The 230686-nt window shown below is 60.9% G+C and carries 226 protein-coding genes, 9 tRNA genes, 3 rRNA genes, 1 other RNA gene, 2 pseudogenes and 1 riboswitch (2 of these 242 running past the window's edge); of the genes and pseudogenes, 141 read left to right on the top strand and 100 right to left on the bottom strand.

Features of this window, described 5'->3' with window-relative positions:
* Positions 1 to 604 carry the end of a hypothetical protein gene (locus tag VFO29_06160; GenBank protein ID HET9393081.1) on the top strand. The gene continues 1721 nt to the left of window position 1, outside the view, so 604 of the gene's 2325 nt are visible here — the last part of the coding sequence; the start codon falls outside the window, past its left edge; it ends in the stop codon at positions 602 to 604.
* Positions 605 to 931: 327 nt separating this feature from the next.
* On the opposite strand, the gene VFO29_06155 is transcribed toward VFO29_06160, so the two are convergent.
* The 3 genes from VFO29_06155 to VFO29_06145 all read right to left on the bottom strand — a co-directional run bounded on the left by VFO29_06155 (position 932) and on the right by VFO29_06145 (position 3494).
* Positions 932 to 1534 carry a GNAT family protein gene (locus tag VFO29_06155; GenBank protein HET9393080.1) on the bottom strand — a complete coding sequence of 201 codons (603 nt, stop codon included), beginning with the start codon at positions 1532 to 1534 and terminating at the stop codon, positions 932 to 934.
* Position 1535: 1 nt separating this feature from the next.
* Positions 1536 to 2180 carry a hypothetical protein gene (locus tag VFO29_06150; GenBank protein HET9393079.1) on the bottom strand — a complete coding sequence of 215 codons (645 nt, stop codon included), beginning with the start codon at positions 2178 to 2180 and terminating at the stop codon, positions 1536 to 1538.
* 342 nt (positions 2181 to 2522) lie between these two features.
* A complete protein-coding gene (locus VFO29_06145) occupies positions 2523 to 3494 on the bottom strand; it encodes a HEAT repeat domain-containing protein (GenBank protein HET9393078.1) in 972 nt (323 codons plus the stop codon).
* Between the two features lie 75 nt (positions 3495 to 3569).
* Between VFO29_06145 and VFO29_06140 the strand changes: the two genes are divergently transcribed.
* On the top strand, positions 3570 to 3770 hold the full coding sequence (locus tag VFO29_06140; GenBank protein HET9393077.1) for a hypothetical protein: 201 nt from the start codon (positions 3570 to 3572) through the stop codon (positions 3768 to 3770).
* Here the strand turns inward: VFO29_06140 and VFO29_06135 are convergent.
* Together VFO29_06135 and VFO29_06130 are read right to left on the bottom strand one after the other, a co-directional pair.
* Positions 3767 to 4624 (bottom strand): fatty acid desaturase, encoded by an 858-nt coding sequence (locus tag VFO29_06135; GenBank protein ID HET9393076.1) that lies wholly within the window; start codon positions 4622 to 4624, stop codon positions 3767 to 3769. The two genes, VFO29_06140 and VFO29_06135, sit on opposite strands and share 4 nt — an antisense overlap.
* A 45-nt stretch (positions 4625 to 4669) precedes the next feature.
* Positions 4670 to 5071, bottom strand: coding sequence for a response regulator transcription factor (locus VFO29_06130; GenBank protein HET9393075.1), 402 nt, complete (start codon positions 5069 to 5071; stop codon positions 4670 to 4672).
* A gap of 161 nt (positions 5072 to 5232) precedes the next feature.
* Between VFO29_06130 and VFO29_06125 the strand changes: the two genes are divergently transcribed.
* Genes VFO29_06125 through VFO29_06110 form a run of 4 tightly spaced genes read left to right on the top strand, consistent with a single transcriptional unit; the run spans position 5233 to position 12277 of the window.
* Positions 5233 to 8022, top strand: a complete 2790-nt coding sequence (locus VFO29_06125) for a BTAD domain-containing putative transcriptional regulator (GenBank protein ID HET9393074.1) — start codon at positions 5233 to 5235, stop codon at positions 8020 to 8022.
* 16 nt (positions 8023 to 8038) lie between these two features.
* Complete coding sequence (locus tag VFO29_06120; protein ID HET9393073.1) at positions 8039 to 8743, top strand: hypothetical protein; 705 nt, start codon at positions 8039 to 8041, stop codon at positions 8741 to 8743.
* 5 nt (positions 8744 to 8748) lie between these two features.
* Positions 8749 to 9084, top strand: coding sequence for a hypothetical protein (locus tag VFO29_06115; protein HET9393072.1), 336 nt, complete (start codon positions 8749 to 8751; stop codon positions 9082 to 9084).
* Positions 9085 to 9100: 16 nt separating this feature from the next.
* On the top strand, positions 9101 to 12277 hold the full coding sequence (locus VFO29_06110; protein HET9393071.1) for a hypothetical protein: 3177 nt from the start codon (positions 9101 to 9103) through the stop codon (positions 12275 to 12277).
* Here VFO29_06110 and VFO29_06105 read toward each other — a convergent pair.
* Positions 12274 to 12639 (bottom strand): hypothetical protein, encoded by a 366-nt coding sequence (locus VFO29_06105; protein ID HET9393070.1) that lies wholly within the window; start codon positions 12637 to 12639, stop codon positions 12274 to 12276. The two genes, VFO29_06110 and VFO29_06105, sit on opposite strands and share 4 nt — an antisense overlap.
* Before the next feature lie 381 nt (positions 12640 to 13020).
* Here VFO29_06105 and VFO29_06100 point away from each other — a divergent pair, with 381 nt between their 5' ends.
* The 6 genes from VFO29_06100 to VFO29_06075 all read left to right on the top strand — a co-directional run bounded on the left by VFO29_06100 (position 13021) and on the right by VFO29_06075 (position 22571).
* Positions 13021 to 15480 carry a LuxR C-terminal-related transcriptional regulator gene (locus tag VFO29_06100; GenBank protein ID HET9393069.1) on the top strand — a complete coding sequence of 820 codons (2460 nt, stop codon included), beginning with the start codon at positions 13021 to 13023 and terminating at the stop codon, positions 15478 to 15480.
* Between the two features lie 59 nt (positions 15481 to 15539).
* On the top strand, positions 15540 to 15989 hold the full coding sequence (locus tag VFO29_06095) for a hypothetical protein (protein ID HET9393068.1): 450 nt from the start codon (positions 15540 to 15542) through the stop codon (positions 15987 to 15989).
* 42 nt (positions 15990 to 16031) lie between these two features.
* On the top strand, positions 16032 to 16715 hold the full coding sequence (locus VFO29_06090; protein ID HET9393067.1) for a response regulator transcription factor: 684 nt from the start codon (positions 16032 to 16034) through the stop codon (positions 16713 to 16715).
* A 4-nt stretch (positions 16716 to 16719) separates the two neighbouring features.
* A complete protein-coding gene (locus VFO29_06085) occupies positions 16720 to 18240 on the top strand; it encodes a HAMP domain-containing sensor histidine kinase (GenBank protein HET9393066.1) in 1521 nt (506 codons plus the stop codon).
* Positions 18240 to 21749 (top strand): TonB-dependent receptor, encoded by a 3510-nt coding sequence (locus VFO29_06080; GenBank protein HET9393065.1) that lies wholly within the window; start codon positions 18240 to 18242, stop codon positions 21747 to 21749. Before VFO29_06085 ends, VFO29_06080 begins: the two co-directional genes overlap by 1 nt.
* A 651-nt stretch (positions 21750 to 22400) precedes the next feature.
* Complete coding sequence (locus VFO29_06075) at positions 22401 to 22571, top strand: hypothetical protein (protein ID HET9393064.1); 171 nt, start codon at positions 22401 to 22403, stop codon at positions 22569 to 22571.
* 4 nt (positions 22572 to 22575) lie between these two features.
* Here the strand turns inward: VFO29_06075 and VFO29_06070 are convergent, their stop codons facing one another.
* The 5 genes from VFO29_06070 to VFO29_06050 form a co-directional block, all read right to left on the bottom strand.
* Positions 22576 to 23094 carry a DNA-3-methyladenine glycosylase I gene (locus VFO29_06070; GenBank protein HET9393063.1) on the bottom strand — a complete coding sequence of 173 codons (519 nt, stop codon included), beginning with the start codon at positions 23092 to 23094 and terminating at the stop codon, positions 22576 to 22578.
* Positions 23094 to 24272, bottom strand: coding sequence for an amidohydrolase (locus VFO29_06065; GenBank protein HET9393062.1), 1179 nt, complete (start codon positions 24270 to 24272; stop codon positions 23094 to 23096). The genes VFO29_06070 and VFO29_06065 overlap by 1 nt, the downstream gene beginning before the upstream one ends.
* Positions 24273 to 24769: 497 nt before the next feature.
* A complete protein-coding gene (locus VFO29_06060; GenBank protein HET9393061.1) occupies positions 24770 to 25339 on the bottom strand; it encodes a hypothetical protein in 570 nt (189 codons plus the stop codon).
* Entirely contained in the window at positions 25320 to 26774 is a 1455-nt protein-coding gene (locus VFO29_06055) for a sodium:solute symporter family protein (protein HET9393060.1), read from the bottom strand. Before VFO29_06055 ends, VFO29_06060 begins: the two co-directional genes overlap by 20 nt.
* A complete protein-coding gene (locus VFO29_06050; protein HET9393059.1) occupies positions 26771 to 26968 on the bottom strand; it encodes a DUF3311 domain-containing protein in 198 nt (65 codons plus the stop codon). Before VFO29_06050 ends, VFO29_06055 begins: the two co-directional genes overlap by 4 nt.
* Positions 26969 to 26997: 29 nt before the next feature.
* Between VFO29_06050 and VFO29_06045 the strand changes: the two genes are divergently transcribed.
* The 3 genes from VFO29_06045 to VFO29_06035 are packed head-to-tail and all read left to right on the top strand — an operon-like array spanning position 26998 to position 29898.
* Complete coding sequence (locus VFO29_06045; GenBank protein HET9393058.1) at positions 26998 to 28581, top strand: NAD(P)/FAD-dependent oxidoreductase; 1584 nt, start codon at positions 26998 to 27000, stop codon at positions 28579 to 28581.
* Complete coding sequence (locus tag VFO29_06040; protein ID HET9393057.1) at positions 28578 to 29237, top strand: class I SAM-dependent methyltransferase; 660 nt, start codon at positions 28578 to 28580, stop codon at positions 29235 to 29237. The genes VFO29_06045 and VFO29_06040 overlap by 4 nt, the downstream gene beginning before the upstream one ends.
* Positions 29238 to 29247: 10 nt before the next feature.
* Positions 29248 to 29898: a TMEM175 family protein gene (locus tag VFO29_06035; protein ID HET9393056.1), complete on the top strand. Its 651-nt coding sequence runs from the start codon at positions 29248 to 29250 to the stop codon at positions 29896 to 29898.
* On the opposite strand, the gene VFO29_06030 is transcribed toward VFO29_06035, so the two are convergent.
* Both VFO29_06030 and VFO29_06025 read right to left on the bottom strand, forming a co-directional pair.
* Complete coding sequence (locus VFO29_06030; protein ID HET9393055.1) at positions 29879 to 31363, bottom strand: glycosyltransferase family 39 protein; 1485 nt, start codon at positions 31361 to 31363, stop codon at positions 29879 to 29881. The two genes, VFO29_06035 and VFO29_06030, sit on opposite strands and share 20 nt — an antisense overlap.
* Positions 31356 to 32378, bottom strand: coding sequence for a hypothetical protein (locus tag VFO29_06025; GenBank protein ID HET9393054.1), 1023 nt, complete (start codon positions 32376 to 32378; stop codon positions 31356 to 31358). Before VFO29_06025 ends, VFO29_06030 begins: the two co-directional genes overlap by 8 nt.
* A gap of 44 nt (positions 32379 to 32422) precedes the next feature.
* Here VFO29_06025 and VFO29_06020 point away from each other — a divergent pair, with 44 nt between their 5' ends.
* Positions 32423 to 32845, top strand: coding sequence for a hypothetical protein (locus tag VFO29_06020; GenBank protein HET9393053.1), 423 nt, complete (start codon positions 32423 to 32425; stop codon positions 32843 to 32845).
* Here VFO29_06020 and VFO29_06015 read toward each other — a convergent pair.
* The 5 genes from VFO29_06015 to VFO29_05995 are packed head-to-tail and all read right to left on the bottom strand — an operon-like array spanning position 32842 to position 36646.
* Positions 32842 to 34350 carry a sodium:solute symporter family protein gene (locus tag VFO29_06015; GenBank protein ID HET9393052.1) on the bottom strand — a complete coding sequence of 503 codons (1509 nt, stop codon included), beginning with the start codon at positions 34348 to 34350 and terminating at the stop codon, positions 32842 to 32844. The genes VFO29_06020 and VFO29_06015 overlap by 4 nt on opposite strands.
* Positions 34343 to 34537, bottom strand: coding sequence for a DUF3311 domain-containing protein (locus VFO29_06010; GenBank protein HET9393051.1), 195 nt, complete (start codon positions 34535 to 34537; stop codon positions 34343 to 34345). The genes VFO29_06015 and VFO29_06010 overlap by 8 nt, the downstream gene beginning before the upstream one ends.
* A 33-nt stretch (positions 34538 to 34570) precedes the next feature.
* The gene (locus VFO29_06005) at positions 34571 to 35488 is read right to left on the bottom strand and encodes a DMT family transporter (GenBank protein HET9393050.1); all 918 of its coding nucleotides are present in this window, start codon (positions 35486 to 35488) and stop codon (positions 34571 to 34573) included.
* A gap of 33 nt (positions 35489 to 35521) precedes the next feature.
* On the bottom strand, positions 35522 to 36166 hold the full coding sequence (locus VFO29_06000) for a hypothetical protein (GenBank protein ID HET9393049.1): 645 nt from the start codon (positions 36164 to 36166) through the stop codon (positions 35522 to 35524).
* The gene (locus VFO29_05995; protein ID HET9393048.1) at positions 36167 to 36646 is read right to left on the bottom strand and encodes a type II secretion system protein; all 480 of its coding nucleotides are present in this window, start codon (positions 36644 to 36646) and stop codon (positions 36167 to 36169) included.
* Positions 36647 to 36853: 207 nt separating this feature from the next.
* Here VFO29_05995 and VFO29_05990 point away from each other — a divergent pair, with 207 nt between their 5' ends.
* Together VFO29_05990 and VFO29_05985 are read left to right on the top strand one after the other, a co-directional pair.
* On the top strand, positions 36854 to 37087 hold the full coding sequence (locus VFO29_05990; protein HET9393047.1) for a hypothetical protein: 234 nt from the start codon (positions 36854 to 36856) through the stop codon (positions 37085 to 37087).
* A 119-nt stretch (positions 37088 to 37206) separates the two neighbouring features.
* Positions 37207 to 37482: a hypothetical protein gene (locus tag VFO29_05985; GenBank protein HET9393046.1), complete on the top strand. Its 276-nt coding sequence runs from the start codon at positions 37207 to 37209 to the stop codon at positions 37480 to 37482.
* A 441-nt stretch (positions 37483 to 37923) separates the two neighbouring features.
* Here the strand turns inward: VFO29_05985 and VFO29_05980 are convergent, their stop codons facing one another.
* A complete protein-coding gene (locus VFO29_05980; GenBank protein HET9393045.1) occupies positions 37924 to 39768 on the bottom strand; it encodes a hypothetical protein in 1845 nt (614 codons plus the stop codon).
* Between the two features lie 79 nt (positions 39769 to 39847).
* Between VFO29_05980 and VFO29_05975 the strand changes: the two genes are divergently transcribed.
* From VFO29_05975 to trpA, 48 genes and pseudogenes are all read left to right on the top strand, one after another.
* A complete protein-coding gene (locus tag VFO29_05975; GenBank protein ID HET9393044.1) occupies positions 39848 to 40519 on the top strand; it encodes a hypothetical protein in 672 nt (223 codons plus the stop codon).
* A gap of 96 nt (positions 40520 to 40615) precedes the next feature.
* Positions 40616 to 41056 carry a 30S ribosomal protein S12 gene (rpsL, locus tag VFO29_05970; GenBank protein HET9393043.1) on the top strand — a complete coding sequence of 147 codons (441 nt, stop codon included), beginning with the start codon at positions 40616 to 40618 and terminating at the stop codon, positions 41054 to 41056.
* A 6-nt stretch (positions 41057 to 41062) separates the two neighbouring features.
* Complete coding sequence (gene rpsG, locus VFO29_05965) at positions 41063 to 41533, top strand: 30S ribosomal protein S7 (GenBank protein HET9393042.1); 471 nt, start codon at positions 41063 to 41065, stop codon at positions 41531 to 41533.
* A 5-nt stretch (positions 41534 to 41538) separates the two neighbouring features.
* Positions 41539 to 43638, top strand: coding sequence for an elongation factor G (gene fusA, locus VFO29_05960; protein ID HET9393041.1), 2100 nt, complete (start codon positions 41539 to 41541; stop codon positions 43636 to 43638).
* 32 nt (positions 43639 to 43670) lie between these two features.
* A complete protein-coding gene (gene tuf, locus VFO29_05955; GenBank protein ID HET9393040.1) occupies positions 43671 to 44873 on the top strand; it encodes an elongation factor Tu in 1203 nt (400 codons plus the stop codon).
* 60 nt (positions 44874 to 44933) lie between these two features.
* Complete coding sequence (rpsJ, locus tag VFO29_05950) at positions 44934 to 45242, top strand: 30S ribosomal protein S10 (protein ID HET9393039.1); 309 nt, start codon at positions 44934 to 44936, stop codon at positions 45240 to 45242.
* A gap of 562 nt (positions 45243 to 45804) precedes the next feature.
* Positions 45805 to 46026 (top strand): DUF5654 family protein, encoded by a 222-nt coding sequence (locus VFO29_05945; protein HET9393038.1) that lies wholly within the window; start codon positions 45805 to 45807, stop codon positions 46024 to 46026.
* Positions 46027 to 46064: 38 nt separating this feature from the next.
* Positions 46065 to 46490, top strand: a complete 426-nt coding sequence (locus VFO29_05940; GenBank protein ID HET9393037.1) for a hypothetical protein — start codon at positions 46065 to 46067, stop codon at positions 46488 to 46490.
* Position 46491: 1 nt separating this feature from the next.
* A complete protein-coding gene (locus tag VFO29_05935; protein HET9393036.1) occupies positions 46492 to 47661 on the top strand; it encodes an acyl-CoA dehydrogenase family protein in 1170 nt (389 codons plus the stop codon).
* 51 nt (positions 47662 to 47712) lie between these two features.
* A complete protein-coding gene (locus VFO29_05930) occupies positions 47713 to 48990 on the top strand; it encodes a hypothetical protein (GenBank protein HET9393035.1) in 1278 nt (425 codons plus the stop codon).
* A 168-nt stretch (positions 48991 to 49158) separates the two neighbouring features.
* Positions 49159 to 49791, top strand: a complete 633-nt coding sequence (gene rplC / locus VFO29_05925; GenBank protein ID HET9393034.1) for a 50S ribosomal protein L3 — start codon at positions 49159 to 49161, stop codon at positions 49789 to 49791.
* Positions 49791 to 50438 carry a 50S ribosomal protein L4 gene (gene rplD, locus VFO29_05920; GenBank protein HET9393033.1) on the top strand — a complete coding sequence of 216 codons (648 nt, stop codon included), beginning with the start codon at positions 49791 to 49793 and terminating at the stop codon, positions 50436 to 50438. The genes rplC and rplD overlap by 1 nt, the downstream gene beginning before the upstream one ends.
* A gap of 2 nt (positions 50439 to 50440) precedes the next feature.
* On the top strand, positions 50441 to 50749 hold the full coding sequence (gene rplW, locus VFO29_05915; protein ID HET9393032.1) for a 50S ribosomal protein L23: 309 nt from the start codon (positions 50441 to 50443) through the stop codon (positions 50747 to 50749).
* Between the two features lie 7 nt (positions 50750 to 50756).
* Positions 50757 to 51584 carry a 50S ribosomal protein L2 gene (gene rplB, locus VFO29_05910; protein ID HET9393031.1) on the top strand — a complete coding sequence of 276 codons (828 nt, stop codon included), beginning with the start codon at positions 50757 to 50759 and terminating at the stop codon, positions 51582 to 51584.
* Positions 51584 to 51841: pseudogene (rpsS, locus tag VFO29_05905) on the top strand (30S ribosomal protein S19). Before rplB ends, rpsS begins: the two are co-directional and overlap by 1 nt.
* Positions 51842 to 51939: 98 nt before the next feature.
* A complete protein-coding gene (gene rplV, locus VFO29_05900; GenBank protein HET9393030.1) occupies positions 51940 to 52431 on the top strand; it encodes a 50S ribosomal protein L22 in 492 nt (163 codons plus the stop codon).
* A gap of 1 nt (position 52432) precedes the next feature.
* Positions 52433 to 53077: pseudogene (gene rpsC / locus VFO29_05895) on the top strand (30S ribosomal protein S3).
* A 329-nt stretch (positions 53078 to 53406) separates the two neighbouring features.
* Positions 53407 to 53826 carry a 50S ribosomal protein L16 gene (gene rplP / locus VFO29_05890; GenBank protein ID HET9393029.1) on the top strand — a complete coding sequence of 140 codons (420 nt, stop codon included), beginning with the start codon at positions 53407 to 53409 and terminating at the stop codon, positions 53824 to 53826.
* Positions 53823 to 54041, top strand: a complete 219-nt coding sequence (gene rpmC, locus VFO29_05885; GenBank protein ID HET9393028.1) for a 50S ribosomal protein L29 — start codon at positions 53823 to 53825, stop codon at positions 54039 to 54041. The genes rplP and rpmC overlap by 4 nt, the downstream gene beginning before the upstream one ends.
* On the top strand, positions 54031 to 54294 hold the full coding sequence (gene rpsQ, locus VFO29_05880; protein HET9393027.1) for a 30S ribosomal protein S17: 264 nt from the start codon (positions 54031 to 54033) through the stop codon (positions 54292 to 54294). Before rpmC ends, rpsQ begins: the two co-directional genes overlap by 11 nt.
* Positions 54291 to 54665 (top strand): 50S ribosomal protein L14, encoded by a 375-nt coding sequence (gene rplN / locus VFO29_05875; protein ID HET9393026.1) that lies wholly within the window; start codon positions 54291 to 54293, stop codon positions 54663 to 54665. The genes rpsQ and rplN overlap by 4 nt, the downstream gene beginning before the upstream one ends.
* Positions 54665 to 55018 carry a 50S ribosomal protein L24 gene (gene rplX / locus VFO29_05870; protein HET9393025.1) on the top strand — a complete coding sequence of 118 codons (354 nt, stop codon included), beginning with the start codon at positions 54665 to 54667 and terminating at the stop codon, positions 55016 to 55018. Before rplN ends, rplX begins: the two co-directional genes overlap by 1 nt.
* Before the next feature lies 1 nt (position 55019).
* Positions 55020 to 55592 (top strand): 50S ribosomal protein L5, encoded by a 573-nt coding sequence (gene rplE / locus VFO29_05865; GenBank protein ID HET9393024.1) that lies wholly within the window; start codon positions 55020 to 55022, stop codon positions 55590 to 55592.
* Complete coding sequence (locus VFO29_05860; protein HET9393023.1) at positions 55585 to 55770, top strand: type Z 30S ribosomal protein S14; 186 nt, start codon at positions 55585 to 55587, stop codon at positions 55768 to 55770. The genes rplE and VFO29_05860 overlap by 8 nt, the downstream gene beginning before the upstream one ends.
* Positions 55771 to 55774: 4 nt before the next feature.
* Entirely contained in the window at positions 55775 to 56176 is a 402-nt protein-coding gene (gene rpsH / locus VFO29_05855; protein ID HET9393022.1) for a 30S ribosomal protein S8, read from the top strand.
* 6 nt (positions 56177 to 56182) lie between these two features.
* Positions 56183 to 56731 carry a 50S ribosomal protein L6 gene (gene rplF, locus VFO29_05850; GenBank protein HET9393021.1) on the top strand — a complete coding sequence of 183 codons (549 nt, stop codon included), beginning with the start codon at positions 56183 to 56185 and terminating at the stop codon, positions 56729 to 56731.
* Positions 56731 to 57096: a 50S ribosomal protein L18 gene (rplR, locus tag VFO29_05845; GenBank protein HET9393020.1), complete on the top strand. Its 366-nt coding sequence runs from the start codon at positions 56731 to 56733 to the stop codon at positions 57094 to 57096. The genes rplF and rplR overlap by 1 nt, the downstream gene beginning before the upstream one ends.
* Positions 57096 to 57611, top strand: a complete 516-nt coding sequence (gene rpsE / locus VFO29_05840) for a 30S ribosomal protein S5 (GenBank protein ID HET9393019.1) — start codon at positions 57096 to 57098, stop codon at positions 57609 to 57611. The genes rplR and rpsE overlap by 1 nt, the downstream gene beginning before the upstream one ends.
* A gap of 6 nt (positions 57612 to 57617) precedes the next feature.
* Complete coding sequence (gene rplO / locus VFO29_05835; GenBank protein ID HET9393018.1) at positions 57618 to 58268, top strand: 50S ribosomal protein L15; 651 nt, start codon at positions 57618 to 57620, stop codon at positions 58266 to 58268.
* Positions 58258 to 59562, top strand: coding sequence for a preprotein translocase subunit SecY (secY, locus tag VFO29_05830; protein HET9393017.1), 1305 nt, complete (start codon positions 58258 to 58260; stop codon positions 59560 to 59562). The genes rplO and secY overlap by 11 nt, the downstream gene beginning before the upstream one ends.
* A complete protein-coding gene (locus tag VFO29_05825; protein ID HET9393016.1) occupies positions 59563 to 60216 on the top strand; it encodes an adenylate kinase in 654 nt (217 codons plus the stop codon).
* Positions 60213 to 61016 (top strand): type I methionyl aminopeptidase, encoded by an 804-nt coding sequence (map, locus tag VFO29_05820; protein HET9393015.1) that lies wholly within the window; start codon positions 60213 to 60215, stop codon positions 61014 to 61016. The genes VFO29_05825 and map overlap by 4 nt, the downstream gene beginning before the upstream one ends.
* A 91-nt stretch (positions 61017 to 61107) precedes the next feature.
* A complete protein-coding gene (gene infA / locus VFO29_05815) occupies positions 61108 to 61308 on the top strand; it encodes a translation initiation factor IF-1 (GenBank protein ID HET9393014.1) in 201 nt (66 codons plus the stop codon).
* A gap of 1 nt (position 61309) precedes the next feature.
* A complete protein-coding gene (gene rpmJ, locus VFO29_05810) occupies positions 61310 to 61426 on the top strand; it encodes a 50S ribosomal protein L36 (GenBank protein ID HET9393013.1) in 117 nt (38 codons plus the stop codon).
* Positions 61426 to 61833 (top strand): 30S ribosomal protein S13, encoded by a 408-nt coding sequence (gene rpsM / locus VFO29_05805; protein HET9393012.1) that lies wholly within the window; start codon positions 61426 to 61428, stop codon positions 61831 to 61833. The genes rpmJ and rpsM overlap by 1 nt, the downstream gene beginning before the upstream one ends.
* Positions 61834 to 61860: 27 nt before the next feature.
* Positions 61861 to 62706 (top strand): DUF72 domain-containing protein, encoded by an 846-nt coding sequence (locus VFO29_05800; protein HET9393011.1) that lies wholly within the window; start codon positions 61861 to 61863, stop codon positions 62704 to 62706.
* Positions 62703 to 63431, top strand: a complete 729-nt coding sequence (locus VFO29_05795) for a nucleotidyltransferase family protein (GenBank protein HET9393010.1) — start codon at positions 62703 to 62705, stop codon at positions 63429 to 63431. The genes VFO29_05800 and VFO29_05795 overlap by 4 nt, the downstream gene beginning before the upstream one ends.
* Positions 63412 to 64596: an MFS transporter gene (locus tag VFO29_05790; protein ID HET9393009.1), complete on the top strand. Its 1185-nt coding sequence runs from the start codon at positions 63412 to 63414 to the stop codon at positions 64594 to 64596. Before VFO29_05795 ends, VFO29_05790 begins: the two co-directional genes overlap by 20 nt.
* Positions 64597 to 64768: 172 nt before the next feature.
* Positions 64769 to 66112, top strand: coding sequence for a copper amine oxidase N-terminal domain-containing protein (locus tag VFO29_05785; protein ID HET9393008.1), 1344 nt, complete (start codon positions 64769 to 64771; stop codon positions 66110 to 66112).
* Positions 66113 to 66328: 216 nt separating this feature from the next.
* The gene (rpsK, locus tag VFO29_05780; GenBank protein ID HET9393007.1) at positions 66329 to 66724 is read left to right on the top strand and encodes a 30S ribosomal protein S11; all 396 of its coding nucleotides are present in this window, start codon (positions 66329 to 66331) and stop codon (positions 66722 to 66724) included.
* A 1-nt stretch (position 66725) separates the two neighbouring features.
* Positions 66726 to 67385, top strand: a complete 660-nt coding sequence (gene rpsD, locus VFO29_05775; GenBank protein HET9393006.1) for a 30S ribosomal protein S4 — start codon at positions 66726 to 66728, stop codon at positions 67383 to 67385.
* 104 nt (positions 67386 to 67489) lie between these two features.
* Positions 67490 to 68416 carry a DNA-directed RNA polymerase subunit alpha gene (locus VFO29_05770; protein ID HET9393005.1) on the top strand — a complete coding sequence of 309 codons (927 nt, stop codon included), beginning with the start codon at positions 67490 to 67492 and terminating at the stop codon, positions 68414 to 68416.
* Positions 68417 to 68425: 9 nt separating this feature from the next.
* Positions 68426 to 68779, top strand: coding sequence for a 50S ribosomal protein L17 (gene rplQ / locus VFO29_05765; GenBank protein ID HET9393004.1), 354 nt, complete (start codon positions 68426 to 68428; stop codon positions 68777 to 68779).
* A complete protein-coding gene (gene trpD / locus VFO29_05760; GenBank protein HET9393003.1) occupies positions 68769 to 69785 on the top strand; it encodes an anthranilate phosphoribosyltransferase in 1017 nt (338 codons plus the stop codon). Before rplQ ends, trpD begins: the two co-directional genes overlap by 11 nt.
* On the top strand, positions 69778 to 70587 hold the full coding sequence (gene trpC, locus VFO29_05755; GenBank protein ID HET9393002.1) for an indole-3-glycerol phosphate synthase TrpC: 810 nt from the start codon (positions 69778 to 69780) through the stop codon (positions 70585 to 70587). Before trpD ends, trpC begins: the two co-directional genes overlap by 8 nt.
* On the top strand, positions 70584 to 71216 hold the full coding sequence (locus VFO29_05750; protein ID HET9393001.1) for a phosphoribosylanthranilate isomerase: 633 nt from the start codon (positions 70584 to 70586) through the stop codon (positions 71214 to 71216). The genes trpC and VFO29_05750 overlap by 4 nt, the downstream gene beginning before the upstream one ends.
* Entirely contained in the window at positions 71200 to 72378 is a 1179-nt protein-coding gene (trpB, locus tag VFO29_05745) for a tryptophan synthase subunit beta (protein ID HET9393000.1), read from the top strand. The genes VFO29_05750 and trpB overlap by 17 nt, the downstream gene beginning before the upstream one ends.
* Entirely contained in the window at positions 72368 to 73135 is a 768-nt protein-coding gene (gene trpA / locus VFO29_05740; protein HET9392999.1) for a tryptophan synthase subunit alpha, read from the top strand. The genes trpB and trpA overlap by 11 nt, the downstream gene beginning before the upstream one ends.
* Position 73136: 1 nt before the next feature.
* Here trpA and VFO29_05735 read toward each other — a convergent pair whose 3' ends face one another.
* Together VFO29_05735 and lhgO are read right to left on the bottom strand one after the other, a co-directional pair.
* A complete protein-coding gene (locus VFO29_05735) occupies positions 73137 to 73799 on the bottom strand; it encodes a hypothetical protein (GenBank protein HET9392998.1) in 663 nt (220 codons plus the stop codon).
* Between the two features lie 53 nt (positions 73800 to 73852).
* Positions 73853 to 75052: an L-2-hydroxyglutarate oxidase gene (gene lhgO, locus VFO29_05730; GenBank protein ID HET9392997.1), complete on the bottom strand. Its 1200-nt coding sequence runs from the start codon at positions 75050 to 75052 to the stop codon at positions 73853 to 73855.
* An 81-nt stretch (positions 75053 to 75133) separates the two neighbouring features.
* On the opposite strand from lhgO, the gene pruA reads away from it, so the two are divergent.
* Positions 75134 to 76699, top strand: coding sequence for an L-glutamate gamma-semialdehyde dehydrogenase (pruA, locus tag VFO29_05725; GenBank protein HET9392996.1), 1566 nt, complete (start codon positions 75134 to 75136; stop codon positions 76697 to 76699).
* Here pruA and VFO29_05720 read toward each other — a convergent pair.
* Together VFO29_05720 and VFO29_05715 are read right to left on the bottom strand one after the other, a co-directional pair.
* Entirely contained in the window at positions 76696 to 76824 is a 129-nt protein-coding gene (locus tag VFO29_05720) for a hypothetical protein (GenBank protein HET9392995.1), read from the bottom strand. The two genes, pruA and VFO29_05720, sit on opposite strands and share 4 nt — an antisense overlap.
* A 108-nt stretch (positions 76825 to 76932) precedes the next feature.
* The gene (locus VFO29_05715; GenBank protein ID HET9392994.1) at positions 76933 to 77349 is read right to left on the bottom strand and encodes a TonB family protein; all 417 of its coding nucleotides are present in this window, start codon (positions 77347 to 77349) and stop codon (positions 76933 to 76935) included.
* 105 nt (positions 77350 to 77454) lie between these two features.
* Between VFO29_05715 and VFO29_05710 the strand changes: the two genes are divergently transcribed.
* The 5 genes from VFO29_05710 to VFO29_05690 all read left to right on the top strand — a co-directional run bounded on the left by VFO29_05710 (position 77455) and on the right by VFO29_05690 (position 84785).
* Positions 77455 to 78006, top strand: coding sequence for a CGNR zinc finger domain-containing protein (locus tag VFO29_05710; protein HET9392993.1), 552 nt, complete (start codon positions 77455 to 77457; stop codon positions 78004 to 78006).
* 349 nt (positions 78007 to 78355) lie between these two features.
* Positions 78356 to 79856, top strand: a 16S ribosomal RNA gene (locus VFO29_05705).
* 441 nt (positions 79857 to 80297) lie between these two features.
* Positions 80298 to 83888 (top strand): 23S ribosomal RNA (locus VFO29_05700).
* A 101-nt stretch (positions 83889 to 83989) separates the two neighbouring features.
* A 5S ribosomal RNA gene (rrf, locus tag VFO29_05695) occupies positions 83990 to 84106 on the top strand.
* The 16S, 23S and 5S rRNA genes sit together here, the layout of an rRNA operon.
* Before the next feature lie 82 nt (positions 84107 to 84188).
* Positions 84189 to 84785 (top strand): hypothetical protein, encoded by a 597-nt coding sequence (locus VFO29_05690; protein HET9392992.1) that lies wholly within the window; start codon positions 84189 to 84191, stop codon positions 84783 to 84785.
* Here the strand turns inward: VFO29_05690 and VFO29_05685 are convergent.
* Positions 84782 to 85462: an HAD family acid phosphatase gene (locus tag VFO29_05685; protein HET9392991.1), complete on the bottom strand. Its 681-nt coding sequence runs from the start codon at positions 85460 to 85462 to the stop codon at positions 84782 to 84784. The genes VFO29_05690 and VFO29_05685 overlap by 4 nt on opposite strands.
* A complete protein-coding gene (locus tag VFO29_05680) occupies positions 85449 to 85808 on the bottom strand; it encodes a hypothetical protein (protein HET9392990.1) in 360 nt (119 codons plus the stop codon). The genes VFO29_05685 and VFO29_05680 overlap by 14 nt, the downstream gene beginning before the upstream one ends.
* Positions 85809 to 85943: 135 nt before the next feature.
* Here VFO29_05680 and VFO29_05675 point away from each other — a divergent pair, with 135 nt between their 5' ends.
* The 3 genes from VFO29_05675 (at position 85944) to VFO29_05665 (ending at position 90336) form a co-directional block, all read left to right on the top strand.
* Positions 85944 to 86930, top strand: coding sequence for a hypothetical protein (locus tag VFO29_05675; protein HET9392989.1), 987 nt, complete (start codon positions 85944 to 85946; stop codon positions 86928 to 86930).
* Between the two features lie 80 nt (positions 86931 to 87010).
* On the top strand, positions 87011 to 88597 hold the full coding sequence (locus VFO29_05670; protein ID HET9392988.1) for a hypothetical protein: 1587 nt from the start codon (positions 87011 to 87013) through the stop codon (positions 88595 to 88597).
* Positions 88594 to 90336 carry a hypothetical protein gene (locus VFO29_05665; protein ID HET9392987.1) on the top strand — a complete coding sequence of 581 codons (1743 nt, stop codon included), beginning with the start codon at positions 88594 to 88596 and terminating at the stop codon, positions 90334 to 90336. Before VFO29_05670 ends, VFO29_05665 begins: the two co-directional genes overlap by 4 nt.
* Here VFO29_05665 and VFO29_05660 read toward each other — a convergent pair.
* The 4 genes from VFO29_05660 to VFO29_05645 are packed head-to-tail and all read right to left on the bottom strand — an operon-like array spanning position 90333 to position 96293.
* Positions 90333 to 90629: a hypothetical protein gene (locus tag VFO29_05660; protein ID HET9392986.1), complete on the bottom strand. Its 297-nt coding sequence runs from the start codon at positions 90627 to 90629 to the stop codon at positions 90333 to 90335. The two genes, VFO29_05665 and VFO29_05660, sit on opposite strands and share 4 nt — an antisense overlap.
* Positions 90626 to 92593 (bottom strand): S9 family peptidase, encoded by a 1968-nt coding sequence (locus VFO29_05655; GenBank protein HET9392985.1) that lies wholly within the window; start codon positions 92591 to 92593, stop codon positions 90626 to 90628. Before VFO29_05655 ends, VFO29_05660 begins: the two co-directional genes overlap by 4 nt.
* Positions 92590 to 94644 (bottom strand): S9 family peptidase, encoded by a 2055-nt coding sequence (locus VFO29_05650; protein HET9392984.1) that lies wholly within the window; start codon positions 94642 to 94644, stop codon positions 92590 to 92592. The genes VFO29_05655 and VFO29_05650 overlap by 4 nt, the downstream gene beginning before the upstream one ends.
* Positions 94644 to 96293, bottom strand: a complete 1650-nt coding sequence (locus VFO29_05645; GenBank protein ID HET9392983.1) for a lipocalin-like domain-containing protein — start codon at positions 96291 to 96293, stop codon at positions 94644 to 94646. The genes VFO29_05650 and VFO29_05645 overlap by 1 nt, the downstream gene beginning before the upstream one ends.
* A gap of 90 nt (positions 96294 to 96383) precedes the next feature.
* On the opposite strand from VFO29_05645, the gene VFO29_05640 reads away from it, so the two are divergent.
* Positions 96384 to 97340: a tetratricopeptide repeat protein gene (locus VFO29_05640; protein HET9392982.1), complete on the top strand. Its 957-nt coding sequence runs from the start codon at positions 96384 to 96386 to the stop codon at positions 97338 to 97340.
* Positions 97341 to 97343: 3 nt separating this feature from the next.
* Here the strand turns inward: VFO29_05640 and VFO29_05635 are convergent, their stop codons facing one another.
* The 4 genes from VFO29_05635 to pckA form a co-directional block, all read right to left on the bottom strand.
* Entirely contained in the window at positions 97344 to 98471 is a 1128-nt protein-coding gene (locus VFO29_05635; protein HET9392981.1) for a hypothetical protein, read from the bottom strand.
* A complete protein-coding gene (gene pfp / locus VFO29_05630; protein ID HET9392980.1) occupies positions 98471 to 99730 on the bottom strand; it encodes a diphosphate--fructose-6-phosphate 1-phosphotransferase in 1260 nt (419 codons plus the stop codon). Before pfp ends, VFO29_05635 begins: the two co-directional genes overlap by 1 nt.
* A gap of 70 nt (positions 99731 to 99800) precedes the next feature.
* Positions 99801 to 100208 carry a hypothetical protein gene (locus VFO29_05625; protein ID HET9392979.1) on the bottom strand — a complete coding sequence of 136 codons (408 nt, stop codon included), beginning with the start codon at positions 100206 to 100208 and terminating at the stop codon, positions 99801 to 99803.
* Positions 100209 to 100298: 90 nt separating this feature from the next.
* Positions 100299 to 101867, bottom strand: coding sequence for a phosphoenolpyruvate carboxykinase (ATP) (gene pckA / locus VFO29_05620; GenBank protein ID HET9392978.1), 1569 nt, complete (start codon positions 101865 to 101867; stop codon positions 100299 to 100301).
* A 53-nt stretch (positions 101868 to 101920) separates the two neighbouring features.
* Between pckA and VFO29_05615 the strand changes: the two genes are divergently transcribed.
* From VFO29_05615 to VFO29_05605, 3 genes are all read left to right on the top strand, one after another.
* Positions 101921 to 103066, top strand: a complete 1146-nt coding sequence (locus VFO29_05615) for a P1 family peptidase (protein HET9392977.1) — start codon at positions 101921 to 101923, stop codon at positions 103064 to 103066.
* A gap of 157 nt (positions 103067 to 103223) precedes the next feature.
* Entirely contained in the window at positions 103224 to 103715 is a 492-nt protein-coding gene (locus VFO29_05610) for a hypothetical protein (GenBank protein HET9392976.1), read from the top strand.
* Between the two features lie 9 nt (positions 103716 to 103724).
* Positions 103725 to 104174, top strand: coding sequence for a hypothetical protein (locus VFO29_05605; protein HET9392975.1), 450 nt, complete (start codon positions 103725 to 103727; stop codon positions 104172 to 104174).
* Here VFO29_05605 and VFO29_05600 read toward each other — a convergent pair.
* Genes VFO29_05600 through VFO29_05590 form a run of 3 tightly spaced genes read right to left on the bottom strand, consistent with a single transcriptional unit; the run spans position 104171 to position 107761 of the window.
* The gene (locus tag VFO29_05600) at positions 104171 to 105121 is read right to left on the bottom strand and encodes a CoB--CoM heterodisulfide reductase iron-sulfur subunit B family protein (protein HET9392974.1); all 951 of its coding nucleotides are present in this window, start codon (positions 105119 to 105121) and stop codon (positions 104171 to 104173) included. The two genes, VFO29_05605 and VFO29_05600, sit on opposite strands and share 4 nt — an antisense overlap.
* Complete coding sequence (sdhB, locus tag VFO29_05595) at positions 105118 to 106074, bottom strand: succinate dehydrogenase iron-sulfur subunit (GenBank protein ID HET9392973.1); 957 nt, start codon at positions 106072 to 106074, stop codon at positions 105118 to 105120. The genes VFO29_05600 and sdhB overlap by 4 nt, the downstream gene beginning before the upstream one ends.
* Before the next feature lies 1 nt (position 106075).
* On the bottom strand, positions 106076 to 107761 hold the full coding sequence (locus tag VFO29_05590; protein ID HET9392972.1) for an FAD-dependent oxidoreductase: 1686 nt from the start codon (positions 107759 to 107761) through the stop codon (positions 106076 to 106078).
* 176 nt (positions 107762 to 107937) lie between these two features.
* Here VFO29_05590 and VFO29_05585 point away from each other — a divergent pair, with 176 nt between their 5' ends.
* Genes VFO29_05585 through VFO29_05575 form a run of 3 tightly spaced genes read left to right on the top strand, consistent with a single transcriptional unit; the run spans position 107938 to position 112927 of the window.
* Positions 107938 to 111387 (top strand): DNA polymerase III subunit alpha, encoded by a 3450-nt coding sequence (locus tag VFO29_05585; GenBank protein HET9392971.1) that lies wholly within the window; start codon positions 107938 to 107940, stop codon positions 111385 to 111387.
* Positions 111384 to 112187 carry a Cof-type HAD-IIB family hydrolase gene (locus VFO29_05580; GenBank protein ID HET9392970.1) on the top strand — a complete coding sequence of 268 codons (804 nt, stop codon included), beginning with the start codon at positions 111384 to 111386 and terminating at the stop codon, positions 112185 to 112187. The genes VFO29_05585 and VFO29_05580 overlap by 4 nt, the downstream gene beginning before the upstream one ends.
* Positions 112184 to 112927, top strand: a complete 744-nt coding sequence (locus VFO29_05575) for an FtsQ-type POTRA domain-containing protein (protein HET9392969.1) — start codon at positions 112184 to 112186, stop codon at positions 112925 to 112927. Before VFO29_05580 ends, VFO29_05575 begins: the two co-directional genes overlap by 4 nt.
* A 6-nt stretch (positions 112928 to 112933) precedes the next feature.
* On the opposite strand, the gene VFO29_05570 is transcribed toward VFO29_05575, so the two are convergent.
* Positions 112934 to 113242 carry a hypothetical protein gene (locus VFO29_05570; protein HET9392968.1) on the bottom strand — a complete coding sequence of 103 codons (309 nt, stop codon included), beginning with the start codon at positions 113240 to 113242 and terminating at the stop codon, positions 112934 to 112936.
* A gap of 234 nt (positions 113243 to 113476) precedes the next feature.
* Here VFO29_05570 and ftsA point away from each other — a divergent pair, with 234 nt between their 5' ends.
* Together ftsA and ftsZ are read left to right on the top strand one after the other, a co-directional pair.
* Positions 113477 to 114691 carry a cell division protein FtsA gene (gene ftsA / locus VFO29_05565; protein HET9392967.1) on the top strand — a complete coding sequence of 405 codons (1215 nt, stop codon included), beginning with the start codon at positions 113477 to 113479 and terminating at the stop codon, positions 114689 to 114691.
* A gap of 18 nt (positions 114692 to 114709) precedes the next feature.
* Entirely contained in the window at positions 114710 to 115783 is a 1074-nt protein-coding gene (gene ftsZ, locus VFO29_05560) for a cell division protein FtsZ (protein HET9392966.1), read from the top strand.
* Positions 115784 to 116179: 396 nt separating this feature from the next.
* Here the strand turns inward: ftsZ and VFO29_05555 are convergent, their stop codons facing one another.
* A complete protein-coding gene (locus VFO29_05555) occupies positions 116180 to 116794 on the bottom strand; it encodes a phosphatase PAP2 family protein (GenBank protein ID HET9392965.1) in 615 nt (204 codons plus the stop codon).
* On the bottom strand, positions 116791 to 117648 hold the full coding sequence (locus VFO29_05550) for a diacylglycerol kinase family protein (protein ID HET9392964.1): 858 nt from the start codon (positions 117646 to 117648) through the stop codon (positions 116791 to 116793). The genes VFO29_05555 and VFO29_05550 overlap by 4 nt, the downstream gene beginning before the upstream one ends.
* A 174-nt stretch (positions 117649 to 117822) precedes the next feature.
* Here VFO29_05550 and VFO29_05545 point away from each other — a divergent pair, with 174 nt between their 5' ends.
* The 19 genes from VFO29_05545 to VFO29_05455 all read left to right on the top strand — a co-directional run bounded on the left by VFO29_05545 (position 117823) and on the right by VFO29_05455 (position 135051).
* Positions 117823 to 119265, top strand: a complete 1443-nt coding sequence (locus VFO29_05545) for a GspE/PulE family protein (protein ID HET9392963.1) — start codon at positions 117823 to 117825, stop codon at positions 119263 to 119265.
* The gene (locus VFO29_05540) at positions 119262 to 120335 is read left to right on the top strand and encodes a PilT/PilU family type 4a pilus ATPase (GenBank protein ID HET9392962.1); all 1074 of its coding nucleotides are present in this window, start codon (positions 119262 to 119264) and stop codon (positions 120333 to 120335) included. Before VFO29_05545 ends, VFO29_05540 begins: the two co-directional genes overlap by 4 nt.
* A gap of 80 nt (positions 120336 to 120415) precedes the next feature.
* On the top strand, positions 120416 to 121549 hold the full coding sequence (locus VFO29_05535; GenBank protein HET9392961.1) for a type II secretion system F family protein: 1134 nt from the start codon (positions 120416 to 120418) through the stop codon (positions 121547 to 121549).
* Positions 121546 to 122220 (top strand): sigma-70 family RNA polymerase sigma factor, encoded by a 675-nt coding sequence (locus VFO29_05530; protein HET9392960.1) that lies wholly within the window; start codon positions 121546 to 121548, stop codon positions 122218 to 122220. Before VFO29_05535 ends, VFO29_05530 begins: the two co-directional genes overlap by 4 nt.
* A 45-nt stretch (positions 122221 to 122265) precedes the next feature.
* On the top strand, positions 122266 to 122736 hold the full coding sequence (locus VFO29_05525) for a prepilin-type N-terminal cleavage/methylation domain-containing protein (protein ID HET9392959.1): 471 nt from the start codon (positions 122266 to 122268) through the stop codon (positions 122734 to 122736).
* Complete coding sequence (locus VFO29_05520) at positions 122736 to 123389, top strand: cytochrome c biogenesis protein CcdA (GenBank protein HET9392958.1); 654 nt, start codon at positions 122736 to 122738, stop codon at positions 123387 to 123389. The genes VFO29_05525 and VFO29_05520 overlap by 1 nt, the downstream gene beginning before the upstream one ends.
* Before the next feature lie 11 nt (positions 123390 to 123400).
* Entirely contained in the window at positions 123401 to 123922 is a 522-nt protein-coding gene (locus tag VFO29_05515) for a hypothetical protein (GenBank protein HET9392957.1), read from the top strand.
* Entirely contained in the window at positions 123919 to 124530 is a 612-nt protein-coding gene (locus VFO29_05510) for an A24 family peptidase (GenBank protein ID HET9392956.1), read from the top strand. Before VFO29_05515 ends, VFO29_05510 begins: the two co-directional genes overlap by 4 nt.
* The gene (pilM, locus tag VFO29_05505; GenBank protein ID HET9392955.1) at positions 124527 to 125489 is read left to right on the top strand and encodes a pilus assembly protein PilM; all 963 of its coding nucleotides are present in this window, start codon (positions 124527 to 124529) and stop codon (positions 125487 to 125489) included. The genes VFO29_05510 and pilM overlap by 4 nt, the downstream gene beginning before the upstream one ends.
* A complete protein-coding gene (locus VFO29_05500; GenBank protein ID HET9392954.1) occupies positions 125479 to 126054 on the top strand; it encodes a PilN domain-containing protein in 576 nt (191 codons plus the stop codon). Before pilM ends, VFO29_05500 begins: the two co-directional genes overlap by 11 nt.
* Complete coding sequence (locus VFO29_05495) at positions 126041 to 126598, top strand: hypothetical protein (GenBank protein ID HET9392953.1); 558 nt, start codon at positions 126041 to 126043, stop codon at positions 126596 to 126598. Before VFO29_05500 ends, VFO29_05495 begins: the two co-directional genes overlap by 14 nt.
* Positions 126595 to 127026 carry a hypothetical protein gene (locus tag VFO29_05490; protein HET9392952.1) on the top strand — a complete coding sequence of 144 codons (432 nt, stop codon included), beginning with the start codon at positions 126595 to 126597 and terminating at the stop codon, positions 127024 to 127026. Before VFO29_05495 ends, VFO29_05490 begins: the two co-directional genes overlap by 4 nt.
* Entirely contained in the window at positions 127023 to 128171 is a 1149-nt protein-coding gene (locus tag VFO29_05485; protein HET9392951.1) for a secretin N-terminal domain-containing protein, read from the top strand. Before VFO29_05490 ends, VFO29_05485 begins: the two co-directional genes overlap by 4 nt.
* 224 nt (positions 128172 to 128395) lie before the next feature.
* The gene (locus VFO29_05480) at positions 128396 to 128851 is read left to right on the top strand and encodes a hypothetical protein (GenBank protein HET9392950.1); all 456 of its coding nucleotides are present in this window, start codon (positions 128396 to 128398) and stop codon (positions 128849 to 128851) included.
* Positions 128852 to 128898: 47 nt separating this feature from the next.
* Positions 128899 to 130062 carry a chorismate synthase gene (gene aroC, locus VFO29_05475; GenBank protein HET9392949.1) on the top strand — a complete coding sequence of 388 codons (1164 nt, stop codon included), beginning with the start codon at positions 128899 to 128901 and terminating at the stop codon, positions 130060 to 130062.
* A 26-nt stretch (positions 130063 to 130088) separates the two neighbouring features.
* Positions 130089 to 130613, top strand: coding sequence for a shikimate kinase (locus tag VFO29_05470; protein ID HET9392948.1), 525 nt, complete (start codon positions 130089 to 130091; stop codon positions 130611 to 130613).
* Positions 130610 to 131689, top strand: coding sequence for a 3-dehydroquinate synthase family protein (locus VFO29_05465; GenBank protein HET9392947.1), 1080 nt, complete (start codon positions 130610 to 130612; stop codon positions 131687 to 131689). The genes VFO29_05470 and VFO29_05465 overlap by 4 nt, the downstream gene beginning before the upstream one ends.
* 47 nt (positions 131690 to 131736) lie before the next feature.
* On the top strand, positions 131737 to 134073 hold the full coding sequence (priA, locus tag VFO29_05460; GenBank protein HET9392946.1) for a primosomal protein N': 2337 nt from the start codon (positions 131737 to 131739) through the stop codon (positions 134071 to 134073).
* A 12-nt stretch (positions 134074 to 134085) separates the two neighbouring features.
* Entirely contained in the window at positions 134086 to 135051 is a 966-nt protein-coding gene (locus VFO29_05455; GenBank protein ID HET9392945.1) for a mechanosensitive ion channel family protein, read from the top strand.
* Here the strand turns inward: VFO29_05455 and rpsT are convergent.
* Together rpsT and rsgA are read right to left on the bottom strand one after the other, a co-directional pair.
* The gene (gene rpsT / locus VFO29_05450; protein HET9392944.1) at positions 135048 to 135356 is read right to left on the bottom strand and encodes a 30S ribosomal protein S20; all 309 of its coding nucleotides are present in this window, start codon (positions 135354 to 135356) and stop codon (positions 135048 to 135050) included. The two genes, VFO29_05455 and rpsT, sit on opposite strands and share 4 nt — an antisense overlap.
* On the bottom strand, positions 135349 to 136245 hold the full coding sequence (rsgA, locus tag VFO29_05445; GenBank protein HET9392943.1) for a ribosome small subunit-dependent GTPase A: 897 nt from the start codon (positions 136243 to 136245) through the stop codon (positions 135349 to 135351). The genes rpsT and rsgA overlap by 8 nt, the downstream gene beginning before the upstream one ends.
* Positions 136246 to 136266: 21 nt before the next feature.
* Here rsgA and VFO29_05440 point away from each other — a divergent pair, with 21 nt between their 5' ends.
* The 8 genes from VFO29_05440 to VFO29_05405 all read left to right on the top strand — a co-directional run bounded on the left by VFO29_05440 (position 136267) and on the right by VFO29_05405 (position 142075).
* The gene (locus VFO29_05440) at positions 136267 to 136815 is read left to right on the top strand and encodes a hypothetical protein (protein ID HET9392942.1); all 549 of its coding nucleotides are present in this window, start codon (positions 136267 to 136269) and stop codon (positions 136813 to 136815) included.
* Positions 136805 to 137647, top strand: coding sequence for a diadenylate cyclase CdaA (gene cdaA, locus VFO29_05435; protein HET9392941.1), 843 nt, complete (start codon positions 136805 to 136807; stop codon positions 137645 to 137647). The genes VFO29_05440 and cdaA overlap by 11 nt, the downstream gene beginning before the upstream one ends.
* Before the next feature lie 6 nt (positions 137648 to 137653).
* Positions 137654 to 138322, top strand: coding sequence for a hypothetical protein (locus VFO29_05430; GenBank protein ID HET9392940.1), 669 nt, complete (start codon positions 137654 to 137656; stop codon positions 138320 to 138322).
* Complete coding sequence (gene glmM, locus VFO29_05425; protein HET9392939.1) at positions 138312 to 139676, top strand: phosphoglucosamine mutase; 1365 nt, start codon at positions 138312 to 138314, stop codon at positions 139674 to 139676. Before VFO29_05430 ends, glmM begins: the two co-directional genes overlap by 11 nt.
* A 114-nt stretch (positions 139677 to 139790) precedes the next feature.
* A riboswitch (cyclic di-AMP (ydaO/yuaA leader) is annotated at positions 139791 to 139925 on the top strand.
* Between the two features lie 4 nt (positions 139926 to 139929).
* Entirely contained in the window at positions 139930 to 140502 is a 573-nt protein-coding gene (locus tag VFO29_05420) for a C40 family peptidase (protein HET9392938.1), read from the top strand.
* A gap of 110 nt (positions 140503 to 140612) precedes the next feature.
* Positions 140613 to 140684: transfer RNA gene (locus tag VFO29_05415), tRNA-Gln, on the top strand.
* On the top strand, positions 140661 to 141662 hold the full coding sequence (locus tag VFO29_05410) for a hypothetical protein (protein ID HET9392937.1): 1002 nt from the start codon (positions 140661 to 140663) through the stop codon (positions 141660 to 141662). The genes VFO29_05415 and VFO29_05410 overlap by 24 nt, the downstream gene beginning before the upstream one ends.
* A gap of 38 nt (positions 141663 to 141700) precedes the next feature.
* Positions 141701 to 142075 (top strand): STAS domain-containing protein, encoded by a 375-nt coding sequence (locus VFO29_05405; protein ID HET9392936.1) that lies wholly within the window; start codon positions 141701 to 141703, stop codon positions 142073 to 142075.
* On the opposite strand, the gene VFO29_05400 is transcribed toward VFO29_05405, so the two are convergent.
* Positions 142018 to 143331: a heterodisulfide reductase-related iron-sulfur binding cluster gene (locus VFO29_05400; GenBank protein HET9392935.1), complete on the bottom strand. Its 1314-nt coding sequence runs from the start codon at positions 143329 to 143331 to the stop codon at positions 142018 to 142020. The genes VFO29_05405 and VFO29_05400 overlap by 58 nt on opposite strands.
* A 78-nt stretch (positions 143332 to 143409) precedes the next feature.
* Here VFO29_05400 and mdh point away from each other — a divergent pair, with 78 nt between their 5' ends.
* From mdh to VFO29_05375, 5 genes are all read left to right on the top strand, one after another.
* Entirely contained in the window at positions 143410 to 144333 is a 924-nt protein-coding gene (mdh, locus tag VFO29_05395) for a malate dehydrogenase (protein ID HET9392934.1), read from the top strand.
* The gene (locus VFO29_05390; GenBank protein ID HET9392933.1) at positions 144334 to 144786 is read left to right on the top strand and encodes a hypothetical protein; all 453 of its coding nucleotides are present in this window, start codon (positions 144334 to 144336) and stop codon (positions 144784 to 144786) included.
* Positions 144787 to 144997: 211 nt separating this feature from the next.
* On the top strand, positions 144998 to 145663 hold the full coding sequence (locus VFO29_05385; GenBank protein ID HET9392932.1) for a hypothetical protein: 666 nt from the start codon (positions 144998 to 145000) through the stop codon (positions 145661 to 145663).
* Positions 145664 to 145716: 53 nt separating this feature from the next.
* A complete protein-coding gene (locus tag VFO29_05380; protein ID HET9392931.1) occupies positions 145717 to 146286 on the top strand; it encodes a choice-of-anchor C family protein in 570 nt (189 codons plus the stop codon).
* A 23-nt stretch (positions 146287 to 146309) separates the two neighbouring features.
* Complete coding sequence (locus VFO29_05375) at positions 146310 to 147173, top strand: S-layer homology domain-containing protein (protein HET9392930.1); 864 nt, start codon at positions 146310 to 146312, stop codon at positions 147171 to 147173.
* Here VFO29_05375 and VFO29_05370 read toward each other — a convergent pair.
* Positions 147154 to 147912, bottom strand: a complete 759-nt coding sequence (locus VFO29_05370) for a hypothetical protein (GenBank protein HET9392929.1) — start codon at positions 147910 to 147912, stop codon at positions 147154 to 147156. The genes VFO29_05375 and VFO29_05370 overlap by 20 nt on opposite strands.
* A gap of 103 nt (positions 147913 to 148015) precedes the next feature.
* Here VFO29_05370 and VFO29_05365 point away from each other — a divergent pair, with 103 nt between their 5' ends.
* The gene (locus VFO29_05365) at positions 148016 to 148954 is read left to right on the top strand and encodes a tyrosine-type recombinase/integrase (protein HET9392928.1); all 939 of its coding nucleotides are present in this window, start codon (positions 148016 to 148018) and stop codon (positions 148952 to 148954) included.
* 85 nt (positions 148955 to 149039) lie between these two features.
* Positions 149040 to 149381, top strand: a complete 342-nt coding sequence (locus VFO29_05360; GenBank protein HET9392927.1) for a hypothetical protein — start codon at positions 149040 to 149042, stop codon at positions 149379 to 149381.
* A 22-nt stretch (positions 149382 to 149403) separates the two neighbouring features.
* Here VFO29_05360 and VFO29_05355 read toward each other — a convergent pair whose 3' ends face one another.
* Positions 149404 to 149769 (bottom strand): hypothetical protein, encoded by a 366-nt coding sequence (locus VFO29_05355; protein HET9392926.1) that lies wholly within the window; start codon positions 149767 to 149769, stop codon positions 149404 to 149406.
* 140 nt (positions 149770 to 149909) lie between these two features.
* Between VFO29_05355 and VFO29_05350 the strand changes: the two genes are divergently transcribed.
* A complete protein-coding gene (locus VFO29_05350) occupies positions 149910 to 150494 on the top strand; it encodes a DUF4097 family beta strand repeat-containing protein (GenBank protein ID HET9392925.1) in 585 nt (194 codons plus the stop codon).
* On the opposite strand, the gene VFO29_05345 is transcribed toward VFO29_05350, so the two are convergent.
* On the bottom strand, positions 150491 to 156094 hold the full coding sequence (locus VFO29_05345; protein HET9392924.1) for an Ig-like domain-containing protein: 5604 nt from the start codon (positions 156092 to 156094) through the stop codon (positions 150491 to 150493). The two genes, VFO29_05350 and VFO29_05345, sit on opposite strands and share 4 nt — an antisense overlap.
* A 58-nt stretch (positions 156095 to 156152) precedes the next feature.
* Between VFO29_05345 and pbpC the strand changes: the two genes are divergently transcribed.
* Complete coding sequence (gene pbpC, locus VFO29_05340; GenBank protein HET9392923.1) at positions 156153 to 158351, top strand: penicillin-binding protein 1C; 2199 nt, start codon at positions 156153 to 156155, stop codon at positions 158349 to 158351.
* Here pbpC and VFO29_05335 read toward each other — a convergent pair.
* From VFO29_05335 to gmk, 10 genes are all read right to left on the bottom strand, one after another.
* Complete coding sequence (locus tag VFO29_05335; protein HET9392922.1) at positions 158329 to 159270, bottom strand: 2-dehydropantoate 2-reductase; 942 nt, start codon at positions 159268 to 159270, stop codon at positions 158329 to 158331. The genes pbpC and VFO29_05335 overlap by 23 nt on opposite strands.
* Positions 159271 to 159277: 7 nt before the next feature.
* Positions 159278 to 160882, bottom strand: coding sequence for an MlaD family protein (locus VFO29_05330; GenBank protein HET9392921.1), 1605 nt, complete (start codon positions 160880 to 160882; stop codon positions 159278 to 159280).
* Between the two features lie 137 nt (positions 160883 to 161019).
* On the bottom strand, positions 161020 to 161775 hold the full coding sequence (locus VFO29_05325) for an ABC transporter ATP-binding protein (protein ID HET9392920.1): 756 nt from the start codon (positions 161773 to 161775) through the stop codon (positions 161020 to 161022).
* Positions 161775 to 162614, bottom strand: coding sequence for an ABC transporter permease (locus VFO29_05320; protein HET9392919.1), 840 nt, complete (start codon positions 162612 to 162614; stop codon positions 161775 to 161777). The genes VFO29_05325 and VFO29_05320 overlap by 1 nt, the downstream gene beginning before the upstream one ends.
* Positions 162607 to 162984 (bottom strand): hypothetical protein, encoded by a 378-nt coding sequence (locus VFO29_05315; protein ID HET9392918.1) that lies wholly within the window; start codon positions 162982 to 162984, stop codon positions 162607 to 162609. The genes VFO29_05320 and VFO29_05315 overlap by 8 nt, the downstream gene beginning before the upstream one ends.
* On the bottom strand, positions 162923 to 163672 hold the full coding sequence (gene rph / locus VFO29_05310) for a ribonuclease PH (protein ID HET9392917.1): 750 nt from the start codon (positions 163670 to 163672) through the stop codon (positions 162923 to 162925). The genes VFO29_05315 and rph overlap by 62 nt, the downstream gene beginning before the upstream one ends.
* A complete protein-coding gene (locus VFO29_05305; GenBank protein HET9392916.1) occupies positions 163669 to 164052 on the bottom strand; it encodes a hypothetical protein in 384 nt (127 codons plus the stop codon). The genes rph and VFO29_05305 overlap by 4 nt, the downstream gene beginning before the upstream one ends.
* A gap of 22 nt (positions 164053 to 164074) precedes the next feature.
* Entirely contained in the window at positions 164075 to 165913 is a 1839-nt protein-coding gene (gene glmS, locus VFO29_05300) for a glutamine--fructose-6-phosphate transaminase (isomerizing) (GenBank protein ID HET9392915.1), read from the bottom strand.
* A gap of 108 nt (positions 165914 to 166021) precedes the next feature.
* The gene (rpoZ, locus tag VFO29_05295; GenBank protein ID HET9392914.1) at positions 166022 to 166240 is read right to left on the bottom strand and encodes a DNA-directed RNA polymerase subunit omega; all 219 of its coding nucleotides are present in this window, start codon (positions 166238 to 166240) and stop codon (positions 166022 to 166024) included.
* Positions 166240 to 166878 (bottom strand): guanylate kinase, encoded by a 639-nt coding sequence (gmk, locus tag VFO29_05290; GenBank protein ID HET9392913.1) that lies wholly within the window; start codon positions 166876 to 166878, stop codon positions 166240 to 166242. The genes rpoZ and gmk overlap by 1 nt, the downstream gene beginning before the upstream one ends.
* Positions 166879 to 166941: 63 nt before the next feature.
* Between gmk and VFO29_05285 the strand changes: the two genes are divergently transcribed.
* Positions 166942 to 168423 carry an NFACT RNA binding domain-containing protein gene (locus tag VFO29_05285; protein HET9392912.1) on the top strand — a complete coding sequence of 494 codons (1482 nt, stop codon included), beginning with the start codon at positions 166942 to 166944 and terminating at the stop codon, positions 168421 to 168423.
* Here VFO29_05285 and queA read toward each other — a convergent pair.
* From queA to VFO29_05170, 23 genes are all read right to left on the bottom strand, one after another.
* Positions 168386 to 169564 (bottom strand): tRNA preQ1(34) S-adenosylmethionine ribosyltransferase-isomerase QueA, encoded by a 1179-nt coding sequence (gene queA, locus VFO29_05280; GenBank protein ID HET9392911.1) that lies wholly within the window; start codon positions 169562 to 169564, stop codon positions 168386 to 168388. The two genes, VFO29_05285 and queA, sit on opposite strands and share 38 nt — an antisense overlap.
* Positions 169565 to 169582: 18 nt before the next feature.
* A complete protein-coding gene (locus VFO29_05275; protein HET9392910.1) occupies positions 169583 to 170581 on the bottom strand; it encodes a SpoIID/LytB domain-containing protein in 999 nt (332 codons plus the stop codon).
* Positions 170578 to 171648 carry a Holliday junction branch migration DNA helicase RuvB gene (ruvB, locus tag VFO29_05270; GenBank protein ID HET9392909.1) on the bottom strand — a complete coding sequence of 357 codons (1071 nt, stop codon included), beginning with the start codon at positions 171646 to 171648 and terminating at the stop codon, positions 170578 to 170580. Before ruvB ends, VFO29_05275 begins: the two co-directional genes overlap by 4 nt.
* A complete protein-coding gene (ruvA, locus tag VFO29_05265) occupies positions 171641 to 172261 on the bottom strand; it encodes a Holliday junction branch migration protein RuvA (GenBank protein HET9392908.1) in 621 nt (206 codons plus the stop codon). Before ruvA ends, ruvB begins: the two co-directional genes overlap by 8 nt.
* Positions 172251 to 172763: a crossover junction endodeoxyribonuclease RuvC gene (gene ruvC, locus VFO29_05260; GenBank protein HET9392907.1), complete on the bottom strand. Its 513-nt coding sequence runs from the start codon at positions 172761 to 172763 to the stop codon at positions 172251 to 172253. The genes ruvA and ruvC overlap by 11 nt, the downstream gene beginning before the upstream one ends.
* The gene (gene pknB / locus VFO29_05255) at positions 172760 to 174820 is read right to left on the bottom strand and encodes a Stk1 family PASTA domain-containing Ser/Thr kinase (protein ID HET9392906.1); all 2061 of its coding nucleotides are present in this window, start codon (positions 174818 to 174820) and stop codon (positions 172760 to 172762) included. Before pknB ends, ruvC begins: the two co-directional genes overlap by 4 nt.
* Before the next feature lie 16 nt (positions 174821 to 174836).
* Positions 174837 to 176189 carry a penicillin-binding transpeptidase domain-containing protein gene (locus tag VFO29_05250; protein HET9392905.1) on the bottom strand — a complete coding sequence of 451 codons (1353 nt, stop codon included), beginning with the start codon at positions 176187 to 176189 and terminating at the stop codon, positions 174837 to 174839.
* Positions 176190 to 176236: 47 nt separating this feature from the next.
* Entirely contained in the window at positions 176237 to 179395 is a 3159-nt protein-coding gene (gene carB / locus VFO29_05245; GenBank protein HET9392904.1) for a carbamoyl-phosphate synthase large subunit, read from the bottom strand.
* Positions 179392 to 180030, bottom strand: coding sequence for a pyridoxamine 5'-phosphate oxidase (gene pdxH / locus VFO29_05240; GenBank protein ID HET9392903.1), 639 nt, complete (start codon positions 180028 to 180030; stop codon positions 179392 to 179394). The genes carB and pdxH overlap by 4 nt, the downstream gene beginning before the upstream one ends.
* Positions 179960 to 180934, bottom strand: a complete 975-nt coding sequence (locus VFO29_05235; GenBank protein HET9392902.1) for a vWA domain-containing protein — start codon at positions 180932 to 180934, stop codon at positions 179960 to 179962. The genes pdxH and VFO29_05235 overlap by 71 nt, the downstream gene beginning before the upstream one ends.
* Complete coding sequence (locus VFO29_05230) at positions 180931 to 181641, bottom strand: DUF58 domain-containing protein (GenBank protein HET9392901.1); 711 nt, start codon at positions 181639 to 181641, stop codon at positions 180931 to 180933. Before VFO29_05230 ends, VFO29_05235 begins: the two co-directional genes overlap by 4 nt.
* The gene (locus VFO29_05225; protein HET9392900.1) at positions 181638 to 182822 is read right to left on the bottom strand and encodes an AAA family ATPase; all 1185 of its coding nucleotides are present in this window, start codon (positions 182820 to 182822) and stop codon (positions 181638 to 181640) included. The genes VFO29_05230 and VFO29_05225 overlap by 4 nt, the downstream gene beginning before the upstream one ends.
* Entirely contained in the window at positions 182773 to 183852 is a 1080-nt protein-coding gene (carA, locus tag VFO29_05220) for a glutamine-hydrolyzing carbamoyl-phosphate synthase small subunit (protein HET9392899.1), read from the bottom strand. Before carA ends, VFO29_05225 begins: the two co-directional genes overlap by 50 nt.
* Positions 183849 to 185033, bottom strand: coding sequence for a dihydroorotase (locus VFO29_05215; GenBank protein ID HET9392898.1), 1185 nt, complete (start codon positions 185031 to 185033; stop codon positions 183849 to 183851). Before VFO29_05215 ends, carA begins: the two co-directional genes overlap by 4 nt.
* A gap of 37 nt (positions 185034 to 185070) precedes the next feature.
* Positions 185071 to 185985: an aspartate carbamoyltransferase catalytic subunit gene (locus tag VFO29_05210; GenBank protein ID HET9392897.1), complete on the bottom strand. Its 915-nt coding sequence runs from the start codon at positions 185983 to 185985 to the stop codon at positions 185071 to 185073.
* Positions 185969 to 186514, bottom strand: coding sequence for a bifunctional pyr operon transcriptional regulator/uracil phosphoribosyltransferase PyrR (pyrR, locus tag VFO29_05205; protein ID HET9392896.1), 546 nt, complete (start codon positions 186512 to 186514; stop codon positions 185969 to 185971). Before pyrR ends, VFO29_05210 begins: the two co-directional genes overlap by 17 nt.
* Positions 186511 to 189159, bottom strand: a complete 2649-nt coding sequence (locus VFO29_05200) for a valine--tRNA ligase (GenBank protein HET9392895.1) — start codon at positions 189157 to 189159, stop codon at positions 186511 to 186513. Before VFO29_05200 ends, pyrR begins: the two co-directional genes overlap by 4 nt.
* A gap of 111 nt (positions 189160 to 189270) precedes the next feature.
* On the bottom strand, positions 189271 to 189564 hold the full coding sequence (locus VFO29_05195; protein HET9392894.1) for a hypothetical protein: 294 nt from the start codon (positions 189562 to 189564) through the stop codon (positions 189271 to 189273).
* Between the two features lie 15 nt (positions 189565 to 189579).
* Entirely contained in the window at positions 189580 to 190839 is a 1260-nt protein-coding gene (gene clpX / locus VFO29_05190; protein HET9392893.1) for an ATP-dependent Clp protease ATP-binding subunit ClpX, read from the bottom strand.
* A gap of 8 nt (positions 190840 to 190847) precedes the next feature.
* Complete coding sequence (locus VFO29_05185) at positions 190848 to 191456, bottom strand: ATP-dependent Clp protease proteolytic subunit (protein ID HET9392892.1); 609 nt, start codon at positions 191454 to 191456, stop codon at positions 190848 to 190850.
* Between the two features lie 17 nt (positions 191457 to 191473).
* A complete protein-coding gene (tig, locus tag VFO29_05180) occupies positions 191474 to 192781 on the bottom strand; it encodes a trigger factor (protein ID HET9392891.1) in 1308 nt (435 codons plus the stop codon).
* A gap of 8 nt (positions 192782 to 192789) precedes the next feature.
* A tRNA-Gly gene (locus VFO29_05175) sits at positions 192790 to 192861 on the bottom strand.
* Between the two features lie 129 nt (positions 192862 to 192990).
* Positions 192991 to 193072: transfer RNA gene (locus tag VFO29_05170), tRNA-Leu, on the bottom strand.
* Between the two features lie 62 nt (positions 193073 to 193134).
* Between VFO29_05170 and VFO29_05165 the strand changes: the two genes are divergently transcribed.
* Positions 193135 to 194718 (top strand): ATP-binding protein, encoded by a 1584-nt coding sequence (locus VFO29_05165; protein ID HET9392890.1) that lies wholly within the window; start codon positions 193135 to 193137, stop codon positions 194716 to 194718.
* On the opposite strand, the gene VFO29_05160 is transcribed toward VFO29_05165, so the two are convergent.
* Entirely contained in the window at positions 194715 to 196337 is a 1623-nt protein-coding gene (locus VFO29_05160; protein HET9392889.1) for an EAL domain-containing protein, read from the bottom strand. The genes VFO29_05165 and VFO29_05160 overlap by 4 nt on opposite strands.
* A gap of 13 nt (positions 196338 to 196350) precedes the next feature.
* Positions 196351 to 196881 (bottom strand): hypothetical protein, encoded by a 531-nt coding sequence (locus VFO29_05155; GenBank protein HET9392888.1) that lies wholly within the window; start codon positions 196879 to 196881, stop codon positions 196351 to 196353.
* Between the two features lie 510 nt (positions 196882 to 197391).
* On the opposite strand from VFO29_05155, the gene VFO29_05150 reads away from it, so the two are divergent.
* Entirely contained in the window at positions 197392 to 197859 is a 468-nt protein-coding gene (locus tag VFO29_05150; protein ID HET9392887.1) for a GyrI-like domain-containing protein, read from the top strand.
* Positions 197856 to 198203, top strand: coding sequence for a hypothetical protein (locus VFO29_05145; protein ID HET9392886.1), 348 nt, complete (start codon positions 197856 to 197858; stop codon positions 198201 to 198203). The genes VFO29_05150 and VFO29_05145 overlap by 4 nt, the downstream gene beginning before the upstream one ends.
* Positions 198204 to 198213: 10 nt before the next feature.
* Here the strand turns inward: VFO29_05145 and VFO29_05140 are convergent, their stop codons facing one another.
* The 6 genes from VFO29_05140 to VFO29_05115 form a co-directional block, all read right to left on the bottom strand.
* Positions 198214 to 198495 carry a hypothetical protein gene (locus tag VFO29_05140; protein HET9392885.1) on the bottom strand — a complete coding sequence of 94 codons (282 nt, stop codon included), beginning with the start codon at positions 198493 to 198495 and terminating at the stop codon, positions 198214 to 198216.
* A gap of 633 nt (positions 198496 to 199128) precedes the next feature.
* A tRNA-Lys gene (locus VFO29_05135) sits at positions 199129 to 199200 on the bottom strand.
* Positions 199201 to 199206: 6 nt separating this feature from the next.
* Positions 199207 to 199279 (bottom strand) — tRNA-Lys (locus VFO29_05130).
* 65 nt (positions 199280 to 199344) lie between these two features.
* Positions 199345 to 199421: transfer RNA gene (locus tag VFO29_05125), tRNA-His, on the bottom strand.
* A gap of 4 nt (positions 199422 to 199425) precedes the next feature.
* Positions 199426 to 199498: transfer RNA gene (locus tag VFO29_05120), tRNA-Arg, on the bottom strand.
* Positions 199499 to 199560: 62 nt separating this feature from the next.
* Positions 199561 to 199638, bottom strand: a tRNA-Pro gene (locus tag VFO29_05115).
* Positions 199639 to 199655: 17 nt separating this feature from the next.
* Between VFO29_05115 and VFO29_05110 the strand changes: the two genes are divergently transcribed.
* Positions 199656 to 199940 (top strand): hypothetical protein, encoded by a 285-nt coding sequence (locus VFO29_05110; protein HET9392884.1) that lies wholly within the window; start codon positions 199656 to 199658, stop codon positions 199938 to 199940.
* 164 nt (positions 199941 to 200104) lie between these two features.
* On the opposite strand, the gene VFO29_05105 is transcribed toward VFO29_05110, so the two are convergent.
* From VFO29_05105 to ffs, 6 genes are all read right to left on the bottom strand, one after another.
* The gene (locus tag VFO29_05105) at positions 200105 to 200965 is read right to left on the bottom strand and encodes a GNAT family N-acetyltransferase (protein ID HET9392883.1); all 861 of its coding nucleotides are present in this window, start codon (positions 200963 to 200965) and stop codon (positions 200105 to 200107) included.
* Positions 200958 to 201554: an RdgB/HAM1 family non-canonical purine NTP pyrophosphatase gene (gene rdgB, locus VFO29_05100; protein HET9392882.1), complete on the bottom strand. Its 597-nt coding sequence runs from the start codon at positions 201552 to 201554 to the stop codon at positions 200958 to 200960. The genes VFO29_05105 and rdgB overlap by 8 nt, the downstream gene beginning before the upstream one ends.
* 3 nt (positions 201555 to 201557) lie before the next feature.
* Positions 201558 to 203375, bottom strand: coding sequence for a translation elongation factor 4 (lepA, locus tag VFO29_05095; GenBank protein ID HET9392881.1), 1818 nt, complete (start codon positions 203373 to 203375; stop codon positions 201558 to 201560).
* Entirely contained in the window at positions 203372 to 203647 is a 276-nt protein-coding gene (locus VFO29_05090; GenBank protein ID HET9392880.1) for a YggT family protein, read from the bottom strand. The genes lepA and VFO29_05090 overlap by 4 nt, the downstream gene beginning before the upstream one ends.
* A 12-nt stretch (positions 203648 to 203659) precedes the next feature.
* A complete protein-coding gene (locus VFO29_05085; GenBank protein HET9392879.1) occupies positions 203660 to 204532 on the bottom strand; it encodes a M23 family metallopeptidase in 873 nt (290 codons plus the stop codon).
* A gap of 146 nt (positions 204533 to 204678) precedes the next feature.
* Positions 204679 to 204777: signal recognition particle sRNA small type (gene ffs, locus VFO29_05080), an RNA gene on the bottom strand.
* A gap of 81 nt (positions 204778 to 204858) precedes the next feature.
* On the opposite strand from ffs, the gene VFO29_05075 reads away from it, so the two are divergent.
* The 4 genes from VFO29_05075 to VFO29_05060 all read left to right on the top strand — a co-directional run bounded on the left by VFO29_05075 (position 204859) and on the right by VFO29_05060 (position 208973).
* Complete coding sequence (locus VFO29_05075; GenBank protein HET9392878.1) at positions 204859 to 206913, top strand: M3 family metallopeptidase; 2055 nt, start codon at positions 204859 to 204861, stop codon at positions 206911 to 206913.
* Entirely contained in the window at positions 206910 to 207377 is a 468-nt protein-coding gene (locus tag VFO29_05070; GenBank protein HET9392877.1) for a YbhB/YbcL family Raf kinase inhibitor-like protein, read from the top strand. Before VFO29_05075 ends, VFO29_05070 begins: the two co-directional genes overlap by 4 nt.
* A gap of 67 nt (positions 207378 to 207444) precedes the next feature.
* The gene (locus VFO29_05065) at positions 207445 to 208599 is read left to right on the top strand and encodes a homogentisate 1,2-dioxygenase (GenBank protein HET9392876.1); all 1155 of its coding nucleotides are present in this window, start codon (positions 207445 to 207447) and stop codon (positions 208597 to 208599) included.
* Entirely contained in the window at positions 208596 to 208973 is a 378-nt protein-coding gene (locus VFO29_05060; GenBank protein ID HET9392875.1) for an energy transducer TonB, read from the top strand. Before VFO29_05065 ends, VFO29_05060 begins: the two co-directional genes overlap by 4 nt.
* Here the strand turns inward: VFO29_05060 and VFO29_05055 are convergent.
* Genes VFO29_05055 through VFO29_05045 form a run of 3 tightly spaced genes read right to left on the bottom strand, consistent with a single transcriptional unit; the run spans position 208970 to position 211886 of the window.
* Positions 208970 to 209680: a hypothetical protein gene (locus tag VFO29_05055; protein ID HET9392874.1), complete on the bottom strand. Its 711-nt coding sequence runs from the start codon at positions 209678 to 209680 to the stop codon at positions 208970 to 208972. The two genes, VFO29_05060 and VFO29_05055, sit on opposite strands and share 4 nt — an antisense overlap.
* Entirely contained in the window at positions 209677 to 210939 is a 1263-nt protein-coding gene (gene fahA / locus VFO29_05050) for a fumarylacetoacetase (GenBank protein HET9392873.1), read from the bottom strand. The genes VFO29_05055 and fahA overlap by 4 nt, the downstream gene beginning before the upstream one ends.
* Positions 210940 to 210941: 2 nt before the next feature.
* A complete protein-coding gene (locus tag VFO29_05045; protein HET9392872.1) occupies positions 210942 to 211886 on the bottom strand; it encodes a hypothetical protein in 945 nt (314 codons plus the stop codon).
* Positions 211887 to 211929: 43 nt separating this feature from the next.
* On the opposite strand from VFO29_05045, the gene hppD reads away from it, so the two are divergent.
* From hppD to VFO29_05010, 7 genes are read left to right on the top strand one after another with little or no spacing between them, the layout of a single operon-like run.
* Positions 211930 to 213045, top strand: a complete 1116-nt coding sequence (hppD, locus tag VFO29_05040; protein ID HET9392871.1) for a 4-hydroxyphenylpyruvate dioxygenase — start codon at positions 211930 to 211932, stop codon at positions 213043 to 213045.
* Complete coding sequence (deoC, locus tag VFO29_05035; protein HET9392870.1) at positions 213042 to 213920, top strand: deoxyribose-phosphate aldolase; 879 nt, start codon at positions 213042 to 213044, stop codon at positions 213918 to 213920. The genes hppD and deoC overlap by 4 nt, the downstream gene beginning before the upstream one ends.
* 25 nt (positions 213921 to 213945) lie before the next feature.
* A complete protein-coding gene (locus tag VFO29_05030) occupies positions 213946 to 215382 on the top strand; it encodes an aldehyde dehydrogenase family protein (GenBank protein HET9392869.1) in 1437 nt (478 codons plus the stop codon).
* Positions 215363 to 217069, top strand: coding sequence for an EAL domain-containing protein (locus VFO29_05025; protein ID HET9392868.1), 1707 nt, complete (start codon positions 215363 to 215365; stop codon positions 217067 to 217069). The genes VFO29_05030 and VFO29_05025 overlap by 20 nt, the downstream gene beginning before the upstream one ends.
* Before the next feature lie 11 nt (positions 217070 to 217080).
* Positions 217081 to 218349, top strand: coding sequence for an SUMF1/EgtB/PvdO family nonheme iron enzyme (locus VFO29_05020; protein HET9392867.1), 1269 nt, complete (start codon positions 217081 to 217083; stop codon positions 218347 to 218349).
* Complete coding sequence (locus VFO29_05015; protein ID HET9392866.1) at positions 218346 to 219959, top strand: peptide ABC transporter substrate-binding protein; 1614 nt, start codon at positions 218346 to 218348, stop codon at positions 219957 to 219959. The genes VFO29_05020 and VFO29_05015 overlap by 4 nt, the downstream gene beginning before the upstream one ends.
* A complete protein-coding gene (locus VFO29_05010; protein HET9392865.1) occupies positions 219932 to 221395 on the top strand; it encodes an NADP-dependent isocitrate dehydrogenase in 1464 nt (487 codons plus the stop codon). Before VFO29_05015 ends, VFO29_05010 begins: the two co-directional genes overlap by 28 nt.
* Before the next feature lie 3 nt (positions 221396 to 221398).
* Here the strand turns inward: VFO29_05010 and VFO29_05005 are convergent, their stop codons facing one another.
* On the bottom strand, positions 221399 to 221851 hold the full coding sequence (locus VFO29_05005) for a hypothetical protein (GenBank protein HET9392864.1): 453 nt from the start codon (positions 221849 to 221851) through the stop codon (positions 221399 to 221401).
* A 14-nt stretch (positions 221852 to 221865) separates the two neighbouring features.
* Positions 221866 to 223479 carry an AarF/UbiB family protein gene (locus tag VFO29_05000; GenBank protein HET9392863.1) on the bottom strand — a complete coding sequence of 538 codons (1614 nt, stop codon included), beginning with the start codon at positions 223477 to 223479 and terminating at the stop codon, positions 221866 to 221868.
* Here VFO29_05000 and VFO29_04995 point away from each other — a divergent pair.
* Positions 223453 to 224388 carry a cobalamin-binding protein gene (locus tag VFO29_04995; protein HET9392862.1) on the top strand — a complete coding sequence of 312 codons (936 nt, stop codon included), beginning with the start codon at positions 223453 to 223455 and terminating at the stop codon, positions 224386 to 224388. The two genes, VFO29_05000 and VFO29_04995, sit on opposite strands and share 27 nt — an antisense overlap.
* Positions 224385 to 224870 (top strand): hypothetical protein, encoded by a 486-nt coding sequence (locus VFO29_04990; protein HET9392861.1) that lies wholly within the window; start codon positions 224385 to 224387, stop codon positions 224868 to 224870. The genes VFO29_04995 and VFO29_04990 overlap by 4 nt, the downstream gene beginning before the upstream one ends.
* Here VFO29_04990 and VFO29_04985 read toward each other — a convergent pair.
* Positions 224867 to 225421, bottom strand: a complete 555-nt coding sequence (locus VFO29_04985; protein ID HET9392860.1) for a ferritin-like domain-containing protein — start codon at positions 225419 to 225421, stop codon at positions 224867 to 224869. The two genes, VFO29_04990 and VFO29_04985, sit on opposite strands and share 4 nt — an antisense overlap.
* Before the next feature lie 64 nt (positions 225422 to 225485).
* On the opposite strand from VFO29_04985, the gene VFO29_04980 reads away from it, so the two are divergent.
* The gene (locus VFO29_04980) at positions 225486 to 226364 is read left to right on the top strand and encodes an aldehyde dehydrogenase family protein (GenBank protein ID HET9392859.1); all 879 of its coding nucleotides are present in this window, start codon (positions 225486 to 225488) and stop codon (positions 226362 to 226364) included.
* A gap of 23 nt (positions 226365 to 226387) precedes the next feature.
* A tRNA-Ser gene (locus VFO29_04975) sits at positions 226388 to 226474 on the top strand.
* A gap of 3 nt (positions 226475 to 226477) precedes the next feature.
* Here VFO29_04975 and VFO29_04970 read toward each other — a convergent pair.
* Both VFO29_04970 and VFO29_04965 read right to left on the bottom strand, forming a co-directional pair.
* Entirely contained in the window at positions 226478 to 227215 is a 738-nt protein-coding gene (locus VFO29_04970) for a hypothetical protein (GenBank protein HET9392858.1), read from the bottom strand.
* Positions 227212 to 227697: a YqeG family HAD IIIA-type phosphatase gene (locus tag VFO29_04965; GenBank protein ID HET9392857.1), complete on the bottom strand. Its 486-nt coding sequence runs from the start codon at positions 227695 to 227697 to the stop codon at positions 227212 to 227214. The genes VFO29_04970 and VFO29_04965 overlap by 4 nt, the downstream gene beginning before the upstream one ends.
* A gap of 285 nt (positions 227698 to 227982) precedes the next feature.
* On the opposite strand from VFO29_04965, the gene VFO29_04960 reads away from it, so the two are divergent.
* Positions 227983 to 230686, top strand: partial view of a vitamin B12-dependent ribonucleotide reductase gene (locus tag VFO29_04960; protein ID HET9392856.1) — the 5' portion only. The gene runs 890 nt beyond the window's last position; the window shows 2704 of its 3594 coding nt (coding positions 1–2704); it begins with the start codon at positions 227983 to 227985; its stop codon lies beyond the right edge, outside the window.

Genomic DNA, 230686 nt, shown 5'->3' with positions numbered 1-230686 from the left:
GTTGCAAACCGTTCCCACGCCGAACCCGTTGCCGACCTTACCGCCCAGCGCGGTGCTACCTTCGGCCGCAGCGCTGCCGCCGAACCTAAGTTTTGCTAGGAGTCTGCCGACGCCGCCGGCTCCGTTCCGGCCGCTCACGCGACGTATGCCCGTTGTCGTGTCGAGACTCTTTACGCCAGCGCCGCTGCTGACACCCATACCGGCGCCGATGCCGTCGGCCTTTGCGCAAGCGAACACGTTTATCTTCGGGTCGCCGCCGCCCAATAATTTCGCCGCGCCCGGGGATGCGGTTCAGATTTTTTACGTGTCGCTCTCGCCGACGGTCGTCTCGTATGGAACGCCGGTCACCCTCAACGCGATTACGACGAGTAATGTGAATAACGTGACGCTGAGCTACAATGGAGTGCAAACCTCGATCGCGCAGAGCGGTGCGGGCCAATGGGCTGCGACGTTCCCATTTACGCTGGTCGGATTGCCGGTGCCTAATGCAACCATCCAGCTGACGCTGACCGCTAGCAAGAGCGATGGGACGTCCTCAGTTATTCCTATTCCAGTGAGCGTCGTGTCGCGAACGTCAGCGGCTACGACGCAGAGGCCGAGGTGATCCTCCGAAATCAAATATCACACGGCCCACCGCCATGTGGGGCGGCTGCTGCAGATGCTATGGCGGCGACAAGAAAACTCAACAAAAGAATAATCACAGTGCCCTTGCGGCTTGTGAGTATGACGCTTTGGCGCCCGGGAAATGCTATAAGGACGGCAAGGATCACAAATGCAATAATCGCGGTGGGGAGACCAACCATGCGGAGCTCCGTGGGATAGTCAACCAAAAGAGACATTGGGTCGGGGATTCCACCGCAGGCCCTGGCAGAATATCCGAACCCCCCGCCAGCCGCTGCGCAGGCAGCTGACCCGAGAGCTAGTAAAGCAGCTATCGCGAGCTTTGGTCGCATCTTAGATTCCCCAGAAGGTCGGCCCGCACCGCCGGCCACTCCGGCGCCGTTACGCTGTAAACAACGGTATCGCGCAGCGAGCCATCCTTATGAAAGGAATGGCTGCGCAATACGCCATCGAGCTTGGCTCCGAGGCGCTCGATCGCGCGCCGGCTTTGCAGGTTTAAAGACGAGGTTCGGAATTCGACGGCGATGCATCCGAGCGTGTCGAACGCGTGCGAGAGAAGCAGAAGCTTACACTCGGTATTGAGCGCGGTGCGCTGCACGCGCTTGCGATACCACGTCGAACCGATTTCCAAGCGCCGGTTCTCGGCGTCGATATTCATGTACGTCGTCATGCCGACGGCTTCGCCCGTCGCGCGGTCGATCACCGCAAACGGCAGCATCGACCCGCTTTCGAACAGCGCTAAGCGCCGGTCGATCTCCGCCATCATCCCGGCCGGCTCGGGAACAGTCGTATAGTGGAGGTTCCAGAGCTCGCCGTCGCTGGCGGCTGCCACCAGATGGTCGTGATGCGCCCTTGATAGCAGTTCCAGTCTAACGTGCGTCCCGTCCAGCGCGACCGGCTCGATCCACGGCACCTTACGGCGTGACGAGCGGGTTCTTCTCGGCAAAGGCCCCGTTAGGATTGGGTTTGACCCACACGATCAGATCCCAAATGGACGGCATGTCAAAAACGGTGACGATCTGCGCGACGTTCTTGGCGCGACCCATTTCGACCAGTTTCGCCGCAGTCGGGTGCGCCGGCTCGCCGCCCGCCGCAACGTATTTGGGCGCCATCACCCACTTGTCATAGGTCATCGTGCCGTCCGCGTTTTTCAGCATATAGTGCACGTGGTCGTCAAATTCATAAAGGCGCCCCGGGTTCGTGCCGAAGATTGATGGGCGGACATCGCTCGTTTTTAGGACCGAAAAGTCCGCACCCAACAAGTTGCCGTTCTTGTCGTACCAGAGTTGACTGGGGTGGCGGCTATCGGGCGACACCCACTGAAGGTTGGCGTAACTGATCGCGCCGGTTTCATCGGCGTTGGTGTACCGGACATAGCCCGCCTTTTCGGCGTCCGCCGCGGTCGGAAAGCGCTGCATCAGGTCGGTTTGTATGCTTTTTACGAACGCTGTCTCAACCGGACTCAACGGCCCCTTGTAGGTGGGGCCCTGATCGGCAAGGGCGACTGCGGAAAACGCAAATAGGGCAGCGAAAAAATACAAACCGGCGCGTTTCAACACTTCAGAATCTCCTATCGTTTGCGCGAAGGCACAACATTGGGTTTCACGTTGACGAAGCATTTCCCGGGTTCGCGCACCATCGGCGTCGGCGCGATACCGCTAGAAATACTAACAAAATGCGCGGCCGGCCTTTTGTTCCCGTAGTCACACATCATAGCGAACGCGTAGCAGGCCGGCGGCTTGATTCGACATGGGAATCGGGGCGGCGGTTGCGGCGTCGCCAGCGCCCCGGTGAAAAGCAGAGCCATCACCATAAGAATGTTCCTCCGCGACTCCAAACGTTCAGGCAGAGCAGATCATGACCCTGAAAAAAGCCCGCGCCCGAGGAAGTTAATCCTTGCGTTAGTGCGGGCGGTTCCGTATCTCGTACGCCATCATCGCCTTTGCATAGGCAGCGGCTGAGGCGCGTTCTTGTGCGGTGGGCGCAGTTTTTGCCAGTCTTTGGATTGCCGGCAAAGCGTGGTAGTCGCCGAAGCGCATCAATTCCAGCATCACCCTGTCGCGAACATTTATGTCGGGATCGCTGAGCCTCGACTCAAGAAAGTCCGTTATACTCTTGTTCCACTCCATCATTGACTCGAACGCCGCGATGGCCCCCTCGCGGACCGCCGGCCGTTTGTCTGATGCCGCGTACGTGCGAAGCACCGAATTGGCTTGGAATCCGTGGAGAGCGCCGTAGGCCGAGAGCGCGCCCACGACAACATCCGAATCAATCGAACGCAGGCCCCGCGCAATGGAATCATCGTACGCCTGTGCGTCATGATTAGCAGCGATATCTGCTTTCATGGCCCAGAACATAGTTTGAAATGCCGCTCCCACAACAATCGGAGATGGATCGGTATTCGCCAGGTGCAGTAGGGCCTGCCCGACCGCGGGCGACCTTATCCCCCAAAGAGCGTTGGCCGCCCCAGCACGGATCAACGGATCCCGATCCTTGAATAGCGCGAAAAGCACTGCAATTGCCTGGTCGGCATAAGGGCTATACGTTTTTAAATTTGGCGGCTCCATGCCGACTAGGGAAATGTTGCCCAAGTAACGCGCGCAGCGAACGCGGGCTTGCGTATTGTGCCCCGATTGGACGAACTTGGTCATCGCAGCAAGCGCCGCATCACCGTTCGGTGACGATTGGCCGGACGTACCGATCGGCACCGTGACGTATAGCGCTGACGTCAAGTTTCTGCACGCGTCGATCAATTGCTGTGAGTTCGACGAATGCTGGAGAGTTGCCGCATAAGCTGAGACATCCACAGTCTTCGCGGACGCCGGAAGAGCAAGTCCGGCAAGAAGCGCCGCCGCGACCAGGGTTCGAATCATGCCGTAAGTATACAGCGAAACTGAGGCGTGTGCTCCGAGCGGGGCAGATCGTTACAATTGGAGAAGCCGCCCGGCATGCGGCGCAATAAACTACGGAGTCTTGTCGAGCTCGTCTCCAGCTGCGGCAAGAAGCGCTATCCCCACGAGCGCGCCGCCCTCGAGACAGCCGAGCATCAAATGAAACGCGCCGAAGAGAACGGCGAGTATTTGCAACTACGCGTGTACCAATGCCCGCACGGATCGTGCGGCGGCTGGCACTTAACCGAGGTGCGCTAGACGGGGTGAGGTTTACGCGGCGTAACGCGCAGACGGGCCTGTAGTGCCGCGCTCGGCACCCGAACGCGATCGGCGAGCCGCAGGAGCCACAAGAACCGAATCGTGAGCCACGTCATGTCGAATTCGTACCACGCCATTCCGTGACGCGCCGAGTACGGAAACGCGTGATGGTTGTTGTGCCAGCCCTCGCCGAACGAGAGCAGCGCGACCCACCACGAGTTGGTTGACTGGTCCGTCGTTTTATAGGTGCGATAGCCGAACATATGCGTCGCGCTGTTCACCAGCCACGTCGTATGATAGGCGAACACCAACCGTCCGAAGATGCCCCACACGACGAACGGCCAGCCACCGATGGCCAGCAGCATGCCGGCGAACGCGACTTGGATCGGAAAGTTCAGTTGATACAGCGCCCGGTAAAACTTGTCGTTCCAGAGATCCGGACAATATTTTTGAAACTCGGGAACGGTGCGCGGCACGTCCGGATTCGGCTTGAAGAGCCACTCGATGTGCGCCCAGCCGAAACCGCGTCCTGCGTCGTGCGGATCGCCTTCGTGGTCTGAATGCGCGTGATGGCGGCGATGCGTCGCGACCCACGAAATCGGATCGCCTTGCATGGCGAGCAGACCTAAAATCGCGGTGGCATATTCCACCGGTTTCTTCAGGCGGACGCTGCGATGCGTTAATGTGCGGTGATAACAGAGCGTGATGCCCCACGCTCCGGTTGCATATGCGATGCAAGCGGCGACAATTAATGCGGGCCAATTGAAGAAGAGTGGAACAAAAACAGCCAGCGCGCAGATATGAATTATTAAGAGGCCGATGCCGTTCGGCCAGTTCGGGCGCGATTCAACCATGTAGGTACGTTTCCCAATCCAGGGTCTGCTCAAGCGAGCAGGCGGCTATACTAATCCGGCGCGGATGGCGTAAACGGCTACTTGGGTGCGCGCGGTTAGGTTCATCTTCGCCAAGATGTGCGAAATATGATTCTTTACCGTTTTGTCGCTTAATTTGAGCCGCGAGGAGATCTCTTTATTCGATAGCCCTTCGGCCACCAATCGAACGACCTCTAACTCGCGCTCGGAGAGATTGGAGTGAAGATGCCCTCGGGGAGTCAACGGAACCAGGCCCTTTAACGTCTCAATGGCCTCGCCGATCGTCATCCCGCGCAAGATCGCTCCCAAGGCGGAGGCGTTGCCGAGCACTGCGATCTGCTCGTCGAGGTCAAGCAAGCGGCCCAGCGTCCGGGTGACCACGGGTTCCTTGCCGGCAAAGGCGTGCGCCGGCTCGGTGGAAATCGCCATTTTCTTAATCTAGCTCCATAGACTGTAGAAACGGTTCTAAAGAGAGTATCCCGGCCTATTGTCGTGGGACTTACGACCCATAACAACTCCATTACAAAGTGCTTACAAGATCGGGGGAAATGGCGTAGCCCCAGGCGGCGCCCGCGTCGTAAGGTAAGGCCATGGAGGCAAACGCGGCCGGATTTGAGATCCGGCGGAATTTTCTGTTGGACCGCCTGGAGCGGGTCCAGCCGAAGATCGTCGCCGTCTCGGCGCCGCCCGGCTTCGGAAAGTCCACCCTGGCGCGCCAGCTGCTCGCCTCCAAGCCGAACGCCACCGTCTGCGACCTGGCCGACGTCGCCGACGAAGCCGACCTGGGTCAGCGCCTGATCGCAGCGCTGGCCGCCGAGCCGGCTCGTCCCGCGCTTGAAGCCTGGAAAGACCCGGTCACCGATTCGATCTTCGTCTTCGAAAACGCCGACCACGTCGCGCGCAACGAGGCCGCGCTGGAATTCTTTAGCCGCGTGCTCTCGCAGCGGCCCGACCGGCGCGTGGTCGTTATCTGCTCGCGCGAGACGCTGCCGCTTCATTTAACACGCTACGCACCGCCACACGAAATTCTCACGCTGCGCGCGGACGACTTGGCCTTCGATCGCTCCGAACTGCTGTCACTCTTTGGTCCGTACGCCGACCGGCCCGGATTCCTGGCGCGCATCATGCAGATCTCGCAGGGCTGGCCGATCGCGGTTTTTCTGCTGCGCCGCTTCGCGAGCGAAGGCCGCATCGACACGCTGCTCGAGAATTTGGCCGACGTCGCCTTTAAAGAGATTCACGATTACTTAGCGGACGAAGTGCTCGCCACGCTCGACCCGAAGCTGCACGAGGCGCTGTTTGTGTGCGCGTGCATTCCGCATACGTCCATTGCGGATCTGCAAGCCGCGTTTGCAGAAGAAGGCGCCGTCCACGCGCTGGTTGAGTTCGCCAAGCAGTCACCGTTCCTCACCCATACGGGCGAAGTGTTCGTGCTGCATCCGCTGCTCGGCGCGCTGCTGGTCGAACACCGGCAGACGCAGCGCGAAGTAATTCTGGCGCGCGTCGCCGGCGCACACTCGCGCGCCAAACACTATCTGCGCGCGGCCGAGCTGCATCTGGCGCACGGCGATCAGGAGTCGGCGGCGCACGCGCTCGGACAATACGAAGTCATTCGCGACCACACGCCTTCGCCGGAATACGCCCGCGCGCTGGCGTCGCTCGATCGTGCGCTCATCGAAGAGTATCCACGCCTGTGGGGCATTACGGGCATGCTGCGCATGTTCTGTATGGACATGCAAGAGTTGCTCGAAGAATCGGAGTCGCGCTGGCTCACGCTTTCGCCAACCGTCACGCCCACCGAACGCAGCTACTTGCTGATTTTCCGCGCCGTCATGCGCGGCTACACGGGCGGAATTGAAGAAGCGATAGCGATGCTCGAAGAGTATCTGCGCGAGAATCACATCGGCGCACAGCCCAAAGACTATGTTGAAGGCTACGTCGTCTACGTTCTCGGTCTGCTTCGCGCGCGCGCCGGCAGACTGGGACAAGGCGAGCGCGACATGACGGCGGCGCTGCCGCACGTCGGCGTGACGGACATCGTCGGCTCGGGTGCCCTGCTCTCGCTCGGCGCGGACATCGCCCGGGCGCGCGGCGAGTTCGCGGTCGCGAGGCAGTTCGTGGACCGGGCGCTGGAAGGTTCGCGCCGTTCGGGGTTAATGAATTTCGTCGCGCTGGATCTTGCCGAGGCGTGTTTCGGCGCGTGGTTTGCCGGCGACGACGGCGCCTTTGTGAAGTACGGCGTCGAGCTCGACGAAATCGTGCACACGAACGCTGTGCGCGGGCTGGCGTATTTCGCCGCCGCCGCGCGCGGGCGCCACGAAGAACCCACCAACATCGACATGTTGAAGTTCATCGCCTGCGGGAGCATCATTGCAGCTGCGAATTCTAACGACGCACGAGAAACCGTACGCTACGCGCGAGCCGCGCTGGCTGCCGCGCAGAAGTTGGGCTCACCCTTCGTGGAATGTCTGTCGGCCGTCGCGGTGGCAACATACGACGAGCCGGCGTTCGAAGAAACTATCGCAATCGCCGCGCGCGCGGCGGCCCGGTGCGAATCGCCCGCCCTGCAGAGCGCGGTGCGCGCGATTGCCGAAGGGCTGGCCGATTTCGGCATGCTCGACAAATACATGGGGCGCCTGCACCGCGATCGCTTCGAGCGCGCGCTGCCGCTCGAAGTGCAGTTGACGGCGGGCGTCGTGCGCAGTGCGGGCCGCGAGGTGCCGCTCTCTGAACGCGAACTCGCGCTGCTGGTGGCGCTGTCGCTGCGGCGTGAAAACGTACCGCGCGCGCGGCTGGCCGACTTGCTGTGGCCCGAGCTGGATGAATACTCCGCGCGCAATGCGCTCAGCGTCTGTTTGCACCGGTTGCGCGCGCATCTTGGCAGCGATCGCGTGGTGCGCAGCAAAGACGGCTACGCGCTGCACGATGACGTGCGTGTGGATCTCTGGGAGATCGATCGCACGATGACCGCGCTGCGGTCGCGCACCTCGCTGGATGACGCCGAGCGCGCGCAGCTCTCGAGCGTCTACGAGAAGCTCCGCAATAAACGCCCCGAGCGGATGTTATCATGGGATTGGTTTGAAGCGACGGAACGGCACTTGCGGGGATTGCGCCTCGAGGCCGCGCACCGATTGGCCGCCGACGCGCTGAGCAACGGCAACATCCGTCGCGCCCTCGAGCTAGCTGAAGAGATGATCGGTTACGATCCGTGCGATGAAGCCGGCCGCGAACTCGCGATTAAAGCGCACCTGCGCCGCGACGATCGCGCCGCCGCAATGCGGCAGTACCGCCAGTATCGCGAAACGCTGCTGGCCGAGCTGCAGTGCGAGCCGTCCGAAGCGATTAAGCAACTCGTCGGCCTGACGCAAACCCGCGCCTGACGAATAGGGCAGCCTGATGTTGATGACGGCTGTTTTTATCCCGCTTATCGCAGCGCTCGCATCGATTACCCCGCCGGTGCAGCTTGCATCTCAGACCTCGCCCGTGCCGTCACCAATGCCCTCGATCGTAGCTGCCCCCACGCCATTCGCATCTCCAATGCATTTCGACGCCTTAGTGTCGGCCGGTCACGAAGGCCGCCCCGCCAGTTGCGCGCACTTTAAGCACAAGTGTAATCTCGGCGCCGCTGGCGAGCGGCAGTGGACGCCGGTCGTGGCGGATGAAGTCGCGCGCGACCTGCGGGCGAAAGGCTTTACCGTGGCGCGCGAGCCGGCGGATTTCGACGGCACATTCGATGTCAAAGCGGCGGTCTTCATTCACTTCGACGGCAGTGGCACACCATGTTCGACCGGCGCGTCGATCGGCTATCACGATCCCGGCTCGGTTCCCGCCGCGCGCGCGTGGCGCGCACTCTACAGCCATTACTTTCCCTATCACTTCATGACAGACAACTTCACCACAAACTTGAGCAACTATTACGGCTTCCGGCAAGTGCACGCGAGCGCGGGCGCGCTGGTGATCGAACTGGGCGAGGTGACGTGCCCGTCCGAACGCGCCTGGCTGGCGTCGCGGCTGAAGTGGGAAGGCGACCTGATCGCGCAGTTCATCGAGGACCTGATCGCCAATCCGCCAAAAGGTGCGGCAAACGACCAACGGAGGTGAGCGCTATGAAAAGAGCTGTTTTCGCGCTGGCTATTGCCGCCGCGGCCTTGTTTGCGGGGTTGCCCGCGAACGCGGAGGTTCCCCGGTTTCACTTTTCCATCAGTAATGAGTTTGGCAGCAACATCGACGTTCTGGTGACGAAAGGTCCAGTGCACTACCCATGGATGGTCCGCAAGGGCGAAACCGGAAAGCATTCGATTATAATCGCGCCCGGCGCGGCGCTACTCGAAGTCACTTGCCGTATCAAATCGAGCCGTCACCCACTCGATCTTAGATCTTGGGAGCCCAACATTTCCGTAGCTGTCGACGACAACTGCCGGCTCCAGGTCGAATATCACTGACGCCTAAAGGCACGCCATGCGCCGACTGCTGCTTTCCTTTATAGTAGGTCTTTTCGCGAGCGTTCCGGCTCTGGCCGGAGCGGCCGAACAGAAAGAAACTCCCAAACCTTCGCCCACGCCGGGCTTTTTCGACCAAATGCGTTTTCGCAGCCTCGGGCCCGCGGTCTCGGGCGGACGGCTGGGCGCGGTCGCGGGCACGGATGCGGACCCGTCGCTGTACTACGTCGGCGCGGCGGGCGGCGGCGTGTGGCGCAGCACCAACGCGGGGCAATCGTTTACGCCGGTCTTCGATTCGGAAGCGGTCAGTTCGATCGGCGCGATCGCGATCGATCCCAAGGATAAGAAAATCGTCTGGGTGGGCACGGGCGAAGGCGCGCCACGCAATGACGTCGCGCCGGGCGACGGCGTCTATCGCAGCGCCGACGGCGGCAAAACCTGGGCGCACGTGCTGACGCTCCCCGATGCGTTAATCGCGAGCATCCTGATCGATCCGCGCGATTCGAACAGCGTGCTGGTGGGTGTGCTCGGCGATCCGTTCGCCGACAACAGCGCGCGCGGAATGTATCGCACCACCGACGCCGGCAAGACCTGGCAGAAGACGCTGTATGTTGACGCGCGCACGGGCGTATCGGATCTGGCGACCGCAGCCGCTGCGCCGGGCGTGGTGTATGCCGGCATGTGGCCGTACCGCCGCACCGGCTGGAGTTCGGACAGCGGCGGCACGCAAGGCGGACTCTATAAGTCGATCGACTTCGGCACAACATGGGAGAAACTCACCGGCAATGGATTGCCGAGCGGCGCGACCGGGCGCATCGGCGTGGCGGTGGCGCCCTCGGATCCGCAACGCGTCTACGCGCTGATCGAATCGAAGTCCGGCATACTCTGGCGCAGCGACGACGGCGGCGCGACCTGGAAGCTGATGAGTTCGAACACGCTGGTGAACGAGCGGCCGTTTTATTACACGCACGTCTTTGTCGACCCGACCAATGAGGATCACCTCTGGGCGCTCTCGGTGCGCTTGACCGTGAGCACCGACGGCGGCAAGACCTGGCGCATCGGCGCGCGCGGCGTGCACGGCGACAACCACGCGATGTGGATCTCCAAGGACGCCAAGCGCATCATCGAAGGCAACGACGGCGGCCCGTCCTTTTCATTCGACAACGGCGCGACCTGGGCGATGCCGCACAATCTGTCGATCGCGCAGCTCTATCACATCGGGTTCGACCGGCAGAATCCGTACCACGTCTGCGCGCCGCTGCAGGACAACGGCGTGTGGTGCGCGCCCAACAACGGCTTGAGCGGCGGCATCAGTTCGAGCGCCTGGCAGAACATGGGCGGCGGCGACGGCACCTGGGTGGTGCCCGACCCGAAGGATCCGCGCATCGTGTGGATGACCAGCGGCGGCGGCAACTTCGCCGGCGTGCTCGATGTGATCAACACCCGCACCAACGAGGACCGCACCGTCTCGCCCTATCTGCACGACCAGAACGTGGTCGACCCGCGCAACCTGAAGTACCGCTTTAACTGGGAGACGCCGATCGCGTTCGATCCCTTCGACCCGCACGTGCTCTATGCGGGCGGCAACGTGCTCTTCGCCACGCGCGATGCGGGCGCGCACTGGCGGGTGCTCAGCGGCGACTTGACCCGCAACACCCGCTCGCACGAGACGGTGACCGGGGGCATCACGCTGGACGGCACCGGGGCGGAAACGTCGGAGACTATCCTTTATATAGAGCCTTCGCGCGTGCGCCGCGGCGAGGTGTGGATCGGCACCGACGACGGCTACGTGCAGCTGACCCGCGACGGCGGCAAGACCTGGCGCAACGTCACGCCGCCGGGCATCCGCCCCTATGGGCGCTTCGCCAGCCTCTCGGCTTCGACGCGATCCGCCGGCCTGCTGTACGCGGCCTACGATCTGCACATGATCGGCGACCGCACGCCGCACGTCTATATGACGGCCGACTACGGCGCGCACTGGCGCGACATCGCGGCCAATCTGCCGGCCGGACAAGAAGTGCGCAGCGTACGTTCCGATCCTCGCAATCCCAAGCTGATCTACGCGGGGCTCGAGAACAGCTTGTGGGCGACCTTTGACGGCGGCGCGCACTGGCGCAACACCAATTTCAATCTGCCGGCCACCTCGGTGCGCGACATTGCCGTCCAGCCCGATGCGAACGATCTGCTACTGGCCACACATGGAAGAAGCGTCTGGATTCTCGACGACCTGGCGCCGTTGCAGCAGCTCACCACCGCGCAGGCGACGCGTAGCGGTGCGTACCTGTTTGCAATCCGCCCGGCGGTGCAGTGGAACACGCATAATTATTTTGGAACGCGCAATGATGGTGCCGGGCCGCCATTTGGCGCCCTCATCACCTATTATTTGAAACGCCCGGCGGCGAATGCCCCGACCGCGGACATAATCGACGCCACAGGACACTCGGTCCGGCATTTCACTGCGAAGGAATTAACGAATCAGGCCGGCTTTAATCGCTTCACCTGGGACACGACCGAGAACGCACCGCCAACGTGGAAATTCGCGCCGACTTGGAATCAGGGAGCGGCCTTCAGTGGTGACAGCGTTGGCGTGATGCCCGGAAAGTACACGCTCGTGGTGCACGGCGACGTGACGCTACGGCAGCCGATCCTGGTGCAACAGGATCCGCGCACGCACTATACTCTCGCGCAAATGCGCGCGAACTATGTCGCCGCGCATGAGGTTTTCAGCGACTTTGGGCGAGTCAACACAGCGCTGAACACCCTGTCGACTATATTAAATGAAGCGCCGCTGCGCACGAAAGCGCTGAACGCGGCAAACAACGGGGCTTTAGCCTTGCGAGTAGCAGCGGTTGCCTCGCAGGCGAAGCTGCTCTTGCTATCGATTACGCAAAACCCCGTCAACGACCAGGACGATGACTTCCTGACCGATGTGCTGCGCGAGCGCTTGCAAACCCAAATGGGGACCTTCGGCGGGAGTTCCGGACCACCGACGGCCGTTCAACTCCAGGAAAATGCCACGCTCCATGCGTTAACCAACGATCGGCTACGCGCCGTCGCCGCATTCGAGAAGGGCGAGCTACAGCAGGTTGACGCAGCGCTGCGCGCCGCCAAAATGTCGCCACTCACGACGCTCACCCAACAGCCAAAACCTTACGATGAGGCCGTGGGTGGGCGGCGCGGCGCCAATGAAGACTAGGCGGCGACTCGGGGTTCGTCCGTGATCAGGCCGAGCCTGACGAGGCGCAGGCGTACTCCTTTCTGTGTGCGGCCGAAGAGCAGCATTATATCCTCGACGCTATTACCTGCGGCGAAAAGGCGACGCAATTCTTCATCGTCTGTCTTTTTCCACGGCCTGCCCACGTTTGGATAGGTCGCTCGAAGCGCATCGTAGGGATTTTGTCCCGGACTGAAGTTTGCGGCGGCACGCGACGCAAATTGAAGCACCTCTTCTTGTAGCTGCGACTTACTCCGTCGTTCTTCTGGAAGATTGTTCCAGATGCGACCGATCATTCGGCGTGCAAGGGCATCGATAGCTCTAAGGGTGGAATCGTTGTTCATATATATGTCCTTTCTGTGCGATGTGCGCCGAGAATACGAACCAACAGTGACAACTGTATGGCACGGTGCGGCACGTCGTACTGCAAATGCTGTATGGAGCCTTGGGGAGCGAAGGCATATCATTCTAGTAGGAGCTTCCTCTGGGTGTGGTCGTCGTCGCGGAGGGGCTCCTCGGTTTTCGTCGTAGGTCGCTGAGTGACGCGGCTAGCCGACGTTGCGCTTTCTAACGGACCGGCGTTCTTCACGCCGACTATGCGTCCGCGAGTCTTGCAGCGCATCGATGCGGCTGCGTCCCGAGCCATTACACTAATAATTGCTCCGGCTGGCTACGGAAAGTCAGTAGCACTTTCGCACTGGCTGCAGTCGCAATCGCGCGTATGTGTGCAATTCACCGTCCAGGTCGACCACTGTACCTTGCTCGGCTTCGCCCGCGGCCTTTCAGAAGCGTTTTCATCAGGGTTGCCGGAGCTCATCAGCACCGTTTCGTCAGCGCACCAGAGCAGCGCGTCTTCCCCCGAACCAGGTAAAGAAATGGCCGTGTGGATGGCCACGCACCTCAAAGGATTTAACGGCGTTATTGCGATCGATGATTTCCACCGCTGTAGCGACGACTTAGAGGTCTCTCGATTTGTTGCACACATGATTTCCCAAACCAAATCATGCGCACGATGGATAATTGCGACGCGATCGTCGCTGGATCTACCGGTGGCGACCTGGCTGGCTTACGGTGATGTTGATTCCATCGTCGATGAGTCCGATTTAGCGTTTCGCGACGACGAAGTCTGCGAACTTGCCTCACGTGCAGGTGTTTCAGAGAAACGGCTTGAGAGCATCATGCGAGCGACTGCCGGCTGGCCGGTCGCCTTGGGTTTCGCTCTACGCTCTTCGCAACTGATTCCCGATTCCGCGAGTATCGCGACTGCGACTCGAGAGATGCTGTTCCAGTATTTAGCCGAGCAAGTCTACGATGACCTGACCGTGAGCGAACGCGCCATCCTGCACCTCGCATCCTACCTTCCTGCGATCGACACGTCTGTCTTAGAAGCTGCCGGTTGTGAGAATTGTGAACCCATTCTCGAAACAGTACGAAAGCGAGCCACATTTCTGGCTCTCGAGCGTCCGGGGCTTTACTCGTTCCACGAGCTCTTTCGTGATTTTCTATGCCGGCAGCTGGAGGTTACCGATCCGCGGCGGGCGCGCGAGTTGCAACTAGAAGCCGCAAAAGCACTCGAGCGCATCGGCAACGTCGTCGCCGCGCTCCGATTATATGCGGCAGCGCATTCGGGCGAGGATGTCCTCCGTCTGTTACGCTCGCGAGGTTTCGACCTGGTTGATCACTCTCATAGCGACACTGTGGAGGCCGCTATTCGCAGGCTACCCGAAAATGTGCGGAGGTCAGATGCGACCGTTCTCGGTTTGCGGGCACAGCGCGAGGCAGATGCTGGACGCTTTGATCGAGCGCAGGTCCTTTTTGAAAAAGCAGTGCATAACGCGCCGGAACCGCTATCAGCGGCTACTTTCTCTATCCGTCTGGCGATAAGCGTATTAAACCAGGGCCGTCCCCTTGCAGAGATCCTGGAGCCGTTTATGCATACACAATGCACGTCAGTTAGGGCTGAAATACTGGGGCTTCTTTCGGCCGATTATGCCCTTCGGGGACATCCGGATGAGGCGGCGGTAGCTATCAACGAGGCCGAACTGCTGAGCCGGAATCTAGAAGACGACGCTATCACTGCAAAGATTGCTCTAAGGATCGCCGTGGCGGGGATGAACATAGGGCTTCCAATTTCACGCGTTCGCAACTCTGCGCTCACAGCAGCTGAGTTGGCAGAAAGCGCGGGATTGATTGTCGTGGCTGGACGCGCATTTGCAGTACTTGCAACAGCGTGCCTGTTCTTGGAGAACGACCTAACCGAGTACATTCACTATGGTCGAAAGGCCCTGGATTGCGCGATGCAAAGCGGAGATCGATTCAGCCTTGAGACTGCTTTGTTTATGCTGGCTTGCGCAGAAACGCAAGCTGGCGGCGAGGCAGAGTTGCGGGAGCTCATTGATAGACTTGCTGAGATCAGGCATCCTACCTCCGGCCGCGATCGAGTCCTCCATTTGCTGCGCGCAACGCTTTTCGCCTGGGGCGGCGACATGGAGAACGCCGATCGTCTAATGGATTTGTTTGGCAGCGGTGGTTACAGCTACTATGATTTCGATCAAGCGGCCGATCGAGCAGTGCACGCAATGTACAGCCTTGCGGCCGGCAGCCCCTCAAAGGCGCGGTCAATTTCGACGGAAGGAGCAAGGAGGCTGAAGGCCGTGCGACCAGCCCATGCGTATGCGAAGAGTCAGGCCGAGATTGCCGACGTGCTGTTTGCCTTAGTGCACGTCCTATCTGAGCGCAAAAGCTCCGGCCGCCGAGCCTTGACTAGGGTCTTGGCGAGACCGTGCCATATAGCGACAGGTATACTTGGAAAAACCGTCCAGTCTATTGCTCAAGTAGATGATGTCAGCGCGTGGGAACAAGTGGCCGCTCTCGGGTTAAGAGAGCTTGAAGAGCACGGCTTGAGCGGGCTGGCAAAAAGCGTTCGTTGGTGCATAAAACTGACCGCCGCTCGGATACTAGAGCGCTCCCCGGCGGGTTGCGCGCTAACGGCCTCTGAACTTGCCGTGATGCGGGCGCTTGATCTGGGGCAAAGCACAAAAGAAGTTGCCGCCGCTACGGGTCGCAGTTTCTATACCGTAAGGACTCTTGTTCAAAGAGCGACCGCGAAGCTCGGTTGCAGCGGTCGACAACAGGCTCTCGCCCTGCTTCGTCGCCGCGGCTTTTTGTCCGAATCTGACGCGTAACGCGTATTTGGGTCCATCAGTGCCACCCAGGTGGCACTCCAGCGCCGGATACTGGCGCCATGGAATACATGATTGGCGCGGGGGCCGTGCTGGAGACCGGGGAGGCCGCGAAGGTTACTCCAGCCATGCTTCACGCTCGGGTCGATTCGGCTCTGGCCAAAACGGTCGGTGCAGCGGCCATCGATTTCGAGGGCAACTCGCCAAAATCTCTGCGCCGGCTGCTAGTGCTGGTGCCGGGCTGGAATGCCGGGCGGTTTCGATCCTCGGTGACCAAGAAGCTCATCGAACGTGATACGTGCTCGCTGGGTGACGTGCTGTCGCTCGTGGCCCAGGCGGCTCAGGCGACCGAATTCCACCTGTTCGCCCACTGGCTGCCGGATGGCGCTACTTACAAGAAGCTGGCGGATCTGGGGATCGAGTTGATCGCCCATCCGCTGGAAGCGATTGAGTCGGCCGCCCTGGTCGCGGGGCAGAAGCACACCCGTTGGAAGGCGGTCCGGGCCGCCTAGTTCAGCCCCCTCTAAGGGTGAGCGCCCACGATCAGTCATATCATGCCCGATATGCAACCCTCCCGCGTGGCGGTGGTCGACGACGACCGCTTCGTCCGCGAGATGCTCGAACTCGGCCTCTCGCGCGAAGGCTTCATCGTCAAGACCGCCTCCGACGGTTCGGCGGCGCTGCAACTCGTGCGCGAATGGGATCCCGAGGCGATCGTGCTCGACGTCATGATGCCGAAGATCGATGGCCTCGCGCTCTTGCCCAAGTTGCGCGAGATCACGCAGTGCCCGATCCTGATGCTCACCGCCAAAGGCGAGACCGCTGACAAAGTGGCGAGCCTGGGCGCCGGCGCCGACGACTACTTGGTCAAGCCGTTCATCTTTGAAGAACTCATCGCGCGCTTGCAAGCCAAGTTGCGCCGGCCGCAGCTGATTGAGGAACAAGTCGTTCGCTGGCATGAGGTCGCGATCAATCCGGCCACGCGTGAAGCCTGGCGCGGACGCGAGAGCCTGGACTTAACGCAACGCGAGTTCGATCTGCTCTCCGTCTTCATGCGCGAGCCGCGCCGCGTCTTTAGCAAAGATCACTTGTTGGAACTGGTGTGGGGACACGACTTCGAAGGCGGCCCGAACATCGTCGAAACGTACATCTCGTATCTGCGCGCGAAAATCGATCGCCCCGACGACGGCTCGTTCTTCAGAACCGTCCGCGGCGTCGGCTACGGGTTGAGTCAATAGCTGCATGAACCGTTCGCTGTCGTCGCGGCTGGCCGCGCTCTACACGCTGTTGCTCGGCATCACCGTTGTGCTGGTGATTGTCGCTTCCTCAATTGCGCTGGTCTACGAGCTGAACCGCTTTAGCCGCGATATCATCATCGCCAAGCACGACGAAGCGCGCACGCTGGCCGAACAGTACAAACTGCAAGGCGTTTCGTTGGACAAAGCGGCGGCGGACATCGCGCGCGAGTTGAGCGGCATCGGTTTGCAAGTCACGGTGTTTAATACGAAGGGCAAGTATTTGGCCGGCGATAAAACGCTGCGGCCGCCGCTGCTGGCCAAGGTCGTGCAAGGCCGCATCGAGCTCATCCAGCCGCCCGGATCAACGCGCGGAAACACCATCTTCGGACCCTTTCCGCTTCCGATCCCGACCGGTAGGCATGGTCACAATCGCACTACCACCATGACCACCTTCATCGCGCGCGGTCCCGATTCGGGCGATCGCCGTTTGGGCATCTCCGAACCGCGGTTTCTTATCGGCGTGGATGGCGGCTACATCGCCTTCATGCCTTCGCCGTGGGTTATCTTTGCGAACCTGGAGCCGTACTGGCTGATCATCGTCTCGATCGGCATCGTGGCGATCCTCCTCTCGTGGTTCATCGGGCGCGTTTTTTCGCGCCAGGCGCTGGCGCCGCTCACGGAAGTTACGGGCTCGCTGCAAGCGCTGGCGGGCGGTGACTATACGCAACGCCGTTTTGCAACAGCCGGCGGCGATGAGATCGCGCAGCTCACCGAAGCCTACAACGACGCGGCCGCCAACGTCGCCTCGGCCATGGACGAACGCAAGAACACCGAAGCGCGCATGCGCCAATTCGTTGCCGACGCGGGTCACGAGCTGCGCACGCCGCTGACGGTTATCGCGGGCTACATCGACGTGCTGCGCCGCGGCGCGATCGAAGAGCCGAAGGTGGCCCGGCAAATTCTCGGCACGATGGTGCTCGAGAAGGAGCACATGCGCGGCCTAATCGACCGCCTGATGCGCCTGGCGCGCATGGACGCCGAAGCGCCCCCGCAGCCGATGCCGATTAACGTGCGCGAGTTGCTGCGCGATCAGTGCGAGGCGACGCGCCGCCTGGACGAGTCGCGCCAGATCGACTATAGCGTGGAGGGCGTGGACGAAATCTTCGCCGACCGCGCCGAGCTGGGCGAAGCGCTCTGGAACATCATCGAAAACGCGCTGAAGTATGCGCCCGACGCGCCGATCCATCTGCGCGCCGTCGGAGAAGAAGATCACGTGTTGATCACCGTACGCGACGAGGGACCGGGCATGACCGAGGGCGAGCGGCTGCACGCCTTCGAGCGGTTCTACCGCGGCGACGCGCGCGGCTCGATGCCGGGCACGGGCTTGGGGCTGGCGATTGCCAAGCGGGCCGTCGATCGCGCCGGGGGCACCATTACTATTGATAGCGCGCCCGGGCACGGCACCACGGTAACCATCCGTCTTCCTCAGGTGTTTCCCAAGCCAGGTATGGTAAAAGAATCGTGATGCGACGCATTGTGGCCTTTCTTGTATCGCTGGCGTTTGTCGCCGGCATGACCCCGGTTGCGCTGGCGCAGTCCGACACGGGCGAGATTTGGATTAACGTTCAGGACGCCAATTCGAAGGCGCCGATTATTCTGGCGCGCGTGCTGCTGGACGGGCCGGTGGTCACGAGCGAATTCACGGGCGCTGACGGCAAGGTCCACTTCATCGCCGTTCCGGACGGCATCTACCGGGCGCGCGTCTTTGCGCGCGGCTTCCAAGCAGTCACATCGGCAAATTTTGAAGTCACCAACGGCCGCTCGGTAACTGTCGCGGTGGACTTAGCACAAGCCGCGGCGCCGCTCAAGACGATCGCGTCGGTAACCTCCAAGTCCACGGCCACGATTTCTTCGACGTCGATCACCAGCAGCAGCGGACAGCGTAAACTCTCCAACGACTTGGCGGATGCGCTCGGCAAACTTTCGGGCGTGAACGTTAACACGTCCAGCAACGACAGCGACGCGACGCAGACCGTCTCGCTGGAGGGTCAAGACGCCAGCCAGACCGCGCTTTCGGTCAACGGTATTCCGCTGAACTCGCCCGGCATGGCCGGCAACGTGCGCGGCATCAACTCGGATCTTTTCACCGGCGCGAACGTGTCGTTCGGTCCGCAAGCCGGCGGTTTCGGCGGCGGCGGCGTCGGCTTCAGCACGTTGCAGCCTTCGCTCTCCTGGCAAAGCGCGTTTTCGCTTTCGGCCGGCAGCAACGGCAAGAACAACTATTCCGCCTCGGAGAGCGGTTCGCTCGGCAAACTGGGCATCGCGGTCACGCATACGTTCCGCGCGACGCCGAGCCTGCTCGACGGCATGTCGTATCTGGACGCGAGCGGCCTATTCTACAGTCACAACGGCGACCGCAACTCGATTGGCAACCTGGCGAACCTACGTTATCAACTCACCGACGCGCAGACGCTCAGCGCCCTCTGGCTGCACTCGTCCAATTTCGCCAACATGGTCTGCACGCAGTTCACGGGACCCGTGCCGTGCGGCTACGGCCCCGATAACACCAACAACACGACGTTCGACCTGTATTCGCTGACGGACGCGGCGCTGATCGGCGATACGCAAGTCTCGGCGTCATTCTTCGGCAACCGCTCGACCTCGATCAACGACCTGCTGAACCGCTTCGTGAACGGCGTTGCTTCACCGACCGGAACGACGTCCACCAACTTTTCGAACGGATTCTCGCTGAGCGCGACGCTGCCGGCCAAAGAGCGCCACACCATCTCGTTCAGCGGCAACGCGTACAGCAGCAGAAGCACCTTCACGCCGCTGGTCCCGCAGGCCGCGCAATTCATCTTTTCGGCGCCGCCCACGAGCTATTGGCAGTTTTCGATCAACGATTCGATCCGTTCGAATACGAAGCTGCGTTTCAACGATTCAATCGGCATCAGCCACTCGAGCAACGCGCCGTCCTCGCTGCTCTTGGGTCTCAGCACCACCTGGCAGCCGACGACCAGCGATACGTACGCTTTTAACTACAACATCGGCGGCCAAGGCGCGCGCTTCGGGCGGCAAGGCATCTTGACGGATCCGGCGCAGCTGCGCATCGACTGCAACGGCGCGGTCGCCTACGGCGGCGCACCCGGCGACCAGAGTTCGTCCAGCTCGTCCACATCGGCGCGCCTGAGCTACACGCACAAAATGAACGGCGGCCAAATCAGCGCGCAAGTGTACCGCCAGGTGCAAAACGGCGTGCTGTTCCCGGTCGACGTCAACGGGACCGCGCTGACGAACAGCGGAATTTTCCCGCCGAATTATTTCACGATTGCGCAAAATACGTACGTGAACTCGTGCGGCGTGCCGGTCGGCACTCCGTTCGGTCCGCAGAACACGTATTTCTCGACGCCGATCGCCGGCGTGCAGCGCGTCTACGAAGGCTTCCACCTCAACGGCTACTTCACGTTCGGAAGTCTGGTCGTGCAGCCGTTCTACGACACGCAAGTCGCGACGGCCAACAGCAACGATCCGCGCTTCACCAATCCATATGCGATCACGATCTCCGGCGCGCAACTGCCGAACGTACCGCTGCACCGGGCCGGGCTCCTGCTCGATTACAAGCCGCCGCGCTCGGTCTTTGAGTACCTGGTCAACGCGAATTACACCGGGAGCAACAACTCGCAGAACTTGCCGGCCTATACGACGGTGGACGCAGGCCTGAATTGGCTGACGTCACGCGGCGCCGTGACCTTCGCAGCGAGCAACATCTTTAACACGTACGGCGGCATCTTCGCGACGTCGCAAGGCGCCGTGCCGTACGTGACCGCCAACGGCAACATTATTCCGACGGTTGCGCGGCCCAATACGCCGCGGCAATACTCGGTCAGCTATGCCGTGCGCTTCGGACAGAACGTTCCGCAAACCACCAGTAACACGCCGAGCCTCGCCCAGCAGATCGGCGGCGAGGGAGAAGGCGGCGGAGGCGGCCTGCGGATCGTAGGCGGCAATTCGCAGCAGGCAGCGGCATTCCGCCAGATGCTGCAGTTGCCGACGAGTCCGCCGAGCAATCCGTTTGCGCTGAACACATTGGGAGCGTGCAATCCGGATTCGGCGAAAGTTATTCAGCCGGTGCTGGACGCGCTCAAAACGTACACCGCGCAAATCGAAGCGTCAAAAACGTCCGCAGGTTATCCGGTGAGCGGACCGGCAGCACCCGCACTCCCCGGTGTTACCGTGCAATATCACGGCCTGGGATCGACGTATGCGGTTACGGTTTCAACGACCAAGACGGCGCTTATGCGCCCGGTCTTCGGCTGCCTGACCTTCCATATTGCGAATCAGGAAGCTGCGCAACAACGCAATCTCTATGTCGATCCGGGCGCTGGCAGCATGTTCGCGCGGCCGACGCTGACCTTCATGCCGGCTGTCGGTCTGTACGTTTCGCCGAGACCTCCGGCGGCGGGACAGGAAACGATTCGCACGTACAAACTGCCGACGGCCGCGCCGAAGACTCCGTTCGCGTACAATCCGAAGAGCCCGACGTGCACGGCGGATCTGCGCAGCGCAGCGCAAAGCGCGCTGAGTGAATTGCAGGCGCACTTTACCAAGGGCACCGCGACGCCGGATTGGACCATCACCGCGCACACGGCCAAGAACGGCACGTGGTACTCATTGCAGCCGGAAGACTTAACGTCGGCGGCCGCGTTGGTCGGCTGCGGTCATGTAAGTTCGGGCGTACGCGACGATCTGACAAAGCTCGGCTGGGATGGCGGACCGCCGCCCTCGCTGAGCTACACGCCGGACCTCGGGTTGTACATCGTCACCGGCGGCTTCCAGTTCCGCCAAAACGGTAACGGCGGAACGCCCAACCCCAACGCCACGCGTCGTCCTGGCGGCCGCGATGGCGGCGGCGGTTTCGGCGGCGGCTTTATCTTCCAGACGTTAGACGGAGGGCGGCAAGGGCAAGCGTCCCCGAGTCCGGCACCGTCACCCGCAGCCAGCGCATCACCGGCCCCGGCGGCAACTCCGCACTAGCGTCTCGTTCCGCGGTATAATAAGCGGAGAATGACGCCGAACGCGTCGCTAATTTTAGCTGTAATTGTCGCGCTCCCAAAGCCGGTGCCACCTGATACTTCGCACCTCGCGCCTGGCTACCACGGGACTCCGCACGGCTGCATCGTCTCTGATATCCAGAGGGTACTTCCGACGCCCGTACCGCCCACGGATCCACGTATCAAGCGCGACTTTGCCGATCACCCCGACTCGTACGATCATTACGTGGCGCAGTACGCTCGGCAGCACCGGCAGTACAGTCAGGCAATAGCCGCGTACCGACGCGCGCTCGGCGAAACGAAGGAACGAACGTACGCAGCAGACGCTATCTTTAGGCTCCCACTCAGCGATGTGCTTTATCGCGCGCATCGGATCCCTGAAGCGAAATTACAATGGCGAACTATCCTCGCGCATCCCTCGTCTGGGAGCTCAGATTCGGCGACAGCAGCGGTGTTGAGGGGGCGTTTCAACGATGCATTGGTAAAATATGCGATGTCGCCACCGCCGTTTAATACAGTCACGTTTGGCGACGACGGATCCGCTTACAACCTGCAACGGGGACTCAACGAGGCCGCGAAAGGCAATATACCAGGAGCGAAAACATTTCTTGGTTACGCCCTCGAGTGCGACAGCATGTTCCAGGTCCCGCATTTAGCACTGGGCGTTATAGCGGCGATGGAACACGACTACGTCACCGCTCGACACGAATGGCTGGCAGTGCTGGAGGGCTGGGATCCATCCACGATGCCGGGCATCACGCCCGCGCAGTACGACGCGATTCAGCTCCTGCTGCGCTACGATTAACGCGTTAGCGTTCGGTTGACGTGCCCGCGGTGCGGGCGCGCTCGACCATCTCTTTCATGCGCGGATGATCGCCGGGGATCGTCGTGACCCATTTTTCGAATTTCGGCACGGGCTCGCGGACGCGAAATAAGAAGTACCAGACGTTCATTTCGCCCATGAATTTGAAGCGGCGCTTGATATCGGCGCTGAGCGCGGCGTAGCTCGGAAACGAGCGCAGGTAGGCCTCGATCGTTCCGTGCGCTTTTTCCACTTCCAGCAGCGCTTGCGCGTTGTGAATCGTGGCGCGAATCTTGCGCGCGCTATGCAGAATGCCGTCGGCGTGCAGCAGCCGATCGACGTCGCCCTCAGTATATGCGGCGACGCGATGCGCATCGAAGCCGTCAAAGGCCGCGCGAAATGCCTCCCAACGCTGCGCGATCGACGCCCAGCTCAACCCGGCTTGAAAGACCGCGCGGGTCATGACCTCGAGGTAATCGTTTAACTTCGGCGCCTCGATCTGATCGGGGATGGTCGAGTGCGGCACTATGGTGCGTTCGTGGGAGCGTCAAAGGCCAGCGCGGTCATCATCGCCACGCCCGTCGGTAATGCGGCGTCGTCGATGTCGAAGGTGCTGGAGTGGTGCGGGTTGGAGGACTGCTTTCCGCCGCTCGCTCCCAACATATAGAAGCTGGCCGGCACGCGTTGCGCAAAGAACGAAAAATCTTCGGCACCCATGAGTTTCTCTGCCACAATGACGCGCTCGTCGCCGAAGACACGCTTTGCAAGCGCCTCCGCATACTTGGTTTGATCGGGATCGTTCACGGTCACCGGATAGCGCCGCAGGTACTCGTACTCGTACGAGGCGCCGGCCGCATCGCAGCTGGCTTTGAGAATGCGCTCGATGCGCCCGGGCATGGCGTCGCGCACGTCTTCGGAAAACGCGCGCACGGTTCCGAGCATGCGCACGGTGCGCGGGATCACGTTGTGAATCGTTCCGCCGTGAATCGAGCCGATGGTAACGACCGCAGGTTCGAGCGGATCGATATTGCGGCTGACGATTTGCTGAAGTGAGGTCACGAAGCCGGCGGCGGTGAGAATCGGATCGATCGTGTCGTGCGGCGCAGCGCCATGCCCGCCGCGACCCAAGACTTCGATCTCGATCGAGTCGCTGGACGCATAAAACGGGCCGCTGCGAAAACCGAGTGTGCCGGTCGCGTGCTTCGAGCTCAGATGCAATCCGTACGCGCGCTCGATGGAAAACCGTTCGATGAGGCCTTCCTTGACCATCGCTTGGGCGCCGCCGTGACCTTCCTCGGCGGGTTGAAAGACCAAGCACACCGTGCCGGGCAGCTCGCTGCGCCCCGCGGCAATGAGCTCGGCGGCGCCGAGCAGGATGGCGACGTGGCCGTCGTGCCCGCACGCGTGCATCACGCCGTCGTTTTTCGAACGATAAGATTGTGTGTTTTCTTCCAGGATCGGCAGCGCGTCCATATCGGCGCGCAGCATGATCGTGCGGCCCGGTTTGGTGCCGCGCATGACGCCGACCACGCCCGTTCCGGCGATGCCCGTATGCACGTCGAAGCCCAGCGCGCGCAGGCGTTCGGCGACGATTCCGGCTGTGCGCTCCTCTTGAAAGCCCAGTTCGGGGTGCATATGCAGGTCGCGGCGCGTGGCCACGACCTCGGCGGCGAGCTTGGCGGGGACCTCGATGGTGGCGGTCATGGAAGACGGTTTCGCCTTCGAGGTGGCGCGGACCCCACGGCGGGGGACTTCCCTTTCTCTGGACCCCATGGTAGGATTTGCCCGGGAATTAATCCCGGTTTCGAAGTCCGCCTAGTAGGTAAGGAGTCTCGTTTAGTGTACGCCGATGAAAGTTTGAATTGTGTTGACTGTGGACGTGAATTTGCGTTTACGGCCGGTGAACAGCAGTTCTACGCCACCAAAGGTTTTCAAAATAAGCCCAACCGTTGTCCGGATTGTCGCCAAGCGCGCAAAGCCATGCGTTCGCAGAGCGGCGGCGCGGGCGGCGGTCAGCGCGTCCGTGAAATGTTCCAAGCTACGTGCAGCCAGTGCGGCGGCGTAGCCGAAGTGCCATTTCAACCGCGCGGGGACAAGCCGGTTTATTGCCGCGACTGTTTCGCAACGCGAGCCCACTAAGGCGAGCCGAAACCCGTGGGTGCTAGCCCGCTGGAATACCAGCGGGCTTTTTCTTTTCTGAGCTAAGCTTTCCAGTCTATTTGCTGAAGCACCGAACCGGTGGCGCTATCCACGATTAGGGCTTGCCCGCCGTGCTGCAAGACGGCGCGTAAGTTTCCGTCATCCACTTGATTCGCATCTTGGATGAAAAAGTGTTGGAAGCGTGGCCACGGTCCCACGCGCCACTTACAGTTGCCCTGGAGATCGTAGTAAAAGAGGTTCCTTGCGCCGATCGCATCGGTGGGGCGTAACAAGACAGCGATACCAGAAGACAACGATCTGGCAAATAATAATGGGGCGTCAAAACGAGCGTGGAATCCGGCCTTTGTTGTCAGGGTGCGATCATCTTCACTTACCAGTAGCTCGCTCCGTGTGGGCGTTATCAGTTCCCAGATAACCTGCCCCCCCTCGTATGAAAGCTTTCGGGTAAAAACTCCAGGCCAAGACACTACGTTCAGCTCGATAATGAAGCCGTCATCAAGCTGCGTGCAGGACAAAAGATGATCGCCAAAGTTGTATACAATTGGCTGCGGCCAGCGCGGTGGAAAGGGTGGAAGGGTTATCCGCCCTCCATTAACCTCGATCCGCCGCATATTTCTTTGCAGGCAACGCGATCGCGACGAGCGCGCAGACAATCGTGTTTATGACCAATGCGAAGAAGCCGGCGTTCCATCCCCACGGCACGAACGTGTGGTGCAGCGAGTAGAAGGCTAGAAACTCACCGACGAGCAGACCCGCGCCGACTGCCCAAGCATTGACTCGGCGCCAAACCAGTGCAAAGATAACGCCGGGCGCCATCTGCGTGATGCCTATATAATAGAAGAGAAGCAGATCGACGAGCGACGTCTTGTAGAAGACCCACAGTATCAACGCAAGTACGGCAATGATCAGGACCAAGACGCGCGTAGCAAACGTGCGCTCGAGATCGCCCGTGGCAATATTCAGCCAGTCGCCGAGCACGTTCTTCGAAAAGACGCTGGCCGCGCCGAGCAATAGCGTCGAAGCCGGCAACAATGCCGCAAGACAGCCGGCGCCCGCAACGAGACCGAGCAGCGGTGCCGAGTAATAATGCTGCATCACCAGCATGAACGACTGATCCGCGGCCAGTCCTTTTAGCCCGGGAGTGACCGCCAAGGCCGTAAAGCCGGCGAAGAACACGAAAAGTAGAATAAGCTGGTAGAGCGGCATGAAGATCATGTTGCGCCGCAGCGTCTGCGCACTGCGCGCCGAGTAAATCGCCGGCGCGTTGGCCGGACCCATAAAGAAGCCGATTCCTGAGAGTAAGATCGTGGTAACGAACCACGGCACGGTGTACGTCGCATTCGCGACACCCGGCGGCGGCAGCGTCATCCATCCGGGATGAGATTGCAGTACCTGCGTCATCATGGCCGCGGGCGAGCCGAAGAAGTGGATCGGAATTGCGATGCCCGCGAAGAGCACGGCGCCGAGCACCAAAGTGTCCTTGACGATGCTTGCCCAGGCCGTGCCGCGCAAACCGGCGGTGAACACAAACAGCGCCATTAAAATGAAGGCCACGCCCACCGCGATGCTCGCGTTGTATTGGCCGTAGCCTGCAATGGTCAGCAGAATCTGCAGGCCGGTGAGTTGCAGCGTCACATACGGAACGACCAGGAAAAACTGCAGAAGCGCAATGGCCACGCCGAGCGTCTTGCTTCCATATTGATCGATGAAGAAGTCCGGCATCGTGAGCAGGCGCCGTTCGGTACCGATCTTCCAAATAGCCGGCAGCAGAAAGAACCCGATGCAATACGCGACCGTACCGTAACCCAAGATGTAGAACGCGGCCGCGCCTTTGCCATACGCCCAGCCGGCGGCACCGAGGAAGGTGAAACTCGTGTAAATTTCGCCCGCGAGCAGAATCCATAACAGCAGCGCGCCGAACGAACGGCTGCCCACGATGTATTCGTGCGGATCCATTTTTAAGCGCCGCACGCTCGTCAACGCAAAAGCAATCGTGCCGACGATGATGACCGCAATAATGGAAAGTGCTATCGCTTCGGGTTTCACGGTTTGCGTCCCAGGCGATCGGCCGCGAAGAGGAAGAGCGGCGTAACAGCGACCCAGATTACCATCCACGCGAGCAAGAACGGAAAGCCGAGAAAACGCGGTTCGTCGCGATTCACGAACGGAATCGCCAGCGTCAGCATGACCGGCGGAATTGCCGCCAGTAGGACTTGGCCCCAGCGTATAGCGGGTGTCATCTTGCGCCTACTAGTAGTATAGGCGGCTCATGAAAACCTACGACGCGATCGTTATCGGCGCCGGGCATAATGGCCTAGTCACCGCGTGCTACTTGGCGGGGGCGAAGCGTAAGGTGCTGGTGCTCGAGCGCCGCTACATCGTGGGCGGCGCGTGCGTCACTGAAGAGCGCACGTTTCCCGGATTCAAAGTCTCCACGGCGGCGTACGTGAATAGCCTCTTTCGCCCGGAGATCATCCGCGATCTGCGTCTGCGCGACTACGGATTCGAACTCTTGGAACGCAACCCGGCGTCGTTCTCGCCATTCTTGGACGGCCGTTACCTTATGTTGGGCTCCGACAAGACGAGCGAACTGAACGAGATCGCAAAGTTCAGCCGCCGCGACGCCGAGCGGTATCCGCTCTACGAGAGCATGCTCGCGCGCGTTGCCGCGGTTATTGAACCGACATTGATGCAAAAGCCGCCGAATGTCGCGCGCCCGACGGTGTTCGATCTGCTGGGCATGGCGAAGCTCGGTCGCGGTATGCAGAAGCTCGGCACGGAGATGGGCGAAGCCATTGAGGTGCTGACCGGTGCGGCGCGACCGATTTTGGATCGCTGGTTTGAATCCGAAGAATTGAAGGCGACGCTGGCGACGGACGCAATCATCGGCGCGTTTGCGCCGCCGTCCATGCCGGGAACAGCATACGTTCTGTTTCATCACGTGATGGGCGAGACCAACGGCAAGCGTGGCGTGTGGGCATACGTGCGCGGCGGAATGGGCGGGCTCACGCAGGCGCTCGCAAAGGCTGCCGGCGACCTCGGCGTGGACATTCTCACGGAAGCCGAGGTTGCGAAAATCATCGTAAAGGACGGCGCGGTGAGCGGCGTCGCGCTCACGAACGGCGACGAATACAACGCGCGCGCCGTTGCCAGCAACGCCGATTGCAACGTGACCTTCAACAAATTGCTTGGCCGGAACCTCTTGCCGGAAGAGTTCGCCGCGGCCATCGATCGCATAAGTTATGACAGTGCGTCGGCGAAGATCAACGTCGCGCTCGAATCGCTGCCGAACTTCACCGCGCTGCCCGGTACGCAAGCGGGCCCGCAGCATCGCGGCACGGTGCATCTGTGCCCGGACCAGGATTTCATCGAACGTGCCTACGATGAGGCGAAGTACGGCGTGCCGTCGCGTGAGCCGGTGGTGGAGTGTACGATTCCATCGTCGGTAGACGACACCGTGGCGCCGCCCGGCAAGCACTTGATGTCGATGTTCGTGCAATACGCGCCGTACACACGTAAGGACGCTCCGTGGGACGCCAACGCAAGAAACGCCTTTGCCGACAGTTGTTTCGAAGTGGTAGAGCGTTACGCGCCCGGTTTCAAGAACAGCGTGATCGACCGGCAGGTCTTGACGCCGCCGGACTTGGAGGAGACCTTCGCATTGACCGGCGGAAACATTTTCCAAGGCGCCATGTCGTTGGATAACCTGTTCATGTTCCGGCCGGCGCCGGGATACGCGGGATACAGCATGCCGGTCAAGGGTTTGTACCTCTGCGGTTCGGCCGCGCATCCGGGCGGAGGCGTGATGGGCGCCGCCGGCCTGAACGCGGCGAAGGAGATGTTGCGATCGTGAGCACGCGCTCGTTTATGGTCCCGGAGAATGTCTATGACTACATTCTAAAGACGTCGCTGCGGGAGACGCCGATCCAGCGCGAGCTGCGCGACGTCACTTCCAAAATGGAAATGGCGCGCATGCGGACCGGAGCCGATCAACTGCAGTTCCTGCAACTGTTGGCCAAGACGATTGGCGCGCGGCGCTGCATCGAGGTGGGCGTCTTCACGGGCGCCAGTGCACTAGCCGTCGCATTGGTGCTGCCGGCCGACGGAAAAATAATCGCCTGCGACGTGAATGACGAATATACGGCAATCGGCAGATCGTTTTGGGAACGCGCGGGCGTCGCACAGAAAATCGACTTGCGCCTAGCGCCCGCGACCGAAACGCTGGATAAGCTGATTGCCGCCGGTGACGGCGAGTACGACTTCGCGTATATCGACGCCGATAAAGCGAACTACGAGGCGTATTACGAGCGCATCTTGCGACTGCTGCGAACCGGCGGCCTGATTTGCATTGATAACGTGCTGTGGGGTGGAGATGTGGCGGACCCGAAGGAGAACGATGCCGACACGGTAGCGCTGCGCAATCTCAACGCAAAGATCGGGCGCGACGAACGCGTTGACGCAAGTTTGTTGACCATCGGCGACGGGCTGACCGTCGCCCGCAAGAGATGAAGGTGACGTTATGAGTTCGAGATTCACTCGCGGCAGTCTGGATAAAGGCCGCCTCGATACGTTAATTGACGCGGTGTATGCAATTGCGTTGACGCTGCTCGTGCTGGATCTCAAAATCCCGGACACCCTGAAGACCAATGGCGATGTCGAAAAACACCTCGAACACATGATGCCCAAGATCGGCGTCTACGTGATTGCCTTCTCAACCGTGGCACTGCTCTGGGTGTGCCACCATTATTACTCGACGCTCGTCACCGGAACCGACTTTACGCACGTGATGCTCAATCTCGCGCCGCTGTTGCTGGTCTCGTTGGTGCCGTTTACGGCTTCGGCAATGGGGAACTACCCGTACTCGGCATGGGCCGTCGCGATCTTCACGCTCAACGCGGCGGTGATCTGTTTCCTCTACGTCCTCAATTGGGCGCACGTCCGGCGGAAGCTCGTGCCCGCCGACGTGGATAAGAAGCTGCTGGATACGCTGTCGCTGAACGCATGGCTCTCGCTGGTAGGGGAGTTAGTGGCAACGGCGCTCGCGTTTGTGATTCCGCTCCTGGGGATCGCGGTGGCGACGCTGCTGGTGATTGCCGGGTTTGTGGCGATTGCGCAGTTGGAGAAGCGCATTATGATTGCGGTCAGCGAGTCTAAGCCCCATACCATTTAAACCGCGGCCATAAGCGCGATAGCGGCGCGATGGGATCCGTGCAGAGGAAGATCGGCGTCGGCCCTTCGATTGCCCAGCGGTGCGGATCCTGAAACGTCGTGAGCAAGACGACGTGGCGAAAATTCGCGCGGAGGAGATCGGCTTGTGACGCGCCGATCGCCAGCATCGAACTTCCGTCGTAACCGCCCGTCCCCCACAGATAATAGCTGTTTTGCGCGCTGATCGGCTGCGGTAATCCGTATTGCGGTCCGTAAAACTCCATCGCTGCGGCGCCCGCGTACGTGTCGGAGAAAATCGCCGTGCGTTCCCGCTGAGCCGTGGGAAGCTGCAGATAAATCTCCGCGACGTGCTGGGTTAAGCCGTCCCACCCGAATTCGTCCGCGAAAAGCGGCTGGTAAGCGATTAATCCGACCGGCGGTAGGATTGGAAACGTAAAGGGCGCGAGGGCTACGCCGGATGCGACTACCAACGCAGCGGCCGCTGACCGCCACGCCGGCCGCGCGGCCCAGACGCGTTCGAGCGCGACCCATCCCGCGCAGATCAACGGCGTGTAGATTCCCGCGATGTAATAGCCCTTCGCATTGAGCAGCGCGGCGGCGATGAGCATCGCAACAAAGGCGATGCCGATTAATCGCATGCTTCGGAATTCGCGGCTGCGCAACAAGGCAATAACCCCTAAGATCCATACTGGAGCCGCGAATGGGTTGGTGAAGAGCACCTGTTCGACGAGAAACGCGCCGGCATTCACAAGCGGTGCGCGAAACTCGAACTGCAGGCCCGAGTTGAATGCATGTCGGCCTAGGACGTCGCCGCGCAAGACCTCAAGCATCGGCCATCCGTGCACGGCCTGCCACACGATGTTCGGCAGAAGAAGAACGGTGACGGCGAGCGCCGCAAACGCAAGACCGCGCGTTCGAAGAATCGCGCGCTCGGGCGTAAGCAGTAGCCCGAAGAGCAAGGCAGCCACGAGCAACAGCATCGAGTATTTCCCGTACAAACCGAACGTAACCGCCGCAGCGATCACAGTCCACCACCGCGAATCGCGCGAGCAAACGAGCCGAATTGTTCCGTAGATCGTCAGCGCCCACGTCAGCGGCTCGTAGGACGTTGTTGTCAGCGTACTGCCGAGAAATAAATAGGCGGGCGTCAGCGCGACGGTAAACCCCGAGAGCCGTTGCGCGAGGGCGCCTCCGCCAAGTTCCGCAGCAATCGCGCACGCCAGATAGACCGTGAGCCCCGCGGCGATCGCAACGGTGAGGCGAAGCGCGACCAGGTTGTAGTGTGCAGGCGCCGCCAGCCACGAGACAAACGCGGTCAGCGGCGGCATGTCAACATAGCCCCATGCCAGCCGTTTGGCTGCGGCGATAAAGTACAGTTCGTCGCGATAGTAGCCGTAGCGCCACGAAACCGCGACGTGCGCGAGCGCGGTCAGCGCGCCCAGAGTCGTTGCGAAGCGCTTATCCACTCGGCGGTGACGCCGTGGCGACAAAACTCAAGAGCACCGAAAACAGTCCGGAGTAAAAAACCGCGCCCGTCGCAAAAATCGGATCCCACCACGTGCCGCCCATAAGAACGATCGTAAAGAGCAGCGCGGCCGCCGTGTAAACGGCCGGCACCGCAAATGCGAATGCGCGAAACCGAACGCGCGATGCCGTAAGAGGCGCTCCCATCAAAAACGCATCGCCCGCCGCGCCTGCCGCGACGCTGGCAAAGAGTGCGGAGGCTGCATCAACCCACGAAAGGGAGTGCGTAATGGCGATCAATCCGTTGCCCAGCACAAAAAGCGTAGTCAGCGCGCCAGGGCGCAGCGCGAAGGTACGTACGAGATAGAACGCGGTGCCCATCATCAGTAGGCTCTGTAAGATGACGGCAATCAGCGACCCGCCTTGCTGATAGAAGTGGAGCGTCATGAGCGTGAAGGTGTTTTCGCCCAGCTCGTGCGGAACGGTGACGCCCAGCGCACGGGCCGCATCGAACCGGAAGAAAACCTGCGTTCCCCAGTGCATTAATTCGAGGACGGCGGCTGCGGAGATAATCAACGGAACCTGCGTCACCAGCGATTGGGGCCGCACCGGCCGCGCAGCCGCCGAGCGAATCGGACCGGAGATAATCAACAACACGCCCGCTCCGATGATCTGGTGCGTCGGGCTTAGCAGCGCGTTAAAGCCGGCTTCGAAGCCAAAAAACAGATGGTTGATCATGTCGGCGATACCGCCCAGCAGAAACACGATGGCACCAATCGCAGACCACGCGTACGCCGGGCCGAAGGCCGATCGAAAATCGCGGTCGCCGGCGCGACGCGCGATAAAATATTTCGTAGCCAGCAGACCAAGCAGCAGCAGCAGCCCTGAATACAGCAGCGCGTGCGCCCACGTAAAGAATGTATCGACGTCGTGGCGTATGTGCCAGCCGGCGTCGACATAAAGCCCCGCGACGCTCCAGAATCCGGCGATCGCCATCGCCCAGTCGAACCGTCTCAAGAGTCCAGGGTTCTCATCGCCGCGGTTCGAACCTGCGCAGCTCGATGCGTGCTTTTGCTTTAACTATTGTGCCGCTCTGCGCGCTCTTGGCGGCGTGCGAGCCGGCGCAGGAAAACGGCTCGTCGCAAGGCGTTGTGATTGGCGCCGTGACCCCATGGCCGCAGGCCGCAGTCGCAGCGCCGAACGATCCGCCGCGCATCCTGGCCGCGGAAATTTCTTCTGACGTTATTCATCCGGATAGCTGGTGGTCCGGCAAGGTCGCGACTACAACGAACGTCGCGGTCGTCGAGATGCGCTCGCCGTCGTTTTCGTTCATCCTGCATCGTTCGTCGTACGGTCAGTTCGCTTTTCGTACGCACGTTCTGGCCATTCCATCGATCTACCGCCGCGGTTTTGAAGCATCTATCGTCGCGCGCACCGCAAATGACAGCACCGACACTCGTACGGTGCAGCTGATCTTTCGCTAAGCGTAATCGGCCGCGGTCGTCAAATCGGCTCCGCGATCGGTCTTGAGCGCATTGAAGAGCGCGGTAAACGCGGCCGTAACTGCAAGGTTCAGCAGTAGCGCATAAAACGCGATGTATCCCGGCAGCGTGAACGTGCCGATGTGCAGCGGGAAGATTGTGGTCGCGAAGCCTGTAGCATAGGCCATCCACGCCGCCGCCGCCAGCCCGACAGCCCAGCCGACCAGCAATGCGTTCCGGTGGAACCAGCGCGTGTAGAGCGCTAGGATAACCGCGGGAAAGATCTGCACGATCCAAGCTCCGCCCAACAGTTGGAATTCGATCGCATTGAGCGGCTTGATTAACAGCGCGATCGCCAAGCCGCCGGCCAGCACGAACAGCGCAAGGATGCGTGCGATATTAGTTTCGATTGGCGGCCGCGTCTGGCGCGTTTGGAACGTCTGCAGGATGTTGCTCGCGAAAAGATTCGCGGCGCCGATCGCCATAATCGCCGCGGGCACCAGGGCACCGATGACAATCGCCGCAAAGGCGACGCCGGCGAACCAATTCGGGAAGAAGCGCGCGAACAAGTCCGGGATGGCAAAATTTGCATTGGTCAGGCGGATCTGCGCTGCCAGCGCGCAGTAGCCGAGCAGCGCAATCAGCGTAAGAAGTATGCTGTAGAGCGGCAGCAGCGCGCAGTTGCGCCGGATGACGTTTGCGCTGCGCGCGCTGAGCACGCTGGTGATTGAATGCGGATAGATGAAGAGCGCCAGCGCCGATCCTAGCGCCAGCGATGAGTACGCGAAGTACAGATTTGGCGAAAGGATCGTCGAGCCGGGTTTGGGATTGGCGGCGAGCGCGGCTTGCGCCAACGCGAAGACATGGCCCCAGCCGCCCAGGCTTCGAGGAATTACGATGATGGCGACAATGACCGTTAGATAAATCAGTGTGTCTTTGACAAAGGCGATCATCGCCGGCGCGCGCAGGCCGCTGGTAAACGTATAGGCGGCGAGCAGCACGAACGCAATGACGAGCATCAGCACGGCCGAGCCGTGGGTTGGCGCAATACCGGAACGTTCGAGAATTACTTGCACGCCGATCAGCTGCAGCGCGATGTATGGCATGGTCGCCAGCACGCCGGTTACCGCGACTGCTAGTTCCAACGGACGGCTACCGAAACGGTCGTGCACGAAGTCTGCGGTCGTAACGTAGCCGCGCCGCTTTGCGATCGTCCAAAAGCGCGCCATGATCAAAAATGCGAGCGGATAGGCAATTGTCGTGTACGGCACAGCGAAGAATGCGAGCGCGCCTGCGCCAAACGCGAGTGCCGGGACAGCGATAAACGTGTAGGCTGTATACAGATCGCCGCCGAGCAAGAACCACGACACAATCGTACCGAAGCGGCGTCCGCCCAGCGCCCACTCGTCGAGTGACGAGAGATTGGCGCGTCCCCAGCGCGCCGCCAAGAATCCCAGCACCGCGACGCCGAGCACCAGCACGACGAAGATAATGGTGCCGCTAGTCATTGCCGGGCTCTCGCGTGGCGGCGTACACGATCCAGACGATCAACGCCGAGAGCACGATCCACAGCATCTGGTACCAGTAGAAGAACGGAAAGCCGAAGAGTGCCGGGGCGGCGTGCGCGTAGAGCGGCGGCACGAGTGTGGCGACGAACGGCACCAGGAGAAGCCAATACCAGAGGCTACGCTTCACGACCGTGCACCTTCGAGAGGCATGTCCGCGGCCCTATTTCAGGGAGACGGTCCGTTCGGCCCAGATGTCCGTGATCGAAAACTTTCCGAGCAGTTGTGAGAAGGCCATGCCGCCGATGGTGATCGCGGTTCCGACAATCTGATGCACCTCGATGTGATTGCGCAGAATCGCCACGGAGAGCAATCCGGCCAGAACCGGTGCACCGAACTGAAAGAGCGACGCCCGGCCGGCTCCCAAGACAGAAATGCCCCAGCTCCAGACCGGGAACGTCAAAACGATTGGAAAGATAATGGAGTACGCGAAGACCGCATAATCGGCCGCGGGTAGTCCACGGAAATTCTGATGGAGAATATGCGGTAGGGCTCCCGGCAAAATGATGAGCGTTCCGATCGTCATCGTGATCACGACGAGCCCGAGCGGCGTGTAACGGCCCAGCAATTTCGCGCTGAGAACGTTGAAAACCGCGAAGACGAGCGACGCTCCGAACGTTAGCAGGTCGCCCAGATGAAACGTCAAGTGGCCGGCAAAGGCGCCTTCGAATACCGCTACACCGAAGAGCGCGATCGCGGCGCCCAGCCAGCGGCCGGTGTGAACGCGCTCCTGTCCGCTGAACGCCACGATGGCCAGCGTCAGGACGGGCGACAGGCTTGCAAACAGCGACGACGCGAACGCGCTCGTGTTCGCCAAGCCGAGCACCCACAGGTATTGGTAGATGCCGTAACCGCACGCGCCGCACGCGATGAGCAGCGGCAGATCTTTTAGACGAATGCGAACCGTTTGGTGCATCGCTGCCGCCAGCAAGAACGCCAGCGGCGTCATTGCCAGAAAGCGCAGGCCCGTAAACGCGAGCGGGTCCACCGTCTTTATCGCATACTTCATGAGCACGGTATTGAGCGCCCAAGAAAAAGCGACAAAAATCAGGCCCGGATAGAGCAGACGGCGGGTGGACACCGTTCGACCTCTACCGGATGCGCGTAAAAGCTCCTAGCGCCAACTGCTCCCGTCGGTGCAAGCACCGGTTTGCGCGTTCTTGTAGGCGACGCGCACGACGGTATCGTCTGAGCTTCCCGCCGCTCCCGCTGCGCACGGATTCGCCGTGGCCGGCGGCTTGCCGCCGTCATCGCCGACAAGATTGCCGAATGCGACGTCGTCGAACGTCGCGTCTCGCGCTCCGGCGATCGCGACATATGGAGGTGAGAGCATCGTGCGAAGCGTCAGATCGTTATCGCGCGTCGCTAAAAGCGTTCCATCCGGGGCTCGCACTGCCACCGAAATATGTGCGGCGAGGCGGTCTTCGGCGACGTAGGCGTTCGCTTCTTGGTTGCTTGCGGTAGCATTGCCGCGAGAGAGTGTGATCGTGGCCGTGCTCGTAAACGCGCAGGGTGGATTCGCATCGGCGCACAGCGGTGGGAGAGGCGTAAACGTAGGCAATGGGCTCGGAATCGATCCGGCTTGCGCGTAGGCCGCGATGTTTGTCTCCAAGGTGTCGACAGCGCGTTGATACCCTTGGCTTAAGTAGGTCTGCGCCAAACGATGAACGGAAACGCGCGTTGTAACCAGGCCTGCGCTGAGTATTGTGGTCGCGGCCAACGCGATGAGCGCGACGCAGACCAGCGCGTTGACCAGCATCTATGGCCCGCCTTGAGGCTGAGCTACAAACCCGGGCCGCTGGACTTGCGCGCCCGGAAGCGGTGCTTTCACATTGAGTGTTCCGTTGAGCGTAACGATTCCCGAATCGCCGGGATGCTCGGGGTCGGGTGTGTACAGGACCGTCACGGCGATCGTCGCGCCGGTCGAGCTTGCATTCGACAACGTGCTCGTAACGGTTACGGGAATTGTGGTCGGAGCCGAACTGGGAACGGCAACCGGGATGGCCACTTGCGCGCTACCGCTAGGCGCGGCTCCCGGCGTTCCATACTTCCACGCGTTCTCGGCGACGCGCAAGGTTTGTTCCGCAAACACCAGAGCTGCCGCGTGATTTCGTCCGACCGCGTGCGATCCGAACTTCGCGAAACCGGAAATCGCAAGAATTAACGTCCCGGCGCAGACCGCGAAGATGCCGATCACGGCCAAAACCTCAAGTAAGGCGAATCCCGCCTGGGATTTCATGAATGGCCAAGTGCCCATGTTGAAGGATCGCGTGCCTAGGATAGGTCCGGTCCGCCGCAACGACTAAGGGCGTCGATGATGATTAGTTCGCTTTTTCTTTTCTTGGCACTAACCCCAACCGCTACGTCGAGACCGCCGTCGAATTGCGTCGGAGCTCCATTATCGATTGGCGACCCTTTTATCCCAAGGGGCGGCAGAATCGAACGCGTGAAAGCAGTTGTTGCGGCAAAAGACGGCCCGGACACGGTTGGCTTCATCTATCGGTCAAAGACGAACAGGTTGTACGCTCAGGCGCGTTCCGGCATGCCACTTACGGATCAGCGCGCGGCCGGCGTAACCCAAGCCTTGCCGGATCACAAGACCGGCGAAAGCTACCGCTATTCGGCGGTTGTGCCTATTCGAGCCAATCCGTGGCGCGACTTACTCGTTATTGTATGTTAGTCGCAATCGCTGCACGTTTCGCCGCTGTCCTGGCGGTCGCATCATTACTAGCCGGCGTTGCCATTTGGCAACCAGCTCTGGCTAGTGCGCGGGCCATTTGCGGAGGGAGTCCCCTGGCAGTGTGGGACAATATCGGTGAAACCATCTTGCATGGGAAACGCAGCACGCGTTCCGTCGTTGCTGTCACGCAACTCCAGAAAACGGATGGAACGTCGGTCGGCTGGCTTTACCTCGACGACGGCGGATTTGCTAGCGCCATGCTCAGCCGGAGCGATGGCACGGACGTCTTCAAAGCTTTCGGCCAAAGCAAGATCGGCGGAAGATGGAACGCCGGACCATTCTTTGTCATGAAGGGCCTTCCCAGCGGCTTCAAAGTTGCTCCGTGCAGCACCTGAAAACGAGTACGATGCGCGCTGCTTTTGCAGCTGTCGCATTCATGCTGAGCGGCTGCTCGTCGGAGGCGAAGCTCAACAGAACCTACGGGTTGGTCGAGTACAGACCCCCAGTCGTGGGCGCTCAGTGTTTCGACCCGTATATGGCGCTTGGAACCTCGAACACTCCGCCGAACAGCGAGGTCGGCACGACCGTTGTTAATATCACGGCGTTCGTGACAGATGTTGCGAGACCGCAACCGGTGGCTATCGTAACAAAAACGCGGGAAGGTGCACTTTGGTTTATCACCTACGAAGGTGAAGAGTCACTTCTATCCAGCGTCGCTACGGAGGCGCCGATACAGCAGATTGATCCGCCGGGCGATCTTCACTTTCACATCATGCCGAAACAATTAACGTCGCAAGAGCTAAAAGCTCTGGTCCTCAGGCTCAAGCCGGCGGGGATTAGAAAATGGACGTGTTTCTCGCATGATCTTCCGGAGAGCGCAGGGGCGGCGCGAAGCAAAACGCGACCAGCATCCCCACGAACCCGGCGATAATCGGCGATCCGAAAATCATGTTCGGCGGCCAACCAAGGCCGCCCGGAAGCGTAAGCTTCGCGACAATCAGATAGAGTGTAAAGAGCACGGCCGGGACAGCGAATCCGAGGGCATAGAAGCCAAAGCCGCTGCGAGCGCGCTCGCCGAGAAGCTGAATTGCGACGTCCGCGAGCATGCCGGCTGCGATCGCGGCGAGGATCTCCCAAAACAGATTGCTTTGGAAGGCCATCGCAATCGCAAACAGGCCAAGCAAAAAGGTCATCGCGCCGATTGGCATGCGCCAGCGGCGAATCAATAATAGGCAAATCCCGGTGACGGCGATCGATTCGATCAGGTTCGCGTCTTCGCTGTAAGCGAATCCGATGAATGTGGTTGCGGGATCGGGGCGGCCGGTTGCGGTGAAAAGCAGACCGCTAGGCGTCCAGGAAGGCCGCGATGCGTTCAAGCCGGCGAGCTGTGAAACGTTCGTCTCGTGTCCTCGGGTATCTCGGACGAAGACCTGAGCGGCGCCCCCGGCTTGGCGCACAAACGCAAGGCGTTTAGCGTCTCGTGACCAGGCCGGCCATTGGCCGCCGCGCACGAGTATTTGAGTGACTCCGGTAACGATGTTGTCGTCGGCATTCACGAATGCGATCTGATTCTTAGGCGACCAAGCCGGCTGCGTGCCGTCGACAGTACCATCGAGCCACTTCGGCGGCCCGCCGTGCACGGGCACTATCGCCAGCTGCTGGTGCAAACCGTTTCGCGATTGATACGCGATCAGATCGCCGAGCGGAGACCACGTGGGGAACTGCATCTCTGTTACGCTGCTCAGAATAGTGTGAAGGCCTTCGCCGTCGGGCCGGATCGTTTGCAGGAGATAATTTCCGGATGTCCCGGCGGGGATCGATATGAACGCAATGCGCGCGCCGTCGGGTGACCAGGCCGGTTGCGTGTCGTGGCGTCCACTGTGCGTGATGCGCCGCGCACCCGTTCCGTCAACGTTCGCCACATAGATGTCTGAACGCGGATCGCGAGCGAGGGCAACGCGGTATGCGACATGCTTACCATCCGGCGATACGGCCGTCCCCCAAATGTCGGCGCCGGGAATGGCGAGTAGGCGCGATTCCTGCGCACCGTTGCTGCGCACCGAGTACAACGCGCCGCCGTTCTGCGCTTCATGTTGGCCGATGATGTCGGCTTCGTCCGGCGAAGCGATCGGTTGCGCGTACTGCGTGAAGAATCCAATCAGCGTTAATATGGCAAGCGCGCTAAGAATCGCCGGCCCGGTTATTCTCCAGCCGCCCTCGCTCGGGCCGTACCGTGCCGCGATCGATCGGAGCGGTCCGGCGAAGATCAGCGCTCCGCCCGTCGCCAGCCACAAGTGCGATGGACTGATCAGTGCATTGATGTCCGTTTCGACTCCGTAACGGAAGTGCCACAGAAGATCGAACGCTCCGCCCGTTGCGAACACGATGACGCCCGCGAGCGACATCCAGTATCCGAACGGAAGCGCATAACGTGCGGTGTGACCGCGCCGAAGATTGACCACGGCGACCGTTCCGAGCACGATTCCGTTCAGCGCCATTGTCGCATAAAGAATCGCGTGCCACGGTGTGAAAAAGTTCTGGTCCACCAAGCCGTGGCTGTGCGCCCATCCGTCCTGAATAACGCCGCTCATCAGGATGACTGCGAGTACGGCCATGATCCAGTCGAACGCGAGCGACGACGAAGGGTACGTCTGGGCGCGCTGCACGCGAATGGGTTGCACTATTCACGGTAGGGGCCCTGGCGGGGGCTCGCTTGCGGACCGCGGAAACGATTCCAGCGGTTCAAAAGGAGCTTATTAAATGTACAATCCCAGCGCCGAACGCTCAGCCGGCTGGTCGGGCCTTGCCTTCCTCGCGGTCACTATCCTCGGCACTATCGTCATGGCCGGGGGCGCGCAACCGCCTGCCGTCACCGCCGGCGCAAACGCTATCAACGCGTTCGTCGGGGCGCACGCGCGCGGGATTCTGGGTTGGGCTTGGCTTGGTTTCCCGGAGACTGCTTTTTTCTTGTGGTTTGCGGCCGGACTGCGCGCGAGCTTAAGGCAGGCCGCCGGCTCGCCTGACGGACTTCCCCTCTATGCAATAACGGCCGCCATTGTAGCCGCGACGATTTCGCTGATGAGCAACGCGGTCATGGCCGCGCTCGCCTTGGCGCCCGCCGGCGCGGACGACGTCGGAACGTTTTGGGCTACAGCGTGGGTGCTCATGGGACCCATCCTCTCGATGGGCACGGCGATCTTCGTCTTCGCTTGCGCGCACTCGGTGCGCCGCCATGGGTCGGCCCCGGCCTGGTTGGCTTACTACGGCTACCTGACAGCCTTGGGTTCGGCCCTCGGATCGCTCTCGCTGTTCTACACGAGCGGCTCGCTGGGGCCCAGCGGGGCGGCGACGATCGTTCTCGGCCCGGCTCTCTTTGGAATATGGATCATAATCGTCTCGATCCGGTTGATCCGCACCCCCGCGGTCGTTTGACGGCCTTACTCCGCCCTGTTATACTCCCAAAGTTCGGTCCACCGGCGGTGGGTCCGACTCTTTATCTTGCCCGTAGTTTTGAGGAAGTTGTAAGTCTTGCCGACGATTAGCCAGTTGGTCCGTAAGGGCCGTAAGAAGGCGGAGAAAAAGGTGAAAACCCCGGCGTTCCGCGTCATTCAGACAGGACCGAAACCGGGCCACCCCGATTTGCCCTTGCGCGCCTTCGAGGTGACCGGCAATCCGCAGCGTCGCGGCGTCTGCACGCAAGTCAAAACCGTCACGCCGAAGAAGCCGAATTCCGCGCTGCGCAAAGTCGCGCGCGTGCGGCTAACCAACGGCGAAGAAGTCACGGCGTACATTCCGGGCATCGGCCACAACCTGCAAGAGCACTCCGTTGTGCTCGTGCGCGGCGGCCGCGTAAAAGATCTGCCGGGCGTTCGTTATCACATCATCCGCGGGACGCTGGATACATCCGGCGCCGCGAACCGCAAGCAAGGCCGCTCGAAATACGGCGCCAAGCGCACCGCGAAGAAGTAGGTAGCCGTGCCACGTAAAGGTCCGGCGCCCAAGCGTCAGATTCTGCCCGACCCGCGCCATAATTCCAAAGTGCTCGCGCGCTTCATTAATAAGATCATGCTGCGCGGCAAAAAGTCTTTGGCCGAGCGGATCGCCTATCGCGCCCTCGACATCGTCGCCGAGAAGACCGGCCGCGATCCGATGGACATTTTCTCGGCAGCGCTCAGCAACGCGATGCCGCTGGTTGAAGTGCGTCCGCGCCGCGTGGGCGGCGCCACCTACCAGGTTCCGATGGAAGTGCGTCCGGATCGCCGTCAGGCGATGGCGATGCGCTGGCTCATCGGCTTCGCGCGCACGCGTCCCGGTCATTCCATGGAAGAGAAGCTCGCGGGCGAGTTGATGGATGCCGCCAACAATCAGGGCGCGACCATCAAGAAGCGCGAGGACACGCACAAGATGGCTGAGGCCAATAAAGCCTTCGCGCATTATCGCTGGTAATTTCCATGGCACTCAATCGTGAATATCCGCTGGAGCGGACGCGTAACATCGGCATTGCAGCCCACATCGACGCAGGCAAAACGACCTGCACCGAGCGTATTTTGTTTTACACCGGGCGTACGCACAAGATTGGTGAAGTGCACGACGGCGCCGCGACGATGGACTGGATGGTCCAAGAGCAAGAGCGCGGCATCACCATTACCTCCGCCGCGACTGCGTGCACCTGGCGCGACACGCGCATCAACATCATCGATACGCCTGGGCACGTGGACTTCACGGTTGAAGTCGAGCGTTCGCTGCGCGTTCTCGACGGCTTGGTCGCGCTGTTCGATTCGGTTGCCGCAGTGCAGCCGCAATCGGAGACGGTCTGGCGTCAAGCCAACAAGTACCGCGTTCCGCGCATCATCTTCGTCAACAAGATGGATCGCATGGGCGCCGATTTCTTCAACGCCGTTGACAAAATAAAAGAACGCCTCGGCGCCAATGCGACGCCGATTCAGATCCCGATTGGCGCGGAAGATAACTTCCAGGGCGTCGTCGATCTGTTTACGATGAAGAAGATTCTCTACACCGACGATTTGGGTTCGGTGATGGAGCAGCACGATCTCGAAGGCGACCTGAAAGAGCTGGCCATGCGCTGGCGCCAGAACCTGGTCGAGAACATCGCCAGCGAAGACGAGCATCTGCTTGAAATGTTCGTCGCGGGTGAAGAGCTTCCGATCGATCGCATGAAGACAGCGCTGCGCAAAGCGACCATCGACGGCAGCGTGCTGCCGATGCTGTGCGGCTCCGCTCTAAAGAACAAAGGCGTGCAAGCGCTGCTGGACGCCGTCGTGGATTATCTGCCCTCGCCGCTGGAAGCCAAGCCGATCGTCGGCAAGGATCCGGAGTCGGGCGAAGAGATCGTCCGCAAGGCCGACGACAGCGAACCGTTCTGCGCACTCGCGTTTAAAATTGCCACCGACCCGTACGGCAACCTGACCTACTTCCGCGTCTACAGCGGTGCGTTGAACAAAGGTTCGTACGTCTACAATCCGCGCTCAGGGCGCAAGGAGCGTATCGGCCGCATTTTGCGCATGCACGCGAACCATCGCGAGGACATCGACGCGATCGGCGCGGGCGACATCGCCGCGGCGGTCGGGCTGACCGACACGCGCACCGGCGACACGCTGTGCGACGAGAAGCATCCGATTGCGCTCGAGTCGATCGTCTTTCCGGAGCCGGTTATCTCGCAGGCCATCGAGCCCAAGACCAAGGGCGATCAGGACAAGCTCGGCACGGCGCTCACGCGCCTGGCGCAAGAAGATCCTACCTTTAAGATGCGCACGGACGAAGAGACGCAGCAAACGATCATCTCGGGCATGGGCGAACTCCACTTGGAGATCATCCTGGACCGGCTGCTGCGCGAATTCAAAGTGGACGCCAACGTCGGCAAACCGCAGGTCGCCTACAAAGAAGCGATCACGAAGACGGTTGAAAAGGAAGGCAAGTTCATCCGCCAGTCCGGCGGCAAGGGCCAATTCGGCGACATCTGGCTGCGCGTGGAACCACAGGAACCGGGCACCGGGTTTATCTTCGAGTGGAAGATCGTCGGCGGCAAGGTTCCGAAGGAGTATGCCAAGGCGGTCCAGGAAGGCATCAAAGAGGCGTCGCAGAGCGGCGTGCTCGCGGGCTATCCGGTCATGGATTTTAAGGCGGTCGCCTTTGACGGCAAGTACCACGATGTGGACTCGTCCGAGATCGCGTTCAAGATTGCCGCATCGATGGGTTTCAAGGAAGCCAACCGGGCGGCCGGACCAATTTTGCTCGAGCCGATTATGAAGGTCGAAGTGACCACGCCCAAAGATTATATGGGCGCGATCACGGGCGACCTGAATCGCCGGCGCGGCATGATTCTGCAAACGGAGGAAGCTCCGGGCGGCGCGCAGATCATTCAGGCCAACGTGCCGCTCTCCGAGATGTTCGGTTACGCAACCGACATGCGGTCGGCGACGCAAGGCCGGGCGACCTATACGATGGAGTTCTCTCACTACGAGAAAGCTCCGAAGTCCATCGAAGAAGAGATCGTGGCGAAAGCCGCGGGCAAGAAAACGTCGGCAGCATAACACTAGAGTCTATAAGGAAGCAAGCGTAAAAAATGGCGAAGGCTAAATTCGAGCGGAACAAACCGCACGTCAACATCGGAACGACGGGGCACGTCGACCACGGTAAGACCACCCTTACCGCGGCAATTATCAATTGCCTCGCCACCGAGAACGCGAACATCGCGAAGCGGACCGTCGACGACATCGACAACGCGCCCGAAGAAAAAGAGCGCGGTATTACGATTGCGATCTCGCACCAAGAGTACGAGACCAAGAAACGCCATTACGCTCACGTAGACTGTCCTGGCCACGCCGACTACATCAAGAACATGATTACCGGCGCGGCGCAGATGGACGGCGCGATTCTCGTCGTCTCGGCTAGCGACGGCCCGATGCCGCAAACGCGCGAGCACATTCTGCTGATGCGCCAAGTCGGCGTGCCGAACATCGTGGTCTTCCTCAATAAAGTGGACATGGTGGACGACGAAGAGCTCCTGGAGCTCGTCGAACTCGAGATCCGCGAACTGCTCAGCAAGTACGAGTATCCGGGCGACACGACCCCGATCATCCGCGGTTCGGCGCTCAAGGCGCTGAACTCGTCGGGTAAGCGTGGCGACGCCGATGCCGATCCGATCTTCAAACTGATGGATACGGTCGACGACTACATTCCGGATCCGGTGCGTGAAACGGACAAGCCGTTCCTGATGCCGGTCGAAGACGTCTTCACTATCACCGGCCGCGGCACGGTCGGCACGGGCCGCGTAGAGCGCGGTCAGGTGAAGGTCGGCGAGGAAGTCGAGATCGTCGGACTGCAGGAGGCGACGCGCAAGACTGTCGTGACGGGTATCGAGATGTTCCGCAAACTGCTGGACATCGGCATCGCCGGCGACAACATCGGCGTGCTGCTGCGCGGCATCGATCGCGACGACATCGAGCGCGGACAAGTGCTCGCCAAACCCGGCTCGATCAAACCGCACAAGAAGTTCAAAGCCGAAGTGTACGTCCTCTCGAAAGAAGAGGGCGGACGCCACACGCCGTTCTTCGCCAACTACCGTCCGCAGTTTTACTTCCGCACCACCGACGTGACCGGAACGATTAAACTGCCCGACGGCGTCGAGATGATCATGCCCGGCGACAACGTCGCCATGGACGTCGAACTCATCACGCCGATCGCCTGCGAGGAAGGGTTGCGCTTCGCAATCCGCGAGGGCGGCCGTACGGTGGGCGCCGGCGTCGTCACAGCGGTAAGTGAATAATAATGATTTGTCATCCTGAGGTATCGAAGGACCCCGAGGTATCGAGGGGCGAGTTGAATCGTGGCTAAGCAAAAAATTCGCATCCGCCTCAAGGCATACGATCATCGCGTGCTGGATCAGTCGGCGGAGCGGATCGTCGATACGGCCAAACGCACCGGCGCATTCGTCAGCGGTCCCGTGCCGCTGCCGACCGAGATCAACCGGTTCTGCGTTAACCGTTCGCCGCACGTCGACAAGAAGTCGCGCGAGCACTTCGAGATGCGTACGCACAAGCGGCTGATCGACATTCTGCAAGCCTCGCCCAAGACGATGGACGCGCTGATGCACCTCGACTTGCCGGCCGGCGTGGACATCGAACTCAAGGCTTAACAGCCGGCTTCGGCCCCTGACGGTAAATGAAGAAGGCGTAACAAATCGTTACGCCTTTCTTATTATTCATATGGTTCAGCAAGTCGCCATGGGGCGTAAACCATAAAATCAACCGCAATAGTGGGATGACCAGCAAAGGCCTCATGTGGAGCGGGCCCGGTTTCCGCAATCCCACACGCTATGTGACCAACATCGGGCATAAAAACCCGGTGCATTTTTGGCGGCTTTGGGAGAGAACCCACAAAGTAAAACCATCCGCTGTAGAGCATTCTTCCGTCCTTAACGTCTCCCAGAGTATAGACTTCCTCTTCTTTTCTGAAGTCGATCCCTAGGCTGTTGAGAAGCAGCAAGAAATCCGGAGGATAGATACCACTCTCCCGCACCAACCGGAAATTACGGCAGCCGGCACAGGTGCAGAGATCTGCGCCTGCGACAAGGTTCAGGTGCGCTGCGCGCGTCGCTTCGCGGTCGTATTCAAAGATAGTCCCCCCGGCAGTCATTCGCTCCACGCCGATAGTATATCAACTCACATACAGTCGGCTAACCAAGATAGGAGCACCCCATGGAAGCAAAACCGACGTACCTCGGGACTATGATCGCGCTGGGCACGGCCGCTTTCGGCCTCATTGCCGCACTCGCGTGGAACAAATTCATCACTGACCTTATCGCGATGTTCCTCAAGCCGGGCGCCGGAATCTGGGCCGAGCTGGCCTACGCGGTCATCATAACGATCGCTGCCGTCCTGGTGATCCAGTCCCTAGGCAGGCTGGCCGAGCGCAGCTAGCGCGGACAAGCAGGCGGGGCTGGCGAACCCAAGAGCCCATGCCGATTCCGCTGCACGAGGTTCGCGAACGTACGTTTTCCGGAACCCGCCGGCGGATTTTCCAGCTGTTCGTGGACATGGGCACGTCCAACGACATCATCTGGCCCTTCGCGGCGCAGCCTTTCATGCGTTCCCCGGGACCCATGGTTCCGGGCCGCACCGAGGAGTGGCATAACGGCTTCCACGCCGTCCTCGAGGAGATCGTGCCCGAGGACCGGATCGTGTGGCGCATTCAAAACGAAGGTTTTGACGGCGTGCACGGCTTCTATCTCTCCGGCGATGCGAAGAAGACGACGGTGCAGCATCGCATCGACGCGACGCTGAGCGACACCGACGGCCGGCTGGTGTGGCGCCGGCTCGAAGACCAGCAAGAGCGCTCGATCGAAGCGCTCTTCGATAAAATCGCGCGCGTCCTGAAACGATAGGTTGAAGACCAAGCCCGACCCGCTCGACTTTCTGGATATCGACGCGCTGCTCGACGACGAAGAGCGCATGATTCGCGACACCGTCCGTGCGTTCGTCCGCGACCGCGTCGCGCCAAATATTGCGCAATGGTTTGAAAACCACACGTTTCCGCGCGAACTCGCGGGCGAGCTTGGAAAACTCGGTGTCCTCGGCATGCATTTGCGCGGCTATGGTTGTCCGGGTGCGAGCGCGGTTGCCTACGGTCTGGCGTGCATGGAACTCGAAGCCGGCGATTCGGGCGTTCGGAGTTTCGCGTCGGTGCAAGGTTCGCTTGCGATGTTTGCGATCTGGCGTTGGGGCAGCGAAGAGCAGAAGAACGAGTGGCTGCCGCGCATGGCCGCCGGCGAGATCGTCGGCTGCTTCGGCCTGACCGAGCCCGATTTCGGCAGTGACCCTTCCGGGATCCGAACGAGCGCGCGACGTGACGGTGACGATTGGGTGATCGACGGAACGAAAGCCTGGATTACCAACGGCGGCATCGCGGACGTCGCGATCGTGTGGGCGCAAACGGACGAAGGGATTCGCGGCTTCATCGTGCCGGCGAATGCAAAGGGCTTCTCGACGCATCCGATCGAGCGCAAGTTATCGCTGCGAGCGTCGGTGACGTCGGAGCTGCATTTCCAGAACTGCCGCGTCCCGGCCGCCGCCGCGCTACCCGAGGTACGCGGGCTGCGCGGACCGCTGGCTTGCCTCAACGAAGCGCGGTACGGGGTTCTTTGGGGAGCGATGGGCGCGGCGCGCAACTGTTATGAAACTGCGCTCGAATATGCCAAGGCGCGCGTGCAGTTCGGGCGCGCCATCGGCGGTTTTCAGTTGACCCAAGAAAAGCTCGTCAAGATGTTGCTCGAGCTCAACAAAGGGACGTTGCTTGCACTGCACATCGGCCGCATGAAAGACAAAGGCAGCGCGCATCCGGCGCAAATCAGTTTTGGAAAACTCAATAACGTGCGGGAGGCTCTGGCGATCGCGCGCGAAGCGCGCAGCATCTTGGGCGCGAGCGGCGTGACGCTCGAATATCCGGTCATCCGGCATATGAACAATTTGGAGTCGGTGTTCACGTACGAGGGTACGAACGAAGTCCACACGCTAATTTTAGGCGAAGCAATCACGGGCTTGAACGCTTTTACGTAGCAAGCCCGTCATCGTTGAATTGCCTCCCGCATGGGAAAAAGCAAGGATACGATGACACGATTAGCGAGCGCACTCCTCACGGCGGCATTCGCAGCCGCCACGATTACACCGGTTTTGGCTAAAGATCACGGCGGTCAACGCGCGGCAGCCCCTAGCGCGGCAGCGCCTGCTAAAGCGCACGGCGACGCAGGCGGTGGGAAGCATGCCGATCACGCGGCCGCGCCGCAGCGTGTAGCTCCCGAGCACGTCGTTCCGCAGCGTGCCGCGCCGCAAGAGCGCGTGATGCCGGTGCGTGCGGAGCGCCAGCACTTTGACGTTGCTCCGGAACACGTCGTTCCACAGCGCGTAGCTCCACAAGAGCGCGTGATGCCGGTTCATATCGGGCGGCAGCATTTCGACGTCGCACCGAAGCATGTTGAGCCGCGCTTCGCGCCGCAAGAGCGCGTGATTCAAGTGCGTGGTGACCGCGATCAGTTCGGCGTGAAAGCCGACAAAATTCGCGTTGAGCGAAGCGACAACGATATTGTCGCGCCCTTTGCGCAAGTCATCAGGCCGCGCGACCGGGATGAGGATCGCCGCGTGGACGTTCTAAGCGGCAAGGTCGTGGAAGTTGATAACGATGACGTCGTGCTCGTAAATCCGCTTGGACAGACGTTCGTGGTGCGTGGATGGCACGGTCTTCACAACAAGCACTGGCGCGATCGTGTTCTGACGATGCCGGTCGTCTTTCAGAATGGCGTCTACTACGTCTATGAGCCGGCTCTCGTGCAGGTTGCTCCCGCAGCCTTCGTGAGCTATTATCCGGTCGACTACGGCTACACCCCGGCATACGGATACGGCCCGGACTATGCTGCGACTAATGCGCTGAGCAACGTGCTGTCGAGCGTGCTCGGCGGCTCGAAGAACTCGCTGACCAACTCACTGCTCGCGAATTATCTGGCGAGCACGCTCGTCCCGGCGAATGAGCCGAGCTATGTGACCCCGGTTGTGTACAGCTCCCCGCTGACGTACAGCTATCCGATGACGTGCGTCTACAACGACCCGTATGGCGGAAGCAGCTACGATCCGTCGTGCGCGCCGGTCGCAACGCAGACATACTACACCTCGCCCACCGCCTACGCGCCGGCGCAGGTGCAGGGCGTGGTGGTCGCTTCAAGCGGCTCGTCGCTCATGGTTCTGGGCGCCAACGGCCTGAAGCCAATCGTCGTGAACGACGCTCCCGCGCTCGAGAGCGGCTTCGCCCTCAACGGCCAGCCCCAGGTCGGCCGCGTGATCTCAGCCTACGGGTTCTATCAGGGCAACACGTTCATCGCGACTGCGCTTCAGTAGGCTCAAACCCGCCTAATGCAACGGCTCCGGAATGCTCCGGGGCCGTTCTCGCTTGACGGGCCTGACGGGACCTGTTACTATCCCGAGGTTGCCCAAGCCGGCGGCTCGATTTTGTGCGCCGGCGGGCCTTAAAAGCAATACGCCTGGACCCGTGGAGACTAACCGAAAATGAAGAACATCCTCGGCCGTAAGGTTGGGATGACGAGCGTGTTCACCGACGACGGCCGGTACGTTCCGGTTACGGTGATCGCTGCCGGTCCGTGCACCGTGGTAGAGCGCAGAACCACGGACACCCATGGCTATGAAGCGGTCGCGCTCGCTTTCGGCGATATTAAGAAGTCGCGCGTGAATCGCGCCATGGCCGGACATTATAAGAAGGCGGGCGCCGAACCGCGCCGCTGGACCCGCGAATTCCGCAACGACATCGACGGCGTAGAAGCCGGGCAAACGATCACCGTCGCCGAGTTCGAAGCCGGCGATCGCGTCGACGTCGTCGGCGTTTCGAAGGGCCACGGTTTCTCGGGCGGTATCAAGCGGCACAATTTTAGCGGCGGCGGCGCGAGCCACGGCTCGATGATTCACCGCCAGCCCGCATCCAACGGCGATACGAACGCCGGGCGCACCGTCAAGGGCAGCCGCCGTCCCGGGCACTACGGCGTGGATCGCACCACGCATCAGAATTTAGAGATCGTGAAGACCGACGCCGAGCGCAATTTGCTGCTGGTGCGCGGTCCCGTCCCTGGTCCGAAAAACTCGCTCGTCATCGTGCGCACGAGCACCAAGAAGAAAGCCGCCAGCTAATGCCGTCCGTGATCGATCTCAAAGGTAAGGTTGTGCGCGAGGAGCCGATTCCGGCGATTCTCGATCAAGAGTACGGCGATAAGCAGCACGCGATCTTCCGCGCCGTCTTTCGCGAGATGTCCAATCCGCGCGCCGGCACCGCCTCAACCAAGAAGCGCGACGAAGTCCGCGGCGGCGGCCGCAAACCGTGGCGCCAAAAAGGCACCGGACGCGCGCGCCAAGGTTCGATCCGTTCCCCACAATGGCGGCACGGCGGCGTGGTCTTTGGTCCGCAGCCGCGCAGCTACGTCAGCGATCTCAATAAAAAGGAACGCCGCGCTGCATTTGTGGCCGCACTGGCTGACCGCTTCCGCAACGGCGCCGTGAGCGTGCTCGAAGCGGAGAACTTCGACCTTACCAAGACGGCCGATTTCGCAACGCTGCTCTTCGGCGACGTCAAAGCCGCCAAGAAGGCCGCGAGCACCCTGGTGATTCACGGACGCGACGAGCGCTCCGGCTTCGCGATGGAGCGCGTCAGCCGGAACCTTCGCAAAGTCGGCATCACGAACACCGGCGCTCTCGATGTGAAAGACGTGCTACGCTTTAACCGCCTCGTCTTTACCGCCGAGGCATATGCCGAACTCCTGACCACGCTGGGAGCCAAGTAGCCATGGAAGCCAGAGACGTTATCATTGCGCCCCGCATCTCGGAAAAATCCATGGCGGACGCGCTCGGCCATCAGTACAGCTTTACCGTCCATCCGGACGCGACCAAGACGCAGATCCGCCACGCGATCGAAGAGATTTTCAAGGTGAACGTCGTCAAGGTGAACACCGTGAACGTCGGCGGAAAACAGCGCAGTTTCGCGCGCCGCGGCTTACGCACGAAAGGCCGCACCAAAGATTACAAAAAAGCCATCGTCACGTTGAAGGCCGGCCAGAAGATCGAACTGGGCGGCGTCAACTACTTCGAGCAATAAGGGTACGATGCCGGTAAAAAAATATAAGGCGACCAGCGCGGGCAGACGGTTCATGACCACGATGGATTTTTCCGATCTCTCGCAGGTCGATCCGGAGCGTACGCTTATCGAAGTCCGCAAGAAACATTCTGGGCGTAACTTCAACGGGCACATCACCGTCCGCCACAAGGGCGGCGGCACCCGTAAGCAATACCGCATCATTGATTTCAAGCGCACCAAGGACACGATTCCGGGCAAGGTCGCGACCATCGAGTACGATCCGAACCGCTCGGCCCGCATCGCGTTGATCAACTATCGCGACGGGGAGAAGCGGTACATTCTGGCGCCGGTCGGGCTTCGTATCGGCGACACGATCGAATCCGGGCCGAACGCGGACATCAAGACCGGCAACTGCCTGCCGCTTAAGAATATTCCGGTCGGAACGATCGTCCACAATATCGAGTTGCGGCCGGGCCAAGGCGGCAAACTCGTTCGCAGCGCCGGCGGCGCCGCGCAGTTAATGGCCAAAGAAGACGTGTACGCGCAAGTGCGCATGCCGTCGGGCGAAGTGCGACAGATCCAAGTGGTCTGCCGCGCAACGGTCGGGCAACTCGGGAATCTCGAGCACGAGAACGAGGTCGTGGGCAAAGCCGGGCGGTCGCGCCATCGCGGCAAGCGCCCGAGCGTTCGCGGCATCGCGATGAACCCGGTCGATCATCCGCACGGCGGCGGCGAAGCGCGCTCGACTTCGGGGCGGCCGCCCACCACGCCGTGGGGACAGATGACCATGGGCAAAAAGACGCGGCGCAATAAACGTACGTCTAAAATGATTGTAAGAAAGCGCGGAGCTAAATAGTGGGACGCAGTTTAAAGAAAGGTCCGTTTGTCGCGGATCACCTGATAAAGAAGATCGAAGCGATGAACGAGCGGCGCGAGAAACGCGTCGTCCGCACGTGGAGCCGCGCCTCGACGATCGTGCCCGCTATGGTGGGCCACACAGTCGGCGTGCACAACGGCAAAACGCACATCCCCGTCTTCATTACTGAAAACATGGTCGGCCACAAGCTCGGCGAGTTCGCACCGACGCGTATTTTCCGCGCGCACAGCGGCGAGAAATCACAGCTCAAGGCGGCCGCGGCAGCGGCGGCCGGACCCGGCGGCGCGCCGGGAGCTGCGGCGCCCGCAGCCGCACCTGCACCGGCGGCGACTTCATGAATTCGACCGAACGCACTCAGGCCGTCGCGCACCTCAAGTTTGCTCGCATGGGCCCGCGCAAATTGCGCCGGGTTGCCGATGCTATTCGCGGCAAGAGCGTAAAGGAAGCGTTGACGCTGCTGAAGTTCGCCGGCGTGTTTGCCGCCGAGCCGATCGAGAAGCTCGTGCGCAGCGCAGTTGCAAACGCCGAGAACAACCACGACATGAACGCCGACGAGCTGTTCATCGCCAAGATCATGGTTGACGGCGGACCGGGGGGCGGTTTCACCAAACGCCTGGATCCGCGCGCCCAAGGCCGGGCAAACTTTAAACGCAAGCGTCTGTCGCACGTGACGGTCATCGTCGCGGAGCGGCCGGGCGTAAAACACGCGACTGCGCACAAGACGGCGGAGACTTCAAAAGCGAAGAGCGCCGGGTCGCGCAAGGCTCCGGCGCGCAAAGCTCCGGCACGCAAGAAGAAGACGGCGAAAGCGGGGGCGCGAGCGTAGCATGGGACAGAAAATTCATCCCGTCGGTCTTCGCCTGGGCATTACCCGCACGTGGGACAGCCGCTGGTTCGAGAAAAAGCATTACCGCGCTTGGCTTCATGAGGACGTCAAGATCCGCAAGTATTTCGCACGTTGGACGCGTCCGGCGGCGATTAGCAAGATCGAGATCGAGCGCCGTTCGAATCAGACGCGCGTTATTGTCAACACCGCGAAGCCCGGTATCATCATCGGCAAGCGCGGCGTCGGCATCGAAGAGATCCGTAAGGGTCTCGAAACGCTGACCGGCAAGGTCGTGCAAGTCAACGTCATGGAGATCAAGCATCCCGAGTTGGATGCGCGGCTCGTCGGACAGAACATCGTCGACCAGCTGGAAAAGCGTATCGCGTTCCGCCGCGCGATGAAGCAGGCGATCATGCGCAGCATGCGTGCCGGCGCGCGCGGCATCAAGGTGCAGGTTTCGGGCCGTCTCGGCGGCGCGGAAATCGCGCGCACCGAGCGCAATCACGACGGCAAGGTGCCGCTGCATACGCTGCGCGCCGACATCGATTACGCGCACGTCGAAGCATTCACGACCTTCGGACGCATCGGCGTCAAAGTTTGGATTTACCGCGGCGAAGTGCTGCCCGAGCACGCGCGCGGTCCGGAACCGCGCGGGCAATTCCCGCAACGCCGCGAGCGTGGCGGCCGCAGCCGCCGTCCGGCGGTGACCGAATTTCCCGTCCCGGATGCTGCCGAAGCGCAGCAATTCGTTCCCGAAGAGCCGGCAATCGAGGCCGAACCGATCGCGAGTGAGGAGCCGGTTGTCGCCGCAGAACCGCAAGCCACGATCGAACCAGAAACGGCGATCGAGCCCGAGACCGCGAGCGATCCGGTAGCCGAAGCAACGGTTGAACCTCCGGTCGAGCTTCCGGCAGAAGAGCCTGTTGCTGAAGCGCCGGCGGAAGAAACCGCGCCTAAGGAAGAGGCGAGCGAATAATGCTTACACCCAAACGCGTAAAGTGGCGTAAGGTTCATCGGGGACGCATGAAAGGTCGCGCGATGCGCGGCAATTCGCTCACGTTCGGCGAGACCGGTCTGCAAGCGCTCGAGCCGTGCTGGCTGACGAATCGTCAGATCGAAGCCGCCCGTATCGCCATGACCCGTCATATCAAGCGCGGCGGCAAAGTCTGGATCAAAGTTTTCCCCGACAAATCGGTGACGAAGAAGCCGGCCGAAGTCCGCATGGGCGCCGGCAAAGGCAATCCGGAGTTCTGGGTCGCCGTCGTGCGCCCGGGCCGCGTGCTGTTCGAGCTCTCCGGCGTCGAGCCGGATGTGGCGAAACGTGCGCTCCAGTTGGCTGCTTCGAAGCTGCCGATCCGGACGAAACTGATCACCCGCGAGGAGGCGCAAGCATGAAAGGCAACGAGCTGAAAGAGCTGCGCAATCTGACCATTCCCGAGCTGCAATCCAAAGCTCGCGAAACAAAAGAAGAATTGTTCAACCTGCGCTTTGCGTTGCGTACGGGACATCTGTCGGACTTCAGCAAGGTCCGCGCGATGCGCCGCGCCTACGCGCAAATTCACACCGTCATTTCGGAGAAGCGGCTGATGGAGGTCAAGAATGCCGGATAATCAGCGGCTCAAGCGGCGTTCGAAGCAAGGCCGCGTGGTCTCCGATAAGATGGACAAGACGATCGTGGTGCTCGCGGAGACCCGCGTCGCGCATCCGGTCTATGGAAAGATCGTGCGCAAGTCGGTCAAGTTCAAGGCGCACGACGAGAAAAACGAAGCGAAGGCCGGCGATACCGTTCGCATTATGGAGTCGCGCCCGATGTCCAAAGACAAACGGTGGCGTCTGGTCGAGGTTATACAGAGAGCAAAATGATCCAACAGGAAACGCGGCTGAAAGTTGCCGACAATTCGGGAGCGCGCGAACTCCTCTGCATTCACGTGCAGGGCGGGAGCCGGCATCCCTATGCCCGAGTCGGCGACGTGATCGTGGGAACGGTCAAGAGCGCGATTCCGGGCGCAGCAGTGAAAAAGGGCCAGGTCGTGCAGGCCGTGGTCGTGCGCACCTCCGCGCCGATCCGCCGTTCGGATGGTTCGGTTGTGCGGTGCGACGACAACGCGTGCGTCGTGCTCAAAGGTGAAAAAGATCTCGACCCGCGCGGTACGCGCGTCTTCGGACCGGTCATGCGCGAATTGCGCGACCGCGGATTCTTGAAGATCGCATCGCTCGCGCCGGAGGTGCTGTAATGAGCACTATTGTGAAAGGCGACACCGTGCTGATCCGCCGCGGCAAAGAGCGCGGCAAACGCGGCGTCGTGAAGTCTGTTTTCCCGCGCCTGGGCATGGCAACGGTGGAAGGGCTGAACATCGTCAAGCGCCACACGAAGCCCGGCGCTCCGAAGCAGCAAAACATGGGCGGCTCGGCGCAGACCGGCGGCATTCTGGAAAAAGAAGCGCCGTTGCCGATGAGTGCGCTCCAGTACGTCTGCGAGAAGTGCAAGAAGCCGACGCGCTTGCGCCATCACGAGACGGCCGAAGGCACGAAGCGCGTCTGCGCCAAGTGCGGCGAGCCTGCGCGTTTGCCTGTGAAGGGAACGTAACATGGCGTCTCGCTTGAGGGAAAAATACGAAAAAGACGTCCGCGGCCAGCTGCGGGAGCGATTCGGATATAAGAATCCGCATCAGATTCCCAAACTGGACAAGGTCGTCATCAACATGAGCGTGGGCGAAGCGATCGCAAATCCGAAGGCGCTGGATGCAGCGGCTGCCGAGATGCAGGCGATCAGCGGCCAGAAGCCGGTGATTGCCAAGGCCAAAAAATCGATCGCGGCGTTCAAATTGCGCCAGGGCGTAAACATCGCTGCCAAGGTGACGCTGCGCGGCGACCGGATGTACGTCTTTTTGGACAAGCTTTTCAACGTGGTGCTCCCGCGTATCCGGGACTTCCGCGGACTGTCGCGCAAGTCGTTTGACGGGCGCGGCAACTACAACTTAGGGTTGCGCGAGCAGATCGTTTTCCCGGAGATCAATTACGACAAGGTCGACAAGATGCGCGGCATGGACATCGTGATCGTGACGACGGCGAAAAACGACGAAGAAGCGACCGAGTTTCTCAGCGCGATGGGTCTGCCGCTTCAACGAGCGGCCGGTAACAAAGGTGAATCAGTTGGCTAAAACAGCTCTAATCGAGAAGTCGAAACGCAAGCCGAAGTTCAAGGTGCGCGCGCATAACCGCTGCGAGCTCTGCGGACGCCCGCGCGGTTTTTACCGCAAGTTCGGGCTCTGCCGTATTTGCTTCCGTGAGAATGCGCATAAGGGGAACATCCCCGGCATCACCAAGGCGTCGTGGTAACGATATGGCTGTCATAACCGATCCGATCGCCGACATGCTAACGCGGATTCGCAACGCGAACACGTCCAATCACGACGTCGTGGACATCCCCGCGTCGCGGACGAAGTTTGCCGTGGCGCAGATCCTCAAAGATGAAGGCTTCATCAACGATTTCGAGCGCCTCAACGAAGGCCCGCAAGGCACGCTGCGGCTCAAACTCAAGTACGGCCCGAACAAAGAAAAAATCATCACGGGTCTGCGGCGCATTTCGCGCCCGGGTTTGCGCGTCTATACGAACAAGACCGAGATCCCGCGCGTCCTGGGCGGCCTCGGCTTGGTGATTATGTCCACCTCGCGCGGCATCATGTCCGGCCGCCGCGCCAAAAAAGAAGGCTGCGGGGGCGAAGTCCTTGCGTACGTGTGGTAAGTAGAAATGTCACGCATCGGTAAACTCGCAATTCCAGTGCCCGGCGGCGTCACCGTTGACATCGCCGATGACCTCGTGCACGTCAAAGGACCCAAAGGCGAGCTGCGGCAGCGCATCATGAGCCACGTCTCGGTGAAAATGGAAGACGGCAAAATCGTCGTCGAGCGCACGGGCGAGGAAAAGGCGCATCGCGCGGCTCACGGGCTGACGCGTACGCTCGTCAACAACATGGTCGAAGGCGTGAGCAAAGGGTTTCGCAAGAGCCTCGAGATTCAAGGCGTGGGATACCGCGCCGCCAAGTCCGGCGAGAAGCTGAACTTGACGCTCGGACTCTCGCACCCGGTCAGCTACCCTCCGCCGAAGGGCGTCACGCTTACGGTCGAGGGCACGACCAAGATTCACGTTGACGGAATCGACAAGCAGCAAGTGGGGCAGGTCGCGGCGGAGATCCGCAATCTGCGTCCGCCGGAGCCTTATAAAGGCAAAGGCATTCGCTACGAAGGCGAATATGTGCGCAAGAAACTCGGCAAGGCCGGGAAGGCGGCAAAGGCATAATGGCGCGCTCATCTCGTGAAATCGGACGCCGCGTTCGTCACGCGCGTCTGCGCCAAAAGGTTGCCGGCAGCGCCGAGCGTCCGCGTCTGCTCGTGCGCCGCACGCTGCATCACATTTACGCGACCGTCATCGACGACAGCAAGGGCCGCACGCTGGTGGCCGCTTCAACGCGCGAAAAGGATTTGGGCGGCGATCTCAAGTCGACCACAAACCTGGCCGCAGCCGAGAAGATCGGTCAAGCCATCGCGACCAAAGCGAAGCAGGCCGGAATCACGCGCGTCGTGTTCGATCGCAGCGGATTGAAATATCATGGTCGAGTCAAGGCGCTCGCGGAAGCGGCGCGCCAAGCCGGATTGGAGTTCTAATGCAGTATCGCAGCGGCGGCCGCGACCGCGACAATAGCGGTTTCGACGAAACGGTCGTGCGCATCAACCGCGTCGCCAAAGTCGTCAAAGGCGGCAAGCGCTTTAGCTTCAGCGCGCTCGTCGTCGTCGGCGACCGCAAAGGCAAGGTCGGTTTCGCGATCGGCAAGGCGGGCGAAGTTCCCGAGGCGATTCGCAAAGCGGTCGAAGCAGCCAAGAAGAATCTGATCACCGTTCCCATGGTGGAGCGGACGATTCCGCATACGGTCAACCAGCACGTCGGCGCGGCTAACGTGCTTATGAAGCCTGCCTCGCCCGGAACGGGCGTCATCGCGGGCGGTCCGATGCGCGCCGTGCTCGAGCTCGCCGGCATCCACGACATCGTTACCAAATCACTGGGCAGCAACAATCCCATCAACGTCGTCTACGCGACGATCGAGGGTTTGAGATCGCTCAAGACGTTCGACCAAGTCGCCAAACTGCGCGGCAACCGGTCTGACGACACTCCCGCGGCATAAAGCATCATGGCAGAACGCAAGAAAAAAACGCCGGCGAAAAAAGCGCCGGCCGCTAGAAAAACCTCCGGCGCAAAAAAAGCAGCTTCACCTAAAGCCGCCGCTCCTAAAGCAGCAGCGCCAAAACCGCAGCGCACTTCGCCCGGTACACCGGTCGCAGGAACGCGCGCCGGCGGATTGACGCTGGGGCAATTGCGTCCGAGCAAGGGCAGTATGCCGAAACGCACGCGCGTCGGGCGCGGCCACGGTTCGGGCATGGTGAAGACCGGCGGCGAAGGCGGCAAAGGCCAGACGGTTCGTTCGGGCGGCGGAAAAGGTCCGGCGTTCGAGGGCGGCCAGACGCCGTGGCAGCGGCGCCTGCCGCACCGGCGCGGCTATTCGCAGAAGGCGCGCGACATCGGGCACTTCCGCACGCGCTATTCGGTCGTGAACCTACACGACCTGACGGACTGGGATCCGACGGTCGAAATTTCTCCTGAAACGCTGAAGGTCGCCAAGAAGATCAAAGACATCGGCGACGGCGTGAAGATTTTGGGCGGAAGCAAACCAGGGAAGTCACTACCCGGAGGGCTGCGTTTTCGCGACGTGCTGTTCTCGAACAGCGCAAAGGAAGCGCTTGAAGCTGCCGGAGCGACGCTAGAGAAGCTCATTGCTGAATAACCTGCGCGCGGCGCTGCTGGTTCCGGATATCCGGAAGCGGCTGGCGTTCGTGTTGGGCGCATTCGCGCTCTTCGTCTTCATGATTCACGTTCAACTTCCGAACGTGAACGAAGGCGCGTGGCAACGGCTGCTGCAAGGCGGCGTATTTTACAACCTGCTCGGCTTTCTCTCGGGCGGCGCGCTCCAAAAGCTCTCGGTCATTGCGATGGGCATCACGCCCTACATCAACGCGTCGATTATCATGCAGTTGATGACTGTCGTCTTGCCGCAGCTCGAAGAGCTCGCCAAGAAAGGCGGCGATGAAGGCCGCAAAAAGATCGGCCGCTACACCCGTTGGCTGACGATCGTGCTGGCAACGCTGCAGGCGTTCTTCATGGCCAATATGATGCGGGCCAACCATGTGTTCTATGACGACAGCGTTTGGTTCCTGATCTATGCGGTCATTGCGATGGTCGCCGGCACGCTTTTCCTGATGTGGCTGGGCGAGCAGATCACGGACAAAGGCATCGGAAACGGCGTCTCGCTGATCATCTTCATCGGCATCGTCCTGCGCTATCCGCAGTACGTCGCGCAGACGTTCACGTCCACAACCAAGGGTGGCGAAAGCGTCACGAACCTTATCATCTATATCCTGATTGCGATCCTGGTGATCATTTCGATCGTCTTCCTGTACCAAGGCCAGCGCCGCATACCCGTGCAGCAAGCCCGCCGCGTCGTCGGGCGCAAGATGTTCGCGGGCCGGTCCACGTACATTCCGTTGCGCCTCAATAACGCCGGCGTCATCTCGATCATCTTCGCGATCTCGCTGCTGCTCTTGCCGCAACAGGCATTGACCTGGTTCAACCGCGGCGGAGCGGCGGCGACGGCGCACGGCCCCGTGGCCGCCGTCTCGGCGTGGCTCAACATTTACTTCAGCGTTAACTCACCGTTGTACAATCTGACCTATTTCATCCTGGTCGTCGTCTTCACGTTCTTTTACAGCGCCGTCGTGCTCAACACAAAAGACATCGCCGACAACCTGAAAAAGAGCGGCTCGTTCATTCCCGGCATCCGGCCCGGCCAGCCGACCGTGGACTACATCAACCGCATTCTGATCCGCATCACGACCGCGGCGGCAATCTATCTTGGTTTGCTCGCGGTGCTGCCGGGAATGCTGCAACGCGGACTCTCGGTGACCACGTTTTATCTCGGCTCGACCTCGCTCCTGATTGTGGTAGGCGTGGCGCTGGACACCATTACGCAGATCGAGGCGCGCCTGGCTATGCGCGACTACCGCGGGTTCATCAAACGCTAGATGCGTCTCATTTTCTTGGGCCCGCCCGGCGCGGGTAAGGGCACGCAATCGCGTCTGCTTACCAAACGCTTCGGCGCGCGGCACATCTCGACGGGCGACATCCTGCGCGAGCATCGTGTGGCGGGAACGGAGCTTGGCGGCCTCGCCGAGGGCTTCATGAGCCGCGGTGAGCTGCTTCCCGACGAACTGATTCTGAAGATGATCGAGGGCGAGATCGACCGGTCGCCGCGCGGTTTCATCATGGACGGCTTTCCGCGCACGGTCGCGCAAGCCGAAGCGTTCGATGCGCTCATGGAGCGCACGGGCGTCCATCTCGACGGAGTGGTGCTCTTCGACGTTGATCGCGACACGCTGGTAACGCGCCTGACCTCGCGCTGGACGAATCCGCTGACCGGAAGAAGCTACAACGCGATTACGAATCCGCCGCCCGGCCCCGGCATGCGCGACGAGGACGGCACCGAGCTCATTCAACGCGAGGACGACAAAGCGGAGACGGTGCGCAAACGCCTGGACGTCTATCAAGAACAGACGGAGCCGCTGGTAACGTATTATCGTAAGCGCGGGAAACTAGTGAAGGTGGATGGCCTGGCGCCGGTCGAGGACGTGACGCGCCAGATCGTTTCGGCGCTCAGCCCGGAGCTGCAAGCGTCGTGATTACGCTCCGTTCACCGCGCGAGATCGATGCGATCCGCCGCAGCGGCAAGATCACGGCCAAGGTCTTAACAGATTTGATGAGCGCGGCGAAACCCGGCATGACGACCGCCGAGGTGGACGCGCTGGCCGAACAGGGCATTCGGGATCTCGGCGGCGAGCCTACCTTTAAAGGCTATCGCGGATACCCCGCCTCGGTCTGTACGTCGGTGAATGATAGAGTCGTGCACGGTATTCCGGGCGCGGACGTGCTGCGCGAAGGCGATCTGCTTTCAATCGATCTCGGCACGACGCTCGACGGATACGTGAGCGACAGCGCCGTGACGATCGGGATCGGAACGATCTCGGCGAACGCGGAGCGGTTGCTGCGCGTGACGCAAGAGTGCTTGATGCTGGGCATCGAGCAGATGCAGGCCGGCAATCACGTCGGCGACATCGGATACGCCGTGCAGCGGCACGCCGAGTCAAACGGGTACGGCGTGGTGCGCGAGCTGGTCGGGCACGGCGTGGGCACCGAGATGCACGAGGATCCCCAAGTGCCCAATTATGGAAAGCCCGGGGGCGGCCCGAAACTGCGGCCCGGCCTGGTGCTGGCCGTGGAGCCGATGATCACCCAAGGCGGCCACGAGGTAAAAATACTCCAGGACGGCTGGACAGTCGTCACGCTGGATGGTAAACTTGCCGCGCACTTCGAGCATACGATTGCGCTCACCCAAGAGGGCCCGAAGATCTTGACGCTACGCGAAACCGGGGAACACGCGGAAGCCTCACGGTACCGGCCTCGAGAGGAAGCCGCGGCCTAACATGGCGCGGGGGCGCTACCGGAATCGACCTGAGCGCGCGAAGAACACGGCCGATAAGGCCGCGGCCAACGCGACGCCCAAGGAAGAGGCGATCGAGGTCGAGGGGACGATCGTCGAACCACTGCCGAACGCGATGTTCCGGGTGGAACTCACGAACGGCCATAGAGTGTTGGCACATGTATCGGGCAAGATCCGGATGAATTTCATCCGCATCCTCCCGGGGGATCGGGTTCTGGTGGAACTCTCTCCCTACGATCTCACACACGGCAGAATAACGTATAGGTACAAATAAAATGAAAGTCAGACCGTCCGTAAAGCGGATTTGTGAAAAATGCAAAGTCATTCGGCGCGAGGGCAAAGTCCGCGTGATCTGCACAGTGAATCCGAAGCATAAGCAGGTGCAAGGCTAATGGCACGTATAGCCGGCATCGATCTGCCGCGTGAGAAGCGCATCGAGATTGCGCTCACGTATATTTTTGGTATTGGTCCCTCGACCGCCAAGCGTCTCTTGGCGCAGGCGGGCGTCAACGCGGACACGCGAGTGAAAGACCTCAGCGAAGAAGATGAGAAAAAGCTCCGCGACGCGATCGGCACACTTGAAGTAAAAGTCGAGGGCGACCTTCGCCGCGACGTCCAAGGGCATATCAAGCGACTGCTGGATATCGGCTGTTATCGCGGCATCCGTCACCGGCGCGGACTTCCCGTTCGCGGGCAGCGCACAAAGACGAACGCGCGCACGCGTAAGGGACCGAAGAAGACTGTCGGCAACCGCAAGAAGCCGGCGCCCGCAACCGGCGGCGGCCCACCGAAGAAGTAGCATGAAGCCCGGCGAAAACCGGGCTTCATGATTTACGTCGGGACGTGCGGTTTCGCGTACAAGGATTGGATCGGGCCGTTCTATCCGGGCAAGATCCGCTCGAACGAGATGCTGCCGTACTACGCGCGATGTTTTCCGGCGGTCGAGATTGACTCTTCCTATTACGGCGTACCGCAGCCGCAAACGATTGCGCGAATGGACAAGGTCACGCCGCCCGAGTTCCGCTTTTGCTTTAAGGCGCCGGCAACGGTCACGCATCCGCCCGACGCCTCGAGCGCGCACATTCACCCCGATGCCGCGCTTTTTGTCGAAAGCGTCCTTCCTTTAAAAGAGGCTGGAAAACTCGGGTGCGCGCTGCTGCAGTTTCCCAACGGCTTCCGGAAGACGGCGGCCACGGAATCGTACTTGGAACAAGCCGTCACCGCACTTGCGCCTTTGCCGCTGGTGGCCGAATTCCGTAATCGTGAATGGCAAACAGATGACACGCTTCGCTTGCTCTCGGAGTTGGGCGTGGGCTGGTGCAACGTGGACATGCCGAGCTACGACACATTGTTGAAGGCGAGTTCCGACGTAACATCCCGGCTCGGTTACGTGCGCTTTCATGGGCGCAACGCGGGGCAATGGTGGACCGGCGACAATGTGACGCGCTACGACTACGAGTACTCACCCGAAGAACTCGAGCCGTGGACCGCGCGCACCGCTGAGATAGAAGAAGCGGCCGGGACGACGTTCGCCTTCTTTAATAATCACGCGCGCGGCAGCGCGGCGCGCAATGCGGAGCTTTTCATCGAACTCCTTCGCAGCCGCTACGGTAATGCCGCCGGGATCGTTGCTCGTCGCGAAGGCGTACCGGCGCAGGGCACGCTGTTTTGAATGGCGTCATTACCGCGGGAGCTCGCGTAGACGGCGAGTTTGCGCGCCGCATCGGAACCGATGTGAAGGCGCTGGCGCGCATCGGCGGCCGAACGATGCTGCAAGCGGCGATCGAGTCCGCGCGAGCTGCCGGCGTGACGAGGCTTGCGGTAATCGGCGGTCCCGAGGTGCGCGCAGCGTGCGCGGGAAGCGCCGATCGTTTTATCGAGGAAGGCGATGGCGAGACGAACATTCGCCGCGCGCTGGAGGCTTGGGAGTCCGACGCGCCGCTGCTCTACCTAACGAGCGACATGCCGTTTATCCACGCGCAGGCGTTACTGGCTTTTCTTGAAGCTGTTCCACCGGATGCGCTGGCGCTGCCGCTGACCAGCTGTGCCGTCTTCGAACGGCGTTTCCCGGGCGCCCCGCCATTCGGCGTGGCTATCGGCGGCGAGCGCGTCGTGAACGGCGGCGCCTTCTGGATTCCGCCCAATGCTGCCGCCACGGTGGCATCGTTTGCCGTGCGGTTTTTCAGCGCGCGGAAGAGTGTCATGCGTATGGCCGTTCTGCTGGGCCCGGTATTCTGCGTTCGCTTCATGCTGCGGCGGCTTTCGATCGCAGCGCTCGAGCAGCACGCGCACCACGTGCTCGGCATTCCGGCGCGGGCGATTCGGGATGCGCCGCCCGACCTCGCTTATGATGTAGATACGCTTGAAGAGTACGACTATGCGGCCGAACACGCCTAACCCCGCGCTCCTGGGCGCGTTTTGGTTTGGAATTCAAATGGTGTGGGGTGCACTGCTCGGCATCTCGCTGCAAACCCGCGCGGCGCAACTCGCGCCGCAGCACGAGCTCGCGGCATATGCTCTGCTAGCCGGCGCCGGCGCGGCGATGGCCGGGATAAGTCAGATCGTCACCGGGATCGTCTCGGATCGCCGGCGCGTCCGCGGAAGCCGGCGAATCGAGTTTTACGTCGCGGGCGCGATCACGGGTTCGGCGGCGGTCATTTGGTTTTACGTGGCGCCGTCATATGTGCAGCTCATTGCCGCACTGCTGCTCTTGCAACTCGGCCTCAACGTCGCGATCGGACCGTATCAAGCTGCGATTCCGGATTTTGTCGAACCGAAGGCGCTGGGCTCGGCGTCGGCCTGGATGGCCGCGCTGCAGAGCTTAGGAAATATTGCAGGCGCACTGGTTGCAAGCTTTGTGAAGAGCGCCGTGAACACCGGCGCCGCGATTGCTTCCACGCTGTTGTTAACGTGCGCCGTCACAAGCGCGCACGTGCGTACGCTTGAGGTGCTTCCAACGACCCCGGATCGCGTTCGGATTACGCGAGCCTTTGCGGACCTATTCATCTCGCGCGCACTCGTCTATGTCGGATTTTACACGCTGCTGGGATATCTGCTCTTCTATGTCAGACAGATGATGCAAGGCGACGCGCAGACCAATACGGGGATGCTGTTGATCACGTTCCTGATCGCGGCGGCGATAGGCGCGGCATTAGCCGCGCGTCCGGTCAACCGTTTCGACCGCCGCAACGTCGCGACGATGGGCGGAGCGGTGTTTATTGCGGGCCTGATTGTCTTTCTGATCGCACATGCTTCAGCCGAAGTTATTGCAGCTGCGCTTGTCGCAGGCTTTGCGTGGGGAATCTTTCTGACCGCGGATTGGGCGCTCGGCTGCGCGTTCTTGCCGCGCAACGCTTTAGCAACCGCGATGGGCGTCTGGAATTTGGCGTTGTTGATTCCGCAGATTCTCGCGCCGGCGCTTGTTACAGCAACGCTGAGCGCGTTACATGCACTGCAAAACCCTGACGCACCGCGGATAGCCTTCGTGCTGGCCTGCCTGGAAGTGGCCGCCGGACTGGCCTGGCTAAGGCGCCTGCCTGCTTCTCGAGCAGGCGCTGCATGACTCTCCTGCAAGTGGGAATAACGCCAAGGACTGCCTATCGGGGAACCTGGGGCTGATGTGCGCCGTTAGGCAAGGGGTGGAGACCGATCCCACGCCATTTCCCAGGGCAATGCAACCAACCGGTCTCTGAACGTATCATACGTACTACCAAAGAAACGAAAGGGAGACAATCTTGAAACGACTGAGCACCGGAGCCCTGACCGCGATTTTCATTGCGGGACTGGGCCTCACAGCGGTGGCCGCTCCGTCAGGTCAGGCATCGCTGGGCAACATCGGACACCAGTTGATTGCCCAGGCCTCGCCGGCGCCGGCCATGCAGTTCGGCTCGCCCCCATCAGGGCAGATTCCAATTCTTTTTAACGACCATCACGTCTATTCCAAACCGGACGTGCTGAAACAGGGTCGCGTTCTGGCTGCGCTCGTGCGCGGCGGCACGATCTTGATTCCGCTTCGCTCGATGTTTGAACAGATGGGCGCGACGGTTTCGTACGACGCGGGCAGCAAGACCGTTGACGTAACCAAGGCAGGATCCGACGTCAAAGTGACGCTCGGCGTGCCGCAGGTCGTGATCAACGGCGAGACCCGTCCGCTCGACGTTCCGCCGATGATGTACCAGGGCCAAATTTTGGTTCCGGTTCGCGTCATCTCCGAAGGTATGGGAGCATACGTCCAGTGGGTGCCCGATAAGCGCCTCGTGGTCGTGCGCTATCTGCCTCCGACACCGCCGCCGGCTCCGAGCACGCCTGTGCCGGCACCGGTTCCGGTTTCCACGCCCACGCCTGTTCCGCCGGTAGTGCTTCCTTTCCAGGATCACTTCATCGCCGGCGATTACATCCTCAGCCCCAAAGTGTATAACGAGTTCAGCCCGGGCAACACCGGCAACAGCTCGTATGCAGTTCGCGGCGCCTTCGAGTTCAGCTTGTTCAACCTCCCCTGGATGGTTGAAGGCACGCTCGAGAAGTGGCAGTATCCGCACAATATCGACAACCGCTTCGGCGCATCGTGCGTCCCTGGTCTGCCAGGCAGCTCGGCCGGCACGCAAGGTTGCGTGACCGTCATCGGCGGCAATGGACAGGCATACGTTCCGGCGTTCACAGTGAACGAGTGGAACGGCGACGGCCGCTTGGGCCTCAAGGTCGCCGATCCGCGGATTTACATCAACGTCAGTTACATGGGACATACGGGCAACTACGGCTACCCGGCCCTGAACGGCGTCGGATTCGGCTTGGAGAAACTGCCGGATCTCGACCAATCGTTCTCGCTCTACGGTAGCGCGGAGTACTACCCGAGCGTCAGCGGTACGTACACGGTTCCGAGTGGACCGCAGACCGGCACGAAGTTCAACCTGAGCTACCGGATCTTCCGGTATCAGGTCGGCGCGACCGTCGGGTTCGGGAAGAGCTTCCCGGTCTTCCTCGACCTGGGCTTCATCGGCGACCGCGGCAGCAACAAGACCAACGCACCGGTCGACTACACCCACAACGGGGCCTACGTAGGATTGGGTATCCACTTCTAACCTAGGAGCCTCTGGAAGTCAGACGCTTGCGGCCTCGGTCCTTGGACCGGGGTCGCTTTTTGCCGGTCCGCCCTCCGTCCTTGACCCGGACCCCCCTTTTCGATAGAATTGTCGCTTGGCGCAATCGCCGTGCGCCCCGAGTGAGATTCCGCCCTCCAGGCGGGGTCGAGGCGACGACACCACGCTCGTAGCGCGGACAGGATAAACGGAGTCTCTTTGGCTGCAAAAAAACAAACCAAGGCGCGCAAAAAGCGCGAGTTCAAGAACGTCCAATCGGGCGTCGCGCACGTTCACGCTTCCTTTAACAACACGATCGTGACGATCTCCGACGGGCTGGGCAACGTGCTCGCCTGGGCCTCGGCCGGCAACTTGGGTTTTAAGGGTTCCAAGAAGTCAACGCCGTTTGCCGCGCAGATGGCGGCTGAAGCCGTCGCGCGCAAAGCCATGGAGCACGGAATGAAATCAACCGAGGTTCTCGTACGAGGACCGGGCGCCGGACGCGAGGCCGCGATCCGTTCGCTGCAAGCTACCGGCCTGGAGATTACGCTGATCAAAGACGTTACGCCGATTCCACACAACGGCTGCCGCCCGCCCAAACGGCGCCGGGTGTAATATGTCGCGTTATATCGGACCGGTCTGCCGCTTGTGCCGCCGCGAAACCGCCGCGAGCAAGACGGGCGAAAAGATCAAGTTGTTTCTCAAAGGCGACCGCTGCCTTTCGAAAAAGTGCGCCGTCGAGCGCCGCGGAACTGCGCCGGGACAGAAGACGCAAGGCAAAGCCTCGCGCCAAAAAGTCTCAGAGTACGGCCGCCAGCTGCGCGAGAAGCAGAAGATGCGCCGGTACTACGGCGTGCACGAGACGCAGTTTGCAAACTATTTTGCCGAGGCTGCGCGCATTCCGGGGCAGACGGGCAAGACGTTTCTGCAGCTGCTCGAGCGCCGCTTGGACAACGTCGTCTACCGTTTGAATCTGGCTACGAGCCGCGCGCAAGCGCGCCAGCTCGTGACGCACCGTCACTTTAAAGTCAACGGACGGATGGTGAACATCCCGTCCTACGTCGTGAAAGTGGGAGACGTTATCACGATCTCCGACCGCAGTAAGAAATCGCCAGTCTTCGAGTCGAACTTTGAAGTCGCCAAGAACCGGCGCGCTCCTGAATGGCTCGAGTATAGCGATCAAGATCAATCCGCCAAAGTCGTTCAACTGCCGGCGCGCGAGCAAATCGACACGCCGGTCGACGAGCAACTTATCGTGGAGTACTACAGCCGATAACCAACAGCCGGCTGCAAGCCGGCGAACTACTCTATACGTACGATCGTGGCGGCCGGGCGGCCGCTGCGGATAACGCAAGAGGACAAAGGAAACAAACGCACATCATGACCGTTTTGGAAGCCCCCGTAGGCGCAAGCATCGACGTCCGCGAGCGCCGGGATAACTACGCGAAATTCGTCGTCGAACCGCTGGAGCGCGGTTTCGGAATCACCCTGGGCAACGCGCTGCGGCGCATTCTCCTGAGCTCGATTCCGGGCGCTGCCGTGACCTACATGAAGATCGACGGCGTCTTGCACGAGTTTTCGACGATTCCCGGAATCGTTGAAGATACGATCGCGCTGATGCTCAACCTCAAAGGCCTGCCGGTGAAAATGAATACCGACGAGCCGAAGGTGCTGACGCTCAACGTGAGCGGATCGAAAGCGGTCACCGCGGCCGACATCACGCCGGACGCCGACGTGGAGATTCTAGACCCGACGTATCACATCGCGACTCTATCCTCGAAATCCGCGAAGCTCTCGATGGAGATCGGCGTGGAGAAGGGCCGCGGCTACGTCACCGCCGACCGCCAGCGCAACGTCGAGCACATGATCGGGCTGATTCCGCTCGATTCGATCTTCTCGCCGATCCGCAAGGTCAACTTCAGCGTGGACGACACGCGCGTGGGTCAAAACGTGGACTTCGACCGCCTGACGATCGAGATCGACACGAACGGCTCGGTGACGCCGGACGAAGCGCTCTCGCAAGCGGCGACGATCATGCAGGACCACTTGGATCTCTTCGTCAGCTTCACGAACGAAGAGAAGCCGCTGCCGCAAGCGCCGACCAGCGAATGGGATATCCCGGTCGAATCGCTCAATCTCTCCGTGCGCTCGTTCAACTGTCTCAAACGGGCAGGCATCTCGAAGGTCTCCGAACTGCTGGACATGACCGAAGACGAAATCATCAAGATGCGCAACTTCGGCAAGAAGTCGCTCGACGAGATCAAGCAAGTGCTGGAGGAGAGGGGACTTTCGCTGCGTCAGCCGTAGCGTAACGCCATGCCGCACCAAATAGCATATAAACGTCTCTCACGCACCGACGGACACCGCCGGGCGCTGCTTCGCAACCTGGCAACGTCGTTCTTCAAACACGGAAAAATCGAAACGACGACCACCAAAGCGAAGCAGGTCAGCAAGGTGGTTGAACGCTTGATCAGCACCGCGGCGCGCGGCGATCTGCATTCGCGCCGCCAAATTGCGGAGTACCTCACGGAACCGGCTGTCGTCAAGAAATTGGTCGAACAGATCGCGCCCGCACTCAAAGAGCGCAGCGGCGGCTACACACGGATCACGAAATCACGCGTACGCCAGGGCGACGCTGCGGAACTTTCGATCCTCGAACTTGTCGGTTGACGTAGCCGGTATTTTACGCCGGCTGGTCGCCGGCGAGGATCTTTCGAAAGAGGCCGCTGCGGCAATGATCGGCGCAATGATGGACGGCACGGTCACCGACGCGCAATCTGCCGCTTTTCTGACCGCGCTCGCGAAGAAGGGCGAAACCGAAGATGAACTGACGGGCGCCGCGGGCGCGATGCGGGATCGCAGTCTGCGGGTCGAACACGGTTTGCCGCTGGTGATGGACGTCGTCGGCAGCGGCGGCGACGGCGCAGGCACGATAAACATTTCAACGATCGCAGCATTGGTCGTAGCTGCGGCCGGCGTTCCCGTTGCCAAACATGGAAACCGAGCAGCCTCGGGTCAATGTGGGACCGCCGACGTCTTGGAAGCCGGTGGAATGGCGATTGAAGTTTCGCCGAAACGAGCCGCAGAAAGCCTGCGCGAGGTCGGCTTCGCGTTCATGTTCGCTCCAATCTATCATCCGGCGATGAAGAACGTCGCTCATATCCGCCGCGAACTGGGCTTCCGCACGATCTTCAACATGCTTGGACCGCTGACCAACCCGGCGCGTGCGACGCATCAACTCGTCGGCGTCGCACGCGAGGAACATCTAGAACCTGTCGGCGATGTGCTGCGTGCGCTCGGCGTACGCGCGGGCGCGGTCGTGCATGCGTCCAGCGGTATCGACGAGGTTGGCGGCGAAGGCCCGACCGCCGTGTATGAATTCGGCGAAGGCTCGACTAAACGCTGGACGCTGGATCCGGGAGACTATGGCGTGCGCGCATCGCTCGAAGAGATTCGCGGCGGAGCGGTTGTGAGTTGCCGGGAAGCTTTCGAGAGCATTCTGGCGGGCGAACGCTCGCCGCGTGCCGATGTCGTCGCGTTGAACGCTGCGCTCGCCTTCCGCCTCTGCGGCAAGACTGCCGATATAAAGGAAGGCATGGACCTCGCGCGCACGCAGCTGCAGGAAGGCCGCGCTGCAGCGCTTTTCGAGCGCGCCAAGCACTATTCGCATGGCTGATATTCTGCAGCGCATCTACGAATCGAAACGGCACGCAGTCCAGCGCGACCAAGCTGCCGAACCGCACGAGCTGGTGCGTAAGCGTGCGTTATCGCGCCGGGGACAGCGCCGCCCGTTTCTGCAAGCGATTCGCAACTCCAACGGACCGGCAATTGTGGGCGAGATAAAACGCGCCTCCCCCTCGGCCGGCCTGATTGCGCGCAACTTCGATGCGGCCGCGACCGCGAGGGCATACGAGCTTGCGGGCGTTGACTGCATCAGCGTCCTGACCGAGTCCGATCATTTCCTGGGCGAGATCGCCTACTTGGACGTCGCGCGCACGCACAGCAGCCGTCCGCTGCTGCGGAAAGACTTTCTCGCTACGCCGTACGAGATCGCGCAATCGGCAGCGTACGGCGCCGACGCCGTCTTGCTGATCGTCGCGGGCCTGTCGGATGCGTCCCTGCGCGACTGCATGCATGAGGCGGCCGATTACGACTTGGATGTACTCGTTGAAGTGCATGACGGCAGCGAGCTCGAACGGGCGCTTGCCGTCGGGGCAACTCTTATCGGGATCAACAATCGCAATCTTCGTACGTTCGAAACGGATCTGGCCGTCAGCGAATACTTGCTGCCGGACGTTCCTTCGACGGTGACGGTCATCAGTGAAAGCGGCATGCGGGACGCGGAAGATATCGTGCGGCTCCATGCAGCCGGAGCACGCGGCTTTTTAGTCGGCGAGGCTCTGATGCGCGCCGAGAATCCGGCCGCTTTGGTTGGAGCACTAAAGGCGGCGATCCGCGCGCGCGCCGTCTCCCCTTGAGAACGCGCATTAAGTTCTGCGGGTGCACGAGTCTGCAGGACGTCATGCTCGCGGTTGAAACCGGCGCGGACGCGATCGGCATGATATTCGCGCCGTCGGTGCGCCGGATTACCGAAGGCGCAGCCAAACACATCGCGGAGGAACTTCCGCCTTTTATTACGCCGGTCGGTGTCTTCGTGAACCCGTCGCGCGAGGACATCGCACGTGCCCGCGCGATCTTTCCGGACTTAGTAGTTCAGCTGCACGGCGACGAACCGGCCAGTTATGTTTCCTCAATCGACGGCCAGGTGATTAAGACGATTCACGTCGATCCGCAAGGCGCCGACCCGGCTGCGTTGGAGCGGTCGTCCAACGAGCACCCTCGCGCCATCGTGCTGTTTGACACCGCCGTCGCCGGCTTGTCGGGCGGAACGGGCGTTCAATTTCCATGGAAAGCGGTGGCGCCGATCGCGCGCAAGCGCAAAGTGATCGTCGGAGGCGGCCTTACACCGGAGACGGTAGCGCAGTGCGTGCAAACAGTCCGGCCCTATGGCGTCGACGTTCGCAGCGGTATCGAATCGGACGGCCGCAAAGACCGGAATAAGATGCGCGCCTTCGTCAAAGCGGTAAGGGATGCGGATGCGCCCTAGCGCGGCCGGGTATTTCGGCGAGTTCGGCGGCAAGTTCGTTCCGGAAGTTTTGGTGGCAGCGCTGGCCGAACTCGAGCGCGAGGTAGATCGCGCGTTCGCCGATCCCGCGTTCTGGAACGAATACGCTTCGGTGCTGGCCGAGTTCGTCGGCCGCCCATCGCCCATCTACCGGGCCGAACGCTTCACGGCGGAGGTTTCACCCGCAACGCTTGTTCTGAAACGGGAAGATCTGAATCACACGGGTGCGCATAAGATCAACAACACAGTCGGACAGGCACTGCTTGCGCGGCGCATGGGCAAGAAACGGCTCATCGCCGAGACCGGCGCGGGGCAGCATGGGGTTGCCACGGCTACGGTCGGCGCCAAGTTCGGCATTCCCGTTGACGTCTACATGGGCGCTGTTGACGTGGAGCGCCAAGCGCTCAACGTGTACATCATGGAATTGTTCGGCGCGACTGTTCACGCGGTTCACGGCGGAACGCAGACATTGAAGGACGCGACCAGCGAAGCTTTCCGGCAATGGGCCGCGCGTGTGGACGATACGTTCTACGTGATCGGCAGCGTCGTTGGAGCCCATCCCTATCCGTTCATGGTGCGCGAGTTCCAAAAAGTGATCGGTACCGAAGCGCGCGCGCAATGCTTGGAACGATTCGGCAAGTTGCCCAGCGATGTCATCGCGTGCGTGGGAGGCGGGAGTAATGCGGCCGGAATATTTGCCGGCTTTATCGATGACGCCGGCGTCAAGCTGTGGGGAGTGGAGGCTGCGGGTGACGGAATCGAGACGAAGCGCACGGCAGCGTCACTCAATGCGGGCACAGTCGGTGTGTTGCACGGAAGCCGATCGTACGTCTTGCAAACCGCCGACGGACAGGTGCGCGAAACGCACTCGATCAGCGCCGGCCTGGATTATCCCGGAGTAGGCCCCGAGCATGCCTACTTAAAGGAAAGCGGTCGCGCGAGTTACGTTTCAGTGACGGACGCGGAGGCGCTCGAAGCCTTTTTCGACCTTGCAAAAACCGAAGGCATCATTCCGGCGCTGGAAGCCGCGCACGCGCTGGCGTTCGCGCGCCGTCTCGCTGCCGAGCGCGGGCCTGACGACGTCGTCCTGGTAAACCTGAGCGGCCGCGGCGACAAAGACATCAACCAGATTCGTGCTCTCTAACATTTTCAAGCCGGGCCGGCTTGCGTTCATTCCGTACATCATGGCGGGCGATCCGGATCTCGAAACGACGCGAGCGATCGTTAGCGCTTTGACGGAAGCGGGCGCCGATGCGATAGAGCTCGGCGTGCCGTACAGCGATCCGCTCGCCGACGGCCCGACCATTGAGGCCGCCGGCACTCGCGCGCTAAAGAATGGCGTCAAACTTTCCGATGTGCTGGCGTTGGTGAAAGAAGTGCACGAGGCGGCGCCGCCGATCGTTCTTTTTACGTACTACAACCCTGTCTATCAGTACGGCGTGCAAGAGTTTGCGCGCGCGGCGGCCGGGGCCGGCGCGGCGGGAGCGATCGTACCGGACCTCTCGCTTGAGGAAGCCGAGCCTTTGCGTTTGGCGCTTGGAGCGCACGACCTGGAAATGCCGCTGCTGGTGGCGCCCTCAACGCCACGCGACCGCGCGGCAGAGATCGCCGGACAATCGGGCGGCTTCGTTTACGTTGTCTCGCGTCTCGGCGTGACCGGGGCCGGCCAAGCTCCGAATTTTGAACCCGTGCGCAAGCAGATCGCCGAACTTCGCAGCGTTACGAAGAAACCGTTGGCTCTCGGTTTCGGTATCAGCTCGGCGGAACACGTGCGCGCAGTACGAGGCCTTGTGGACGGCGTGATTGTCGGCAGCGCCCTGATCGATGCTTACTCGAACGCTCGCGGCAATGAAGCTGCACGGCGGGCGGGGGATTATCTCAAAGCTTTACGTGAGGAGTGATTTACCACAGCATCGTGCGCGCTAGCGTCACCTGCAGGCTGAAGTAGTCGGGGTCGTGGTTGGTTGACTGTAGCAGCGCGACTCCCAGCGGATTGGTTTTGACCGTGGTTGGAAACGTGTGCTCGACTTTCGAATAGGCGATGCTGGCATCTAATGTAATTTCGTCAAAGTCTTTTCTCGGCACCAGGAAAATGCCGGAAAAAGGAATCGACTCGCCGGGAGCGATGCCGAAGCCGCCACCGTAGGATGGTTTTACAAATCGCGTCAAGTTGACGACCCGATAAACCGTCGAACGCGAACTGACTCGCGCATCCCGCAGATACTGCGTGAGGCTCCCGTTGAACATCGTGACGTTAGCAGGCGTTCCTTGCGTTGTAAAGCGGACGCCGGTCGCCGTCACTGCCGTCGCTATGAGATATACCGTGGACAGCCCGGCGTTGCGGATACTCCCCGTGTACTCGAGGGCAGTCAAGTCGCCCTTAGCGCCGACTCTTTGCAGCGAGCCGGTTAACAGAACGCGCGGTTCGCCGATCACTGGCTTCACGCGTTCTACATAAATGAAAACATAAATCGCCCACGCCCCGGCCAGGATAATCGCAACGATTTCGACGATGTCGCGCAGAATCGCGGTGCGGCTATGCGCCTCGCGGTGCGTACCAAACATTCGCCCGGCTTTCAACGCATGATCGCTGCCTCCTCGGCGCCCCGGCGCAGGGCCTAAAGGCGGAAACGCCGCTCGGCGTCGTCGGCTATGTAGGCGCCGATTGCAAGGGACGCCGTAGCGGCGGGCGACGATGCATTCCGCACGTGCAAAATATTCTCGGTGCCTTCGAAAACAAAATCGGCGACTAGATTGCCATCGAGTGTAACCGGCTGCGCTTGGATGCCCGAAGGCCCGGGGAGCACGTCCTCGACCTGCAGCTCGGGAATGAAGCGCTGCAGCGCGCTGACGTAAGCGCTGCGCACCACGTCCCGGTACATCTCGCCGGCGCCGGTCTTGAAGTGACGAGCCGCCAGCTTCAGGAAGCCGGAATAGGTTAACGTCTCCGTCAGATCGCGAAGATCGACCGTGCCGAAGCTATAGCCTTCGCGCGCAAAGGCCAGCACCGCGTTGGGGCCGAGCCATACCTCGCCGTTCATGCGCGGCGTGAAGTGTACGCCCAAAAACGGAAACGTCGGATCGGGAACCGGGTAGATGTTTCCGTTCACAAGATGCCGCTTCTCCGGTTTCAGAATAAGATAGTCGCCGCGGAACGGGACGATCTTCGGATCGTTGCGGCCGCCGGTCATCTTGGCGAGCCGATCCGAATATAAGCCGCCGCACGTGATGACGTTTCGGGTTTCAGTCTCGCCCAGCGTCGTTGCGATCCGGAGGGCGCCGCCATTCTGCGAGATGCCGGTGACGGCGCGACCCGTTTGAATCGCGCCGCCCATCTCGCGGACATCGCGCGCGTAGGACTGCGCGACGTCGCCGAAGTCCACGATTCCGGTTACCGGCGAATGAATCGCCTGAATGCCGGAGCAGTGCGGCTCGTGCATTCGAATTCCCGCGGCGTCGAGCAACTCCAGGCCTTCGATTCCGTTGGCTTGGCCACGTTCCCACAGCGCTTGCAGACGCGGGAGCTCGTCTTCATCCGTCGCTACAATCAGCTTTCCGACTTGGCGGTATTCGATTCCCTTGGCGCGGCAGTAGTCCCAGAGCGCCCGGCGCCCTTCAACGCATAGCTTGGCTTTGAGCGAACCGGGCGCGTAATAGATGCCCGCATGAATGACGCCGCTGTTTCGGCCCGACTGATGCGCGGCGACCCTGTCTTCCTTTTCCAGAATAGTCAGGCGCAAGTGCGGGTGCCGCAGCAAGAGCTCGCGGCCGGTCGCAAGGCCGATAATGCCCGCGCCCACGATGGTGACGTCGTTCACGCTGGGCGGCTTCGCGCGAGCCGCAGGCAAGCCCGCCTCTGGTCGTAACCGCCGCCTGGGGTCATGGGTTATCATGGATGCATGAGCACCACTCTCGAGCGCATCGCGCCATTTCAAAACGAAGCCATTAAGACCTACACGGACCCCACCGACATCGCGGCGATGCAGGCCGCGCTGGCATCCGTAAAGGCGCGTTTCGGAAAGACGTATCCACTGGTGATCGACGGCGAACGGATCGAGACGGAGAAGAAGATTCCGTCGCTCAATCCGGCCAATCCGGCGGAGATCGTCGGTAAGACCGCCTCAGCGTCCCTCGAACAAGCGAACCGCGCGATTGAAGTGGCGCACGCTGCATTCGCATCTTGGAAGGAGACGCCCGCCGAGAAACGTGCCGGATATCTCTTCGATGCGGCGCGGCTGGTGCGCGAGCGTCGCGAAGAATTCAACGCGCTGCTGGTGTACGAAGTTGGCAAGAGTTGGGTGGAAGCCGACGCCGATACCGCCGAAGCAATCGATTTTCTAGAATTTTACGGCCGCGAGGCGCTGCGTTACGCGCAGCCGCAACCGCTTACGCCGATTCCGGGCGAGAAGAACGAATTGGTATACGTGCCGCTCGGCGTCGGCGTGGTGATTCCGCCGTGGAACTTTGCGTTTGCGATCATGGCCGGCATGGCGAGTGCGGCGATCGTTACCGGCAACACCGTCGTCCTAAAGCCCTCGAGCGATAGTGCCATCATCGCGGCATGGTTTGTCGATTTGATGCACGAGATCGGTCTGCCCAAAGGCGTGTTGAATTTCGTGCCGGGAAGCGGCGCCGTCATCGGCGACGCGCTCGTCGCAAATCCGCTGACGCGCTTCATTGCGTTCACGGGAAGCAAGGAAGTCGGCTTGCACGTTAACGAGCTGGCAGCCAAACCGCAAAAGGGTCAGCGCTGGATCAAACGCGTGATCGCGGAGATGGGCGGCAAGGATTCGATCATTGTCGCCGCCGATGCGGACATGGATGCCGCCGTCGAGGGCGTCGCAGTTTCGGCGTTCGGCTTTCAGGGGCAAAAGTGCTCGGCCTGTTCTCGTGCAATTGTCGAGTCGGCGATTTACGACCAGTTTTTGGAGAAGCTGAAGAAACGCGTCGCTACGATTCGCGTCGGCGATCCGAGCGATAACCAAACGTACATGGGCCCCGTGATCAACGAGCGGGCGCTTAAGACGATTGAAGGCTACATCGAGACCGGTAAGAAGGAAGGCCGGCTCATCGCGGGCGGAAAGCGCGCGAGCGGCAACGGTTACTTTCTCGAGCCTACCGTCATTGCCGATACGCCGCCGGACGCGACGATCGCCCAGGAAGAGATCTTCGGGCCTGTGCTGGCGGTCATCAAGGCGAAAGACTTCGATGACGCGCTAAACATTGCGAACAATACGGAGTTCGGCCTAACGGGATCGGTCTACACGAAGGATGAGAAGAAGATCGCGCGCGCGACCGATGAGTTCTTCGTTGGGAATCTCTACTTTAATCGTAAATCCACCGGCGCGATGGTCGGCGGTCATCCGTTCGGCGGATTCAACATGTCCGGCACCGATAGTAAGGCCGGCGGCCGCGACTACCTGCTGCTGTTCCTACAAGCCAAACTGCATTCGCGCAAACTCTAGAAGAGCCGCGAAATCGGCAGTATGATCCCGGCCTCGCGAAGCATGGGATCGTCGGCGCGCCGGATCGGCATGCGCAGGCGCATCTCCACGTAGTCGAAGATCAGAGGTCGCGTTGGGGTGAACATTTTTTTCCTTTTGTTTTCGTAAGTACGAGTGCCTAATCGAGCAGGGCGTGCTGGGCGCCCTGCTCGCTCCGGCGGGCACTTGCGCCGGACCCGCGTTCCGACCGCGGTTTAGAACGTCACGGTATAGAGATAGCTTCCGCCGACGGCCGCGCAGTTGCTGACCTCGGGGACGAAGCGCGACATGCGCGCAGAGCGTAGCGCCGCACGGTCCAGATTCGGATTTCCGGTGGATTGAATGACGGACTCGGAGACGAGCGACCCCGTTGGGGAGAGCTCGATCGCAACTCCGGCGGTGCCGGCCGCGCCTTGGAGTGCGGCGATCGTCGGCATCTCGAAGAACGCCGAGGCGACGCGCGCGTCGCTGTTCGGGTTCGCGCAGGCGCCGGCTATACCGACCATGGGCGTCTGAGCGGCATGGGGACTAAGCGGCTTAAGCGTTACCGAGAAGGCGGCAGCGGGGGCGGCCGCGCTTAGGGTCAGGGCAAGGGCCCCGGCAAAACTCAGGTACTTAATGAAGGCTGGCATGACATCTCACTTTCGAGTGGTGGTAACCTTCAATAAGTCTATGCTGGTTATCGGTAACTTGTCAAGCTAGTTTACTGGTTATTTTGGCCAAATGGTGGTATCATCATGACGATGGCTAGGCCCACCTACGCGGCGCCGGGTGAAGTCGAAACTCTCCGCCGCTTCATTAATACGGGGTCCCCCGAAGAAGGGCTGGACTTCACGATCTACTATGGGCTGCAGGAGTGGTGCGCCAAGACCGGCCTCTGCGCGGACGCCTCGCCGGAGGACCTTAGCCGCTTGCGAGCCTTCCGGGAAGGCCTCCGTGAGGTCTTGGAGGCCAATGGCGGCGTGGGGGAGGCTTCCTCGGCTTGGGCGGCATTGGAACCTTTCACGCGAGAGGCGAGTTATGGAATGCGTATCGACGAGTCGGGTTCGCCCGCTCTCGAACCCGCCGGCCAAGGCGCCGAGCGGACGATCGCCGCTCTGCTGGCGATCGTGTACGATGCGATGCGGCGCGGCTATTGGCCGCGCCTCAAAGCGTGTCGCAAAGAGAGCTGCCGCTGGGCCTACTACGATTGGTCCAAGAACGGATCGGGCCGCTGGTGCGATATGGCCGTCTGCGGGAATCGCATGAAGGCCAAACGCCGGCGAAATCGGGCGAAAAACCCTGCTTGACACCCCCCTACTGGCGCGGTATGATGCTCGTCGTGACTCCAAAACTGGCGTCGCCCCGTTCCTTGAAAACTGAACAGTGCAGTAGCGCATAAGTCTGTGGGTCTCGTCCTGGTAAACAGTACGGCGTCGACAAGACGCTTTTTTGTTTCCAGTCCGAGAATATTAATCAGCGCGACAAAGAGCCGTTCCACCGATTCTTTGAAGCGACTGATCGTACAGTATTATGGCTAGCCTGCGACACAATTCGTGATTGGAAACGATCGCGTATTGATCGCGGGCGGATCGATTCGCAATCGATCCATAAATTAGTCAGCGAAAATAGAGAGCCAACAAAAGGCTCCATAAAATGTTTATGGAGAGTTTGATCCTGGCTCAGGACTAACGCTGGCGGCGTGCCTAACACATGCAAGTCGAGCGGGGTAGCAATACCCAGCGGCAGACGGGTGAGTAACGCGTGGTCAACCTTCCGTTGAATGGGGGATAACTAGCCGAAAGGTTAGCTAATACCGCATACGATCTTTTGAAGGCATCTTTAAAAGATGAAAGGAGCAATCCGTTCAACGACGGGACCGCGTCCCATTAGCTAGATGGTGGGGTAATGGCCTACCATGGCGACGATGGGTAGCTGGTTTGAGAGAGCGACCAGCCACACTGGGACTGAGAAACGGCCCAGACTCCTACGGGAGGCAGCAGTGAGGAATTTTCCGCAATGGGCGAAAGCCTGACGGAGCGACGCCGCGTGTGGGAAGAAGGCCTTCGGGTCGTAAACCACTGTCGAAGGGGACGATTATGACGGTACCCTTGGAGGAAGCCCCGGCTAACTACGTGCCAGCAGCCGCGGTAAGACGTAGGGGGCAAGCGTTGTTCGGAATTATTGGGCGTAAAGAGCTCGTAGGCGGGATTGGAAGTCCGTGTTGAAAGACCTCGGCTCAACTGAGGGACCGGCGCGGATACTCTAATTCTTGAGGCAATCAGAGGATGATGGAATTCCCGGTGTAGCGGTGAAATGCGTAGATATCGGGAGGAACACCAGTGGCGAAGGCGATCATCTGGGGTTGTTCTGACGCTGAGGAGCGAAAGCTAGGGGAGCAAACGGGATTAGATACCCCGGTAGTCCTAGCCGTAAACGATGGACACTAGGTGTATGTGGTATCAACTCCATATGTGCCGTAGTTAACACAATAAGTGTCCCGCCTGGGGAGTACGGCCGCAAGGTTAAAACTCAAAGGAATTGACGGGGGCCCGCACAAGCGGTGGAGCATGTGGTTCAATTCGACGCAACGCGAAGAACCTTACCGGGGCTTGACATCTGCGGAAATCCCATGAAAGTGGGCTTCGGGGCAACCCGACCGCAAGACAGGTGCTGCATGGCTGTCGTCAGCTCGTGCCGTGAGGTGTTGGGTTAAGTCCCGCAACGAGCGCAACCCTTGTCGTGTGTTGGTCCACAAGATCTCTCACACGAGACCGCCGGTGAGAAGCCGGAGGAAGGTGGGGATGACGTCAAGTCAGCATGGCCCTTACGTCCCGGGCTACACACGTGCTACAATGCGCGCGACAGCGAGCCGCAAACTTGTGAAAGTAAGCCAATCTCTGAAACGCGCGCTCAGTTCGGATTGAAGGCTGCAACTCGCCTTCATGAAGTCGGAATCGCTAGTAAACGCAGATCAGCTACGCTGCGTTGAATACGTTCCCGGGCCTTGTACACACCGCCCGTCACGTCACCTGAGTTTAGTGTACCCGAAGCCGTCCGTGCAACCGCAAGGAGCAAGACGTCTAAGGTATGCTAGGTAAGGGGGACGAAGTCGTAACAAGGTAGCCGTATCGGAAGGTGCGGCTGGATCACCTCCTTTCTAAGGAGTACATGTATTTGGAAGATGCTTGCATCTTCGCAAGTACGTACATTCTATGTTGATCACAGACGATGCCAAAAATCCAGGAGTCTATCGGGCAACTAGCTCGTACGGCTGAGGATTCTGGCCTTTTCCGTCGCTCTCGAGCGGCGGTTTCGTGCGCGGCTCCTACTATAGGGGTTTACCGTTAAGGTACTGCACTGTTCAGCTTTGAGGGAACGAACATTCCCCCAGAGCGATCGCTACCATGTTGTCATCCTGAGGTATCGAAGGACCGCGAGGGCTTGCCCGAGCGGCTCAGAGGTAAATCGAGCCGGCACATAACGACGCGATCGCAATGAGATCTTTGAAAACTGCATAGAGAAGAACTTTCATGTGTGTAATACACATGAAGCGGTTCGCAACAACTTATTTCCGTAATTGTTGCGAATGCAATTAACGTCAAAAATATTAAAGGGCACGAGGTGAATACCTTGGCTCCACAAGCGACGAAGGACGTACCAAGCTGCGAAAAGCCAGGGGTAGCTGCTAAGAAGCGATGATCCCTGGGTATCCGAATGGGGCAACCCCCGAGCCGTCATGGGCTCGGACTCCACGATGAATTCAATAGTCGTGAGAGAGCAGACCCGGTGAACTGAAACATCTAAGTAGCCGGAGGAACAGACATCAACCGAGATTCCCGTAGTAGTGGCGAGCGAACTGGGAACAGCCTAAACCGTGCATGTGCAAGCGATCAGGCGTTGCATGCGCGGGGTTGTACGGCGGCCATCTCAACGCTGATTCGTTGAGCGCAAGTTACAAAAGCGATCGTTAGCAGAAGCCGGCTGGAAAGCCGCACCAAAGAAAGTGAAAGTCTTGTAGGCAAAAGCGATCGATCTTGCGGAGCCGTTCGTGAGTAAGGCGGGGCACGAGAAACCCTGTCTGAAACCGGGAGGACCATCTTCCAAGGCTAAATATGTTGTGGAGACCGATAGCGAATCAGTACCGTGAGGGAAAGGTGAAAAGAACCCCCAAAGGGGAGTGAAATAGAACATGAAACCGCGTGCCTACAAACCGTGAAAGGCCAATGCGCAAGCAAGGCTGATCGCGTGCCTATTGAAGAATGAACCTGCGAGTTACTTGGTACGGGCTTGGTTAAGGTGTTGAGCCGGAGCCGTAGCGAAAGCGAGTCTGAATAGGGCGCTTGTCCGTATCAGTAGACCCGAAACCAAGCGATCTATCCATGAGCAGGGTGAAGCATGATTAAACTCATGTGGAGGCCCGCACCTGTTGTTGTTGAAAAAACATTGGATGACTTGTGGATAGGGGTGAAAAGCCAATCGAGCTTGGAGATAGCTGGTTCTCCCCGAAATAGTTTTAGGACTAGCGTTGCGATTTAAACCTTGGGGGTAGAGCACTGACAGGGCTAGGGGCCTTACCGGGTTACCGAACCCCATCAAACTCCGAATACCGAGGCGAACATCGTAGCAGTCAGACAGTGGGGGATAAGCTCCATTGTCAAAAGGGAAACAGCCCAGACCAACAGCTAAGGTCCCTAATAGATGCTCAGTGGTAAAGGAAGTCTTGTCGCATAGACAACTAGGAGGTTGGCTTAGAAGCAGCCACCCTTGAAAGAGTGCGTAATAGCTCACTAGTCGAGTGATGGGGCGCCGAAAATGTAACGGGGCTCAAGCATCTAACCGAAGCTTTGGGATTACTAAAAATAATCGGTAGGGGAGCGTTGTAGCGTAGGCTGAAGCTTGACCGTGAGGACGAGTGGACGAACTACAAGTGCGAATGCAGGTACAAGTAGCGAGAAAAGAGAGTGAAAACCTCTCTCGCCGGAAGTCTAAGGTTTCCTGAGCAACGTCAATCGTCTCAGGGTGAGTCGGGAGCTAAGCCGAGGCTGAGAAGCGTAGGCGATGCACAAGCAGTTCATATTCTGCTACCACCGATGACCGTTAGATCTTTCTCGAATTTTAAACAACAGCAATGTTGTTTAACGTTCGAGTTGAGATCTTGAATCGAAGGGATGACGCAGGAGGATATGTCAGCGCACCGATGGATGTGTGCGCTTAAGCAGGTAGGGGGTCACATAGGCAAATCCGTGTGGCAACTCCGAGATGCGATAACGAGGATCTTCGGATCCGAAGTGACAGACTCCACGCTGCCAAGAAAAGTCTCTAGATAGGATCATAGGTGCCCGTACCGCAAACCGACACAGGTAGACTGGCAGAGCATGCTAAGGCGACGGGAGAACCCCTGTTAAGGAACTCGGCAAATTAACCCCGTAACTTTGGGAGAAGGGGTGCCTTTTTCGGTCTAGTTTTTACAACGAAAGCTGGAGAAGGTCTCAGAAAATAGGCCCAAGCGACTGTTTAACAAAAACACAGGTCTCTGCGAACGCGAAAGCGGACGTATAGGGGCTGACTCCTGCCCGGTGCTGGAAGGTTAAAGGGAGAGGTTAGGGCGCAAGCCCAAAGCTTTGATCTGAAGCCCCAGTAAACGGCGGCGGTAACTATAACCGTCCTAAGGTGACAACTTAATCGTTGCCTTGACGCGCAGTAATGTGCGTCGTAACACTCAGCTATATGCGGGAACATCCTAAGAGCCCAACCTACTCGGCCGGCTAACGCCGGTCTGTAAAAATGGTTTGGGATTGGACAATCCGCAGGAAACCGTGAGTCTTTTGATTCGCGGGATCCTCAGAGACTATACGCTGAGCTCCAGATACGAGTTGAATCGTGCGCGATTCTCTTACTGGATGAAGATAGAGTCCACTCCGGCGTGAAAGCGCCGGAAAAAAGTGAGCGAAATTCCTTGTCGGGTAAGTTCCGACCTGCACGAATGGAGTAACGACTTGGGCACTGTCTCGATGGGGGGCCCGGCGAAATTGCAGTACCAGTGAAGATGCTGGTTACCCGCGGCAGGACGGAAAGACCCCATGAAGCTTTACTGTACCCTGATGTTGGGGTCTGAGATTTTCTGTACAGGATAGGTGGGAGACGATGATCCGCGGGCGTCAGTTCGCGGGGAGCCAACGTTGGGATACCACCCTGAAAATCTTGGGCTTCTAACTTACTGCCATTATCTGGTAGTAGGACAGCGTCAGGCGGGCAGTTTGACTGGGGCGGTCGCCTCCTAAAGAGTAACGGAGGCGCCCAAAGGTTCCCTCAGGACGGTCAGAAACCGTTCGCATAGAGTGTATAGGCAAAAGGGAGCTTGACTGCGAGACTTACAAGTCGAGCAGGTGCGAAAGCAGGGCTAAGTGATCCGGCGGTACCGAATGGAAGGGCCGTCGCTTATCGGATAAAAGCTACTCTGGGGATAACAGGCTTATCTCCCCCAAGAGTCACGTCAAGGGCTCTCCGCGCGAGCGATCGCGCGGCAAACTAGCGACTCATATCGGTGAAACCCTTTTAGGGCAATACCGAGGGAAGAACGTTCGCCATCATTATATGATGGGCTAACCTCACGCGAGCATGCCTCGCGAACGTTCCCTGTAACGACTCCACAACGTGTGGGATGGACGCTCCTCGCCGGCAACGGCGAAATTTATAGCGCTCATAATACGTCGCTCTCTCGAAAGAGATGAAGGTATAGTCTAAGCTGCAAGCGATTGCAGATAGCCACATCGACGGGGAGGTTTGGCACCTCGATGTCGGATCGTCGCATCCTGGGGCTGTAGTTGGTCCCAAGGGTTGGGCTGTTCGCCCATTAAAGCGGTACGCGATCTGGGTTCAGAACGTCGTGAGACAGTTCGGTCCCTATCCGCCGTGGGCGCAAGAGATTTGAGGAGTGTCGACCCTAGTACGAGAGGACCGGGTCGAACGAACCTCTGGTGAACCGGTTGTCCCGCCAGGGGCATAGCCGGGTAGCTATGTTCGGATCAGATAAACGCTGAAAGCATATAAGCGTGAAACTGACTCCAAGATGAGATCTCGAACTCGTAAGAGTGAAGGGTCGTGGTAGACTACCACGTTGATAGGCCGGAGGTGAAAGCACCGCAAGGTGTGCAGCTGACCGGTACTAATCGCCCGGACATTTTTGATTCTTATGCTTCGTGCGGTTATGCACTGAAAGTTCTTCTCTACGCAGCTTTCTCATCGCGATCGGTTCGAGCTCCGGCTCGCCATCGCGGTGAGGATCAAGTTTCTGGCGCTCATAGCGGCGGGGCACCACCCGTTCCCATCCCGAACACGGCAGTTAAGCCCGCCAGCGCCGATGATAGTCGATCCGCAAGGTTCCTCGAAAGTAGGTCGGCGCCAGATTAAGTAACGAAGCCCGGTGAGAAATCACCGGGCTTTTTGTTTGTGCCATACGGGTGGCACTCTCGGCCGGTAAACTCGATGTATGGAGACCTGGTTTGGCAGGGCTGCGCGGCAACTCCGGTTCGCTAATCGCGAACTTGAGATTGTCGTTGGATCCTTGCTCGGAGATGCGACCCTTCAAAAAACATCGTCAGGATATTGCTTCCGGGTTCATCATGGAATTCATCAGCGGAGCCTGGTTGATTGGAAATACAACGAACTGAAGCGCTTCGTTCGAACGCCGCCGCGTGAATCCGCTGGTGGCTACTACTTTCGAACCGTCACGCACCCGGAGCTGTCACGATTAAGGTTCTTATTCTATCCGCATGAGCGCAAGACGGTCCCGATAGAGATTCTTGCACGATACATGAGCGCATTAAGTCTCGCTGTGTGGATCATGGACGATGGCGCCGCCGACGGGAGGCAAGTGCGCCTAAATACGCAGTGCTTTAGCTCAGATGAGGCTCGCCAGCTGGTAGTGCTTTGCGAGAGCAAGTTCGGAATTGCCATGACAATCAACCGCGACAAGGGCCGCCCGCGACTGCGATGCTCCGCCGCCAGCATGCGGCGAGTTGTCGCCTTAGTAACGCCCCACATGATCCCTGAGATGGAATATAAGTTAAGCCGGCCGCTCGTTTAAGGTAAGAAGTACATCGGGTTCGGCAGTTTGTAGATCCGATCCGCGTGGCCGCCACGCAAGTCGCTCCATTGGTCGCCGATGCTCTCCAAAATGTCGTAACCCTGCGACGCAATTTTTGCGCGCGTGCCGGACTTGAACGGAATGACGGAGACGTTCTTATCTGAAACCGAGCGTAGGTAGAGTGCGGTGGGCGCAGGGAAACCGGCTGCCGCCATTTCCGCGACAGTTGCCGCGCGATCCGGTTCGCGCCGGCCGGTGATGAAGAAGATCGCAACACCCTTCGCGTGCAGGTATTTCGCGAACGCGAGGCTCGGCTTTATCACAGGGAACCGGTCCGTGCGCATCCACGTGTTCCATAAGTTGAGCACAAACCCAAAACTGATGCTCTTCTGGTAGGTGTAGCTGGAAACGCACGTGTCGTCGATGTCGAAGACGACCGCGGGGCGCTTTGCGCCCGCCGCCAGCCGCATAGCGGCATAGGCCTGCGCTCGTGCGATGACGCGAGCAACGTCGGCGGCTTGGCGCCCTGAATCGTAGTAGGCCGTAACGTTCGCTTTGAGGCCGGCGAGATTCGGTACGCCTCCATTGAGGCCGAAGCCCGCGTCCGCATATGCCGCTGTGGCTCCGGCCAAAAAGAGAGCGGCCGCGAGCGCGATGCTTTTCTTAACGGGAGACATCTACTCGATAATTGGCGGTCTTGTCGCCTCTGAGGGTGTACACGGTGTGCGGCTGGCGGAAGTCTTTTTTAATCGTTGCTTTCGGGTCGCCGGTGCACCGGTGCCCGACAAATTCGAACGTGTAGCTATAGACGCGGAACAAATAGTACTTTGAAGTCTGATGACCGGCCGCCACGCAAAAAGATTCAGGCGGCCCGGCTTTGTCGGCCACAATATACACAACTGAGTTGGAGTCGTTCGTAAAGATGGCCGAATCAACGGCGTCCTTAGCGGCCGACGTAGGCGCAGTGGCGGCGACGGTCGCCAGACAGACAAACGCGAAACACAACGCGATTAAACGTGTCATACAGGCCTCCTTGCGCGGGCCTTCTTTTCAGGCGCGCGCCGTCCTTCCCGCACGCCTCCTACGTAAGCCGGATTAGCTGAATCCGACGACCGGCGTGGAAGCGCGCATCACGGGAGGCAATCGATGCCGCGTTCAGTGATGTACTGCGCCCTCGCCGCATTCGCGATCGTCTTGCACGGCTGCGGCGCTCAGACGCTTCCTTTGCCGCACAACCTACCTGGCGTAACCGAATTTCAGGTGGGTATCAGTTCAGGCCCAATTAGCATCGTGGCGGGCCCCGACGGCAACCTTTGGTTTACTGAAGGCCAGGCGTTCAGCATAAATCGCATCGGGCGCCTCACAACGAACGGAACCCTCACCGAGTTTTCGAGTGGAATCAGTAGCGCTTCGGCTGCGAACGGCATAGCAAAGGGGCTCGATGGCAACCTTTGGTTCACCGAGGAAACGGGCAGTCGCGTCGGTCGCATAACGACGGCCGGCGTCGTTACAGAATTCGCGGCCGGCATTACGCCGGGTTCTAGGCCGTTCGACATTACTGCCGGACCTGATGGAAATCTCTGGTTTACCGAGCTGGTAGGCAATCAGATCGGGCGCATTACACCAAGCGGGACCGTTACCGAGTTTTCGGCCGGCATCAGCGCTAACTCGCAGCCATTTTCTATTGCAGCGGGTCCCGACGGCAACCTGTGGTTCACCGAGCAATCCGGTGACCGCATCGGCCGCATTACGCCTAGCGGAACTGTTACGGAGTTTTCAGCCGGCATTACCGCCGGTTCCGGGCCACGCGGTATCGCGTTGGGGCCTGACGGGAATCTGTGGTTCACCGAGTTCAATGTCTCACGGATCGGCCGCATCACGACAAGCGGCACAATTACGGAATTCTCAACCGGCATCAGCGCAAACTCCAGGCCGTACGGCATTACGGCCGGTCCCGACGGCAACCTGTGGTTCACGGAGTTCATGGTAAGTCGAATCGGGCGCATTACCCCCAGCGGAACCGTGACGGAATTCTCGAACGGCATAACGCCCGGTGCCGGACTCTTCAGCATCGCTACGGGCTCCGACGGAAACCTCTGGTTCACGGAAAATTTGATCAATAGTGTCGGAAGACTAACTCCTTAGTCGAGGAAGCGACGGTCGGCAGGGTGTTGGCCCATTATAAGGAAACGGGCCCTTGAACGGAGGTTGCCGGATAGGCTGCCGTGCGTTTTCTTATTTCGCGCTTTCTTGATTGGCGCGCGCTCCTAGCGGTCACGGCCGCTCTCGCAGGTTGCAACGGTGGCGGAAGTTCCGGCGCGCCGCCGGGACCTTTTGTGCCGACATCTTCGGGAGTGCAAGTCTCGCCCGGATCGTTGAGCCTGGCCGGCTTGGGCGGCGCCAGCGCGAAAACGTTTCTTGCCTTCGAAAATCTTTATACCGGCGCGTTGACCGAGAGCGATACGTGCAATCCAGCCTCCGGTGCACTAGCAAGCATTTCTCCCGCAAGCGGAACCGGTCAGGTCACGTTTACGGTAACACCGCGCGGCCTCGGGAATTGCACGATCACGGTCAGCGATACGAACTCGCAATCGGCCTCGGTTTCGGTGAGAATAGTCGGGGTCATGGTTGTTGCACCCAGCTCGTTAGACTTTCTCGCAACGGGCGCGGCCTCGCAAACGTTTACGGCCTCCGAGGCCGGCTACACCGGCACGTTCTCACAAACCAACACCTGCGGCTCAGGGTCGGTGGCCGCCGTGACTCCCGCCGGCGGGACCGCACCGGTTACATTTACGGTCACGCCGCAAAACCTCGGCACGTGCTCGGTGACGGTCACCGATACCAATGCCCTCAGTGCCCCCGTTTCAGTTCGGGTGACGAGTTCCAGCGTCGGCATAGGCGTTCCGGGGCCGCCCATCGTCACGGAATTCTCGAATGGCATTTCCGCTTCCCAGCCGACAGGCATCACGACAGGCCCGGACGGCAACTTGTGGTTTACGGAAGATTTCGGCAATCAAATCGGCCGCATAACCCCGAGCGGAACGGCCACCGAATTTTCCAGCGGCATTACCGCCGGCGCCGGACCGTACTATATCGCGAGCGGTCCGGATGGTAACTTGTGGTTTACTGAATTCGGCGGCAGTCGCATCGGCCGCATTACCCCGAGCGGAACGGTCACCGAATTTTCCAGCGGCATTACCGCCTCTGCCCAGCCGCTTGGGATTGCGCCCGGTCCGGACGGCAATCTATGGTTTGCCGAGTTCAGCGGAAATCGCATCGGGCGGATCACGCCGAGCGGAACGGTCACCGAATTTTCGAGCGGCATTACGGCCGGTTCGAGTCCCTACGGCATCACTTCCGGCCCGGACGGCAACCTTTGGTTTACTGAATACAACGGCAATCGCATCGGCCGCATCACCCCGAGCGGAACGGTCACCGAATTTTCCAGCGGCATTACCGCGAGTTCCCACCCGATCATCATCACGGCAGGCGCGGACGGCAATCTGTGGTTTACGGAAAATACCGCCAATCGGATCGGCCGCATCACCCCGAACGGAACGGTCACCGAATTTTCGAGCGGCATTACTGCCACTACCAATCTGAGCGGCATCACTTCCGGCCCGGACGGCAACCTGTGGTTTACTGAATACAACAACAATCGCATCGCCCGCATCACCCCGAGCGGAACCGTCACCGAATTTTCGAGTGGTATTAGCGCCACTGCCGGACTGATAGACATCACAAGAGGCCCGGACGGCAACCTATGGTTTACTGAAGCGTCCATCAGTCGCATCGGAAGGTTGCAGCCGTGAGGCGCATCGGATTCGCGATTGTCATTGCCGCGCTTCTCGCGGGCTGCATGGGGCGCGGGATGCAGTCATTGCCTCCCGGAAACGCAGCCGGAGCGAACACGCCGTTGGCGTTGCAGCTTCTTGTTCCCGCGCCGAGCGCGTCATCGGGCATTCGGCCGATGTACGTTTCGCGCAACACAAAGGGCCTGGGAATTAGTTACGGTGCGCATCCGGCGACGTTCCCGCCGGTGACGATGCCGTCGAGCGCGTACGACGTATCGCCTTCCAGTTCGCTGTGCGTAGTGAATTCGGACGGATCGCGCACGTGTACGCTTTCGCTTGCCGCGCCGCCCGGGAGCGACGACTTCCAAGTGATTGCGTGGGACGCCGTTCCGGTGAGCGGCTCGTTCGCGAGCGCGAACCGCTTATCGGGAACGACGGTGACGAAAACCATCAACGCCGGGCAAGCAAACTCGCTGAGTTTTGTGCTCGACGGCGTGGTGAACGGCGTCGGACTGTTTGTATCGGCCTCAAGCCTGCCCGCCGCGGCGAGCAGCAGCCCTTCGCAAACCGCTACACTTTTCGTAAACGCCACCGATCTCTACGGCAACATTATTATCGGCAGCGGAAACTATGCGGATGCAAGCGGCAACCCGCTGACGTTCTCGATCGCGCAGTCGACGACGGTCAGCGGTGATACGCTACGGACGTCACTCTCCGGCAACACGATAACCTCGGCTTCGGCGAACACGCTGACCGTAACGTATTCCGGTAACTCGAGCTATGGCGCGAAATTTACGGCAACTCCGAGCGTTCCGATTGCAGGCACGGTGGGCACGGCGGCGCTGAGCATATCGCCGTGGCTGATCAGCGAATTCGCGTTATCCCCGGGGTGTGGACCGGTCGGGCTTATCGTGGGTCCCGATCACAACTTGTGGTTTGCCGAATCCGACGGCGACCGCGTCGGGCGTGTCACGCCGACCGGCACCGTGACCGAATACGCGGTCGCTTCAGGAGCTGGACCACTCGGCATTACGGCCGGTCCCGATGGCAAACTGTGGTTTACGGAAGCCAATAGCAGCCGCATCGGGCGCATAAACACGGACGGCACCGGCTACACGGAATTTTCGGCCGGCATTACCAGTGGCTCGTCCCCTCAGTTCATCACCGCGGGCCCTGATGGAAATCTGTGGTTCACCGAAGCAGCCGATCGTATCGCGAAGATCACAACGGCCGGCGTAGTGACCGAGTATACGAGCGGCATCACTGCCGGCTCGAGCCCGATAGGCATCGCAGTCGGAGGCGACGGCAATATTTGGTTCACAGAATACATCGCGGGCGCGATTGGCAAGTTCGTTCCCGGAGGAACCAGCGCGACGGAATTCACCACAGGCATCCCGGTCGGCGCATTTCCAATAGGCATCGTAGCGGCGCCAAGCGGCGGCAGCATGTTCTTTACGGAGAATGGCGTCGACGCCATCGGCAAAATTACCACAAGCGGCGGCGTAGTGACGCAATTCACTGACGGCATTAGTCCGGCCGCGGAGCCCTTCGGCATCACGACGGGCCCGGACGGTAATTTATGGTTTACCGAATGCTGCGGCAATCGCATCGGCCGAATGACAACCGCCGGCGTCGTGACCGAGTTTTCAAACGGCTTGACCGCAAACTCGTCGCCGTCAGGCATCACGGCCGGCCCCGACGGCAATATCTGGTTTACCGAAGAGGACGGCAACAACGTCGGCCGCCTGATTTATTAAACGTCGCCCTTCCAGAGTTGCGGAATCGGCCGGTCCGGATTCTTGCTGCGAAACACCGTGATCAACCGCATCAGAAGAAGAAGCGTAATGATCCCCGTAACCACGGCAGGAATCGGCCAGGGCGGCGCCTGCAGCACCCATTCCTGGCTGAAGATACCCAGCGCGGCTATGAGCAGCCCCGTATTCCACATTTTTTCGCCGTCTTTGCCGCGATAAAACATTCCGAAAACGGCCAGGGCCACGCCGATGGCAACCATGACGGTGAGATAGTGAACGATGGTCTCGATGCTCATGAGCCCAAATACTTCACGAACCAAGCCTCCCAATTGCGGTAGATGTCTTCGATACGCACCGGGTCGCGCGGAAAGTGTCCCACCACGGGATAAATGAGGAACTGCACGGGCGTCCCGGTTGCCCGAACCTCGTGATAAAACTCATAAGCCAGCGGCGTCGGGACTCGGAAGTCGCCGGCGTCGCTCATAATGAGTGTCGGCGTGCGGACGTTCGAAGCGTAGCTGAGCGGAGACTCGGCTTCGTAAAGATTGTATTCAGACGAGCTCGACCAGGGCGATTTGCCGATGAATTGCGGGGCGAAGTCCTTGGCGTCGGTCATCGTGTCGTATTGGACCCAATCGTTGACGGCCGCGCCCGAGACGGCAGCCCGCCAGCGGTGATCTTGCGTAATGAGCCACGACGTCATCAGTCCGCCCTCGCTCCAGCCCGAGACGCCGATGCGGCTTGAATCGATCGGCGTGGTCGCCAGAACGGTGGCCAGGCCGGCTTCAATGTCGCGTCCAGGTACGCTGGTGATGTGCGGCACCGTCGTGCGCGCGTATTTCAAGCCTAAGTTGTCGCTGCCGCGGTAATTCGGCTGAAACACGAACCAGCCGTGCGCGGCCATCACTTGCACGAATCCGGAGTAGGCGGTGGTTGAAGCGGCGGTCGGACCGCCGTGAATGTACAGCACGAGTGGCGCGCGTCCGCCGCGTGTCATCCTGAGCTTGTCGAAGGAGGGCGGAGCCGTCAGCACGCCATCGGCAGTCATGCCGTCAAACGTGCGCCACGTCACCGGGCGCGTCACGCCGAGGCGATAACGCGAGATCCAGCCGTTGTAGTTTGTTAGGCGCACAGGCGTTTTGGCGCCGGGCGCAACGAGATAGAGTTCGGTCGGCCGGTTTGGCGCGACTCCGGTAAACGCAATTATGCCGTTGCGCGAAACGGTCGCGACGCTGGTGCTAAGCGTACCGATCGGAACGACGGAAACCGCGCCCGCGGGTGTGACGCGGAAGAGCCGGCGCTGCGTCGCATCGTTGGCAGTCAGGAGCAAAGAGCCGTCGGGCAAGAACGATGCATCGCCGACGTTACGGTCTAAGCCAGTCGTAATACTGCGCGGGTTCGCGCCGTTTGCGTCGGCAAGCGCGATTTCGGTCTGCATCGTGCCGCGCGGATTCGAGAAGGCGAAGGCGATGCGTCCGCTCGAGGCGCGCACCGGGTCGCTCTGGGTCGTGGAAAGTTGTGGCAGCGCGGTCATCCCGCCTGAGGCAACGTTGAGACGAACGATTTGCCGTGAGAGGTACCGGTTGGGATGGCGGTGGCCGGTAATGCGCGTAACGAAAACACTGCGTCCGTCGTGCGCGTAGGTAAAGCCGCCCCCAACGCTCCAGTCGCCGGCTCCTACGCGCTTCGCCTTTCCGCCCGATGAGGCGATCTCGTAGAGATATTCCGGCGTTGGAGCGGACTGGTCGGTCCAGGCGTCGTCCGTGACGTCAAACGCATCGTCGTGAGCTTTTATGGCTTTTGCGTTCGGCGCTTCGATACGCGCGGAATACGCCAGCGCGCGCCCGTCCGGCCGCCAATCGAAGGCGTTTACGCCCGTCGTGTCATGCGTGACTTGGGTTGCTTCGCCGCCGTTCATCGGCAGGACGAAGATCTGCGAAACGTGGTCCGAATTGGGATCGTCGGGATCGACGACGCCCTGCGCCACATAGGCAAGCCGCGATCCATCGGGCGACCACGCTATTTGGCCTAGGCCGGTGACATCGTGCAGTAACGTGCGTGTCGCGCGAGTCCGGACGTTCACTAAGACCACGTCGGCCACGCTCCGGTCTTTCTTATAGTCGCCGCGCCGAAGGATTAACGCAACGTTCCGGCCGTCCGGCGTTATTGCCGGCGAACCCAGGCTCACGGTCTTCCGCAGATCGGCGAGCTTTAGCGTCAGGGTTTGCGCCGGGGGCGTCGTTATTGCGATCAGCATCATTTCAGCCACCTATCCAGCCAGCCGGCCCAGGCTCGCAAGGTTATCTCGATTCCGACGGGATCCGTCGCGAAGTGTCCGTACCGGGGGAATGCCGTGAACTTCACGGGTACGCCGCGATCGCGGAGCGCATGGTAAAACGTGTAGGCCTGGGAGACCGGCACACGTTGATCGCGCGTGTCGCTGAGAATCAGCGTCGGCGTCTTTACGTTATCGACAAACGTGATCGGCGACTCCGCGGCATATGCGGCCCGGCCCGTTTTACTGAAGGGCAAAGCGCCGCTGAAGAACGTCTGGGCGAAGTTCTCGTTGATGTCGGCAAGCAGTGCCTGCTGATACCAGTCGGTGACGGCCGCGCCCATAACGGCAGCGCGCCAAAAGTTCGCGTGGCCGATCAGCCACGATGTCTGCAAGCCGCCGCCCGACCAGCCCGAGACGGCGATCCGGTTCTCGTCGATCATGCCGGTGGCTCGCAGCGCTGCGACGGCGGCGAGATTATCGCGGCCCGGCCCGCTCGTGACATCGCCGACGATCGCCTGCAAGAACGCGTCGCCCATGTTGTCGCTGCCGCGATAGTTCGGGCGGAAAACGAAGTAGTCGTGCGCGGCCAAAATCTGCACGAGGCGCATACCCTCGACGCCGGCCATATCCCACGTCGACGTGGACACGGGCCCCCCGTGAATGTCCAACACCAACGGATACTTGTGGCCGGGCACGTAGTGTACGGGATACGTTAGGACGCCGACGGCCTTTGTTCCCATGTCGGTTTGCCACTCGAACGCTTCCGATTTCGCGATTTGGAAATCGTTCATCCAGGCATTTTCATTGCTGACCTGGTGCGGCGTTGAGGAACCGGCGGGAAGGTAATAAATCTCCGCCGGACGATCGCGCCGAAGCCCCACAAACGCGATCGCGCCATCAGTTCCAACGGTTGCGTCTGCTCCGAAGTCTACGTCGCCAAGCGGGATCCGGCCGTGATCCAGGCTTCGCGATAGTTGGGCCCCGCGGCCGGGATAGACGTCGAATCTCGTTCCGGTGGCGTTCTGAAGAGAGATGTCCCACACGATGCTCCGGACACCATCCGTGCTCGCGACGAACAAATCACCGTCAGAACAGCCGTACCAATGAACGTTTCTGTCGATGGAAGCGCCGGAGTTCCAAATCTCAGCATCCATACGCCCGAGAACACGAACGGAGACGTCCTGAGTAAGGTAAAGTGAGTCGTGGCGCGGGCGGCTTTCTGTGAACGCAGAGAATAACGGCGATCCACAGATCTTCGCGTCCGCATTGACGCCTAGTCCCAGATCCGTGTTCGTCTTCTGACCTACGTTATAAACGAACGTGGTCTGCGAAACCATATGCGCAAAAATCGGATCCGGCTGACGCTGATAATAAATTTTGGAGCCATCGGACGCCCAAACCGGCGCCGTCCCCTTGACGACGCTCCAGGATCCGGACGTTAGCCGGTTCGCGGAGCTTCCGTCTGCATTAACCTGCCACAAGTGCGCTGCCTGGGGCGCCTCGCGTGTTAGGTAATCGTTGTCGGTGATGGTCACCGCATCGAGATGGTTGTCCAGCGCCTTTTGATTGGCCGGATCGTCGTCTGAGACATACGCCAGCGCGTTTCCATCCGGGCGCCACGCGTAGTTTTGAACGCCGGCTTTATTTGTCGTGATCTGTAGCGCGTCGCCGCCGTTCATCGGCATCACGTAGAGTTGTGCGGGTTTGCCCAACTCGGGTGAGGCGAGAAAGGCCAGCCGTGTGCCATCGGGAGACCACTGCGGGTTATCCACGCCGATGCGGCCGCGCGTAAGGGCGCGCGCTCCCGTTCCGTCTACATTTACAAGGACGAGTTCCGTACGATTGCGATCGGCTTTCCAGTCCACCGTCGAACGGACATAGGCGATGCGTGTGCCGTCGGGTGATATGTGCGGAGCGCGCACCGCAACGACGCGCCGCAGATCTTCAAACGTCAGCACCTTTGGCGTAGCCGCCGGCGCTATTGCGGCAAAAGCAAAAAAGAAGAGGGGCAGAATTCGTAGTGCTCTTATCATCAGCTTAAACCGTTCTTCGCGCAGCAGGCGAGGATACGCTTCAGTTCGGCCGCATTCGGCGGCCACAAAAGGTAGAGCGTCGCCTTGAGCCGTTCGAAACCAGAAGGTGTAACGGGATCAAGGAGAGTCTGCGTGGCATCGTCGTCCGGCAGTCCGGCGAGCAGCGCCTGCAGTTTGTGTGACGGCGCATACCCTGTCGCTTCGCCGAAGCCGGTTCCGATGCGCTCACCCGAAGGGGTCCATAGCACCGTGGCGCCTTCTAAATACTCTGCGCCGTTCGCAAAATAGCCGGTCTGACCACCCTCAACAAGCGGCGTCATAACGATTTCGCGTAAATGCGGCGGAGCTGGATCGCCGAACGAAAATTCCCAACGATTCGGATACCACGTGCCCGAGGCGGGATATTCGGCATCGTTGGTGTGCGTGGCGCGCACCCATCCCGTGACGCGCAGCGTTCCTTTTATGTCGTGCGTTGCCGCCTGCGGATCCATCATCTTGCCGGCGACCGCGACCGTCATCGTTCCGGGCGGCTGGGATCCGGTTTGAGAGTAAAAGGCCTCGTTGCCGGCGGAGTGCATTGCAGCCACTGTAATTTCGTAGTTGTCTTCGAACTGCAGCGGGAACCAGTCCCATCCGCCGGGGGCGCGCGTTGCGAGGAGAGACGCGGCGCGCAAGGCCGGCGGCACGGGCGCACCGGCTGGAAGAAAACCCGTTCCCCACTGGTGATCCATCCAGAAGGTACCGTCAATAAGTTTAATTTGGCGGCCGTCAATTTCGATCGCGCTGCGCGAACCGTCGAGCCCGATCGCCGGAATCGAATAATACAGCGTCCCGATGCCGCCGCAGCAGGGTGCGCAGCCGTCGCCGCCCTGCAACAGCACGCCTTTACCGCTCGCAAACGTTAGATCGACTGAAATCTCAGAGTGCGGTTCCGATCCGCGATCCCATCCCTTAGCCCGAAGGCGAAGCGGAAAGAGATCGTGCTGGTTCTGCGCCTCGATCGAGTTCTTTCCGATACGCCAGAAGAACGGCGCATTGCCTACCTCCAGCAAACCGGAAGTTCCGGCAATTGCGAGGGGAGCAGCACGGTAATGCCGTCCGCCGGCTTCGCTCATGGAGAGATGCACTTCCATGATCTGGTTCTCGATATCCGTCAGCCCGAGTTGCGCGGCGAGCGGCGGCGGAAGAAGCGCCCACTGCCAAAACATGAGCTCGACGCCATAGGCTTTGCCGTGTTCGTCGGTAGCGGTGCCGACGAAGAAGTGCCAACCCACCTGGTGCTTGAGCGAAACCGCGTGGTCGCGTGGGAATTGCAGATCGGCGGTCTCGCCCAAGAGCGCGTACCCCTCGACGGTGTCGAGTCCGAGAAGGTTTGACAGAATGTACGCCTGGTGCGGCGACAGCTCGGCGGAATGTTCATTGAAGAATTCATAGCGCTTGCGGTAGCTTGGAATGAAGGCTTCGCGCCGCTGCATGAGCTGCGCCAAATAGGCGCGCATGCGTTGGCCGAAGGCCGCCGGCGAATTCTTTGGTCGACTAAGCCGGTCCTGAATATCCGCAGGTATGCCGGATGGGTCGAAGGCCGGCAGCCAGAGGGCCCGCGCGACTTGGTCGGCGGTATCGGCATCAATCGCGAGGGTGGTAAGCACTGGCAGGCGGCGTACGCTTTCTCGCGGCGCTGCGCCTGCTTGCTCGATCGGAACGAGGTTCCGCTTCGTTGGCAGCCTAATCTGACGCCCATGAAAACCACGGTCGTCTGCGCCGCCCTGAGTCTCGGCTTGCTGTTTTCGGGCATCTCCACCGCGAGCGCCCAAAGTCCGCCGGCGGACGTTTATAAACAGGCGCAGGCGCTGATCGAAAAGCACGATTACAAGGGCGCGATAGCGATCCTCGATGCCTACATCAGCAATCACCCCGCGGAGGCGAAATACCTAGTTCTACGCGGCGACGCCAAAGACGACATCGGCGACCATATAGGCGCGCTCATCGACTATGACGCGGCAATTCACATCAATCCGGAGTATGAGTATGCATACGCAACGCGCGCCGGCACCGAGGTGGAGATGGGCCATTATGATGCCGGGGTTGCCGACGCTACCAAGGCAATCGCCCTCACCTCCGACGACGATGCCGCGTATCGAACTCGTGCCATTGCGTACATGAATCTCGATAAACTCGATGCAGCGCTGGCTGACGCCGAAAAAGCCGTCACAATCGACAAGTCGAATTCCTACAATTTGAGTACGCGCTGCCGCGCTCACCGCAATCTCAAGCAATACGATCTCGCAATCAGCGACTGCACGACCGCCATCACGCTCGATGCGACGAACGATTCGGCGTTTTATGCACGGGGGATGGCCTACATCGGCGAATCCTCGTGGGGGAACGCAATCGGCGACTTTCGCAAAGCACTGCAGATAGACGATACGAACACGAACGCGTTCTATTGGATCGCCATGAGCGAATATCAACAGCAGCAGTACGCGCAGGCCCTTACGGACGCCAACGCCTACATAAAAACCGCCGATAGAGACGGGGACGGGTTTCTTCTGCGGGCCAAAATCGAGCTCAAACAGGGGAATAGCGCGGGCGCGCGCACCGATGCGACCGAAGCGTTACGGCTCTATCACATCCAAGCCGACGACACCAGCGCAAAGGACGCGCAAGATTTTTTGGATAGCCTGGGCAAACCGTAAACGTTAACGCGGACGAATGCGGTAAATCGCGCCGGTGTCGTCGTCCGCAACAAAGAGATCGCCTTGCGGGCCGATGGCTATCCCTGTCGGACGGCCGATCCGCTGATTCGAGCCGTCTGCCTGGTAACCGCCGACGAATTCGCTCCATTGCCGGCTCGGGTCGTTCCATTTGACTGCGGTAAGCGGCGAATCGCCGTGCATCGTGACGTAGACCACTTGGGGCGCGACGAACGGCGGACCATGCCAAGAACCATGCAGCGTTACGAACGCACCGCCGGCATACCGTGACGGAAACTTATAACGTCCGCTGGGGCGCTGCGGATAAAAGGTGGCGCCAATCGGTGTTGCATAAGCCGGAAAAACGATGCGGGAAACGGCGACGCCGCTGCAGTTGCTTCCTTGATGATTCTCATAGCAGGTAGGCCAGCCGTAACTCACCGGCGGCGAATGCGCGGAGACGTCATCGAAGATCTCGTACGGGTGCCCCGAAGGCAACTCGTCTTGCCCGGCCACGCCGGCCCAAAGCGCCCCCGTGTTCTGATTAGCAGCCAACGCGATCGCGTTGCGTATGTTGCGGGCGATGACCGAATACGATCCGCCGGCAACCCTGCCAACGGTAGCGCGCGTCTGGTCGAGGTCGGGGCTGCACGCGTTGCACGACGAGCCCACGCTAGCGTATAGAACGCCTTTCGCCACGGCAACCGACGTCGTCACGTGATCGCTGGAAACACCGGATGTGCGGACGGAGGCGAGTCTTTGCGGTGCCGAACGCGCGCGGAGATCGCCACTCTTGTATGGGATCTGCCAGACCGCGAACTGCGTGCCCACGTAGATCGAGTCGCCTGAGAGCGTGACGCCGGCAGCGGGCGAGTCACCGAACTGTGCAAAGACCCCGGGCGTTCCAGCTGCTCCCGCCGCATCGGCATGCGGCACGACGTACACAGCTGAGCCGAGCGTTCCCACAAACAGGTCGCCGTTCGGCGCGAAGGCGAGTTCGCGAGCGCCGTTAACGGTAGCCACGCGTTGAATCGTAAAGCCGGCCGGCACGGAAGGCATTCCGCCTGCGGCGCACGCCGCCGACGAAATGCTCAGAACCAGCGCCGCGATGCAGAAGAAGGCTGGTGCGCGCACTACTGTGATACTTCCGGACCGTGTGCGACGCGCTCGAACCGCGCGCGAAAATCTTGCGTCGAGAGATTCGTGCACGCCGCGAGCCGTGAGAGTTGCGGTTCGCGGAGATCTTCCGGCTCCAGGCGGATCATGTAGTTGCGCGCCACTTCATAGGACTCGGTGGTGACGTCAACCATGCGCACGCGCACGCGGCCGGTCTGCGGATCTTGCAATTCGGAGAGATGCACCGGCACGACGCGTCCGCCGGAGAGCGCGATCAGCGCGCCGCTGCCGCCGCTCAGAAGGTACCGCACGGCGCCGTATCCCAGCGTGCGCGTGTACTCTACGTCGAACGGGACTGGCTTTGCGCAGCGCAGCTCATATCCGATGTCTTTCGAGACGATCGTTGTGCTCACGCCGATTCCGTCCAGGCTCTTGCGGACTTCGTCGCGCAGCACCATACCAATCGGCACGTCGGCCAGGCGCACGTGACCGTAAGCGTCGCGCGTAACACTCTCCAGTGCTGCGAGTTTCTCCGCGGAAAGGCGCTCGGCAATGCCTTCGGCAACGATCGCAACGCCGTAGCCGTGATTGTTCGCGACGCGTTTGACGATCGCGCCGACCAGCGTGTCGACGACCGCCTGTAGGTCCAGCTCCGGCTCCGGAAACTCTTCAGGAATGACGGCCAGCGTGGCTCCCGCCGCTTTGCACATCCCAAGCGCGAGCGCTCCGGACTTGCGGCCCATGCTCACGACGAGATACCAGCGCTCCGTGGTGCGCGCGTCCTCCATCAAACTTTCGATGATTCCCGTGCCGACCGATCGGGCGGTCTCAAATCCAAAGGTGGGTGCATTGTCGGGCAGCGGTAGATCGTTGTCGATCGTCTTCGGCACGGTGGCAACTCCGATGCCGCCTTTGGTCGATTCCGCGATGCGCGTCGCGCCGTAGGTTGTGTCGTCTCCGCCTATAGTAATCAAATAGCGCACGCCGAGCGACTTCAGCGAGTCCACGCAGCGCTTCAGCGTCGCGTCGTCTTTGGCCGGATTCGTTCGGGACGTGCGTAAGATCGAGCCGCCCGTCGCATGAATACGCGAAACATCTTCGATGCGCAGCTCCGTCACGTACGACGTTTCGCCTTTGGCAAGATGGTGATAGCCGTCGTAGATGCCGATCACACGCAGGCCGCTATTTACCGCCTCGATGGTCGCCGAGGCGATGACGCCGTTGATTCCCGGCGCCGGCCCGCCGCCGACCAAGATACCAAGTGTTTCTGCGCTCATTACCAGAGCAGTATACAAGAAAAAGGAGCCATCGCGCGGCGATGGCTCCTTCCTACCGGGGTCGCTGAGCTTAGACGCCCGGCGAGGGAGATGGCTCCGGCCGGTTGCGCCGGCGCCGGCCTTGGAATTCCGCTTTGCGCTTTGCCATGTCAGCCTTGAGCAGCTGTTGCTGAGCAGGCGTGAGCACCGCCATCAGCTTGGTGCGCAAGTCTTTGCGCGCTTGCGGATCGGGAGTGCTGCCGCGCGGATGCGATTGGCGGTACTGCTGCATGAGCTGCTTGATCTGCGCCTGTTGCTGCGCGCTCAGATTCAAGTTGGTCATCTCGCGCATGAAGCCGAAGCCGTGACGATGCCGCTCGCCTTGCATTGGCTGCGAAAGCGGCGCGGGGCTCGGTTGCACTTGAGCGAATCCGGCGGCGGGCACCGCAAGAGCGGTGACCATGGCTGCCGGGACGAGAATGGAACGAAGATTGAACACAAAGGGCTCCTTTGGATGGGTGTATCGTCATACTAACGACCACCGGCGCCAAAGGTTCTGAAAGCCGGATTAGGGATCGCTAAGGAATCGTTAAGAGCGTGGCTTTATCGCTGCGGCCTTCACTCCTGGCGACGCCTGCGCCTCGAAGCGCAAAAAGTTCTTCGCAAACAACTCCGCCAGCTTCTTGGCTTGCACGTCGTACGCAGCTTTGTCCGGCCACATGTTCTTGGGATTGAGTATCTCCGACGGCACTTCCGGAACGCTCAGTGGAATCGAAAGCCCGAAGAACGGCTCGTCCTCGAACTTTGCCCCGGCAAGCGCGCCTTCGATTGCGGCATTGACCATGGCACGGGTGTATCCGATCGCCACGCGCTTCCCGACCCCGTAGGGTCCGCCGATCCATCCGGTATTCACGAGCCAGCAGGTGACGTTGTGCTCGTCAATTTTTTGGCCCAGTAGTTTGGCGTACACCGTCGGATGATGCACCATGAACGGCGCGCCGAAACAGGTCGAAAATGTGGCTTGCGGCTCCGTAATGCCGCGCTCCGTGCCGGCAACCTTAGCGGTGTAGCCGGAAAGGAAGTGATACATCGCTTGCTCTTTGGTGAGCTTGCTGATGGGCGGCAGAACGCCGAACGCATCGGCAGTAAGCATTACGATGGTACGGGCGTGCCCGGCGCGGCTTCCCGGCACGACGTTCGGAATGTATTCGATGGGGTAGGCGCCGCGAGTGTTCTCGGTTTTCTTTTCCGAGTCGAGATCCAACTCACGCGTCGTTTCGTTGTAATCAACGTTTTCCAGCACCGCGGCGAAGCGATGCGTGGCAGCCCAGATCTCCGGCTCGGCGCTCTTGGAAAGGCGGATCACCTTCGCGTAGCAGCCGCCTTCAAAATTGAAGACGCCCGTATCGGACCAGCCATGCTCGTCATCGCCGATCAAGGGGCGGTGTGAATCCGCGGAGAGCGTCGTCTTGCCCGTTCCGGAAAGTCCAAAGAACACCGCGACGTCATCCTTCCCGGCGTTAGCCGACGAATGCATCGGCAGCACGTCGCGCAGCGGAAGAAGATAGTTCATGACGGTGAAGACCGACTTCTTGATTTCGCCGGCGTACTTCGTTCCGCCGATCAGGACAATGCGCTTGGCAAAGTTCACCAAAATGAACGTCGAGGAGTTGGTGCCGTCGCGCTGCGGATCGGCCGCAAATAACGCCGCATCGACAACCGTGAACTCAGGCGAAAAATCTTTCGGCGCCGTTTCAGGGACGATAAAAAGATCGCGCGCGAACAAGTTATGCCAGGCAAGTTCGGTCACGATCCGGACGGGAAGACGGTAGCGTTCGTCCGCGCCGACAAAACAGTCGAGCGAATAGAGCTCACGCTCGGAAAGATAGGCTGCCACACGATCCCACAGCGCATCGAACACAGCAGGCTCGATAGGGCGGTTGGTCTCGCCCCAATCGATGTGTTTTTCGCTGGAATCCTCACGGACGAAGAACTTGTCCTTCGGCGATCTGCCCGTGTGCGGGCGCGTGTCGACGATCAGCTGGCCATCGCTGCCGAGCACTCCTTCGCCGCGGCGCAGCGCGTGCTCGACGAGTTCGGCCGTCGAGAGATTCTCGTAGATGCGTGTAGCTTTCAGTGGTTGCGGAACAGTGAGAATGATGGTGCTCCCTGCAGGGCAGAAAGTGTTATTCGGGCTAAGACCGTGAAACGATGAGATTCGCCGCCTTTGCCCTGCTGTGCCTTTTGGCAGCGGAGGAGACCGCCTCGGCCGCTATCCCCTTCCACGTGGGCTTCTACCCGTCCGGCCCGCTGGACGGTATTACGGACGTTCCGGGCGTTGCGGTCGGCCATGTGACAAAAGTCGAAGGCGCCGATATCCGCACCGGCGCGACCGCCATTCTGCCTAACAGCGATCCCTGGACCCACAAGGTTTCGGCGTACGCGTTGAGTTTTAACGGAAACGGCGAGATGACCGGGACGCATTGGATCAACGAGGCGGGATATCTGGAAACGCCGATCGTGCTGACGGACACATTGGACGTCGGACGCGCCGACGACGGCGTCGTGAGCTGGATGATCAAGCAGCATCCGCAGATCGGAATTCGCGACGATGTGCCCTTGCCGGTGGTCGCCGAGTGCGACGACCAGTTGCTGAACGACATTCAGGCCCGCGTCATCGGTCCGCAAGACGTCGTCAATCTCTTGGACTCCGCAAAAACCGGTCAGTTCGCCCGCGGCAGCGTCGGCGCCGGGACCGGAATGAAAGCGTTCGGGTTTAAAGCCGGCATCGGATCGGCGTCGCGCGTGCTGCCGAAGGAGCTGGGCGGTTACACCGTCGGCGTACTGGTGAACGACAACACCGGATCGACGCGCGAACAGCTTACCATCGACGGAGTGCACGTCGGCGAAGCGCTTCGGAACGAATACCGGATGTCGTTCCCCAAGAGCGTGTCGCTGCACGGCCGCATGGCTTCGGGTAGCATCATCATTGTGGTAGCGACGAACGCCCCGCTGGATTCGCGGCAGCTGCACGCAATTGCATTGCGCGCGGGCATGGGTATGTCGCGAACCGGCCTGACGAGCGACGTAGGTAGCGGCGATCTCTTTGTCGCGTTTAGCACCGGCTTCATGTTCGAGCAGACGGCGGGCTATCGCATCAACGCTCCGGCAGTCCCATTTGTGGAAGACAGCAGCGTCGTGAACGCACTCTACCGCGCAACCGCCGAAGCGACCGAGGCCGCAATTTACGATGCGCTGTTCAACGCGAAGACGATGACCGGAAAGGGCGGCGTAACCGTCTACGGTTTACCGGTGGACCGCGTACTCACGATGCTGCATGCCGCGGGAGTGCAGTAATGCCGGCCAAGCGGCGTAAACGGCGCCGAAAGGCGGCGCTGAAACCGCGGCTAGGCCCCGCCACGAACCTGCGGCCGGCCGGCGCGCACAAGTCCAAGAAACGCTATAGCCGAAAGCGCAACAAAACGATCATTGACAGCGAGGTGGACGAGGCTTTATGAGTATACGCACAATCGTGTTGCTAACGGGTCTTCTGGCGTTGGTTACGTGCCTCGGATACGGTCAAGAGATAAACCAGCAGAGCGGAGAGGTAAGCTTCACTGGGCCGGAGGCGGCCGCGCTATTACGAGCGACCCAAAGTGTTGAAACGTCTCCGGATATCACGATAAACATCGTCAGCAAATCTGCGGCTGAGATGCCCGCGTACGATGCGGTTGTGCATTACGCGGGTCTGAATCCTACAAAACCCACGGAAGCCACGATTTGGTTGTTGAGTGGACTGAAAGCTTCACAAGAGACGTCCAATCAGTTGCAAGCGGCGACGGAACTTGCGTGTATGGACACCGGTTTTGCCGGGCCAAAGTGGAAGGCGGCTTACGATTACGTGGCAGGCTTAGACGCCAAGTTGCCGCCTGAGGTGAGCGATCGGTATCGTAACCGCCATATGCTGACAGGCCGGATACAGCAAATTATCGACTCGGGAAAATAGGGGTTGCCGATGCGTTTTGTTTTTGCACTTATTGGCGGCCTTGTGGCTGCAATATTAGCTGCCATCGTTTGGGCCGCTATTACGGCCGCGACGTCTTTCCAGATCGGTTACATGTCCATCGGCGTCGGTTTTGCAGTCGCCTTCGCAGTACGGTTCTGCGGCCAAAGTCACGACAGGCGTTTCGCTATTCTCTCGGGGGCGCTGTCTTTATTTGGCTGCCTCCTTGGGAATTATCTGGCTGCGCTCGCGATGGCCGCGCAACATTTGCATGCATCGACGGAGACCATGATTTTAGGGTCGATAAGGGGGTTGCCGATGTTTTTCCAAGTGATCGGCGACACGTTCAACCCCATGGACTTGCTGTTTTACGCTATAGGCGTCTACTTCGGCTATAAATATGCGCTGGTGCCGCTGCGCCGCCCAGCCCCTGCGGGGCCTCAGCCGGAAAAAACCGCTTAAGCGATCAGTTCGCGCTCGACCAAGATCGTGCGCGGATCGATCAGATGCTTGTTGAGTCCGAGCTTGTCGGCGGGCACGCCTAGCGCGAACGCCACCAGCTGCGGAAGATGGAACGTCGGCAGGTCGGTTCTGCCCCAGCGCGCCGCGGCGTCTTGTTGATAGCCGTCTAGCGCAAGGTGACAAAGCGGACACGGCGTGATAACCGCTTCCGCTCCGTGGTCCTTGGCGATGCGCATATTCTGTCCGACCATGGACGTGGCGACGCCGTCTTTTTCCAACTGAATGTGGAAGCCGCAGCAGCGCGTCTTGCCGGCGTAGTCGATGGGCTCGCCGCCGATGGCTGCGATCACGTCTTCAAGCGAGTGCGGATTGCGCGCCGATTCCCAGCCGTTGACTTTTTCCGGCCGGATGATGTGACAGCCATAGAACGGTGCTACCTTCAACCCGTTAAGCGGACGAACGACCATCTTGCGCAGGTTGTCTAGGCCGATGTCGTCTATGAGCAGCCAGAGCAGGTGCCGCACCATGACGCTGCCCTCGTACTTGGCGCCGAATTTTCCGAGAATGGAATTGGCTTGGGCCATGCGGTCTTCGTTCTCGAGCAATTCTTTGTTGGCAGCGCGCATGTGGCCGGTGCACGTCGAGCAGATCGTAATGACGTCGTCCAACCCGAGGGCTTCGGCTTGCGCGTACGTGCGTGCGTTCAGCACGCGGGCGATGTCGCGATTCGTATCGTTGACTACCGATGCGCCGCAGCACGAGGCCGCCGTGAGCTCAATCAGCTCGATGCCAAGTTTGTCGGCCAGCAGCATGGTCGAGTTGAAGAGTTCCTTGCACGACTCTTTGGCGACGCAGCCCGGGAAGAAGCCGTAGCGCCGCATTTCGGCGCTTTTCGAATGGCGGTGCGAATCGGTGGTTTTCTCTTCCGGCAATAAGGTCGTGCTCATGTGGGGACCTCCAACGACTCGAAGATCGTACGGACTTCGTCGACTTTGGGAATCGGTTTGAGGAAGGGCGGCGGAAGTTTCCCTTTCGACGCCATGCGCAAACCGAGCGGGGCGATCTTCATCAATCCGACAAAATTGAAGCGGCCGACGGTGCCTTGGATGACCTCGGTCTCCGCGAGCATGCCGGTTTTCTTAATCGTCTTATTGACGACGAGCGCATGACGCGGACCGGCATGATCCATCATCACGCCTTCTTGCACCGTGGCGCGCTTGACGTCGACGATCCGGTCGTGCGGATCGACATGCTTGGGACAGTACGAGCAGGCGTAGCAGTGGGCGCACAGCCACAGGTAGTCCTCATTGATCTGCGCGAGGCGCTCTTTTTTCTTGCTGTCGCGCACGTCTTCGATGAAGCGGTACGCATACGCGATGGCGGCCGGGCCGGCGAAGGACGGGTCGACGCTCACGACGGGGCACAGCGCATAGCACGTCGCGCACATGACGCAGTTGGCCGCGTCCACGAGTTTCTTCATGTCGGCGGGACTGACGCGCCGCTCGCGTTCGTGGTCTTCGTCGCGGTCGAACGGTTGAAGATAGGGCTTGAGGCGTGTGTATTTGTCCCAGAACGGATCCATGTGAACGACCAGGTCCTTCATCGGCTGGAAGTTCGGCATCGGATCGATCTGAATGACGCCTTCTTTATTCATCACGCTCTTGCAGGGCGTCTTGCAGGCTAGGCCCGTCACACCGTTGATGTTCATCGAGCACGAACCGCAGATGGCCGACCGGCAAGAGCGGCGGAAGCTGATGGATCCGTCAACTTCGGCCTTTGCCGTTTCGAGTGCGTCGAGCACCGTCGTTGTTTCGGGAACGTCGATCGCGACGGTGTCCCGGTGGGGAACGGCGTCGACGGCTTCGTCGTAGCGGAAGATATCGAGCTTTATCTGCGCCATCTCAGTATGACCTTACTTGCGGAGCCCACTTGGTGATCGTTACCTTGCGCGAATAATCGAGCCGCGGGTTTTGGTTCTCCTGACGCCAGGCCAGCGTGTGTACCATCCAATTCTTGTCGTCGCGCTCGGGGAAGTCGGTGCGGGCTTGCGCGCCGCGCGACTCCTGACGTGCGAGCGCGCCGTTGGCGACGCACATGGCGGCGTCGATCAAAAAGTCCACTTCCATGGCGTGCACCAGATCGGTGTTGAACGTTTTGGACTTGTCCATAACATAGACTTCGCGGTCGAAGGTCCTACGAATCTCGAGCAGGTCGTCCACGGCTTGTTTGAGCTCTTTCTCCTGGCGGAAGATGAAGACGTTCTTGCTCATCGTCGTGTTCATCTGCGTGCGCAGCTGCGGCGCCCGCATGCCGGAGTTCTTGGAGAGCCAGCGGTCGATTCGCGCTTGCTCGCTCTTGAGCGTGCGTTCGGAGGGACGTACGTCGCCGCTTTCCTTTATATAGTCGCAGGCGTGATTGGCCGCGCGGGCTCCGTAGACGATCGTCTCGAGCAGCGAGTTTCCGCCCAGGCGGTTCGCGCCGTGCACCGAGACGCAGGCGGCTTCGCCGGCGGCATAGACTCCCGGAATGCGCGTCGCGCCGAATTTGTCGGTCTCGATTCCGCCCATCGTGTAGTGCATACCAGGGAGAATCGGAATGGGCGTGTCGATGGCGTCCTTGCCGGTAGCGTCGAGCGCCAGCTCGCGAATCTGCGGCAACCGCTCGAGAATTTTTTCGCGTCCGAGATGGCGCAAGTCGAGCAGCACGCAGCCGTCGATGCCGCGGCCCTGCATGATCTCGGTCCAACCCGCGCGCGAGACGACGTCGCGTGAAGCAAGTTCGCCTTTTTCGGGCGCATACTTGAACATGAAGCGCTCGCCGAGTGAATTGAGCAAATGCGCGCCTTCGCCGCGAGCGGCTTCCGAAAGCAGGACGCCGTTCTCTTTGAGCGAGGTCGGATGGAATTGCACGAACTCCATGTCCATGATCGGCACGCCGGCGCGAAAGGCAATGCCCAGACCATCAGCCGTCGAGGCGTAGCCGTTGGTGGTCTTGGCGTACATACGGCCGCAGCCGCCGGTAGCAAAAATCGTGGCTTTCGCCGTGATCAGTTCCAAATTGCCGTTGCGCATGTTGTAGGCGACCACACCGCTGCCGACGCCGTCCTCGACGCAAAGCGCGGTGCAGAAGAACTCTTCGTAGACTTTGACCTTGAAGCGTTCGAGCTGTTCCCAGAGCGTGTGCAGAATGACCAAGCCGGTCACGTCGGCGCTATAGCACGTCCGCGGCGAGCCGGCTCCGCCGAACGGGCGCTGCGCCAGCCGGCCGTCAGGCAGGCGAGAGAAGATACAGCCGCGGTGCTCGAGCCAGATGATCTGCCTGGGAGCGTCGTCGCACATGGCCTCGATCGCGTCCTGGTCGCCCAGATAATCGGAGCCCTTGGCGGTGTCGAAGGCGTGGTTTTCCGGGGTGTCCTCGGCCGTATTGCCAAGCGCCGCGTTTATGCCGCCCTGTGCCGCGCCGGAATGGCTGCGGACCGGGTGCAACTTGCTGACGATCGCCACGTCGGCGCCTCGCTCGGCTGCTTCGACCGCGGCGCGCATGCCTGCCAGGCCGCCGCCGATGACCACAACGTCGTGCTTGATCACGTGACCTTCTTTATACTACTCCGGGCGACAGGCTCCCATGACTATAGTCTTTCGGGGGCTTGCCTCGGCCTCTCTTATGGCACGTTTAATCGTTCGGCCAAGGCAAGCCCCCGAAAGACCAAGGTCGTGGGTTCATACACGGTTTTGCGAGGCGGGGTGACGAACTGCGCGGTCCAGTGAGCCAATTCGTCCACCTGCACGTCCATAGCGAGTATTCTCTCCTGGACGGCGCCTGCCGCATCGATGACCTTTGCCGCCGCGCCGCCGAAAACGGAAGCTCCGCGATCGCACTGACGGATCATGGCGTAATGTACGGCTCGATGGAGTTCTACTATGCCGCGCGCGAACACGGCCTCACGCCGATCCTTGGGTGCGAAGCGTATCTGGCTCCGCGCGGGCGCCTCGATCGGACTGCGCGCGAAGAAGCGCATGTTACGCTGCTGGCGGCGGACTTCATCGGCTACCGCAATCTCAGCGCGCTTGTTTCCAAAGGCTTCTTAGAAGGCTACTACTACAAACCGCGGATCGATCTCGAGCTGCTGGCCAAACATAATGAGGGGCTCATCGTTCTCTCCGGGTGTTTGTCGGGTCTGGTGGCGGCGCCGTTGCTGCGTAACGATTATCAAACCGCCAAGACGAATGCGAAGGCGTACTCCGATATTTTCGGCGACCGTTTTTACTTGGAAATGATGCGGCACGGCATGCCCGAGGAAGAAACGATCAACCCGGGACTGCTGCAGATCTCCCGCGAGTTGCAGATTCCAGTCGTGGCGACCAACGATTCGCACTATCTGGAACGCGGAGATGCCGCCGCGCACGACGTGCTGCTGTGCATCGGCACCGGCAAGACCGTTGCCGACACGAACCGCATGCGGTTCTATTCAGACGAGTTCTACATCAAATCGAATGATGAGATGCGCGCGGCGTGGGCTGACTTGCCCGAGGCATGTGATGCCACCGAAGCGATCGCTAAGCGTGTGGACATCCGCATCCCCGAGCGCATTTTTAACGTTCCGGAGTTTCCGGTGCCGCAAGAGGACTTGCTCAACGAAAAGACCGCCGAAGAGTATCTTCGCGAACTCTGCGAGCAGGGATTGATCGAGCGCTACGGCGCCGAGCGCGCGGCCGGCGACACTGCTCTGCGCGAACGGCTCGATTACGAGCTGTCGATCATCAACAAGATGGGATACGCATCGTACTTTCTCATCGTGTGGGATTTCATCAAATACGCACGAGATCACGATATTCCCGTCGGCCCGGGTCGCGGTTCCGCGGTAGGCTCGGTGGTGTCGTACTCACTGCACATCACCGATCTCGATCCGCTCAAATTCAACTTGTTGTTCGAGCGCTTCCTAAACCCGGACCGCATCTCGATGCCCGACATCGATACGGACTTCTGCGTCGACCGGCGTGACGAAGTGATCGCCTACGTCGCTAAAAAATACGGCGAAGATCGCGTCGCGCAGATCGTGACGTTCGGAACCATGGCGGCCCGCGCGGCGGTCCGCGACGCAGGCCGCGCACTCGGGGTTCCCTTGCCGGACGTGGATCGCGTCGCCAAGATGATCCCCTCCGGACCGACGGGCTTGACGATAGGACAGGCGCTAGAGCAAATTCCGGAGCTGAAAACGCTTTATCGGGGATCTGCCGAGATGCGCAAGTGGCTGGACACGGCGAAGTCGATCGAAGGTTTGGCGCGCAACGCCGGCACGCACGCGGCGGGCGTGGTCATCTCGGCGGGGCCGCTTATCGATTACGCACCGCTTGCAAAAAGCGACACCGGCATCAATACGCAGTACGACATGAATTGGGTCGAGCGCATCGGCCTGCTGAAGATGGACTTTCTGGGGTTGCGCAACTTGACGGTGATGAAGAACGCCGTAGACGAAATCCGGCGGACGTCGGACTCCACTTTCGACATCGCCAAGATTCGTGACGACGACAAACGGACGTACGAGATGCTTAGCCGCGGCGAGACCGTCGGCGTCTTTCAGTTGGAATCGGAGGGAATGGTTCGCATCTGCACGGAGCTGCGGCCGAACGAATTCAACGACATCATCGTGCTCGTGGCGTTGTACCGGCCGGGACCGATGGAGTGGATCCCGACCTATATCAGCGCCAAACATGGCCGCACCAAGGCCAAATACCTGCATCCCAAACTCGAAGCGATTACATCCGAAACCTACGGAACGATCGCGTATCAGGAACAGGTAATGCGTACCGCACGCGACGTGGCCGGCTTCTCCATGGGTGAAGTGGACGAGCTGCGCAAGGTCATGAGCAAGAAACAAAAAGAGAAGATCCCGGTCTATCGCAAGAAATTCATCGAGGGCGCAAAGCGGCACTCGGAGATCGGCGAAAAACTCGCCGCGGAGATTTTCGCTTATATCGAACCATTCGCGGGCTACGGCTTTCCCAAAGCCCACGCGGCGGCATATGCCTGGATCGCGTATCAGACCGCGTTTCTCAAGGCCAATCATCCGCTGGCGTACTTCAGCGCACTGATGACATCGGTGCGGGATCGCACCGATAAGCTCGTCGAGTACATCGAAGAAGCCAAACATATCGGGATTGCCGTTCTGCCTCCCGATGTGAATGCGTCGCTGATCGATTTTGGCGTGGCCAACGGCGAGGTCCGGTTCGGCCTCTCGGCCATCAAAGGCGTCGGCGAAGGCGCGGTACGCGTGATTCTCGACGCGCGCGATAGAGGCGGCCCGTTCGTCGATATCTTCGACTTCGCGCGGCGCGTGGACAGCAAGCAAGTGAATCGCCGCGTCTTCGAATCGCTCATAAAATGCGGCGCGCTGGACTCCTTGCCGGGAAATCGCGCGCAAAAGCTGGCGGCGCTCGACGTCGCGCTGCGCATTGCGGCCGCCGAGACGCGCGACGCCGAGCTCGGACAAGCGTCGCTGTTCGGTGAAAGCGACGCGGCGTCGGTGGAAGGATTGGCGCCGTCACTGCCGGCGGTGGCGCCGCCGACGACGCTGCAGATGCTGCAATGGGAAAAGGAGACACTTGGCATTTTCGTCTCGGGACATCCGCTGGCCGATGTGGCGCAAGCGCTCGCGCGGACGGGGGCGATACCGGTCAAGGATCTGCGCGAGCGCGAAGACGACACGTTCGTCTGCGTCGCGGGAATTGTCACCGGCGTGCGGCGCACGCTGACAAAATCGGGGCAGCAAATACTGATTGCGACGATCGAGGACATGACCGGAAGCGTCGAAACGGTTGTTTTCTCGAAGGTCTATCCGCAAGTCCAAAGTTTTTTCGAAGCCGACCGGATATTGATCGTCAAAGGCCGCTTGCGGACTCGCGAACGCGTCGGCGGCCCCGTCGGCCAGGAGGGACCGATGGAAACGACGATCGCGGTGAGCGAAGTCTCGGCATTCGAACGGCCGGCGATCGCGCCGCAGCCCTCGGGCTGGCACGTGAACGTGACGCAGCGCGATCAAGTAGACCGGCTGGTCGCGTTCTTGGACGAGTGGCCCGGGACGGTACCGCTGGTTCTGCGCGTGGGCGATCGCCTGCAGCGGCTGCCCCGCGGTATCGCCTCGGATTTCCGCGTGAAGCGCGAGCTCGAAAGCATCGTGGGAGCGGGGAACGTACAAGAAGGCCTTCCGAACTGAAACGTCCGCGGCTTGTCGCCTTCGATCTGGACGGCACGCTTATCGGCGAGGAGCTGCGCGTTCGACCGCGAGTGGCGGATGCGATCGAAAAGATGCGCGCGCTCGGCGTGCAGGGCTGCATCGTTACCGGCCGCATGTACGGTGCTGCGCTGCCTTTTGCTCGCGCGCTGGGATTCGATGCGCCAATCATCTGTTACCAGGGCGCGGCGGTCGTGGACCCTGTGAAAGACGACGTACTGCTGGACGTTCCACTGGCTAATGAAGCGGCGCTGGCAGCCGAGGCATACGCGCGTTCGCGAAATCTGCACATACAACTTTATAAGAACGACCGCTACTACTGCGAAGAGCGCAACCGCTACTCGGACCTCTATGCGAGGTTGTCGGAATCGGAGCCGGTGATCGTGCCCTCACTGCGGGAAGAGTTTCGTTTCAGCGATTCAACCAAAGCGTGCATTATCGCCGAGCCGGAGATCGTCGATCGCGAGATCGACGGCGTGCGCCAGGCCCTCGGAGCAAGCGCATATGTGACGCGCAGCATTCCGTGGTTCATCGAGGTGATGAGTCCCAAGGTCGACAAAGGCAAAGCCTTCGCACTGGTTGCGCAAACTGTGGGCGTTCCGCTCGAAGAGACGATGGCTATCGGCGACTCTTGGAATGACATTCCGCTCTTACAAGCGGCTGCGTTTGGCGTGGCAATGGGTTCAGCGCCGCCGGAGCTACGCGCGGTGAGCGCTGCCGTGGTGAGTGACGTCGCGCACGACGGCGTAGCCGAAGCGTTGGAACGCTACGTGTTGCAGTGAGCCGACCGCGCAAGCATATCGGCCGCCGCAAGCCCTCGGCCGCTTCGCGTCTCCGGCCGTTTTGGATTCTGCTGGTGCTGCTCGTGATTGGGGGCGGAATCGCCGGATACTATCTGGCCACGTGGCCGGGTTTTCGCATCCGTCATATCATCGTACTGGGGAATCACCGCGTTTCAACGCACGCGATCGTAGCCCGGGCGGCAATCGACCGCCACCTCAACGCATGGCTGCAGAACATCGCAGCCGCCGCCTCCCGTGTTGCGGCAATCCCAGACATAAATCAGGTCACCATCAAGCGCGGGTTTCCAGCCTCGTTGCTCATCCTCGTGAGCGAACGGGTGCCGTTTGCTCAAGTACGCGCGGGCGCAGAAACCGCCGTGGTCGATCGTGACCTTCGCGTCCTGCAGGCGCCGGCGCCGCCGGCGCTGCCGCGCTTGTTCGTGCGGGCTGTGCTGCCACCGGCGGGACAGTTTATTAAGGACGAAGGGGTAACGCGATTGCGGGATGACTACGAACGTCTGAACGGCGCGCACGTTGTCGTTGCGGCATTACGGTACGATCGTTTCGGGGATTTGACGGCCGACACGCCGCGCGGCGTGAAATTGCTGCTGGGCGATGACGAAGACCTCGCGCGCAAAATCGCGCTGATTGGTCCGATACTCTCCCAAACCGCAGGAAAGCGAATAGCGGCTATCGACCTGCGGGCGCCCGGCACGCCGGTTGTGGTCTACCGCCGCTAGCGTATTCTAGGGTTCGACCGGGGCGTAGACTGCGACCAGCCCGTTAATAACGGAGAACTTGATTTGCTGGTTCGTCTGACACTTGCTGAAGTCGACGTTCGGCTTGACCGTTGTGAGCGTCGCTTCGGCGCCGGTGCTCAGTTTGACGACGATGCGCTTGGTGTCGAGCACTTTCTCGACGACCGCGGTATAGGTGCCGTCGGCCATTGGGACGGCTTTGGCCGCCGCGGGGCTACTGGCGGTGGTTGAGGTTTGGGCAACGGCGGGCGCGACGAGCGCCGCGATGAGAGCGAGTAAGCTGATCGTTGTTCGCACGAAAACTCCGTAGTGGCTCCGAGTGGTCTAAGCATTAGATGATACCGTAGGTCCGGCCGTCGTGCTAGAGGCTTTAAGGATTTTTTACTGCCTTCTCCACAACCCCCCACAGGTTGCTCGCAAGGAGCGCGGCCCCGGCGCTAAAATCTACCCACCGGCCCTTGCCAGGAGCACCTATACGTTGTAGGGTTTATGGAGCCGGGCCACAATATATTGGGCTTGAGGGGATCGCGGATGAAGCACGGCACCGTCGCGGGGCTGGACATAGGCACGACTAAGACGTGCACTGTTGTCGCCTCCGACGGCCCCCACGGTCTGGAGATTATCGGGTACGGCGAGGCACCCTCGCTCGGGATGCGCAAAGGCGTAGTCACCGACCTGGAAGAGACGATTAAATCCATCGAGGCAGCCACGGAAAAAGCCGAGCGCATGGCCGGCGTGCATATAGCCGACGTCTACGTGGCTATTACCGGCGAACACATCCGCAGTACCAACAACCGGGCCGTCGTCGCGGTGCAAAACGAAGACCGTGAAGTCAGCAGCAGCGACGTGCACCGCGTGGTCGAGGCGAGCAAAATCATTAGCGTGCCGGCCGATCGTCAGATCGTGCACGCGCTCCCACGCTTTTTTACCGTGGACGGACAGGACGGCGTCGAGGATCCGGTCGGCATGGCCGGCGGCCGGCTCGAGGTGGACACGCACATCATCACCGGGGGAACGTCATTCATTACGAACGTCCTTAAGTGCGTGCACCGCGCCGGACTTGAGGCGTCGGGATTGGTCTTCGAACCACTCGCAAGTTCGGCCGCGACGCTGTTGCCGGAAGAGAAGCAGGTCGGTGTCGTGCTGCTCGATATCGGTGGCGGCACGACCGATATCGCAGTATATAGCGGCGGCGGGGCGATTTATACGGCGACCATTCCGGTGGGCGGCAACATCTTGAGCAACGACATCTCGCTCGGGTTGAAAACTACCGCGGGCGAGGCAGAGCAGATCAAACGCGTCTACGGCTCGGGGCCGCCGGAGCTCGAAGAACAATTCTTTCCGGTCAAGACGCTCGACGGACGCAGCACGCGGGAGACGACGACGTCGCAGTTGCGGCAGATCGTGGTGCCACGCGTGATCGAGACGTTCCGCATGTGCAAAACCAAGATCATCGAGAACGTGCCGCGTGATTTGGTGCTCGGCGAGGTCGTGCTCACCGGCGGTGGCGCGCATCTCAAAGGCATCGAGCCGTTGGCGGAAGAGGTTTTCGGCCTGCCCGTCCGTGTCGGCACGCCCGACGCGATCGGCGGCCTCAACGAGGCGATGAAGCAGCCGGAATACGCCACCGCAATCGGTTTGATTCTCTTTGGCCCGAATGGCGGCATCGAGAATCACCATTACACCAAACGCAGCCCGTCGATGTTCGGCAAATTCCGCTCGTGGCTGGGCGATCTATGGAACTAAATAAAGGAGACGACTACCATGGCTGAAGCGAAGCGCTACGTACCCGAACACGCGGCAACGATCAAAGTGGTCGGTGTCGGCGGCGGCGGATGCAACGCGGTCAATCGCATGATCGAAGCCGGACTTACCGGCGTGGAATTCTATGCCGTCAACTCCGACGTGCAAGCGCTGCGCAATTCGCTGACGGAGAACACGGTGCAGATCGGTTCCGGGCTAACCCGCGGTCTAGGCGCCGGGGCGAACCCCGTGCTGGCGCGCGAAGCGGCCGAAGATTCGCGCGAAGATCTCTCGCTGATCCTCGAAGGCGCGGATTTAGTCTTCATTACCTCGGGCATGGGCGGCGGCACAGGCACAGGAGCCACGCCGATTATCGCCGAGCTCGCGCACGACGCAGGCGCGCTGACGATCGCGGTCGTTACCAAGCCCTTCGCATTTGAGGGACGCAAGCGCATGCAAGTTGCCGAAACCGGCATCAGCGAACTCGAACCGAAGGTGGACACGCTGATCACGATTCCCAACGAGCGGATCTTGCAAGTGATCGAAAAGCGCACACCGCTCAACGAAGCGTTCGCCTACGCGGACGACGTGCTGCGGCAAGGCATCGCCGGTATCTCGGATCTGATCACGCAACCGGGGCTTATCAACCTGGACTTTGCGGACGTCAAGACCGTGATGACCGACGCGGGAACCGCGATGATGGGGATCGGCGAGGGCACTGGCGAGCACCGCGCGGCCGATGCGGCGCAAAAGGCGATCGCCTCGCCGCTGCTCGAGACCACGATTGAAGGCGCGCGCGGCGTGATCTTCAACATCACCGGCGGCGCCGATATGGCGATGTACGAAGTCAACGAGGCCGCCGAAATGATCAGCCGCGCCGTCGACGGCGACGCACAGATCATTTTCGGAGCGAGCATCGACCCCACGATGACGGGCAAAGTGCGCGTAACGGTCTTGGCGGCGGGCTTTGGTTCGCAGCGAGGCTACGGGCGCTCGCAGTCTTCGTTCAACTTTGCGGATACGCGCTTCGACGCAGTTTCGCCGGTGAACATGGACGACATCGAGGTGCCGGCCTTCCTGCGTTATCGCGGCTAGCGCAGAAGCAAGCTTTCAGAGTTTTTTCACGAGTGGGGGTACGGGTGTGATCCCACTCGGAGGAAACATGAATCCAAGAATCTTAGCGGCCGCCTGGCCGCCGGCCGCCCTTATTGCAATTGTACTTACCACTGCCCCGTCGCTCGCCGGAAACCCCAGCGGTACGGGACAACCGAGCCAGTCATGCGGTTCGGCGACCGCGACCATGCAACCAAAAGGTTTCGGTACAAAAGGCTTCACGCACGCGACGACCGTGTATGCGGGCAGTCCCGGCAGCAAATCCGCAACGCATTCCAAGAGCACGAAAGCTGTTTCGCAGTATGACGTCGCTTGCTTCCAAAACACGCAGCATCGGCCAATGACGCGGCGATCGGCGACGCCCAGCCCGCGGCGTACTTAGGATACGTGAGCCAGCGCAGCTTGCTGGACCGCGCCTAACACTGCGCAGAGCCACGCGCATCCCAGAAGCGTGCCGCCGGCGACGTCGGTGAGGTAATGGACGCCCAAAGCCAGGCGAGACCAGCCGATGCCGGCGGCCCACGCAACCAGGAGGATAACCAGCGCATCTTTGGGCGCCGCGGGCAGCGAACTGTATGCAACGACGCACGCCCAGCCGCAGAAGAAGACGACGGCGGTAACCGCGTGTCCACTCGGATATGATTTTCCCGGATCCAGCCCGACGATCCAATAGTCGGGGCGCACGCGCCGGTAATGCGCCTTAAAGAGCTCGGCCAGCGCCTGAGTTACAAGCTGTGAAACGATCAAAATGACCGGGATCCAAATGCCGCGATGCAACACCGCGAATGCGCTGGTAATAATTACGAAAGCGGCGGTGATGAACGGCCAGCGTCCCGAATCCGCCAAGATGCATGCCAGCGGCGTCGCGTGCGAATGAAAGATTGCGGCGGAATCCACGCGCAGCGCCGGGCGGCGTATGACCAATTCTCCGAGCGCCATGAACGCCACGAAGAGCACTGCAGCAGCGATGTAATACTCGGCCGGGCGGCTCAAGGTACGAGAACGCGAAGCGCCTTGCGCTCGATCTTGAATTTCGCCGGCGTTTTGCCCAACGTGTGGCCATCGATGTCGACCTGCTGCTTGGGCTTGGTTCGTATCTGGATTTTCGAAGCCGAGAAATAGTGCGCGCCTTCGAGCTTGACCTGGTCGCCGGCGATGAGTGCCGCGCTCGTCCGTAACGCATCGGTGCGTGAGACGCCCTCAACCGCAAAAAAAGCGAGCTTGCCGCTATGCAGGTCCGCGTCCGGCGTGAGGGCCTGCCATCCGAAATACCGTCCGTTCGCGACGATGGCTTGATATGTTTCAATATGGAGCTCGCCGCTTTCCCAGGTGACGTGCATCTGGAATGGCCGGCTGGTCAAGAGGCTGTGCATGAACGAAACGCCATAGGCGACCGGGCCGATGATCTTTTTTAGAGGGCGGCTCGTCTGGTCGGCCGCCGTGGCCATGAGTCCTACAGTGGCGAAATTCGCAAAGCAGGTTCCGTTGACGACGCCGACGTCGACGCACTCTTCGCGATCGCCGGCGATTGCCTCGAGCGCGGTTTCGAAGTCGTGAATTCCGATGCTGAGCGCAAAGCTGTTGCCGGTACCGGCGGGCACGACCGCAAGAGCGGATTTGGTGTTTGCGATTTCCGCGACAGCTGCAGTCTGCGAGCCGTCTCCACCGACGACGACGATAGTCTCGGCCCGCGCTTTCACCGCACTCCGGACCGCCCGGATAAAATCCTTGCGGCGCTCCGCGGTGTGGGCGGCGACGACCTCGACGCCGCGCTTCGGAAGTTCGTCGTGCAGGCGCTGGTAAAAGGCCATCCCGTTACGCGACTTCGGCCTGCAGATAATCGTCACTTCACGCACTGTGGATAACTACATACCACAAAAGTGATGCCCAGAACCCGCTTTCTTGGGCAGGGAAAAAAGGACCATGCAGTTGTGTTGCCGGGAGATTGCCCAAATGACCCGCTTGTGATACACCTTTGGTACTAACAATCTTTCGGAGGAGCGGGTGTGGCTCTACGAGGTTTGGCTAGCGCTGAGGCTATCGACGTTGCGTCGGTTGCGATCGAGCCGGATGCGCTCCGTAAAATCCCCCGTTCGCTGGCTTTCCAGCACGACGTTTTGTCGCTTTCGAGCGACGGCAACGAGCTGACCGTCCTCGTCCCAGAGTCGACGCAGCGCGAAACATTCGAGACCATTCGTTTTGCTACGGGGATGCACGTGCACGCGTTGAGAGCTCCACGTGATGCGATTCGCGCCCGGTTAAACGACGTCTATCGAGAGGCGCCGCTGCGTGCGCCCTCGCCGCCGGAAGCGCCCGCCGTCGCACTCGTGAACGAGATTCATCGCGACGCGATATGCGCCGGTGCCTCGGACGTGCACATAGAGCCGTGGGCCCGCGGCGGCCGCGTCCGTCAACGAGTAGGCGGCATTCTCCGTCCCTCGCGGGCAATCGGCGACGATCTCTACATTCACGTCGTTTCGCGCATCAAGCTCTTGGCGGGAATGGACATCGCGGATAAGCGGCAGCCGCAAGATGGACGTTATGACATCGAGACTTCCGGACAATCACTCGACGCGCGCGTGAGCTCCGTTCCAACGATCGCGGGAGAGAAACTCGCGATCCGCCTACTCGATCATCACGCTCGCATTCCGCGTCTAGATCAGCTGGACTTTCCTGAAGAATGCTACGAACGGCTCAAGCGGGTTTGTTCGGCGCCGCATGGCTTCATCGTTGCAGCCGGACCGACCGGAAGCGGAAAAACCACGACGCTGTACGGCGTGATGAGCCAGCGCGACACGACGTCGGAGAATCTTTGCAGCGTTGAGGATCCGATCGAAGTTAGGATTCCGGGGATATCCCAAGTGCAGGTGAACGTCCGCGCCGGGGTGACGTTCGCATCGGCGTTACGCGCCTTCTTGCGTCAGGACCCGAACGTCATCATGGTCGGCGAGATGCGCGACCAGGAAACCGCGGCAGTAGCGGCGTCCGCATCGCTCAGCGGCCAGCTCGTGCTCACGACGCTGCACAGCAACGACGCCCCGAGCGCGGTCGAGCGTCTTGTAGAACTAGGCGTTCATCGCCGGACAATGTCGGCCGGCCTAACCGCCATCGTAGCGCAGCGTTTGGTGCGTCGTCTCTGCGCGCAATGCCGAAGTCCGTATCAGATTTCGAAGCGTGATGCGGATGAATTCCGGATCGCGGAGGGCGCAACGATCCATCGCGCCGGCGCGTGCGCGGAGTGCGCAAATACAGGCTACACCCAGCGCAGCGCACTCTTCGAGGTGCTGTTTGTCGACGACGCGATTCGCGAGGCCATTTCTTCCGGAGTATCGAGCGTGTCGCTGGGTAGAATCGCGCAGGGTTCGGGATTCACGCCGATGCTGCAGCATGGCATACGCCGGCTGCTGAATGCCGAGACGAGCATCGAAGAACTGCGGCGCGTCTTGGCGATAGGGCTGCATTGAATTCGGATCCCAGCCCGATCAGATTGAGAGAAGCCCTGCGCATCGCACGCGCCGCACAAGCTTCGGACGTCCATATGTGCGCGGGCGTGCCGCTGATGCTCCGCGTTGACGGGTCGCTGGAGCAGCAGAACGGTACGGTCGTGACCCGGAACGAGATTGATGAAATCGTTGCGTACTGTTTCGAGGATGTCAAGAGGCGCTGTTTGCACCGTGCCGGCGACGCAACGACGACATTCGAAGATCCCGGAACGGGCGTGGTGCGCATCCACGCGTATGTGGCAAGTCACGGATGCGCGTTGGCGATACGTATGCTGGCGTTGAAGATTCCCGCGCTGGAGAGCCTCGATTTACCGCCGGTCGTCGCCGACTTGACGCAGCGAAGTCACGGGCTCGTAATTCTCAGCGGCCCGACAGGCAGCGGAAAATCGACCGCCCTGGCGGCTATGGTGGATCGGATTAACCGGACTTCGGCGAAACACATTATCACGATAGAGGAACCGATCGAATACCGGCACGCAGCCGGCAAGTCCGTGATCTCGCAACGGGAAGTGGGGGCGGATGTAGAGAGTTTCGGCTCGGCACTCGTCGGCGCATTGCGCAGCGATCCTGACATCATTCTTCTGGGCGAGATGCGCGACCGGTTGACGATGGCGGCGGCGCTGACGGCTGCGGAGACAGGACACCTCGTACTTGGCACGATGCACACCGGCACGGCGGCCGAGAGCGTCGACCGTATCGTAGGAAGTTTCGAGGGAGCGGCTCAGGACGAGGTGAGAACGCAGCTTTCCGGCGTCTTGGCCGCAGTTGTCTGCCTGCGCCTCGTTCGGCGAAAAGCCGGACCCGGCCGGCGGATTGCCTCGGAGATTCTGCTGGCGAGCGATGCCGTGCGCACTGCGATACGCGAGTCAAAACCGCACCATCTGCGAAACATTATCGCAACCGGCCGGAGCAGCGGAATGCAGACGCTGGAAGCGCACTTGAGCGATCTTGTCGTGCGCGGCGAGATTAGCCACGAAGCGGCTTGTAGCGTAACCGACCGGCGCAGCGAACTTCGGGCAGAGATCGCGTAGTGCTCTTCTATTATACTGCGCGGAATCCAGACGGGCACTTCCTCCGAGGATCCGTTGAGGCGGTATCGCTGCCGGATGCGATGACGGCATTACGAAACCGGACGCTCTTTGTCAGTTCGCTGGAAGATGCAGCGACGGCGCGGGGCCGGTGTGCGGGCATTCTTCAATTGGGGTCCGTTTCGCAAGGCGCCCTGGTAGCGTGTTTCCGGTCACTTGCGACGTTGGTTCGCGCGGGAGTCTCTCTGCCGCGCTGCCTCGGCGTTTGCATCGAGCAGTCCGGCGATCGCAGGTTGCGCGAGACTCTACGCGCCGTGGCCATCGAGATTCAAGACGGCCTATCTCTAAGCGAGGCGATGCAGCGCCATCCACGCGTGTTTTCGCGATTGCTCATCGGCACGATCAAAGCCGGCGAGCAGGGCGGGGCGCTCGACGTAGTGCTCGAGCGTTTGGCGGGAGCACTTGAGCGCGATCGCAGCGTACGCAAGCGAATAGCTGCCTCGCTGACGTATCCGGGCATTGTCGCCGCCGCGACGGTTGTGGTGATCTGCCTGCTCCTGACTACGACCATTCCAATGTTTGCCAGCATGTACGCACAGCTGCATGTCGCAGTGCCGCCGCTTCTGAGTGCGCTCATTGCTTTTTCCACCGCTTTGCGATCCGCCGGCGCCTGGCTTACGATTGGGCTGGCGGGCGGTGCCGCCGTCCTCGCCGTCCTCCAGCTGAGAAACACCGCCAAAGGCAGAGCGGCAATCGAAGACGCTCAACTAGCGCTGCCTGTGATCGGGGCGATCTTGCGCAAGGCAAGTCTGGGCAGGTTTGCGCGTATGCTCGGCACGCTGTTAGCGTGCGGAGTCAATCTGCACTCCGCTTTGCCCGTGGTAGCTGAAGTGGCCGGTAGTCCGCGATACCGCGCAAGCGTCGAGTCGCTGTCCCTATCGTTGGCTCGGGGATCTTCGATCGCCGAACCACTCGCGGCTTCGCGGCTCTACGATGCGTTATTCTTGCAGCTCGTTCGCGTAGGTGAGGAGACCGGCGCTATCGATGAGATGCTCCTTCGCATCGCCGACTACTACGAGCTCGACGTGGAGATCGCGCTGCAGCAGCTCGCCTCCGCATTAGAACCTGTGATGATCCTTTTCCTCGGAGGCGTGGTCGGCGCGGTCGCGGCCGCCGTGTTTATCCCGCTCTACTCTTTCATTGGGAACATAAAATGATGCATGCCAGGAATCCCGCCCCCGCCAGGGAGACGTTGTTCGACGAGTACGGCAGATTGTGCACGCGGGCATGCCGCAAGTTCATGCGCCCCGGAATCGATCGCGCGGATCTGCAGCAGATCGCGGCAATCGGACTGATCAAAGCCTGCGACCGGTATGACCCGTCGGTTGAGACGCCGTTCGAAGCCTTTGCGTGGCTTTTCATCATCGGTGAACTTATGCATTTCGTACGCGATCATGAAAGGCTGGTGCGAGCGCCGCGCCAGCTGCGGAAGATGGAGAAGCAGGTTCAAGTAGCGCAAGAGTCACTGGTAAGCAGATTGGGACGTGAACCGTCAACGCGCGAGATCGCGCAGCATCTCGGGGTCACACCTGCGGATATTGCGGACGCATATCGGTGCCGGGACCGGGCCACGGTTGAGTCCCTTGACGCGCTTGCGCCCTACGAGCTCAAGCCGGTCGCGTACGCGGTCGACGAGCCGGAAAATGCGATCGTGATTCGTGAGGCGCTCGCGCATTTGACCGCGCCGGAACGGACCATCGTGGTCGCGATGTACGCCGGAGGCTACAGTCAACTCGAACTGGCCGACCGCCTGGGATATTCGCGCCGGCACATATCGCGCTTGCACCGCCGCGCGCTGAAGAAGATGAGAAACGCAGTCGCGGTTTAGACATATATTGGGCACCGTGATCTCTTGACGTCGCTGGAGGTGGACATGGAACGTCAACGCGGGTTCACGTTGCTAGAGATGATGGTGGTCGTGGCGATCATCGCGATTCTCGCCGGGATTCTCATTCCGAACTTCACGCGAGCTCGAGCGCAAGCCCAAACAGCGGCTTGCATCGGTAACATGAAAACGATAGCTACGGCGCTCGAACTCTACTATACGGACAAGCAGTTCTATCCGGTGGCAACCAGAGCAAACGTCGATTCGTCGTTTACCACGACGACGATGAGCGGTTACTTAAGCCAAGTTCCGCTGGATCCGGCAGCCGGACCGGGCGCCTATTACATGTTGACCACGGCCGCCGCGTCGGGGAATGGCGGCGTTGCGGGATATACGATCTGGTGTCCGGGTTCGCACGATCCGTCCACGCTGCAAAACCTCGTGCCGGGAACGACCAATACACATGTAAAGTACGATAATAAAACCGGCTTCGGCGCGGCCTCGGCGCAGGGCTCTTAGTGGACGTCACTTCCTCGGCGCTGCTGGCGATTGGCCGCGGCAACGCCTACGCACCGGTGCTTGCATTTGCGGCCGGGTTGGCCGGTAGCTTTGGGCCATGCGCTGCATCGCGTCTGGTTGCGGTAGCAGCATGCGGCAGCAACAAGAGTCTGCGGGAGAGCGCGTTCGCCGCCGGCTCGTTCGTTGCCGGCCTTGTCTTGGCGTATCTGCTGTTTGCGCTAGCCGGCTCGCTGATTTGGGAAGCGTTCAGATATTCAGGAGAGATCTACGCGATCGCCGCAGTTTTTCTGGCCGCCGGCGGATTGGCGGCGGTCATACGGGCTCCGGCTGAGTGTGTACATTCGCAAGTACACTGGCGGCGATCGTCCGGAAGCATGTTCCTGCTGGGCGCTTCATCCGCGCTGATGGTATCGCCATGCTGCACGCCGATTGTTCTCGCATCAATCGCCTACGCCGGAGTCACGGGGCTCTGGTTCTCATGCGCGGCGATCGCCTGCTTTGCCTTAGGCCACGCGTTTCCGGTTGCTTTGGTGGCGATCGGCGGCAGCGTGTTGAGGCCGCTACTTACTCATCCAAATGTCCAGGGCGCGACGAGCATGATTGGCGGATCGCTTCTGCTTGGGCTCGCCGGCTACTATGTGGTCGTGGCATGAGTCTTGCCGCTATGCTTCGCCGCCTGTCGATTGCGCTGTTCAGCCTAATGCTGTCAGCGCTGCTGTTTCACGTGCAGTTGGCGGATGCGCTGGTCGTGCGCGGCGATGATTTTCTGATCCAGAATCGCTTACAAGCCGCAAGCGACCACTATGCGCGCGCGCTGTGGTTTGATGCGAGTTCCGCAAGCGCCGCCGACCGCTACATGTTCGTAGCTTTGCAGCGACGGTCGCCGGAACAGATACGATCCGCGATCCAGGTGGCAGACGCGTTCTTATCGGCGCGCGGGTTTGATTCTTCGATCCTTTTCGACCGAGCCATGTGCTATCTGAGGTTGAAAAAGTATCGCGCGGCACTGATGGATTTTAGGCGAGCCGCCTATACGACGCGCGATCCGCAAGTGTTTGTCTTTGCCGGCTGGACGGCTAAGCGGGCCGGGAGAAGGGCGGAAGCCGTTGGCCTGTGGCGCGCCGCACTGCGCTTGCGCTCCCACTACTTGCCCGCGGCTGCCGCGCTGGCTGAACTTCAACGATGAACCCGGCTCTGGCATTGGCGCTTGGCGGTGCCGCAGACGCAGCGTTGATGAGCGCGGCGATCTCGGCATGTAAACGGTGCGGCATCCGCAAAAAGATCTTAACGCCTTGCAGCGGAGTTGTGCTAAGCGCGTGCTGGTTGGTTCAGTCCGTGTTTTCAACCCGCACAAACTCGTTTTGGGAATCGGCCCTGGTGCTCGTGTTGGTCGGGTGCCTCGCGGTAAGCGCCGTCACGGATCTTGCCGCGGGATATATCTTTGACTCGGTAACGCTATCCGGTCTGGTCGCGGCGTCGCTTATCGGTATGATTGACGGCCGCTTCGCGCCAATTGCGGGAGGCGCGTTTTTGGTGTCGGGCGCGATTCTCGCACTGCATGCTGCCTCGCGCGGCCGCGGCATCGGTTTGGGTGACGCGAAGCTGGCGGCATGCGTCGGCGCATTGCTCGGGCCAAGAAATGGTTTGAGATCTTTGGGCTTCGCGTTTGTTCTTGGCGGAACGTACGCAGCTGTGCTGTTGTTGTCGCGGCGTGCGCGGGGGAAAGAGACCGTGCCGTTCGCTCCGTATCTCGCGGCGGGCGCCTTCATCGAGCTGGCTTTACAAAGCGCATGAAGACTCAATCGCTGCCGCTGGGTGTAGATATAGGAACGGCCCGCTTGCGTGTGGCTCACGCCGTGCGGCAACGAAACGGCCGCTGTCTCCGGGCGGTGGCAACGAGAGACGTGCCGGCGGGCGCAATAAGCGCCGGTGGCGTCAGCGATGTGGAGTATGTCGCCGCCCTGCTCGAGGATGCCGTCGCAGAACTCAACACAGCTGAAAGGCGGTGTATTGCAGCTATCGGCATGCCGGCAGCATCGTTGCGAACATTGGCGCTTCCTCAGATGACGGCGATCGAGCGCAGTCGAACCGCTCGATTCGAAGCTGCGCGACACGTCGACTACCCGATTTCGGAAGCGGTAGTTTGCCTGCGCCCTGTTGACGGTCAAGGGCGCTTGTGGGCGCTCGGAATCGCGCGTGCCAGTGCGGTGCAAAGCAAGATGTCGCTGTTGCGTCGCGCCGGCCTTCGTCCCTTGAGTTTGGACGATGAAGGATGCGCGATGCGGCGCGCGTTTCCCACATTCGACGGCATTCTGGATATTGGGCATCATCGCTCGACGCTGTATGTGAAAGGTTCACTAGACGCTTTCCAAACGCAGCATGGTGGGGCCGCAATAACGGCCGGAATTCAGAACGACCTCAGACTCGACGAGCCAACCGCCGAAAAACGAAAACGTATTCTCGGGACCGCGGGCGCCGGGGAGCGTGCGCGCCAAGCTTTAGTGGGCCATCTGGCTGCACTGATACACTCCGCAAAACATGCATCGCCTGTGAGGCGCATCGCGGTTGTTGGCAACGGCGCGCGGCTCCCGCACATTATTCGTGATGTCGAGCAAGCGGGCGGCGTGCATTGCGCGCTCGCGGTGAGTCACGTGTTTAACGGCGAACCGTATGCGGAAGACGTCGTCGCTTCCAGCGCGGCGGATTGGACGCTAGCTGCAACGCTCGCGTCGGGTGCCACCGATGACGTTTGATTATCTCGGGAGGCGATGGAATCTGCGGACCTTTCTCCGCCGTTCGGGCATAACGAGGGGCGCGAGGACTTCGATCGGCGCCCTGATATGTTCGTGCATCGTCGTCGCGGCCTCGTGGGCCATTGAGGCTAACCGGCTGCGCGAGAGTCTGCAGTTTGAACGCAGTTTGGCAGACCGTTACGAAGCGCAGACGCGCACGCTTGCCCAGGCGAACGTTTACAGCAATAAAGTACAGAATCTTGTACGATTGGACCGGCGCATACGATCCATTGTCGGCTCGGGCACGTCTACGGCACGCAGGCTGGCGGCTATCGCCGGCGACCTTCCCGCGAACGTCTGGCTTACGTCCGTCGTGCCCGATAGTCTTGGCCTGGCTGTCGAAGGGCGCGCGCCGAATCTGGCAGCTCTCGGCCTTGCCTTACGGCAGATTTCTCGCGATCGCTCGATTGGAGATCCGGCGCTAATGAGTGCGCAAGTGGAAGATGGCGCGGCTCCGGATCTCGCCGTCAGATTCACGATGCACGTTACCGATGGAAGCGTTTCGAGTACCAATGCGTTTCCGTGACGGATCGGGCCCGGTTTGGATGTTCGCGAGTCTGGCCCTGATCGGCGGATATTACGGCATCACCGCCCGCTACGAAAACGCGCTGGAGGGAACCTCGGCGGCTGCGCACGAGCTTCAAGCGCGCATCGCGATAAACGATCGAACGCTGACGCGAAGCGCCGCTCTTCGCGGCCAGGAGCGGATCGCCCAAAACGACCTGGCGCGGCTGTCGCGAGAGAACCGTTTGCCACGTTCGACCGCGGAGCTGCTCGAACGCGTTGCGACCTTAGGCCGCCTTTTTGACGTGCGGGTCGTTTCGCTGACTGCTCAGCGCGAAAGTGTCGCACCCGCCAAAACACCGGAAAGCCTTTTGGCAACGCAGTTCACAATGGAAGTCCAAGGCGAGTTTGCCTCGCTGCTCCATTTCATCCAAGACCTTCCGCGGCGCAAGACGCTCATCGGCATCGATGGAGCGCAGCTCGCGGTTAGGACATCTGGCGCTCAGACGCGAGCCACGCTCAGCGCCACAATACATGCAACGCTCTATCGCCTCGCGATCCGGTGAGGGCGATCTTTGCGGCAAGCGCGATCGTGATGGCACTGCTCTTGCCATTGGCCGCGCATCCGTCACCGGATGTGAGCGTACCCGCAGTCGTCGGCGAAGGCCAGCCGGGAGCAAACTTGCGCGGGAGTCCGTGGAGGGAAAAAGCGGTTTTCGTTCCACGGGATCCGTTTCTCCCGGGTGGGGCGGCGCTACGCACGCCTGCCGCAGCCGTTCCAAGTATTGATCGGAGCGCGCATGAGGCCGCTTCTGGGATAGCACTTCGCGCGATCGCTTTCGGAGACAATTCGCGCGCGCTCGTTGACATCGGCGGCGTCACGCGGATAGTAGGTGTCGGCGACGCCGTTGGTTCGCTCCAGGTCGCCTTTATTGGCATGGACCGAATTCAATTGAGCGACGGTGAGACGGTGACGCTGGAGGAAGAGCCATGAAGAGTACTCTGACCGCGATTGTCTTGGTGGGCGTCCTCGTTGCGTCGTGCCGAGCTCAGGCGCCGACCATTACAATTGATGTTCACGACGCGACCGTTGCCGAGGTTCTGTCACTGTTGGCAGCCGAATCGGAGACGAACATTATCGCGGACAGCTCCATCAAGTCCGATCGCATAACGATGCGGCTCGTGAATGTCACCTTGGCGCAGGCCCTACGTGCCGTAATGGAATCGCGAGGTCTGGTGCTGCGGCGCGTGGGACCGGTTTCGATCGTAGGCGCGGCCGATTCGACAAGCCGGCGCGATGGGACGCGTGTGTATCCGCTGCGGTACCTTCGGCCAAGCGAAGTGACTGCTGCGCTGAAAGCCGTTATTCCGGATGCCGGCATCGTGGCAGACGACGCTCAGAACGCCGTTATCATAAAAGCGTCTGAAGATTTGCAACGCCAGGCTGCCGAGGTGCTGTCCGGAATGGACGTGCCTAGCGCGCAGGTGCTTTTTGAGGTGCGTGTCGCGGACGTCCGGCCTGTTAACGACCAGAGCGATATCGGCATCCAGTTGGGCGGCTATGACCTAAGTGGACAACCGATGTCGGGCGCGACGACGTATACGTTCGCGCGGAACTCGCTCGCGATCAATGCGAGGTTAAATGCACTAATCAGTTCAGGGCACGCACAGATCCTTGCAACGCCCAAACTCTTAACCCTCAACAACCATGAAGCCGACCTCCTTATCGGTGAGACGTATCCGGTCGTGTATTACGATGCCCGGCTCGGAGGTCAGCAGGTGCAATTCGTAGACATCGGGGTGAAACTTCGCTTGACGCCTACGATCGGCAGCGACGGAAGCGTGACTGCCGAAATGCATCCGGAATACAGTGCGATTGAAGGTTTCGTCGGTGGTTATCCCGTGCTTACGAATCGCAAGGTCGATTCCAAGCTACGAGTTAGAAATGGAGAAACTATCGTGTTAGGGGGATTGCTGCGCGACATCGATGCGGAAACGATGACGAGGGTGCCGGGCCTTTCCTCGATTCCCATCATTGGAAAGCTCTTTCAAGACCGGCAGCGAACGCACCAGCGCGATGAGGTAGTGTTCTTGATCACGCCGCACATTCTGTCATCCGGCGGCGCGTTACGGCCGTGAGCGGCGAAGCTTGCGCTAACCCATCATGTTCGGTATCATGGTTACCTGAGCTAAGGCCGCGTTGGGGCGTGTTTCGAGTCCTTGTTTACATCCACGATCATCCACCGCCCCTGTTCACGTCAAATGCGGTAGCGGGTTTGTGACGATACGTCTTTTCGAGGGAACTGTACAGCAAGGTAAGCATCGAAATATGAATCGAGCAGATAGGGCGAGGGCCCAGAAAATTGTCTCAAGCCGGCTATCGGAGTGCTGGGCGCTTTGGAGAAAGTTCCATGAGTAAGTTTCCCAGTCTCTCCTTGGAGAATATGGCACGAGCGGAATTCTTTGAAAACCTGGAGCTCAAACGAAACCCAACCTCGATTCGGTATGTGTCCACGGACGATTCGTTGCGGATCACTCTAAAAGGCGGCACTGAGGTGCTGATACCAAGAAACATCACGGTTTTGCGGGACCTACCTAGATCCGCCGTAAAGTCTATCAAACTGTCGCGCGCCAAAGACAGCTTTGAGCTCTCTGAGTATGACGTGCACATTTCGCCGCTGGGAATGTTGCGAAAGGCCATTTTTGGCGACGATCCCTACGCGCGCGCGGGTCGCGTAACTTCGCCGGCAAAAGCCAGGGCCGCGCGCCGGAACGGCGCTAAGGGCGGCCGGCCAAAGAAGAAGGCCGCGCGGCGCTAAGGGCGGCGAAGGCGGGTGGTGCGAGGCGCGACCACTAAAACCCGGAAATGTTCCGTTATCTTACCGCGGGCGAATCGCATGGGCCCGCGCTGGTCGGCGTCCTCGACGGACTGCCGGCGCGATTGCATGTAAACGTCGAACGGATCAACGCAACACTTGCCAGACGGCAAGGCGGGTACGGCCGCGGCAACCGGATGAAGATCGAACGCGACGAGGTGGAGTTTCTCGCGGGGCTGCGAGGCTCTTACACGTTAGGTTCACCCATCGCGGTGATGATCCGCAACCGGGATTACGAAAACAACCGTCAGTTGATGGACCCGATCACCGGCAGCGGAAAGGAGTTAACCAATCCGCGGCCCGGTCACGCAGATTATGCCGGGGCCCTGAAATACCGTCAGCGAGATTTGCGCAACATCTTGGAGCGCGCCAGCGCCCGCGAAACCGCGATGCGTGTGTGCCTCGGCGACATCTGTGCCCAGTTTCTGGAAGCGCTCGGAATTTCGACGCAATCGTACGTTCATCGCATCGGCCCTGTGGAAGCGGCGGAGGTCGATGACTTCTCCGCGGAAACCGTCGAGCAGAGCGAGGTTCGGTGCCCGGATCCCAAGGCGGAAGCTGCGATGATTGCGGCAATCGACGCCGCGAAAGCGGCAGGCGACACACTTGGCGGGCAATACATCGTTCGGGTAAACGGGATGCCCGTAGGAATCGGCAGCAACCGTCAACCGGAAACGCGGCTGGACGGAGTGCTCGCGGGCGCAATCATGGGAATGCAAACCGTAAAAGCGGTTGAGGTCGGCCTCGGCGCGGACGTAGCCTCACGCCCGGGGTCGAGCGCGCACGATCCGTTCGCTCTTGATGACGCACAGGTCGTGCGCACGAGCAATCGCGCCGGCGGTATCGAGGGTGGGATGAGCAACGGGCAAGCAATCGTTCTGCGCGTGAGCGTCAAACCGATACCAACGCTTATGCGTGCGCTGCCGTCGGTGAATCTGCAAGAGAAGACTGCGGCGCCGGCGTCAATCGTTCGTAGCGACGTTTGCGTTGTTCCGGCCGCTGCCATTGTGGGCGAGGCAATGGTCCGCCTAGCGCTGGTCGCGCCGGTGCTCGAAAAATACGGCGGCGACTCGATCGAAGAAACGATCGATAACCTCCGCCGAAGCACTGCAGCCGCCGAGGCACTGTTTGATCGAACCGGCAATGCTCCGTGAAATGCTTTGGAAACGCGGGTTAGATCATGAAACGGTTTATTGCGTTGACGGGCTTCATGGCCGCGGGGAAATCGACGGTCGGCAAAAAGCTCGCGCGGCGGCTCAAAATTGAGTTCTGCGACCTCGACGACCTGATCATTGAACGATACGGATCCATCTCCGGAATCTTTGCGACGCAAGGAGAGGCGAAGTTCCGCGAGTACGAATGCGAAGTGCTCGAGCAGCTCGTCCAAGACAAAGCGCCGGCGGTGATCGCGCTAGGTGGCGGAGCAGTAACATACGCGCCGTCGCTGTCGCTGCTGAAGAAGAACGCCTATCGCGTCTTTCTCAAACTGTCGCCGGCGCAAACACTCATGCGAATCCGGCGTGCTACGAACGCTCGGCCGTTACTTGGGTCCGCTCCGAAGGCATCGGAAGTGGAGGCTCTGTATGCCCGGCGGTTGCCGCTCTACTTGGATTCGGATCTCGTCGTCGATACAGAACGTATGAGCCCCGCCCGCGCTGCAGATGCCATCGCCGATTGGATCCGCCGCGAAAGTATCACGTTGTGACGAGCGAGGCGACCGAGAATCGCGATCTCGGCTACCCGATTCTGGTAGCGCCCTCGATCCGGCGGCCTTTCGCCGATTTCATTGCGGCGCGCGGCGATCGCTTCGCCGTCCTGTGCGACGCGAACGTGATGTCGTATGCGGCGCAGTTGACTCGCGGCTTGCGCGGCCGGATAGCGCTCGTGCCGGTGCGGCTAGGCGAACGGCGCAAGCGGCTTTCAACGGTTGAGGAGGTGTTGCGAGCTCTGGTTCGCGCCGGAGCGGACCGCGGCACGCTGATTGTGGGCGTGGGCGGCGGTGTGGCCGCCGATTTGTTCGGGTTCGCCGCTTCAATATATATGCGCGGCGTGCCGTACGCGCACGTTGCGACGTCTCTCGTCGCGATGGTAGACGCGGCCATCGGAGGGAAGACCGGCGTAGACTTGCCCGAGGGAAAAAACCTGGCGGGAACGTTCAGCAGCCCGGTTGCGGTGTTCGGGCACATCGACGCGCTGTACACCCTGCCGTATCGCAATCTCCGCGAAGGTCTCGCCGAGATGGTAAAGCATGCGATCATCGAAGGCGGCGAGCTTTTCGAAAGGCTCGAACACTTGGCGCCGCACGCGTTTTGGCGCTGGCCGTGGGAGAGCGTGGTCGCGGACTCGCTGAAAGTGAAGACGATGATCGTCGCAGACGATCGGCTGGAGCACGGAGCGCGCGAAATATTAAACTTGGGTCATACCTTTGGTCACGCGATCGAGCGCGCGTCCGGATACCGCGTTTCGCATGGTGCAGGCGTCTCAATTGGTTTGCGCGCGGCTGGTTTGCTGGCCTTGCGAACCGGGCGCTTTTCGCGCGACGAGCACTTGCGCGTGCTTACGCTGCTGACCCTCTTGCGGCTCCCAACCTGCACGCGCCGCTCGCCGGCCGCAATTCTATCGGCGATGTCTGCCGATAAGAAGAAACGGGAGGGACGGTTGCGGTTTGTGGTACCACGCGCGATTGGCGACGTCGAGTACGGCGTCGAGGTGAGCCCGGCAGCAGTGAAAGCGGTACTCAAACGCATCGGGCAGCTCCCGGGAGGCGCGGAATTCCGCTAGTTCGTTCGATCGACGCGCTCGCCGCGATCCGTTCGCCCCGGTTCGATTTGCCGTTGAGCTATGATGCGCGCGATCTAGAACTGCGGATCGGCGACGTCGTCCGCGTTCCGCTGGGCAGCCGTGAACACGTGGCCTTCGTTGTGTCGGAACCGCGGACGGTGGAAGCGGACCGCCCTTTGCGTGCCGTCAACGCGCACGCCGGCGTGCCCCGGGCCTTTGACGAGATTGGGTTGCAGCTTGCGAAGTTCGTCGCGGCGCATTATCTGTGTACGCTCGGCGAAGCGCTGTCTACCGTCGTCCTGGCGGGCGCAGTGCCGCGCACGGTCGACACGTTCGTGCGTGTCACAATGCAACCGGACCGCGAGCGCTTCGCGTCGGTCCCGGATCGGTTGCTGTCGCTCATATGGGATGATTTGGCCGAGGGCTTTTCGCTCGATCAATTGCTCCGCCACCCTGAAGCTCGCCGCGCTGGCGACCGGACCGCGCTGCTGCGCTATCTGAATGCTCTCGTACGCGCCGGCGAGCTTCGTCGCGAGCGCCGGTTTATCGATGCGCGCACGCACGAATATCGCATTAAGGTCTTGCATCCGGGCGACGGCGCGATAAAAGGTCCGAAGGCACAGGCCTTACTCGAATTCGTGCGTGCGCAGCCCGGCGTTCCGCGCGCTGACGCGCTACTGGCCGGCTTTTCTACCGCCATCATTGCGCGCGCCGTAAAGGCTGGAGCAATACGAGAAGAAGAGATCGTTCCGGCGCGCGCGCCGCGCCGCGAAACCCTGCCGCCGCCGGTCTTTGATCCGACGCCGGAGCAGCGTTCGGCCATTGACGCGTTATCGGCGAAACTTGCGCGCCGCGAGCATTCGGAAGTGCTGCTGCACGGAATTACAGGAAGCGGAAAAACGTTCGTTTATATTGAGGCGATCAAAGACGTGTTGCGCTCCGGCGGCCGGGCGATCGTCCTGGTTCCGGAGATCTCGCTGACACCGCAGATCGCGCGCCGCTTCGAGCAAGCCTTCGGCGAACGGGTTGCGGTGCTGCACTCGGCGCTTTCAGAACGCGAGCGTTTCGATGCGTGGCAAGCCTGCGCAGGTGGCGTGGTAGATGTGGTTGTGGGTGCCCGCAGCGCGGTGTTTGCTCCCATGCGCGACGTGCGTCTGCTGGTAATCGATGAAGCGCAAGAGACGTCGTACAAGCAAGACACGTCACCGCGCTATAATGCCGTTCGCGTCGGACGCGAGCGCATGCGGTTGGAACAAGGTGTACTCTTGCTCGGCAGTGCGACGCCGCCGCTGGAAAGCTATGCGGACGTACTGGCGGGTCGCGTTGAACTCTACGAACTGCCCAAACGCGCAACGGGACAGGAATTACCGGTCGTGCGCATTGTGGACATGGCGCAGGAATTCGAGGCGGGTAACCGGCGGATATTTAGCAGCAGCCTATCGCAGGCGCTCGATGACCGCATGCAGCGCGGTGAGAAGAGCGTGCTCTTCGTCAATCGTCGCGGAAGCGGCAATTTCTTGTTGTGCCGGGCCTGCGGAAACGTGCCCGAATGCGCGCGCTGCAGCGTCTCGCTTACCGTGCACCGCGCGGAAGGATTACTGCGCTGTCACTACTGCGACGCGCAGCGTCCGATCCCAAACGCTTGCGAGAGTTGCGGCAGCGAGTCCATTCGCGAGCTCGGCGTCGGAACGCAGCGTGTGGCCGAAGAAGTGCAGCGCCTATATCCGGCCGCGCGCGTGATCCGGATGGATAGCGACACGACCACGCGTATCGGCGATCACGCCCGCCTGCTGGACGCATTTGGCGAAGAAGGCCACGTGCTGGTCGGCACGCAGATGGTCGCCAAGGGGTTGGATTTCCCCGCAGTGACGCTCGTCGGCGTCGTGGCCGCCGACATCGGCCTGCATGCTCCGGATTTTCGCGCCGCCGAGCGCACGTTTTCATTGATCATGCAAGTGTGCGGGCGCAGCGGCCGGGCTCGGCCCGGGGAGGCGATCGTGCAAACGTATTCGCCGAAGCATCCCGCGATCGTACGAGCGGCGGCACACGATTACACCGGCTTCGCGCGGCAAGAACTGGCAGACCGCATCGCGCTTCGCTATCCGCCGGCCTGCGAGCTGCTGTATCTCGGCATATTCGGCCGCAATCGCCCGCAGGCGCTGGAGCAGGCTCGCAAGTATGCCGCGGCGCTCGAAACCGCCGGCGTGGGCGAAGTCTTGGGACCGGCGCCGTTTCCGATCGCGCGCCTGAACGACGAGTGGCGCTTCAGAATCGCACTCAAAGGAATGCAGGGCGAGCCGATGCGGGGTGCGGTGCGTGCGCGTGTACAGCCGCTGGCGCATAAGACCCATACGACAAGGCTTGCGATTAACGTCGATCCGTGATGTGATGGCTGGATGAACGTAAACAGCGCGGCCTGGCTGCCGCTGGTGTGGCTCCTGGGCGGAATCATCGTAGGCCTGATCGTGCAGTTCGGGCTGCTGCTTCCGTTGCGCCGGATTGCAAAGCGCCAGGGTTGGGAATCTGTCGCGGCGATCGCTGAGATCGTCGGCAGCGTTACGGTCTTGTGGTGCGCACTCGCCGGCGTGTACGTCGGCCTCGGAAACGTTGCATTGACTCCGCGAACGGGACTCTTCGTCGACCGCATCATCTCGGCGCTGGCGATTCTGTCGGTGACCTGGGTATTAGCGCGTTTTCTGGCAACCGCTGTTACGGCTTATGGACGGCAAGCGGACAAACGCATGTTTTCCGCCTCGCTCTACGCCAACGTCGTGCAGGGCGCGGTGCTGGTCGTCGGAATCGTGACGGTGCTAAGCACGTTCGGCGTCGCAATCGCGCCGCTGTTAACTACGCTTGGGCTGGGAGGGCTGGCCGTCGCGCTCGCGTTGCGCGATACGCTCGCAAATCTCTTTTCCGGCGTGCACATCGTTGCATCGCGTCAGATACGCCCGGGAGATTTCGTGAAATTCGACTTCGGTGTTGAAGGCGAAGTCACCGATATCCAGTGGCGCAGCACGACGCTCTTGGATGCGCAAAAGAATCCGGTGGTTATTCCGAACGAAAAAGTAGCCGGGTCGGTGCTCATCAACTACTCCCTCGGATCGCCCGAGCAAATTATGGCCGTGACTGTGACGGTTCCGTGGAAAGGAAACTATCACGAGCTCGAAGCGTTAGCGAGCCGGGCATCACGGGGCGCGCCCATAACGCTAACCGGGGTAAATGAAGCGAGCTTGGAGGTCACCGCGTACCTGCCGGTCGAGAGCGTACAAACGCGGGCTTCGGCGGCCGCCGAATTCCGGCGGCGGATCTATGACGCGGTTCGGACTGCCAACATGGGAGACCGTACTACGACGGCGAGCTAGGCTTTTTTCTTCGAAGTCTTGCGGGCAGCCGTTTTCCTGGCGGGCTTCTTGGCGGCCGCGGCCGGAGCGGCGGTCTTGGCTGTCGCTTTGGCAAGCCGCGATTTCTTGCGCGCCGCCTTGTTCGGGTGAATGATGCCCTTGCGCGCGGCTTTGTCGAACTGACCCTCGACTTCTTGCACCATCTCGCCGCCGGTGGTCGCGGCCTTCTTGTAGAGGGTCTTCAGTCGCGTCTTCACGTCGAGGTTGCGGGCGCTGCGGCGCGCGGTTCCGCGCATCCATTTTTCGGCTGCTTTGATGTTAGGCACGAGGCGGAGTATAGCACATTTCCAGGATGCGGCGGTAGCTTTCGTAGCGGCTCGGAGCGATGCTGCCTGCCCCCAGCGCCGCCTTGACCGCGCAAGCGGGTTCGTTCAGGTGGCTGCAGTCGGTGAAACGGCAAGCGGCCGCGTGTTCGCGCAGCTCCCGGAAGCTGTGAACGAGTTCGGCCGGCGTCACTTGACCGAGTCCAAATTCGGCTACGCCGGGGCTATCTATAAGGAAGCCGGCCGGCAGCCGATAGAGTCTGGCAGCGCTGGTGGTCTGCTTGCCAAGCCCGGCACTCGAGAGTTCACCGACCACGGCCACGCCGCCGAGGGCGCGGAAGATCGAGCTCTTGCCGACGCCTGAAACGCCGGCCAGCATTGAGTGCCGCCCATCGAGCTTAGCTCGAAGCGCGTCCATGTTCTGACCTGTCTTCGGATTGACGACCAGCGTGTCGTAGCCGAGTGACTCGTAGAGCGCGGCAAGCTCCTTGCGAAGGCTCGGCGCGGCGCGATCGGGTTTGGTGAAGATGACGATGGCTGCGATTTCCTCGAGCTCGGCGTACGCCAGGAGTTGATCGAGCGTCGTCAGGCGCGGCGGCGGATCCGCAAGCGACGTGACCGTCACAAGCGTGTCGACGTTGGCCGCCATGACTTTCGATCGCCCCTGCGCGATCCGGCGTTCGAGAATCGCCGTGCGCGGCAGAACGCGTTCGATAAGCGCACTGCCGTCCTCGAGCACTTGCGCTTCAACCCGATCGCCTGAAACCGGCATTTCGCGTTTTCCGCGCGCGCGTTTGAGCGTGGCGATGCGAGGCTGCTGTTCGCCGTCCAACGCCACCCAGGCGACGTTCTTGCCGATGCCGAGCACGAGGCCCGGGAAGAATTCGCTCACGCGGCTAACGGTTGACACACCGTGAATTGGGCGAGAACCGTGCGTTTTGACGGCACGATTGATGAAACGCAGCGCAAGAAGATGGCAGCATCGCTGCCGTCCGGCGCATCTTTGAATGTTGCCCAATCGCAGGCCGGCATACGGCGGACGTATGGTCTCGTCGAGGGCCCGGCGTCGCTGGAACCGGCCGAGGCCGAAGCCGGCTTGGCGCAAGCGAAGTGGTACGACGGCGCGATCATCGCCCTTGCAATTGAACCAACGCCCGCGGATGCCTTGCCTGCAATCGAAGCAGCGCTGAGCGGGGACGGAATGCCTGCGGGCGTACTGGACTGCGCGATCTCCGGCGGCTCGGTAGTCGTCGAGTTTCGCCCCGAGCTCACGTCCCCGGCGCTCGTTCTGGATTTGGCGGATGTGGAGCTGCGGAGGTTCCACGGCTGGCGCAAAGTCGCGTTATTGAATCCGCTGCCGGTCTCGCTCGTTGCGCAGATTGCGTCCGCCGGGCTACAGGCGCCGGAGATCGCGGTCGATCGGATCCTCGAATCGCTGCTGGAGCAAAGCGGTGTGGAGTAATCTCTGGCATTCGGTCGTCTTTACCGACGTGGTCGACATTATCGCGACCAGCGTCTTGATCTACTACTTGGTGCTGCTCATTCGCGGAACGCGCGCCGTGCAAATCCTCACCGGCGTATTGGTGCTGGTCGGTTTGCTCGGCCTGGCAAATGTTCTGAACTTGCTGCTCCTTGGCACAATTCTCAAGCTCGCGCTGCTCGGTGCGGCAGTCTCGCTCCCGATCATTTTTCAGCCGGAGCTTCGGCGCGCGCTCGAACATTTGGGGCGCGGCGGGTTCTTTCGCTCCGATGATGCCGAACGGCAGAATCGCGCCGAGGATCGCACCATGTCGATTCTGGCGCGGACCGCATTCTTACTTTCGCGCGAGCGGACCGGCGGGCTAATCGTCATCGAACAGCAGACCGGTCTCAAGGAGTTCGTCGAAAGCGGCACGACTTTGAACGCGACTCTTTCCGCCGAGTTGCTGGTCTCGATCTTTTCGCCCCGATCGCCATTGCATGACGGAGCCGCCATCGTGCGGGAAAACACAGTCGAGGCCGCCGGCTGCCTACTGCCGCTGGCGGAGCAGTCCACTGGAGATCGCCTGGGCACACGTCATCGCGCGGCGCTCGGCCTTTCGGAGCAAACCGACGCGGTCGTGATCGTCGTCTCCGAAAGCGGTAGCGTAGCAGTGGCGCGGGATGGAAAGCTTACGCGCGCGATCGAGGAAGAGCCGCGACTGTTTCGTTTTCTGTTAGCGTCGACACGGTCGCACCGCGATCCGGGAGCGATCCGGCGCGATCTCGTTCGCAATCTGCGCGCGCGATTGACCCCGCCGCGCAAGACCGCTTAAGCGGCCATGTTGCAGGTTCTGCGCCATAACTTTCTGCTGAAAGTTCTCTCGCTTTCGCTGGCGATCGTCGGATGGGCATATTTCCGCTTTATAGGGAATGCGATTCTGCCGCCGTTCGAGCAGCATATGAACGTCCCAATCACTGCGGCCAACTTGCCCGCGGGGCTGATCGCTACGTACGTTGACAAAACCGCCAGTGTCGCAATCCTTCCGAAAACCGGCGAACCGCCAATCAAGCCTGAAGAGATCAAGGCCGTGCTCGATCTTTCGAATCGCAGCGCCGGCGTCTATAACGTTCCTGTTCAGCTCGTCGCGCCGAACGTTGTCGTGCAGTCGCTCAGCCCAGCCTCGGTGTCGCTCACGATCTCGAAGATGGATCAGCGGACGTTTCCGCTCGCGATTCATTATGGCGGTCAAGGCAACGCCGTCGTGAGCCGTTTTACGCTGACGCCTTCGAGCGCCGTGGTGCGGGGGCCGACCGAATCGCTGGCCCAAGTGGCCACGGTTCGCATCGACGTGCAGCTGGTAAACGGCAAAGCCAAGCTGGATGCCATGATCAGGCCGGTCGCGGTAAACTCCGCCGGCCAAGAGATTTCCGACGTGCAAGTCGTGCCGAACCTGGTCCGCGTGCAGGCGCAGTTCTTGCCGGGAACGGCTTCGGCGCATGGCCGCTAGAGAGCGGCTCTTCGGCACCGACGGCATTCGCGGTGTCGCCAACGTCGATCTGACACCCGAGTTTGCGTTTTCCGTTGGGCGGGCCGGGGCTGCCGTGCTCGCAAGCAGCAGCGATCGTCATCGCCCGATAGTCGTGGGACGGGACACGCGGCTCTCCGGCCCCATGCTCGAGGCCGCTATTGTAGCGGGCATCACTTCCGTCGGGCGCGACGCGGTCACCGTCGGAATCGTGCCGACGCCGGCCGTCGCGGCGATAACCGTGCGAACTGGTGCGGCCGCAGGCGTGATGATCAGTGCATCGCACAACCCGATCGCTGACAACGGCATCAAGTTTTTTGGCGCCGATGGCTTTAAACTGTCCGACGAAACCGAGGACGAGATAGAAGCGCTGCTTCACACGCGCGACGAGCAGCCGCGGCCGGCGGGCGAAGACGTCGGCGTTGCCAAGAACGCAATGAATCTCGGCAAATACTACTACAAAGAGTTGTACGCGGGCGCCGAGAGTCTGAGCAATCTGACGGTCGTCGTTGACGCCGCCTTCGGTGCGGCCTACGCGTATGCGCCATATGCACTACGCAAGCTCGGCGCCACCGTGCTGGAGATGAATTGCGAGGACGACGGCTCGCGCATCAACGTTGAATGCGGCGCCACCGACCTGCGCGCGCTTGCCCGGCGCGTACGCGAGCTGAACGATGCGGACGGTAACGTTGTGGGCGTCGCTTTTGACGGCGATGCCGATCGAGCGTTGTTCGTGGACGAGACGGGTGCGATCTGTAACGGCGATCACGTTATGCTGATTCTCGCGCTGGATCTTCAGTCGAGAGGGGAGCTGACGCGCGATACCGTCGTGGGCACCGTGATGAGCAATTTCGGGCTGGAGAAAGCGTTGAACGCGCACGGCATAACGCTGCTGCGCGCCGCCGTCGGCGATCGCTACGTGCTGGAGAAGATGCGTGAAGGCGGCTATGTCTTTGGCGGAGAGCAGTCCGGGCACATCATTAATTTGCGTAACAACACCACCGGCGACGGACCAAAGACGGCCATCTCACTCTTCTCGGTCATGGCAAGCAGCGGAAAGACTTTACACGAGCTCGCAAGCGAGCTGGCGGTCTTTCCGCAGATTCTGCTCAACGTGCGGACCGATCGCACCGAGGTGCTCGAAATGCCCGAAATTCGTCGAGCCATACAGGAAATTGAAACCAACTTAACCGGAACTGGACGTTTGCTGGTGCGTCCGTCTGGTACCGAACCCCTCATCCGTGTTATGGTCGAAGGCGACGACCGGGACCGAGTCGAGGCGTACGCGCGCGACTTGGCCGGCCGTATAGAAGCGGCGGTGTCTACACTTATGTAGGCCCCCGCCGATTACTATGAAAAGCGCCGCATAGGACCCGGGGAGGGAAGCCTCGTCTGGGGGGAAAGTAAGGCGCTAAGCATGCCGGCCATAGCAGGCGCGGCATCAGAACCTGCCAGGTAATCACTGAGTCCGGATTGGCCCGGAACGGGGGATTCAACGGTGGGGTGAATGGGCCGGTCGGCCCTAGGGCGATCTTTCACGTCCGAACCCGTCAACTAACCCCGCAAGTGTTTTGAAAGAGGAGCAGTTCTTGCGTTATCTTTTAGCAACCGGGGCATTGGCGTTTTTAATCGCCGGGTCTAGCGCATTTGCGCAGGCCGCTCCAACGGCGGTCGTGTCGTCCGCCTCCTATAGCCCCGACGTCGCCCAGTGGACCGGCGTCAGCGCCCATCAGAGCGCCCGCCACCACCAGATGACCCGGTTTGCGAGCCGGCTGTTCGTCCGGACAGCCCGCATCGCCAAGAGCCTGACCCGCAGCGCCCTGCGCTTCCTGGGCACCCCGTACGTCTTTGGGGGGACCAGCGGCTACGGCTTCGATTGCTCCGGCTACGTGCAGCACGTGTACGCGATGCTCGGAGTCCACCTCCCCCGAACGGCCGACGCCCAGTATTACTCGGGTAGACGGGCCGTGGGCGGCGTAAAAGCCGGGGACCTCGTGTTCTTTCAGACCTACGAGCGCGGTCCATCGCACGTAGGCATCTATATCGGCAACGGCCACTTCGTCCACGCTAGTTCGAGCCACGGCGTGATGGTCAGCAGCCTGTCGGACTCGTACTGGTCGGCGCGCTACCTCGGCGCAAAACGCGTGATGGCAGTCCACTAAGAGACGCCTTTAAGGATACTGTAGACCGGGCGCCCTCAAAGGGGGCGCCTTTTCATTTGCCGTCATTTGACAGGAACGCTAGGCGGGAGCCATAATCCAGGTCGCGCCGATGGGGCGTAGCCAAGCGGTAAGGCAGCGGGCTTTGAATCCGCCATGCAATGGTTCGAATCCATTCGCCCCAGCATTTTGGCCTTAGCGGCATGGGAGGGGTCCTGAGCGTCAACTCGCTCCACGTCACCAACGGCGACTCGGTTCTCTACACCTGGAAGAAAGCGGGTCTGCTCGGCACGCATCTCGCCTGGCGCGACGTACTGAACGAAGGGCCGGTTCCGGCAGGTCTTTCGCTTGAGGAGCTTAGCCGCGTGCGCGCACAGTTTCTATGCGATCGCGGATACGGAAACCCGATAAAGATCCACCACGACTTCGAAAAGCGCGACGCCATTCTGCGCCGTGCGAGGGAGTTCGACGAAGTCGTGTTGTGGTTCGAGCACGACCTCTTCGACCAACTGCACTTGTTGCAGATTCTTACGGTGCTGCGCGAGATGGGCATGGGGTCCGGGAGCGTGCAGGTGGTGCAGTCGGATCAATACCTCGGCACGCTGCTCGCCGATGAGTTAATGGCATTGCTCGCAAAGCGGCGGTTCGTAACCTCAGCTACCTCGGACAGCGCGGCGCGCGCGTGGGCCGCATTCACGAGCACTACACCGGCGTTGCTGCAGTCAGCGGCTGCCGAGAATTTCGCCGGTCTGCCGTTTTTGCGCGATGCATTCCGGCGTTTGAGCGAGGAATATCCCGCGATGGCGAGCGGGCTTTCCCGGTCGCAAAAACACGTTCTGGAAGCTGCCGCGCAAGGCACCGCGCCCGCCGAAGAGATCTTCCGCCGCGCTCAGGCGAGAGAGGAAGCGGCCTTCATGGGTGATTCGGCCTGTTACCGGGTGATCGCCGATCTCAGCGCGCAGCCCGCACCGCTATTGGCGGAACTTGAAAACGGTTACGACGTGACAGTTCTAGGCCGGCGTGTGCTCGGCGGCGACGCGGACTGGCTCGATCAACAGCCGTTGAATCGCTGGATCGGCGGCGTGCATCTCACATCGGCACACCATTGGCGCTGGAACGATGCCACCAACGCGTTCGTAGAGCGAACCGAGGAGACATCGTAAGCAAGGCTATCCTCGCAACCTACGAGAAGGCGAGTCTCGTGCCGCAAGAGCCGCTCTCCGTAGAGATTAGGCCGGAACACGATGGTAACGCGATCGTGTTCAGTTTGCGCGGCAGTTTGGATTTTGAAACCTCGCCGTCGCTGCGCGCCGCCATGCTCGAGGCGGCGGATCAGGGCAAGCACGATATCCTCGTCGACCTCTCGCAACTCGAGTTTTTGGATTCAAGCGGATTGGGCGCGCTCATCGGCGCGCACAAACGCGCGCTGGAAAATGCCGGCCGGGTGCGCGTGATTATCTCGACCGGAACGATAGCAAGGTTATTGACGATTACCGGCCTGATGGACGTGCTGGCGGTTTACCCTTCGATAGAAGCGGCGCTCGAGGATCGCGACCGGCTTATTCCCTCTGTGTAGTTCCGGTAGGCGTCGTCGAGCAGTTCGACGATATGCCTGACCTTTGCGTTGCTTCCGGCTTGCTTTAGGCCGGCCGAGACTTGCATCGCGCAGCCTGGATTAGCCGTTGCCACGACGCCCGCCTGAGTCTCCATTGCGTTGGCGACCTTACGATCGCGCAAGCGGCGCGACATGACCGGTTCCGTCAGGTTATAGATGCCGGCGCTTCCGCAACAGACCGAGCTTTCGTTCATTTCGATCAATCGCAGGCCGGGAATTTTCGCAAGCAGCCGCCGCGGCGCGGCCGCGATGCGTTGCGCGTGAGCAAGATGGCAAGGGTCCTGGTAGGTGACGATTCCCTCGACGACTCCAAGACGAGGATCGATTCCGATCTGATCCAAGAATTCGAGCACGTCGCGCACGTGCGAAGAGAAATGTTCGGCCCGATCCGACCAGCGCGGATCGCCTGAAAGTAGCTCGCCATACTCTTTCAGCGCCGAGCCGCAACCGGCCGCGTTGATGATGTAGTAGTCGGCGCCGGACTGCTCAAACGCGGCGATATTACGTTTGGCCAGCTCTTCGGCGAAGGCCGGCTCGCCGGCATGCACCGCGATTGCGCCGCAGCAGCCCTGACCGGACGGCACGACGACGCTGCAGCCATTCCTGCGCAGCACGCGAACCGTCGCTTCGTTAACTTCCGCGAACGCGACATGCATCACGCAGCCGGCGTGCAGCATCACTGTGTACCTTGCGTTCGTCGCGTCAAACCGCTGATCGCGCGGAACAAAATACCGTGAGGAGATAGCCGGCGCAAAGGACTCCGCTTCATCAAGACGCAGCAGCCGCAGGATGCGCGTCGCGCGGACGAGACGTTGCAGGCCGGAGCGCTGATAGAAACGGAGCAGGGTCGCTACAAAGCGCATCAACGCGAGATTCCCGAAGAGCGCTTTGATTGAAAACCAGCGGCCAACGCGGGAGAAGAAGCTGCGCTTGGGCGATTTGGCCTGTTCGATTCGGGCGCGCGCCGATTCAACCAGGACGCCGTACTGCACGCCGCTGGGGCAGACCGCGGCGCAGGCACGGCAATCCAAGCACTCGGACATCTGGTGAACGAAGCCGGGCGAGAGCGTGTCGAGATGCCCTTCAGCCACGGCTTTCATGAGGCTAATCCGGCCGCGGGGACCCGATGTCTCGGTGAGCGTTTCCATATAGGTGGGGCAGGTCGGCAGGCACAGGCCGCAGCGGACGCATTGGTTATAGAGCGCGGCCTCGATCATGCCGCGCCTTTCGGCGGCCCGAGTTTGATGTCCGCGAAATACCGGAGTTTTGCCGGCGATTACTGAACAGACAGCACCGTGCGAAATAAGGTAACAATCGTAGGTTCCGGAAACGTCGGCGCCACCGCGGCCCACTGGCTGGCGGCGGAAGAGCTTGCCGACATCGTCCTGGTGGATATCGTCGAGGGCGTCCCGCAAGGGAAGGCGCTCGATCTTTTACAGTCCATGCCCGTCGAAAAAAGCGACGTCAGCGTCCTCGGCAGCAACGATTACAAGGCGACGGCGGATTCCGACATCGTGGTGATCACGGCAGGTTTCCCGCGTAAGCCGGGGATGAGCCGCGACGATCTGGTACGCGCGAACGCCGAGATCGTTGGGACGGCGACGGAGCAAGCCGTCAAGTATTCACCGGATTGCATTTTGATCATCGTCACCAACCCGCTCGACGCTATGTGCGAAGTGGCGCGGCGCGTCAGCGGTTTCCCACGCGAGCGCGTGTTGGGAATGGCGGGCGTGCTCGATTCAGCGCGGTTTTCTACCTTTATAGCGGCCGAACTCGGCGTCAGTGTTGAAAACGTCTACGCATTCGTGCTTGGGGGACACGGCGACCAAATGGTGCCGCTCCCTCGTTACAGCACGGTGGCCGGCATTCCGATCACCGAGTTGATGGACAAAGCGACCGTCGATCGCTTGGTCGAACGCACCGCCAAAGGCGGCGGCGAGATCGTCAATCTGCTCAAGGCGGGCAGCGCGTACTATGCGCCGGGGCGATCGATCATGGAGATGGCTGAAGCGATCTTGAAGAACAAGCACAAGATACTGCCGTGCGCCGCATATTTGCAAGGCGAGTTCGGCATCAAGGATCTCTTTATTGGCGTACCGTGCCAGCTTGGCGAAAAAGGTTTGGAAAAGATCTTCGAGATCAAGTTGACGAGCGAAGAACACGCCGCGCTGCACAAGAGCGCCGAAGCGGTGGAGTCGCTCGTGAAAGTATTGCCTTAGATGGATTACGCGGGCGGCGAGCTGGAGAGCGTCCATATCAGCGTGACCTCACCGGCGGGAGCCTACAGCGTTGGGAACGCCTCGTTTTTCCGGTACATCGTCAAGCTCACCGGAGCCGGCTTGCATCTGCACGCGCACGAGCAGGAAGCGCTTACGATGCTGTCCGCCATCCCGCATGCATTTTTCGATGAAGAAGAAGATCCGCAATCAGGCCTCGGCTGGCGCGTCGTTCCACCGGCGACTCTCGACGACTGGCCGGTCCTGGAATCCACGCCGCAGCGATTTCGCGCCGCATTACAGACAGCGCGCCGCATTCTGTGGGAGCAGGCTGAGCCGGTCGGCGTCAGCGCCAGCGAGATCGTGGCGATAGAAGACGAACTCGACGAGCTCTTCTCGGTGCTGCGCGGCGCGGAAGAGGCCGGTTTTCCCGTAAACGTCAGCTACGTCAGCTAAGGCAATTCTGCGGCTGCCGCTGCGCGGTGCCGGCGGCGAACCGATCGATTTCGCGCGGACGCTTCGATCGCACGGCTGCGCGGAGCTCCCGCCCGCCGAGATCCCGGAAGACAACTCATACTACCGTGTGCGTCTGCGAGTAGATGGCAGCGTTCGTGTTGTAACTATACGCCCCGCCGGCGGCGAGCTCGGAATCGAAAGCACCGGCCGTTTGAGCAAAGCTGCGAAAACGAAGCTCACCGCGGACGTGCGGCGCATGTTTCGCTTGGAGGAAGACTTCGTTCCGTTCTATGCAGCGATTGAGAGCGATCCGCAGCTCGCGTGGGCCGCGAAGGGCGCAGGCCGGATGCTGGCGTCGCCGACCGTGTTTGAAGACCTCATAAAAACGATCTGCACGACGAACTGCGCTTGGTCGGGAACGGTGCGCATGGTCACCGCTCTCGTGGAGAAGCTCGGCGAGGGTGCGTTTCCCGAGCCAAGCACGATGGCGCGAGCGCCGCTGAGGTTTTATCGGGATATTGCGCGCGCGGGGTATCGGGGCGCATATCTCAAGACCCTGGCCGCAGACGTTACCGCGGGAGATGTGGATCTGGAGGCGTTGCGCCCCGAGTTCGGGCTGCCCGACGACGAGGTGGAGAAGAAGCTGTTGGAGCTGCCCGGAGTGGGACCATATGCTTGCGCGCACATCATGATGCTGCTGGGGCGCTATCATCGCCTGATCTTTGACTCGTGGACTCGCCCCGCGTACCTGCGCTTTAGCGGTAGGCGCCGCGCCTCCGATGCAACGATCGCCCGTGCCTTTCGCGGATACGGGGCCTTTGCCGGACTCGCGTTCTGGCTGACGTTGACGCACGGCTGGGTCGCCGAGGAAAGCTAGGAACTCGGCGTTTTTCGCCGGAAGGGGTGAGCCCCTCGAGAGGAGCTTTAGCAATGCATTCTTTTGCTTCAAAGGCTTCGGCGGCGTTATTGGCAGCCGGGCTCTTGTTATCGGCCGGAGCCGCCTTCGCCAAGGCGGCGAATCTCATCAAGAATGGCGGGTTCGATTCTGGACCGCAGCCGTCGTACTACACGATGTTTCCAAAGGGTTCGACCGCGATTCCCGGATGGATCGTTACGATGGGAAGCGTCGACGTCATCGGTCCCAACTGGCATGATGCCGATGGCGGAAAGAACAGCATCGACGTCGATGGAACGCCGGGGCCCGGAGCGATCGCTCAAAGCTTTGCTACGAAACGCGGCACAAAATACACGGTCTGGTTTGCCCTCGCCGGCAACCCCGAATGCGGTCCAACGATCAAACGGTTGTTGGTAACGGCTGGGGGTGCGAGCCGCCGCTATACCTTTGATACTTCACACACCAGCGATCCGCATATGGGCTGGCAGCGCAAGTCGTTCACATTTACTGCTGCTGCCGGCGCTCGCAGCACGCTGACGTTCACCTCGCTCGATCCCAAGGGCTCGCTCTGCGGCCCGGCCATCGACGCAGTACGCGTCTACTGATCGTCGTTTCTTAGGAGAAGAAGATGCAATTACGCGCTCTCGCCGTTCTTGGGATGATCGCGCTCCCGCTGGCGGCCTGCTCGGGAAACAACCAGCAGTCGCAGGCCACGGCATCACCGGAGGCCGCGGCAACCACCGTCGCGTCCCCGGCATCCGTTGCGACCACAGCCGCCGTCGCAGCTCCCGCGGCAGTAGCTACGGCCACGCCCACACCGAACCCAACCGCGGTCGTCAAGTTTACGGACATCAGTGGTATCTTCGCCGAACCTGCGATCAAACAGGAGGCGACGCTCGGTGTATTTGAGACGACTAGCGGCAAGTTTAATCCTTATAACACCGTGCCGCGCTCGGAGTACGTCCGCTGGCTAGTCCTCGCCAATAACATATACTTCAAGGGACAACCGGATAAGCAGATCCGTTTGGCAGAAGCCAACAGCAGTCAGAGCTTCGTCGATGTGCCCAAATCAAACCCGGACTTCAAATACATCCAGGGGATGGCGAATTCGGGATTTGTGATCGGCATCGACAAGAACCATTTCGCACCCGACCGTCCGCTCACGCGCGAGGAGATGATCGCGATCTTGATGTCGCGTGACGCGAATAGCTCGCCCTTGCCCAAAGCCGGACCGCCGTCGACATGGAACTACGCAGCGGGCGGCGGCACGCTTTCGGTGGACTTCACGGATCGGGACAAGGTTTCGAAACCATACTGGGGAGCGTTCCAACTAAATAACGGTTGGGGCAACAGTTACGCGCTCCAAGAGGTAAAACGGATCTACGGAAACACGAAAATATTCGATCCATTGAAGCCGGTAACCCGAGCCGACGTCGCGGTGGCGCTTCAGGTTATCGACCAGAAGAACTCGGCTAGTTTGTTAGGGATGTAGGAGAAGAACTCTCGGACGAAGTGCAGCCGCGAATGGAGTCCATGATATTCCGCAGGTCGTTGAACTTGGTCTCATGAGCTATGTTCGCCTCGGTGAGACACTGCGCGAGGGACTGAATTGTTAGCCGTTCTTCGTGGCAGACACGCTCTAAGAACATTATTGGGTCCTGCGCCTGCTCGGCAAGGCACCGCACTTGGCTGAAGACGGAACCCGTGAAATCAAACACGACGGCGATATTTAGGCCGCGAGGAATGATGACGAACTCGCGCCATTCAGGGTAGAGGGAAGTCTTGAGCAATTTATCAATCCGGGTTGTGCCGCACTCCACGAGCACTCCGAGATCCTCGGCCGCGACATCGTACCGTCCGGCGCCGAAATCTCTCTCAGCGTGAAGCTCCTGCGCCCCGCGCCTTCGAAGCCAATAAAGTGCCTGCCGCTTTTCGCGGCCCTGGCCATGGTCGGCTTCGTGATACCGGTGCCGGGAGAGAAGAGCGTCTAGCTCCTCCGCGATCGCCCTAGGCGGCTCAACAAGCCGAACCACGCGCGCTTCTACCAGCTTCTGCCTCCCAAGCGCGACGACTGCCAAGATGTCCTCCGTGGCGGACATCTGAGGCCGGCCACAGTCCAGGCCAAAAATCCATTCGAGGTCCAGCCAAGTAGCGTCGCCGCTGTTCCAGGCGGAAACCTTCGCCCGGTATTCCGCACGAACGCGAGCGTCGTAACGCTTAGAGAGAAGCACTATCCGAACGTCTGTTCGACAAGTGCCTAGCGCGCTCCCGGCGCGGGTAACACAAACCGTAATTTGTAGGACATTGTAGAAGCGTGCGAGAATAGGGGGTTTAATGCCGTACCTAGCCGTCGACCCGCTTATCAGTGCCTTTATGCGCTTCCGGCTGCGCCGTAAGCCATCGCTGCGGACCGCCGAAGAGTACGGCCGTGACCTAGAGCATTTCGGCCGCTATCTTGCCAAGCGCACCGACGACATGACGTTCCACGGGCCGTTCCCTCGGCTGCTGAAAGCGACGCGTCTGGACATCCTTAGGTATGCGGATTTTCTCGGGGACAAGCGTCTCGCCAAGAAACTGTCGACGGCAGCGGTTCGCCGGCGCCTATCGGCGGTTCGCAGCTTTTACAAGTTTTTGCAGATCGAGGACCGGCGTTCGGATAACCCCTCGGCCCTGGTCGAGCTGCCGCAGGCCGAAAAAAGCACCCCGAAACCCGTCGACGAGGATTCCCTGGCGCAGCTCATGCGGACGGTGATCGCTGGACAGAGTGAGTTTTGCCGGATCCGAAACCGAGCGATCCTCGAAGTGCTCTACGCGACTGGAATTCGGCGTGCGGAACTCATCGGACTGAACGTTGAGGACGTCGACTTCAAAGGACGCATCATGCGGGTTATCGGCAAGGGTGGACAACCCCGGACGGTCGTCTTCAATGAAGCCTCCAAGGCTGCCATGGAAGTCTACGTCGGCTGCCGGCCTCGCACCGCTGAGAACGCTTTTTTTCTCACCGAGCACGGGCGACGCATCAGTCATAGCCAAGCCGGAAAGATCTTCCGGCAATATGCCTTGTTTTCACAGATCGGTAAGGTCACACCACACATGATGCGTCACTCTTTTGCGACGCATCTAATCGCTCACGGCGCTGATCTTCAGACCGTTCAGAAACTCCTCGGCCACAAGAGTCCGGCAACAACCCAAATATACGTTGACATCACATTGATCCACCAAAAACGAGCGTACGATGCCGCTCATCCGCGCGATAAGCGGGATGACGTGTAACTTGCTGCAACAAAGTCAGGAGCACAATATGCGAGCTATCATTGGAATTACAGGACTGAGTCTCTTACTCGCAGGCCTTCAAAGCGTGTCGACACTCGCAATGCCGATCAAGCCGATCAACGTGACACTGTGGGATGTGCCTAGCACAAACCAAGTGCGCGGTACTATCAGCCTTCAGGGGCTGCCAAAAGGCGTTTCGGTGCAGATATCGCTGAAAGCCGCCGGGCCCGGCCCCGACGCGGCATTGATCGGCACCGGCACATGCACTTCGTATAAGAAACTGTACGCTTTAAAGCCCGCGAAAAACGGGCTCTCGTACACTACGATCCCGAGCGCGGACATGGTGAAGCTCTTCAAGACGCCGCACGTTGTCGTTATGCCTGGGCTAAAGTATTGCGGAGCCTTGAAGAGCCCGTTTTTGCATTAGCGGCGTTTTCGCCGCCCGGTGGCTAGGCCTTAAAGCCGAACAGGCCGTGGCCTTTCGGGTTCGCGACGTAGATCTTGTAGGCGTGCCGGATGCCCAGCGACTGCGAGAAAATCACGTGCACTGGCGTTCCGGACTTTAAGCTGTTGGTCTGCACGGTCTTACCGCCCGGCAGATCGGTGAATTTCGGCCAGGACAAAAATGAAAGATCGGCGGGCACTCCGTCGATGCAGTGCACGCGGACGTTGTTCAAGCTGACATGAAGCATGTAGCCATGACAGTCCTTGTACTTGCCGCCCGGCGGTAAACTGCCCGATGAAGCGGCCGAGGCTGAACTCAGGACCGTGGCCGCTAGTGCCAGGGTGACGATGAGGGATGAGACCAAGCGCATAAGACTACCTCCGGATGGCTTGTACCCGGCTAGCGCTCCTTCTTCTCCTTGTGGCTCCGCTAACCGCCTGCGGCCAGCAAACACCCGCCTTTACGAGGATTGGCAGCCTTCCGCCAGGCTCGGCTATTACCGTCCGCACCGTGCGCGGCGATATCAGCGTCTACGCCCCCGAGCGAGGGCAGCCCGATTCAATGTTTACGATCTCCGCGAACGCGGACGTGCCGCAAGGGTCGATCGTGGCGCGCGGCCGCTCCATCACGGTCTCCGCGCCCGGACCGGACCTGAACTATCTGATTCGCGGACCCAAGGGCGCGGTTCTGACTCTCGCCACGAGCCGTGGTTCGATCAACGTCGCCGACTTCGACGGCGTGGTCAACGCAAGCACCGGTACCGGCGACATCAAGATGCTTATTCCGCAGTACGGCAACGCTACGGCCGGCACCGGCAACATCAGCGTTATCTTCGCAAGCACGACGTGGCCGGGGACGCTGCATTTCTCGTCGGCAAAAGGCGACGTCGAGCTCTATGTGAACGAGAACGCGGCGGCGCACGTCCACCTGCACACGGATAACGGAACGATTTTTACGGACTTCCCGCTCAAAGGCACGGCGTCGGGAACGAGCGAGACGATTGACTCGACGATAAACGGCGGCGCGAAGCGCGCCATCGACGTCGAAGTCCGCGACGGATCTATCCGTGTTCTACAACTGAAGCCGCAAGTTTAGATCTGAACGCTGCTGAATGCAGTGCGCCCGAACTGTTCGGGTGCGTCCAGCAGGTACGCCGTGGCGCCCGGCCAGAGATATGTGCCCGGTGTTACGGAGCGGACCAAGTAGTGCAGCATGTAAACGCCGGGATCCAAATGCTGCGCGTACGCCGTCACACGATCGAGATAGATCTGCTGGTAGTCGATCTGCCAGGCTTGCGTCAGCGGCTGATAATACGACGCCGTCGTTTGGAAGGACGTGTCGAGCGCTTCAAAGCCGGCCGGCAGCGGATCGGTAATTACCACGCGATCGACCGGATGATCGACTGCGATCTCCACGCCGATGTCGTACACGTTCCCGGCCGGGAACGCAAGCGGCGCCGTTTGCGAGGCGATGTCAACGGTCGCGAGCACCGTCGACTCGTTCGCCGGATGCACGGTACGGATGACGCGCAGGCCGTTGAGCCGTCCCGGAGCGTTCGCAGCTAGACTATACGTATATGAAACGACGTAGTGAAGCGTGCCGGTGCCGGTCTTCTGCAAGGCCAAAGTATGCGAACCGGCGGCAAGCTTCGGAAGCGCGATCGTCGCCGCGGGCGTTGCCCCAGTAATGCGCCGGGCCGCGCTAACTGCTTTACCGTCGACCGTCACCGACAGGCTAAAGTTCGGCGGTCCCGTTTCGGTTGCAGAATAGGCGACCACTGCGTGCAGTGCGGACGCCGCGTCCGAGAGGGCCGGCCACCCGCAGCGGCATTGTTGCGCCAGCAGCGCTTTCAACGCGCGATCGAGATCGCCGGCGGCAGCGCCCCGCGCGACCAGGAGCTCCAGGTATGCCGCCTGCGCTTCGACCTCAGAACCGTACCACGGCCCGGGCTGAACGTTCGCGTAACGACCCGTCAGGTAGACTTGGTTAGACAGCTCTTGCGCAATGGTCCCCGCTTGCGTACTCCAGCCGGGGGTCTGCTGGAGGTAGACGCCCAGCCGGGCTTCTTCTGCTACTCCAAGATCGGCGCGCTGTGCGAAGATGCTCTGCAAGAAATCCGAACGCCGATCGCCGGCGGCAGCTAATGCCTCCAGCGCCGCGAGCCGCAACGACATGCGGCAAAGGCTCGACTTGCAGCTCTTATCCGCCGACGCCGGATCGCTGAGCGCACCGGCCGCATAGGCACGCGCCTTTGCCATAGCCGCATCAGGAACAGCGATGCCCTGCGATTTTGCATACCCTAACGCCGCCAGCGCATCGGCGCTGCCGAAGGCGTCGGAGCTGCGCGACTCTGGCCAGAACGCGAAGCCGCCGTCCATTCTTTGAAGAGCGCCCAGCTGCGCCACGTCCGCTCTCGCTTCTTGCTGCGCGTCGACGCCCGTAATGCGCGCTCCAAGCTTCTTCTGCAACGCAACCACGGAAGCTGCGATATTCAAGCGGTTAGCGATGGCCGGAAGTAGTGTCAGTTTGTCACTGTCCAGCGCGTTCCGCGCCGCGGCAGCCGCCTGGGGCAACAGCGTCCCGGCGGCGTCGACGGTAACCGTGCCGGGGCCGCTGCCGATCGACAGCGGCACTTGCGCCTGCGTGCGCGTCGCGCCCGAGTCGATGACCGATTCGGTGACGTCAACGTTACGGATCGGTAGCGGCACGCGGAATGCATCGGTCGAGCCGGCGAGCGTGCGGAACTGGATGCTCCCCGACGTGCCGTTGCCCGCGATCATGGCAAAGCGCCAAGGATTGAATCCGGGGCTAAACGTTTGTTGGGCTTGCACCATTCGTCCCGGCGGCGAAGCGAAACTCAATGCGCCGCTGAGATCGCCCTGCGTGCGCGCATCGAGCTGACCGCTGGTGCCGTTCAGCAGCAATAACCCTGCGTCGAACCGGTCGCCGGTGCGGGCAAATTGCGGAAGCAGCGGATCGGTGACGAGCGGTTTGGTCGTGATGAAGGTTGTGTCGGAGCTGCCGAAGTGCGGCGCGGTGCCCGCCGTCATCGCGACCGCCATCACGCGCCACGTCGTCAAGTTATCGGGGACGGTGAACGAAACGTCGGCGCCGCCGTCCGCGCCGGTTTGCACGGAACCGTTAAAGTACGCCAGCGGAACGAATTGCGTGCGCACACGCGTGCCCGCTGCGCCCGCCAAGAAGCCGCCGCCGTAACCCCAACCCTTTTGCGCGATATCGCTCGGCTGCGTGAGCGTGACTTTCGGGCGGTTATCGGCATAGCGCATCGAGATAGGCTGCGCCGCAAAGACGGTTTGAACGAGATCCGGCGGCCGGTAGCCGCTGAGGCGCAGGATCGCGTCGTTCGCGACGATCACGGTGAACTGCCCTTGGGCAGCCTTACCGTTCAGATCGCGCAGTTGTAAATGTACGGTCTCGCGCTGTCCGGGCTGCACTTTGGGCTGCCGCGGCGCGATCGTCACGCGCAGATACCGCGGCCGGATGTCCAGGGTCAGCGGCACCATGCCGAGACGCACCAAACTGTCGACGCCCTGTGGGCCCCCCTTGGAGAGAGGCGTCCCGCGGCGCACGAGGACTGCCTGGACGGCAGCGTTCGGGAACATGGATTGAAGGATCGGAATGCGGACGCGCGGAGCGGTTCCGTTGATGTGGACGAGCGTCTTGTACAGAACGCGATCGCGCACCACCGAAAGATACAGATCCGCACGCGCGTATGGTGAAGCGACCGCGACCGTGGCCGTGTCACCCGGTGCATAAAGCTGTTTGTCGAGTTTCATCTGCAGCTGCGACGGATTCTGATCGCCCCAGACGGCCTGTCCCGGACCCGAAATCCACACTTGCGTGTCGGTTGCAGTATTGTCGGTCGCCGCGCCGGCTATATTCGCGCGAATCCGGTAGCTGCCCGGATCCTTGGCGGTGAGGGTCACGGTTTGGGCTTGCGAACCGCTCGTCACGTCTGCGGACGCGACGGTGGTGTACTGCACTTGATTTTGCGCGGATTCGCCGCCCGCGACGACCTGGGTGACGCCGCTGTAGTCCATCTTCTGCAGCTCGACGTGCACGCGGGTTCCGCTCTGCGCCTTGCCGGACGGGTCGGTGACGATGACGCCTACCGGAACCGGTTTGCCGGCGGTGCCGACAAAGTCGGTACGCAGCCCGATGAGCGCGGCACCCGGCACCGCCGTAAAGCTTTGCGTCGCGCTGCTAGCCAGATGCGAAGCGTCGGTGACTTCCAGATCCACCCGGTAGGTCATGGCGTACGGCAAGTCTGGCGGAACGGCGACGACGGCAGCCCCTTTGCCGGCGGCGTCCAGCGTTAAGTTTTGCTGGCTCACCTCGCCCGAAGCGTCGGGTTGTTCTTCCGGCCAGAACCACTGACGCCCGAATGTGAAGTCGTCCCAACCCTTGGGAGTGAGCGTCGTCGATTCGCGCGTCACGTGCAGCGTCGCGTTTGCGCCGTTCATCGGTGCGCCGAAGAGATACTGGGCATTTCCGTTGGCGTTTACGCTGGAGCCGGCGGCCGCGAACTCTTTATCCAACTTTAGATCTACGCTGAAATTCGGCGGACGGAATTCGGCTACGCGGAAGCTGCCGGTAATTTGCGCGCCGCCCGGACTCGTGGCAGTGATCGTGTAGTAACCGAGCGGTTGCGTCTTGGAGAAATCAACCGGAAATGAGAACGTAGCGTAACGGTTCGTCGTCTGCGCCGCGAACTTGCGTTTGCCGCCATTCGGATCGGTCAGCTCAATCGCATATTGCGCGCCGGTATCCGCCTTCAGCGTGCCGTTCTGCAAGATATAACACACTGCGGTTAGCCAGGCGCGTTCGCCGGGTTGGTACATCTGACGATCCGAGTAGACTACGCCGCGCGAGATCGGCTGGCCGTTCGACCACGTCGTGTCGAGATTTCCGACGGTGTAATCGTACGTGCCGCTCCAGGCATGCGTCCGGACGAAGTTCCAGTCGGCTCCGGAGCGCGCGACCGCCAGGAGCTCCGGGCCGTTGTCCGACGCCCGCACACCGGCGTAACAGCGCTGAATGTCAATCCCGCTGAAACCGAGCATGCCGTTTGCATCGGCCGTACCCGTTGCGCAGGGTTGCGGGTTGGCGACGCGGGGCGCCTGATCGTACGTATGCATGATGTAGATCTGCACCGAAGCACCCGGCACAGGGCTGCCGTCGCTCAGATGCTGCACCATGACTGACCCGCTCTGTGGGAACCACTGCGCGAAGACACCTAAATTGGTGAGCGCAACGCTGCCGGTGAAGCGCGCGTCGCCCTGCGTGCGCGCGCCGGCGCCGTAGGCCAGCATGCCCGCAGGTCCATTAAGCCGGGCGCGCAGGGGAACGTTGACGCTGGTCTGCGCATTTCTGGCAGCGGTTACCGAAAACGATGGCCAGTCCACGTAGTCGGGAAGCATGCTCGAAACGTCTGACTCATCCGCGTAGACCAATTGCGCGGGATCAATAATGCGATACGTCGCGCTGTACTTATTGGCCGGAAGATTGACGGCGCTGTACTGCAGCTGCAGGTTCTGCCCGGCAACGAACATGTTAAATCCGCTGGGCGCCCAGAAATATGGCGCCAAATCGCCGCTCGAGTACGTCGAATCTGCCGGCTGTCCCAAGCGTTGCGCGAAGATGTCTTGGAGGTCGGCGTCGGCCGAAATCTTGTACGTGGTGCGCGGCGCCAGCGCATACGGGTTGATTGAAATCGTAGCGCCGTCGTCGGAGAGCGAGTAGAGCTGACCGACCGCGCGCGGCGAAGGCGAAATCGCAACGTGTTTTGCAAACGTCTTTGGATCGAGCGCGTTGTTGAACGTCAGCACGGGATCGCCGCCGGCAAAGCGCGCATAGCCCGTCGAGGTCATCGGATCGGCGGTCGGTTTGGCCGAGACTAGCATCAGCGGCGAATACGTGTGCAGAGCAACATAAAGCGCTTTCGTGCTCGGAATGTTGCCGTTCGCGGGCATGATGTCGGGTCCAACGATCAGCGCGTAGTCAGATGCTTTTTGCAGATCGCCTTGCGGGGATATCGTGTACGTCCACGACCCACTGTCGGGGTCGGGGCTCTCCTTAACGGACACGCCCGTATCTCCGGCGCTCCGCGATCGGAAGACGGTGTGCGAGCTTATGGAAGCTGCATCGAGCTGCGTGTTCGAGCTGACGTGAACCACCGGCTGCAGCGAGACGCTGGAAGGCGTGGCGGCGGCGTACGGATTGTCGTCGGCATTCTTCAGTGCGATTTGATCCGTTTCAAATGTCCACGCGAGATCGCGATCCAACGAATGGCTTGAGAGATCGCGCAGACCGGCCGTCAGGGTGACGCGCACGCGAGTTGCTTTCGGTAAGCCGGCCGGCGATTCAAACCCGATCATGCGCGGCGTCAAAACGACAAATTTGCCGGGCAACGCGGGAGCGATCTGAAAATGCGAAAGGACCTGGTCTTCCGCGGCAGTTCCGAGCTGCCCGACGGGGAGTACCGGATCCGTGAAAATCACACGAATTTGCGCGCTGCTGGTGACCTTTCCGGTCGGGGCGAGCTGTTTTATCCAGCCGGGCGCGGACGGCGCGGGAAGGGGCGAAACGGTCGCGAGCGGGAGCTGACCGGACTTGCCGCAGCCAAAAAAGACGGCGAGGATGCCGATTGCCGCGAGTCCTAAACGGCCACGCACAGGCGCTCCTTTCAACGACGCGGCGGAAAAGGACTTGACCTGCGGGAAGCCTTTTTACGTGCGCCGGACCTCCTGGGTCATACTCGCTGCGTTGATCACTGTCCTCGGCTTGGCCGCGCTCAACCGCTTATTTGCGGTTCCCGCCGTCGAAGCGCGCAGCACGGCCGTTGCGTTTACCGATAGGTCAGGTATCCCGCTGGGCGCCGTTTTGAGCACCGGTGCGGAGAGCTCCGTAGCCGTGCCGCTTGAGCGTGTCTCCCCCTTCTTCTTACAAGCGATCGTGGCGACCGAAGACCGGCGGTTTTACCAGCATGGCGCCGTCGACTGGCTCGCGCTCGGCCGCGCGGCCTGGCAAACTGCGCGGTGCTTGTGCAGCGCGGGCGGCGCGTCAACGATCACGATGCAGCTCGCGCGCACCCAGTTCGATCTTCCATCCGGCATCCGCGGCAAGCTGCTGCAAATGTGGGATGCCGCGCGCATCGAGGCCGGATCGAGTAAAGGTCAGATTCTCAATGCTTACGTCAACCGGATCGCGATGGGCGGCAATACCTACGGCGTGGAAGCAGCCGCGCGAACGTACTTCGGCGTCCCCGCAAGCGACTTGGATCTCGCGCAAGCCGCGATGCTCGCCGGAATTCCCAACGATCCGGCGCGGTTAAACCCGCGCACGCACTGGCGGGCGGCACGCGCGCGTCAGCGCGCCGTCTTGGACGCGATGGTAGCCGGTGGATTTATCAGCGCGGAGCAAGCCGCGATTGCGGCGCGTGAGACGCTGCACGTCCGTGCCGCGGGCGGAGAGCTGAAAGCGGCTCAACAGCTGCTCTTTCGGCTAGCTGCCGCCGGGCACTTGACCGTCCCGGTACGCACAACGATCGACTTGCCACTGCAGCGTTTCGTGCAATCGCAAGCGCAGGACGTCGTGGCGGCGCTGGCGGGCCGAAATGTTACGCAAGCGTCTGCGCTAGTGGTCGACAACAGGACCGGCGACGTGCTCGCATACTTGGGGTCGACCGATTATTTTAACGACGCCTATCTCGGACAAAACGACGGCGTGCGCACGCTACGTCAACCGGGATCGACGTTGAAGCCTTTCCTTTACGAATATGCGCTCGAGCAGCGGACGATCCGGCCTTATACGATTCTGGCCGACGTTCCGACGACGTATGCCATCCCGAATGGTGAGTTGTACGCGCCGGAAGATTACAGCACGCAATTCGCGGGCCCCGTTCCGGTGCGCATCGCGCTTGCGAACTCGCTCAACGTCCCGGCGGTGCGCGTGTTGTCAAAGGTAGGTGTCGGGCCGTTCCTCGACCGGCTGCAAGCTCTAGGGTTTGCCGATTTGCGGCGCGCGCCCGACTACTACGGGCTCGGGCTGACGCTCGGTGCGGGTGAGGTAACGCTTTGGGATCTCACGCACGCATATGTAACGCTCGCGCGCGGCGGAAGCGCGATCCCGCTGCGTACGGTTCTGGATCAGAGTGCACCGGGCGCGACACAGATCGGCGATCGCGCCAGCTGGGAGCTCGTCGCGGACATGCTTGGTGACCGTTACGCCCGCGCGAAATCGTTTGGAATCGGCTCCGTAATCGATACGCCGTTCCCGTCACTGGTGAAAACCGGAACGTCATCGGATTACCGCGATACGTGGACCGTGGGCGCGACGCCGGAATATACGGTCGCGGTTTGGGTTGGAAACTTTTCCGGCGCTCCCATGCGCCGCATTGCGGGCGTGAGCGGAGCCGGCCCGCTCTGGAACCGGATCATGCTGCATCTGTACGAACACCGCGATCCGCCGCGCTTTCCGGCGCCCGCCGGTTACCATGTCGCGCGGATCGGAGCGCTGCAAGAGTACGTCGATACGGCGGATCTGCGCACCATGCACGCAGCTCGACCGGCGCCGATCGCCGCCGCGTACGACGAATGGCGCGCCCGGCAAGGCGACACGACCGGCGCGCTGAGCATTCTATTTCCTCACGACGGCGACATCTTTGAAGATACGCTATCGCCTAACGACGCGCGCCGCGCGCAGCAGCGCATCGAGTTTCGCATCAGCCGTGCGCGGGGTGCGCGCGTTGCATGGACGCTGAATGGTTCAAGCGTTGCCTCCGGCACCGGTGACGCCTATTTCTGGCCCGTACGGGCGGGTGAATGGACGCTCGCAGTGCGCTCGGGGAAAGACGTTCGAACCGTGCATTTTGCCGTGATCCGGCGGCCGCATCACGGGCCGCGCGGTTTCAGCGTCGCGGGACTGCCTTGACTTGCAGCGCCTCGCGCGCTTTCACCAAACGCACCATCGTGTCGTTGTAAGGCGTCGGCACGCCGATGCGTCTACCGGCCGCGCAGACCGCGCCGTTGATGTGATCGATCTCCGATTGGTGTCCTGACTCCAGGTCGAATGCCATCGAGCTCTTCGAGTCCGCGCCGACCGAAATCACCTCGCTGACGTACTGCCACGGATTCGCGTACGGCAGGTGAATCTTCATAGCGGCAGCGACTGACGCGGCTTCTTCCGCCAGCGCTTCGCAGAGGCGCGCGGCGTTAGGATCTTTCAAAAGGTCGCCGGCGGCGCAGTCCAGGATCGCGCTGGGCGCGTTGATCGCGGCGTTAGCGATGAGTTTGCCCCACAGATGCGGCCGGATGTCGTACACGACGGCGGCTCGCAGGCCACTCTTGATCAGCAAGTCGGCCACCGCGCGCGACGTAGCCGGTGACGCGCCGCCGGATCCGACGATCGTATTGCCTTCTTCAGAACTGCGCACGCGGCCGTGTTTCGTCGTTAACGACGACTCGGTCGTAATCCCCAACACGACGGGAACCGCGCCACCCAGGGCTGCTTTAATAGCGTCTTCGTTACCGACGCCGTTCTGCAGCGAAACGACGGGCGTCGAGGGATTGAGCTCGCCCGCAAACGGACGCAGCGCGCGCAGCGTGTCGACTGCCTTGACGAACAAGAAAACGATAGTGGAACCGAACAGGTCGCGTGGCGTGCGGCCCACTCGTACGGCACGCGGCGGCGCATTGTTTACCGAGAGTCCTTTATTCTTGCGGATGCCTTCGAGCACGGCATCGTTGCTGTCGAGCATCGTCACGTCGCAGCAGGCGGCCAAGTGAAAGCCGAACAGCGTGCCCATCGCACCCGAGCCGATGATTCCTACGCGCGGGCGACTCTGTTCCATCGGCGGATTAGAACTGCAGTTGCAATCCGAAGACGGTGCGGCGATCCGGGCGCGTCACGTCGCGCTCGCCCAAGAAGAGTTTTGCCCATTCGGCCACGTTGAAGTTTCCGTAGAAGTCGAAGACGGGATTGCGCAGATTGTACAGTCTGGCTTCGGCTCCGACATACCCGGCATCGAACGTAGCGAGCGCGCCCAGCTGCGAGTACAGGACGCCGCCGCCGAAGCGAATGCCCGGCGCCAGTGTCTTAATGCCGGCGACGTTATACGTCGTCTTACCGCCGATATCGTTGGCTCCGGCCATCAGGCTTACGCCCCCGCGCGGAAGGAGGACGACGTTCATGTCGGCTTGCGGGCCGCGATCGGCGGTCAGTAATGCGGTCGGGCCGATGATCATTTGCTTGTTCAAATAGCTCAGCCGCAATTGAACGGCGACCAGGTTCTTCACGACTTTCGCAAGGCCGGCGTTGATGCGCGCCGTATTCGGCGAACTTTGCGGTTGCGGCAGCGAGGCACTGAGCGGCGCAACAGTGCCGAGCGGCGACGGGGTTCCCAGCGCCGACGGCGGCACGGGGTTCTTGTCGGGCAGCGGATACGGCGTCGCGCCGGCGTCAACGCCCGGGACGCGGCTTTGGCCGCCGAGCGTTCCAAGAAGTGAGTTGGCCTTCTGCATCGTCGCATCCAAATGGGCAACGGTGTCACGCAGTTGCGCCTGCGTTTGCGGGTTCCCGGTCACTTGGCGCAGGTCGCTCGTAACGCCGGACAGATTCTGCGTTAAGTCGCGAATGTTTTGCGTCGTGTCGATCAGATTTGTGTGCAGTTTCGGATCGGTGGCCAGCACGCGCAGTCCGTCCATCGATTGGCTGAGCGCAAGCGCGGTGCTATCCAGCGACGCCAGCATGGAATCGATCTTATACTGATTGCGTCCTAGCGTTGAATTGAGCGTGCCGGTCATGGAGACGATATTGGCGCCCGCAGCGCGCATCGTTCCCTCCATCGTGCCGGAGACGTCGGCCACGGTGGTCTTTAGCTGCGCCGACATCAAATCGACATTCGAAAGCGCGGTCTGCAGCGTATTCAGCAGTTTCGGTTCGCGTTCTTGGAGCATGACGAGCATAGCGTCTAACCGCTTGATCTCGCCTTGTCCCTGCGAAAGCAAATCGGCCACTGTTGCGCCGGTAATACCGGCCGGCTGCTGGTCGAGCGGCAAAACTTGGCGCGGCAGCATCGCACTTGCGGGCAAGGGAGTCGCTACGTACCCTGGGATCCGCGGGCCCGCAGGCGGTGGGATAATGAAGAAATTGGCCGTTCCCGTCAGCGGCGATTGAATCAGGAATTTTGAGTCCTTCGGAATGTTTACGTCAGGCTGGATCGCCAGGATCACATCGACCGTGTTGTCGGGCAGCAGCTGCACTTGATCGACTGTCCCAACCACGACGCCGCTAAAGAACACCTGGGCCCCGGACGGCAGCCCGGAGGCCGAAGCGAAGTGCACGCCAACCCGGTAGCCGTTATGCCGCGTGCCGTAGTCGGTGATAATGAAAAAGATCCCGAACAGCAATAACAGAGCGACTATCGCGAAGGCTCCCAGTTGCGCCTGCCTGGTCAGAAACATGTGCCTCCTATTCCTCGCACCGGCGTTGTGCCATTCTTTCGGGCATCAGGGGCCCCACGCGCTTTGCGCGTGGGGGGCGCGGAGCCCGAAGGGCGCAGTGCCTTTTAAACTTATTGGGCTCCCTTTAATGCGTAGCATTAAAGGGGGATCGGTCCAACTTCGGAGCCCTGCAGGAACTGCTGCACGATGGGGTTGTTCGACTTTCGCACTTCCTCGACCGGGCCTGACGCGATGATGGCTCCCTCAAAGAGCATGGCGACGTAATCGGCCATCATATAGATCGATTGCAGGTCGTGCGAAATGACCACGGCGGTCGCGTTCAGCTGTTTACGCAGCCGCTTGATCGTGTCTGTGAGCAGGTGCGTGACGATCGGGTCGACGCCGGTCGTCGGCTCGTCGTACAGGACGAGCTCCGGGTTCGTGACGACGGCGCGCGCGAAGCCGGCGCGCTTCAGCATGCCGCCCGACAGCTCCGACGGCAAATTGTGGTAGGTGTGCGCCAGCCCGACGCTGTCGAGCGTGTGCATGGCGATGTCGAAGATCTCTTTTTCCGAGAGCGGCGTGTGCTCGCGCAAAGGCAGCGAAACGTTCTCGCCCACCGTCATGCTGTCGAAGAGTGCCGCAAACTGAAATGCAAAACCAATCTTCGTCCGCATCTCGATCAGTTGGCTCTCCCGCATATGACAGATGTCTTGGTCGCGCAAGTACACGTGTCCGGAATCCGGTGCGATAAGACCGTCGAGCAGCCGTAAGATCGTCGATTTGCCGGCGCCCGACATGCCGATGATGCAGTTGATGGCGCCTTCGACGATGTCCAGGCTGCAGTTCCGCAACACGACGCGCTCGCCAAAATTCACGCAAACGTCGTCGAGCCGGGCGATCAATTCAGGCATCAGGCGCCCGCGTACAAGAAGTATGACATAATGAAGTTTAAAATGAAGATCAGAATGATGCACGTCACGACGGCACTGGTGGCAGATTTGCCGACACCCGCCGCTCCGCCCGTGGTTGTGAGACCATGATACGCGCCGACCATGACGATGACGATCGCGAAGATCAACGATTTGAAAAGACCCTTGACGACGTCTTCGAAGCCGACTGTTTGACGCGCCGACGATATAAAGTCCGTATAACTGATGTGCGCTTGCACCTGCGCGATCCATTGGCCGCCGTAAACACCGATGACGTCGGCGAATATCGCCAGCAACGGAAGCATAATCATCAGCGCGAGCAGACGCGGCACGACGAGAAAGCGCACCGGGGTGAGCCCGAGCGACTTGAGCGCCTCGATCTGTTCGGTGACTTCCATCGATCCCAATTCCGCGGCAATGGCAGCGCAGACGCGGCCCGCGACGACGACCGCACTCAGCATAGGCCCGAGTTCGCGGACAACCGTGAACGATACGATGCCGCCGACAAAACTGCCGAAACCATACTGCACGGCGGTGAGCGCGGACTCGAGCGAAAAGACCATGCCGGTGAACAGCGATGTGAGTAGGACGATGATCAGCGATTGATAGCCGAGGAGATAACACTGGTTCAGCGTCTCGCCGAAACGAATGCGCAGTCGCGCGACCGTCTTCACCGTGTCCCACATAAGCAGTGAGAACCCGCCGGCAAACTCGAGAATGTAGGTGACTCTCCGGCCAATCGACGCGAGGACGCCGACGCTTACGCGCTCTACGGCCTGCGCAGCCTGGCTGTCCTCAACCTCACGCAGGACGTTAGCCATGCTCGATCTCTTCCAAGACGCTTTGGGTAGCCTCTATGCGCCGCACCACCACGCCGCGTTCGGCGGTCAGGTTAAAATGCACCTGGTTTACCTGCTCCAGGCGCTTGTCCACGTCGCGTAGCTGGCCGCGCGCCTCGTTGGCGAAACCGGTGAAGTACCGGCGCACCGCACCGAGGTATTGCCGGCGCGCGTCCTCGGCAGGAACGCCTTGCGCCAGCGCCGCTTCAATCTTCTTCTGCGCACCTTTCATGGCTCTATCCGTGATGTAAAACTCGCCTACGCGGGCCACGAGCGCCCGGAACCGGGCATCATCGAGCATGGGCGAATGCCGGAAATCCCAACGGTTCGACAATGCGGCGCTGCGCTTCAAGGAGCTGCGCGATTCCGCCGTCGGCCAACTTCAAGAGCGCATCGAGCTCCGCTCGGCTGAACGGCGTCGCTTCGGCTGTGCCTTGCAGCTCCGTGAATTTTCCGGAGTCGGTCATGAACACGTTCAAGTCTACTTGCGCGCGGCTATCTTCGTCGTATGCCAGATCCAGCAGCATGTAGCCGTCAACGATGCCGACGCTGGTGGCGGCGATCTGGCCCAGCAGCGGCCATGCGGCGCGCGATTTTGGATCGAAGCGCTGCAAGAGCGCAAGCGCCAAAGCGATCCACGCGCCCGTCACAGCTGCGGTACGGGTTCCTCCGTCGGCCTGAATCACGTCGCAATCCAGCCACACGGTGCGCTCGCCGAGTTTCGTCATATCGGTGACGGCACGCAGCGCGCGGCCGATGATGCGCTGAATCTCGTGCGTGCGTCCGCCCAGCCGTCCTCTCGAAGCTTCACGCTGCGTGCGTTCCTGCGTTGCGCGCGGCAGCATCGAGTATTCAGCAGTAACCCAACCGACGCCGCGGCCCTTCATCCACTGCGGAACGCGGTCTTCGATGGACGCAGCGCAAAGAACCCGCGTGTTGCCGATTGAGATAAGCGCGCTGCCTTCGGCGTATTTCATGTATTGTGCTTCGATCGTAACCGGTCGAAGCGCGTCGAGCGCGCGTCCGTCGCTGCGTATCATCTCCGGCGTGGTTTGCGTCCGCGGCCCTCGATTCCGCTCGTGCGCTCGTGACCGGCCATGCGAATGACGTTTGACGGCTGCGTCTCCTTCGCGGGCGCGATCGGTCCAAATTCGGCCTCGTAGTAGCTGTCGCGCAAGTTTCCGAGTTGCATATCGCGAGGCACCTTTGAGCCATCGCCGCGATACACAGTCACGCCTTTTGCCAGCGTCCGGTAAGCGCTTAGGCGCTCATTCTTCCAATCCGAAATTTTCCAGCGCTGCGGCGCCATGACGCGGCCTTCGTACTCCGGCAGCGGGCGTTTGGGATCGAACAGGTCGAACTCGACGCGGAAACCTTCCAGCGCAAAGATGGCATCTTCTACTTGCTTCTTTGTGGCCATCTCCGCCGCTACTCCCGCTAACCTATTCGACGGTGACGGTTTTTGCCAAGTTGCGGGGCTGGTCGATATCCTTGCCTTCGATGTCGGCGATGTGATAGGCCAGCAACTGCAATGGAATGATGTTGACGATCGGCGAAAGCAGCTCGTCGATCTTCGGCACCCAGAAGACATGATCGGCGATGGCCTTAGCTTCTTCGTCACCGTGGTTGGCCACGACAATGACGGGCGCTTCGCGCGCCTTGGACTCCGCCAGATTCGAGAGTATCTTCTCCCGCACTCGGCCTTCGGTCATGACGCCGATCACCGGCACGTTCGGATCGAGTAAGGCGATCGGGCCGTGCTTCATCTCGCCGGCGGCGTAGCCCTCAGCGTGAATGTAGGAAATCTCCTTGAGCTTCAGCGCACCTTCGAGTGCGGTCGGGAAATTAATGTAGCGCCCGATGAACAGCACCGATCGCGATCGCCGAATCTTGCGCGCTACCTTGCGAATCTCGTCCGACGTATCGAGCACGACGTCAACCGCCGCAGGCAAGAGTTTCATGGCGCCGGCGATCTGCCGTAGGCGGTCGCGCGGTACCGTGTCCCGCAGCCGAGCCAGATACAACGTGAACAGCGTCATGGCCGTGAGCTGCGAGACGTATGTTTTGGTCGCTGCGACGCCGATTTCCGGACCACCGCGCGTGAAGAGCGTGCCGTCCGCAAGACGTGTTAGATGAGAGCCAAGGACGTTACAGATTCCCAGCACGGTGGACCCGGCATCCTTTGCGATGCGAACCGCTTCAATGGTATCGGCCGTTTCGCCGGACTGCGACATGGCGATTGTCAGCGCGGTCGGGTCGACCACCGGGTCGCCGTAGCGGAACTCACTTGCGAGTTCCATCTCTACGGGAATGTGCACGAGCGACCGCAACAGGTACATCCCGACCATGCCCGCGTGATATGCCGTCCCGCATCCCGTGATCGCGATTTTCGAAAGGTCCCGCATGAACGATTCGTCGATGCCGATCTCCGAGCCGAGTTGAACGTCGTCGTTTTCGTCGAGGCGCCCGCTGAGCGTCTCTTTTATGACATTCGGCTGCTCGTAGATCTCTTTGAGCATGAAATGCTTGTAGCCGCTCTTTTCGGCCGAACTCGCATCCCACGTGATGTGCGTTACGTCGCGCTTGATCGGCTTGCCGTCGTAATCGGTCAGCTTCCAGCCGTCGCGCCCGACGACGACCATCTCGCCTTCTTGGAGGATGATCTCATCGCGGGTGTACTGCAGGATCGCCGGCGTGTCGGAGGCGACGAACATCTCGCCTTTGCCGATCCCGATCACCAGCGGGCTGGCGCCGTTGCGGGCAAAGAGAAGGTGGTCCGGGTCGTCCGAGCTGATGATTCCGAGCGCGTAGGCGCCGCGCACTTCGCGCAGCGTGCGGCGGACCGCTTCCTCTAAGTTGCCGTCGTAATGCGTCTCGATCAGGTGCGCGAGAACTTCGGTGTCAGTTTCGCTCTTGAAGATGTGGCCTGACTCGATGAGCCTGGCGCGCAGAGGCGCGTAGTTCTCGATGATACCGTTGTGCACGACCGCAATTCTGCCGCTGCAGTCCATATGCGGGTGCGCGTTGGCGTCGGACGGACGGCCGTGCGTGGCCCAGCGTGTGTGCCCTACCCCGACGCGTCCCGAAAGCGCTTCGCCGTTGCGCAGCCGCTCGGCCAAGCGCGCCAATTTGCCTTCGGCTTTGGAGCCGGTTAGCGCACCTGAATCGTCGATGACAGCGATGCCGGCGCTGTCGTATCCGCGGTACTCCAGCCGCGCGAGCGAGTCGAGAATGATCGGAACGCTGTCGCGCTCTCCGATATATCCGACGATCCCGCACATATAATCCCTGTTGTCCTTCTTCTTAAGTATGTCTATTGGGTTTGGGACATTCGTCCGGGCCGTGGTGCATGTTTAACGGCCCGGCCAAACGTCCCAAACCCAATAGCCTTACTTGATTCCCTCTTTTGTTCTGTGATAGTGAATCTTGCCGGTCGCGACTTCGTTGAACGCCGTCGAGACAGGCTTGTTCGGATTCACGTTCGGCGTGAGCTCGGGCGCGCCGTTGTTCAATTGCTTCGCGCGCTTCGTCACGACGTTGACCAGGCTGAACTTTGAGTCAACGTGCTTGAGCAGTTCGTCCAAATCTCCAAAAACTTGTTCGGTCATTATGAGTGTTCCAATTCCCTTATTGTATCGTCCGGATACCGGTGTATGCGGAAACGCTCCGCTTGCAGAATCGCTTGAAGGTCTTTGACTGCTTCGTCCGATCGATGTTCTTCGTTAATGACGATGTAGTCGAAGTCCCGAATATTTCGTATCTCCTCGTGCGCGATCTCCAAACGTCGCGCGATCTCTTCGTTGGTCTCGGTCCTTCTGGTCAGCAGCCGCTGACGCAGATACGAGAACCGGTCAGGCAGTAAAAATATGAGCACCGCATCCGGAAAAGTGCTCTTGATTGCCAACGCTCCGTTGACTTCAGGCTTCATGATCAAGTCGTAGCCCTGGGTCAGCGTGTCCTCGACGAAATCTCGCGGCGTTCCGTAGAGGTTCCCGTTGTATTCGCGCCACTCCAGAAGGCCGCCGGCGGCTTCGCGCCGTTTGAATTCCTCCGGAGTAACGAAGAAGTAGTGCTCGCCCTCTCGTTCTCCGGGCCGCGGCGGACGCGTGGTCGCCGAGACCGAGTACCGGAGGCGCCCGGTGCGTGCCAGGAGCGCGTCCACGAGCGTGTCTTTGCCGGCCCCCGATGGGCCGGATACGACGAAAAGCAGGCCCGGGCCCAGCACGACGTTCCCCTTAGTTGGCAAGAAGGCCGTTATGTTCCGACCGGGTGGGGGCGACCCCTGGTATTGCGGTCGAAAGGCAGCTCGGTGTATTCGGACTGGATTCTTATCGCGCGCCTGGCGCATGAGATCGAGGAACGCTTCTTGGGCGCGCGCGTGAGGGACGTGGGCCAGCTTCCGGATGGCCGTTTTGCGCTCGCGCTGTGGCGAAAAGGCTCGACGCAGCTGCTGACCGCCGACGTCTTTGCCGCGACGCCGGTACTGACGGTCGAAAACGGTGAACTGCCGATCGCCGCGGAGCCGGGATTCGTTCGCGCGGCCGGCGCCGCGCTGCGTGGGAAGACGCTGACCGCGGTGCGAGCTTTTCAAGGTGAGCGTATCCTGCAGCTGGAGTTTGCCGCGCAGTCGCGTTTCGGTGTGCCGGAAGTCTACGCGCTCATCTGCGAGCTCGTTCCGCGTTTCGGCAACCTGATTCTGATAAAGGACGCAACGGTGGTATCCGCGCTTAAGGAGTTTAAACGCTCGGCCAAGACTCTGCGCACGGTACGGCCGGGGGCGCGTTACGAGCCGCCGCCGGCGCGCCCGGGCAAATCGCGATTCGCGATCGAGCCTCTGCCGAGCCAGGAATCGGTTCGAACGAACGATCTCTACGTCTATCGCGACGAGCACGGTGCCTTGCAACAAGCGCATGTCGTTCCGCTCGAACAGTACACGAGCTCGCGTCTGGAACGTGCGCCGTCGCTGCTCGAGATATTTGCCGAACTCCGGTGCACCGGCACGGATGCTCACGTCGCGGCCGGGACGGCCGATAAGCGGCGCGCCGATGCCGAACGCGCGTTGGCCGATCGCGAGCGAAAGCTCCGCACGGAGCTCGCACGCATCGAAGAACGCTTGGCGGAAACAACCGAGCGGAACGACCTGCGCGCCCGCGGCCAGGCGATCTATTCAAAACTGCACGAACTCCCCGAAAAAGACAAGAACGCTGCCAAGCTCGAGGCGACGGATCTCTTCTCCCGCTACAAGAAAGCCGCCGTTGCCGGCGACCATTTGACGCGCCGGCGCACCGGCGTGCTTCAGTCTCTCGAAGAGGTGGAGGAGTTACGCTGGGAACTCGAGCGCGCCGGCGACGACGAACTACGCGAAATTGCTGAACTCCTGAAGCCGCGACAGCGTCGCGCGGCCTCTCCGAAGGCGCGGCCGGCAAAGAAGCGCCGCGTTCTTGCGCACGAGACGCCGCACGGTTCGCGCATTCTCGTCGGCCGTTCGCCGCTGGAGAATGCCGAGCTGACTTTCCGGGTCGCTCGCCCGGACGATCTCTGGTTCCACGCGCGCGGTCAGCCGGGCGCACACGTGATCCTGCAACGCGACGATCGGCGCGACGCTCCGGAAGAGGATGTCCTTACGGCCGCGCAGCTCGCTGCGGCACATTCGAAGGGCCGGAACAGCGCGAAGGTCACCGTTGACTATACGCCGCGCAAGCACGTGCGTAAGCGTCCGAATGCCGCGCCCGGTTTGGTCTTTTATACGAACGCTAAGTCGCTGCTGGTCGAACCGCGGGACCTTCGATAAACATCGCATCGCCAAAGGAGAACAGCCGGTAGCCGCGTTCGATTGCTTCCGCATACGCGTGGAGGATACGTTCGCGTCCGGCGAAGGCGCAGACGAGCACCAGCAGTGTGGAGCGCGGCAAGTGAAAGTTTGTCAGCAGCGCGTCGACGATGCGAAAATTGAATCCCGGCCTGATAAAGAGATCCGTTTGATCGCGGCCGGGGCGAACGGCGCCGCTTTGCAAAGCCGACGCTTCGAGCGCTCGTACGACGGTCGTGCCGGCGGCAACTACGCGCCTGCCTTCTTCTTTCGCTCGCCTTATCGCGTCAGCGGTTGCTTCCGGGATCGAGAACGACTCGGCGTGCATAGCGTGCTCATCGAGGTTCTCGCTCTGAAGCGGACGGAATGTTCCGAGACCGACGTCGAGTACGAGTTTAACGATCTCGACGTTCCGGCGCTTGAGTTCTTCGAAGACAGCGTTTGTGAAGTGCAACGATGCGGTCGGCGCTGCGACACTTCCCGGATCGCGCGCAAAAATGGTTTGATACCCCGCCTGCGCCTCCGCCGAATCGTTGTGAACGTACGGCGGCAGCGGCAACGTCCCGGCGGTCTCGAGAAACTCCTCAAATCCGACGGTTAGCCTCAATTCGATCTCACGAACGCCGCCGTCGAGAACGTTAACCACTGCCGCCTCGCCCAGCGAACCGAAGCTTATGCGCTCACCGGTACGCAGCCGGCGTCCCGGCTTTGCGAGCACGAGCCATCGCGTCGCGCTCGGATCGTAGTGCGCTTCTCCCGCCGGCCGCAAAAACAACAACTCAACGCCGCCGCCGCTCGGCACACGCTTTCCGTGAACGCGCGCGGCAATGACGCGAGTCTCGTTGAGTACGAGCACGTCGCCGGATCGCAATAACGTCGGAAAATCGCGAAATGTCAGATGCTCGATGCGCTCTCCGCGCAGCGCCATCAGCCGCGACGAATCACGTGGCTGAGCCGGCGCCTGCGCTATCGCGCCTTCGGGAAGCTCATAATCGTAAGAGGAAGTGACACCAGCGTCGGGCGATCGGGCAGACCGTACGCCGGGCGAGACGGCTCCCCGTATGCCGGGCTCCCCTTCGACAGGCTCAGGACTTCGGCGTAAGGTCAATCGCTCGCCCGGCATACGAGTCGCCAATTGACCTTACGAAGAGCCGACGGTCGTACCCGGAAAATAGTACGCGAGGATCGCCGTGCTGTTGGCGCCCGTTTGCGCCAAGCCGCGCGCGCCCCATTGGCAGAATCCGACTCCGTGCCCTAAGCCGCCGCCTTCCAACGTTGCTGCGGCGTCCCCGGACGATTGCAGCGTAACTTTGCGCACGAGCAAACTGGGGAGGACGCGCGAGCCGACCGCGCGGCGCACGTCCGACGCTTTCACACGCGCGGAGCCTTGCGTTCCGGTAAACATCCAGAAGCGCGCGCGTCCGCTCGCGTCGGGTGAATCAAGCGCGATGTCTTGGATGTCGCCGACCGAGCCGCTCTGCGCGCCGAGCGCAGTACGAAGGCGATCGACGCCGATCGTTTGCGTCCATTGATACCACTGTGAGTCTTTGCAGTAGTTGCACGTGACGCCGGAGAGGTACGCGAGCGGCTTTCCGCCCCACGCCTCCGCCGAAGATTCGGTGTGCCCGCCGCAGCACGAGAAATATGCGATTGTGGCAAACTCCGAACGGTAGCGCAGCACGTGGCCTGCGGTTGCATTCACGGCCGCGTTCGTTTGCGCCGCTTCGGCGTCGATTCCGGTGTACACCTGATCGGCTTCGGACGTAACGACGTCATAGTCGCGGTTCGGATTGCTGCGCTGCAAAACGTACGTGCGCGCCAGAATCGCCTGCGCTTGCAAGGCCTCTCCCGGCCACGATCGCGGCATCTCGCGCGATACGACGCTGTAGAGATATTGCTCGAGCGGGACGGTGCTAACGACCTGGCCGTTGGGCAAGGTCGTTGCCGTGCCGCGATAGCGGCGCCCGTCGTACAGAAACGTCTGCGCGTCGATCGTCTGAAGGCGGCCCGTTCCCAATAAAACGCGAAGCGCTTGTGTCTGCGAAGAGATCGCCGGATCTTCCTGGGCGCGTAACGGCGAGCACACGGCGGCTGCGCCCGCCGCCGAAACGACCGTCGCGATGAACCGCTCGCGTTTCATAGCAACCGGTCTTGTGTTGGGAACGGCGTGCCCGTCACGCCTAGGTGCGCGTATGCATCGGCGGTAGCTTTTCGTCCGTTGGCAGTGCGCGTAACAAATCCGGCTTTCAGTAAATACGGCTCGACGACGTCCTCCAGCGTCTCGGCGTCTTCCGTTAATGTCGCGGCGATGGCGCCGATTCCGACCGGACCGCCGCCATACTGCTCGACGATGGTGCGAAGAAAAGCGCGGTCCAGACGATCGAGGCCGAGCTCGTCCACGCCCTCGCGTCGCAAGGCTTCTTCGGCAACGGCTTTACTGACGCGCCCGTCTGCGCGAACTTCGGCGAAGTCGCGCACTCGGCGCAACAGCCGGTTGGCGATGCGCGGCGTGCCGCGGCTACGGTGCGCGATCGTTGCCGCCGCGTCGTCGTCGATCGGCACCGAAAGCACTCCGGCCGAGCGGAGCACGATCCGTTTGAGTTCGGCATCGTCGTAGTAATCGAGATGATGCATGATGCCGAATCGCTCGCGCAACGGCGCCGAGAGCATGCCGGCACGCGTCGTCGCGCCGACGAGCGTGAAACGCTTGAGCGGTAGTTTCAGCGTCTTTGCGTACGCGCCGCGATCGACGATGAAGTCGATCTGGTACTCCTCCATGGCAGGATAGAGAAACTCTTCGACAACGCGTCCGAGCCGGTGAATCTCGTCGATGAAAAAGATGTCGCCTTCCTCGAGTGACGTCAGGATGCCGACGAGATCCTTGGGTTTTTCGAGCGTCGGTCCGCTGGTCGGACGCAGCGCACTGCCGAGTTCTTTGGCGATCAGCGCGGCGAGCGTCGTTTTGCCCAAACCCGGCGGACCATAAAACAGCACGTGCTCGAGCGGCTCTTTTCGTTGTTTGGCCGCCTCGATGGCGATCTTCAAATTATCGACCACAGTCGTTTGGCCGACGTACTCGTCGAACGAGCGCGGCCGCAGACTCGCGCCGTAGACTTCGTCTTCCAGCGAATCGACCGGATCGATGACGCGCTCCGGATCGGCGGCGTCGCCCGGGCCGTATAGCCGCTTCAGCGCGTCGTCATTCATGCGCGGCCCGCTGACGGTAGATCTCGGCGAGCAGCGCCTCCGCGTCGGTGATCCCGGGCGCCGAGTCCAGCGTCGAGCGGATCATCTCTTCGGCTTCGGACCGCCTATATTCGAGCTGCAGCAAAACCGCCAGCGCCTCGTCCGCAAAATCGGGCATGCGAACAGCGGCTACCGGCTCGGCTTCCTGGATCAGCAAGAATTTGGTCACTTTGCCCTGCAACTTCGCGACGATGTCGCGCGCCTTCTGCTGCCCGATTCCGGGCAACGTCTTAAGAAACGCATGATCGCCCCGATCTATTGCGCCTGCGATGCGCGCCATGGGCTGCGAGAACGCTCGCGCGGCCGAACGCGGGCCGATGCTGGCCACACTCAGCAATTTCTCGAAAAACTCGCGCTCGATCGCGTTGCTGAATCCGTAAAAGGTGAAGTGGCCGGTATTGCCCTCCATATTCATGACTGAGTAGACTTCGAGCGTCAACGGGTCGCCGTTTTCGATCGTCACTTTCTCTTGAACGCACGGCGGCAGGATAATGTCGTACGAAAGACCGCCCGCGTCCAAGACGACGCTGCCTTCATGTTTTTCGACGAGGGTGCCGGTTATTCTAGAGAACATTCAGCGCAGGGATCTTGCGTTCGTGATCGCGGATGTTGCAGTACGCCAGCGCCAGGGCCAACGCGTCCGAGACGTCGTCCGGCTCCAAAGGCCGCCGAAAGCCTAACAATTGCGCCACCATGCGATTGACTTGCTCCTTGCGTCCGGCGCCGGATCCGACGAGTGCGCGTTTTACCAAGGAATGAGCTAGCGTTCTCACCGGGATCGCCGCCTCCGCGCCGGCCAGGCAAAGGACGCCGCGAGCGTGTCCCATCATAATTGCGGTAACGGGATTGCGATACGTCGTATAAAGCTCTTCGATAACGATAACATCCGGATGGGTGGAAGTGACGACCTTCGTAATGCCGTCGTGCAGTTCGCGCAAACGCGTTTCCAAGGGAGCACCATTTTTTGGTGAAACCACGCCTGCTTCGATGACGCGCGTCTTGCCGGCGGAAAATTCGATCACGCCGTAGCCTGTGACACGCAGACCCGGGTCGATTCCGAGAATACGTTCGTTCACGGGTGTGAATTGTTCACGTAGATGTTGACCGGCGAGCCGGGCGCAAGCTTCGTGCCGACTGCGGGCTCCGTGCGTACGACTTTGCCGCCGGCGCCTTCGGTCGTGGGCGTGACGTTTCCGAGGGCGTAGCCGTAGTTCATGAGGATCGCTTTGGCTTGATCGAGCGTCATGCCATTGGTGTCCGGCACTTCGCCGGAAACCGACAGCGTGACCCTGATCGCCGTGCCTTTTTCGGCAGGCGTTCCGGCCTGCGGATCTTCTGCGATGACCTGACCGTTGTTTTGCGAGCCGAGCTCCACCAGGTAGCTGGTCGACATCGTGAAGCCGGCGGCTTTGATCTGTTGCTGCGCGCTGGCAAGATCGCTGCCGATGAGGTTCGGAACGTTCGTCAAGCCTCCGCCGCTACTGACGACGACATTTACGGTAGCCGAATGATCGCTCGCGATCTGCGTGCCGGCCGGAACGTCTTGCGATGCAATAACATTCGGCGGAACGTTCGGGATCGCGGCAGTCTCGCTGACGTTTACGGTAAAGCCGAGTTTCCCGGCGAGCGCGCGCGCTTGATCGATCGTCAGCCCGGCGAGCCTGGGCATCTTGATCGGAGCCGTCCCTTGTGAAACGACAAGCGTGATCTTCGCGTTTTGCCGCACTTTCGAGCCCGCTTTTGGTTTCTCGGTGATAACCGTATCCTTCGGCGCAGGATCGAACTTGCGGACGACAACGACGCTGAGCTTATCTCCGATCAAGTCCTTCTGCGCGTCATCGAGCGTATAGCCGACCACATCGCGCAAGCCAACTGTGGGCGGCCCCAAACTGATCACGAGCTGAATCGGCGAACCGGTCGAAATCTTGGCGCCCGGCGCGGGATCCTGCCGGATCACGCGATTCGGAGGAACCGTATCGCTGTTTTCACGCGTGGCTTGATAGGTCAGGCCGGCGTTTACGATTGCCTTCTGCGCTTGCGCGTCCGGCAGATTCACGTAGTTGCCTACCGCGATCTGCGCCGCGGGGCCAAACGGATGCGCCGTCATGATGTAGCCGCCGGCGGCCGCGCCGATCAAGACGATGGCGAGCAACGCGACGATCCAGCCCGTCGGATTGCGGCGCACCTCTTCGGCTTCGATGATCTCGGCGTGGCGATCGGGCAGACGCGATTTGCGCGGCGGCGGCTGCATCGGACGCAGCGCAGAGCCCGGGGCATCGTCCACGAGCGAGTACGCGGCAAAACTCGGCCGCTCGCGCGCTTCGCGCAGCGCCGACGCGACTTCGCTGGCCGATCCGAAGCGGTTCTCGGGCTGTTTCTGCAACAGCTTGCTGACGATCGACTGCAACGCCGGACTCACGCCGGCCGAAGGATCCAGCGGCGGAGCCGGATCGGAGATGTGCTTAAGCGCTACCGTCACCGGCGACTCTCCAACAAACGGCAGCTTTCCGGTGAGCATTTGATAGAGCACGATCCCGACGCTGTAGAGATCCGAGGCCTCGGTCAAGTCGAGACCCTGCGCCTGTTCGGGCGAAAGATAGTAGACGCTGCCCATGACCATGCCCGGGCGCGTCATCGTCATCGTCTGCTGCGAAACCGCGCGCGCGATACCGAAATCGGAAAGCTTGACGACGTCGTCTTTGGTGATCAGAATGTTGGCCGGCTTGATGTCGCGGTGCAGCAAGCCTTGCCGGTGCGCGTACGCCAAACCGTTACAGATCTGCGCGGCGTAATCGAGCGCAACCGGCTCGGGCAACCTGCCGTCGGCCGCGATTATCTCCGCCAGCGACGGTCCATCCACGAGCTCCATGACGATATAATAGGTGTCGCCTTCGCGGCCGACATCGTACGTGTTGACGATATTGGGATGAGAGAGCTTCGCGGCAGATTCCGCTTCCTGATAGAATCGCCGGACGAATTCCTGATCGGAAGCGTAGTCGCGGCGCAAAACCTTAATCGCCACCCGACGCCGCAGCAGCGTATCGGTGCCGCAATAGACCGTCGCCATACCGCCCTCGCCCAGTTTGTTGTCCAGACGGTAGCGATTGTTGAAGACGTGCGCCGAATCGATCATGCGCTGGCGCGAGTCTTTATGACGAGCTCTTCAGAGCGGTACGTAACACTTCCCTCGCAATCGGTGCGGCGACGGTGGCGCCGTAGCCGGCATTCTCAACAACGATGGCAACGACGATTCGCGGATTCTCTGCCGGCGCGAAACAGACGAACCACGAGTGTGCGGCGCCCAGCGGGTTGGTAGCGGTTCCTGTTTTTCCCGCGACGGTGACGCCCGGCAGTTGCGCCGTCGTGCCCGTTCCGCGCTGCACCACGGCTATCATCATGTTCTTCACATTCGCCGCCGTATCCGCCGATATGGGATTGGCGAGCTCGGCCGCGCCGTAACTGCTTGCCCCGCCCCCTTGGCGGACGACCTGACGGACGAGATACGGACGCGGCTCGGAACCGCCGTCGGCAATGGTGGCGGCCAGCAGCGCCATTCGCAGCGGTGTCATCAAGAGAGCGCCTTGGCCGAAACCCATCTGCGCGAGCTCACCGGGCACGACCGAGCTTTGCGGGGGAACACGGTCGGCGTTGGCGGGCAGTTGAAAATCCAACGAGTCGGCGATGCCCCAGCGGCTGATGTACCGATAGAACTCGTCGGTTCCCAGCTTCAATGCGATCTGTCCGAAGTCAACGTTGCTGGAGAGTGCGAACGCGCCGGTCAAATCCTGGGTGCCGGTGGCCTCGAATTCGTTGTCGTGCAGAGTGAAGTTTCCGATCGTATAGTAGCCCGGGTCGACAAAGGTCGACTGCATCGTTACCGTTCCCGAATCGAGCGCGGCCGAAGCGGTGAATATTTTGAATGTAGAGCCGGGCGGATACAAGCCGTCGATGGCGCGGTTGAGCAGCGGGCTGCGTTCGTCACGCAGCAGCGATGCAAACTCAGTCGCCAATTGGTTTGGGTCGAAGCTCGGGACGCTGGCAAGCGCGAGCACTGCGCCCGTGCGCGGATCGAGCACGACGCCGGCCGCGCGCGAGTGCAGCGCGAGTCTTGAATAGAGTGCGTTCTGCACGGCCGGCACAATGGTCGTGACGACGTCCGCGCCCCGCGCGGCCGCACCGCGGCCCGTGAAAGCCTCCACGATTTCCGAGAATTGCGCCGAGACGTCGCCGGTCGTGTCGGGCGGCGTCAGCGCTAAGTCATACGCGTCTTCGAGCCCGCTCGTGCCGTATCGAATCGAAACGTATCCGACGGTCTGCGCGAGCGATGCACCGTAGGGATAGCGGCGCTCTCCCTTGACCGTTTGCGCCAGCACGGTTCCGTCGCCGGCGAGAATGCGTCCGCGGCGAATCGCCAGCAACGCGTGGCGCGGATTGTAGGGTCGTGCCGCTGTGCGCGGCCCCTCAACCAGTTGCACGTAAGCCTGCCGCACCGCCAGAATCACGAAGAGGAACGCAAAGAGTGCGCTGAGTTTTGCGGCGGTGTTCGGTTTCAGGATGCCACCCGGGTTTGCAGCAGCCGGTATTCTTGCAGCGATCGTGGCGGACCGGCGCTGCTCTCCAGCGCTTCCGCGAGGGCGCGGGCCGTGTCGAGGCTCGTCAGGCAAGCGATATTTGCCTCCACGGCCGCGCGGCGGATTTTGTACCCGTCCGATATCTCGCGCGAACCCTGCGCATCGTTGATCACGAGATCTACCGCGCGCTGGCGGATGAGATCCAGGACGTGCGGCGATCCGTCGGCGATCTTGTTTACCTGTTCGCACGCGATGCCGGCTCCTTCGAGGTGCTCGCGCGTTCCGGGAGTGGCCACGAAACGGTGGCCGAGCGCCGCATATCTGCGCATGACGGGAATGGCTTCTTCTTTCTCTTCATCCGCAATCGAAACGAGAATTCTTCCGCCTCCGCCCGGCAGCCTGATGCCGGCCGCGACAAACCCTTTGCGCAGTGCGCCCGCAAAGGTTTCGTCGATGCCCAGCACCTCGCCGGTGGATTTCATCTCCGGTCCGAGAATCGTTTCGACGCCGCGCATCTTCGCGAACGAAAAGACCGGAATCTTGACAACCACAAATGGCGCGCGCTGCGCCAGACCCGTTCCGTAGGGCATCTCGCGCAGCGTTTCACCGAGCGCTATGCGGGTGGCCGCGGCGACGATGTTGATGCCGGTTGCCTTTTGAATGATGGGCACCGTCCGGCTGGCGCGCGGATTCGCTTCGATGATGTAGAGTTCGCCCTCGTGGATCACAAACTGAATGTTGATGAGACCACGTATCTGCAACTCGCGGGCGATGGCGGTCGTGACTTCAACGATCCGCGTCTCCATCGCCGCGTCGATTGAAACCGGCGGGTAAACGCTGATCGAATCGCCCGAATGGATGCCGGCCCGCTCGATGTGTTCGAAGATTCCGGGGATCAAAATATCGGCGCCGTCAAAAACGGCGTCTACCTCAACTTCCAATCCGCGCAGATATTTGTCGACGAGCAGCGGTGCGTCGGCCGCGATTGGGGGCGCCGACTCTACGTACGACGCGAGCTGTCCCTCGTTGTACACGACCTCCATGCCGCGGCCGCCCAGCACGTACGACGGGCGCACCAAGACGGGAAAGCCGAGCTGGCGCGCGATAGTACGAGCTTGGCGAAACGAACGGGCCGCCTTTCCTTCCGGGCGCGCGACGCCGATCCGGTGCAGCGCCGCATCGAACTTGGCTCTGTCCTCCGCCATATCCAAGCTTTTCCGGTCGCTGCCGACGAGGCGCACGCCGCGCCGCGTTAACTCGCGCGCAAGATTAATTGCCGTCTGCCCGCCGAACGAAAGCATCACGCCGCGCGCGCCCGTCGCGCGATACGCGGCTTCCACTTCATCGGGCCCCGGCGGCTCGAAGACCAGCACGTCGGAGATATCGAAGTCGGTGGAGACGGTTTCGGGATTGTTGTTGACGACCACCGAGGCACGGCCGGCAGCGTGCAGCGCCCAGGCGGCGTGCACGCACGAGTAATCAAATTCGATTCCCTGGCCTATCCGGATCGGACCGCTGCCTACTACGACAACGGCCTCGCGCGAAGGCCGGCGCATTTCGTCGCTCTCGCCGCGCGAGAGATAGTAATACGGCGACCGCGCCGGAAACTCGGCCGCGGCCGTATCCACCATGCGAAATGCAGCCTCGCCGCTATCTCCGTATCCGTTAGCGCGCGCGTCATCGCGGTCGCCCGGTTCGTCGCGGCTGCGCAAGCGTTCCTCGAGCGACACGAGATCGGCGACCTCATAAAGGAAGAACCGATCGATGCCGGAGAGTTCGCGTACCCGCTCGACTGCAGTGTCAACATCGGCTTTGGCGCGGCGGAGCATTTCGGCGACGGCAAAGAGGCGCTCGTGATTCGGCTTGGCGACGACAGTTTCCAGTTCGGCTTCGCTCCACTCGGCGAGGGCGGTCCCGGTGAGCGCTTCGCGTTTCAAATCTAAACCGCGCAGCGCTTTCATGAGCGCGGCGCCAAACGTCCGTCCAATCCCCATGGCTTCACCGGTGGATTTCATCTGTGTGCCAAGCGCCGTGTCGGCCAGCGGGAACTTGTCGAACGGCCAGCGCGGGATCTTCACCACGACGTAATCGAGCGTAGGTTCGTACGCGGCTTTGGTGACGCCCGTCACCGGATTCGGAATAACGTCGAGCGTTTGGCCCAAGGCGATCCGCGTGCTGATCTTGGCGATCGGGTAGCCGGTGGCTTTGCTTGCGAGTGCGGAGCTGCGCGAAACGCGCGGATTGACTTCGATGATGCGGTACTCGCTGCGTTCCGGATGCAGCGCGAACTGAATATTGCAGCCGCCTTGCACTTTCAACGCCCGAATGACGTTCAGGCTGGCGCTTCGCAGCATTTGGTATTCGACGTCGGAAAGCGTTTGCGAGGGCGCGACGACGATCGAATCCCCGGTGTGGACGCCAACCGGATCGAAGTTTTCCATGTTACAGACGACGATGCAGTTGTCGGCGCCGTCGCGGAGGATCTCGTACTCGATCTCTTTCCAGCCGAGCAGCGACGTCTCGACCAAGGCTTGATGAATGAGGCTGGCGTCCAAACCATTGGTCAGCGTTTCGCGCAGTTCCGACTCGGTATAGACGACGCCGCCGCCGGTTCCACCCAGGGTGTATGCCGGGCGCACCACAAGCGGATAGCCGAATTCTTGCGCAAAGGCTACGCCTTGCTCGACCTGCGTCACCACGCAGCTCTGCGGAACCGGCTCGCCAATCTCGATCATCTTGGCTTTGAAGAGTTCGCGATCTTCGGCCAGCCGGATCGTTTCGATTGGCGTGCCGAGCAACTCGACGCCGAATCTTTCCAGCACGCCGGCTTCGTGGAGTTCGACGGCGAGATTGAGTCCGGTCTGGCCGCCGAGCGTCGGCAGCAACGCATCCGGGCGCTCGCGTTCGACGATCGCTTCTATCGATGCAACGGTTAGCGGCTCGAGGTACACCGCGTCGGCTACCTCGGTGTCCGTCATGATTGTGGCCGGGTTCGAGTTGACAAGGACGACGCGGTGGCCTTCCTCGCGCAGCGCCCGGCACGCTTGCACGCCTGCATAGTCGAATTCCGCGGCTTGACCGATAACGATCGGCCCGGATCCGATGACCAGCACGTTGCGCACCGGAGAGTTTTTCACGGCTGCAGGCGCCTTTGCATCCAGGTGCTGCCGCTGCGGCAGAGTTCGACGCGATCGTGCAGCCGGTTCGATCGCCCTTGCCAAAACTCAAAGCGATCGGGACGCAGTAAGAACCCGCCCCAAGAATGCGGCCGCGGCACCGGGCCGCTTTCGAAACGCTGCGTGAAGTCTTCCAGGCGCTGCTCGAGGATCTGCCGGCTCTCCACCTCTTCGCTTTGCTCCGACGCCCAGGCGCTGAGCTGATGGCCGCGCGGGCGGCTTGCAAAATATGCGTCCGACTCCGGCTCCGGGAGCTGCTCGACGCGTCCTTCAACACCGACTTGCCGGTGAATCTCGGGCCAGAAAAAGACGACGGCGGCGTTCGGGTTGCGCGTCAGCTCGCGTCCCTTCCGGCTGAAGTAACTGGTGAAAAATATCAGCCCGCGCTCGTCGAGTCCGCGCAAGAGCACCATGCGCGCGCTAGGGCGGCAATCGTCGCCGGCAGTGCTCAAACACATCGCGTTGGCTTCGTGCGCTCCGGCCGCATGTGCGGCGTCAATCCATGCGCGTAGGTATTCTATCGGCTCACCGGGGATCGCGATCTCGGCCGGCACGTCGTAGCTGTGGCGCGTCGTCGAGATGTCCCAGCGGCTCATGCCGTTCGGGTTCGCCCAGAAACGAAAGCCGCCCCGCCCACGCCGAAGCAACCCAAGCTGCAGCGAGCATGAACAACCCCGCCAGCGCCGACAACTCTGCGAGGTCACTGGCTTGGCGCCGGCGTGTCGCGGCTTCCGCGATCCGTGCAAAGGCCCGGGCAAATTGTGCCGCCGAATCGACGCCCGCGAATGAGCCTCCGCTGGCGGCCGCATAGCTTCGCAAGATCCGCGCGGCGGAAGCATTTCCGCCGACGCCGATTGCGTATAGCCTAATATGCGCTCGCTGCAAATCGCGAATAACATGGGACGGATCTTCTCCCGCGTTGCTCACGCCGTCGGTGATCAGAACGATCGAGCGCGCACCCGACGCGGGCAGTATGTCGAAGGCAGCGCGGACCCCATCGCCTAGCGCAGTCTGCCCATTCGGCCCCGGCGCCGAACGCAGCGCCAGGTCAACTGCGTTGCGATCCGCGGTAGGCAGCGCGAGGACTTGCGCGGTCCCGGCAAACGAGACAGCCCCGATCTTCGTGCCGCTCGGAAGTCCGGCAGCGACTGCGCGCACGGCATGCAGCGCAGCAACTGCGCGCGTCGGCCACACGTCGGATGCCCGCATCGAACCTGACGTGTCCATGCAGATAGCGATCGCGGCGTCGTGCAGGGTCAGGGTTACCGGCAGCCGCGGCCCGGCGGCGGCCAACAACACCAATGCGATGCCCACCGAACGCGCTGCATCGAGAACAACCACCGGCCAGAACGAAGCTCGCAACGCCGTCGTCAAGAAGGCTAAGTCCGAATACACCAAGGCGATTCGCCGCCACGAGATCTCCGCGGAGCGCTGTGCGAGGTATGCCGACGGCAGAAATGCAAGCGCACATGCCGCAAGCAGCGGATGGCTGAAAGTCACGCTATGTCGAAAGCGCGCATGATGGCCGTTAGCGCGTCGCGCTCTTCCAAAACGCCGGCGCGGCAGCCGGCGGCTTGAAGAACTCTTGTAACCTGCGCTTCGCAGGCGAGTACCGCATCCCGGTAGCGAGCGCGCTCCTGCGGACCGATGTAGCACGCACGGGTTTGCGCAGTTTCGGCGTCAACGATCGTGACGAACCCGCGCAACGGGAGTTCCTCATGCCACGGGTCGCGTGCGATAAGTACGGTGCAGTCGAAGCGGTGCGCAACTGCGTGGAGCAGTGAACTCGAGAGCGTCCCGAGCGCATAAACATCGCTTACCGCCAGCAAGGCTGTAGCGGAAGGCAGGTGCTGCAGCGCCGCTTCCAGGGCGGCCGTTAGTGAAAGCTCGCCGGTCTGCGCGGCGTCGACCCAGCGGTCGTGCGGCGCTAGCAAGCCGCGCCAGAGTTGGAATGCTTCGAAAGCGCTCGCATAGAGCGTGCGGCGCCGCCCCACGTGCATGGACCCCGACCCATCGAGAACGGCGCTCCAGGTAAGGGACGCGTCGCGCTCCCGTTCGCGGGCGAAGAGCCTGCCGGTGCGAGCGGTTGTGCGCCAATCAATGTCGCGCGCGTCTTCGCCTGCGCAGTACGCTCGCGGCGCCGCCCAGTCGCCTTGTCGCGGCACGATGCCGCGTTTCCGCAACAGCGCGCGGCGTATCGCGTTCACGGCAAAGGCGCCGAGTCCACGAGCTCGCCGAGGCGCGATTCGTTCTCTTCACGCTTTAAAAGGAAGCCGCGCGCAAAGACAACGCGATGACGGAGCGCCGCGCCCGCGATGCCGCGGATGTCCGCAGGCACGACGAAGTTTCGCCCGGCCAGCATCGCCTTCGCGCGGCCGGCGCGCAACAGCGCAAGGCAGGCGCGCGGTCCGGCGCCCCGTTCCAACGCTTTGTTCCGGGTCGCGCAAACGAGATCCACAATGTAGCGCCTTATCGAAGGCGCGCAGTAGATCGTTTCCGCCACCCCGCGCCAGGCCCGCACTTGTTCGATACTGACAACGGGACGCGGCTGACGAGTTACCCCGGAACCAAAACGTTCCAGAATTTCGAGTTCTTCGCTCGCGTCCGGAAAATCGAGCAGCACTTTCAACAGAAACCGGTCGAGCTGCGCAGCGGGAAGGGGGAATATTCCGTCGGGATCCGTTTCATTCATGGTCGCAAGCACGACGAACGGATCGGGCAAGGCGTAGGTTTGACCTCCGAGGGTTACCTGACGTTCGTGGAGCGCTTCGAACAAAGCGGCCTGCGTCCGTGCGGGCGCGCGGTTTATCTCGTCGAGCAGTACGACATTCGCGAAGAGCGGGCCGAGGCGCGTGCGAAACGCGAGGTCGCGCGGGTCGAAGATCTCGCAGCCCAGGACGTCCGCCGGCATAAGATCCGCCGTACACTGTATTCGGGCGAAGCTGCCCTTCACTGACTCCACAAGCGTGCGGCACGCGAGCGTTTTGGCTAATCCCGGAGCCCCTTCGAGTAGAATGTGACCGCCAGCGATGAGCGAGATCATCAATGCTTCGATAACGGCGTGTTGGCCGACGAGAACGGCGCGCAATGCGTCGCGTAGTGAAGACACGTCCGGCATCGCGGGGCAGTCGAGTCCCGCCGGAGGATGAAAGGCCGCCTCAGTTGTTCGGCGCGCCGGGCGGACCGCGCGTTCTTCCTCCGAGGAGCTCGGCTCGATTTCAGCTCGTTTGCCGGGATGCAGGCGTGACGCTAACTTCACAGCCGCCAAAACGATAACCGCCAAAAGAAAAACGCGCCGCCCGATGAGCGCCGCGCAGATGAGCGTTCCGGTTACCGCGTTAGCGTCGGACGAGATCCTGAAGCCAATGCGCGAAAAGACCGCGCGCATCGAATGGTCCGGGCGAGGCTTCGGGATGGAATTGTACGGCTTCGACCGCGAGCTCGCGGTGTCTAAAGCCTTCGTTCGTACCGTCGTTGAGATTGACCAGCGTCTGTTCGAGATGATCCGGGAGAGAGGCGGCGTCGACGGCATATCCATGATTGTGCGCGGTTACGATGACGGCTCCGTGTTGCAGATTTTTGACCGGCTGATTGCCGCCGCGGTGCCCGTACGGCAATTTGAACGTCTTTGCGCCACATGCCAGCGCCAGGAGCTGGTGCCCCAGGCAGATCCCGTACATCGGACGTTTGCCGAGCAGCGCGTGCAAAGTTGCGATCGTTTCCGGCAGATCGGTCGGGTCGCCGGGTCCCGGAGAGATCAAAATTGCCTGCGGATCGTGCGCCATAATCTCCTCTTCCGAAGCATTGTAGGGCAGCACGGTGACCGTGGCGCCTAGACTGCCCAACTCGCGAACAATCGCGCGTTTCACTCCGCAGTCGATCAGCACGACACGCGGCCCGTCGCCGGATCCTTCAATCCGTTCGACGCGAGTTGCAACGCTCGGAACGAGTTCCTTGGTATTGGCGCCGCGCACGAAGTGGGCCAGCCGCTTCTCGGCCTCAGCGAGCGCGCTGTCACCCACCGCCAACGCCGCCCAAATCGTGCCGTGTTCGCGCAGCGTGATCGTGATCGCGCGCGTATCCGCATCGATCATCGACGGCACGTGCTGTTCGTTCAGCCAGGACGGCAGATCGACTTGCGACGCGTGGTGCGAAGGATGACGGGCGATGTGCTTTACAACCGCGCCGGCAACGCACGCGCGCGAATATTGAGCAGCCTCGCCCGATATGCCGTAATTTCCGATCATCGGGAAGGTGAAGGTCAAAATCTGTCCGGCGTATGACGGGTCGGTCAGCGCTTCTTCATATCCGGTCATTCCGGTATAGAAGACCGCCTCACCGAGCGCCAAGCCCTCGTGCTCCAATCCGTGCCCGTCGAACCGCGTGCCGTCCGCCAAAAAGAGCGCCGCGCGATTCATAATGCGGTCCTGGCGATCACGCGCGAGTCTTGCATGACGAGCGCTCCGCCGACGATCGTCGCGATCGCCCGGCGCGGGAGCGTCATGCCGGCGAAAGGTGTGCGCTTACCTTTTGAATGGAAGCTTGACGGTTCCACGACCCAGTCGCGATCGGCGAAGATGGTAAGGTCGGCAGGCGAGCCGATCTCGAGCGTTCCTCCGGGCACGCCCAAGATACGCGCCGGGTTCGTGGAGAGCAACTCCACATAACGCCGGATAGGAAGATCGCGCAACGCATACGCGTAAGCGCCCGCGGCAACTTCCAGTCCGCTGAATCCGGGCAAAGCGGAGTCAACGTGCGGCGCGTGATCGCTGGCGAGTACATCGATCGTCCCATTGCGTACCGCGTCGCGTAATGCGGCGACGTCAAGCTCGTCGCGCAGCGGCGGGTGCACTTTCGTACTGCCGGAGTGACCGGCAAGCGATTCTCGCGAGAAAACCAAATGATGCGGCGTTGCCTCGGCGGTGCAGGCGATTCCTAATTCCTTGCCGCCGGCGATCGCTTCGATGGCGCCGCGCGTCGAGACATGAGCGATATGCCATTTCAGTCCCGTAGCGCTCGCAATGGCAACGTCGCGTGCAACCGCCGACGACTCGGCCGCCGGATCGAACTCGTCGTTCGCTTTGATCGCCCCGTCTTCGCAATGGGTGATAAAGCATCGCCCGAACTCCCGCGCCCGCAGCGCTGCGCCCGTCTGCACGATCGCGCTGGCGATAGTGCTTCCGTCGTCGCTGAATGCGACGGCGCCCGCTGCGCTCAAGTCGCCGTACTCCGCGGGCTCGCGCCCCTCGCGTCCGCGCGTGATCGCCGCAATCGGATAGACCCGCGCCAAGTTCGCGCGGCCGGCTTCTTCTTTCAGCCATCGGATGAGGTCCGGCGTGTCCAGCGCCGGTTTTGTATTTGGCATCGCGGCGACCGCGGTAAATCCGCCGGCAACCGCGGCCGCAACTCCGGTAGCGATGGTCTCTTCCTCGGGATTCCCCGGCTCGCGCAGATGCACGTGCATGTCGATGAATCCCGGCGCGACGTATGCATTGCGCGCATCGAGCGTGTCTTCTTCCGGCAGCGGATCCAAACGCTCGCCGATCTCCGCCACGATGCCGTCGCGCAGACGGATGTCGAGAATCGCGTCGATCCGCATCGCGGGGTCGACGATCCGGCCGCCCGCAATCAGAATGTCAGGCCACCAACGCCGGGGCGCCGTTCACGAGAAAATCCAGCAGCGCCATGCGAACCGAAACGCCATGCATCACTTGTTTGGCGTAACGCCAGCCGGCGAAGTCCAGCACGCTGTCGTCCAATTCCATCCCGCGATGATACGGACCGGGGTGCATGACGATCGTCTCCCCGCCGAGGCGTTTCAAGCGGCGCGCATCGAGTTGGTAGCGCTCGATGTATTCCTTGTCGGAGAGAGGCATATTCTCAAAGCGCTCGCGTTGGATGCGCAGGAGCATGAGTGCATCGATCTCCGGCAGCACTGCATCCAGGTCGCGGGCGATCGTGACGTGCGGCTGCATGTAGTCATCGGGCAAAAATCCCGGCGGACCGACCAGGATTACCTGGGCGCCGAAACTGCGCAAGCCTGCGATATTGGAATGCGCCACCCGGCTGTGCAAAATATCACCGACGATCGCGACCCGGCGGCCTCGCAAATCACCAAACTCTTCGCGGATCGTGTAAATGTCCAGCAGCGCCTGCGTGGGATGCGCGTGCGTGCCGTCGCCGGCGTTGATTACGTGGCCGTCGAAAGCTAAAGCGACCCGGCGCGGATAGCCTTCTTCCTGATGCCGGATCACAAGGACACTGACGCCCATTGCCGCGAGCGTGATCGCGGTGTCTTCGATCGTCTCGCCCTTTTGCAGGCTCGACTCTTTGGGCCAAAGCGTGACGACAGTACCGCCGAGGCGCTGCTCCGCTAAAGCGAAGGACGTCATGGTGCGCGTGCTGTTTTCGAAGAACATGTTTACGCATGCCAAACCGTCGAGCAAGCGGCCGGGTTCGTCGCGCTCGAAATCCGCCGTGCGCTCGAAGATATATGTCATCTCCGAAGCCGTTAGATCATCGAGGTCGATTAAGCTACGTCTCGTCCGCAACGATGGTCACCTCATCGCTTTCCGAGGGCTCGCGTCCGAGACTCACGTTCACGCGCTCTTTGCGGCTCGTCGGGACGAACCGCCCGACGTAATCGGGCTGGACGGGCAATTCGCGCAAGCCGCGGTCGACAAGAACGCACAGGCGGACGGCGGCCGGCCTTCCTAAGTCCGTCACGGCGTCGAGCGCCGAACGCACGGTCCGGCCCGTATAGAGAACGTCGTCCACGATAACGACGGTCTTGCCGCCGAGGTCACCCGGGATCTGCGATTCCGGCAGCTCGTGCGAAACGTCATCGTCGCGATACAGATTGATGTTCAGGAAACCCAGTTGAGGCTTTTTCCCCGACGTCTGCTCGATGTGCGCGGCGATCCGTTGCGCCAGCGATTCCCCGCCGCGCCGGATACCGATGATGCAGAGCCGCGCCTGCGGCCCTTCGGGCTCGAGAATTTGGTGCGCGAGACGCGCGATAATCCGGTCGATCTCGGCCGCGCCGACGAGCACGCGCCGTTTTACTGTGGACGCGGTCACTGGGTGGCTCCCATTTCCGTCTGCATGGTTAAAACGCGCTCGAGATCCCTCTGGTAACCCGCTAATTTCTCGCGCTCCTTCGCCACTACCTCAGGCTTCGCATTTGCGACGAACCGCTGATCCGCCAGCTTGCCTTCCGAGCGTTCGATCTCGCTCCGCAGCCGTACGGCTTCCTTCTTATAGCGCTCGCTGAGGATGTGGCGGGGCGCTTGCGCCTCAACGGCTGTAAGCGCTTCAGCCAGCGACGCTCCCTTTTCGGGCGCGCCCGCGACGTCTGCGACGGCAAGCGTTGCCAACAGTGATGCAACCGCCGGCGGGACGTTAGCCGGCACGTCGATGGTGAGGCGTTCGCGTGGAGCGAGGGCCAACTCGGCTCGCAGATTGCGGACCTGTTCGACCTTGCGGCGCAGCGCTTCGAAGATCGTGGCGGAATCCGGATCCGACGGTATCTCGGCCAGATCCGGCCAGCTCGACGTAACGATCGTATCGCCGTCGTGTGGTAACGTGAGCCACACCTCTTCCGTAATGAACGGGGCGATGGGGTGGAGCAGCCGCACCGCGTGATTGAGCACGAATGAAAGAACGGCCGCACGGGTCTCGCGCGCGTTGGGATCTTTTGTGGCCTCCAAGTACCAATCGCAGAGCTCGTACCACACGAATGACCAGATCGTTTCCGCCGCGATACCGAAGTCGTAGCGGTCGAAAGCGGCGCTGACGTCCGCTGCGGTCTCACGCAGGCGCGTCAGAATCCACTTATCGGCGATCGTGAGCCGTTCGACGGGCGCCAACTGCATGGCGGGCGGCAGGCCTTCCGGGAGCGCCAGCACGTAGCGCAGCGCGTTCCAAATCTTGTTATTGAAATTGCGGGCTTCTTCGCAGCGCTTCTCGTTGAAGCGCACCTCTTGGCTCTCCAAGCGCAGTTGGCGCATCATGCCCATGCGAAATGCATCGGCGCCATATCGCTCGATCAAATCCAGCGGATCGATCACATTGCCGAGCGACTTGCTCATCTTGCGTCCCTGAGCGTCAAAAACAAGCGGCGCGACGAACACGTCTTTGAACGGAACCCGATCCATGAATTTGAGTCCCAGCATCACCATGCGCGCAACCCAGAGAAAGATGATCTCCCACCCGGTCAACAGCACTTGCGACGGATACCAGTGGTCGAGTTCGGGCGTCGTCTCCGGCCAGCCGAGAATCGAGAACGGCCAGAGCCCGCTCGAAAACCACGTGTCGAGCGTGTCCGGATCGCGCGTTAGCCGTTCTGTCTTATGCTGCTTGCGCGCTAATTCTCGCGCCTCTTCCTCCGTTTCCGCGACAACGACCGAGCCGTCATCTGTGTACCAAACCGGAAGTTGGTGACCCCACCATATCTGGCGCGAGATGTTCCAGTCGCGGATGTTCTCGAGCCACTGTTCGAAGGTGCGTCCGTAACGCTCCGGCACGAAGCGCACGCGTCCGTCGCGATAGGCCTGCAGCGCCGGTTCCGCCAGCGGCTTCATCTTCACGAACCACTGCAACGAAAGTAGCGGCTCGATGACTTCGCCGGTTCTGTCGCTGATTGCGATGGCGTAGCGATAAGGCTTTTCTTCGATGAGGAGCTTCTTCGCGCGGAGGTCGGCAACGATCGCCGCGCGTGCTTCCTCGCGGCTCATGCCCTCGTAGCGTCCGACGGGAACATCGGCGCCGCTGATCCGTGCGTCCAGATCGAGCACCGCCGGCATAGGCAAGTCGTGGCGAAGACCGATCTCGTAGTCCGTGGCGTCGTGCGCGGGCGTTACCTTAACCGCACCTGTTCCGAACTCCGGGTCGACGCTTTCGTCCGCAAGAATTGGTATGCTGCGTTCCAGCAGCGGCGGAACGAGCACCGACTTCCCTACGAGATGCGCGTAACGCCCGTCTTTCGGATGAACCGCAATTGCGACGTCGCCGAGCATCGTCTCCGGCCGCGTCGTCGCAACCTCAATCCCATTGTCATGGTGAGGTCCGTTGTCATCGTGAGGAATCGAACGACCCTGAGCGGAGTCGAAGGGATACCTGATCTGCCACAGCGTTCCATCGCGTTCTTCGTGCTCGACTTCGGCATCGGAGATCGTCGAGCGCGCCTTCGGATCCCAGTTGACTAAGCGTTTGCCGCGATAGATCAGCCCGTCGCGATATAATGCGACGAAAACTTTGCGCACTGCCGCCGATAGCGTTTCGTCCATCGTAAACCGGCTGCGCTGCCAATCCGGCCCGAAACCCAGACGGCGAAACTGTTCGAAGATCGTGCCGCCGGTCTCGCGCGACCACTCCCACGCGATCTCGAGATACTTCTCGCGCCCCAGCGACTCGCGTGACTTCCCCTCGGAAGCGAGTTGCCGGACAAGCACAGCTTCCGTCGCGATCGCGGCGTGGTCCGTACCGGGCAACCAGTCGGCATTCTCGCCGAGCATGCGATGATAGCGCGTCAGCACGTCCATCGGCGTATAAGTCGAGCCGTGCCCTAAATGCGCGCGCGCCGTCACGTTCGGCGGCGGCATACAGATGATGAAAGGCGGACGCGACGGATCGGGCTCCTCGTGAAAGTAGCCCGCGTCTTCCCAACGCTTATAGAGCCGCGACTCTACAGCTTTGGGATCGTAGTTCTTTGGAAGCTCGGCCACGGTCGCTCTGCGTTCCGTGCTCGACTAGCGCGCCCCTCGGCGCCCCTCGTCACGCGCGCATGCTGCGCGCTGCTCGGGGATGGTTCGGCAGGCTCACCATGACACAATGGCTCAGGATGACAAAGCTGCGACCTCGGCGTGCCCCTCGGTTATGTCGAGCCGTTCGAGCAATCCTGAAAGATGTTCGGCCACGTCGCCGGCCGCCATAGAGTTGGATTCCCATTCGGCCGATTTCTTTTCGAAGATGCTTACCGAGGTGAAGATGCCGTCACCGTCGTCGAAGCAGTGGTACGAAACGAAGCCGGGCAGCTTCGAAATCATTGGCAAGAAGACTTCGCGTGCGTGCTTATAGATGCGGTCTTTGGATGCCATATCGCCGCGGTAGCGGCGGACCGTTACGTACATCGAGCAGCCTTTCTGTTAGGCGGGCATGTCCTTTTGACGCTCGCTGTAGATGAGCGTCGGCGCTTCCTTCTTCTCGATGACTTCTTTGTTGACGACGCATTTCTTCACGCCGGTCATCGAAGGCAGGTCGTACATGACGTCGAGCATCGTCTCTTCGAGGATAGAGCGCAGTCCGCGCGCACCGGTCTTACGGGTTTGAGCCTTGGCGGCAATCGCAATCAACGCTTCTTTGGTGAAGGTCAGCTCGACGCCGTCCAGGCCCATGATCTTTTGGAACTGGCGCACGAGCGCATTGCGCGGCTCGACGAGAATGCGGCGCAGCGCCAGCTCGTCGAGCGCGTCGAGCGTAACGACGATCGGCAGGCGCCCGATGAACTCCGGGATGAGGCCGAACTTCAGCAAGTCCTCCGGCATGAGCTGCTGCAGCAGTTTGCCGACGTGGAGGTCGCGTTTGCCCTCGGGCTGCGCGCGGAAGCCCATGTTGTTGTTCGCAACGCGCGACTCGATGATCCGCTCGAGGCCGTCGAAGGCGCCGCCGCAGATGAACAGCACGTTGGTCGTGTCGATCTGGATGAACTCTTGGTGCGGATGCTTGCGGCCGCCCTGGGGCGGAACGTTGGCGGTCGTGCCTTCCAAAATCTTGAGCAGCGCCTGCTGCACGCCTTCGCCGGAGACGTCGCGCGTTATCGACGGATTCTCGCTCTTGCGCGCGATCTTGTCGATCTCGTCGATATAGACGATGCCCTTCTCAGCGCGCTTCACGTCGTAGTCCGCCGCTTGGATCAGTTTGAGCAGAATGTTCTCGACGTCTTCGCCGACGTAACCGGCTTCCGTGAGCGAGGTCGCGTCGGCCATCGCCAGCGGTACGTCGAGGATCTTGGCCAGCGTCTGCGCCAGGTACGTTTTGCCGGAACCCGTCGGGCCAACCAAAAGAATGTTGGATTTCTGCAGCTCGACGTCGTCCGCCGTGCCGCCCATATTGACGCGCTTGTAATGGTTGTAGACCGCGACCGCCAGAGACTTCTTGGCTCGCTCTTGCCCGATCACGTACTGGTTGAGGATGTGGTTGATCTCTTTGGGCTTCGGAATGTTGCGGAGACGCAGATTCTCGTCGACGTTCTTGTAGAGCTCTTCCTCAATGATCTCATTGCAGAGCTCGATACACTCGTCGCAGATGTAGACGCCGGGGCCGGCGATCAATTTGCGCACCTGCTCCTGCGATTTACCGCAGAAACTGCACTTGAGCTGCCCCTTCTCGTCCCCGAACCGAAACATTCTTCCCCTTAAGCCGGCGTTGCCAGCGACGAGCGGTTCTCGATGATCGAGTCTATGATGCCGTAGTCCTTGGCCTCGTGCGGCGTCATATAGTAATCGCGCTCGATATCCTTAAGAATCTGCTCGACATCTTTCTTGGTGGTCTCCTCGTAGATTCCCGCCAGCATGCGCCGGGTGGCGATGAGGTCCCGGGCGTGAATCTCGATATCCGTGGCCTGCCCGCCCACCTGCGAGACCCAGGGCTGGTGGATGAGAATCTTGGAGTGGGGCAGCGACATACGCTTTCCTTGCGCGCCGCCGGTCAACAAGATGGAGCCCATGGAGGCGGCCATCCCGGAGCAGATTGTCGCAACATCGGGCTTGATAAAGCGCATCGTATCGTAAATCGCAAGCCCGGCAGTGACGCTGCCGCCCGGGCTATTGATATACATATCGATGTCCTTGTCGGGGTCTTCTTTTTCCAGGAAGAGCAGCTGCGCGATCACCAGGTTGGCCAAATGATCGTCAACCGGCCCGCCGACAAAAACTATGCGATCTTTTAACAGTCGCGAATAGATATCGAATGCGCGCTCTCCCCGCGCGCTCTGCTCGACGACCATGGGGACCAGGTGAGCCATTATCATATGACTCTCAACTACGACGTAGCGCCCGCGGTTGCTTCCTCTATCTCGGCATGCTCGACCAAAAACTCGACGGTCTTGGTCCTGACGATACCTTCCATTAAAGGAAGGACGTTGTTCCCGAGCGCCTGACGGACCCGGTCCACCGGCTGCCCATACTGCCGGGCAAGGGACTGCAACTCGTCCTTGATGTCGGCCGGCGTTGCCGTCACGTTCTCGGCCTTACTGATTGCCTCGAGTACCAAGGTTGCCTTCACCCTGCGTTCGGCCTCGGGCCGGTAGCCCGCTCGCAGCTCCTCTTCGGTTTTTTTCGCGGTCTTCAAATAATCTTCAAACGAAATGCCCATGCGCGCCGCCATCGACGCCGCGTCGCCAAGCATGTTTTCGACCTCACGCTCCACCAGGATATCCGGCAACGGGAAATCGTGAAGTTTAAGAATTTCCTCGACGGCTTGATTGCCGAGATCGCGGCGTGCGCGTGCTTCGGCAACGGCTTCAAGGCGCTTGCGGACGTCCGCCCGCAATTCTTCGAGCGTTTGATGCTCTGAGACGGCCTTGGCGAATTCGTCGTCGTGTGCCGGCAGTTCGAACTCTTTGACTTCGTGTAAGGTGATCGTGAACGCCGCGGTCTTGCCAGCCAAATCCGGCTGTTGATATTTCTCCGGAAAGGTTGCTTCGATCTCTTTGGTCTCGCCCGACTTCATTCCGGCGATTCCCGTTGCGAAGCCCGGGATGAAACGCCCCTCGATTAACTCCGTTGTCTGTCCCTTGGCCGCGCCGCCGTCAAACGCGACGCCGTCAACTTTTCCTTCATAATCGATCGTGACGACGTCGCCCAAGCGGGCCTCGCGTTCCGCGGGAACAAGCGTCGCGCGCTCGCGAGCCAATGTTTGGAGACTGTGTTCAACCTCTTCGTCGGTTACCGGCGTCAGCGTGCGCTTGAGTTGGAGTTTCTTATATTGCCCGAGCTCGATGTGCGGGCGAACCTCGACGACCGCCTTGAGTTTTGGCGGCGCACCCTTCTCGCCGGGCAAGAGTTCCATGCGCGGGCGATCCACCGGTTCGAGATCGTGCTCGCGCACCGCTTTGGCGTAGACGGCGGGAACGACATCTTCCATCGCTTCGTGCGAAATGGTTTCCGTACCGTACGCTTGCTCGAAGATTTTGCGCGGAGCTTTGCCCGGACGGAAGCCCGGCAGCTTTGCCTTCTTTACCAGTCGCCGGAACGCGCGATCTTCAGCATCGCGCATCTCTTCGGGCGAGATGGCGATCGAAAGTTCGACTTGCGTCGGAGAGAGTTTCGTCAGTGTGGAGTCTGTCATAATGAATTAGCGGAAGACGAGATTCGAACTCGCGACCCTCGCCTTGGCAAGGCGATGCTCTACCACTGAGCTACTTCCGCGCGACCCGCCCTATTCTTAACCACCCGACAGCACGCCTCTCTGTTTAATATCTAGCGAGGGTTTATGGGTGTCGCCCGAACGATTAACCGAGCCAAAAAGTGAGGGCGACACCCATAACCCTCGCGTCCTGGGCAGGCAGAGACTCGAACTCTGACGGGTTGCCCCACTGGATCCTAAATCCAGCGCGTCTACCAATTCCGCCACATGCCCTGGCCGCGGCTATTCTACCACTAGTTCGAGGCGATGCCTGCGGTTCAGCCGAAAACCTAGGTATGAACGAGGTTCTCGGGCGTGTTTTAACGGTCGACGGTTCGCAGATCATGGCGAGCCTGGAGAGCGATGGGAATGGGCTGAGCTCCGTCCGTGTGGGCGCGATGGTCAGCATAACCGGTCCGGTCGGAGAGGTTGTCGGGACGATCTCTGCCGTTAGGCTCGAACCCGCCTCACCGTCGGGCCGCGTTATCGTCGTCGACCTCTTGGGCGAAATATTTCACGCCGAGTACGGCGGCTCGCACTTCTTGCGTGGCGTATCGAACCACCCGGCCCCGGGTACGCCGGTCATTTGCGCCAGTAATGCCGATCTCGCGACCGTCTACGTTCCATCGTCGCGATCGAGTATCCAAGTCGGTACGCTCTACAATGATTCAACGCAGCCTGCGTTTTTGATGGTCAACGAATTGCTGACAAAGCACTTCGCTCTGCTCGGCGCTACCGGCGCGGGGAAGTCCTGTGCGCTGACGCTGATCCTGTCGTCGATGCTCGATAAACATCCGAATGCGCACGTCATTCTGCTCGATCCGCACAATGAGTATCCGCCCGCCTTCGCCGATCTTGCCGAAACGGTGAACGTCGACAATCTGCAATTGCCGTTCTGGTTGTTCGATTTCGAGGAGGCCTGCCGCGTATTGATCCGCGGCGGCACGATGCAAGAACAAGAGTCGCAGGCGATGATCCTCAAAGAAGCTATTACTGCGGCGCGTAGCGAGTATGCGGGCGACGTCTCATTTCCGATAACGGTCGACACGCCGGTTCCGTACCTGACCTCCGACCTGATGAATTTCCTGAATCAGCACATGGGCAAGCTCGACAAGCCCGACAGTGCGGCGCCGTACATGCGTCTTAAAGCGCGTTTCGAATCGCTGCGGAGCGACCCGCGCTTCAAGTTCATGTTCACTGATGTGTTTGGTGCGCCCGACAGGCTTTCTGAAGTCGTTGGACGCCTGCTGCGCATTCCCGTCAGCGGAAAGCCGCTCACCATCGTGGACTTGTCCGGCGTTCCGACCGAGATTGCGGACGTGGTCGTCTCCCTTTTGTGCCGTTTACTCTTCGATTTTGCGGTTTGGTCGGAGCGCGATCGCATGCCGCCCGTTCTCCTGGTGTGCGAAGAGGCGCACCGGTACGTTCCGGAAGACGCGAGCGTTGGTTTCGCGGCGACCGCCCGAGCGATAACGAGGCTCGCGAAAGAGGGCCGAAAATACGGCGTGTCGCTTGCGCTCATCTCGCAACGCCCTTCGGAACTCTCGGCCGCCGCGCTCTCCCAGTGCGGCACGTTGTTCGCGATGCGCATGGGCAACGAGCTCGATCAAGAGTTTGTAGCTAAGGTGATACCGTACGCGGCGCGCGCGATGCTCACGGCATTGCCCGGGCTGCCGACCCAGCAAGCCATTGTTTCAGGCGAGGGCGTGCCCCTGACGATGCGCATTCGATTCGCCGATCTGCCGGAGAACCGGCGTCCGCGCAGCCAAGGCGCCGAATTCTCCGATGCGTGGCAGCGGGATTCCGAAGGCGAAGAGTTTCGCGACGAGGCTGTCTGGCGCTGGCGTCAGCAAAGTAAGCGCTCGGAGCTCGCGCACTAGAAGTACTTTTCGGCGAGCGCCTCGGGCGTCATCGGCTTGGCAAAAAAGAACCCTTGCCCATAGCGGCAGCCGGCGTTGCGGATCGCGTCGCACTGTTGCTGCGTTTCGATCCCTTCAGCCACCACTTTCACGCCGAAACCGTCGGCCAGCGTCATCAGCGCGCGGACGATTGGTTCGCTCGCGACGTCGCCGTTCGATCCTGAAACAAACGAGCGATCGATCTTCATCGCATCGATCTTGAACTTTTGCAGGTAATGCAATGACGAGTAGCCGGTACCAAAATCGTCGATGCAGATTCCGAAGCCTTGCTGCCGCAAGCTTTCCACAAGGCGTGTCGCCCGGTCGCCCGTGGTTAACACGATGTTTTCGGTAATTTCAAGCGTCAGCTGCAAAGGTTCGATGCCGAACTCACGCGTTACCGTGACTAAGCTCCGCTCGAACTCCGCCTCAAGCAAGTCCGGCCAAGCCACATTGATATTCATCCGGACCTTGAGGTTGTGTTCGTCCTTCCACGCGGCCAACTGACGGCACGCCAAGCGCGAAACCGCGCGGCCAATCTCCGTCGACAGGCCGATCTCGTCGGCTAACGGGATGAACTCCGCCGGCGGCAACAAGCCTTGCGTCGGGTGGTTCCAGCGAAGGAGGGCCTCGCAGCCGGTAATGTTGCCGTTTTCCAGATCCACGATCGGCTGGTAAACGAGAAAGAACTCGCCGCGCTCCAGCCCGCCGCGCAAATCGGTAGAGAGCTGCAGATGTTTTTGTGCGCGCGCCTGCATCTGGGAGTCAAAGATGGCCGTCCGGCTTCCGCCGCTGGCCTTGGCGTATCGCACGGCGATCTGAGCGTCGCGCATAAGGTCCTCGGCCCGCTGATGCAATGCCGAACTTTCGGCGATGCCGATGCTGGCGGAAACATAGAGCGTGCGGAAACCGGCCGTCATCGGCAAGGCCAGTGCACTAAACAACCGGCGTGCCGTGACCTCCAGGTGTTCCAGTTCTTTCAGCGAGTGCACGAGAATTGCAAATTGGTCAGTCCCGATGCGAGCCACTACTTCGTGCGGGCCTACGGCGCTGGCCAGGCGGTGTCCGACCTGAGTGATTACAAAATCGCCGGCATCGTGTCCGAAGCCCTCGTTGATCTCGCGGAAATGGTCGATGTCCACCAGGAGCACGGCGAAGGATGCAGCCTCCGTATCCGGCGTTTCTGCGCGCTGCTCGCGCAACTTCGATTCGAACAGCAGGCGATTCGGCAGTCCGGTAAGCGGGTCGTGCGTCATCTCGTGTAGCATCCGCCGCTCGTTTTGCTTTAGTGCGGTAATGTCGCGGAACATGCAGATCGCAAATTCTGGTTCCGCGTTGTCATCTTTGACGACGGAAACGGTGCATTGCGTCCACGATTCCTGGCCGCCCGTAAGGGCGTGCTGCTCGAATTCGAAGGAGCCCAGCTCACCGCGGAACATTGCGCCAAATTCCGACTCATGATCAGAGAACAATGTCGCGGAGTTTTGCGCGTATACGTCCCGGAAGGCGGCATTTGCATCGAGGATGGTGCCGTCCGGCCCTAAAGAGGCGATGCCAAAAGAGACTTCGTCAAAGACAGTTCCGAGCTTGAGCCCTTTCACTTTCTAGGTGCCCCTACTCCGCCGCGATGGATGTGTGCGGGTAAGACTGGCCGGTGACTTCCGTCGGTCGGTCACTTGAGTGGAGTCGCACCAGCCAGCACCGGTTCAGCAACGAGCAATAATAGACGTGCACCTCGACTCGCTGATAGGCGGGTCCTAGGCGGCCCGCGACGTTTGGCAACGTGGCCTTTAAGATCAAGGCGCTCGCGCCGGGCCGAATCACTTGTCCGGGTTCAATCGAGCCGTAGTTGAACTTGCGCCCCAGCAGGTGCATCTTATGAAGCGCAACGACCACCGAACGCACGGGGACGCCGTCCAGCAGCACTTGCGCGCTATCAATGATCGCCGGGCCGACGCCGTCATTCGCTAGATAGAGTTGGAATGTCGTGGGCGATGCGGTTGCATTAAATGACAAGTAAGGCCATTCGGTAGCGCTGAACTGTTCCGCATACATCCGCGTTTGGTAGAGAGCGCTGAAAGCGGTCAGGCCGCTTACGATTAGCGCGGCCAACGCGATCAGGAGGTCCGGTCTCCAGCCTTTCATCCGGTCGTGAAGCAGCCGAGGGTCCAGGATGGCTGCCCTTGCGCTGTCACGACGTAATATGTTCGCGACGCCAATGGAGGCGTCACGCCTGAATAATACGGGCGGATCGGCGACGTTGTGGTGTTGTTCAATCGCAAATCAAATGTAGTCCCATTCGACCCAGTCACAGTCACGGTAATGAAAATAAAAAACAGTGTTGGAACAGGCGCATCGTAGGTATTCGTCACCGAAAGAATCAGCCCATTAGGGGACAGCCCTGCGGAGTTGTTTAGCGGGGAAACCATTTCAGAGCCCAAGGTCCTGTCGACGGTGCAGGTCTGGGCAGGACTCTGCACTATCCACTGTGAGCTCGTCCCACCGCAGCCGCTCACTCCGATGGCGAAAGAGAGAACTGCAAGGCTGGGGACGACACGCCTCATCGCTATGTACTTACACGGGCCCCGTTCCTACCCTAGCTGCTTACCCAAGGTAAACACAGGACCCAGCCCTGGGTCCTAACAATCGCCCTACGTGGAGCACCGCATCGATCTCAGGGATGCCCAGCCCCGCCTTCTTGCCGCCGTTAAAGTCACGACGGTTCTTTCTCGTTGGCCAAGTGAATTCGCTCACGAACTTAGTAAGGTCTACGAAGTCATCCGCGCCGGCAAGGCGCGTAAAGCCGGCCACAATGTGATGGTCTATTACCCGCGCAAGGATGGTAAGGTCGACATCGTTTGCGGCGTCGAGATTGCCGAGAAATTCGAACCCGTCGGTGATGTCGGGTATTTTGAAACCCCTGCGGGACCCGCAGTTAGCGCCCTACACTCTGGCCCATATAATCGGTTGGGATTGACCCACGATGCCGTGGTTGCTTGGATTCGCGCAAATCATCACGAGCCTAGCGGAATCTGCTGGGAAATCTACGGTGATTGGGAAGAGGACCCGGCGAAATTGCGCACCGAGATCTTCCATCTTCTACAAAGGACAGGTTCTTTATGAGAGCATTTCTTATGACAATAACGGTCGCGGCGCTCGCCTTGATCGGGACGCAGTCAGCAGCATTGGCCGACCTCAATCTGCGCAGCGTCGGCATGCACGCTCAGTCATGGCAAAACACGTGCAGAGTCACTACCACCGGCGGCGGCGCAACGATCCGTTGCAAGGACTCTTCGGAAGATTCGCTCAGTTTCTGGCACCGTCCGGGCGACATCACATGCGAGGCCCTCGTGACGTACTCGCCTCCGTGGACAAAACGGCCACCGTGGAAGATCGAGCTTTACAATAACCACTCGAAATGCCACGTCCAGTGGTTGGGCCCCGAGAGCGCCGAGATTAAGTTCTAGCTCAAGTAGGTCAGAACTTTAAGAGGATCACGCCCGTTGGGACGTGGTCGAATTTCTGGCTAACTCTGCAGTTGTGCCGGCACAGTTCATTCAGCTGCGCCTTCGCGGTAAAAGTGTATGCGTCTGCGGGGATGTCATAAAACTTAAGACTTCCGTTGCCGTTGATCGTGTTTTCCTCGAAGCCGGTCCAATCCGAACCGCCATCTGGATTCTTCGCTCTCCAAGAAATTGAAACGAAAATCGGCGTGCGGCTGCCCTGGACGCCTTCGACCTTTACTGTCGGCCGTATCATTTTCGGCTCGGGAGACGCTCTTGCAGTCAACATCGGAGTGACAGCAAGGGCAAATAGGATGAAAACGGCTCTTTTCATAGAGCACCTCCGAGCAAAACCGTTTGCGCCCACAGAAGACAGCCCCTTTGGGGACAGCTCCCGGCCCCCGTCGCGAGGAGGTCCCGCGGGCGCTTACCAAAGAGCCGGAATCGCGGACACGCAACAGGAGGTAAACATGGCCCGCTGTCTCTTGGTAGCTTTTCTCGTCGCCGCACTCACGGCGCCCGCGTATGCACTCGGTGGGAAAGCACACGTCACGGTCGAGAACAAAACGGCGTACGGCGCGTGGGTGACCATCTATAGGTACGCGTTTCGCGATGTTATCGCAGCATCGTACTGTGTGAAGTCGTCCGGGAATGTTACGAGATTTTTCAAAGACGCGTACAAAGTGCAAATCGAGGTGGAGAAATCAAAGGGCGGCTGCGGTGGCGGACGCGCTTGGAGATGCGCTAAAGACATACAATTTCCTCAGGCGTTCCCTGCAAACTCAGCACCCGCATTTTGGAAATTGACCGCGGAGGGCAGTCCAGGACATTTCCATTGTGACTAGACATCTAACAGCCCCGGCAGTTAATGCCGGGGCTGATTTGTACTTGCACCGCGAGGGACTTGAACCCCCAACCAATTGATTAAGAGTCAACTGCTCTACCATTGAGCTAGCGGTGCACAACGTGCGCCCCCCGGGACTCGAACCCGGGACCAACGGCTTAAAAGGCCGCTGCTCTACCGACTGAGCTAGAGGCGCGCAGGCCCCAGTGTAGCCGGGTTTTACCCGTTTGACAACGGCTTCGCTTTGCATGCTGAGATGAGTGGGGTGGCTGACGGGGGTCGAACCCGCGACCTTCGGATCCACAATCCGACGCTCTAACCAACTGAGCTACAACCACCACGTGCGGCCGGAGGGAATCGAACCCCCATCTTCGAGTTTAGAAGACTCGTGCCTTATCCATTAGACCACGGCCGCCTACTTCGAGCCTGAAATAGAATACCACGGCCCGCAAGCTTGCCTGCCTGCGGGCCGTTCCATGGTCGGGGCGACAGGAATTGAACCTGCGAACCTCTCGGACCCAAACCGAGCGCTCTACCAAGCTGAGCTACGCCCCGTAGCCGTACTTAAACCATTGAAACTCGCGGGCTGTTTTCCTCCGATGGCAGTTCGCGCACCGTATTTCACACTTGCTGATTTCCCGCTCGATTCGTCGCCAAGACAACCGCGCGATCCCGTTGCCGATATCGAATTCCTTGATACCCTGGACGTGATCGAAGTCCAGTACAAGGATATCCTTTTCACCACAGTCTGCGCAGCACTTTCCGTTCAAGAACTCTCGCAGATTCCTGCGGTTAAGTTCTGCGTAACGCTTTTGATTCGTATAACGCCGGTGATTATGCTTTGCCTTGTTCGCTGAGTAATGGTCTCGGCTGTATTGACGCTGACATTCTCTACAATAAGAACAGGGGTTTGGTGTCTGGAGCGAACGGACCGAGAATTCTGAAAGAGGCAACACCCGCGCACACATCTTACAGTGTTTCATGCAAACATGTGTTCGCTAATGCAATACGATTTACCTTGCTAAAACAACAAATAATTTAAACCAACGTAACGCGCAAGATCCAAACTTGTGCCATCCGTTGCGAAGCTAACGTTGTTCACAATTCGTAACCGCGCACGCATTGTCGTGCGCAATATCCGCGTGTTCACTCCAGGCACCAGCAGTGTACACCACTCCGCGCTATAGCTCGCGCGCAATGCGGCGAGCGCGTAAGCCAACATTTGTACGAGATATGCCGGCGACGTCGACGCCATCGGCCCGATGCGTCCGCTCGGCCAAACGTATGCGTAGCCCGCTAATTCCACGCCGAGCGTAAACACAAAACCTTTCGCGTTATCGGAGAAGTAAAGATGATCTTGCGGCCTGGCCGTCCCCCTCACTTCACGATCGAGCTGGCTCAGCGCCGCCGCGTGCGCCATCGGGTCAATCGGATCTGCTCCGAAACGGTACTCGCCCGCAGCCATCCGCTCGAGTTCGCTCGCGTGCGGGATGGCACCGGCGATTTCAACCAGCAGCGTATGCAACGGAACGCCCCGCCGCGCATAAAACGCCAGTGCATCGAGCTGCGCGGGATCCACTATGCCGCTACGCGCTAGATCGTTCGCCTCGCCGGCGGCAGCGATCAAAAGTTCTAGACCGATGCCGCGCGAGCGGAACGACGGCTCGACGAACAGCTCGCTGAGGAACCATTCATCCTCCATCGCATGCGGAATGGCAATTCCAATCGGCGCGCCCTCATCCCGCGCGACAAAAACGCCGTTGGGGGCAACGTGCGCAAGGTCCGTGTACAGCTGATAGTCGTGCTCGTTCCGCGTGCGGCGCCGTGCGAAATGCGCCACTTCTTCCGGCGTCGCCGGCCCGATGACGTGCTGCTCAGCCACGGGAGCGCAGCGCCATTAATAAGCCATCCGCGGCGCGCCGGCGGTGACTGACGCGGTTCTTCTCGTTATCCGCCAGTTCGGCAAACGTCTTACCGGTCGGAGGATACAGAAAAATCGGATCGTAGCCGAAGCCGAACTTACCGCGCTCGGCATCGGCGATGACACCTCTCACCTCGCCGTAACCGGTCAGTTCCGTGCCGTCGTCCAGCAGCAGCATCATGGCGCAGCAGAATTTTGCGGTGCGTTTATCCGGTGGCACGCCCGTCAACTCTTCCAGCACACCTTCACGCCGCGCCGCCCACGTCGCGTCGGCGCTCAAATAACGAGCGGACAGCACTCCCGGACGCCCATCCAAGGCCGCGACCTCTAAGCCGGAATCGTCCGCCAAGACGGCGCCTTGAATCCCGGCATCGCCCAGTTGTTTGTGCAGCTGCCGCGCTTTGAGCGCAGCGTTTTCTGCGTAACTTGTCTCGCCCTCAGCCGGCTCGGCGTAGAGCGGGTACGTGTCGAGATCGATCTCGCTGCTTGCTAAGATCTGGCGCAGCTCGCCGATCTTCCCGAGGTTCTTCGAAGCGACGAACGTCTTCAAAAGTTATTCGCTGCCTAAGCGCAGTACCGCCATGAAGGCTTCTTGCGGCAAGTCCACCCTGCCGACGCGTTTCATGCGCTCTTTGCCGGCCTTCTGCTTCTCCAGCAGCTTCCGTTTGCGCGTTATGTCGCCGCCGTAGCACTTCGCTAGTACGTTCTTGCGCATAGCCGTCACCGTTTCGCGAGCGACAATCTTTCCGCCGATCGCCGCCTGGATCGGCACCTCGAACATCTGCCGAGGTATAAGTTCCTTCAGTTTTTCCGCCAATGCCCGGCCACGCGCGGCGGCTCGCTCTCGTGAGATAATAAATGAAAGCGCGTCGACCACCTCGCCGCTCAGCATGATCTCCAATTTCACCAGATCGCCTTCGCGGTACCCGATGACGTCGTAGTCGAGCGAGGCGTAACCCTTGGTACGCGACTTCAACTGATCGAAGTAGTCGATGATGACTTCGATCAGCGGCATTTCATACGTAAGGATCACTCGCCCGTCGTGTAGGTACTCCATATTGCCCAGCTCGCCGCGCCGCGCTTGTGTGATCTCCATAATCGCGCCTACATAGTCGGGCGGCGTGATAATCGTCGCCTTGACGTATGGCTCCTCGATCGAAGCGATCTCGTTCATCACCGGCAATTTGCTCGGGTTATCGATCATCTCCACGGTGCCGTCCGTTCGCGTCACGCGAAAAACGACCGACGGGGACGTCGCAATCAAATCGAGCGCGTAGTCGCGCTCCAGGCGCTCCTGCACGATCTCCATGTGCAGTAGTCCCAAGAAGCCGCACCGGAAACCAAAGCCCAGGGCGATCGACGTCTCCGGCTCGTAGGTAAACGCGGCATCGTTAAGTTTGAGTTTTTCCAATGCGTCGCGCAATGACGAATACTCGGCGCCCTCGTTCGGATACAATCCGCAATACACCATCGGAACAGCCTTGCGATAACCGACCAGCGGCACGTGCGCCGGATTGCTCGCGCCGGTGATCGTATCGCCCACGTCGATTTCGCCGAGCGACTTGACGTTGCCGATCACGTAGCCCACGCTGCCCATATCCAACTTTTGCGTCGGACGCATCTGTGGCGCGAAGACACCCACCTCGGTACATTCGAAGACGCGCTGGTGCGCCATGGACATGAAGCGCGTCCCGGCGTGCAGCTCGCCATCCACCACGCGCACGTACGAAACGACGCCGCGATATGGATCGAATTGTGCATTGAACACCAAGCCGCGCAGGTGATCGCGGTGCCCCTTCGGCGGCGGAATACGTTTGACGATCGCCTCAAGGATCTCGCCGATGCCGATTCCGTTTTTGGCGCTGGCGAGAATGCACTCGCTCTTCTCCATGATGAGCAGCTCCTCGACCTCGCTCATCACTCGTTCTGGGTCGGCCGCCGGCAGATCGATCTTGTTAATGACCGGAATGATCGTCAGATCGTGCTCGAGCGCCAAGTGGTAGTTGGCCAGCGTCTGCGCTTCGATGCCTTGCGCGGCGTCGATGATGAGGATCGCACCCTCGCACGCAGCCAGCGAGCGCGATACCTCATACGAGAAATCGACGTGTCCGGGCGTGTCGATCAAATTCAGCTGGTATGTCTTGCCGTCTTGTGCCGGATAACCGAGGGTCACGGGGTGCATGCGGATGGTGATGCCGCGCTCCCGCTCCAGGTCCATCGCGTCCAGCGCCTGTTCTTCCATGTCGCGCAGCTCGATCGTCTGCGTCATCTCGAGCAGCCGGTCCGAGAGCGTCGTTTTTCCGTGGTCTATGTGGGCGATGATGCAAAAGTTGCGGACGTTCTCGGCAACTTCGCTACGATGAGCGCTCAATAGCAGGCAAACAAGTTGGGCCGGATCAGCGCTCTATCGACCAACAGTAAAATGAAAAAGACGATCATGAATGACCAATCGATCCCGGCGGTCGGCGGGATGAGCCGCCGCACCGGATCCAGCACGGGCTCGACGAGCATGTCCACCCAGCGGCTCCACGCGCCGCGCAAGTCCGGCACCCACGACAGCACGGCGTACACCAGCATGATAATCATGTACAGCCAGAACACTTTGTCGAGCACAACAAAGAGCCAACACGACAGGCCACTCATAAGGGAGCCGTTCTAGGGCAGAGAGGCTAAAACTTTTGGCGGAACGCCGTTGAGGTAGGGCGCCGGATCGATGGGCGTACCGTTGAGCATGACTTGGTAGTGCAGGTGCGGGCCGGTTGAAAAGCCCGTATCACCGACCAACCCGATAAACTCGCCCTTGTGGACGTACTCGCCCGGGGAAACGTCAATGCGCGAAAGATGCGCGTACCAGGTGTGATAGCCGTTGCCGTGGTCGATATCGATCTTCATGCCGAAGCCGCCGTCCCAACCGGCGCTTGCTATCGTGCCCGCCGCCGTCGCATGCACCGAGTCGCCGTAGTTCGCATTCAAATCCACGCCGGGATGAAACTCCACGCTCGGCGCCGAGCGGTAGCAGAAACAGCCGACGATTTGCGCGCCGTCGACCGGATCGATCGATGGAATGCCGGCCAGCAGCCGCGCGCGTGCAAGTTCTTGCAGATGATGAATGTTCAGCACGTGCAAGGTCAGCCGCCGTAGGGCCTGCGCCTGCAGCGTCGTTTCCTTAGAAGCTTGTGCGAGTTCGTCGACGTGGCGGGCCAGCTGGACGACGCCGCTCTTCTCACCGTCCGGGATCCAAGATGTCTTTTGAACGCCGCCGGTATGCGGACGTGGTTTTGTTCCAACACCGATCAGCTGCTGAATCTGCTGGTTCTCGCGCTGCACTTGCTGGAGTTGCGAGCGGATCGCGCTGGCCTTTTTGTCGAGCGTTTGGAGCTGATCGTGCTGCGTCTGTAGGGCCGCCTGCTGCGCGTGAACGCGGAAGACCTGGAAGCCGGCGGCGCTGAGCACGACAAACACGGCGATCGCTAGTGCGATCGAGCCGCTGACGATGTGCTTTCTCGTCACCTCGAAACGATGAACCACATCGCCTCGTTGAGGGACGATCTTAATGAAATATCGTTCTTTGATGCTCAAATTATCTCGCCGGTGTACGGTTTACCGGGACACGGCAGGTTCGAGCCAGGGAACCCTCGCCCTCCCGTCCCCTTGCTTCTTAACACAACCACGGCGGGACCCAGGTGATTCGCGGCACCCGTAAGGGCTCGCTTACCGTTGCTCCCCTCCGGTCCTGGCGGGGTTCACGAGGTTACGCTGCGCGAGGCCCGGCCCCCGTCGTGGCGACAAGCATCATAGCACCAAAGGGGCGTTTTGCAACGTTCCAAAATCGACAGCCTATCCGGAGGTAACCCTTGAAACGCATCGCCCTCGCCATGACGCTCGCCCTGTCTTCCCTGTTTCCGGCCCAGGCCGCACTCGCCCAAGGCTCGCCGGCCCCGGTGGATTGGAACCTTACGCCCGCACAAATCGGGCAGACGTGTAAGGCCGCGATCGCCAAAGCCCAAACGCGCCTGAACGCGCTGCTTGCTGCTAAAGGAAACCGGACGTTCGCGAATACGGTTCTTCCGCTTGAGGATCTGACATCCGACTTGAACGACACGACGGTCGCGCAGCAGTTTCTTGTGAACGTCGCGACCGGCCAAGACGTGCAAAACGCTTCCAACGACTGCAACACCGCCGAATCTTCTTTCTTCACCGACCTGAGCGCCAGCCCGCAGCTGTATGCGCAAGTTGCCGCGGCCGCGCGTAGCACTACGGCCCGCGACGTGTATCAGCGGAAACTGACATCCATCTGGCTGGATACTTTAAAGCGCAGCGGCGCCGGCTTGTCCGCGGCGGGACGCTTAGAGTTCGTTAGGCTTAGCAAAGAGCTGACCGACCTCCAAAACAACTTTGCGCTAAACCTCGGGAACGACACGACAACGATCGTCATAACAGCGGCGCAGGCGGCCATGCTGCCGTCGGACTTTGTTGCAAGCCTTAAGTCCGCGGCGGGCGGCGGTTTGATACTCCCGGTTAACGAGAGCACCGTGACGCCGTTCTATCAAAACGAAAGTGACGCAGCCGCACGAAAAGCTTACTACCTGGCGTACAACAACCGGCAGGCCGCCAAGAACACGCCGCTTCTCGAGCGCGCGATTGCAATTCGTGACCGGCTAGCGCATTTGCTTGGCTATCAAACGTGGGCGGCTTATCAGGTCTCTAATCGCACTGCCAAGACGCCCGAGCGCGTCGTGTCGTTCCTATCGGGGCTCGACAAGACAATACTTCCGAAGGCGCGCGCCGATATCGCCGTCCTAACTGCTCTTAAAGCTTCCGATACCAAAGATCCCGCGGCGGTGCTTCAGCCGTGGGATTTCACCTACTACGACAACATGCTGCAGAAGACGCAGTACGCGGTCGATCAAAACCAAATCCGGCAGTACTTTCCGGTCCAACATACGATCGATGCTGTCTTAGACATCTATCACAGGCTGCTCGGAGTTGATTTCAAACCCGTCGTGCCGGCGAATGCCTGGAACCCGGACGTGATCGCCTACGCGGTAAGCGACTCCGCTACCGGCCGTTTCATCGGCACGACGTATTTCGATCTCTTTCCGCGACCGCACAAGTATGGGCACTTCGCGAACTTTCCGATCCTGCCGGTCCGCCGTCTTGCCGACGGCACGTATAGGCCGCCGTTTGCCGCCGTCGTCGGCAACTGGACGCGCCCCGCGCCGGGGCAGCCGGGGCTGCTGAGCCACGACGAAGTCGTCACCTTCTTCCACGAGTTCGGCCACAATATGGCCGCGCTTCTGGCGACTGCGCCCTACGAGACGCTTTCGAACGGATTCGTTTGGGACTTCGTCGAGGCTCCGTCGCAGATGCTGGAAAACTTCGTCTGGCAGCCTTCGATCCTTAAAGAGATTAGTTCCAACTGGCAAACCGGACAGCCGCTGCCTGACGACTTGATCGCCAGCCTTATCAAATCGCGGTACGTTGACTACGCATATGCAACGACCAGACAGATCATGTACGCGCAGATCGACATGACGTATCACACGAGCGGTCCTCATGTGGATACAACTGCCGTTTGGGACAAACTCGCAACGGATCTCACGCCTATGCCCGCCGTACCTGATACTCACCCGCAAGCATCCTTCGGGCATCTCATGGGCGGCTACGATGCCGGCTATTACGGCTATCTCTGGTCGAAAGTCTACGCGCAAGACATGTTCACGGCGTTCCTAAGCGGTGGCTTAGAAAATCCGGCCGTCGGCATGCGCTACCGCCAAGACATTCTGCAACCCGCGCGCACCTACGACCCCGACGTTGAAGTACAGCGCTTCCTCGGGCGTGCGATGAGTCCGAATGCCTTTTACGCCGAGTTCAACACGCCGGCAGCTTCCGCGAGTCCGACACCATGATGATTGCCGCCGCGGCGTTCGCGCTGGCTTCGCTCACCTTTCGTCCGAATTCGACGCTGCCGCAAACTACGGTTTACACCGGCTGCGGCGGTCCGAATATCTCGCCCGAGCTGCACTGGTCAAACGCACCGCGCGGAACGCGCAGCTTCGCGCTGACTGTGTTCGACCCGGACGCAGCCGGCGGCTGGTACCACTGGGTCGCGTACAACATTCCGCCATCGACGGCTCACTTTACGGCGGGAGTGCGTCTTCCGATCGGCGAGCTCGGCGCGACGTCGTTCAAACAACTCGGTTACGGCGGCCCGTGTCCCCCGCCGGGCAAGGTCCATCATTATATATTCACGCTCTACGCGCTCAACGTCAGAAAAGTCGGACCCGCCGGAATGACGGGCCCGCGTTTGGAGGCGGCGCTACGGAGGCACGTCCTGGCGCGCACGAACATTACCGGCCTCTACGGGCGCTAGCGGCCTGTAGACATCCAGAGGATTTCCCGCCCCGCTAAGACAGAGTAATTCGGCGATGCCATCGTATGTGCGGGCGGGAGCACTTCCGCCGAAGCGTCACATTCAATTCCGCCGCCCGGACGGGGGTCTCTACGCCGAAGAGCTCTTCTCTACAAAGGGTTTCGACAGCGCGTACTCGCTGCTGTATCATCTGCGCCCGCCGACCGCCACCCTCAACGTAAAGCCGTGGCGCCGTCCCGCGATCAAACTTCAGCCAAACGAGCCGCTGCGCAACCGGCATTTTAAGACCGCAGCGATTAAACCGGGCGCAGATGCAATCGAAGCTCGCACGCCGCTCCTAGGAAACTCGGACGTGTTGATCAGCGTCGCCGAAACGTCCTCACCCATGAAATACTTCTACCGCAACGTCGGCGGCGATGAATTGCTGTTCATTCACCGCGGCAGCGGAACGATCGAGACGCCGTTCGGCGACCTCGCCTACGGCCCGCGCGACTACGTTCTTTTGCCGACGGGAACCACGTACAAAGTTGTGCCGGACTCGGCCACGCGCATGCTTGTCTACGAGAGCAGCGGCATGATTACCATACCGCGTAAATTCCGTAACGATTTTGGGCAGTTGGAGGAGCACGCTCCTTACTACGAGCGCGACTTCCGTGCGCCGCAGCTGCGTGCGCCAATAGACGAAACGGGTGAGTTCGAAGTGCGCGTGACGAATGCCGGGAGAAACGCCGTGTACACGGTGCAGAATCACCCGTGCGACGTCATCGGCTGGGACGGCTATTGCTATCCCTACGCATTCAATCTCGACGAATACGCGCCGGTCACCGGGAAGCTGCACCAGCCGCCGCCGTCGCACGCGACGTTTGAAGCGCCCGGCGCCGCGTTCTGCGCTTTCGTTCCGCGCATGTTCGACTATCATCCGCTCGCAATTCCGATCCCATACAACCATTCGAGCGTTGACTGCGACGAAGTGCTCTATTACGTCAGCGGCAATTTCATGAGCCGGCGTGGCGTTGAGGAAGGTTCGATTACGTTGCACGCCGCCGGCGCGCCGCACGGTCCGCAGCCCGGCGCGATCGAAGCGAGTTTAGGGAAAACGTCGACGGACGAAATCGCGGTTATGGTGGACACGTTTGCGCCGCTGCAGATCGCCGAAGCCGCACTTGGCATTGAGGACGACGAGTACTACCGCTCCTGGATATCGGACGCGGCGAATCCGTGATACCGACGCCGGCGCCTTCTCCCGCGATCGATCCGTGCAATCATCCGCCTGCCATCATTAGGCAAGCTCCTTTATCTCTGCTTAGGCCGCTCAATTTGCCGCCGGCTTCGATTCTGCAGCAGCAGCGCGTGCAACCCAGAGGCCCGGCCCCGAGCTACGGTGTTTCCGGCTTACTTACGGTTGTCATCGATCTGACAATTGCGAAAGACGGCTCGGTTACCGCCGGCCGCCTTGTCGACCCCAGCGGTCTACCGCAGCTTGATCAGAACGCCCTCGAGTCGGCGATGCACACGATCTACGCGCCGGCAGCGAAAGACTGCAAGCCGGTGGTCGACCATTACAGCTTTAAAGTAACGTTCGACCCGAGTCTTTAGCCCGCGAGCGTGGGCTCGTCGCCGCGAAACTGTCCGCTCAGATCCATGAGCACCTTTGTCCAGCGCACGTATGCGAGCGACTGCACGTACAGTGACCAAGCGCCCAGCGCGGCTCCAAGCGGATACGCGATAATTGCGAGCATGGCAAAATTGTTCTGAGGCACGTATGCCGCGAGCTCCGCTACAAAGATAACCACGAAAAGCGCCAAGCCAAGCAAAATTGAAAACCCCAATGAGTACCAGTAGTATCCCGTAGTAATACTCCAGCTATCCCCCAAGGCATCGGATCGGCCATCCGTGATCGCATATATGTACGGAGCGAACGCAAGTTTTACGCCTACCCAAAAACCTGGGATAATCAAGAACAGAAATGCGAGGAACGTGAACAGTCCCACGAGCAGTTGATAGCCGAAGAAACCAAAAAATGCCCCGACGGTCATTCGATACGATGGATTTACCGTGCGTACGGCCTCAGCTATCGAATAGTACGTCACCACATAGAACAGGGCGAAGAATATCGCAATTCCAGCTTGCGTTGCATTATAATTGGCTGCCTTCAACGCAAACAGCAGCCCTCCGAGTGCGGCGGTGCCCACAAAAAGTCCGACCGGTATGAGGTTCTTTTTCATGAGACCCAAAGCGTCGGCGAACGCCGAGCCGATAACGGTGCCCATCTCCGGCTGATTCTCCGGTCCGGTATAGGTCATGTGTTGTGCCTCCCCGCGGGAATCACAGTCCCGCTCACTTTTCCGAAGCCTATGCGCGGCTTGCCCGGCGCTTCACAATGGCCCGTCAGCGTTACGGTATCACCATCCTCAAGAAAGCTGCGCTCTTCGCCGGATGCAAGGCTAAGCGGTTCCGCTCCGCGCCATGTCAATTCGATGAGGCTGCCGTAGCTGCCGCGTTCGGGGCCCGAGATGGTGCCGGACGCGAACAGATCGCCGGGGCGAACCGTAGCGCCGTTGGACGTTGCATGCGCAAGCTGCTGAGCCATGTTCCAATACATGTATTTGAAATTCGACCGCGAGATCACCTCAGCCGCGACGCCTTGCGCGCGCATCTCATCGGTCTGCAATTCGATGTTTAACGCGACGTCATAGTTCCAATCGTCTTTAGAGCGCAAGTGTTCGAGAACCGGAGGATCCTGCACCGGACCCGGAACGCGATAGTGTTCGAGCGCGTCGAGCGTTACGACCCACGGAGAGATTGAGGTTGCGAACGACTTCCCTAGGAATGGCCCGAGCGGCTGATACTCCCATGCTTGTATGTCGCGTGCGCTCCAATCGTTCACGAGGACCAAGCCAAAGATATGATCCCGCGCTTGGGCCGTAGAGATTGGCTGCCCGAGCGCGTTGCCGGGACCTGTGAGAAAGCCAACCTCTAACTCCACGTCGAGCATGCGGGTCGGCGCAAACTCCGGGTTGGCGTCCGCCGGCTTGATCTGACCGCTTGGGCGAACAATAGGCGTGCCGTCGACAACAATCGTTCCCGAGCGGCCATGGTATCCAATCGGGAGCCACTTCCAGTTCGGCAGCAGCGGCTCGCTGCCGGGGCGCATGATCTTTCCGAGATTCGTTGCGTGTTCGAGTGACGAATAGAAATCAACGTAATCGCCCACGCTAACGGGCAGCGCCATCTCCGCTCCGTTGCGGCGCACCAGCAATGCCTCTCGATTGCGCCCCTCCAGCTCCGTAGCTCCGCTCTGAAGCAGTGATTGCAAGCGAGCGCGCAACTTCGACCAGACGTCGCGGCCTTGCGCCAATAACGGATTTAGCGTGCCGGCGCGTGCAATGTCTTGCGGCAACCAGTCGCCGAGCACACCCGCCTCCGACGCCGCATGCAGATCGAAGATCATGTCGCCGATCGCGACGCCGATGTGCGATCCTCCGTCCGCCTTGAAGACGCCGTACGGCAGATTTTCAAGTGGAAAATCCGACCCGGCCGGCACCGGTACCCACGATCGCATCGTTATGCGATCATTCCGAGCGAACGCAGATCCGAGAGCGGCTCGTCGAAACTGCAACTTCCGTAGCCGGCGAAACTCTGCGCACGTGTTTCAGCAATGCTCTCCGCTGTGAAGGCGAGCGCCTTCCAGTGCAGCGTATCGGAGTTGAGACGGAACTGCGTTTCGTCATCGTCTTCCAGAACCGCCACGAGCTCGTCCAGCGAAGCGCCCGACTTCGCGAGCACCGCTGCGACCAACAGGTTCAGAAAGCCATGCATCACAAAGCCGCTCGCTTCGTTGTAACCGCGGATGGGATGGTGCAGCCCCGCCGTCGCTTTGAACGCGACGCCTTCGTCACGCGCTTCAACCAGAAACGTCGCGACGTCGAGAACCGGCGGAACCGCATCCGCGTTGAGGCCGCCGCACCGGAGCTTCGCGCCAAGCCGGTGGCGGTGCATGGCCGCAATCGCGCCGGGCAGTAAGTCCCGCCGGCGATCGTTTCGCGGAACTTCTATAAATGAAGGAAGGTCGCGTAGCCCGGCCTGCGCCACGGCCGCCGCGTATTGACCGATCGTCGCGTCATACGTTTCCCGCAACGAAAGCAGCGGCGGCAGCGCGGCCTCTAATGCCTCCACGCGAATGCCGGCGCTTTGCAGTTTGGCAATTCCTTCAAGCGCGGACTGGACGCGCCCGAACCATGCACGCGGATCGTCGCCGGCGTCGACGATCACGCTCAGTGGGAAACGTTCGCCGTCCAATTCCGCCCGCTGATCCAGGAATTCGGCCAGCCGCGATTCGGGGACGATGAATCGCGCTAGCAGCCATGCGTTTGGACTCATTCGCGCGGCGCCGTACTCCGCGACGGCCTCCTTCATGTCCAGCTGCGCAGGCGGGAAGAGGCCCGCATAATCGATCAAGCCGGTAAAGGCCGCGCGCGCTGCGGCGTGAGGCGTGACCGAAGTCGCCATAATACAGGGCCGCTTCGGGCGGCCCGCTAAGTGCCCTTCTGCGATGTCCGCACTCACCCCACCCAAAACGCATCCGCTCGCGAAGATCGACTGGGACTATGTCGAGTTCTATGTCGGCAACGCAAAGCAAGCCGCGCATTACTATTGCTCGGCGTTTGGTTTCGAGCAGGTCGCGTACGCTGGTCCGGAGACGGGCCTGCCCGATCGCGCATCGTATGTGCTCGTGCAGAACGGCCTGCGCTTCGTTTTGACGTCGAGCTTGCGTCCCGACGACGCAATTACGCGCCACGTCGCGCGGCATGGAGACGGAGTCAGTGATATTGCAATCCTCGTCGACGACTGCCGCGCCGCCTTTGCCGCAGCAATTGCCGGCGGCGCCAAAGCGATCGCGCAGCCGGCCGAACTTAGCGATGCAGACGGCCACATTATAAAAGCCACGATCGCCGCCTATGGCGACACGGCACACAGTTTCATCGAGCGTAAAAATTACCGCGGAGTTTTCATGCCCACATTCGTGGCGCAACGAAAAGCCTCCAACTGCGTCGAGAAGCCCAACCTGCAAGCCATCGATCACTGCGTCGGCAACGTCGGCTGGGGCGAGATGGATGCGTGGGGTGACTTTTACGCGCGCGTCTTCGGGTTTTCGCAGCTGGTGTCGTTCGACGATAAAGACATCTCGACGGAGTACACGGCGCTTCGCTCAAAGGTGATGACGGACGCCGAGCACCGCGTCAAGTTTCCGATTAACGAACCCGCGCAAGGCAAAAAGAAATCGCAGATCGAGGAGTATTTGGATTTCTATGGCGGCGCGGGCGTTCAACACATTGCGATTCGCACCGACGACATTATTGCGACGATTCGCGCGCTAAAAGCCAACGGCGTCGAGTTTCTCGACACGCCCGACACGTATTACGACGATCTCGAGGCGCGCGTGGGCCGGATCGATGAAGCCAAGCAGATCCTCCGCGACCTCCGCATCCTGGTCGATCGCGACGACCTCGGCTACATGCTTCAAATATTCACCAAGCCGCTGCAAGACCGGCCGACCTTGTTCTTTGAGATCATCCAGCGCAAGGGCAGCTTGAGTTTCGGCAAGGGTAACTTTAAGGCGTTATTCGTCTCTATCGAAAAAGAGCAAGAACGCCGGGGAACGCTATGAGCGTCACCGTCGACGCCGTCATGCTCGAGGCGCGCGCCGGCTCGCTGGCCAAGCGCTCGATCAAAACCACCACCAAGGTCGCCGGGATCAAGCTCGCGATCGCGTGCATGGATCTCACCTCCCTCGAAGGCAAGGACTCCGAAGGACGTGTGCGCTCGCTGTGCGCCAAGGCGCTGCACCCGGCGCCGCATCTCCCCGACGTACCGCACGTCGCTGCCGTCTGTCTCTATCCCAACTTGGTCGCGATCGCCAAGGACCTGCTGCGCGGCACCGACGTGAAGGTCGCCGCCGTCTCGACTGCGTTTCCAAGCGGGCTCTCGTCAATGGACGTGAAGCTCGCGGATACAGCTGAAGCCATCGCGGCCGGCGCCGATGAGATAGATATGGTCATCGATCGCGGTGCCTTCTTGTCCGGGCACTACCGCGAAGTCTTCGACGAGATCGTCGCGGTGAAAAAAGTGTGTGGTCCCGTCCACTTGAAAGTCATCCTCGAAACCGGCGAGCTGGGCAGCTACGACAACGTCCGGCGCGCGAGCGATCTTGCCCTCGAGGCGGGGGCCGACTTTATCAAGACGTCCACGGGCAAGGTCGGTACGAATGCCACCTTCCCAGTCGCAGTGACGATGTGCGAAGCGATTCGCGACTACGCACGGCGCACCGGCCGCCGCGCGGGACTCAAAGTCGCCGGCGGTGTTCGCAACACCAAACAAGCGATGACCTATCTGGTCATCATGAAAGAAACACTCGGCGAGTCGTGGCTGACGCCCGACCTTTTCCGCATCGGCGCCAGTTCGCTGCTGGACGATCTGCTGATGCAGTACGAGAAAGAGTTGACCGGCCACTACGCCGGGCGCGACTACTTTCCGATGGATTGACCCTTCGACACGCTCAGGATGACAAATGGCAATATTTGAATACGCGCCGGCCCCCGAAACCACCAAGACGCCGATTCGCGAGCAGTACGGACTGTTTATCGACGGCAAATGGACCGCGCCGCGCAGCGGGCAGTATTTCGACACGGTGAACCCCGCCACCGAAGAGACGCTGGCGCGCGTTGCCTATGCGAGCGAGGAAGACGTCGATCGCGCCGTGCGCGCGGCGCGCAAAGCTTACGACAAGTACTGGCGCAAAATGCGGCCCGCGGATCGCGCCAAATATGTGTACCGCATCGCGCGCGCGATCACCGAACGTTCGCGCGAACTGGCCGTGCTCGAAACGATGGACGGCGGAAAGCCCATCAAAGAATCGCGCGACTTCGACATCCCGCTCTCAGCTGCGCACTTCTTCTATTATGCCGGCTGGGCCGACAAACTCGAGTGGGCCATGCGCGCGGGAGAGCAAGCGCAGCCAATCGGCGTGGCCGGTCAGATCGTGCCGTGGAATTTCCCGCTGCTCATGGCGGCGTGGAAGGTCGCGCCGGCCTTGGCCTGCGGCAACACGGTGGTCCTGAAGCCCGCCGAAACGACGCCGTTGACCGCACTGGCGCTCGCGCAGATCGCAGCCGAAGCCGATCTTCCCCCGGGCGTATTCAATGTCATCACCGGCGACGGCGCAAGCGGCGCCGCGCTCGTCGGCCATAGCGACGTCGACAAAATTGCATTCACGGGCTCGACTGAAGTAGGTAAAGCCATTCAACGTTCCATCGCCGGCACCGGGAAGCGGCTTACCCTCGAACTCGGAGGGAAAGCAGCGCACATCGTCTTCGCCGATGCGCCGATGGATCAAGCGATCGAAGGCATCGTGAATGGCATCTACTTCAATCAAGGACACGTCTGCTGCGCGGGTTCGCGGCTTCTCGTAGAGGAGAGCGTTCACGAGCAGATCGTCGTGCGGCTGACCGATCGCATTCAAACATTGCGCCTGGGAAACCCGCTCGACAAAAACACGGACGTCGGCGCCATCAATTCAAAGATGCAGCTGGAGAAAATCAAGGAACTGGTCAGCAGCGGCATCGACGAAGGCGCGACGCTCGTCCAGCAGTCGTGCGCGCTTCCGGAACGCGGGTACTTCTTCCCGGCTTCATTCTTCACCAACGTCCAACAGTCTCACCGGATTGCGCGTGAGGAGATATTTGGTCCCGTGCTTTCAATCCTGACGTTCAGGACCCCCGAAGAAGCAGTCGACAAAGCTAACAACACGCCCTACGGCCTCTCCGCGGGAATCTGGACCGACAAGGGGAGCAAGAATATGTACATCGCGCAGTATTTGCGCGCCGGCGTCGTGTGGTGCAACACGTTCAACCAATTCGATCCGAGTTCGCCCTTTGGCGGTTATCGCGAATCCGGATTCGGGCGCGAGGGTGGCGTCCACGGTCTCCGTGAGTACCTGGCCCACTGACCCGCGCGTCTTTGCATCGCTTTTCGAGACCACGCCGAGCGCGATCTTCGCGCTCGATCGCGCCGGACGCGTCTTAGCCGCGAATGCGGCTGCATCGGAGCTGACCGGCTACTCAAACGAAGCGCTTCTCAAGCTCGACATCACGCAGCTTGCACCCGACTCCATAAAATTTGTATCTGAGGCGCTCGAGGCCGCGCGCGCCAATAAGCCGACCGCCGCCGAGATGGATCTCACACGGCTGGACGGCTCGGCGGTGCCGGTTCAAGTCACGACGATCCCGATCGTCGAAGGCGGCAAATTCACCGGCAATATCTTTTTCCGGATCGAAGAGGCCCACTATCTCTCCGAGATGCGCCGCACGCGCGCGCACATGCGCACGCTGGCCTATTATGATTCGCTGACCGGATTGCCCAACCGCATCTTCTTTCAGGAACGGCTGCGCGACGCACTCGAACATGCTCCTGGTCACGAACCGTGCGTCGCACTGCTCTTTCTCGACCTCGACCGCTTTAAAGACATCAACGATACCCTCGGCCACGCGCTCGGCGATCGCTTTCTGCAACTCATCGGCGAGCGGCTCGTCCTGCTGGTCAAGAACCGCGGAATCGTTGCGCGTCTGGGCGGCGACGAGTTCGTCGTGCTCGTCTCGCGCTGCTCCGGCAAAGAAGATGTGCGTCAGCTTGCCGAGGAGTTGCGGCACAGCGTCGACCAGCCGTACCGGATCGAAGGCTACGAACAGTACATAACGACCAGCATCGGCATCGCAATCTACCCGGAGCACGGGCGCAACGACCAGGTGCTCATCAAGAATGCCGACATCGCCATGTATCACGCCAAGGAACAGGGGCGTAACGCCTACTTCTTCTACGACGAAGCATTCGACGCGCCCATCCGCACGCGGCTGGCGCAAGAAAAACAGCTGCGGGCGGCACTGACTAATGACGAATTCCTACTGCAGTATCAACCGATCTTGCAGATGGCTGACGGCAATCCCATCGTTGCCGTCGAGGCACTCGTTCGGTGGAATCACCCGACGCAAGGGTTGATATCGCCCGACGCTTTTATTCCCGCAGCCGAAGCCAGCGGCCTGATTATTCCGCTGGGAGAATGGGTCGAGCAAACCGCCGCCGAGTGCATGCGTAAGTGGCAGGACAAATTCGGCTTCATGACACTCGCGCTGAATATCTCGGCGCGGCAGTTTCATCAGCGCGATCTCTGCGAGCGGCTGGTCTCGATCGTTGCCGAGGCCGGTTTAGCTCCACAATCCATCGAGGTCGAGATTACCGAAAGCATGGCACTCTTCGACGCCAAGCACGCGATCGAGACCATTCACGCCCTGAAAAACGCCGGCACCCAAATCGCCATCGACGACTTTGGGACGGGCCACTCGTCGCTGAACTATCTGCGCCGCTTCGAGGCCGACCACCTGAAGATCGACCGCTCGTTCGTGGCGGGCATCGGCAGCCGCGGCAGCGACGAAACCCTGGTGAAGGCGATCGTAGCCATGGGCCACAGCCTAGGGTTAAAGATCGTGGCCGAGGGCGTGGAAACGAACGAGCAGTTCGAATTTCTGCGCTCCCACGACTGCGATCTGGTGCAAGGCAACCTGTTCTCCCCGCCCTTGGACCCGGCGCCGCTGGAAGAATTGCTCGCAACACACAGGGAAAACTCCGCCCGCCGCAAGTAAGGAGTGAGTCCGTGCTGAGTCAAGTTGAAAAGCTCGACCGCGAGGCGCTCGCCGATTGGTACCGCCGTAACCGCGAACGATCCGCCCACATATTCTCGCTGGTCGAACCGGCCGCGTACTACGATCGCCCGATTCCGCTGCGGCACCCGTTTGCGTTTTACGAGGGCCATCTGCCGGTGTTCAGCTATCTTGTCGTCAACGAGCGCGCCTTGGGCGAAGCTCCACTCGACGCGCGCCTCGAAAAGATTTTTGAACGGGGCATCGATCCGTCCAGCGTCGCAGACGCGAGCAAGCACGAACGCGACGATTGGCCGACTAAAGAGCAAACCCAAGCTTTCGGCCGCAAGTGCGACGAGCGCATCTATGCGGCGATTTCAAACGCGCAGCTCGTCGATCCGAACGTGCCGCGCCTCGTTCGCGGACAGGCGATCTACACGGCGCTCGAGCACGAACCGATGCACCACGAGACGCTGATCTATCTCCTCCATCAGCTGGCGCCCGAAAAAAAGCGGCGCATGACGCAAAAACACCGCGATTCCACGCCGCCGCGCAACGAATTCGTTGAGATCGCGTCCGGCACGGCTACGCTCGGCGCGCGCCGCGACGCAATCCCGTTCGGCTGGGACAATGAGTTCGACGAGCATCAAGCCGCCGTCGGAGCCTTTGCAATTCAACGGTTTCCCGTGACCAACGGCGAGTACCGCGAGTTCGTCGCCGCCGGCGGCGCCGTGCCGCCGTTTTGGATCGAGCGCGACGGCACGTTTGCGCTGCGCGGCGTCTTCGAAGAGCTGCCGCTCCCGTTGTCGTGGCCCGTGTACGTGCGGCATACCGACGCGGAAGCGTACGCAAAGTGGAAAGGCGCGCGCTTGGCAACTGAAGCCGAGTACCATCGTGCCGCGTTCGGCACGCCGCAAGGAACGGAGCGCGCGTTTCCGTGGGGCGATGAGCCTCCCAATGCGGCACACGGAAACTTCGACTTCCAGCGTTACGACCCGGAACCGGTCGATGCGCATCCCGGCGGCGCGAGCGCGTGGGGCGTCCACGATCTCATCGGCAACGGCTGGGAGTGGACCGGAACGCAATTCGCGCCGTTTGCCGGCTTCGAACCGATGGCGAGTTATCCCCAATACAGCGCCGACTTTTTCGACGGCAAACACTATGTGATGAAGGGTGCTTCGCCGGTAACCGCGCGCGAATTGATCCGCCGCAGTTTCAGAAACTGGTTCTTTGCCGACTATCCGTACATGTACGCGAAGTTCCGTTTGGTCAACGATAGATGAAACGCCTCACCGCGTTAGGCGTCGCGCTGCTTCTTCTCGCTTCGGCATGCGCCAAGCAGAACGGCGGCACGACTGCGAAACCGACGGGCATCCTGCGCGTGGCCAACTATGTCGAGCCGACGTCGCTCAACCCGCTGCTGGCAACGAACACGGGCGAGAACTTCCTTTCCAGTCTCGCGTTCAATCTGCTGGTCACGCTCAACGACAAAGGAAACCAAGTACCCGACTTGGCCGCTCGGGTGCCGAGCGTCGAAAATCATGGCATCAGCACCGACGGACGTACCATCACGTACTACCTGCGGCATGGCGTGACATGGCAGGACGGCGCGCCGTTTACGAGCGCCGACGTCAAATTCAGCTGGCAAGCCGTGATGAATCCGAACAACAACGTGGTTGAGCGGCGGGGTTACGATCAAGTAGCCTCCGTTGATACGCCCGATCCCTACACGGTCGTCTTTCATTTAAAGCAGCCGTTCGCGCCGTTCGTTGACACCGTCTTCGGCGAGAGCGACGACCCGTTCAGAATCGTGCCGAAACATCTGCTGGCGCGGTATCCGAACATCAACCGGATTCCGTTCAATCAAAAGCCGATTGGGACCGGGCCCTTTCAGGTCGTGCGCTGGTACCGCGGCGATCACGTTGAGTACGCGGCCAACCCGCACTACTTCGGCGGCGCGCCCAAGCTGCGCACGATCCTGGTTTACACCGTTCCCGACGGCAATACGCAGATGGCGGAGTTGCGATCCCACGGGTCGGATCTACTGCTCGACATCAGTGCGACGACGTATCACGGCTTGACCGAGGTCGGCGGCGTGAAAGCGTTATTGGTCAAAGCACCCTCGTACACGTCGATCGTCTTCAACTTTAAGCGCCCGCCGCTCGACGATATCCGCGTGCGGCGCGCCATCGTCGCTGCCATTAACGATCCGCGCCTTGTAAGAGACGTAACGTTTGGGACGGCGACGGTCGCGGTCGCCGACCTCTCGGACTTCTACTGGGCGTTCGATTCGAGCCTCAAACCCGCCGCGTACGATCCGTCCCTGGCAGGCCGCCTGCTCGACCAGGCCGGATGGCGCCGCGATGCATCGGGCATGCGCTCCAAGGGCGGCCGCAAACTCTCGCTGCAACTCGTCTATGGCGCCGGAAGCGCCACCGCGCAGGGCATCGCCGTCGAAGTGCAATCTGATCTGCGGCGGGCCGGAATCGATGTACCTATCAAGATCTATCCGTACAGTATGCTTTACGCCACCCAGCAGTTGGGCGGCATTCTGCAAAGCGGCAAATTCGATCTGGCGGAATACGCCTGGGTTGCCGGCGCCGATCCCGATAACTCCTCGCAGTGGCTATGCAAGATGGCGCCGCCAAAAGGAAACAACATCGGCAGCTACTGCGATCCCGCGCTCGATGCCGCCGAAACGGCTGCGCTGAATCACTTCGACCGGCCAACGCGCAAACGCGCTTACTCCCGCATCGAGTCGCTCCTCATCGGCGACGCTCCCGCCGCGTTTAACTATTACACGAAGCGGCGCTACGGACTGAACCCCAATCTCCAAAATTTCTCGCCCAACGGCATCAGTGAAGGATGGAACGCGAACCAGTGGTCACTCTAACCGCAAAAAAGACCCCAATAACCGTGGCGTACGGCGACGGCATCGGTCCCGAAATCATGGATGCGACGCTGCGCATCATCATGGAGGCCGGCGCGCGCCTCGATATGGAGCGCATCGAGATCGGCGAGAGCATTTACTCGCGCGGCATCACCAACGGAATAGAGCCCAGTTCCTGGGACTCGCTGCGCCGCACGAAAGTCTTCCTAAAAGCGCCGATTACAACGCCCCAGGGCGGCGGCTTTAAGTCGCTCAACGTCACCGTGCGCAAGACGCTCGGCATGTATGCCAACGTGCGGCCCTGCGCCTCGCTGCATCCGTATATCGCGACGAAACATCCGAAGATGAACCTCGTAATCGTGCGTGAGAACGAAGAGGACGTCTACGGCGGAATCGAACACCGCCAGACCGAGCAAGTCACGCAGTGCCTGAAGCTGATTTCGCGCCCGGGCAGCGAGCGGATCGTACGCTACGCGTTCGAGTACGCGCGCGCCAACAAGCGCAAGAAAGTGACTTGTTTCACCAAAGACAACATCATGAAGATCACGGACGGGCTGTTCCATAAGGTCTTCGATGAAATCGCGACCGAGTATCCCGACATCGAAAACGAGCACTGGATCGTGGATATCGGCGCAGCCAAGATGGCAGACACCCCTGAAGCGTTTGACGTTTTGGTGATGCCGAATCTGTACGGTGACGTGCTCTCCGACGTCGCCGCGCAGATCACGGGGTCCGTCGGGTTAGCCGGTTCGGCCAATATCGGCGACCACTGCTCCATGTTCGAAGCGATTCACGGTTCGGCGCCGCGCCGCGCCGGTCAGAATATGGCCAATCCGTCGGGCCTCTTTCATGGCGCGCTGCTCATGCTCTCGCATATCGGTCAAGGCGAAGTCGCCGAGCGCGCCCACAACGCTTGGCTGCGCACCATCGAGGACGGCGTTCACACCTACGACATCTATAAGGAAGGCGTCAGCAAAGAGAAAGTCGGCACCAAAGAGTTCGCTACCGCTGTGATCGCGCGATTGGGAGAACGCCCGCAAAACTTGCAGCCGGTCGAGTATGCCAAGGACGCGCAGATGAACGTCTCCGTGCGCGCCGCCGGCAAGCGCTCAGCCAAAAAGCACACCGGCGTCGACGTCTTCATCGATCTCCCCGACGGCAATCCCGACACGATCGCGGACCGTATCAATGCCCTGAAACTCACAGGCGCTAAACTTACGGTCATCAGCAACCGCGGAACCAAAGTCTGGCCCAACGGCAATCCCGACACGTTCTGGAGCGATCACTGGAGCTGCCGCTTTGAGGGCGACGGCTTTTCAAATCGTGCCGTGGCCGAGATTCTCGCGGCGATGGGCGGCGCCGGCTTTGACGTCATAAAGACTGAAGGCCTGTACACGTTCGACGGGAGCCGCGGCTTCTCGCTCGCCCAAGGCGAGTGACTCTTACTGGGTTGTAAACGAACCGGCCGAAGTCGGCGTGCAACTCACGCGCGAGTCGTTGAGGAACACATAGTACGTCCCATGCGGGAACGACGTGCTTAACGACGCGCTTTCATAAAACGGATTACTGATCTGCAGCGTAGCCGACGGCGACGGGACTTGCGACGCTTGAATGCGCTGGAAGAATGCGGCCGTGCCGTTTACAGCGTTGTTGGGGTTCGAATCGCTGCTGATGAGCACGTCGAAGCCGCTTGGAAAAAGCTGACTGGTCGCAAAGACGATCTGCTGCGGCGCGTCAGGCACGTTCGTCGCCCCCGGCATCGGGTAGATCAGCTGCGTCAGCCCGCTAAAGAGGCATGAGCCGCTGCCCGGAATCGTAATGCCGCCGTAACCTCCGCCGCAGCCCGCTACGGCTATCCCGGCCGCCATAACGGCAACCAGCACCAGTCTGTTCACGCCCCAGGTATTCTCTACCGGACCTTCCGTTTCTTCAAGGTCGCCCAGACGGTTCGCAGACTGAACAGAAACGCGATTGCCACGACCGACCAGAACGCATAGCCGATCCAGCGGCCCCAGCCCTGCGGGTGATAGACGAGCATCACGATCGCCAAGCCGACGATGCACGCCGAAGCCAACATCGTCGCGTTCGTCGTCTCAATCGCGCGTTCGAAGCGGGCCAGCGCAGGTTCGAAGTCCTCCATGCGCGCCCAGACGCGCAAGTTGCCGCGCTCGACCTCCGAGAGCACGCGATCGACTCTGCGCGGCAGCTCGATGCTCAGCTCGGCCGCGTCGATCGCCGTGTTGCGGATGTTTCCGGCCCAGTCCTGACCGTTTAACCGCTGATAGAGAATCTTCTCCGAGAGTGATGCGACGAACGAGCTCATGTTGGCGTTCGGACTGATCGTCTCGATCAAACCTTCACACATGACCAGCGCTTTGAAGAGCAGCGCGACCGGCCCCGGCAGCCGCAACTTGTAGCAGCGCACGACGTCGAGCATCTCCGTCAGTGCATCGCCGAACTCCATACTCTTCAAGTCCGCGGCCAAATGACGTTCCAAGATGCGCGCGATCTCGCCGCCTAGGGCGGCGCGGTCTACCGGATGCGTCGGTCCTGCGACCTGTAAGAGGCGATCGGTGACGCGTTCGGGATCGCGCCGATCGAACGCGGTGAAGATATCCGCTACCCGGCGCCGCACTTCCGGCGCTAGTCTGCCCGTCATGCCGAAGTCCATGACGCCAATCGCGCCGCCCGGCATGACGACAAAATTCCCGCTATGCGGATCCGCATAGAAGACGCCTTCGCCGAAGGCCGGCTCCAAAATGAACCGCGCGACCCGCTCGCCGGCCACTTCGCGCTTCCGTTGCGCGCGTTCCGAAAGCTCGGCCGGCTTTTGACCGTGAAGGCGTTCGAGCGTAATCACTCGCGCCGACGAGCGTTCGTAGATCACTTCCGGTATCTTTATGCCGGGCTCGTCTTGAAAGAACGCCCGGAACAGCTCGGCGCTGGCGGCCTCGCGCGTGAAGTCGAGCTCGTAGCGCAGCGTGTCGGCGAACTCCTCGACCAGATCGCCCGCGCCGTACTCATCCAAAACCGGCCAGCGCTTCGACGCTTTTCCGGCGAGGTCGTCCAGAATCTGCAAATCGATGCCTACGAGATCTTCGACGCCCGGCTTGATCACTTTGACGACGACTTCCCGGCCGTCGTGAAGCGTGGCGGCGTGAACCTGGCCGATCGATGCGGATCCCAACGCCGTACGATCGAAGCGCGCGAAGAGCTTGTCGGGTGCCGCACCGAGCTCATCACGAATGACCGCGGCGATTTCTTCGTACGGCACGGGCGGAACATTGTCGGTCAGTTTTTGCAGTTCGGCGCGATAGTCGGCCGGTAAGAGATCGGCGCGGGTCGAGAGCGATTGGCCGAGTTTGATGAACGTCGTGCCGAGCTCTTCGCACGCCAGCCGGAGCTGCTCGGCGGCGGGGTGGCCGGTAGCGGCGCTTACTCCGTGGCGGGCGAGGGTCGCCAGAATTTCACGGGATCGCGCGCCCTTGGACGGCACATGTTCGTCGACGGTTGCCTGTTCCACGCGCAGGTTATTCCCATACAAGCGCGGATTGAAGTGCCGTTGCGCATAGTTAGCTTGCTTCCGAGCGCCACGGAGACGCTTTTTGCCATTGGAGCGGGCGGCGATCTGGTCGGGGTCACGCACGAGTGTGACTACCCGCCGGAGGCGCTGCGCCTGCCCCGCCTGACGGCCTCGGCCCTCGCTTTCGCCGATTCTTCGGCCGCGATCGATCGTCACGTCCGTCGCGCGCTGCATGCCGGCTCGAGTCTCTACACGCTGAATGCGGAGTTACTCGAACAGCTGAAACCGGATCTCATCGTAACGCAGGAGCTCTGCGAAGTTTGCGCCGTTTCGTATGCGATCGTCGATCGCGCGGCCCGGCGTCTGACCTCCGATCCGCGCGTCGTTTCCCTCGAACCGTCTTCGCTGGAGGACGTGTATGCGAACATCATGACGCTGGGCGAGTTAACCGGCGTTCAGTGGAAAGCGCGCGAGGTCGTCGATGCATTGCGGCGCCGCGAAGCCGCCGTGCGCGATTATGCTGCCGCGGAGTTCGCGCCGCGCGTGCTGGTGCTCGAATGGACCGATCCACCGATGGGCGCCGGACACTGGACGCCCGGACTTGTCGAAGCCGCGGGCGGCGACCCGGTGCTTTCAAATCCTGGAGCGAACTCGCGGCGGCTCTCCTGGGACGAGATTACCGCAGCCGATCCCGATGCAATCATTGTCGCTCCATGCGGTTACGGTTTGCCGAAGACGCTTGAGGCATTGAGGGAGCTGCAGGCGCGTCCCGAGTGGATGGGGCTACGCGCGGTGCGCGAAGGACGCGTGCATCCGGTGGACGGAAACGCGTATGTGAACCGTCCCGGACCGCGTTTGGTTGACACGATCGAGATTTTCGCTTCGTTTCTTCATCCGGAGGCAGCATGATCGCGCCGTTGCTCTTGGCCGTCGACTTTATGAACTTCACCTACGCCACGAACCCGTGCCCGTCGAACGTGCCGGTTCCGGTGGTCATGCGGAAGGGCAGCTTTTCCTATTTTGACGACAAGATGGGCGCGGGCTTTGATTTAAATGTGCATTCCGTCGTTGAGGGCAGTCTGGCCAAGGGCACGCAACAGGCAGTTGTTGTGCTGGCGTGCGATTATCCGGCCGACGGCGGGGAAGCTGCGGCGTATGCTTTCGACGAACGCAAAAACGGCGCGGTGCTTCTCTCGAAGGTTGCGACTGCCAGTTGGGGCAGCGACTGGGGCGCCGGGCCCACTTCCATTCACATCCGGTTCGCGAAACAGTTTTTATACGTTGACGCTTGCGACGACCTCCACTGCACGCTGAACGTCGTTACGACGTATGCGTTACGGGGCGGAAAGCTCGTAAAAGTCTTCACGCAGACGCATAAACCGCGTCCCTAGCGCTTACCGTTCGATCCGTGCTGCTCGAGCAGGTCAACCATGTCGTTGGCGTGCTCTTCTTCCACCGCGAGGATCTCCTCGATCATCCGGCGCGTGGTCGGATCGTTGTCGCCGAAGAAACGCACGATCTCGCGATATGACTCGATGGCGACGCGTTCGGCGACCAAGTTTTCCTTGATCATGTCCACGAGGTCGTCGCCTTCTTTGTACTCCGAGTGGCTGCGCGTCGCGAGCCCTTCCGGATTGAAATCGGGCTCGCCGCCGAGCTGCGTGATGCGCTCGGCAATCATGTCGGCGTGGCCTTGCTCCTCGTTGGCGTGCTGTAAGAACTCGCCGGCAACGGAGTCTTTTGCAATGCCCTTGGCCATGTAATAGTGGCGCTTGTAGCGCAGGACGCACACGATCTCGGTCGCTAGCGCTGCATTCAGTACCGCTACGGCTTGCTTTATGTCACCCTTGTAATCGCTGGTAACCGAACCGCGCATCATGTTCTCTCGCGCGCGCCGCCGCAGCTCTTGTACGTCGGACAAAAACGGCTTAGTGGTCGTCATATGGAGCCTCCCTCGGGCATATACCCCCATAGGGTCCCGCCTCCCCTGCGTCGTAGCTCGCGGCATGCCCAAAGTCGATCGACCCAGGCTTGCCGTCCGCAAGATGTACAAGCTCTTCATCAACGGCGCGTTCGTGCGATCGGAATCCGGCCGCAGCGATCCCTTATGGGACGGCTCGGAGTTCGGTGCGAACATCGCGCGCGGGTCGCGCAAAGACATCCGGGACGCAGTCGTCGCGGCACGAGCGGCGCAGCCCAAATGGCTGGCGACGGCTCCGGGAACGCGCGGCCTGATTCTCTATCGCCTCGCGGAGATGATGGAAGCCCGCCACGAGGAGCTCGTCGATCGCGTACGCGAGGGAATGAATCTTTCGGCCGGCGACGCCGAGGCCGAAGTCGTGGCTACGATCGACCGTGTCGTGTGGTATGCGGGATGGTGCGACAAGTACAACGCGTTGCTTTCGACGCGTAATCCCGTCGGCGGCCCGCACTTCAACTTTTCGACCGCCGAGCCGACCGGCGTCGTTGGGATCCTTGCTCCTGATGAGCCTGCGCTGCTGGGATTGGTTTCAGTATTATTGCCGGCGCTGGTCGCCGGCAATGCCGTGGTGCTCGTCCCCTCCGAGAAAGATCCGCGCACCGCTGTTGTTTTCGCCGAAGCGTTAGCGACGAGCGATGTACCGGCAGGCGTCGTGAACATCATCACCGGTTTCCGCAGCGAACTGGGCCCAGTGCTGGCTAAGCACATGGACGTCAATGCGCTTGCGTTTATCGATGGCCCGCTGACGACGGATTTGCAACGCGAGGCGTCCGACAACGTCAAACGCACGCACGTTCTTCACCGTCAGAAACGGGACGAATGGTTTTCACCCGCCGCTCAGAGTTTGGACGACATCGCGATGTACAGCGAGATCAAAACGATCTGGCACCCAGCCGGGATATAATAGCGGCTTGACGGGCCCCACCGGGAGAGGTGGCAGAGCGGTTGAATGCACTCGCTTGGAAAGCGAGCAGACGTGAAAGCGTCTCGGGAGTTCGAATCTCCCCCTCTCCGAATTCATAGACGCTCGGCTTGTTCTTGAGCGTGCGCTAACCAGAAATCGAAAGATGCGCGCGCTTGTGCTTCCAGCATATGGCCGCCCTTCATCACCTCGCGTTGCAAGAGCGCTTCCAGCGTAGAGCGCGATCCGTAGTTCGTGTCCATCACGAGATCCGCTTTGCGCACGTGCTCCAGCACGTGTTTTGGCAAGTCAGTCTTCGGCGGTAGCGTTGAGATCACGATCTCCGGCCGGCTCTCAGGCCATTGTTGTGCTTCAAAACGGTCGCACAATGCAAGCACTTTATCGTGGTCGCGCCCCCAGACGTACGTGTAGGCGTCCGTCTCGTGCAGTTGAGCGAGAATTGCGCGCGCAGTCGCACCGGTGCCGAGGATGCCGACACGCTCGAGCGCGACGGGCTGGCCTAACGCAGTTTCCAGCGCGGAGCGCGCTCCAACACCATCGGTATTGCTACCCAAAATAGTGCGCCCAAGAAATATCGTGTTTACCGCTTCCGACATCCGCGCGTCTTCGTCCAGCTCATCGCAAGCGCTCAACACTTCTTCTTTTAACGGCGTAGTTACGTTCAGCCCGATGTAACCTTCCGCGCGTAATTTGCGGACGGCTTCAGCTCCGCCACCGCGTGCGACGCGGATCGCAGTGTATGTGCCTTCGATTCCCGCCTCTTCCAGAAACCGTCCGTGGAGTTCCGGACTGCGGCTGTGTTCGACGGGATCGCCGATCAGCGCGAGTTTCACCGGCGCCGCGGCGGTAGCATCAGCCGCTCGAAGAACCGGAACATCATCGTAATTGGAAAGTCTTTGGTTTCGATCGGTTCGGTCAAGATGGTATAGAGATTTCCGCAGAGTTTCGCGCCCAAAACATCGGTGAAAAGCTGATCGCCGACAACGGCCACCTGTTTGCGCGGCAATCCCAAATGCTTGAGCGCGCGCAGAAAACCGAACGGCAGCGGTTTGAGCGCATTCGGGATGCAGCCGATGTGCAATTGCGCTGCAATGCCGCGCACGCGATCGCTGAAATTGTTCGACACCATGACCATTGCGAAGCCGCGCTCGTGCGCCTCGCGCACCCAGGCCAGGTGCTCGGCGGCCAATTCGGTCTCGCGAAAGCCCAAAAGGGTGTTGTCGAGGTCGATTATGAGGCCACGGATCCCGGCCTCGCTGAGCTCGGCCAGCGCGATGTCGTGGAGACGGGGCGCGAAGCGGTCAGGGCCGAGCATCCGCATGCGTTTTGGTCCATTTGTCCCCGCTATCCTCGGAAGTTTCCACAGCGCCCTCACCGCCGAGGCCGGCTCTCCACCGTAAGCGGTCCCGACTACACAGATTTTTGACGTTCTGGACAGCTTGCGCACAAGGACCCAAACCACAATATCTTGTATCCAGCAAGCCGCAGTAGTACAATTTATGGGCACGCCTAACGGTTGTGTCCGTTGCCAATCGAACAGGTGTTCGTCACAATTCCCTCGTACTGAACGGGTCCTCCCCACCCGGAGGAAGGAGCCTCGATGAAGTTCCGCCGCCTCTATTCGGCCCCCGGCGACCCCTACGCCGGCCTCTCTTTCGAACCGCGAGCCTCGCGCATCGTCAACCCGGACGGGTCGGTGATATTCGAGGCTCCTGACATCATGGTGCCGTCCGGCTGGAGCCAGGTCGCCACCGATGTCCTGGCCCAAAAATACTGCCGCAAGGCGGGGGTTCCGACGCAGCTCAAACGCGTCGCCGAAGAGGGTGTCCCCGAATGGCTGTGGCGCTCCGAGGCTGCCGACGACTGCGGGTTCGAGGCCGAAAGCGATTCACGCCAGGTCTTCAACCGCATGGCGGGCTGCTGGACCTACTGGGGCTTCAAACACGGCTACTTCGACTCCGAAGAAGACGCGCAAATCTATTACGACGAGATGTGCGCCATGCTGGCGCGGCAGATCGGCGCGCCCAACTCACCGCAGTGGTTCAACACCGGTTTGCATTGGGCGTACGGCATCTCCGGCCCGGCGCAAGGCCACTACTTCGTCGATCCGGCGGATTCGCAAGTAAAGCGCTCCGTCAATACGTACGAGCATCCGCAAGTTTCGGCATGCTACATCCTTTCGATCGAAGACGATCTCGTCAACGAGGGCGGCATCTTCGACGGCGTCGTGCGCGAAGCGCGCATCTTTAAGGGCGGCTCCGGCAGCGGTGCCAATTTTTCCAAGCTCCGCGCGGCGGGCGAAAAACTGACTGGCGGCGGGACCAGCTCGGGCCTCATGTCCTTCCTTAAAGTCTTTGATCGCGCCGCCGGCGCGATCAAGTCGGGCGGCACCACGCGCCGCGCTGCCAAGATGGTCGTGCTCAACGCCGACCACCCTGACATCGAACAGTTCGTGGGCTGGAAAGTTCGCGAAGAACAAAAAGTTTCGGATCTCGTTGCGGGTTCGATCAGCTGCGAAAAGCACTTGAACGCGATCATGAAGGCGGCACACGACGAGACCGTGCCCGAAGGCGCGCGTCTCGATCCGGCGCTGAACCCTGCGCTCAAGAGCGCGATGCGCGCCGCGCTAACCGCCGGCATCCCGCAGGCGAACATTCAATACGCTCTCGACTTTGCGCGCCAGGGCTACAAGCATCTGGACGTCGAGACCTATGACACCGGCTGGGATTCGGAAGCCTACGCGACCGTCTCGGGACAGAACTCAAACAATTCCGTTCGCCTGACGAATGAATTCTTTGAGGCACTCGATCGCGACGACGATTGGAAGCTGACCGCCCGCACGACCGGCGCGGTCATGAAGACGATCAAAGCGTCGAGCTTGTGGGAGCAGATCGCGCTGGCCGCGTGGCAGTGCGCCGATCCGGGCATTCAATACGACAACATTCTGCAAGAGTGGCACACGTGCTCCAACGACGATCGCATCAACGCGACTAACCCGTGCTCCGAGTATTGCTTCATCGACGACACGGCGTGTAATTTAGCGAGCCTAAACCTCGTCAAGTTCCTCAAGGACGACGGCGACTTCGACGCCGCCGCTTTTGCCGACGCCTCCCGTACGTGGACAACGACACTGGAAATCTCTGTGACGATGGGGCAGATGCCGTCCAAGGCGATCGCCGAGAAGAACCACGGATATCGCACCTTGGGTTTGGGTTATGCGAACCTCGGCACGCTGCTGATGCGCATGGGCCTGCCCTACGATTCAGAAGACGGCTTCGGCTGGTGCGCCGCGATCTCGGCGCTTATGACCGGCTCGGCGTATCGCGCTTCGGCCGAAATGGCGCGCGAGCTCGGACCGTTTGCGCGCTTCGAGGCCAATGCCGAACCGATGCTGCGCGTGATCCGCAATCATCGCCGCGCGGCATACGACGAACACGACGAGGCCTACGAAGGCCTATCCATCAAACCCGTGACGCACGCGCCGACGCTCTTCACCCAAGAGACCTGGGGCCTCGCGCGCAAGATGTGGGACGACGCCCTAACGATGGGTGAGGTCACCGGCTTCCGCAACGCGCAGACCGTCGTGATCGCGCCGACCGGCACGATCGCGCTGGTCATGGACTGCGACACCACCGGCATCGAGCCTGATTTTGCATTGGTCAAGTTCAAGAAGCTCGCCGGCGGCGGCTATTTCCGCATCGTCAATCAGTCGGTCGAGCCGGCCTTGCGCAAGCTGGGCTACAGCGAGTCGCAGATCCAAGAGATCGAAACCTTCGCCAAAGGCACGGGCTCGTTGGAGGGCGCACCCCACATCAACGCGGCGACGCTGCGCGCCAAGGGATTCGACGAGGATTCGATCGCGCGTATCGAGGCGGCGCTGCCCAGCGCCTTCGAGCTGGAGTTCGCTTTCAATAAGTACACGCTTGGCGAAGAGTTCTGCAAAGGGACGCTCGGCTTAACGGACGAGCAGCTCAACAGCTGGAGCTTCTCGATTCTGCGCGACTCGCTGGGCTTCACGCAGCATCAGATCGACGAGGCGTCAGATGTCATCTGCGGCCGCATGACACTGGAAGGCGCCCCGCATCTCAAAGACGAGCACCTCTTTGTTTTCGATTGCGCAAATCCGTGCGGCAAGCATGGGTTACGTTTCATCCGGCCGCTGGCGCACATCGACATGATGGCGGCAGCGCAGCCGTTCGTGAGCGGTGCGATCTCGAAGACCATCAACCTTCCGCAAACCGCGACCATCGGCGACGTCAAAGAAGCCTATCGCTACGCGTGGGAGCGGATGATCAAGGCCGTAG

This window comes from Candidatus Rubrimentiphilum sp. (assembly GCA_035710515.1).
Lineage (GTDB): Bacteria > Vulcanimicrobiota > Vulcanimicrobiia > Vulcanimicrobiales > Vulcanimicrobiaceae > Rubrimentiphilum.
The sequence above is the reverse complement of the archived record's forward strand: the minus strand, read 5'-3'. Positions and strand labels throughout refer to the sequence as shown.

Bases quoted from the DNA above. Each gene is read 5' to 3' on its own strand.
- VFO29_06145 (HET9393078.1), bottom strand. From the start codon at position 3,494: ATGATTCGAACCCTGGTCGCGGCGGCGCTTCTTGCCGGACTTGCTCTT.
- VFO29_06140 (HET9393077.1), top strand. From the start codon at position 3,570: ATGCGGCGCAATAAACTACGGAGTCTTGTCGAGCTCGTCTCCAGCTGC.
- VFO29_06135 (HET9393076.1), bottom strand. From the start codon at position 4,624: ATGGTTGAATCGCGCCCGAACTGGCCGAACGGCATCGGCCTCTTAATA.
- VFO29_06130 (HET9393075.1), bottom strand. From the start codon at position 5,071: ATGGCGATTTCCACCGAGCCGGCGCACGCCTTTGCCGGCAAGGAACCC.
- VFO29_06125 (HET9393074.1), top strand. From the start codon at position 5,233: ATGGAGGCAAACGCGGCCGGATTTGAGATCCGGCGGAATTTTCTGTTG.
- VFO29_06120 (HET9393073.1), top strand. From the start codon at position 8,039: ATGTTGATGACGGCTGTTTTTATCCCGCTTATCGCAGCGCTCGCATCG.
- VFO29_06115 (HET9393072.1), top strand. From the start codon at position 8,749: ATGAAAAGAGCTGTTTTCGCGCTGGCTATTGCCGCCGCGGCCTTGTTT.
- VFO29_06110 (HET9393071.1), top strand. From the start codon at position 9,101: ATGCGCCGACTGCTGCTTTCCTTTATAGTAGGTCTTTTCGCGAGCGTT.
- VFO29_06105 (HET9393070.1), bottom strand. From the start codon at position 12,639: ATGAACAACGATTCCACCCTTAGAGCTATCGATGCCCTTGCACGCCGA.
- VFO29_06095 (HET9393068.1), top strand. From the start codon at position 15,540: ATGGAATACATGATTGGCGCGGGGGCCGTGCTGGAGACCGGGGAGGCC.
- VFO29_06090 (HET9393067.1), top strand. From the start codon at position 16,032: ATGCCCGATATGCAACCCTCCCGCGTGGCGGTGGTCGACGACGACCGC.
- VFO29_06085 (HET9393066.1), top strand. From the start codon at position 16,720: ATGAACCGTTCGCTGTCGTCGCGGCTGGCCGCGCTCTACACGCTGTTG.
- VFO29_06080 (HET9393065.1), top strand. From the start codon at position 18,240: ATGCGACGCATTGTGGCCTTTCTTGTATCGCTGGCGTTTGTCGCCGGC.
- VFO29_06075 (HET9393064.1), top strand. From the start codon at position 22,401: ATGTTCCAGGTCCCGCATTTAGCACTGGGCGTTATAGCGGCGATGGAA.
- VFO29_06065 (HET9393062.1), bottom strand. From the start codon at position 24,272: ATGACCGCCACCATCGAGGTCCCCGCCAAGCTCGCCGCCGAGGTCGTG.
- VFO29_06060 (HET9393061.1), bottom strand. From the start codon at position 25,339: ATGCGGCGGATCGAGGTTAATGGAGGGCGGATAACCCTTCCACCCTTT.
- VFO29_06050 (HET9393059.1), bottom strand. From the start codon at position 26,968: ATGACACCCGCTATACGCTGGGGCCAAGTCCTACTGGCGGCAATTCCG.
- VFO29_06045 (HET9393058.1), top strand. From the start codon at position 26,998: ATGAAAACCTACGACGCGATCGTTATCGGCGCCGGGCATAATGGCCTA.
- VFO29_06035 (HET9393056.1), top strand. From the start codon at position 29,248: ATGAGTTCGAGATTCACTCGCGGCAGTCTGGATAAAGGCCGCCTCGAT.
- VFO29_06020 (HET9393053.1), top strand. From the start codon at position 32,423: ATGCGTGCTTTTGCTTTAACTATTGTGCCGCTCTGCGCGCTCTTGGCG.
- VFO29_06015 (HET9393052.1), bottom strand. From the start codon at position 34,350: ATGACTAGCGGCACCATTATCTTCGTCGTGCTGGTGCTCGGCGTCGCG.
- VFO29_06000 (HET9393049.1), bottom strand. From the start codon at position 36,166: ATGCTGGTCAACGCGCTGGTCTGCGTCGCGCTCATCGCGTTGGCCGCG.
- VFO29_05995 (HET9393048.1), bottom strand. From the start codon at position 36,646: ATGAAATCCCAGGCGGGATTCGCCTTACTTGAGGTTTTGGCCGTGATC.
- VFO29_05975 (HET9393044.1), top strand. From the start codon at position 39,848: ATGTACAATCCCAGCGCCGAACGCTCAGCCGGCTGGTCGGGCCTTGCC.
- fusA (HET9393041.1), top strand. From the start codon at position 41,539: ATGGCACTCAATCGTGAATATCCGCTGGAGCGGACGCGTAACATCGGC.
- tuf (HET9393040.1), top strand. From the start codon at position 43,671: ATGGCGAAGGCTAAATTCGAGCGGAACAAACCGCACGTCAACATCGGA.
- VFO29_05945 (HET9393038.1), top strand. From the start codon at position 45,805: ATGGAAGCAAAACCGACGTACCTCGGGACTATGATCGCGCTGGGCACG.
- VFO29_05940 (HET9393037.1), top strand. From the start codon at position 46,065: ATGCCGATTCCGCTGCACGAGGTTCGCGAACGTACGTTTTCCGGAACC.
- VFO29_05930 (HET9393035.1), top strand. From the start codon at position 47,713: ATGACACGATTAGCGAGCGCACTCCTCACGGCGGCATTCGCAGCCGCC.
- rplC (HET9393034.1), top strand. From the start codon at position 49,159: ATGAAGAACATCCTCGGCCGTAAGGTTGGGATGACGAGCGTGTTCACC.
- rplD (HET9393033.1), top strand. From the start codon at position 49,791: ATGCCGTCCGTGATCGATCTCAAAGGTAAGGTTGTGCGCGAGGAGCCG.
- rplW (HET9393032.1), top strand. From the start codon at position 50,441: ATGGAAGCCAGAGACGTTATCATTGCGCCCCGCATCTCGGAAAAATCC.
- rplB (HET9393031.1), top strand. From the start codon at position 50,757: ATGCCGGTAAAAAAATATAAGGCGACCAGCGCGGGCAGACGGTTCATG.
- rplV (HET9393030.1), top strand. From the start codon at position 51,940: ATGAATTCGACCGAACGCACTCAGGCCGTCGCGCACCTCAAGTTTGCT.
- rplP (HET9393029.1), top strand. From the start codon at position 53,407: ATGCTTACACCCAAACGCGTAAAGTGGCGTAAGGTTCATCGGGGACGC.
- rpmC (HET9393028.1), top strand. From the start codon at position 53,823: ATGAAAGGCAACGAGCTGAAAGAGCTGCGCAATCTGACCATTCCCGAG.
- rpsQ (HET9393027.1), top strand. From the start codon at position 54,031: ATGCCGGATAATCAGCGGCTCAAGCGGCGTTCGAAGCAAGGCCGCGTG.
- rplN (HET9393026.1), top strand. From the start codon at position 54,291: ATGATCCAACAGGAAACGCGGCTGAAAGTTGCCGACAATTCGGGAGCG.
- rplX (HET9393025.1), top strand. From the start codon at position 54,665: ATGAGCACTATTGTGAAAGGCGACACCGTGCTGATCCGCCGCGGCAAA.
- rplE (HET9393024.1), top strand. From the start codon at position 55,020: ATGGCGTCTCGCTTGAGGGAAAAATACGAAAAAGACGTCCGCGGCCAG.
- rpsH (HET9393022.1), top strand. From the start codon at position 55,775: ATGGCTGTCATAACCGATCCGATCGCCGACATGCTAACGCGGATTCGC.
- rplF (HET9393021.1), top strand. From the start codon at position 56,183: ATGTCACGCATCGGTAAACTCGCAATTCCAGTGCCCGGCGGCGTCACC.
- rplR (HET9393020.1), top strand. From the start codon at position 56,731: ATGGCGCGCTCATCTCGTGAAATCGGACGCCGCGTTCGTCACGCGCGT.
- rpsE (HET9393019.1), top strand. From the start codon at position 57,096: ATGCAGTATCGCAGCGGCGGCCGCGACCGCGACAATAGCGGTTTCGAC.
- rplO (HET9393018.1), top strand. From the start codon at position 57,618: ATGGCAGAACGCAAGAAAAAAACGCCGGCGAAAAAAGCGCCGGCCGCT.
- VFO29_05825 (HET9393016.1), top strand. From the start codon at position 59,563: ATGCGTCTCATTTTCTTGGGCCCGCCCGGCGCGGGTAAGGGCACGCAA.
- rpmJ (HET9393013.1), top strand. From the start codon at position 61,310: ATGAAAGTCAGACCGTCCGTAAAGCGGATTTGTGAAAAATGCAAAGTC.
- rpsM (HET9393012.1), top strand. From the start codon at position 61,426: ATGGCACGTATAGCCGGCATCGATCTGCCGCGTGAGAAGCGCATCGAG.
- VFO29_05800 (HET9393011.1), top strand. From the start codon at position 61,861: ATGATTTACGTCGGGACGTGCGGTTTCGCGTACAAGGATTGGATCGGG.
- VFO29_05790 (HET9393009.1), top strand. From the start codon at position 63,412: ATGCGGCCGAACACGCCTAACCCCGCGCTCCTGGGCGCGTTTTGGTTT.
- rpsD (HET9393006.1), top strand. From the start codon at position 66,726: ATGTCGCGTTATATCGGACCGGTCTGCCGCTTGTGCCGCCGCGAAACC.
- VFO29_05770 (HET9393005.1), top strand. From the start codon at position 67,490: ATGACCGTTTTGGAAGCCCCCGTAGGCGCAAGCATCGACGTCCGCGAG.
- rplQ (HET9393004.1), top strand. From the start codon at position 68,426: ATGCCGCACCAAATAGCATATAAACGTCTCTCACGCACCGACGGACAC.
- trpC (HET9393002.1), top strand. From the start codon at position 69,778: ATGGCTGATATTCTGCAGCGCATCTACGAATCGAAACGGCACGCAGTC.
- trpB (HET9393000.1), top strand. From the start codon at position 71,200: ATGCGGATGCGCCCTAGCGCGGCCGGGTATTTCGGCGAGTTCGGCGGC.
- VFO29_05735 (HET9392998.1), bottom strand. From the start codon at position 73,799: ATGTTTGGTACGCACCGCGAGGCGCATAGCCGCACCGCGATTCTGCGC.
- pruA (HET9392996.1), top strand. From the start codon at position 75,134: ATGAGCACCACTCTCGAGCGCATCGCGCCATTTCAAAACGAAGCCATT.
- VFO29_05720 (HET9392995.1), bottom strand. From the start codon at position 76,824: ATGTTCACCCCAACGCGACCTCTGATCTTCGACTACGTGGAGATGCGC.
- VFO29_05715 (HET9392994.1), bottom strand. From the start codon at position 77,349: ATGCCAGCCTTCATTAAGTACCTGAGTTTTGCCGGGGCCCTTGCCCTG.
- VFO29_05710 (HET9392993.1), top strand. From the start codon at position 77,455: ATGACGATGGCTAGGCCCACCTACGCGGCGCCGGGTGAAGTCGAAACT.
- VFO29_05690 (HET9392992.1), top strand. From the start codon at position 84,189: ATGGAGACCTGGTTTGGCAGGGCTGCGCGGCAACTCCGGTTCGCTAAT.
- VFO29_05685 (HET9392991.1), bottom strand. From the start codon at position 85,462: ATGTCTCCCGTTAAGAAAAGCATCGCGCTCGCGGCCGCTCTCTTTTTG.
- VFO29_05680 (HET9392990.1), bottom strand. From the start codon at position 85,808: ATGACACGTTTAATCGCGTTGTGTTTCGCGTTTGTCTGTCTGGCGACC.
- VFO29_05660 (HET9392986.1), bottom strand. From the start codon at position 90,629: ATGAGCATCGAGACCATCGTTCACTATCTCACCGTCATGGTTGCCATC.
- VFO29_05655 (HET9392985.1), bottom strand. From the start codon at position 92,593: ATGATGCTGATCGCAATAACGACGCCCCCGGCGCAAACCCTGACGCTA.
- VFO29_05650 (HET9392984.1), bottom strand. From the start codon at position 94,644: ATGATAAGAGCACTACGAATTCTGCCCCTCTTCTTTTTTGCTTTTGCC.
- VFO29_05640 (HET9392982.1), top strand. From the start codon at position 96,384: ATGAAAACCACGGTCGTCTGCGCCGCCCTGAGTCTCGGCTTGCTGTTT.
- pfp (HET9392980.1), bottom strand. From the start codon at position 99,730: ATGAGCGCAGAAACACTTGGTATCTTGGTCGGCGGCGGGCCGGCGCCG.
- VFO29_05615 (HET9392977.1), top strand. From the start codon at position 101,921: ATGAGATTCGCCGCCTTTGCCCTGCTGTGCCTTTTGGCAGCGGAGGAG.
- VFO29_05610 (HET9392976.1), top strand. From the start codon at position 103,224: ATGAGTATACGCACAATCGTGTTGCTAACGGGTCTTCTGGCGTTGGTT.
- VFO29_05605 (HET9392975.1), top strand. From the start codon at position 103,725: ATGCGTTTTGTTTTTGCACTTATTGGCGGCCTTGTGGCTGCAATATTA.
- VFO29_05600 (HET9392974.1), bottom strand. From the start codon at position 105,121: ATGAGCACGACCTTATTGCCGGAAGAGAAAACCACCGATTCGCACCGC.
- sdhB (HET9392973.1), bottom strand. From the start codon at position 106,074: ATGGCGCAGATAAAGCTCGATATCTTCCGCTACGACGAAGCCGTCGAC.
- ftsA (HET9392967.1), top strand. From the start codon at position 113,477: ATGAAGCACGGCACCGTCGCGGGGCTGGACATAGGCACGACTAAGACG.
- ftsZ (HET9392966.1), top strand. From the start codon at position 114,710: ATGGCTGAAGCGAAGCGCTACGTACCCGAACACGCGGCAACGATCAAA.
- VFO29_05535 (HET9392961.1), top strand. From the start codon at position 120,416: ATGACGGCATTACGAAACCGGACGCTCTTTGTCAGTTCGCTGGAAGAT.
- VFO29_05530 (HET9392960.1), top strand. From the start codon at position 121,546: ATGATGCATGCCAGGAATCCCGCCCCCGCCAGGGAGACGTTGTTCGAC.
- VFO29_05525 (HET9392959.1), top strand. From the start codon at position 122,266: ATGGAACGTCAACGCGGGTTCACGTTGCTAGAGATGATGGTGGTCGTG.
- VFO29_05515 (HET9392957.1), top strand. From the start codon at position 123,401: ATGCTTCGCCGCCTGTCGATTGCGCTGTTCAGCCTAATGCTGTCAGCG.
- VFO29_05510 (HET9392956.1), top strand. From the start codon at position 123,919: ATGAACCCGGCTCTGGCATTGGCGCTTGGCGGTGCCGCAGACGCAGCG.
- pilM (HET9392955.1), top strand. From the start codon at position 124,527: ATGAAGACTCAATCGCTGCCGCTGGGTGTAGATATAGGAACGGCCCGC.
- VFO29_05500 (HET9392954.1), top strand. From the start codon at position 125,479: ATGACGTTTGATTATCTCGGGAGGCGATGGAATCTGCGGACCTTTCTC.
- VFO29_05495 (HET9392953.1), top strand. From the start codon at position 126,041: ATGCGTTTCCGTGACGGATCGGGCCCGGTTTGGATGTTCGCGAGTCTG.
- VFO29_05485 (HET9392951.1), top strand. From the start codon at position 127,023: ATGAAGAGTACTCTGACCGCGATTGTCTTGGTGGGCGTCCTCGTTGCG.
- aroC (HET9392949.1), top strand. From the start codon at position 128,899: ATGTTCCGTTATCTTACCGCGGGCGAATCGCATGGGCCCGCGCTGGTC.
- VFO29_05470 (HET9392948.1), top strand. From the start codon at position 130,089: ATGAAACGGTTTATTGCGTTGACGGGCTTCATGGCCGCGGGGAAATCG.
- VFO29_05455 (HET9392945.1), top strand. From the start codon at position 134,086: ATGAACGTAAACAGCGCGGCCTGGCTGCCGCTGGTGTGGCTCCTGGGC.
- VFO29_05430 (HET9392940.1), top strand. From the start codon at position 137,654: ATGTTGCAGGTTCTGCGCCATAACTTTCTGCTGAAAGTTCTCTCGCTT.
- glmM (HET9392939.1), top strand. From the start codon at position 138,312: ATGGCCGCTAGAGAGCGGCTCTTCGGCACCGACGGCATTCGCGGTGTC.
- VFO29_05410 (HET9392937.1), top strand. From the start codon at position 140,661: ATGGTTCGAATCCATTCGCCCCAGCATTTTGGCCTTAGCGGCATGGGA.
- VFO29_05400 (HET9392935.1), bottom strand. From the start codon at position 143,331: ATGATCGAGGCCGCGCTCTATAACCAATGCGTCCGCTGCGGCCTGTGC.
- VFO29_05390 (HET9392933.1), top strand. From the start codon at position 144,334: ATGGATTACGCGGGCGGCGAGCTGGAGAGCGTCCATATCAGCGTGACC.
- VFO29_05380 (HET9392931.1), top strand. From the start codon at position 145,717: ATGCATTCTTTTGCTTCAAAGGCTTCGGCGGCGTTATTGGCAGCCGGG.
- VFO29_05375 (HET9392930.1), top strand. From the start codon at position 146,310: ATGCAATTACGCGCTCTCGCCGTTCTTGGGATGATCGCGCTCCCGCTG.
- VFO29_05365 (HET9392928.1), top strand. From the start codon at position 148,016: ATGCCGTACCTAGCCGTCGACCCGCTTATCAGTGCCTTTATGCGCTTC.
- VFO29_05355 (HET9392926.1), bottom strand. From the start codon at position 149,769: ATGCGCTTGGTCTCATCCCTCATCGTCACCCTGGCACTAGCGGCCACG.
- VFO29_05335 (HET9392922.1), bottom strand. From the start codon at position 159,270: ATGGAACAGAGTCGCCCGCGCGTAGGAATCATCGGCTCGGGTGCGATG.
- VFO29_05330 (HET9392921.1), bottom strand. From the start codon at position 160,882: ATGTTTCTGACCAGGCAGGCGCAACTGGGAGCCTTCGCGATAGTCGCT.
- VFO29_05325 (HET9392920.1), bottom strand. From the start codon at position 161,775: ATGCCTGAATTGATCGCCCGGCTCGACGACGTTTGCGTGAATTTTGGC.
- VFO29_05320 (HET9392919.1), bottom strand. From the start codon at position 162,614: ATGGCTAACGTCCTGCGTGAGGTTGAGGACAGCCAGGCTGCGCAGGCC.
- rph (HET9392917.1), bottom strand. From the start codon at position 163,672: ATGATACGCAGCGACGGACGCGCGCTCGACGCGCTTCGACCGGTTACG.
- VFO29_05305 (HET9392916.1), bottom strand. From the start codon at position 164,052: ATGGCCACAAAGAAGCAAGTAGAAGATGCCATCTTTGCGCTGGAAGGT.
- glmS (HET9392915.1), bottom strand. From the start codon at position 165,913: ATGTGCGGGATCGTCGGATATATCGGAGAGCGCGACAGCGTTCCGATC.
- rpoZ (HET9392914.1), bottom strand. From the start codon at position 166,240: ATGACCGAACAAGTTTTTGGAGATTTGGACGAACTGCTCAAGCACGTT.
- queA (HET9392911.1), bottom strand. From the start codon at position 169,564: ATGCCGGGCGAGCGATTGACCTTACGCCGAAGTCCTGAGCCTGTCGAA.
- VFO29_05275 (HET9392910.1), bottom strand. From the start codon at position 170,581: ATGAAACGCGAGCGGTTCATCGCGACGGTCGTTTCGGCGGCGGGCGCA.
- ruvB (HET9392909.1), bottom strand. From the start codon at position 171,648: ATGAATGACGACGCGCTGAAGCGGCTATACGGCCCGGGCGACGCCGCC.
- ruvA (HET9392908.1), bottom strand. From the start codon at position 172,261: ATGTTCTCTAGAATAACCGGCACCCTCGTCGAAAAACATGAAGGCAGC.
- pknB (HET9392906.1), bottom strand. From the start codon at position 174,820: ATGATCGATTCGGCGCACGTCTTCAACAATCGCTACCGTCTGGACAAC.
- pdxH (HET9392903.1), bottom strand. From the start codon at position 180,030: ATGAGCCGCTGGGACATCTCGACGACGCGCCACAGCTACGACGTGCCG.
- VFO29_05225 (HET9392900.1), bottom strand. From the start codon at position 182,822: ATGCGCGCGGTCTTTTCGCGCATTGGCTTCAGGATCTCGTCCGACGCT.
- carA (HET9392899.1), bottom strand. From the start codon at position 183,852: ATGAATCGCGCGGCGCTCTTTTTGGCGGACGGCACGCGGTTCGACGGG.
- VFO29_05215 (HET9392898.1), bottom strand. From the start codon at position 185,033: ATGCGGATCGACGCGATTCTCGACATCCGTCTGCGCGACGGCATCGTG.
- VFO29_05195 (HET9392894.1), bottom strand. From the start codon at position 189,564: ATGTACGTAACGGTCCGCCGCTACCGCGGCGATATGGCATCCAAAGAC.
- clpX (HET9392893.1), bottom strand. From the start codon at position 190,839: ATGTTTCGGTTCGGGGACGAGAAGGGGCAGCTCAAGTGCAGTTTCTGC.
- VFO29_05185 (HET9392892.1), bottom strand. From the start codon at position 191,456: ATGGCTCACCTGGTCCCCATGGTCGTCGAGCAGAGCGCGCGGGGAGAG.
- tig (HET9392891.1), bottom strand. From the start codon at position 192,781: ATGACAGACTCCACACTGACGAAACTCTCTCCGACGCAAGTCGAACTT.
- VFO29_05165 (HET9392890.1), top strand. From the start codon at position 193,135: ATGAACGAGGTTCTCGGGCGTGTTTTAACGGTCGACGGTTCGCAGATC.
- VFO29_05155 (HET9392888.1), bottom strand. From the start codon at position 196,881: ATGAAAGGCTGGAGACCGGACCTCCTGATCGCGTTGGCCGCGCTAATC.
- VFO29_05145 (HET9392886.1), top strand. From the start codon at position 197,856: ATGAGAGCATTTCTTATGACAATAACGGTCGCGGCGCTCGCCTTGATC.
- VFO29_05140 (HET9392885.1), bottom strand. From the start codon at position 198,495: ATGATACGGCCGACAGTAAAGGTCGAAGGCGTCCAGGGCAGCCGCACG.
- VFO29_05090 (HET9392880.1), bottom strand. From the start codon at position 203,647: ATGAGTGGCCTGTCGTGTTGGCTCTTTGTTGTGCTCGACAAAGTGTTC.
- VFO29_05070 (HET9392877.1), top strand. From the start codon at position 206,910: ATGATGATTGCCGCCGCGGCGTTCGCGCTGGCTTCGCTCACCTTTCGT.
- VFO29_05055 (HET9392874.1), bottom strand. From the start codon at position 209,680: ATGACCTATACCGGACCGGAGAATCAGCCGGAGATGGGCACCGTTATC.
- fahA (HET9392873.1), bottom strand. From the start codon at position 210,939: ATGCGATCGTGGGTACCGGTGCCGGCCGGGTCGGATTTTCCACTTGAA.
- VFO29_05045 (HET9392872.1), bottom strand. From the start codon at position 211,886: ATGGCGACTTCGGTCACGCCTCACGCCGCAGCGCGCGCGGCCTTTACC.
- hppD (HET9392871.1), top strand. From the start codon at position 211,930: ATGTCCGCACTCACCCCACCCAAAACGCATCCGCTCGCGAAGATCGAC.
- deoC (HET9392870.1), top strand. From the start codon at position 213,042: ATGAGCGTCACCGTCGACGCCGTCATGCTCGAGGCGCGCGCCGGCTCG.
- VFO29_05030 (HET9392869.1), top strand. From the start codon at position 213,946: ATGGCAATATTTGAATACGCGCCGGCCCCCGAAACCACCAAGACGCCG.
- VFO29_05015 (HET9392866.1), top strand. From the start codon at position 218,346: ATGAAACGCCTCACCGCGTTAGGCGTCGCGCTGCTTCTTCTCGCTTCG.
- VFO29_05010 (HET9392865.1), top strand. From the start codon at position 219,932: ATGGAACGCGAACCAGTGGTCACTCTAACCGCAAAAAAGACCCCAATA.
- VFO29_04995 (HET9392862.1), top strand. From the start codon at position 223,453: ATGTTCGTCGACGGTTGCCTGTTCCACGCGCAGGTTATTCCCATACAA.
- VFO29_04990 (HET9392861.1), top strand. From the start codon at position 224,385: ATGATCGCGCCGTTGCTCTTGGCCGTCGACTTTATGAACTTCACCTAC.
- VFO29_04985 (HET9392860.1), bottom strand. From the start codon at position 225,421: ATGACGACCACTAAGCCGTTTTTGTCCGACGTACAAGAGCTGCGGCGG.
- VFO29_04980 (HET9392859.1), top strand. From the start codon at position 225,486: ATGCCCAAAGTCGATCGACCCAGGCTTGCCGTCCGCAAGATGTACAAG.
- VFO29_04965 (HET9392857.1), bottom strand. From the start codon at position 227,697: ATGCTCGGCCCTGACCGCTTCGCGCCCCGTCTCCACGACATCGCGCTG.